The sequence below is a fragment of the Pseudomonas sp. MF09150 genome (assembly GCF_059862355.1).
In genome coordinates, this window is the sequence record NZ_JCBCUS010000006.1 from 1 (window position 1) to 229,974 (window position 229,974).

Here is a 229,974-nt window from a genome sequence, read left to right on the forward strand (position 1 = left end):
AACCCTGCTCACGCATGCGTAGGGCCGTGGAGCGCTTTTCACGTTGTTCTTGGGGGCTGAGTTTACGGGCATCTATTTTCATGGAGACAGATTATCTAATATGCCCTATTTATTTGCCAGGTTAATAGTTATGATTTGAGCCATTTTCTATCGTAAAAGTTACGGTCGCGTTATTACCTTTATCTGCGGTGTATGTGCATCTTACTAAGTCGTTGTCTGGATGTATTGAGTATGTGTTTCCGCCAGAGAAGGGGTTATCCCATTTGATGTTTATATCGTAGATCTCATCATCATCTGTGAATGAATAGGAGCATTCCCCCTCTGTTCCTGTCATGAATCCATCAGAGTCGGTTTCCCAGCTTGCATGCCCAGGGCCGTTGGATGTTGAGTTTTTAGTTATGCGATCTGGTGGATAAGTTATCCATTCGCCGTGGGGGAGTTTCTGCGAGGAGGTAATTAATCGTAAGTTGTACTTTGAGTTGTTTGTGACTTTTATGACTGTGCTTCTTGCGGCGTCAGACATGGCTGCTTCTCCGTTATTGGTCTTTATTGAACGTTGTTTTGCTAGCGGCTATCGGCAGGTGATATTGAGATTCAACATTAGTATTTAGTGTTGTGTTGTCAAGTTTTTAGGGTGTATTGTTTTTTGGTACTTTTGGTCGCTTGGTTTTTTTGAAATTAAAGGCTCAGATTGTAAAATAAAATACGGATCAGATTTATTGGTTTTTATCGTCACGGCGAGGATGGCCCTACAAACGAGTTTCCGAAAACACCTTGGTATGCGATGGGATATCGTTTGAGCCAAAAATGATTGGCTGCAAATAATTTATTTTTATTGGTGTGTTTTAGGTGGTCTACGCTGTGTGGAAGCTCTAAACATAGTGCGCTCTCGACTCTGTGGAATGGAGGTCTTGTATGAGAGAAAATAGGCGGTATGCGTCGATGTGTTTATAGGTAAGTATCCTGACGCTTAACTAAAGTTGGTTGATTGTGGGGGTGTATATGTATAGTTATCGTGGAGTGTTAAGTTGGTCTGCTGGTAAAGCCGATGAAGATATAGTTGTGGTGTTTCCTGAAGGGCTTGAAGTAGATAGTCCGGTGTTTGCGTTGTGGTGGAATCATGAAAGTATTGATGAGGTCGGTGGGCGAGCACACAATGCCAGTGGCGTTGTTGTCGGGGTTCTAGAGGGGCGTGAAGTTAAAGTTAAGTTCAGCGATGGTCAATATAACCGGTTTGATGCGGTCTTGAGTTCAGATAGAAAAGAGCTTGAAATATTTGGCGCGAATGAGGGTGGCGCCATATCATCAGTTTTACGCCTGGTGTCAGCCACTCACCAAAGTGTAGGTGCGCTTGACAATAAAACAACAAGAGTTATCAATGATACTCCCGATTTTTATTACTGTTTCTTGAATGAAGATACTAGTCCGCTGAGTACTAGAGCTATTATATTCGGGTCTCTGGGAGTGGCTTTTGCTTTTGTCGGCATTGCTGCTGCTGTAGCTGGGTCGGTCGTTAGTCTTCCTGTTGGTATTTCTATAGCAGCGGCAAGTGCCGTTGTAACTGCGGCTTCGACAGCAGACCCTTTTGTCGGAGGTGGCGAGCCGAGTGATTCCCTTCTTCTCAACGGACGGAGTATCGCTAGGACGTCGACGAGCGGCCTTCTTAGCGCGCCTAATAATGTTTTAACTATTGTAAGGTTTAGTGTTGATAATGAACGCCAGATTCTTAAGGTTGAAAGTATGTCCGTTGAAGATCTAGGCGATGTTGAGATAAAACTGTCTGAGTTGGTTGGCAAGGAAGATTGGAAGCTGGCGCTGAGTATGCATCTAGGCGGGGAGAAAAAAATACATCTAGATGCTCGTGCTCTTGTCACTATTTCTGGGGTTAAAATTATAGATTGTGCGTCTATTGGAGCGTCATACAAAACTAAAGGTAATCTGAGTTCTTATGGTGCTGGCACATTATTTACACGCCAAAAAGATAAGGAGTTTGGATTTTTTTTAAGCTCTGAGGCTTATAAGGGGGATAGGCCGAGTTTTGTAATTGATAAGGATTACTGTGTTGATGTTATTGAGTCCAGTAGCTCTGGTGATCTTGCGTCATGTGATAGTTTTATTTCACTGGTTGAAGAACGGTCAAGGTTGATTTGGCGACTTCCAAAGTATGTGGTGAGTGTGAGCGGTGGTGGGGAAACTCTTAAAAATGCTGGTGACGAGAAGGATGTTGAAAAGATTATTGTAAATAATCCTAACTACCTTGTGTACAGTTGGTCAGGCCGTGGGCTTCCTGTGATTGGGTATCCGGGGCGTGAGCGCGGAGTTACTATAAAGCCGTCAGGATATGATAGGTACATTACCTACGTTAGTGTAAGTGCAGAAATGCCGTTTTTGAAGTTGGTATAGGTCGGGTAGTAGTACGCTATAAGCAATTCATCAGCATTGTTGATATTGGCTCGTTAAGGTGCTTGCCCAACTCGTCATCGGATCGATTTAGAAGGCAGATCACTAGAGGTGAGATTGAATCTATTGAGCGCTGGACAGCGCCATAATTATGAGTGCAGTACGGCTGCGAGCGCGTGCTGAATCAGTTCTGATACATCCTGCGGTCAATGCGCTTGATCGAATGTTCAGGTTCGGCTTCAACTACTGCAAGGCGCAAGTGATGCTGCCCGCTTGAATTGAGGATTTCTTGTATGTCCACCAGACTGAAGCTGATCGAAATCAGTTTGAACGCGGTCCGAGAAATAGAGAGGTTACTGGCGAAATATGAGGCTCACTTATGCATCTGCGATGGAGGTGCTCAACACCTTGATTCATGCCCTTCTCGGGAAGCAAATCAGCTCAGAAACTATCTGACTCAGCGCATTAATAATCCAAATAAAAAATACGGGATCTAGCCCACGCGCCAGCGCAGGCATAAACGTCCGCTGTTGGCCGAAAGCTGCCTGACGCGAAGGGCTGCAACCGGCCAAAGCAGCCATTTGAATACACGTGATAAAGCTACTGATCCAACGTCTTGGACATTATGATTTTCGAGTATCGCTAGGAACACCTGACGCGGCGTCAACAAACGAAGGATCGCCTGTGGCGAGAGGCCTTTATTCACTTGTTGATGATTTCGGATGAGTAGTTCCGAGCATTCGACTCGCGCAGGGAGCTAATGATGATCCGGCTGACGGTTGGAACATCGGCATTCATTGCGTTTCGAATCAGGCAAACCATTCAAGCTTTTCCTTCTGTTCAATTACTTGGTCGTATTGAGATACGGCCTGCTGTCCTCCATCAAAAGGCAGCTTCAGGTCCTGAGGAAGTCAGTCAACCTAACGCGCCGCCTCCTGGGGCTCCTTGAACGCCCACATCAAACTATCCCTCTTCGATCCGTGTCCCGTCCTGCCCAGTGCCATTCCCCTGTAGCAGCCTGCCTGAGGTTGTAAGTGCCCGACTCTCCGTCGGCGCAGTCGAGCTTCAGACAGCACACAATTGCCATTTTCATAGCGCTTGACCTTCCCCTTATGGAAAGCCGGATAAGACCTCAAATGTTGATTTGTCCTGAAAATTACAAGGAGGTACACAATGTATGGCAAGCGAATAAACCTAATCGTTGTGGCGATATCTGTTGTGTTCATGCTGGGCGGCTGTAAGGACAGTGCGCCTGCGGCAGATGCCGCCAAGCCACCTGGCGTGCCTGTGGCCGAGGTGATTGCGCAGCCGGTAACTCCGTTTGTCGAATACACCGGTTCGTTGACCGCGATTGAGCAGGTTGAGCTGCGTCCACGTGTCAGTGGTTACCTGCAAAAGGTCAGCGTGCCCGAGGGCCAATCCGTGGCCAAGGGCAGCCTTTTGTTTGTGATTGACCCGCGGGAATTCCAGGCGGGGCTGAACGCTGCCAAGGGGCGCTTGCGTGAGGCAGAGGCCAACGCATTGCTGGCCCAGGCCGAACATGGCCGAGCCGAGCAACTGTTCGCCAAAAAAGTGGTGGCGCGTGATCGGCTCGACGCTGCCATTGCCTCGTTGAACGCCGGCAGGGCCCAGGTTGATGCCGCCAGTGCCGCGCTGGACGCCGCACAACTGGATTTGAGTTACACCCGTGTCACCGCGCCCATCAGCGGCCGTGTGGACCGTGCTCTTGTCACGCAGGGGAACTACGTCACCCGTGGGGTGACGCCGATGACGACGATCGTCTCCATCGACCCGTTGCATGTGTATTTCGATGTCGATGAGCGCACCTACCTGCGCTCGCTTGCCGCGACTCGGGAGGATGCCGGTTCGAAAGGGGAAAAGGCCGCCAAGGTGATGGTGGCGATGCTTAACGATGCAAACTATGCGCGGGCCGGGCGGGTGGATTTCCTGGCGAATGCGGCCGACCGCAAGACCGGTACAGTGCGCGCGCGTGCAGTGGTCGATAACCCTGACGGGCGCCTGACGCCGGGGCTGTTCGCCAAGGTCAAGCTGGACACCGGCGCTCCACAAACGCGGGTGTTGGTGGCCGACCACTCCATCGGCACTGACCAGGGTCGCCGCTATGTATTGGTGGTGGGTGCAGGCGACAAGACCGAATACCGCCCCGTCGAACTGGGGCCGATGGCCAACGGTCTGAGGGTGATTGAACAGGGCCTACTGCCGGGTGAGCGAATTGTCGTCAAGGGGTTGGTGCGCCCCGGCATGCAGGTGACACCGCTGGCCGCCAGCATTGACGGCGCGCCGCTGGAGACGCCGCTGGTCCTGGGGGGCGTGCAATGAGCTTCCCGCGCTTTTTCATTGACAGACCGATCTTCGCTATCGTGCTGTCGGTGTTGATGATGATCGCTGGCATCGTGGCATTCTTTCATTTGCCGCTCAGTGAATACCCCGCCGTAACGCCGCCCACCGTGCAAGTGACCGCATCGTATCCGGGCGCCAACCCCCAGGTGATCGCCGAGACGGTGGCGGCGCCACTTGAGCAGGTGATCACCGGGGTCGAGGGCATGCTGTACATGACGTCGCAATCGGCGACTGATGGCCGCATGATCCTGACCGCGACCTTCGCCCAGGGCACCAACGCGGACATGGCGCAGATCCAGGTGCAAAACCGCGTCTCGCGTGCCCTGCCGCGCTTGCCCGAAGAAGTACAACGCCTCGGCGTGGTCACGCAGAAGACCTCCCCGGACATCCTCATGGTGGTCCACCTGCTGTCGCCCGACCAACGTTACGACCCGCTCTACATCTCCAACTATGCCTACCTCCAAGTGCGCGACGAGCTGTCGCGGATTCCTGGGATCAATGACGTGTTGGTGTGGGGTGCGGGCGAGTACAGCATGCGTCTGTGGCTCGATCCCGACCTGATCGCCGCCCGTGGCTTGACCGCAGGCGACGTGATTAGCGCCGTGCGCGAGCAGAACGTGCAAGTGGCGGCCGGCTCGGTCGGCCAGGCGCCTGACTCCAGTGCGGCATTCCAAGTCACAGTCAATACCCTCGGGCGCCTGACGGACGAGGAGCAGTTTGGCGACATCATTATTCGCACCGGCGATAACGGCCAGGTGACACGCCTGCGCGATGTGGCCCGTGTCGAAATGGGTGCCGATGCCTACGCGTTGCGCAGCTTGTTGGACGGCGAGCCGGCCGTTGCCTTGCAGATCATCCAGAGCCCCGGCGCCAACGCGCTCGATGTGGCACAGGCGGTGCGCGATACCATGCAGCGCCTGGAGGCCAATTTCCCCGAGGGGATGGTGTCGCGGATTGCCTATGACCCGACTGTGTTTGTGCGTGCATCGCTGGAGTCAGTGGCCATCACCCTGATGGAAGCGATCCTGCTGGTGGTCCTGGTGGTGGTGGTGTTCCTGCGTAACTGGCGCGCCTCCCTGATCCCCTTGATGGCCGTGCCGGTGTCGATCATCGGCACCTTTGCGGTCATGCATCTGATGGGTTTTTCCCTCAATACCCTGTCGTTGTTCGGCCTGGTGCTGTCTATCGGGATCGTGGTCGACGATGCAATCGTAGTGGTCGAGAACGTCGAGCGGCATATCGAGAACGGCGAGGAGCCGACGAAGGCTGCGCGACGAGCGATGGGCGAGGTGACCGGGCCGATCATTGCGATCACCTCGGTACTCGCTGCGGTGTTCATCCCCACTGCCTTCCTCAGTGGCTTGCAAGGTGAGTTCTATCGGCAGTTCGCACTGACCATCGCGATTTCCACGATCCTGTCGGCGGTCAACTCCCTGACCCTCAGCCCGGCACTCGCCGGCCTGTTGCTGCGCCCGCGCGGTGCAGCCGTGGTACATGATCCGCGTAGCCTACGCGGTCGCGCCGCGCACCTGGTGCAGGTGCTGAGCCGGCCGTTCCAGCGGGCACCGCAGGCGTATGGCAACACGGTGCGTAAAGTAGCGGGCCGTCGTGGTGTGGCGCTGTTGGTCTATGGCGGGTTGCTGGCGCTGACCTGGTTCGGCTTCAGTGCTGTACCGGCAGGCTTCGTACCGATGCAAGACAAGTATTACCTGGTCGGCATCGCCCAGTTGCCCAATTCGGCCTCGCTGGATCGTACCGATGCGGTGGTGCGGCAAATGTCGAAAATCGCCCTGGATGAACCAGGGGTCGAAAGCGTGGTGGCGTTCCCTGGCTTGTCGGTCAACGGCTTCGTCAATGTCCCGAATGCCGCCGTGATGTTCGTCATGCTCGACCCGTTCAAGGAGCGTACCTCTCCCGACATGGCGGCGGTCGCCATCGCCGGGCGCCTGCAAGCCAAGTTCGCGAACATTCCCGACGGTTTCCTCGGCGTGTTCCCACCGCCGCCAGTGCCCGGCCTTGGGGTGACTGGCGGATTCAAGCTGCAGGTCGAAGACCGTGGCGGGGTAGGGCTCCAGGCTCTGGTGAAGCAGACCCAAGTGCTGATGACGAAAGCCACCGAGTCGGGCCAGGTCGCCGGGTTGATGACCAGCCTGGACGTCAACGCGCCTCAGTTGAATGTCGACATTGACCGCACCCAGGTCAAGAGCCAGGGAGTGCGACTGGCAGATGTGTTCGAGTCATTGCAGGTCTATCTCGGCTCGCTGTATGTCAACGACTTCAATCGTTTCGGCCGCACCTACAAGGTGACGGCCCAGGCAGATGCCGACCACCGCATGCAGGCCGAAGCGATCGGCCGCCTGCAGGTGCGTAACGCGGCCGGGGACATGCTGCCGTTGTCGGCGTTTGTCACCGTCACACCGGGGTCCGGCCCCGATCGGGTGATTCACTACAACGGTTACCCCTCGGCCGACATCTCCGGCGGAGGGATGCCCGGAATCAGTTCGGGGCAGGCCGTCGCACTCATGGAGCGCCTGGCGCAAGAAGTGCTGCCCGAGGGCGTGACCTTTGAATGGACGGACTTGACCTATCAGCAAAAGCTTGCCGGGTCATCGGCGCTGTTTATTTTTCCGCTGTGTGTGTTGCTGGCTTATCTGATCCTGGCCGCTCAATACAACAGCTGGTTGCTGCCCCTGGCGGTCTTGCTGATCGTGCCCATGTGTCTGCTCAGCGCGATCATCGGCGTCTGGTTGGTGGACGGCGACAACAACGTGTTCGTGCAGATCGGGTTGGTGGTGCTGGTTGGGCTCGCTGCGAAAAACGCGATCCTGATTGTCGAATTTGCCCGCAGCCTTGAAGCCGAAGGCGCTAACCCGCTGGAGGCGGTTATCCATGCGTGCCAACTGCGCTTGCGTCCGATCCTGATGACTTCGCTGGCATTCATCGCTGGCGTGATGCCGCTGGTATTTGCCAGCGGTGCCGGGGCCGAGATGCGCCATGCCATGGGGGTTGCAGTGTTTGCCGGCATGCTGGGAGTGACACTGTTCGGTCTGTTCCTGACGCCGGTGTTCTACGTGGTGATGCGAGCTCTTGCGCTGCGCTTGCAGCGCAGGAGTTCGAGTTCGAAGCTGCAGTTGGAGGAGCGCGCGTCATGAAAATGGCCTATCAAGCGTTTCTATTGTCGTCGCTGCTGGTGGCCGGCTGCGCCTCGGTGGGCCCCGATTATTCCGCGCCCGTATTGCCCGCCGCTTCGCTGCCGGCGGGTTTCGGTACGCCCATCGCCGGTCTCGGTACGGACGATGTCGAGGTGCAGTGGTGGCGTGTGTTCGATGAGCCAGCCCTCAGCCAATTGATCCTGCAGGCGCTGGCGGCTAACCACGACATTGGCATCGCCGCCGCGCGGCTCGACGAAGCCAAGGCGATGCTGCGCGAGAGCCGCCAAGGCTTCTTACCCAGCGGCGGTGCCGCCCTCGGGTATGAGCACCGGCAGCGCAGCGAAATCGAGACCCCGTTTGGCCAGCACCGCTCACTTGAAACCACGCGCGCGGCGCTGGATGCCGCCTGGGAAATCGACTTGTTTGGCCGCGTCCGACGCTCGGTAGAGGCCGCACAGGCCCAGGCGGGCTCGCGCCAGGCGCTGCTGCGCAGCGTACAGGCGAGCGTCGCTGCAACCGTCGCCGCGACTTGGTTCGAGTTGCAAGGGGACGAAGCCGAACAGGCGGTGGTCGCTGACATCAGTCAAAGCCAGCGCGATAGCCTGAGCCTGGTCGAGCACTTGGTCAGTGTAGGGGCGGCCACCGAATTCGATCGGTTGCGGGCCGAGGCTTTGCTGCGCAATGTCGAGGCGGTGGCGCCCGGCCTTGAGCGGCGTCGCGCAACCACGACCAACGCATTGGCCGTGTTGCTGGGGCAGGCGCCACAAGGGTTCAAGCCGCCGCTGGCCAGGCCCGGTCGTGAGGCCTTGAACCTGCGCACCCTGCAGGTGGGCGACCCCGCCGGCTTGCTGGCCCGGCGCGCCGATATCGCCGCAGCCGAACGTACGCTGGCGGCCGAGACCGCGCAGATCGGCGTGGAAACAGCCGGTTTGTATCCGGATATCCAGGTGCAGGGTTCCATCGGGCTGCTGGCCGGAGGTCTCGGCGCCTTGGGCGATGCGGGCATGCAATCGAACTTTATTGCACCGGTCATTCGCTGGTCGCTGCTGGATACCGGGCGCGTGCGTGCGCGGATCGCCGCCAGTGAGGCGCGCACCCAGGCGGCATTGATCGCCTACGACCAGACCGTGTTGCGTGCCCTGCAGGAAACCGATGACGCATTCCAGGCCAACAGTTCTGCGGGCAGCACCCTGGGCCTGCGGCTTCTAGAGGCGGCGGCCAATCGTGATGCGGCGAAGTTGGCACGCACGCGTTTCGCGGAGGGCGAGGGCATGTATCTGGATGTCCTTGAGGCCGAGCGAGCCGACTTCACCAGCCGCCGCGCCCTGACTGTGGCGCGCACCGAGCAGCGCTTGGCGGTGGTCGGCATCTACAAGGCGCTGGGCGGTGGCTGGCAGATCTGCGAGCAGGCGGGGCAGGTGTGCAGCGGTGCCGCAGTGCTGCGTTAGACCGCGTTGTTGTACGTAAGCGCTGTGCTTGCGGAGTTCGGCGAAGGACGGTTATGCGGCAGATTTCCTGTCGCTAGCCATCATTTATCGAATGAGGAGTAACTCATATGGATACCAAGCAGGTTCTGACCGTTGGCCTGGCGGTGCTAGGCGCGGCGGCGATGCCATCGATGGCAGCCCAGGAGAGCATCAAAGGCACGTTCGCGCTGCCAGGCGAGAGCGAAAAGGCAGTAGGAGCGCTGATGGTCAAAGCCGATGCCGTACCGAGCGGGCTCGGCCAGCAGGTGGTGCGCTTCGAGGTGCCTGTGCAGAACGGCACCGATCGGGCGGCCCAGGCGCCGGCCAAACCAGTGCAAGGTACTGATGGTCCCTATACGGTCAAGTTGGACACTTCGGCCCTGCGCGCCGGCACTGAAAGCATGATGTCGCTGACGGTGCTCAAAGATGGCAAGCCTGCTCAGGACTTGGACACTTACCTTGAGGTGGCTGCCCATGCGGTCTTCGTCAGCACCGAAGAGCTGGACTACGTACATGCGCATGCCATGGCGGGGACGTCCGCCCACGGCGATCAGGGTGATCCAGGCGCGGAGCCGGCGCAGTTGATGCTGCACGCCAAACTTGCGCGCGCGGGGCCTTATGCCTTGTGGATTCAATTCAAGGGCGGCGACAAAATTCGTACCGTGCCTTTGGTCGTGACGGTTCCCGCCGCGTCCGGAGGTCTCCTCCCCGGTCTACTCCCCTCGCCGTTAGTCAGCCATTGGCGGGGTGAACAGCCACCGGCTGCAGGTTGTTTCAACTCAATGAAAAAGCGGCTGTGTGATTAATAAAGGAATGGTGCTCAACTTGTCCCAGTATATGATTCAGTGAATTATTTGAACGCGGTTCTTAGGATAAAAACATCGCGTCGCATCTTTCAAGGGTAAATTTTATTATAGAGTGAAGAAATTTCTTTGGCATGTTCTATAGATGGGCAGATAGATAGTAGGAACGAGTAATCCGTTTTGTTCTTCGTTCCTTTTGACTGCCCATCAGAGGTCCACTTTTTGGTCTCAACCTGAACACAAGCGTTGGCGTCCGGGCAGCTTATTTGTACAGCCGCATAGCCCGCCCATGAAGAGACTTTGGCGAATCCCGAGCCAGGCATGTCATAGTCTTCGTGCATAATTACGTCTCCGCGATAGAGCAGCTCCCTATAGCCCCGGGCTCCATTTTTCCAAACATTCCCAAACCAATCGTACTGTTTTTGTGCGTCAGCATACCAGCTGTTACAGCTATCAACTTTTTCTTGAAGTAATGACAGTCTTGAGTCTGCGATAGAGACGGTTGAAAAGGAAAAAGTTGAAAGAGCTACGAGTCCTGCCGTTTTTAGAAAGTTCATTGTGCACCTCTAGGGGCAATAAAAGTTCATGGCGCAGTGTTCAGGGGGTTAATCTAAGTTTTCAGAAGCAGTTCGCATGCCACGAGCCGAAGCCTCCGCATCGTAAACTTCCATCGGTTTTATCGATGCATGTGATTTTTGAATTGCCGCCCGCTGGCACTCCTGCGGAAGAGCTTGATGTCGCCACCGCTCCGAATTTTTCCTTTTTGTCGACGGATACTGATATAGATTTATCGCAGATATTTTTGAATTCAATAATATACTCAGTGCCATAACTTCTCGGCTCTTGAATATTTTTTACGACGCTAATGCATTGCGAACCATATTGATTTACTGGCATGCAACTGGCTGAAAATGCAGAAAAAGACCAGAGCATTAGCAATCCGGCAAACAAAATATTTTGTGCGTTCATCTAACTCCTCCTTAGATTTTGGCTGTCAACACCGTGCTGCTAAGGTGTGGACTTCATACCGTTTAGTTAGCTAGGTAACGATTTCCCGATTACGAATCTTGCACTTGCCAAGCCTAGCCGTCAGAGCGTAAAGGCACATGCTCAGGTGTTCCATTGTTGTGAAAATCGTCAGTCATCTACGCATGGTTTCCACTTTTTGTTTTACGAGGTAAGCGTAGTTCTACTTTTGATAATTTCTGCACTCCAACCCAATTACGTGTATGAAATTTTTCTCTAGGGCGTTTCTGGGGGGCTTATTATCTATGTAGGAAATCTGTTTGCTTTCGTACGGTTGCTCTGTTTTTTTTGCAGATTCCATTCATTTCGACGCCATCAGAACCGCTAGTGTCGGCTTGATGAAAGCATCGTTCTTGGGCCAGAAATGGTTCCTCTGTATAAGGGGGGTAACTTATAGACCTTATCGTCAGGCCCAAAACTAAAGCACTGGTTCGATCAACTCCGGCCCTTTGTTCCTAACGTTACCTAGGGCAGCATCGACCTTGAACCATGCAAACGCCTCGGCCGTTTCGCTTTGGTACAACACCATCTGTTCGGCTCGCTCTTGCGGCGTTGCCGGGTCAAGCCGCTCCAGGGCCAACTCCGGGGGCGTTACCACGGGCCGCCTGTCGTGAATTTCGACTATGCCACCCGCGCTGGCGGCGGTAATGATGACAAAGCCATTATGCTCACTGCGCTCAATCCAAAAACCAGCTTAGGGCGATTTTTTATTGCCCGGATCTCAATTCTGAGCCCCGCCATCGTGCGGGGCTTTTTGTTTTCGGCTCCACCACACCCATCGCTCCGAGCCGGGAGTGCTGCTTGGGCTGATTCAAATCTGTAGCTCACGGCCTGCAACATTCCTAACTCCCTGGCGGGGAGGAACCGAGATGTCCAATATGCCAGACAAACCAGGCACCTGGGCGATTGCGCTTGCGTGGTTGAGCCAGCATTCGCTAATCCTCTATGCGGCTGCGTTGTCCTGTGCGATGGCAGTGCTTCGAATTACCTACGGTGGCGGCACTCGACGCCAAATGATCGTAGAGGGCGCTATCTGTGGGGGCTGTCCCTGACGATCATCAGCGGTCTTGAGTTCTTTTCGCTACCCCAGAGTATGGCCACCTTTGTGGGTGGTTGGGTTGGCTTCCTTGGTGTGGAGAAGATCCGATCGATAGCTGACAGGGTGACTGATTTCAAATTGCCAAGTCGCACGGTTGAGTAATCTGCGCCACGTTTTCGAATACGCTAGATTGTTGTGCGCAATTCGGGCCTTTACTCCAAGCGTCGTATGTCGTATTCGGTTGCTACATAGTTTTCCGCTTGATGAAAAGAAGTGGCCAATGTTTATCCTTGGTGGGTGATGGTATAAAATTGCCACTACAGAAATCATAGGAGTGAGCGAGCCTGGCAGAACACGACCTGTACCGCGGCAACTGTAACAGTGACCGGGAACAACGCCCCAGTAATGATTTACCAGACCAACGTCAGTAAATACGACAACCAGGCCGGGGATTCGATTTCCCCTAGCAAAACCAAAAAAACATCACCTACTAAGGCCCCTGGAGGGACGAAGATGAAAAAACGCTCCCAAGGAATCAAATCGTTAGCTCAGGCAGCTCGAAATGTGACTGCAGGCGTTGTGATGCTGGGCTTGTCACTGGATGTGGTTGGCGGACATTCCGCTCAATCCTATGATTTTTGATTTAGTAATTCTCCTGCCTCGCTAACCCTTATCGAGGCCACTCAGAAAAGTGGGGTATGACGATGAAGAGGCCATACCCTCTAGCGTCATTGCTTGAGCTTTCCGATCTATCCGACTTCGTCCAGTCATTGATCTGGTTTTTTTTACGCTTGGGTTTTTATGATTCAGTTTTTGATTTGGTTTGCTGCGTTATCAATCCTGCTGATACTTCTGGCAAAGATCGCAGATGTAATGCAGAACAGGCCGGGGCCGCTAGCAAAGCTGCTGACCAAGGTTTGTTTCGGTCTCATCCTTGCAGTATTTGCGTTCATATTCCTTGTGATGCTCTGGTGGATGATTACAGGCCAGATTGATCCCTCTGTCGCTAGCGACGCAAGACGGAGATAACGCACCTAAAAGATCAAGCCCGGCCAAGCGCCGGGTTTTTTGTTGGGTGGGCTCCATGTACAGTCAAGGCTCATCTGACACGGAGTCCTTCTGACTATGAGCAATAGATTCGGTGAGTTTCTGAATGCACTCAGGCGAGTACAGGAGGTCATGTGCGATGTCGAGGCGTGGAACAATGATGACGATAACTACTTGCTTAACCGGGTCGCTTTCTCGGGGATAGGCGGGGTCAGGTATGAGGAACTGCGGGAGCCAATTCGCCAAGCGCAATCGCTTGCGGCAGAGGTTCTGGAGTTCGGTCAAACTGGGCTTATAAATCGCATGCAGGCCAGAGCCATTCGTGAAGAAGGCTTTCAAATATCGGATACCTGTCGTAGCGATTTTGTTGCGCTGAATGTGCCCCCGGCGCAATGGGCTTTCCATGAGTTTGAAGAGGAAATCCAAGGCGCGCCTCGAGATGAAAGGCAGCGCGGGCCAGAAACCATGAGCTTATTGTTAATCAACTTTCGATACTATATTGAGGGCGATTCACCGCCTTACACCAACTGATGTGAACCCCGCCTGAGCGAGGTTTCTTATTGCCTGAGTTTTTATCTGTAGCCAGGACAGTCCTCGGGAATGCCTGGACGTCGATAGCCGGATAGTGCGACGTACGGGATCAACGCCGGCAGCCCGCGCACCCTTACCTCACATGCTGTCGGAGTGGCGCGAGACCGGGCCGGCGAGATCGATGCGACGCCGGGAAGGTCTTTCGCAGGCAGCGCGGAAAGACGCGCACACGTATTCAGGCCCTGGCATCCGCCGGGGCTTTTTCGTTTATGCGCAAGTGCGGTAACCTCGGCGTGGCCATTTGGCATTATCTGCAGAGGGATATGAATGCGCAGGAACAAAGATATCGCGTTGCAGTTGCTGAACATCTTGGCTGAAGAGCCTGGCGGGTTCGCCATCCAGCGCTACGAACTGCGCCAGGAGTTCGTCAACAGCGCCTTGAGTTCAGGCCTCGGCATTTCAGACCTGCGGAGGGTGGCCGACTATCATCTTCACATTCTCGAAACGGCAGGCTTCGTAAAATTAACCAAGGATGAAGAGATAAAAGGGTGCTCCCAATCCGATTACTTTCAAATGACTTGGGCAGGACATGACTATCTAGAGTGTAACTCTCCTGGGTACATCCCCGAAAAGTAACTATCTGTTGAAGTTTTCAAGTTCGCCCCCCGGCATTGCGCGGCGCATTGTGTTTTGTGAAGTGAACACGGCTAGGGTGGGCCTGGACGCGGTATTGCTGGTAGTCACGCCTTACGAAAGAACACCGGCAGCTTGAGCTGCTCATCCTTTGCTATTGGGGTCGGCTCAAGCGGACAGGCGTGGAGAGACAAGCACGTTATGCAGATGATGCGCTCAGGCAACTGAGCTAAGTCGGTAGTGGCGTGGATCAAAGCCGCGCGCTCCTCGATCGATTGCGCGATGAGAGTCTGGGGCACGTGACCCAACGAGCCAGACCGCCAAGCCGGGTATGCACCGGCCCTCTATACCCATTTGAGCCTCGGCATTTGCCGGGGCTTTTACATTTCTGGAGCACGGCGATGCAGAGTTCGAACTTTGTTGAGGGTGTATCAGGCTGGCGTATCGCCGATGTGTACGGTCGGCAGGACGCCGAGGAGTGGGAAAAACGGTCTGAGTTATGGAACGATTCCATAATAGTTATGGAACATCTCGTCGGCGCGACCGGCGCCACCAAACCCCAGAAACGAAAAAGCCCTGAATAATCAGGGCTTTGTCGTACAAATATGGCGGAGGCGATGGGATTCGAACTCATGGACCTGTTACAGTCGACGGTTTTCAAGACCGTTGCCTTAAACCACTCGGCCACACCTCCGTATTGCGTTGCGGGCGCCATAATACCCGAATGAAACACACTGTCAAACTCTCTGCGTAGCTTGTTGCAGAGCGTCTGTTATGATCTTTGCCACTGAACGTTTCAAACCAACAGGAGTGTCGCCATGCGCGAACAGGATTACGCAGTTAATAACGGCGTGCAGGCTGAGCAGCTAGAGGTTAGCCGCGTCCTGCGCAACACTTACGGCTTGCTGGCTCTCACCCTCGCATTCAGCGGCGTGATGGCTTTTGTGGCTCAGCAGATGCGTGTCGGTTACCCGAACATTTTCGTGGTGCTGATCGGCTTCTACGGCCTTTTCTTCCTCACCAACAAACTCCGTGATTCGGCCTGGGGCCTGGTGTCGGCGTTTGCCCTGACCGGTTTCATGGGCTTCCTGCTGGGCCCGATCCTCAACCGCTACCTGGGTATGCAGGGCGGCGCTGAAGTAGTCAGCTCGGCCTTTGCCATGACGGCGCTGGTGTTTGGTGGTCTGTCGGCCTATGTGCTGATCACCCGCAAGGACATGAGCTTCCTCGGTGGTTTCATCACCGCAGGCTTCTTTGTCTTGATGGGCGCAGTGCTGGCCAGCTTCTTCTTCCAGATCAGCGGCCTGCAACTGGCGATCAGCGCGGGCTTCGTGCTGTTCTCGTCGGTGTGCATCCTGTTCCAGACCAGCGCCATCATCCATGGCGGCGAGCGTAACTACATCATGGCGACCATCAGCCTGTATGTATCGATCTACAACCTGTTCATCAGCTTGTTGCAGCTGTTTGGCATCATGGGTCGCGATGACTAATCGTCTGCCCTGAATAAAAAAAGCCCGCTTCGGCGGGCTTTTTGTTGCCTTCAGTTTTGTGTGGCGCACATAAAAGGCGCTCTCGCGGGCGATCAGCCCATGGGCGGCAGGCGATGTTTGACTGGGGTTTTCTTGACGATGGCGGTGTTGGTTTCAGCGTAGGTGTTCAGGTGATCGAGCAGGGTGTCCAGTTGCTCCATGGAGCGCACGTGCAGGCGGGCGATAAAGCAGTCATCACCGGTGACCTTGTCGCACTCGGTGAATTGGGCGATGGACTGGATCTGTCGTTCGACCTCCTGCAATTTGCCCGGCAGGGGGCGGATGCGGACGATGGCCTGCAACTGATAGCCAAAGAGTTTGGGGTCGACCTCCACCGTATAGGCCTTGAGCACGCCGCGTTCTTCGAGGCGGCGCAGGCGTTCGGCGACGCTGGGGGACGACAGGCCGCTGATCTGGGCCAGAGCCTTGAGCGAGCGGCGTGAATCTTCCATCAGGGCGCTGATCAGCGCCTGGTCTATTTCGTCGATCATCGCAGCCTCTTAGGTGAAGTACGGATTGTGCCTTGATAAAAAAGGCATACGGCGGTTTTTGCCTATCGCAAGCGCTGGAGCGGCCCAGGGCGGCATTGTCATACTTTTGGCACCTGTTGAGGAGCCTGAAGATGGACAAAATGACACGCCGCGGTTCGCTGGAAATGACCGCCGCCATGCTGATTTCCGGAACCATTGGCTGGTTTGTGCTGGTGTCCGGGCAGCCGGTGCTGGATGTGGTGTTCTGGCGCTGTGTGTTCGGCGCCGGCACATTGCTGCTGATCTGCGCCGGGTTCGGTTTGCTGCGCCCGGGCATCCTGACCCGCACCACCTTTGCCCTGGCAGTGCTCAGCGGGGTAGCCATCGTCGGTAATTGGCTGCTGCTGTTCGCCTCTTATTCCCGCGCCTCCATTGCCATCGGCACCGCGGTGTATAACGTGCAGCCCTTTATGCTGGTTGGGCTGGCGGCGCTGTTTTTGGGCGAAAAAATCACCGCGCAGAAGCTGTTCTGGCTGGGTGTGTCGTTCGCCGGGATGCTGGCGATTGTCAGCGCCCATGGCCAGCAGGGCGCCGGTGGCGATGATTATCTTGCAGGCATCGGCCTGGCCCTGGGCGCGGCGCTGCTCTACGCCTTTGCTGCGTTGCTGATCAAACGCCTGACCGGCACGCCACCCCATCTGATCGCCTTGATCCAGGTCTGCACCGGGGTGCTGTTGCTGGCGCCCTGGGCCAACTTTTCGGTGTTGCCGGCGCAGCCTTCGGCCTGGGCCAGCCTGCTGACCCTGGGCATGGTGCACACCGGCCTGATGTATGTACTGCTGTACGGCGCGATCCAGAAACTGCCCACCGCGTTGACCGGCGCCTTGTCGTTTATCTACCCGATTGCGGCGATCTTCGTCGATTGGCTGGCTTTCGGGCATCGTCTTGAGTGGCTGCAATGGCTGGGGGTGATCGCGATTTTGCTGGCCGCTGCCGGCATGCAACAGGGCTGGACCTGGCGTTTGCGGCGTGCGATCACGCCCTGAATCAGATCTTCCAGTGTTCCGCGCTTTTGGCCAGGCGCTGGCGCATATCGCCCAGGTTGGCCACCAGTTGCCGGGTCAGCAGGCGGTAGCCATCGAGCGCCGAGTACACCGGGGTGGTGTTGGAGGGCTGCAGCAGGCTGTCGTCAAGGCGCCGCCCCAGGCGTTTCGACGCGCCGGATTGCAGGGCCCGGGCCATGCCGATCAATTGCACGCGCACCAGGCGGTTTTCCTGTTTCAGCAGTTGTTGCAGGTGCGCCAGGGCTTGTGGGTCGCTGACATCGGGGCGGGTGTTGGCGAGGATCTCCAGGGTGCTGAAGCACATGCGCAAGTTGCGCTGGATGGCGTCGAGCTCGGTCATGGAAATGCGCACCTCCTTGGACACCGAGGGCATCAGCGAGCGCAGTTGCAGCAGAGTCGCGTTGAGCCGGCTGAGCAGCTTGAGGTGTTCATCGTCGGTGACCGACTGGCCGTTGACGATGCGCCCGTACACGGTGGCGCAGTCACGCAGGGCGCTGGCCAGGTTGTAGCGCCAGGAATAGACCGCGTACAGCGGGATGGCAAAGGAAAACGCCAGCGCTAGGGCGATACCGATCAGGATATCCACCGCCCGCCACAGGCCGTCGGTGATCTGGTTGTCACCATGGCCGGCCACGATAAACACGGTGATCGCCGACAGCAGGGCGGTGTAACCCCCCTTGCCGATGGCGTGATAGGAAAAGAAGCCGCAGACCACCGACATCCCCAGATACGTCACCCAGGGCAGGCCCAGGTAAGCCTGTTGCAGCACCAGCAGCAGGCCGACCCCGGCCCCGATCAGGGTGCCGATCGCCCGCTCGGCGGCCTTCTTGCCGATATTGCCGTGGTGCTGCAAACCGCCGATCACCACCAGCATGGTCACCGACGCCCACTCACCGTGGGGTAGGTTGATCCCGGTGGTCAGCAGGATGGTCGCGATCAGGCCCAGGGAGACCCGTACCGCATGGATCAGCCTGGCGTGGCGGTAGCGCCGGTACGGGTCCAGCAAGGGACGCAGGAGTCGGCGCAACAGCAGGGGCATTCGGGAGGTTCGCAGGTCGCTCATCGGGCTCGGCTATGGGCTCCAGTCAGGGGTTTTAGAATATGTAATCGGTGGTCAAAAAGCTCGACTCGCGATTACGGATGATGTCGCTGATCAATTCCTTGTTGCTCTCCAGGAACTTGGTCGCGACCAGGGTGCGGATCGAGAAGGTGCGCAACGCATCATGTACCGACAGCGTGCCCTCGGCGGAGTTCTTGCGTCCGTTGAACGGGAACGTATCGGGCCCGCGTTGGCACTGGGCGTTGATATTGATCCGCCCGACCTGGTTGGCGAAGGTGTCGACCAGGCGCCCGACTTCAGTGGAGTTGGTGCCGAAGATGCTCAACTGCTGGCCGAAGTCGGATTCGAGTACGTAATCGATCACGGTGTCGAGGTCGCGGTAGGGCACGATCGGCACCACCGGGCCGAATTGCTCCTCCTGGTACACGCGCATCTCGGTGGTCACCGGGTACAGCACCGCCGGGTAGAAGAACGAGGCCCGGGCTTCGCCGCCGCCACTGTTCACCACCTTCGCGCCTTTGCTGGTGGCATCGGCCACCAGCGCGTGCAGGTAGTCGACCTTGCCCGACTCCGGCAGCGGCGTCAGGGCTACCCCCGGCTCCCAGGGCATGCCGGGCTTGAGGTTCTGCAGCTTGGCGTTGAATTTCTCGATAAAGCGCTCGACCACCTCTTCATGCACGAAGAGGATTTTCAACGCGGTGCAGCGCTGGCCATTGAACGACAGCGAGCCGGTGACCGCCTCGTTGACCGCGTTGTCGAGGTCGACCTCGGGCAGCACGATGCCCGGGTTTTTCGCATCCAGGCCCAGGGCGGCTCGCAAGCGGTGGGGCTTGGGGTGGAGTTTTTTCAGGTCGCTGGCGGCCTTGTTGGTGCCGATAAACGCAAAGATGTCGATCTTGCCGCTGGCCATCAAGGCGCTGACGGTCTCGCGGCCGCTGCCGTAGATGACGTTGATCACCCCGGCCGGGAAGCTGTCGCGAAAGGCCTCCAGCAGCGGTCGGATCAGCAGCACCCCGAGCTTGGCCGGCTTGAATACCACTGTGTTGCCCATGATCAGGGCCGGAATCAGAGTGGTGAAGGTTTCGTTCAGCGGATAGTTGTACGGCCCCATGCACAGCGCCACGCCCAGTGGCACGCGGCGGATCTGGCCGAGGGTGTCCTGCTCCAGCTCGAAGCGGCTGGAGCGGCGGTCCAGTTCCTTGAGGGCATTGATGGTTTCGGTGATGTAGTCGCAGGTACGGTCGAACTCTTTTTCCGAGTCCTTGAGGTTTTTACCGATTTCCCACATCAGCAGCTTGACCACCGCCGAGCGCTGTTCGCGCATGCGCCCGAGGAAGGCTTCGACGTGCTGGATGCGTTCGGCCACGCGCATCGTCGGCCACACGCCTTGACCCCGGTCATAGGCCTGCACGGCGGCGTCGAGGGCGGTGAGGGCGGTGTCGGCATCGAGCAGCGGCGTGCTGCCCAGGATCACTTGCTCATCACCGTTGGGCCCGGCCAGGTACACCGGGCTGCGTACCACGGCCAGGGGGCCGGTCCAGGTCTTGAGTTCGCCGGCGACCAGGTACTCGCGTTGTTCGGTCTGGCCGTCCAGGCGGTATTGCTCGGGAATATCAGCGGCGGCAGGAAACAAGTGCTCGAGAAGATTGGCTGTGGTCATGACTCTATCCCGTTTGAATGCGCGGACCTGTGGGGCGGTCCGCTGGCGAATGACAGTCGACAAGCGGCTACAAGGGTTATACGCCTGTATGGCGCCGGTCTTTAAGCGGTCTGGGGTAATGCGTGGCAGGGCAGGCGGGTGATGGTCTGGGTCTTTGGCCCAAGAGTAGACCTTTTTCTCTGCCCGGCGCGAGGACTCAAGCCTCAGCCGGCACTGAACAGCTGGCGGATCAGGCGCGGGGTGCTGCCGGTCCAGCGCTTGAACGAACGCCGGAAATTGGCCGCATCGTTGAAGCTCAGGTACTGCGCCACGTCGTCGTTGCTCCAGCCCTTGACCTGATACAGGTACAGCGCCACGTGCTTGCGCACCAGGTCGACCTGATGCTGAAAGCAGGTGTCGTGTTTCTGCAGTTTGCGCTTGAGCGTCGCCGGGCTCATGGCGAAAGCCAGTGCGGCCTGTTCCAGGTTCGGGGTCTGGCGCACATGGGTTTGCAGGTAGCGATAGAGGCAGTCGAGAAACCCCGAGCCCAGGCCCAGTTGCTCCAGTTGCGCGGTGGCCTGCTGGCGCGCCACCTGGCCGGCGGTGGCCGAGGCATTGGGCCAGGGCTGGGTCAGGAACTCCCGGGGGATGCGCATCAGGTCCAGGGGGCGACGGAACTGCGTGTGTTCTCCGAGGTGCACCCAGTACTGCTCGACATAACGCGGTTCGGCGTGGCTGAAGCTGCATTCCCAGGGCAGGCGCTGGCCGCTCAGCCACTGACTCATGGCGATCAGCGAGGTCATGCTGGCTTCGAGCAGAAAGCGCCACTGCTCGCCGGCGCCGCAACTGTCGAGCCAGTAGCAATAGGCGTACTGCTCATCCAGCAACAGCCGTGGCGCCACCAACGGGCTGAGCAAGGCCTGTTGCTGGATCAGGGTGTCGAGGGCCTGGTGCAGGTTTTGCGCATGTTGCAGCGCATGGCTGGCCGCGCCGTAATGCCCCGGCAGCAGGCGCTGGCCGAACAGAAAGCTGCTGTCGTCGGCGTCCAGCAGGCGCCGGCTGTTACCAATCAGGGCGAGGAATTGTTGTGGGCTGAGACGGGTCTGACCCGCCAGGATGTCTTCGTGGAACAAGCCGGTGCCACGCAGCAGGCGGTGGCTGTCGATGTCCCGGGACAGCGCCAGGTCGATCAGGGTCGCTGGCTGGTAATGCCCGGGAATAAAGCGGCTGTCGGTTTCATACCAGAGGGTCTTGAGCGTCATGGGGCGGCCTCAGGCGGTCTTGGCCAGGGGCTGCTTGGCCCGCGCCAGCGCCAGGTTGAGGCGCTTGAGCAGGGCCTCCGGGGCTTCGCTCAGGGCCATCACCACCGCGGTGCTGGCCGAGAGTTGCAGGCGTTCGCCGTGCTGCCGGGTCTTGTGGGCCAGGCCGTGCACCGCCTGCTCCAGCTCCAGGGCCAGCAGCCGCGCCTGGCTTTCGCCGGTGTTGGGCAGCAGCACCACAAAGCGGTCGCCGGCCAGGCGACACAGCAGGTCCTGGCGCCGCAGGTTGAGCAGCAGCAGATGGCTGATGGCCTGCAACACCGCGTCGCCCTCGGCATGCCCGTAGTCATGGTTGATGGCGGCAAAGCGGTCCAGGTCCAGGGCCAGCAGCGACAAGGGTTGCTGGCGTCGCGCGCTGTCTTCCAGGGTGCTGGCCAACTGGCGCTTGAAGTAGTCGGCGCCACCCAGCGGCGTGAGTTTGTCGAACAGCCGATGCTCGCGGAACAACCGTTCGCGTTTCTCCATCTGCGCGCTGATGGCCAGCTGTTCGCGGTGCCAGTGATAGATGCCGATGGTCAGCAGGATCATGCCCACCGGCATCGGCCCGGACTCCAGCCAGTGGTCCCAGGTGATGCTGTCGGGCAGGCGGATAAACTCATCCAGGCTGTCGATCCACCAGGAGAAAAAGATGCAGCTCAACCCCAGCGCCAGGTAGTTGGTGACGCGCCCGGCCGGCCGGCTTTTCAGCACCAGCCCCAGCCACACCAGGGCCAGCAGTGCCGAGCCGCCTTCGCCGACAATGTCCAGCCACTCCCATTCGCTGACCGCCTTGAGATCGCCGCAGGCCAGGTGCAACAGCAAGCCGGCATTGGCCGCTAGCAACAGCAGGGTGAGTTTCAAGCGATGGGGTTTGAGCACTGAGAACATGGCCGGCGACCTGGGTTGAAGGCGGAATGGGCGTCAGCTCAGCAGAAGGATGTGACAGTCCGGTGACGGCGTGCACTACACCCGGGGAGGTCGAATCAGCTCACCGCGCCTGGGCATTTTTTTCGCCGCTGGCCGCCAACCAGCCGATTTCCCGGCGCCGCCAGGCCGTATCCGCTATCCGCTCGGGCGCTGCCGACGGGCCCGAGAGGTCATATCAGCTCACTTTGCCCACTGGCCCCCTGGCAAAGCGCCTGTTTCACGGGTCAGCGCCGACCCCTGTCACAGAACCGTCATTCGCCGACCCTAGCGTGCCCTCCCAGTTGCCGGGCCGATTGCCTGGCGTTAACGGACTCTTTGGGGGAGGACAGGATGGAAACGCGCAGCAATCATCAGCGCAACGGCACGCTCGGGCTGGTCGGCTTCACACTCACCGCGCTGGCCCTGGCCGTGGCCAGCGAGCGCCTGAGCGCGGCGCAAATGGACGCCGGCACCGAGCACGTCGAAGTGGTCGGCCAGGCCGCCAGCATTGACCAGGCGCTCAAGGAGCAGCGCAGTTCCGACAGCATCAAAAGCGTGGTGCACGCCGATGGCGTGGCCCAGTTGCCGGATGAAAACGTCGCCGAGGCGGTACAGCGCCTGCCGGGGATCAGCGTCGAGCGCGATCAGGGCGAAGGCCGGTTTGTCAGCGTGCGCGGGCTGGGGCCGGACCTCAACAGTGTGACCATCAACGGCACCCTGGTGCCTTCGCCGGAGAGCGCGCGCCGCGCCGTGGCCCTGGATGTGCTGCCCTCCGAGCTGGTGCAGTCGCTGTCGGTGATCAAGACCCTGACCCCGGACATGGACGCCAACTCCCTGGGCGGCACTGTCGATGTGCAGAGCCTGTCGGCGTTCGACCACAAGGGCCTGTTCTACACCGGCAGCAGCGAAGCCAGCTACGACCAGAACAGCCACCAGACCAGCCCCAAATTCTCCGGCGCCGCCAGCAACCGCTTCAGCCTCGGCGACGGCATCGACAACTTCGGCGTGGCCGCGGCCCTGAGCTGGCAGAAGCGCGATTTCGGCTCGGACAACGTCGAGACCGGCGGCGCCTGGGACTTCCAGCAAGGCGCGCGGCTGCAAGAATTTGAACAACGGGACTACGACATCAGCCGCGAACGTGCCGGTGGCGGCCTGAACTTCGACTACAAGCCCGACGACGACTCCCGCTATTACCTGCGTACCCTCTACAGCCGCTACAAGGACAGCGAGACGCGCAACTCCACCAGCATCGAATTCGCCGACCCCCAGGCCTCCGGTCAACTGGGCGACGCCGAGGGCAAGCGCAAGCTCAAACAACGCGAAGAGACCCAGGAAATCCAGTCCTACGTATTCGGCGGCGAGCGGATGGTCGGGCTCTGGACCCTCAGCGGCCAAGCCGGCTACAGCCGGTCCAGCGAAGACAGCCCGGGGCATATCGCCGGTGCCACCTTCGAAGGCAACAGCGACTTTGCCGACAGCGGTTTCTACGACACGCAAAAGCCGCGGCCGATCATCGGCGCGGGCTTCTATGACCCGGCCAACTTCACCCTGGACAAGGTCGACTGGGAACAACAGAAAACCACCGACACCGAGAAGAACCTGCGCCTGGACCTGGCCCGTGACTACGACTTCAGCGGCTACGCGTCCCAGGTCAAGTTCGGCGGCAAGGTCAGCCGGCGCAACAAGGACAACGACCTGGATGCCTGGGTCTACAAGGACTTCGACACCCTGGGCTTCAGCGACCAGCAGCTCAACCTCACGCAGTTCCAGAAGGGCAGCGTCGATTACCGCCTCGGCCGGTTCGGCCCGGGGATCAGCGGCTCGGCGGTCAAGGACCTGATCGGCAGCCTCGATCGCGCCGACTTTTATGACGAGCAGGAATCCCGGGTCAACGACTTCACCATTCGCGAAGACATCAACGCCGGCTACCTGATGAACACCCTCGACATCGACGACTGGCGCTTTATCGCCGGCCTGCGCTACGAAGGCACCGAGTTCGAAGCCAAGGGCACCGGGGTCACCGACGGCGCCTACACCGCCACCGAGACCCAGCGCCGTTATCACCACTGGCTGCCGGGCCTGCATGCGCGCTACCAGCTGGATAAAAACACCCAGGTGCGCGCGGCCTGGACCAAGTCCGTGGTGCGCCCGACCTTTGGCCAACTGGCCCCGGGGTTTGTCATCGACGGCGACGAAGCCACCTTCGGCAATCCCGACCTCAAGCCGCTGGAGTCGAGCAACCTCGACCTGGGCATCGAGCACTACATGGGGCGCGCCGGCACCGTCTCGGCCTTTGTGTTCTACAAAGACATCAAGAACTTCGTCTACAACACCGACCTCGCCGGCACGGGCGCCTGGGCCGGTTTCTCCGAAGCCCACAGTTTCGACAACGGCGACAGCGCCAAGCTGTATGGCCTGGAGCTGGCCTACTCGCAGAAGTTCGACTGGCTGCCCGCGCCCTGGAACGGCCTGCTGGTCGGCGCCAACAGTACCTTCAGCCGCTCCAGCGCCAGCATCGAGGGCTTCGACCAGGCCAGTGGCCGCAATCGCAAGCGTGATATCGCGCTGCCCAACCAGTCGGACACCGTGGGCAACCTGATGCTCGGCTGGGAAGACGACACCGTCAGCCTGCGCCTGTCGGCCAACTACAAATCCGACTACCTCTACGAGCTGGCGTCGATCAACGACAAGGCCCACGACCTGCACGTCGATGCCCAGACGTTCGTCGACTTCAGCGCGCGCTACTCGCTGAGCAAGAACCTGCAACTGAGCTTCGAGGCGCAGAACCTCACCGATGAGTCGTACTTCGTCTACACCGGCCATCGCGCCTACAACGGCCAGTACGAAGAGTACGGCCCGACCTACAAGCTCGGCCTGACCTTTACCCACTTCTGAACCCCGGCGGCGCTGCTGGCCGGCGCCGCCCCGGATGAACCATAAGGATTTCTACCGTTGATGAAGATTCAGCCGTTCTCCAAGCCAACCTTGCTGGCCACGCTGCTGGCCCTGGCCTCGACCGCGGTCTTGGCCGCGCCTGCGGTGCCCAGGCTGCAACTGCAACCCTGGGCCGCGACCCAGCACCTTGAACTGAACGCCCTGAGCTTTCTGCCGGCGCAACTGGGGCCTGAGCGCCTGGCTGCCAGCGAGCGCGACGGCTTGCTGTTGCTCGATGCCCAGGGCCCGGAGCTGGCGCGTTTGCCGGGGTCGTTCAGTGCCCTGGACAGCCGCGCCGCCGGCCAGCAAGTGCTGGTGGCCAGCCTCGACAACCAGCGCCAGCAAGCGCTGCTGGTGAGCCTCGACCCACGCACCCGCAGTTGGGGGCAGCCGGTGTATCTGCCGGCCCGCGACTACCCGGTAAACGGCCTGTGCCTGTACCGCGACGAGGCCAGCAACCTGTTCCTGTTCCTGGTGGGCGAGGAGGGCAAGGGTGAACAATGGCTGGTGGGTAATGGCGCGCAACTGAACCCCCAACCCCAGCGCGTGCGCGGTTTGCCGCTGCCACCGGCGGCGCAGTTCTGCCAGGTCGACGATGGCGCCAACCAACTGCTGGTCAATGAGCAACACGTGGGCTGGTGGGCCTATCCGGCGCACCCGGAAGCCGATGTCGAGCGCCTGCCGGTGGCCTTGCGCGCACCCTTCGGTGACCTCAAAAAAGCCGCCGGGGCCATGGCGCTCATGCCGGGCGGGGTGCTCGGCCTCGACCCCAAGGCTGCACAACTGCACCTCTACCAGCAGCAGGGCGAGCTTTGGCAAGCCGTGGCCGCGCTGCCGTTGCCGGGCCTGGTGGAACCGGAAAACCTGGCCCTGCAAGCCACCGCCACAGGCGTTCAAGTGCTGCTGCGCGATGACGAGGACGGGCGCCTCTATCAGGGCCAGTTGAACTGGCAGGCGAGCCCGGTGCCGCTGCCACCGCCACTGCCCAACGTGGCGGCGGTCAGCCAGAGCGACCCGGTGGGGCGCCAGGGCGATGCGGCGGACGATCCGGCGATCTGGATTCACCCCCAGCAAGCGGCCTTGAGCCGGGTCCTGGGCACCAATAAAAAACAGGGCCTGCTGGCCTATGACCTGCAAGGCAAGCTGCTGCAAGAGCTGCCGGTGGGGCGCCTGAACAACGTCGACGTGCGGCCCAACTTCGCGCTGGGCGAACTCAAGGTCGACCTGGCGGTGGCCAGCAATCGCGATCACAACAGCCTCAGCCTGTTCGCCATCGACCGCAGCAGCGGCGAGTTGCGTGAAGCGGGGGAGATCCCTACGCCGCTTAAGGAAATCTACGGCATGTGCCTGTTCCAGCCGGCCAGCGGCGAGTTGTACGCCATCGCCAACGGCAAGGACGGGACCTTTGTCCAGTACCGCCTGAGTGCGCCCAACGGCGTGGTGCAGGGCGAGCTGGTGCGCCAGTTCAAGGTCGCCAGCCAGCCTGAAGGCTGCGTGGCCGACGACCAGCGCCAGCGGCTGTTTATCGGCGAGGAGGATGTTGGGGTGTGGGCGGTGGACGCCCGTCCCGAGCAGCCGGCAACCCTGAGCACTGTGATCAAGGTCGGCCCGCAACTGCATGCCGATGTCGAGGGCCTGGCCCTGTACCAAAGCAATGCGCGGGACTACCTGGTGATTTCCAGCCAGGGCAACGACAGCTACCTGGTGCTCGACGCCGAGCCGCCCTTTGCTTCCCACGGTGCGTTCCGGGTCGGGATCAACGCCGCCGCCGGTATCGACGGTGCCTCGGAAACCGACGGCATCGAAGTCACCTCGGTCAACCTGGGTGGGCCCTGGAGCCAGGGCATGCTGGTGGTGCAGGACGGGCGCAAGCGCATGCCCGAGCAGACCCAGAACTTCAAGTTCGTGCCCTGGGCCGAGGTCACCCGGGCGCTGAAACTGCCCTGAGGCGGGCTGTCATCAATCGGTCATCACACTTTCATCCAATAGCCCGCGGGCAGTCGCGCATCGACTGTTCCCGGGCTGGCACACAGGAGCGACACCATGCAAGCGACACTGGAACACATGACGATCTGGGGGCTGATCAGCGATGCCAGCCTGTTGGTCAAGGCAGTGATGCTGACCTTGCTGCTGGCCTCGTTGCTCAGTTGGTACCTGATCATTCAACGCAGCGCGGTCTTGAGCCGTTGCGAGCGGCAGATGAACGACTTTATCCAGCGCTTTCGCAGCGCCCCGGAGCTGCCGTCGCTGTACCGCGAGAGCCAGCACAGCGGTGATCGCGAGGGCGGGGTGGAGCCGATCTTCCTGGCCGGCTTCCAGGCATACAGCCAGCTTGGGCAGCAACCCGGCAACCCGGCCGACGTGGTGCTCGAAGGGGTCGAGCGCTCATTGTCCGTGGCCATCAGCGAACAGGAAGTGCAGTTGGAAAAAGGCCTGCAGTTTCTCGCCACCGTGGGTTCGGTCAGCCCCTACATCGGCCTGTTTGGCACCGTGTGGGGGATCATGAATTCCTTCCTCGGTCTGTCCCAGGTGCAGCAGGCGACCTTGTCGACGGTAGCGCCGGGGATCGCCGAAGCCTTGATCGCCACGGCCATCGGCCTGTTTGCGGCGATTCCGGCGGTGATTGCCTACAACCGTTTTTCGGCCCGGGGGCAGACCTTGCTCACCCGCTATTACGCCTTCGGCAACGAGCTTCAGGCGCGCCTGCACCACAAGCTGCATGGCGCCCCGTTGAACCTGGCCGTGGCCGCCTGAAAGGAGAATGCACATGTTAGTCAGGCCGCAACGCAAGCACGGGCCCAAGGCGGAGATGAACGTGGTGCCTTACATCGACGTGATGCTGGTGCTACTGGTGATCTTTATGGTCACCGCGCCGATGCTGACCCAGGGCGTGAAGATCGAGCTGCCCAAGGTCGCCAGTGAGGCCCTGGCCAACGATACCCGGCAGCAGATCCTCACGCTGTCGGTCAAGGCCGAGGGCGGTTACTACTGGAACCTGGGCGGCGAACTGGACACCAGCAGTCAGACCGACAGCGCCGTGGACCTGGATGAAATGCGCGCCAAGGTGGCGCAGATCGTGGCCCGGCGTAGCGATACTCAGGTGTATATCCGCGCTGACAAGGACGCTGGCTACGGCAGTGTGGTCGCGGCCATGGCCGCCCTGCAGCAGGGTGGGGTGAGCAACCTCGGGCTGGTGACCGAGGCCCCGCAATGAACGCGATGATCATGCCCGGCCCCACTTTGCACCTGTCGCCGCTGGCCCCTGGCAAACGCCTGCCCAACGTGCTGGCGGCGGCCTTGGCCCTGGCGTTGCACGCTGGGGTCCTGGCCTTGCTGGTGGCCGGCTGGTCGGTGGACAAGCCGCCAGTCGAGCCGCCCAGGGTGCTCAAGACTCAATTGGTGATGTTGCCGCCGGCCCCTGTACCCCAGGCTCCCGAGCCACTGCCGGCCGAGGTCGCACCGAGCCCGCCGCCGGCCGCATTGCGCGAGCCGGTGCCGGAGCCGCCCAAGGTTGTGCCCGAGCCGCAGGTGCAGGCGCAAAAGCTGGAACAGGCGGCCCTGGCCCGCAAGCGGGTCGAGGATAAAAAACGCGAACAGCAGGTCGAGCAACAGCGCCAGCAGCGCGAACGCCTGGAAGCCGAGCAGCAGCATCAGCGCGAAGCCCAGCAGCAACAGGTCGCCCAGGCGCAGCGTGAGGCCCAGGCGCGCCAGGCCGCCGAGCGCGCCCGCCAGCAAGCCGCCCAGGCCGCTGCCGACAGTCGCCAATATCTACCCCTGAGCAAGGAGGCTCCGGATTACCCCCAGCGCGCCCTGGATAAAAACCTCGAAGGCGACTGCACCGTGGAGTACACCGTCACCCCCCAGGGCAAGATCGATAACCCCAAGGTCCTGGAGGGCTGCCATCCGCTGTTTATGCGACCTTCACTGGCGGCGGCGCAGACCTTTCGCTACCAGCCGCGAATCATCGATGGCCAGGCCGTGGCCGTGCCGGCGGTGCGTAATACGTTTCATTATCGAATCAAGTGACAGGGAAGGGCGGGGAGCGGCTGCCGAAGCTTGAGCAAAGTCTGTTTTTACCGGTCGCAGTCCCCACAAACCCGGGGCCTGCGGGTAAACTCCGCGCTTTCTTCAAGGAGTCGCTATGAGTTACTACCAGCCGGGCATTCTTGCCGCCCCCGTTCCGTCCCAGGCGCGTCATTTGTTTTTCACCCTCGACGCCATCGACGCGCTGCCGGCGGCCCTCGATCAGTTGCTGACATTGGTCGACGGGCAGACGGCGGTAGTGGGTTTTGGTGCTTCGCTGGTCAAGGCCCTGGGCGGGCGTGTACAGGGGCTCAAGGCGTTCCCGGCACTGAGCGGTGTCGGCGTGGATAACCCTTCGACACAGCACGCGTTGTGGGTCTGGCTGCATGGCGATGAGCGTGGCGAACTGCTGCACCGCAGCCGCGCCCTGGAGGCCGCCCTGGCCCCGGCCCTGCGCCTGGTGCAGATGAACGAAGCCTTCCGCCACAAGACCGGGCATGACCTGACCGGTTATGAAGACGGCACCGAAAACCCCCACGACGAGGCCGCCGTCGCTGCCGCCCTGGCCCCTGGCGCCGATGGCTTGCGCGGTGGCAGTTTTGCCGCGATCCAGCAGTGGCAGCACGACCTCAGCGGGTTTGCCGCGATGACCGGCGAACAGCGCGACAACATCATGGGCCGCCGCCTGAGCGACAACGAAGAACTGGACGACGCGCCGATCTCGGCCCATGTCAAACGCACCGCCCAGGAAAGCTTCACCCCGGAAGCCTTTATGGTGCGTCGCTCGATGCCCTGGATCGAAGGTGACCGCGCCGGCCTGATGTTTCTCGCCTTCGGCCACACCCTGAACGCTTTCGAAGTCCAGCTACGGCGCATGAGCGGCCTGGAAGACGGCATCACCGACGGCCTGTACCGCATGAGCCGCCCGATCACTGGCGGTTACTACTGGTGTCCGCCACTGCTCGACGGCCGCCTCGACCTGCGCGCCCTGGCTGCCACAGCCTAACGCCCTGATACCCTACGGCGCCCTCAAGGGCCAGCGCGGCCTCGCGCTGCTAGCGGCTACAGCTGTAGCCGCTGCCGAAGGCTGCGCCGGCCAGGAGGGACGTCTGGAGCCTGGGAGGGACGAAAATAACGCAGGCGCACGTTTCGGGACCGTTACGCAACCAGCGGTATCCAGCTCCTCGCCACCCGCATCACCTGTCTTTCGAATTGGGGTAGCAGTTCCCAGTGACGAGCACTCGATACGCCTTGGCAATGCGTTCTTTGAGAGGGAGTGGAGGATGGCGTTTAGAACCGTCGTTGTGCTCCAGGCACCAGGTTGCAGCCGGCGCGCCCAGTGTCCGGGATGCTTTTTTCAAATAGGCTTTGGCGGACTCCCTATCTGCAAAACGTTTCTGCGTGATTACTGGCGGGTCGCCGATTGGAGAGACTGCGCCGGTGGGGATTTTCATGCGTCCGTCACAGGCTCGGTTAACGACCACATATTCACCGCTTTCACCGGTCGTCCCTGAGCCAGGGCCGTGGTGGAAGATTTCTCCGACCCAGACGATATCGTCTATATCGATGTCCATCTCTATCAGCACGTCGTTGTTGGTGTAAGGCCCGGTGCCCCATGACGTCAGCCCATCGACCGGGAACCAGAAATGACTCAAATCCATTTGAATGGCCGCTTGCTGAGCGTTGTACAGCCGGGTTGCGTAGCCTTCGGAAGTTTTTTCCAGATCCTCTACTGAGCGCCGGAGTTTTATTGTTTTTCCTGACGGGTTCAGGTAGCTGCGCGTACATGCCTGTATATCGAGGATCTCTTGGCAGATGCGGTCCAATTTCGCTGGGTCGGCCATTAATGCTTTCAAAAAACTGTTGAGTACGTCGGCATCTGGGTCGCTGGGTTTCTCCCGTGCGCGCGAATCCGGATGCCACGGAAAGCGCTCGACCTTCAAGGCCCGCATCACCAGCCAGGTCATCAGTCCATAGGTCAGATGGTTAAGACCGCCGGAAGGCCAGGGACTAAAATCGCGATTTTTGCCCTTGTCCCATGTCAGCAGTTCAAGCAGGTCGGGGTCCAGGATTTGATACAGCGCAGGCGTGGAGGGGGCGGTCATGCGAGGTCTCTTTTCATTGTTCATCCATGAAGGCGCAGGCTCTCGTGAGCCTTGGCGCAGCCGGTGCCGAGGGCGGGCCTAGTATGCCAGGGGACTCGCCTTTCTCAGACCGATCACCGGCTCTTGTCAGAAAAATCCGAGAGGAGTACAAATGTACTCCATGACGACTCTCAGCCCCCGCCGCAGTGCCATCCTGACTTTTATCCGCGAGCGAATCGCCGGTCAGGGCCAGCCCCCCAGCCTTGCCGAAATCGCCGAGGCCTTTGGTTTTGCCTCGCGCAGCGTGGCGCGCAAGCATGTGCTGGCGTTGACCGAGGCCGGGTTTATCGAGGTCAACCCCCATCAGGCGCGGGGCATCCGCCTGCTCGATCAGCCCGCCCGCGCCGAGTTGCTGGACATCCCGGTCCTGGGCCGGGTCGCCGCCGGGCGGCCGATGGGTGCTGATGCCGAGGTCCACAGTCGCCTGTTGCTCGACCCCGGGATGTTCTCCCGCACTCCGGATTACCTGTTGCGGGTGCAGGGCGATTCGATGATCGAGGACGGCATTCTCGACGGCGACCTGGTGGCCGTGCACCGCGAGGCCGAGGCGCGTAACGGGCAGATCGTGGTCGCGCGGCTGGACGGCGAAGTCACCATCAAGCGTTTCCAGCGCACGGCCGAGGGCGTGCGCCTGCTGCCACGCAACCCGGCCTATGAGCCGATTCTGGTGCGCGACGATCAGGACCTGGCCATCGAAGGCGTGTTCTGTGGCCTGGTGAGGCAAGGCTGATGGGCGCCGTGGTTGCACTCGACACCCTGTTCAATGCCGGCCGGGTGTGGAAGGGCCGGCCCAGTGCGCCTGCCATCAGCCCCCAGCCCACCGGGCACGCGGCGCTGGATGCGGCCTTGCCCAGTGGTGGCTGGCCGGAAGCGGCGCTGACGGAAATCCTGGTTGCGGCCCAGGGCGTGGGCGAGTTGCAGCTGGTGTGGCCGACCCTGGCGCGCCTGAGTGCGGCGGGGGAGCGCATCGTGCTGGTGGCGCCGCCTTATGTGCCTTACCCCCAGGCCTGGCAGAACGCCGGTGTCGATGTGCGCCAGCTGTCGGTGATCCAGGCCGGCGAGCGCGATGCCTTGTGGGCGGCCGAGCAGTGCCTGCGTTCCGGCAGTTGCGGCGCGGTGTTGTGCTGGCCGCAGCAGGCCGATGACCGGGCCTTGCGTCGGTTGCAGGTGGCGGCCGAAACCGGGCAGACCCTGGCCTTTGCCTATCGCTCGTTGCAGGAGGCGGTCAACCCGTCGCCGGCCTCCCTGCGCATCGCCGTGGATGCACGGCCGGCACAGCTGCGGGTGCTCAAGTGCCGGGGCGGACTGGCCCAGGCCGCGCCCATCGCCTTTACGGCCGGGCACTGAGGTTGGCATGCGCTGGGTGTGCATTGTGTTCCCGCAATTGGCGTTGGATGCCGCGCTGCGCCAGCGCCCCGAACCCCAGGAGCCGCTGGCGCTGCTGAGCGGCACCGCGCAGCGCCGGGTGATCCAGGCGGTGAATGGCGCGGCCCGCGAACTGGGCCTGTACCCGGGGCAATCGCTGACCGCTGCCCACGCCATGACCAAAGCCTTTGCCAGTGCCGAATACGACGTCGATGAGATCGAGCATTGGCAACAGTTCCTGGCGGCCTGGGCCTACCGTTTCAGTTCCCAGGTCAGCGTGCGTTATCCACGCACGCTGCTGTTCGAGATTGAATCGAGCCTGGGTCTGTTCGGGCCCTGGCCGGCGTTCGAGGCGCGGCTGCGTGCGGAATTGGCGGCCCTGGGCTTTCGCCACCGGATTGTCGCCGCGCCCAACCCGGCGGCGGCCCGGGTCTTGGCCAATGCCTACGATGGCCTGGCGGTGGCCGATGACGGGGCCTTGCGTCAGGCCCTGGGCCCGATGCCCCTGGACCGCCTGGGCCTGGAACCCCAGGCCGCCACAGCGTTGTCGCGCATGGGCCTGCGCAGTTTCGAGCAAGTGCGGGCGCTGCCCCGGGCAACCCTGGCCCGACGCTTCGAGGCCGGCCTGCTCAAGCAGCTCGATGCCCTGCTCGGTGAGCGGCCCCTGGCCCTGGCGTTCTATCAGCCGCCCGACCGCTTCGACCTGCGCATCGAGCTTAATTTCGATGTGCAATCGCACCAGGCGCTGCTGTTTCCCCTGCGCCGGCTGACCGGCGACCTGGCGGCGTTTCTCTGTGGCCGCGACAGCGGGGTGCAGCGCTTCGACCTGCACCTGGAGCACGGGGAGCTGGCCGACACCCTGGTCAAGGTCGGGCTGCTCAGCGCCGAGCGCGACCCGGCGATGCTGTTCGAACTGGCTCGCGGGCGCCTGGAACAGATCCAGGTGCCCGCGCCGGTGCGCAGCCTGCGCCTGGTGGCCGAAGACCTGCCGAGCTTTGTGCCCGAGCGCCGCGAACTGTTCGATGAACGCCCCCAGCAGTCCCTGCCCTGGGAACAACTGCGTGAACGCCTGCGCGCGCGCCTGGGGGATGAGGCGGTGGTCAGCCTGGGGTTTCAGGCCGACCACCGCCCCGAATGCAGCTGGCAACTGGGCGCCGCGCATCAGCCCTGCGTGGCCATCCCCGGCCTGTTGCGCCCGGGTTGGTTGTTGCAGGAGGCGCTGCCGGTGGCGGAAGGTTCGGCGCGGATCCTCATGGGCCCTGAACGCATCGAATCCGGCTGGTGGGACGGCGCCGATGTGCGCCGCGATTACTACCTGATCGAAACCCGCAGCGGCCAGCAGGGCTGGGCTTATCGAGCGGTCGGCGCGGGCGGGCCGTTGCTGTTGCAAGGCTGGTTCGCATGAGGGGGTATGCCGAGCTGCACTGCCTGTCGAACTTCAGTTTCCAGCGTGGTGCCTCCAGCGCCCGCGAGCTGTTCGAACGGGCCCGGGACCAGGGTTATCAGGCCCTGGCGATCACCGATGAGTGCACCCTGTCCGGGATCGTGCGCGCCTGGCAAGCCTCCCGGGACAGCGGAGTGGCGCTGATTGTCGGCAGCGAACTGCGCATCGAGAACGGCCCGAAACTGCTGCTGTTGGTGGAGAACCTGGAGGGTTACCAGAGCCTGAGCCGGCTGATCACCCGTGCCCGGCGCCGGGCGGAAAAGGGTCAATACCGGGTGCTGCGTGAGGATTTCAGCGAACCTTTGCCTGGCCTGTTGGCGCTGTGGCTGCCGGATGCGCTCGATGCACCGGCCGACGGCCATTGGCTCAAGGGGCTGTTTGGCGAGCGGTTGTGGCTGGCGGTGGAGTTGCACTGCGGCCAGGACGATGCCCGGCGTCTGGCCGGGTTGCTGGCGCTGGCGGCGCAGTTGCAGATCAGGCCCCTGGCCACGGGCGACGTGCACATGCATGTGCGCGGACGCCGGGCGCTGCAAGACACCATGACCGCGATCCGTCATCACCTGCCGGTGGCCGAAGCCGGGCAGCGCCTGCACCCCAATGGCGAGCGCCATCTGCGCAGCCTCGAAGCCTTGCGCAGCCTGTACCCGGCGGCGCTGCTCGAGGAGTCGCTGCACATCGCCCGGCGTTGCACGTTCGACCTGGGCCAATTGCAGTACCAATACCCCCGGGAGCTGGTGCCCCAGGGGCATACCTCGGCCAGTTGGTTGCGGCAGCTGACCACCCAGGGCTGCGCCTGGCGCTGGCCACGCGGTGCACGGCCCGAGGTGCTGGCACAGATCGAGAACGAGCTGGAGCTGATCATCGAGCTCAGGTACGAGAGCTATTTCCTCACGGTGCACGACATCGTCACCTTCGCCCGCAAGCAGCACATCCTGTGTCAGGGCCGTGGCTCGGCGGCCAACTCGGTGGTGTGTTTCGCCCTGGGCATCACCGAGATCGATCCCGATCGCTCGACCATGTTGTTCGAGCGCTTTTTATCCCGCGAGCGCAACGAGCCGCCCGACATCGACGTCGACTTTGAACACGAGCGCCGCGAAGAAGTGCTGCAGTACGTGTTCCGCCGTTATGGTCGCCATCGCGCGGCGCTGACCGCGGTGGTCAGCACCTACCACGGCGCCGGCGCGGTGCGCGATGTGGCCAAGGCCCTGGGCCTGCCGCCGGACCAGGTCAATGCCCTGGCCGACTGCTGCGGCCACTGGAGCGACACCCCGCCCAGCACTGAGCGCCTGCAGGAAGCCGGCTTCGACCCCGACAGCCAGGTCTTGCGCCGGGTGCTGAGCCTGACCGGGCAGTTGATCGGTTTTCCCCGGCACCTGTCCCAGCACCCGGGGGGCTTCGTGATTTCCGAGCAGCCCCTGGACACCCTGGTGCCGGTGGAAAACGCCGCCATGGCCGAGCGCACCATCATCCAGTGGGACAAGGACGACCTGGACATGGTCGGCCTGCTCAAGGTGGATATCCTGGCCCTGGGCATGCTCAGCGCGATCCGCCGCTGCTTCGACCTGATCCACGCCTATCGCGGCCAGCGCTGGAGCCTGGCGTCGATCCCCGCCGAGGACGCGGCGACCTACGAGATGATCAGCCGCGCCGACACCATCGGCGTGTTCCAGATCGAGTCCCGGGCGCAGATGTCGATGCTGCCCCGGCTCAAGCCCAAGACCTATTACGACCTGGTGATCGAGGTGGCCATCGTGCGCCCGGGGCCGATCCAGGGCGGCATGGTTCACTCTTATCTGCGGCGGCGCAATAAACAGGAAGCGGAAACCTACCCGTCAGCCGAGCTTGAGGCCGTGCTCAAGCGCACCCTGGGGGTGCCGCTGTTTCAGGAGCAGGTGATGCAGATCGCCATGGTCGCCGCCCAATACACCCCCGGCGAGGCCGACCAGTTGCGCCGCTCCATGGCCGCCTGGAAACGCCACGGTGGCCTGGAGCCGCACCGCGAGCGCCTGCGCGGGCGCATGGTCGACCGAGGCTACAGCGAAGCATTTGCCGCGCAGATCTTCGAGCAGATCAAGGGCTTCGGCAATTACGGCTTCCCCGAATCCCACGCCGCCAGTTTTGCCTTGCTGACCTACGCCAGTTGCTGGCTCAAGTGCCATGAGCCGGCGGCCTTTGCCTGTGCCCTGATCAACAGCTGGCCCATGGGTTTCTACAGCCCGGACCAGATCCTCCAGGATGCCCGTCGCCATCAATTGCAGATTCGTCCGGTGGACGTATGCGCCAGCGCCTGGGATTGCAGCCTGGAACCGCTGCCCGGTGCGCAGCCGGCACTGCGCATGGGGTTGCGCATGATCAAGGGCTTTCGCGAGGAGGATGGGCGACGCATCGAGGCGGCGCGCCAGCAGCGAGGGTTTGTCGATATCGCCGACCTGGGCCTGCGGGCCGAGCTCGACACGCGCGCCCAGGAACTGCTGGCCGATGCCGGGGCCCTGCGCGGCCTGGCCGGCAACCGCCATCGGGCGCGCTGGGAGGTGGCGGGGGTGCAACAGCAACTGGGCCTGTTCGCCGGCCTGCCGAGCCAGGAGGAAGCGCCGGTGGCCTTGCCGGCCCCCAGCGTGGCGCAAGACCTGCAAGCCGACTACCTGAGCCTGGGCACCACCCTTGGCCCGCACCCCCTGGCCTTGCTGCGCGACGAACTCAAGGCCCGGCGTTGCCGCAGCTCGCGGGAACTGCTGGCGCTGGAACACGGGCGGCCGGTCAGCGTGGCCGGGCTGGTCACCGGGCGCCAGCGTCCGGGCACGGCCAGTGGCGTGACCTTCGTCACCCTGGAAGACGAGTTCGGCAACGTCAATGTGGTGGTCTGGCGTGACCTGGCCGAGCGTCAGCGCCGGGTGCTGGTGGGGGCGCAACTGCTCAAGGTCGACGGCACCCTGGAAACCGAAGGCGAGGTCCGGCACCTGATCGCCGGGCGCCTGACTGACCTTAGCCCGCTGCTCGATGGCATCAGCGTGCACAGTCGCGATTTTCGCTGAAGCCGCCCCAGGCCCGACAGGCGGCCGGTTGTACCTGGTAAAACCCATGGCGAAGGGTGAAGCAGGGCCGGTTTTTTGGGTAATTCGAGCTTCTGTGAGCGCGCCTTGAAACCATCTGCAGCGCCTATGCTCAAAGCCTGTGGGTTGGGTTATCTTGTGCCCCGCCGGGCGCCATGCCCGCGCTTCTTTTTCTGACCACGATCTAACCGGGTTCGTCGATGCCGTTCTTATCTGATCACCATGGGTGCCAAGGCTGGCAAGGCGAGATGGCAGGCCGCATTCGCGCCTTTGACTGGGCCGTCACCGACCTGGGCGCGCTCGAGCATTGGACGCCCAGCCTGCGCAGTACGGTGCAGTTCATGCTCGCCTCGCCGGTGCCGCTGGTGATGCTCTGGGGGCCGGTGGGCTACATGATCTACAACGACGCCTATGCCCAATTCGCAGGCGGGCGCCACCCGTACCTGCTGGGCTGCCCGGTGGAGCTGGGTTGGCCGGAAGTCGCCGATTTCAACCGTGAAATCATGCGCACCTGCCTCGGCGGCGGAACCCTGTCGTTTCGCAACAAAGAACTTGAATTGCTGCGCAACGGCGTGCCGGAACCGGTCTGGCTCGACCTCTATTACAGCCCGGTGGCGTGGGATAATCAGGCCCCGGCCGGGGTCATGGCGATCGTGGTGGAGACCACCGCCCACGTTATTTCCGAGCAGCGCCGGCAGGACGCCGAGCAGGCGTATCGGGCCGAGAACGAGCGGGTGCAACTGGCCTTGAACGCCGGGGCGTTGCTGGGTTCGTTTGTGTGGGACATCAAGGCCGATCGGCTGTCGGGCGATGAGCGTTTTGCCCGGACCTTCTGTTATCCGCTGCATCAGCCCCTGGACAATCTGCCCAGCGAAATCGCCGAACGCCAGATGCACCCCGATGATCTGCCACGGGTCCGCGAACTGGTCGATTACAGCGTGGCCAAGGGTGGTCCCTACAACGCCGAGTACCGTGTGCGTTGCGCCGATGGCAGCTACCGCTGGCTGCTGGCGTGCGGCCGTTGCGAGTTCGACAGCGCGGGCGAGCCCTTGCGGTTTCCCGGGGTGCTGATCGATATCCACGAGCGCAAGATCGCCGAAGAAGCCTTGCGCCAGCTCAGCCGCAACCTCGAACAGCGGGTGGCCGACGAAGTCCAGGCGCGCCTGGCGGCCGAAGAACAACTGCGCCAGGCGCAGAAACTGGAAGCCATCGGCGGCCTCACCGGCGGCGTGGCCCACGACTTCAACAATCTGCTGCAAGTCATCTCCGGCAACCTGCACTTGCTGGCCCGGCACGAGCCGGACAACGCCAATGTGCAGCGGCGGGTGCGCACCGCGATTGCCGCGGTAGAGCGTGGGGCCAAACTGTCGACCCAACTGCTGGCCTTTGCCCGGCGCCAGCCCTTGTCGCCGGCGGTGTACAGCCTGGACAGCCTGTACGAGGGGATGGAAGAGTTGCTGCAACGGGCCCTGGGCGAAACCATCCGCATCCAGGTGCAATTGCCCGAAGCGCCGTGGTGCATCCGGGTGGACCGCAACCAGCTGGAAAACGCCGTGCTCAACCTGGCGATCAACGCCCGCGACGCCATGCGCGGTGAGGGCACTATCCTGATCCGTGGTGAAAACATCAGCCTGGATCGTGAGTTCTGCGCCGACAGGGGCATCGCCGCCGGTGACTACGTGCGCCTGTCGGTGGCCGACACCGGCGGCGGCATGGCGCCAGAGGTGCTAAAGCAGGCGTTCGAGCCGTTTTTCACCACCAAGACCGAGGGCCAGGGCACCGGGCTGGGGTTGAGCATGGTGTTCGGTTTCGTCAAGCAGAGCGGTGGCCATATCGACATGCTCAGCGTTCCGGGGGAGGGCACCCAGGTGCAGCTGTACTTCGCCCGCAGCCTGGAGCCGGAGGCGAGTGATCCGGTACTTCCCGTGCCCCGCAGCGGCGGTGGCCAGGAGCGGATCCTGGTGGTGGAAGACAACGAGGATGTGCGCAACGCCGCGGTCGAGCTGCTGGAAAGCGCGGGTTACCAGGTGCTGACCGCGATCAACGGCGATGCCGCGATGCAGTGCCTGATGGACGGGCTGGAAGTGGACCTGATCTTCACCGATGTGGTGATGCCGGGCCTGATCAAAAGCTCCGACCTGGCGTTGTGGGCCAAGTCCCGCACCCCGCCGGTCGCGGTGCTGTTCACCTCCGGACATACCCGCGACATCATCTCGCGCAATCACCAGCTCAGCCCCGACACCCACCTGCTGAGCAAACCCTACGGACCCCAGGCACTGACGAGCATGGTCAGGTCGGTGCTGGGTAGCTGAACCCCGCGGCCTAACTGTGAAGCAGTGCATAAAACCGACAAACATCGGCGACAAGCCCTGGGGCAGGCTATAGGCTGCAAAGTTGTACTAACTTGAACTGAAACGACACCGAAAAAAGTGTCGACAGGGCCTCATGACAACAGACTTCGTCTTGCGCGGGTTGAACTAGACAATTGATTGGGACGTACCACTGTGATCTCCAACCTTGAACTGCGCAAAATCGTCGAATCAAGTTTTCTGCCCCTGTACTGCCAATGCACCATCGGTCACGACGGGGTGATGACCGTGCGCATCAGCGACCCTGACAGTGGCCGGGTCGACCTGCTGGTGACCGGCATCGCCACCGCGGCCTTGACCAGCTCCCGGGCAATTGCCGAACTGATTGCCGAGCTGCGCTACGACCTCAATCACACCGGCCTGAGCGATAACCTGGGGGGCCGCCAGTTTCGCGCCTGAGCCCCGCGGCGCTGCCACCGCCGGGCCACCGCAAGAGAGCCGGGCGAGCACTGGCATTGAACATTCAGCGCCTGTCGTTGCCCCAATAGCTGGGCGGCCTGCCTGCGTCGGCGATGCATCGCGCCGGGCAACTGTGTGATGATCCGCGGTCTGGTCGCTCTTCACTTCCTGGCACCCGACACAAGGCTGGCTCATGACTTCGCAGCGCACACCGTCCCCTGATTCCACAGCGTCCTCCCTGCCTTTGAACAGCTCGGGTTTCGTCCGGGTGCGTGGCGCCCGCGAACACAACCTGCAGAACGTCGACGTCGATATCCCCCGCGATGCCCTGGTGGTGTTCACCGGCGTCTCGGGCTCGGGCAAGTCGTCCCTGGCGTTTTCCACCCTGTACGCCGAAGCCCAGCGTCGCTATTTCGAATCGGTGGCGCCCTATGCCCGGCGCCTGATCGATCAGGTCGGGGTGCCGGATGTCGACTCCATCGAAGGCCTGCCGCCGGCCGTGGCCCTGCAACAGCAGCGCGGCACACCCAGCACCCGCTCTTCGGTGGGCAGCGTGACCACCTTGTCCAGTTTGATCCGCATGCTGTATTCCCGCGCCGGCAGCTACCCGCCGGGGCAGCCGATGCTGTATGCCGAAGACTTCTCGCCCAATACCCCCCAAGGCGCCTGCAGCCAATGCCATGGCCTGGGCCGGGTGTATGAGGTGACCGAGGCGTCGATGGTGCCCGACCCTTCGCTGAGCATCCGCCAGCGGGCCGTGGCTTCCTGGCCCCTGGCGTGGCAGGGGCAGAACCAGCGGGACATTCTGGTGACCCTGGGCTATGACGTGGACATTCCCTGGAGCCAGCTGCCGAAAAAACAGCGCGACTGGATTCTCTTCACCGAAGAAACCCCCACGGTGCCGGTCTACGCCGGGCTGACCCCGGCCCAGACCCGCGAAGCCCTCAAGCGCAAGCAGGAGCCCAGTTACATGGGCACCTTCAGCGGCGCCCGGCGCTACGTGCTGCACACCTTCAGCCATAGCCAGAGCGCGCTGATGAAAAAGCGCGTGTCGCAGTTCATGCTCGGCAGCCCGTGCCCGCTGTGCGACGGCAAGCGCCTCAAGCGCGAGGCGCTGTCGGTGACCTTTGCCGGGCTGGATATCGGCGAGTTGTCGCAGATGCCCCTGCTGCAACTGGCCGAGGTGCTGCGCCCGGTGGCAACGCAAGGCTACCTGGCCGAGGTCGAGGAGGGCGGCGCGGTGCTCAGCCACCAGCAGACAGCGGCGGCGCGCCAGCAGCGGGTCGCCCAGGGTGCGCCGGGGCATGCCGGGGCGCCGGATGTGCGGCATACGCCGAACCTGTCCCTGGAAAAACGCCTGGCCGCCCAGCGCATCGCCCAGGACTTGCTGGAGCGGGTCAGCACTTTGACCGACCTGGGCCTGGGCTACCTGGCCCTGGAGCGCAGCACGCCGACCCTGTCCTCCGGCGAGCTGCAACGCCTGCGCCTGGCGACGCAATTGGGCTCGCAACTGTTCGGCGTAATCTACGTGCTCGACGAGCCTTCTGCCGGCCTGCACCCGGCGGATGCCGAAGCCTTGTTCGAGGCGCTGCAACGGCTCAAGGCCTCGGGCAATTCGCTGTTTGTGGTGGAACATGACCTGCAGACCATGCGCCGCGCCGACTGGTTGATCGATGTCGGCCCGGCAGCCGGCGAGCAGGGCGGGCAGGTGCTGTACAGCGGTCCGCCGGCCGGCCTGGCCGAGGTCGCCGCGTCCCAGACCCGGGCCTATCTGTTCGGCGAACAGGCCCCGGTGCCGCGCACGCTGCGCAAGGCCGAGGGCTGGCTGCGCCTGGAGGGCATCACCCGCAATAACCTGCGCGACCTCAGCGTCGAATTCCCCCTGGGCTGCTTTACCGCGGTGACCGGGGTGTCGGGTTCGGGCAAGTCGAGCCTGGTCAGCCATGCCTTGCTGGAACTGGTGGGCGCGCACCTGGGCAAGGCGTCGAGTAACGAGGAGCCGGAAGAACTCAACCTCGAGGACGATGCGCCGCAAACCAGCGGCGGCCAGGTCAGCGCCGGGCTGGAGCAGATCAAGCGCCTGGTGCAGGTCGACCAGAAACCCATCGGCCGCACCCCGCGCTCGAACCTGGCGACCTACACCGGGCTCTTCGACCAGGTGCGCAAACTGTTTGCCGCCACCCCCGAGGCCCGAGAGCAGGGCTACGACGCCGGGCAGTTTTCCTTCAACGTCGCCAAGGGCCGCTGCCCGGCGTGCGAGGGCGAGGGTTTTGTCAGCGTCGAACTGCTGTTTATGCCCAGCGTCTATGCGCCGTGCCCGACCTGTCACGGGGCCCGCTATCACCCGCAGACCCTGGCCATCGAGTGGCAGGGCTTGAACATCGCCCAGGTGCTGCAACTGACGGTGCTCGAAGCGCTGGCAGTGTTCGCCGAGCAGCCGGGCATTCGCCGCGCGTTGCAGGTGCTGCACGATATCGGCCTGGGCTACTTGCGACTGGGGCAGCCGGCCACCGAGCTGTCGGGGGGCGAGGCGCAGCGCATCAAGCTGGCCACCGAGCTGCAACGCAACCCGCGCGGCGCCACCCTCTACGTACTCGATGAGCCCACCACCGGCCTGCACCCGCGGGACGTCGACCGGCTGCTGGAGCAGTTGGACAACCTGGTGCAGACCGGCCACAGCGTGGTGGTGGTCGAGCACGAAATGCGCGTGGTGGCCCAGGCCGACTGGGTGATCGACATGGGCCCGGGAGCGGGCGACCAGGGTGGCCGGGTGGTGGTCAGCGGCACGCCGCAGCAGGTGGCGAAAAACCGCAAGAGCCGCACCGCGCCATTTCTGGCCCAGGCCCTGGGGCAGGCATGATCTGGCGCAAGGATGGACGACGAACGGTTACCGCTGGTCCGATTGGCGGTCGACAGACCCCGGGGGGCGAGGCCATTCTGGTAGGCGACACGCGCGGTAACGTGCTTGTTTCCGATCAATAAACGGAGGTGTTCCATGCCGGTGATTCACGACATTTATCAAGACCTGAGCCGCAGCAAAGAAGACATTCAACAGTGCCGGGCCAACGACCCCCACTTGAATGCGCTGTTCGACAAATACTCCACGATCGATGCTCAGGTCGTTCAAGCGGAGGCCGCTGCCGCCGCCGATGATGAAGTGAGGAAACTCAAGGAAAAACGCCTGCTGATCAAGGACGAAATCTCCCAGAAACTCACCGCCCGCTCCTGACACCATCCCCACCCTCAACCCGCGGCTACACCCGTAGCCGCTGCCGCAGGCTCGGGCCGCGTTCGGACGCTGGCCCTGACCGACGCCGAAGATATGCCTGACAAACCTCCTGCGCTTTCCAGGGCCAGCGCAGTCTTGTGCCTCGGCAGCGGCTACGGGCTACGGGTGTTTTTGCAGCGCCAGGTTCAGGGGCAGGCGCGCCATGTGGCGGGCGGTAAGTGAGCCGAAATACAGGTGGTCGCCGTACTCGCGCACCGTGGTGATCGGCGAATAATTGCCGCTGCTGGCGTCCTGCAGGTTGGCAATCACCCGGCCCTGGGTATCGAGTCCCAGGACAAAGGCGCGTTTCTCCACCGGTTTGGGCAGCACCGTCAGCGCCCGCACCACCATCTTGCGGACCAACGGGTAACCGGCCGTGGCGTCGAGCAACGGATTGCGCGGGGCATACAGCGCCACCCAGAACCGGTCACGGCCATTGAAACTCAGGTTGTCCGGCAGCCCCGGCAGGTTGTCGATAAACAGATCATGGCTCCCGGCGCGCTCACCCTTGAGCCAATAGCGGCTGATGCGATAGGCGCCGGTCTCGTTGACCAGCACATAGGCTTCGTCCGGCCCCAGGGCGATGCCGTTGGCGAACTCCAGGCGGTCCAGCAGCACCTCGGTCTTGCCGTTCTGGAAGTCATAGCGCAACAAACGCCCGTCGCCGCCGTGCTCGATCACCGCTTCGCCATCCTGGCCGTAACCCCAGCGGCTGCTGGCGTCGCTGAAATAGGCGTAGCGCCCGGCGGCGTCCACCGCCACATCGTCGGGGAAGCCGAATTTCAAGCCATTGGCCTCGGTGCTCAAGACACTCAACTGGCCTTGGGTATCCAGCGCCAGCAGGCCCTTGATCCCGTCGGCAATGATCAGCCGCCCATCGGGGTGGCGCGCCAGGCCCAGGGGCCGGCCGCCGGTATTGACCAGGACCTTCAGCAGCTTGCCATCGAGGCTGGTCTGGATCACTCGACCATCGTGCAGGCCGCTGAGCAATTGGCCGTCTTCCAGCAGCAGGGCTTCGGGGCCGTCGATATCCCTGGCACCCACTCCTTCAAGCCCCTTGAGGCGCTGGTTGTCGGCATAGGGGCCGCTGCTCAGGGACGGCGCCGGCGAAGGGCTCCAGGCCACGGGCTGGACCCGGGTCGGGAGCAGCAGCAAAAACGCGGCAAGGGCGATGATCAGCAGCAACAGCAGGCGACCCGTTTTGAATCGGCGGGGGGCGATCGGGTTCATGGCACGGTGACTCCTGTCCGGGGCAATGTCAGTCGGTGGTGTACGCGGCGGCGGGGCTCGGGGGAATGGCCTGTTGCGCCATTTCGCGCAATGCCAGCAACGAGTCCGAAGATTCGCGCTCGATCCGTCGCTTGAATAACAGCTGATTGCCCAGGCGCATCAGCCACCCGCTGAAACCGTACTCCAGGGTCCGCACAAACCGCGTGTGGCCGGTGTCCAGCGCCTGACATTCGTAGGTCACCTGCAACTCCAGGCCATGGTCGCCACGGGCCCGGGCGCTCCAGCGCTGGCCCGGCAGGTATTCGCCGACCTTCCAGCTCAGGTGCCCGCTGCGCCCGCCGGCATGAATCTCCTCCTCGAACCGTGCTCCGGCGTACAGCGGGCCGCTCGGGCCTTCGACCGTGAGCGACGACGGATGCCACTCCGGCCAGCGGCTCGCGCTGCTGGCGTAGGCCAGGGTCGGGACGACGCTGCGGGGGATGTCGATCTGATGCTGCATGCGGGTCATGGGCAGGCTCCGGGGCTCGGCGGTAATGGGTTCGGGCTCCCAGTACAGGGTGCCGAACAGGTAATCCATCAACGGCAGGACAATGTTGAAATTACGCCGTTGCATCAGCTCGCGGCGATGGTGCAGCTCGTGCAGGCGGCGCATCTGGCGAATCCACGGCAGGCGCGCCAGCGGGTGCTCGGCGGGCAAGTGCTCGCAAGCGTGAAACCACTCATAGGCCAGGTAGCCGATCAGCATCGCAGCGGCAAACAGTGCCGCGACATTGGCGTTGAACGGGCGCATCAGCCACCACAGGGGCAGGGCGAACAGCAGGCTGTGGAACACGATCAGCCAGGCCGGAAACAGGATCACCCGCCAGTCGCGCGCGCCGTCGTAGGTCATCTGCCCCGGGACAAAAAAGCTGTGGTGGTCGCCGGTATGCCGCTTATAGAACAGCCGGGCAAAGGCCTGTTTGTGATGCCCCAGCCAGCGGTGCACGACGTAGATGCACAGGTTGAAAAACACCAGGCCCAGGGGCAGCGTCAGCCATTCCAGAGGCTGCACCTGCTCCAGCGTGCCGGCCAGCAGGGCGATGCACAGCACGCCGTAGCCCAACACAAAACCGCCGTGCAGCCACGGGTTGTAACGCGGGCTGACGGTCGCACGGTACTGTTGGCGAAAATGTTCGGTGGTGTCTCGCATGGCCCTGCTCCCGTTGTTGTTTTTATCGGCAGCAGCGTAGCCGCCGGCTGGCTATCCAGCCAATGGGCAGGGCAAACGCCCGAGGGCTACCAGGGTCTCAAGCCCGCCCCAGAGGGTTCGGCGCAGTTGAACCGGGGTGGCGACCTCGGGGACAATCCACGGCTTTGAGCGCACTGCAGGGAGCAACCGATGGAAAAGACCGTGGCATTGGCGATTGAGGCCCTGGAGCCGGAGGAGGCCACCCGGCTGGTGTGTGCCCTGGCATTGGGTTTGTTGCGCGCGGTGCAGGATGAAGCCATTGACCTGGAGGAGGCCGAGCGCCTGCTGTTTTCTCCACGCACCGCTCATACCTTGCAGCACAAGGGCCTGGGGCCCGAGCTGCCGCAGCTGATTCTCGAGTGCTGCGAACTGGAAGATGTGCTGAGCCTGATACCCGAGCGCTTCGCACACAACATGGAGGCCATGGCCGAGCGCTTTTCCAGCCTGCTCAAGGGCGATGCCGGCTACGAAAAACGGACCAGAAAGAAGGCTGGACGGGTCGATCTGTATGTCATTCGCTGATGACACGCCGAGGTGCTCCATGACGCAAGCGAGCTACCCGCGGGGCAAGGTGTTCATGGCCTTCCTGCTGTGCCCGCTGATACCGGGTTTTATCGCCGGCCTGGTCAATAGCGGGCTGCTGGTGGCCCACCTGGCGACTCATCCACGGCTGATCGGCGAGGTCAGGGGCGGTGAAATCCTGCTGATGCCGCTGCTGACACCACTGGTGGCGTTTCTGGTGTTTCTCCTGCCGATGTTTGCCCTGGCCCTGGGGGTGGTCCTGCTGAAGGTCAGGCGTTCAGCCTTCAGTTGCAACGCCTTGGCGTTGATCGGCAGCGTGATGGTGACAGGCTGGGTCCTGCTGTTTATCCGGGCCGTGGTCAATGGCATCGAGCGCGCACGCTACGTGGACTACCTGCCGGGCGTGCTCCTGCTCTGGCTGGCCGCTGCCGTCACCTGCTGGCTGACCGCCCGTTGCTTCCTGCCTTCACCGGATAGCCCGCCCGTGTGCCGAGCCTCGCCTGACTGATCCCCAGGAGCGCGACGCGGGTCGTGTCAGCGAGACGGCGGGTTGGGCCAGCTCTGGATCGCGCCGCGCCAACCTTCATAGGTCTTGGCCACTTGCAGCAGCCATTGATCGGCAAAGCGCGGGGCGATCATCTGCAGGCCGATGGGCAAACCCTCGGCGCTGAAGCCGCAGTTGATCGACAGCGCCGGTTGTTCGCCCATGTTCCAGGGCAGGGTGAAGACGATGTGCTCGAACGGCTGTTGCGGATTGTTGGTGGGAGACGGCCACTCGGCGGGAAAGCTGTTGACCTGATTGGTCGGTGACAGCACCAGGTCGAACTCGCTGAACACCTGGGCGGCGCGGCGGCGCATCTCGAAGGTCTGGTTAAAGCCCCGGACCGCCTCAACCCCTGAAAGATCGGCCCCCGCTGCCGCCCAGTCGCGAATATAGGGCAGCACCCTGGCCAACTGCTCGGCGCCCAGGGCCGACAGTTCCGCCCATTGCCGGGCCCGCCAGAAGCGATCAAGGCCATCCAGTTGGGCGCGGTCCATGATCGGCGCCAGGGTCCGCACCTGGGCCCCGTGGCGTTCGAACAACCGCGCGGCGCCCTGCACCGCCTCGCAGACAAAGCCCTCCGGTTGCAGCCCGGCGCCAGGTTCCAGCATCAGGCCGATCTTCAGGCCCTGGACCGACAGTGGCTGGTCGCTCCAGTCGCTGGCCAGCGGCGGCAGGCTGGTGGCATCGCGGGCATCGGGCTTGGCCAGGTAGCGCATCATCAGCACCGCGTCATTGACGCTGCGGGTCAGGGGCCCGGCACAGCGCCCGGTGTAATAAGGGTCGATGGGAATCCGCCCCAGGGTCGGCTTGAACCCCACCAGGCCGCACCAGGCGGCGGGCAGGCGCACCGAACCGCCGATATCGGTGCCGATATGCAGCGGCCCGTATCCGGCTGCGGCCGCGGCGCCCGCCCCGGAACTGGAGCCGCCGGGGTTGCAGGCGCGGTTCCAGGGGTTGCGGGTGATGCCATGGAAACTCGACAACCCGGAAGACAACATGCCGAAATCCGGCACCGTGGTCTTGGCCAGAATGATCGCCCCGGCTTCGCGCATTCGCGCGGCTGGCGGCGCATCCTGCACGGCAGGCTTGAGCAGGGTGGCGGCGCTGCCCAGGGGAATCGGCGTGCCCCGGGTGGCAATCAGCTCCTTGATCGTGACCGGCACCCCGTCCAGCGGACCCTGGGGCGAACCCTTGTGCCAGCGCTCGGTGGAGGCCCGGGCCTGCTGGAGCACCTGCTGCGGATCGAAGGCGTAGAGCGCGCGGATATGCGGCTCCCAGCGCTCGATATGGGCCAGCAGATGCTCGTAATAGTCCAGGGGAGACAGGGTGCGGCCGGCGAACCGGGCCAGCAGTTGGGAGGCTTGGAGCTCGTGCAGATCAGTCATCGAACGCATCCTTGGGCCGGGCGTCAGTCGGGTTGCCGATGATTTGACTGTAGCGTCTCCACCCGGGCCCAACCATCATCCGTGGCGCTGCCCTGATGACCTTGTTCAGCCGTAGGAGCCGGCAAGCCGGCTCCTACGGGGGGGCATGTGTCAGGGTTGAAGAGGCTGTGCCCGCAGCTGGCGCCCCAATACATCCAGCACATCACAGCCATCGCGCAACGGAATGGCGCAGACCAGCGCCAGCTCCTGCAACACCAGGGCATCGCCGGGGATATCGGGCCGCGCGGCGAAGTTTTCCAGCAGTTGAGTGACGGCGCGGATGCGATAGGCGGCCGCTTCGTACAGCACATCGGCGGGGGCCTGGGTATCGATCAGCAGGGAAGGGATGGTGCAGTCGTGGCCGGTGATCGGCATGTAACGATTCATGGGTGCTTCTCCATTCGTGGGTGAGGCTGCCAGCGCTTTGTCGCCAAACAAAGGGGTGGCAGCTGTACGCGGGTTGGCGAGCCGGGAATGGAAGAACCGACAGACCCGAAGGTCTCCCGCGCACAGCCGCCATAAAGCAGTGTGCGGGTACAGGTGCCCTGCCAAATCTGCCAGAGCGCCTGTTCAATCCATTCATAGGGTCGCCAAACCCGATCGTCATCAGGACGACGCAGGACTATAGGCACGCCCCCAGGAACAGGACAAGGCACTGGCACGACAGGAATTTCTGAGATTGCTGTAGGACTCAGGAGCGCGAGTGTGAATCAAGCACGCCGGAGGTTCAACGCCCGGCCTCAGTCGAAGCCGATGCGCGAGGTCTGGCGGATTTCGCGGTCATGCAGCTGATTGATATCGGTCTCGTAACTGCATTGTCCGCTGCAACGGTGTTCGACACTGATTGGGGCCTTGAACTGCAACTTCAGTGTCGGCGCAGTGGGTTCGGGCGCTGGCGCCGCGGTCGTGGCCTCTGCCAGCGGCGGCTGCGGGTAGCTCAGGTCAAGGCTGGCGGCCTGGGCCGAGCAGGCCAGCAGGCTGAGTAGGGCGCTGGTAAAAAACGCTTTGCAACTGCACATCATCAACATCGCACTGTCATAAAAGGGTTGCCGATTATAACGAACCAGGGTCGGTAAATTTAATAAAAAGGCTCTGCAACGGGGTTCTTGAGCCGTTTTGAGCGTGACGGATGCTCGCACCATGAAACATTTGTCATGCCCCAGGCCCCCAGGCAGCTCCTACACTGCAGCTCATTCCCATGGCCACGGACACCCCCATGACGGCAAAACCAGCAGCGAGCATTCTCGACACGGTTGAAGGCCAGCGCCTGCAAGGCGCCGAGGCCGGCCACTGGCGCGAATGGGGGCCTTACTTGAGTGAGCGGCAGTGGGGCACAGTGCGCGAGGACTACAGCGCCGATGGCGACGCCTGGCGCTACCTGCCCCATGACCACGCGCGCAGTCGGGCCTATCGCTGGGGTGAGGACGGCCTCGCCGGGTTCTCCGACAAGGCCCAGCACTGGTGCCTGGGGCTGGCGCTGTGGAATGAGCACGACAGCATTCTCAAGGAGCGGCTGTTCGGCCTGAACAACGCCGAAGGCAATCACGGCGAGGACGTCAAGGAGCTGTATTTCTACCTCGACGGCGTGCCCAGCCATGCCTATATGCGCATGCTCTACAAGTACCCCCAGGCGGCCTTCCCCTATGACGACCTGGTGCGTGAAAACGCCCGGCGCGGCCTGGGCGATGCCGAGTACGAGATCCTGGATACCGGCGTCTTTGAAGACCAGCGCTACTTCGACGTGACGGTGGAATACGCCAAGCACCAGGCTGACGACCTGTTTATGCGGGTCACGGTGCACAACCGTGCCGATCAGCCCGCGCGGCTGCACGTGCTGCCCCAGGTGTGGGCGCGCAATAGCTGGAGTTGGGGCGACGATCCGCGCCGGCCGAGCCTGATACTGGAGGGCGAGCGCGTACTGGCGCGCCACCCGCAATTACCCGAGCGCCAAGTCACTGCCTGGGGCCCCGAGCCCTGCCAGTGGCTGTTCTGCAACAACGACAGCAACTTCCCCAGGCTCGACGGGCTGGCCACGCCGGGGCCGTTCAAGGATGGCTTCAACGATTACCTGGTGGGTGGCGTGGCCAACGCCATCGCCCGGGACGCGGGCACCCGGGTCGCCGCGCATTTCAGCCTGGCCCTGGGTGCCGGCGAGAGCAAAAGTGTCTACCTGCGCTTTGCCCCGGCAGGCGCCGAGCCGGTCAGTGCTCGCCAGGTGTTCGAGCGTTGTCGGGCCGAGGCCGATGATTTCTACGCGGCCCTGCAAGCCGGCCTCGACCAAGATGCGCGCAACGTGCAACGCCAGGCCCTGGCCGGCTTGCTGTGGTCCAAGCAGCTGTATTACTTCGACGTCAAGCAATGGCTCGACGGCGATCCCGGCCAGCCGCCACCGCCGCCCGAGCGCGAGCATCTGCGCAACAGCCACTGGCGGCACCTGGCCAACTTCGACATCGTGTCGATGCCCGACACCTGGGAATACCCCTGGTACGCCTCCTGGGACCTGGGGTTCCAGGCGGTGGCCTTTGCCCTGATCGACCCCGGGTTTGCCAAGCACCAGTTGCTGCTATTGGTCAAAGACCGTTTTATGCACCCCAATGGCCAGTTGCCGGCCTATGAATGGCGCTTTGACGATGCCAACCCGCCGGTGCACGCCTGGGCCAGCTGGCGCGTGTACCAGCAGGACAAGGCGCTGACCGGCGAAGGTGACCTGGATTTTCTCGAGCGGATCTTCCACAAGCTGCTGCTTAATTTCTCGTGGTGGGTCAACCGCAAGGACGCCGAAGGCCGCAACCTGTTCCAGGGGGGCTTCCTCGGCCTGGACAATATCGGCCTGTTCGACCGCTCGGCTGCGTTGCCGCCGGGCTACACCCTGGATCAGGCCGATGGCACGGCCTGGGTCGCGGCCTACGCCCTGGACCTGATGCGCATCGCCCTGGAACTGGCCAAGCGCAACCCGGTGTACGTCGATATCGCGGTGAAGTTCTTTGAACACTTCCTGTATATCGCCGGCGCTATCAACCGCGTCGACGCCGCAGCCGAAGGCCTGTGGGACGAACAGGACCAGTTTTTCTACGACGTGTTGCAGCACCCGGACGGGCTCAGCGAACCTCTGCGCCTGCGCTCCATCGTCGGCCTGATGCCGCTGTTCGCGGTGCAGGTGCTGGAGCAGCACGAGCACGAAGGGCTGCCGGGGCTGCGTGAGCGCTTGCTGGGCTTTATGCGCCATCGGCCGGACCTCGCCAGCCTGGTGTCGCGCTGGACCGAGCCGGGGGAGGGCAACCGCATGCTCCTGGCGCTGCTGCGTGGGGAGCGGACCAAGGATTTGCTCAAGCGCATGCTGGATGAGGCGGAATTTCTCAGTGAGTTCGGCGTTCGCTCGCTGTCCAAGGCCTTCGCCGAGCAGCCGTTTGAGTTGCAGGTCAATGGCAACCCGTTATACGCGCGCTATGTGCCGGCCGAGTCCGACTCGCGGCTGTACGGCGGTAACTCCAACTGGCGCGGGCCGCTGTGGATGCCGATCAACTACATGTTGATCGAAGCCTTGCGCGAGTTTCACCGCTACTACGACCAGAACTTTTCTGTGGAGTACCCCAGCGGTTCAGGCTACCTGGCGTCGCTCAAAGAGGTCGCGGACGGCCTGAGCCAGCGCCTGACCCGTTTGTTCCTGCGTGATGAGGACGGGCTGCGGCCCTCCATGTGCGGCTACCCGCAATTGCAGGCTGACCCGATCGATCGTGACCTGGTGCTGTTCCATGAATACTTCCATGGCGAAACCGGGCGCGGCCTGGGGGCGTCCCATCAGACGGGGTGGACGGCATTGGTGGCGCTGTTGCTGCAACCTGAGTGGCAGCAACGGCGGTGATGGAGGCGCAGCGGTTATTTCGCTTGCACCTCCTCCAGTTTTTTCGAGACATCCGACACTACCCAATTCAGGGTCGCGACCGGAACCGTGATCGCCTTGCCATCGGCATACAGCGCGCAGAACGAGGTCGAGCACTGCATGACCCGGTAAGTGCCTTTGTGCCCATCGGGGTCATTGACGGTCACCAGTGGCGAGTTCTTGAAGCCGTCTTTCAGATCGTCGGCGGCTGAATCCTTACCGATCAATGAAAAAGGGGTGATGGTGATCATCAGGATGAACGAGATAAAAAACATCGCGACAAACAGGCCGTAGCTCGGGATGAAAATATACAGCGCGCATTTCCCCATCTCTTTCAATAAGGACGGCGCGGGGGTGGTGGCCTGCTGCTTGCTCGACTGCTTTTTATCATTGAGCGTTTTGGTGAGCTTGGCGATCAGGTAGTTGAAGCCACCGAACACCACGATGGTCAGCACGCAGACCAGGGTTGCCCATAGCCAGTGCTGCCCGATGAATTCAAAACTCCCTTTCAAGCCATTGGTCATGGCGTGATACCAGGCCAGCACCGCGGTGACGAAGGTACTGGAGGTGTCCATGGGAAACATCGAGGTTTCCAGCTGGAAGTAGCCCAGGTATCCGTCGTGGTAAGCCTTGCCGTTCAAGTAGAAGAACGGGGTGGTGATGGCCAGGATCACCGAGCCGATCATGCCCCAGGCGATCGGGCTCTTACCGGTGGTTTCCTGGGTTTTTTCTGTTTCTTTAAGCTTGGCGTTCACTCTCATTCCTTAAGATTTTCCAATGGCGTCTTTCGTGCTCAAAGCCCTGCGCCGGGCAAAACCATAGCAGCTGTTTTCTTCTCTGCGAGCAAAAAAACGGGTGCGACCGGGTCATGGCCGCAGCGGATGTGGCGCTTATTGGCCGTACCAGCGAGGCATAACACTGGAAAAACCGGCGAAGTCCTCCCAGACCTTTTGCGTGCGTTGCAGGCTGGCGTGGATTTGCTCTTCGCCGAAGGCCATGGCCCAGATCACGCTGAAGAAGGTATCGAACGCGACGTAGAACGCCATGCGGGTGAAGAACCCAGGGTCGGCGTTGCCCGCGCAGTAGCCGTCGATCTGGCCGCGGGCGAAGTCGCTGCTGAGGTTGCAGGAAAACAGCGCCAGCCTGTTGAAGTCTCGCGCCGGATCGCCGAGACGACAGCGGTTGAAGTCGATGATCGACAATTGGTCATCGGCGCCCACGATCATGTTGTTCAGGTGATAGTCGCCGTGCAGGAACACCCGCGGCGCGTCTGTCAGCAGATGAAAGTGCTGCTCGATAAATTGCAGGAAGTCTTGCTCATGGGCCACTTGATAGCCGCAGCTCCGGTACTGTTCGAGCTTTTTAAGGTAGAGGGCACGCATCTGCTGTTCGGCGTTCTCGGTGCCTGGAGGCACAGCAACGCTGTGTATCTGCTGGAGTATCCGACCGGCTTGCAGGCCCAGTTCATGACAGGCAGCGGCCGGACGCTCGGCAACCCAGTGCGCGCCATCCTGGCCTTCGATCCACGACAACAGCGAGTAGACCTGGCGCCCTGAATCAAACAGGCCAAAGGCCAATGGCTGGGACATGGCGATGCCCTGTGCCGCCAGGTGTTGGGTCCACTGGAATTCGTGGTGCTTGCTGGTGTGCTGGGCGGCGTCGCTGGTGCGCAAGAGCAGGTGCTGGCCCTGTGCATCGACGATGTGAAAAATCCGATCGCTGGACCAGCCCAGGGTCTGTTCTTCGATGCTGCGCCACGTGGAATGGCCGGGAATGTCGTGCATATCGCCTCCTGGCAAACAGCTGCCGCCCCAGTGGGGCGGCAACAAAAAGGCGGCGATATTACGTGGCCTGGCGGTGCATTGAAAGCCGCCGGTCAGGCGGCTCAGCCCACCAATGCCACTTCCCGGGGTTGCGCCCAGTCTTCGATCAAGCGCTGCGGCGTGCAGCAGGTTTTGCGCTTGTAGACGAATGCCGCGCATTTTTCGGCGAAGCCCTTGCGGTTGTGCACCATGTCCTGGTGCATTTCCTCCAGCTCGGCATTGCGGCAGTGCTGCATCAGTTGCGGGTCGGCCTGGGCCTTGCGCTCGCGGATGGCCTGGTAGCGGCTATCGCTCAGGGCGCTGTTGGCTCGTTGCAGCAGCCACAGGGCGAACTCGTCCGGGCAGCGCGGGCCGATCTCCTGCACCATGCCCATCTCCAGGGCCTGGAGGGTGCTGATGGGCAGGCATTCCTCGGTGAGCCGCTGGGCCATGGCCTGGCCCACGGCGCGGGGCAGGCTGTAAGTCCAGTATTCGGAGCCGAACAGGCCCATGGTCTTGTAATGCGGGTTGAGCACCACGTCAGACCGAGCCAGGACGATGTCCGCCGCCAGCCCCAGCATCAGGCCGCCGGCACCGGCGCTGCCGGTCAGGCCGCAGACCACCAGTTGCCGGGCGCTGAGCAGCTCCTGGCAGACGTCGTCGATCGCCTGGATGTTGGCCCAGGCTTCGAGGCCCGGTGCGGGGGCGGCCTGAATCACGTTCAGGTGCACGCCGTTGCAAAAGGCGCCACGTCCGCCCTTGATCAGCAGCACCTGGGTGTTCTGTGCCTTGGCCCAGCGCAGAGCGCGGGTCAGGCGCTGGCATTGTTCGGTGCTCATGGCGCCGTTGTAGAAGTCGAAGGTCAGCTCGCCGACATTGCCTGACTCGCGGTAGCGAATCGGCTGATAGGCCTCATTGCACAAAGGCGAGTTTTCGATTGACCAGTCCAGGTGCGGCAGGCCCTCCAGATGTTGCGCCAGTACATGCCGCGCCGGGCGCTTGAAGGTCTCGGCACCGGGTACTGCCTTGGGTTTGAGGGCGCCGATCCACAGGCTGTGGTCGCCGGCGGCCACCAGCACGGCGTCATCGTGCACGGCGAGCAGTTCCCCGGGTGTACCGCTGCGTGCATCCAGGTGGGCGTCATACAGGTAGTACTGGCCGCCGGCCAGGCTCGCCAGCACCCCTGGCTGGCCGTCGGCGGCGTCGATGGAGCGCTTGATGAAGCGCGCGCAGTCGTGCCAGCTGAAGGTACGGTCGCTCTGCTTCATGTTGGGCTGCAAGCGGCCACGGACGTTGGGGTCCAGGTAGTTCAGGGGGATCGGGGTGAAGCCGCTGGTGAATTTTTTCACCACGTCCTCGATGCACTGCAACGCGGCGTCGCTGATCAGGCCGTTGTACAGCTCGGATTTACGCAGGTTGGCCGGCAGGGTGAATTCGTGGGTCGACCAGATCGGCCCGGCATCCATTTCTTCCACGGCTTGCAGGGCCGTGACGCCCCAGCGGCTGACCTCATTGGTAATCGCCCAGTCCAGGGCGCTGGCGCCACGGTCGCCAACGATCCCCGGGTGGATGATCACCAGCGGCCGTTGGGTATTGGCCCACAGTCGCTGCGGCACCCGGTCCTTGAGAAAGGGACAGATCACCAGGTCGGCGTTGGCGTCTTCGATCTGTTGGCAGACCGACTCTTCGTCGGTGAACAGCACCACGCTGGGGCGGTGCCCGGCCTGGCGCAGGCTCAGCCAGGCTCGTTGGGTCAGGCCGTTGAAGGCGCTGGACAGCAGAATGATCTTCAGTGATCCCATGGGGTGACTCTTCCTTGAGTGATAGGCACGGCGGGTCGCTCCGATCAGCCGTCCCTGGCCTGTGATGGAGACGCCAGAGTAGAGACCTGCGCAAAACCGAAACTGACTGAGATCAATCAAGCGTGCCGCCAGCCAAACAAGGTGCCCGACGGTCATCCCGCAAACCCCGTAGCCGCTGTAGCCGCTGTCGAGGCACGAGGCTGCGCTGGCCCATAGGGGCGCCGTGCTCTGTCAGGTGCATCCGCGGCGTCGTGCCAGGCCAGCGTCCGAACGCGGCCCGAGCCTGCGGCAGTGGCTACAGGTCGTTGCATTAATCGGCAGGGGCCAGAAACGACGAATCCCGCCACAGGGGCGGGATTCGGGTACAACCGGACCGCGAGGGTCTTAGGCTGGGAACAGCTCGCTCAGTTTCATGGCCAGCATCATGTCGCCTTCAGCGCGCAGTTTGCCGCCCATGAAGGCCTGCATGCCGTCGGTTTCGCCGCTGACGATGCCGTCCAGGGTTTCGCCGTCCATCACCAGGGTGACCTGGGCGTCAGGGTTTTCGCCTTCTTGCAGCTCGCAGGTGCTGTCTTTGACGATCAGCGAGAAGTTCTTGGTGTCATCGATACGGAAACCGAAAACCAGGTCCAGGCCGGCGGCGGCAGCTGGGTTGAACTTGGCTTTCATGGCTTGTACGGCGTCAGCTACGGAGGTCATGGTTCGATCCTTTTCTTGGGGTGATTACAGCAAGGGTCACAGTGAGCCGGGCTCATCGGAAAGTGATGAGTTCCGGGGCCTTCAACAGTTGCAGATGGGCATGACCGTTGAAGGAAGCCAGGGCCACCTCGCGCCCGCGGAACTTCAGCTGGTTGAGCGAGGTGTTGACGATTTGCCAATTCAGTTCGAAAGCCTGCCGGGCAGGCATCCGGGTAATCAGGTGGAGCAGGGCGGTAATGGTGCCGCCGGAGGTGAACACGGCGATCTTGTCACGGTTGTCGGCCTGTTCGAGGATGCGTTGCAGGCCGCCCTGGACCCGCTCGACAAACCCCAGCCAGCTTTCCAGCCCGGGTGGGTCATAGGTGCCGGCCAGCCAGCGCTCGATGATCAGGGCGAAGATGCGCTGGAACTCGGCGCGGTTCTGCGCGGCGTTGCGCAGGGTTTCCAGGGCGTTCGGCTCCTGGCTCAGCAGGTCGGGCAGCAGGGCGCGGATAATGGCGTCGGCGTCGAACTCGTTGAAGGCCGAGTCGATCTCCAGGGCCGGTGTCGGCAGGTCGGCGGCGAGCATTTGCTCGCGGGCTTCGTTGGCAGTGTGTTGCTGGCGGCGCAGGTCGCCCGACAGGCAGCGGTCGAAGCTCAGGCCCATTTGTGCCAGGTGCTGGCCGAGCACTTGCGCCTGGCGCACACCGTTGGGCGACAGAACGTCATAGTCGTCTGCACCAAAGGAGGCCTGGCCATGTCGAATCAAATATATGCTGCCCACGTCCGCGTCATCCCGGCACGTTGAAAGTTTTGCGAGGTTATGAGGATGCCGGTGAGCTGTCAATGAAAAAACATACGCTTGTTTGAAATGATTGTTGGAGCTTGGTTACACAAGGTTTCGCGGCTGGTGGTGGACCGGCCGCGTCGGTATGCTGGCGTCCATTACGCCGCTCGTTGGCAGCGGCACAGGTGTTTAAGGAGTCGCTGTGGATTTTATTGCGGAGTACGCAAGTTTTCTGGCTAAAACCGTCACCCTGGTGGTGGCGATCCTGGTGGTGCTGATCACCGCGGCAGCCCTGCGCAGCAAAGGGCGGCGCAAGTCGGCCGGCCAGTTGCAGGTCAGCAAGCTCAATGACTTTTACAAGGGCCTGCGCGAGCGCCTGGAGCAGAGCCTGCTCGACAAGGACCAACTCAAGGCCTTGCGCAAGTCCCAGGGCAAGATCGAAAAAACCCAGAAAAAACTGAAGAAGCAGCCTGAGGCCAAGTCCCGGGTATTCGTGCTGGACTTCAATGGCGACATCAAGGCCTCGGCCACTGAAAGCCTGCGCCACGAAATCACCGCCTTGCTCAGCCTGGCCACGCCCAAGGATGAAGTGGTGCTGCGCCTGGAAAGCGGCGGCGGCATGGTTCACAGCTACGGCCTGGCGTCCTCGCAACTGGCGCGTATCCGCCAGGCGGGCGTGCCCTTGACCGTGTGCATCGACAAGGTCGCGGCCAGCGGCGGCTACATGATGGCGTGCATCGGCGAGAAGATTATCAGCGCGCCGTTCGCCATCCTCGGCTCGATTGGCGTGGTGGCGCAGTTGCCCAACGTCAACCGCCTGTTGAAGAAGCACGACATCGACTTTGAAGTGCTGACCGCCGGCGAATACAAGCGCACCCTGACCGTGTTTGGCGAAAACACCGAGAAGGGCCGGGAGAAGTTCCAGGAAGACCTGGACATCACCCACCAGCTGTTCAAGAACTTCGTGTCCCGCTACCGCCCGCAACTGGCCATCGATGAAGTGGCCACCGGCGAAGTCTGGTTGGGCGTGGCGGCGCAAGAGAAGTTGCTGGTGGACGAGTTGCAGACCAGCGACGAATACCTGGCCGACAAGGCCAAGAGCGCTGAGGTGTTCCACCTGCACTATGCCGAGCGCAAGAGCCTGCAGGAGCGCGTGGGGCTGGCGGCCAGCGGTTCCATTGACCGCGTGCTGCTGACCTGGTGGAGTCGCCTGACCCAGCAACGCTTCTGGTAAACCGCGGAGGGCGGTGCAACAGCCACCGCCATTTCCTGCAGCGCCGGATACAAAAAAGCCCTGAGCCGGTTTCCCGGTCCAGGGCTTTTTTTATGCGCCAGGTTTAGCGGCGACGGAACAGCGGCAGCGGTTCGTCGGTGGCGGCCTGGTAGGTCACCGAGAAGTCCTTGAGGCTTTCCAGGGCTTCGTACGGGTCTTTGTCAGCGCGCAGGGCGTAGGCATCGAAACCGCAACGGTGCAGGTAGAACAGTTGATCGCGCAGCACGTCGCCGATGGCCCGCAGCTCGCCCTTGTAACCGTAGCGGTCACGCAGCAGGCGGGCGTTGGAGTAGTTGCGTCCGTCGGTAAAGGCCGGGAAGTTCAGGGCGATGACCTGGAACTGGTCCACGTCATCACCGATTTCCTCGGCTTCTTCTTCAGCGTCCAGCCACACGCCCAGACCGCCATCGCGGGCCTTGAGGGCATGAGCGTGCTCACGCCACAGTGCCAGCGGCACGATCAAGTCGTCGCAGTTGGAGATGCCATCGAGGGTCGCGTCCTTGGGCAGCAAGTGCCAGGTTTCGTCGACGACCTCGTTGTTCTTAATGATTCGCTGCATAGACACGCTCCTTGAAGAGGTCGATACCGATACGTTGGTAGGTGTCGATAAAGCGCTCGTCTTCGTTACGTTGTTCCACGTAGACGTCGATCAGCTTGGAGATCACATCCGGCATGGCGTCCTGGGCGAAGGACGGGCCGAGGATCTTGCCCAGGCTGGCATCGCGGCTGGCGCTGCCACCCAGGGACACCTGATAGAACTCTTCGCCTTTCTTGTCGACACCAAGGATGCCGATGTGGCCCACGTGGTGGTGACCACAGGCGTTCATGCACCCGGAGATGTTCAGGTCCAGTTCGCCGATGTCGAACAGGTAGTCCAGGTCGTCGAAGCGACGCTGGATGGATTCGGCGATCGGGATCGACTTGGCGTTGGCCAGGGAGCAGAAGTCGCCGCCCGGGCAGCAGATGATATCGGTCAGCAGGCCGATGTTCGGCGTGGCGAAACCGCGTTCACGCAATTCGCCCCACATGGCGAACAACTGGCTCTGTTCAACGTCGGCCAGGATGATGTTCTGCTCGTGGGAGGTGCGCAGTTGACCGAAGCTGTAGCGGTCGGCCAGGTCGGCCACGGCGTCCAGCTGTTTGTCGGTGAGGTCACCCGGGGCCACGCCGGTCGGTTTCAGCGACAGGGTCACCGCCACATAGCCCGGCTTCTTGTGGGCCAGGGTGTTGCGCGTGCGCCAGCGGGCGAAGCCTGGGTGCTGCTGGTCGAGTGCGGCCAGCTCGGCGGTTTGGTCTTCCAGGGCCTTGTAGTCCGGGTCGACGAAGTGTTTGGCCACGCGATGCACTTCGGCATCGGTCAGGGTGGTCTGGCCACCGCGCAGGTGCTCCATCTCTGCGTCGACTTTTTGCGCAAAGACTTCAGGCGTCAGGGCCTTGACCAGGATCTTGATCCGCGCCTTGTACTTGTTGTCACGACGGCCATAGCGGTTGTAGACCCGCAGGATCGCGTCGAGGTAGCTCAACAGGTCCTGCCACGGCAGGAACTCGTTGATAAAGGCGCCGACCACCGGGGTACGGCCCAGGCCGCCACCCACTAGTACGCGGAAGCCCAGCTCGCCAGCGGCGTTGTACACCGGCTCCAGGCCGATGTCGTGGACTTCGATGGCCGCGCGGTCCGAGGTCGAGCCGTTGATGGCGATCTTGAACTTGCGCGGCAGGTAGGCGAATTCCGGGTGGAAAGTGGTCCACTGGCGGACGATTTCGCACCAGGGGCGCGGGTCGATCACTTCGTCGGCAGCGACGCCGGCGAACTGGTCGGTGGTGACGTTGCGCAGGCAGTTGCCGCTGGTCTGGATTGCGTGCATCTGCACGGTGGCCAGCTCAGCCAGGATGTCCGGGATGTCTTCCAGGGCCGGCCAGTTGAACTGCACGTTCTGCCGGGTACTGATGTGGGCGTAGCCCTTGTCGTAGTCGCGAGCGATCTTGGCCATCATTCGCGTCTGGCGCGAAGTCAGCTGGCCATAAGGCACGGCGACCCGCAGCATCGGGGCAAAACGTTGGATATAGAGGCCATTCTGCAAGCGCAGAGGGCGGAATTCTTCTTCGCTCAGCTCGCCTGCCAGATAGCGTCGGGTCTGATCACGGAACTGCTTGACGCGGTCCTCGATGATTCGCTGATCGTACTCGTCGTATACGTACATATAGGTCCTGTTCTCAGGCTTATCAGGTAACCGGAGAGGCTGCGGTCACCTCAGCAATTCTGCGCGCACGGCCGCGCACTCCCAACGGAGCCGGCGCACGATACCAGTTTGCAGTTATGCGCAAAAGTGATGTTTGAGTATATGCAAAGAACTAAAACGACTAACGGTGCAAGACCACATTTGTGGTAAGGGCAAAGCTGGTCTTAACTCTGCGGGAGTCTTCGAGCAGTCACCGATAAAACCGACAAGAGGCGATGCTATGAGCAATCCGACCAAGGCAAGGAAAACCGACAGCAGTGTCGATGCTTGGGCCATTCTGTTCCTGATCATTCTGGTGGTGGGAACGGCGGTGTTCTGGGTCAGTCACCAGTAGGTAACGGGCAGAAATAACCCGGATTGTCCGACAAAATCGACGATGTCACTGACAGTTGCCAGTATTTTGCCCGCTATAATGCGCGGCATTATCTTGGGGTTCGCGTGACGATGTTGAAGGTTTTGTGCAAGGGCTTGCTGCTGCTGAGTCTGCCGTTCTGGGCAGTGGCTCACGCCACTTCAGTGCTTTTTCTCAATCCGGGCACTTCCACGGAAACGTTCTGGGTCAATTATTCGCAATTCATGCAGGCCGCGGCCAAGGACCTCGGCCTGGATTTGCGTGTGCGCTATTCCGAGCGCAATCCCGGCAACACCCTCAGCCAGGCCCGTGAGGCGCTGCAGGGCGACCAACGGCCGGATTACCTGATCCTGGTCAACGAGCAATATGTCGCGCCGGAGATCCTGCGCCTGTCCCAGGGCAGCGGGGTCAAGCTGTTTATCGTCAACAGCGTGCTCACCCCCGACCAGTTGCGTTTGCTCAACGAGCGCAATGACCAGCGCTCGGAGTGGATCGGCAGCCTGGTGGCCGACGATGAAAAGGCCGGCTATCAGACGCTCAAGGAACTGATCCGCCAGCATGGCCCGGTTGCGCCGGGGCAAACCGTTGATCTGCTGGCGTTCTCCGGGATGAAAATCACCCCGGCCTCGCAATTGCGCGAGCAGGGCCTGCATCGGGCACTGGCTGAACACCCCGAGGTGCGCCTGCGCCAACTGGTGTACGGCGAATGGACCCGGCAGCGGGCCTATGAGCAGGCCCAGCAGCTGCTCAAGCGCTACCCGCACACGGCGTTGATCTGGTCGGCAAACGATGAAATGGCGCTGGGTGCCATGGCCGCCGCGCAAGAACTCAAGCACCAGCCGGGCAAGGATGTGTTGTTCAGTGCGGTCAACAGTTCGCCCCAGGCCTTGCAGGCGCTATTGGACGGACGCTTGAGCGCCTTGAGTGCCGGGCATTTCACCCTGGGAGGCTGGGCCCTGGTGTTGCTGCACGATTATGAGCAGGGAGTGGACATGACCCGGCACGGTGGACCGTCCTGGCAGGTAGGGTTGTTTCAATTGATCGACAAGCCCCTGGCCAGGCGCCTGCTTGCCGTGCAGGCGACCCAGGACTACGGCATCAACTTCCGGGCGCTCTCGGCCAAGGGCAAACCGGACAGCTATCGCTACCCTTTCGACCTGCAAATGTTGATGCGCTGACGCGCTTTCAGATCCCCGCCAGGTGCAGCACCAGCTTGACGATGCCGAACAGGGTCAAGGCAAATACCGCAGTGAACAGGATGCCCATCGCCACGAAGTGGCTGGGCTTGCCGTGGGTAAAATCCCGGGCGCGGTTCTTGCCGCTCTGCACGCCGAACGCCGCCGCTACCACGCTGTGCAGCATCTGCCAGAAGGTCGGCGGCTTGCCATTGATTGGGTCGTCCATAAATCCCTCGACACAGGTGTGTGTGCAAAGAGCATAGACAATCTGGCCAAGGGCGAGCCGGCTATCCCCGGGCCAATCTCGCCCGGTGATAGCCGGCGCTCACCCCATGAACGGCCGGAGGGCGGTTATCAGTTGTCGTAACCCAGGTTGGGTGCCAGCCAGCGCTCGGTCACGGCCAGGTCCTGGCCTTTGCGCGCGGTGTAGCTCTGCACCTGGTCCTTGTCGACCTTGCCCACGGCGAAGTACTGCGCCTGTGGGTGGGCGAAGTACCAGCCGCTGACCGCCGCGGCCGGGAACATGGCGTAGTGCTCGGTGAGGAACACGCCGCTGCGGCCGGCATGCATTTCGTGGGCCTCTGGGTCGAGCAGCTGGAACAACTGGGCTTTTTCGGTGTGATCCGGGCACGCCGGGTAACCCGGGGCAGGGCGGATGCCGCTGTACTGTTCCTTGATCAGCGCTTCGTTATCCAGCTGTTCGTCCTTGGCGTAGCCCCAGTGTTCTTTACGCACCTGCTGGTGCAGCCACTCGGCGCAGGCTTCGGCCAGGCGGTCGGCCAGGGCCTTGACCATGATCGAGTTGTAGTCGTCGCCGGCATCCTGGTAAGCCTTGGCCACTTCTTCGGCGCCGATACCGGCGGTGGTGATGAAACCCCCGATGTAGTCGGTCACGCCGCTGTCCTTGGGCGCCACGAAGTCGGCCAGAGAGAAGTTCGGCTTGCCGTCGGTCTTGATGATCTGCTGGCGCAGGTGATGCAGGCGCGCCAGGGGCTGGCCGTCATCGCCGTAGACTTCCAGGTCATCGTCCTGCACCTGGTTGGTCGGCCAGAAGCCGAACACCGCACGGGCGCTGATGAGTTTTTCGTCGATCAGCTTCTTGAGCATTTCCTGGGCGTCGGCGTACAGCGCGGTGGCTGCCTCACCGACCACCTCATCGGTCAGGATGCGCGGGAACTTGCCGGCCAGGTCCCAGGAGATAAAGAACGGGGTCCAGTCGATGTACTCGGCCAGTACCTTGAGGTCGATGTTGTCCAGTACCTTGGCGCCGGTGAACGTCGGTTTGACCGGCTGGTAGCTGCTCCAGTCGAACTGCGGCTTCTTGGCGATGGCCGCCGGGTAGCTCAGGCGTTCGGTGCGGGCGCTGCGGTTGGCGGTGCGCTCGCGCACTTCCACGTATTCTTCCCGGGTCTTCTGCACGAAGCCGGCCTTGAGCTCTTTGGACAGCAGTTGAGTGGCCACGCCCACCGCGCGCGAGGCGTCGGTGACGTAGACCACTGCGTCGTTGCTGTACTTGGGTTCGATCTTCACCGCGGTGTGGGCCTTGGAGGTGGTGGCGCCACCGATCATCAGCGGCAGGTGGAAGTCCTGGCGCTGCATTTCACGGGCGACGTGCACCATTTCGTCCAGGGACGGGGTGATCAGGCCGGAGAGGCCGATGATGTCGCACTTCTGCTCCTTGGCCACCTGCAGGATCTTCTCCGCCGGCACCATCACCCCCAGGTCGACGATGTCATAGCCGTTGCAACCCAGGACCACGCCGACGATGTTCTTGCCGATGTCGTGCACGTCGCCCTTGACCGTGGCCATGAGGATCTTGCCCTTGGCTTCCGGCTTGTCGCCTTTTTCCAGCTCGATGAAGGGAATCAGGTGGGCCACCGCCTGTTTCATCACCCGCGCCGATTTCACCACCTGGGGCAGGAACATTTTGCCGGCGCCGAACAGGTCGCCGACGATGTTCATCCCGGACATCAGCGGGCCTTCGATCACTTCGATCGGGCGGCTGAAGGACAGGCGCGACTCTTCGGTGTCTTCGACAATGTGGGTGGTGATGCCCTTGACCAGGGCGTGCTCGAGGCGCTTGTTGACCTCCCAGCCGCGCCATTCCTCGGTCTCGGCTTCCTTGACGCTGCCGTCGCCCTTGTACTTGTCGGCGATTGCCAGCAGGGCGTCGGTGCCGTTAGGCGTGCGGTTGAGCACCACGTCTTCCACGGCGTCGCGCAGCTCGGCCGGGATCTGGTCGTAGATCTCCAGCTGGCCGGCGTTGACGATACCCATGGTCAGGCCGTTGCGGATCGCATACAGCAGGAACACCGAGTGAATTGCCTCGCGCACCGGGTTGTTGCCGCGGAACGAGAACGACACGTTGGACACGCCACCCGAGGTCAGCGCATACGGCAGCTCGTCGCGGATATAGGCGCAGGCGTTGATGAAGTCCACGGCGTAGTTGTTGTGTTCTTCGATGCCGGTGGCCACGGCGAAGATGTTCGGGTCGAAGATGATGTCTTCCGGGGGGAAGCCCACGTCATTCACCAGGATGTCGTAGGAGCGCTTGCAGATTTCCTTCTTGCGCGCCTCGGTGTCGGCCTGGCCGGCTTCGTCGAAGGCCATCACCACCACGGCGGCGCCGTAGCGTTTGCACAGCTTGGCGTGGTGAATGAACTGCTCGACGCCTTCTTTCATGCTGATGGAGTTGACGATGCCCTTGCCCTGGATGCACTTCAGGCCGGCCTCGATCACTTCCCACTTCGAGGAGTCGATCATGATCGGCACCCGCGAGATGTCCGGTTCGCCGGCAATCAGGTTGAGGAAGGTGACCATCGCCTTCTTCGAGTCCAGCATCCCTTCGTCCATGTTGATGTCGATCACCTGGGCGCCGGCTTCGACCTGTTGCAGGGCGACTTCCAGGGCTTCGGTGTAGTTGTCTTCACGGATCAGGCGGGCGAATTTGGCGGAGCCGGTGATGTTGGTGCGCTCGCCGACGTTGACGAACAACGAGCTGCGATCGATGGTGAACGGCTCCAGGCCCGACAGGCGGCAGGCTTTGGGAATGTCCGGGATCGCCCGTGGCGCGTAGCCGGCCACGGCCTTGGCGATGGCTTCGATGTGGCCCGGGGTGGTGCCGCAGCAGCCGCCGACGATATTGAGGAAGCCGCTTTGGGCGAATTCCTCGATGACCTTGGCGGTTTGTTCCGGCAGTTCGTCGTATTCGCCGAATTCGTTGGGCAGGCCGGCGTTGGGGTGCGCCGAAACATGGGTGTTGGCCTTGTTCGACAGCTCTTCCAGGTACGGGCGCAGTTCGCTGGCACCGAGGGCGCAGTTGAGGCCGACCGAAATCGGCTTGGCGTGGGCCACGGAGTTCCAGAAGGCTTCGGTGGTCTGGCCGGACAGCGTGCGGCCGGAGGCGTCGGTGATGGTGCCGGAGATCATGATCGGCAACTCGAAGCCCAACTCGTCGAACACCCCTTGCACGGCGAAGATCGCCGCCTTGGCGTTGAGGGTGTCGAAGATGGTTTCGATCAGGATCAGGTCGGCGCCGCCTTCGATCAAGCCCCGGGTGGCTTCGGTGTAGTTTTCCACCAGCTCATCGAAGGTCACGTTGCGGTAGCCGGGGTTGTTGACGTCCGGCGACAGCGAGCAAGTGCGGCTGGTCGGCCCGATCACGCCGGCGACGAAACGGGGCTTGTCCGGGGTTTCCAGGGTCTTGGCGTCGGCCACCTTGCGTGCCAGGCGTGCACCTTCGACGTTCAGCTCGTAGGCCAGGCCCTGCATGCCGTAATCGGCCAGGGACACCTGGGTGGCGTTGAAGGTGTTGGTTTCCAGGATGTCGGCGCCGGCGTCGAGGTAGGCCTTCTCGATGGAGCCGATCACGTCCGGGCGCGTCAGCACCAGCAGGTCGTTGTTGCCCTTGACGTCGCTTGGCCAGTCGGCGAAGCGCTTGCCACGGTAGTCCTGCTCCTCGAGCTTGTAGCTCTGGATCATGGTGCCCATGCCGCCATCGAGAATCAGGATGCGCTCTTTGAGAGCTTGCTGGAGGGCTTGAAGGCGAGCACTGCGATCGGACATGGGGACTACCTGGTAAGGCCATTGCGAAGGGCGGCGATCATAGCAAACCTGTGCGCTATTGGAGCATGTGCTGCTTTTGCATGAATATCGCTCATGTTGATATCAGCCTGACCTCGGTAGAATTGCGCGGTTTTCTACGCCCAGGACCAGAGACATGCCGTATCGCGTCAGTATCAGCGCGTTTTTATTACTGCTGATAAGCAGCACCACGCAGGCAGAGACTCCGGTTCCGGCGCTCTCTTACACCCGCGACATCCAGCCGATTTTCACCGAGAAGTGCGTGGCCTGCCATGCCTGCTATGACTCCGCCTGTCAGCTCAACCTGGGCAGTGCCGAGGGCGCAGCCCGGGGCGCGTCGAAGATCCCGGTCTACGACGGCGAGCGGCGCCAGGCCCAGGCGCCGACCCGGCTGTTCTACGACGCGTTCGGCAAGGCCGCCTGGCAGCGCAAGGACTTCTATTCGGTGCTCGACGCCCAGGGCAGCCAGGCGGCGCTGATGGCGCGCATGCTGGAGCTGGGGCACAACACCCCATTGCAACCCAATGCCAAGCTGCCGGAGGACATCGTCCTGGGCCTGAACCGGGAAAACATGTGCCCGCAGCCCGGCGAATTCGACGCCTATGCCGGTGCCCATCCCAAAGAAGGCATGCCGCTGGCGGTGACCGGCCTTACCGATCAGCAGTACCAGACCCTGCAGCGCTGGTTGGCGTCCGGAGCGCCGATCGACCAGCAGGGCCTGGCCCCCAGCGCCCGCGAAGCGATGCAGGTGCTGCAATGGGAAGGCTTGTTCAACGCCCCCGGCGCCCGGGAAAGCCTGGTGGCACGCTGGTTGTTCGAGCACTTGTTCCTGGCCCATATCTACTTCGAGGACGGTGAGCCGGGGCATTTCTTCCAGTGGGTGCGTTCGCGTACGCCCAGCGGCCAGCCCATCGACCTGATCAACACTCGGCGCCCCAACGATGACCCGGGGACCCAGGTCTATTACCGCCTGTGGCCGGTGCAGGGGGTGATCGTGCACAAGACCCACATTACCTACCCGCTGAGCGCGGCGAAGATGGCCCGGGTCAAGAGTCTGTTCTACAGCGGGGACTGGCAGGTCACGGCCTTGCCCGGTTACGGACCGACGCGCCGGGCCAACCCGTTCGAGACCTTCGAGGCGATCCCGGCCAAGGCCCGCTACCAGTTCATGCTGGATAACGCGGAGTACTTCGTACGCACCTTTATCCGCGGCCCGGTGTGCCGGGGACAGATCGCCACCGATGTGATCCGCGACAATTTCTGGGCGTTGTTCCAGGCGCCGGAACATGACCTGTACATCACCGATCCGGCGTACCGGGGCCAGGCCACGCCGCTGCTGGCGATGCCCGGGCAGAACGACGATGTCGGCAGTGTGCTGAGCCTGTGGCTGGCTTACCGCGACAAGCGCAATGACTACGAGGCCCTGCGCCGCGACTCCTATGCCGATTCGCCAGCGCCGAGCTGGTCGAGCCTGTGGGCCGGCAACGACAACGCCTTGCTGAGTATTTTCCGCCACTTCGACAGCGCCTCGGTGACCAAGGGCCTGATCGGCGAGGTGCCGCAGACGATGTGGCTGTTCGACTACCCCTTGCTGGAGCGTACGTACTACCAGTTGGCGGTGAATTTCGACGTGTTCGGCAACGTCTCGCACCAGGCCCAGACCCGGCTGTACTTCGATTTGATCCGCAACGGCGCGGAGCAGAACTTCCTGCGCCTGATGCCTGCCGGCACCCGCGAGGATTTCCTCGACGACTGGTACCAGAGCAGCGGCAAATTCAAGATGTGGCTGGATTACGAGTCCATCGACGACGACAAGCGCAGCGCCTTGAAGCTCGACGAAAAAGACCCGAAACGCGATTTTGCCAAGCAATTGCTGGCGCGTTATGGCGACCTCAATGCTCGGCCGGACCCAATCAACCGCTGTGATAGCGCCTATTGTTCCCGGCCCGGCATTGACCCGCAGTTGCAGGATGCCGAACAGGCCCTGAGCCGCCTGACCTCGCGTCCGGCCGCCGGGCTCAAGGTCATCGATCAGTTGCCCGAGGCCAGCATGCTGCGCATCCAGACCCGGAGCGGGCAGCGGGTGTTCTACAGCCTGTTGCGCAACCGGGCCCACAGCAATGTGGCGTTCATGCTGGGTGAGCAGCTGCGTTATCAGCCGGGGCTGGACACCTTGACCCTCTATCCGGGCGTGCTCAGCAGCTACCCGAACTTCATCTTCAATATCCCCGCCGATCAGGTGCCGGAGTTCGTCACTGCGATGGAGAACGCCAAGGACGCCCATCGCTTCGAGAAGATTGTCGAGCGCTGGGGAATCCGCCGCAGCCATCCGCAGTTCTGGCAGTATTTCCATGACCAGACCCGCTTTCTCGAAGAAACCGACCCGGTGGAAGCGGGTGTGCTGGACATGAATCGCTACGAGAATCTTTGATCGACCTTTGCCCGCTGCCTGCGGTCCCAAGCTTTAGGCGCCTGAGTGGTTCAGGCGCTGTCGGGGCTGGCTGGGGAGGGCACGAGGATGTTGATTTCGGTACAGGCGCTGCGGGCGCTGGCCGCCTGGACGGTGGTCTGCCACCACTTCATGCAGATCTTTTTCGACTTCCACGCCAGCAGCGCCCTGGGTCAATTGTTTATCGACAAGGGCGCGGTGGGGGTCGATATCTTCTTTGTCATCAGCGGGCTGGTGATCTTCCTGTCGACTGAAAACAAGGACCTGCCTCCCGGGCGTTTCCTGATGTACCGGCTGTTTCGGATTGTCCCGGCCTATTGGCTGTACACGCTGCTGATGGGCCTGCTGGTGGTGTTTGCGCGGCCGGCGTTTGCCGATCAGAGCGTCGACTGGTGGCACTTGCTGCTGTCGCTGCTGTTTATCCCGACCCAGAACCCGGGTGGGTATGGCATCTACCCGACCCTGAACGTGGGCTGGACCCTGAACTACGAAATGCTGTTTTACCTGCTGTTCGCCTGGACATTGCTGTTCCGCCTGCACCTGCGGTTGCTGATCGTCGCGGCGCTGCTGTTTGCCGTGAGCCAGGCCTGGACCGGGTTTGGCTGGGTCAGCGATTTTTATCGCTCGGACATCGTCTATGAGTTTTTGCTGGGGATCGGCCTGGGCATGCTCTATCGCCGAGGCTGGATCAAGCCCGGGCTGTGGCTGCCGCTGCTGCTGATCGGCGGCGCGCTGCTGGCGATCTACCAACTGCCACCGCAGCCGCGGGTGCTGGCCTGGGGCTTGCCGAGTGCCCTGATCGTGGCGTCGAGCATGGCGCTGGAGCGTTATTTCCAGCACAACCGCCTGCTCAAGGTGCTGGGAGACAGCTCGTACTCGGTGTACCTGATGCACGTGCTGGTGCTGTCCCTGGGGGGCTATGTGGCACAACGCTATGGCCTGAACCCCTACGCGGTATTTGCCGGGTGCGTGCTGATCATCGGCCTGGCCGCCTGGGGCAGCTACGAATGGGTGGAGAAGCGCAGCTATCAGTGGCTCAAACGCTGGGCCGACGCCCCGGCCGCTGCCCGCCCGGCCTTGGCGTTAACCCGACAAAAACCCTAGGACTTTGTACGGCGCGCCGATTGGCGTAAACTCCGCCCACGCCTGCGAGGAATTTCCATGACCGCTATTACCATTACCGACGCCGCCCACGATTACCTGGCTGATCTGCTCTCCAAGCAGAACACCCCGGGTATCGGGATCCGCGTCTTTATCACCCAGCCAGGAACTCAGTACGCCGAGACCTGCATCGCCTATTGCAAGCCGGGCGAAGAAAAACCCGAAGACAAGGCCATTGGCCTGAAGAGCTTCACCGCTTATATCGATTCGTTCAGCGAAGCCTTTCTCGATGATGCGGTGGTCGACTACGCCACCGACCGCATGGGCGGCCAGCTGACCATCAAGGCGCCCAATGCCAAGGTGCCAATGGTCAACGCCGATAGCCCGGTCAACGAGCGCATCAACTACTACCTGCAAACCGAAATCAACCCGGGGTTGGCCAGCCACGGCGGCCAGGTCAGCCTGATCGACGTGGTTGAAGACGGCATCGCCGTGCTGCAATTCGGGGGCGGCTGCCAGGGCTGCGGCCAGGCCGACGTGACCCTGAGGGAAGGCATCGAGCGCACGTTGCTTGAGCGTATCCCTGAGCTCAAGGGGGTCCGCGACGTGACCGACCACACGCAGAAAGAAAACGCCTACTACTAAGTAAGGCGTTCACTGCACCCAAAAAAACGGCGCCCCGTGAGCGCCGTTTTTTTATGGGCCAGAAAAGGCGCCGTCAACCCCGGGCAAATGACTCTGCTGTACGGGTGGGGAGCAGGTTTGTGGCGAGGGAGCTTGCTCCCGCTCGGCCGCAAAGCGGCTGCCCCCCGTATCTCCGCGCGCCCTACGGGCGATATAAATGCGCATGCCCCGCGCGATACAGCGACGACTCACTGAAATGATCCGTCGCCAGCACCCGGCCCACCAGAATCAACGCCGTGCGGCGAAAACCCTTGGCCGCCACTTTCTGCTCGATGTCGTTCAGGGTGCCCAGCACCCAGTCCTGATCCGGCCAGGTGGCGCGATGGACCACGGCAATCGGGCAATCGGCGCCGTAGTGGGGCAGCAGTTCGGCGACGATTTTCTGCAGGTGGTTGACCCCCAGGTGAATCGCCATGGTCGCGCCATGCTGGGCCAGGCTGGAGAACTCCTCGCCAGGGGGCATCGCGGTCTTGTCGGCGTAGCGGGTCAGGATCACGCTTTGCGACACGTCCGGCAGGGTCAGCTCCGCCCCGAGCAACGCGGCGCAGGCGGCGGTGGCGGTGACCCCGGGGACGATTTCAAAGGGGATCTGCAATTGGCGCAGGTGGCGGATCTGCTCGCCGATGGCGCCATACAGGCTGGGGTCGCCGGAATGCACCCGGGCCACGTCCTGGCCCTTGGCGTGGGCGTTTTTGATCAGCTCGATGATCTGTTCCAGGTGCAACTCGGCGCTGTTGACCAGCAGTTCGGCGCTATGCCCCGCCAGCACCGCCTCGGGCACCAGGGAGCCGGCGTAGACAATCACCGGGCAGCGATGGATCAGCCGCTGGCCCTTGACGGTGATCAGCTCCGGGTCGCCGGGGCCGGCGCCGATAAAAAAGACGGTCATGGCTGTTTCCTGTGAAAAAAGGGTCAAGGCAAGCTTGTAGATGAAGATTGCTCATGATCAACGCGGGGGATTATCGGGGTTTTAGCCGCAGCAGGCCATGGCCAGGGTCGCCTGGGCGTACTTTTGGCGGCGGATCAGCAGTTTCGCCGGGCTCTGCGCCAGGCGTTCGGCCAGGGCCAGGGCGGCGCTTTCGGCCACGCCATAGCAGCCGGTGCGTTCGTAGGCGATTTCCGAGCGGTGGCTCAGTTGCAGCGCATAGGGCGTGAGCTGCGAGCTGCTGAAACAGGTCAGGGGCAGGGCTAACTGCTCGGCCAGTTGCAGCAGGCCGGGCTCTTCGCGTTTCAGGTCGATACTGGCCAGGCCCCGGACTTGATCCAGCCCGAAGCCATGGGTCTCCAGGACCTGGTCGAGCAATGCGCGCAGCGTGTCCACCGGGCAACCGCGCTGGCAACCCAGGCCGACCACCAGGGCCGGCGCTGCGTGCCGTTCACTCATGCCGCGTAGTGACCCGCGCTTTTACGCCGGAACAACCAGGCGCTGATCACGCCCAGGGCCAGCCAGAACGCGGCATTGGTCAGTTGCGAGGCGATTTTGAACTGCGCTTCCAGGGCCTCCGGAGCCAGCATCGAATGCACTTCCGGCTGTGGCGCGCCAATGATGTGCGGCACGGCAATGATGGCGACACCCAGCACTTTCAGCAGCCAGTGCTGGGCAAACACGATCAGCGCGATACCGACGGCGGTCGAGGCCGCGGTGCCGACCCACCAGATCTGCCGTTGTGCCAGGTCCGCAGCGGCGGTGCCCGGCAGCTCGGGCGGCAGGCCCATGGTTGGCGCCAGGCAGAAGGTGGCGTAACCGGCCAGGCCCCACAGCAGCCCCTGGGACGTGCGATTCGGCGCGCGCAGGGTGTACAGGCCGGCGAGCATCAGGGCGAAGCCGACGGCCACCACCAGGTTACCGCCAGTGGTCGACAGCACGCGCTGCCAGCCATCTTCCGGCTCCCAGGCTTCGGCATCGTGGGTGTGGCCGGCCATGGCGCCTTCGGCGTGTTCATGGACTTCAGTGGCCGGGGCCTTTTCGTAGGTTTCGGCCTGCAAAATCAGCGGGGCGACCCAGAAGCTTTGCAGCAGGGTCAGCAACAGGGCGGCCAGCAGCCCGGTGAAACCTGCGGTTTGCGCAATACGCTTGATCATGTCAGCAGGTCTCAATGGCACGGGAAGGCGGAGCTGTGACGGGTATCGTGGGCAGCGTTGTGCACTGCTTCGATATGGGAGAACCCGGCGAAATACACCAGGCACGCGCCGAGGATCGAGGCACCGATGGCGGCGACCAGGCGTTGGCTCAGGGTGGAGGTGCTGCTGGCGGATTGACTGGTGCTGCTGATGATCGACATGGCGCATCCCTCTGGTTATCAGCGGGTGGATCGAACGCAGCAAAACCCCGCGCGACGGGCGCACAAGGAATTAACAGCGCCCGCCCACCGCGGGTTTGTTATGTGTCTATTGCGGGCCGGTCTCCGGGCTCGCGAAGGGCGGGGCTTGCGCCTGGCCTGCAAGAATCGCCTTCCCATGCCGGATGACCGGCGCAGTGGATCTGATTCTTCGCTCGCTTACCGTTGCGGGGGCAGCACCGGACTGGTCAAGGCCTTGAGTAAGGCACGTGACGCACCGGTTTCCCGTTTCACCCTATGAAGGGCACCCGTAACAAGGTGTGTAGGAGAGCATGGGCGGGGGAGGGCCGTCAATTGCCACTCTTTCGCAATGGCGCCGGGACCGGGCAATGAATTTTCCCCGCGCCGGCACCGAGGCTGGCCGACAATGCGCATTGACCGGCCCCTGCGCTCTGCGTAGCCTTGCGCACTCGAGGTTCTTCGGCGCAGTCGGCCGAAGCTAAGAAGGGAACGCGGTCCAAGCCGCGGCTGCCCCCGCAACTGTAAAGGGTCATGGTTGATGCACAGCCACTGCACGCGCTTCAAGGCGTTGGCGGGAAGGCGCGTCAATCGTCGGTTACCACCGGCACACCCTCAGCCAGGAGACCTGCCTCGTGACGAATTCTCACTACAACCGGGCGGGGTGATCCGGTGGCGAACTCTTCCGCGCAGCCATTGCCGCGGTTTTCGTCCCGTATGCCCGCCACCTTGCCAAAGGGCATCCGATGAAAACACTGGCCAAACTTCCCGTCACCATCGTCACCGGCTTCCTTGGCTCGGGCAAAACCACCTTGCTGCGGCACATGCTCGACAACGCCCAGGGGCGCCGGATCGCAGTGATCGTCAACGAATTTGGCGAACTGGGCATCGACGGTGAAATCCTCAAGCAATGCTCCATCGGCTGCACTGAAGAAGAAGCCAGCGGCCGGGTCTACGAGCTGGCCAACGGCTGCCTGTGCTGCACCGTGCAGGAAGAATTCTTCCCGGTGATGCGCGAATTGGTAGCCCGGCGCGGCGACCTTGACCACATCCTGATCGAAACCTCGGGCCTGGCTCTGCCAAAACCCCTGGTCCAGGCCTTCCAGTGGCCGGAAATCCGCAGCGCCTGCACCGTCGACGCGGTAATCACCGTGGTCGACAGCCCGGCCGTGGCCGCCGGCACCTTCGCCGCCTTCCCGGACCAGGTCGATGCCCAGCGCAAGCTTGACCCCAACCTGGACCACGAATCGCCGCTGCACGAGCTGTTCGCCGACCAACTGGCCAGCGCCGACCTGGTGATTCTCAACAAGGCTGACCTGATCAGCGCCGAAGACCTGGCAAAAGTACGCCTGGAAGTGGCTGAAGAACTGCCGCCAGCGGTCAAGGTCATCGAAGCCAGCAGCGGTCGCCTGCCGCTGGACGTGTTGCTGGGCCTGGGTGCTGGCTCCGAAGAACACATCGACAGCCGTCACAGCCACCACGACCATCACCATGACGGCGACGATGCCGATCATGACGACCACGATCACGACGCTTTCGATTCGATCTCCATCGAACTGCCGCAAGCCGAGGAAAGCCTGCTGCTCGATGCCCTGACCCAACTGGTGGTCAAGCACGGGATCCTGCGGGTCAAGGGGTTTGCCGCCATCCCCAACAAGCCGATGCGCTTGCTGATCCAGGGCGTGGGCACCCGTTTCGACAAGCACTTCGACCGCCAGTGGGGCGCCGACGAGGCCCGGACCACGCGCCTGGTGCTGATCGGCCAAGAGCTGGACGCCGAGCAACTCGAAGCGCAACTGCGCGCCGCCCTCAGCGTTTAACCCATGCACCTGCTCAGGACCCAGCCCGGCGGTTTCGTGTCGGATGACAACATTGCCGACCTTGGACAAACCCCCGCCGAGCTGGTGATCCTGTGCAGCGGCGACTCCAGCCTGGCGCTGCTGGCGGAAGCGGCCCAGCAGTTGCCGGACGACTTCCCGAGCTTTCGCCTGGCCAACCCGATGCAGGTGCAGAACCACGCCTCGGTCGACCTGTATGTCGACCAGGTGCTGCGTCACGCCAAGGTGATCCTGATTTCCCTGCACGGCGGCATCGGCTACTGGCGCTACGGCGTCGAACGCCTGGTGCAACTGGCCGAGCGCGGGGTGCAGCTGATTCTGGTGCCGGGGGATGACCGCCCGGACCCGGAGCTCAGCGACCTGAGCACGGTGCCGGCCGCCGCGCGCGATCGGCTGTGGCACTTCTTGCGCCAGGGCGGGCGCGACAACGCCCTGAATCTGTACCGTTGCCTGGCCGCCAGCCTGCTGGGCCGCGACTATGCCTGGGCCGAGCCGCAGACCCTGCCGCGCACGGCGATTTACCACCCCCATAAAAGCGCCGCGACCCTGAGCGATTGGCAGGCCGACTGGCACGCCGGACAGCCGGTGGCGGCGGTGCTGTTTTACCGCTCCCATCTGCAGGCGGCCAATACCGGGTTTATCGATGTGTTTTGCCAGCGTTTGCAGGCGGCCGGGCTCAACCCGTTGCCGATTGCCCTGGCCAGTCTCAAGGAGCCCGGCTGCCTGACGGTGGTCGAAGACTTGCTGGATGAAGTCGAGGCCGGGGTGATTCTGAACACCACCGGCTTTGCCCAGTCCAGCCCCGAGGCCCCGCATCTGCGGCCATTTCGGCGCAATATCCCGGTGATCCAGGCCATCTGCGCCCAGGACAACGAACCCGGCTGGCGCGCCAGCGAACAAGGCCTGGGCCCGCGCGACCTGGCGATGCACATCGCTTTGCCCGAGCTGGACGGGCGCATCATCAGCCGGCCCATCAGCTTCAAGGACCTGGCCTGGCGCAGCGAGCGCAGCCAGTCGGACGTGGTCTGCTACCGGGCCCAGCCCGAGCGCATGGATTTCGTCGCCGAACTGGCGCGGCGCTGGATCGAATTGGCCCGGGTGCCCAACGGGCAAAAGCGCATCGCGCTGATCCTGGCCAACTACCCGACCCGCGACGGGCGCATCGGCAATGGTGTCGGCCTGGATACTCCGGCGGCGGCGCTGAATATCCTGCGCGCCTTGCAGGCCGAGGGCTACCCGCTGAGCACCGAGCTACCGGCCAGCGGCACGGCGTTGATCCAGCAATTGCTCGGTGGCGTCAGCAATGACCTCGACAGCATCGACCTGCGGCCCTGCGCGCAAAGCCTGGCGCTGGACGACTACCGGCTGATGTTCAACGCCTTGCCCGAGGCCAATCGACAGGCGGTGCAAGCGCGTTGGGGCAGCCCGGAACAGGACCCGATGTTTCGCGGCGGACGGATGATGGTCGCCGGCCTGCGTTTTGGCCTGACCTTTGTCGGTATCCAGCCGGCCCGGGGCTATCAGGTCGACCCCAGCGCGGTCTACCACGACCCGGACCTGGTGCCGCCCCACGGTTACCTGGCGTTCTATTTCTGGCTGCGCCAGGCCTATGGCGCCCACGGACTGATTCACGTCGGCAAGCACGGCAACCTGGAGTGGCTGCCGGGCAAGGGTGTCGGGCTGTCCGAGAGCTGCTGGCCGGATGCATTGCTGGGGCCGCTGCCCAATATCTACCCGTTTATCGTTAATGACCCGGGGGAAGGCGCCCAGGCCAAGCGCCGGACCCAGGCGGTGATCATCGACCACCTGATGCCGCCCCTGACCCGCGCCGAAACCTATGGTCCGCTGCGCGACCTGGAGCTGTTGGCCGACGAGTATTACGAAGCCCAACTGCTGGACCCGCGGCGTGCCCGCGAGTTGCAGCGCGACATTCTCAAGCTGGTGCGGGAAACCCGCATCGACCGCGAATTGCAGCTCGACGAAAAACTCGACAGCGACGCCGATGCGGCGATCTGGCTGCCACGCCTGGACACCTACCTGTGCGACCTCAAGGAATCGCAGATCCGCGACGGCCTGCACGTGTTCGGCGAATCGCCCACCGGGCGCCTGCGCCTCGACACCCTGCTGGCCCTGCTGCGCATCCCCCGCGGCGATGGCCGGGGCGCGCAGTCGAGCCTGCTGCGGGCCCTGGCCAAGGCTTTCGAGCTGGGGTTCGATCCGCTGGATTGCGCCTTGGCCGAACCCTGGAGCGAACGCCGGCCGCCGCTGTTGCAGCAGGTCAGCACTGAGCTGTGGCGTACCGCCGGGGACACTCGCGAGCGCCTCGAACTGTTTGCCGGACAGTTGATCGAAAGTGCCCTGCAAGGGCCGCTGGAGCAACTCGAGGACCCGGGTTGGGCAGAGGTGAAGGCGATTATCGAGGGCCTGCGCGACGTGGTCGCACCGCGCCTGGATGCCTGCGGCCCGGCAGAAATGCGCGGCCTGCTGGATGCCCTGGGCGGGCGCTTCGTGCCGGCCGGGCCCAGTGGTGCGCCGAGTCGCGGGCGCCTGGACGTACTGCCCACCGGACGCAATTTTTTCTCGGTGGACGTGCGCAACCTGCCGACCACCACCGCCTGGCGCATCGGCTTTCAGTCAGCCCATCTGATTCTTGAGCGACACCTGCAGGATCACGGCGACCACCTGCGCCAGCTCGGGCTCTCGGTCTGGGGCACGGCGACCATGCGTACCGGCGGTGATGATATCGCCCAGGCCATGGCCCTGATGGGCGTGCGCCCGGTGTGGGCCACCGGCAGCCAGCGGGTCGATGACTTCGAGATCCTGCCCCTGAGCCTGCTGGACCGGCCTCGGGTCGACGTGACCCTGCGGGTCTCTGGGTTCTTCCGCGACGCCTTCGCCAACCTGATCCGGCTGTTCGATGCCGCGGTGCAGGCAGTGGCGGCGCTGGATGAGCCCGATGACCTCAACCCGCTGGCGGCCAAGGTCCGCGCCGAGCGCCAGAGCCTGCTGGAGGCAGGGCTGGATGCCGACGCGGCGGCGCGCCAGGCCGGCTGGCGGATTTTCGGGGCCAAGCCCGGTGCCTATGGGGCCGGGGTCCAGGGCGCCATCGATGGGCGCCTGTGGCAAAGCCGCGAAGACCTGGCCGAGGTCTACCTCAATTGGGGCGGTTATGCCTATGGCGGCAGTGATGAAGGCACGGCGGCTCGGGAGCAGTTCGCCCAGCGCCTGAGCCAGGTGCAGGCGGTGCTGCAAAACCAGGACAATCGCGAGCACGACCTGCTCGACTCCAACGACTACTACCAGTTCCAGGGCGGCATGCTGGCGGCGGTGGAAAGCCTCAGCGGGGCCAAGGCCGCCAGTTACCATGGCGACCACAGCCAGCCGGACCTGCCGAAAATCCGCAGCCTCAAGGAGGAGTTGAACCGGGTGATCCGTTCCCGGGCGGCCAATCCGAAGTGGATCGAGGGGGTCAAGCGCCATGGCTATAAAGGCGCTTTTGAAATGGCCGCGACCGTGGATAATCTGTTCGCCTTCGACGCCACCACCGAACTGATCGATGACCATCAATACGCCTTGCTGGCTGACGCCTATGTGCTTGACCCGTCGACCCGCGAGTTTATCCGGCAGCACAACCCCCATGCCCTGCGCGACATGACCGAACGCCTGCTCGAAGCCCAGCAGCGTGGCCTGTGGCAAGAGCCTGGCGAGTACCGCGAGGCCCTGGAAAACCTGCTGCTGGACATCGAAGAGAGCTAGCGGCACCTGTAGCCGCTGCCGCAGGCTGCGCTGTCCGGCACAAGCCACACACAACCAGCGCTCACCCCAATCTTTACGCACCCAGGCCCTGACCGAGACCCCGACATGAGCGATACCCCACATTTTCCGCTGTCCGCCGTGGTTGGCGCCGATGACCTGAAACTGGCGCTGTGCCTGACTGCCATCGATCCGAAAATCGGTGGGGTGCTGATCGAAGGGCCACGGGGCATGGCCAAGTCGACTCTGGCCCGGGGGCTGGCGGATCTATTGGCCAGCGGGCAATTTGTCACCTTGCCTCTGGGGGCGACCGAAGAGCGGCTGGTGGGCACCCTGGATCTGGATGCCGCGCTGGGCGAGGGCCGGGCGCAGTTTTCCCCCGGGGTACTGGCCAAGGCCGATGGCGGCGTGCTGTACGTCGATGAGGTCAACCTGCTGCCCGATCATCTGGTGGACCTGTTGCTGGACGTCGCCGCCAGCGGCACCAACCTCATTGAGCGTGACGGCATTTCCCATCGGCATTCGGCGAAGTTCGTGCTGATCGGCACCATGAACCCGGAGGAAGGCGAGCTGCGCCCGCAACTGCTCGACCGCTTCGGTCTGAATGTGGCGCTGGGTGGGCAGACGCCGCCGAGCGAGCGCGGGCAGATCATTCGTCGGCGCCTGGATTTCGACAGTGATCCCCAGGGTTTCTGCGAGCAGTGGGCGCCGCAGCAAGTAGCGCTGCGTGAGCGCTGCCAGGGCGCACGGGAGTTGCTGGGGCAGATCGCCCTGGACGATGGGGCGCTGGCGCAGATCACCGAGCGCTGTTTCGCCGCTGGGGTCGACGGCCTGCGCGCCGACCTGGTGTGGTTGCGCGCGGCCCGGGCCCATGCCGCCTGGCGCGGGGCAACGGCGATCATCGGGCAGGATATCGACGCCGTGGCCGAGTTTGCGTTGCGCCATCGCCGTCGCGACACCCCGCCGGCGGCGGCAGACCAGCCCCAATCTTCCCAGGCGCCGTCCGCGACGCAGCAGCAAGCCGCCACGGGCCAGGGCCAATGGGGCGAAATGCCGGCCCAGGCCCAAGCCACCGGCGTGCGCCGTGAAGTGCCGAGCTGGCCAAAAAAGCCCTAGGCATCCGCCCTCGCTCTGCCGCGGGGGCGGATGCCAGGCCCCGGGCAGGGAGGTTGGACCAGGGACGGCAGGGGCGGGGCCGGGCGGCGCCTGAGGGCACGATCAACTGGCCCGGGACCTTGCTCAATGGTCGGCCACAGGTGCGCGAGGATCTGCTGTATCGCCTGCGCAGTCGCACGGCCCATGAGCTGTGGCTGGTGATTGTCGACGCCTCGGCCTCGACCCGCCGGCATTCGGCGCTGAGTGATGCCAAGGGGCTGCTGGCGCAACTGTTCGACGACGCCTACCGCCAGCGCGCCCGGCTGGCGTTGCTGACCGCCAGTGGCCGCACACCGAGCTGGCAGGTCCAGGGTTTGAAGGCTTCGGCGGATTTGCGCCAGTGGCTGGACGGGCTTGGCGCGGGTGGCGGAACGCCCTTGCTGCAGGCGCTGGAAGAAGCCGCGCAATGGCTGGCCCGGCGCCAACGGCGTTTTCCGGCAGAGCAGCAGCGGGTCTTGCTTATCACCGACGGCCGGCTGAAAAGCCTGCCGCCGCAGACCCCCCTCAGCTGCCCGGCATTGCTGATCGACATCGAGCGCGGCCCCATCCGCCTCGCCCGCGCCCAGCAACTGGCCACTGCTCTGGGCGCCGAATACCGTCATATCGACCTGCTGCCCCCAACTGCCTGACACAACTCCTGTAGCCGCTGCTGATAGGCTGCGCTGTCCCTCACGACCGCCGTGATTCACCTGACACGCCACGGCGTCGGTGCTGGCCAGCGCAGCCTGCTGGCTGCGGCTACGGGTGTCCGTCGCGGACGCAGGCCGGGGGGCGGTTCAGGGGCTACGCTTGGTCCACCGTCACAGGAGTGAATGTATGCGGGTACTGGTGAGTAACGACAAGGATGATTTTCGGGTCAAGGCTTATGCCGGGACTAACGGGGTGTTGCTGGCCATGGACCTGGACCCCGCGCGGCGCAAGGGGTTGCTCGGGTTTGCCATTGAAAAGCGCAGCGCCACCAAGCCCTGGCTGTTTCTGTTCAACAGCCTGACTTTCCCCGGCAAGGCCCACCGTTTCCCTCAGTACAACGCCACGCCGAGCGATCAGGCGCCGCTGCAAAAATTTCGCTGGGCCGATTACGCGGTCACCCCCGGGGCGACCATGGATTACCGGGTGCACCTGGCCTATGGCAGCCCGGATGCGCCGCAACTGGGGGAGTCGCTGCAGGTCACGGTCACGGCCGATAACGGCCTGCCGCCGGGGCAGCGGGTGATCTTCAATCGAGCGGTGGCCGCCAGCCAGGCGTTTTCGCGCAAGTTTCCCGAGCTGGATGCGCTGATCAGCGCCAACAAGCACCTGCCCATCGAAGCCTGGCCCGAGGCGCCCCGGCAATGGCTGGAAAACGGCCTGCTCGGCGAGCTGCTGGGGTTTATCGAACGTGCGGTGGATGCGCACTGGGCGCTGGACATCGCGATCTACGAATACCAGCTGCAGTCGATCATCGACGCGGTCAATGCCGCCTTCGACCGTGGCGCCAGGGTGCGGGTGCTGTACCACGCCCAGCCCGGGGATGCGGACACGGCGCTGAATCAGGCCAATCTGCAGCACCTGCCGCCGACCAATGCGCGCGGGCGGGTGACCCACAGCATTTTCCATGACAAGTTCATCGTCCTCAGCCAGCTCGACGCCAACGGCACGGCGCAGCCGGCCGCCGTGCTCTGCGGCAGCACCAACTTCACCGCCAACGGGGTCTACCGCCAGGCCAACGTGGTGCACGTGCTGGACAACCCCAGCCTGGCCGCGAGCTACCTGGAGGTATTCGAGCACATCTGGGCCGCCCCGGCAGACGTCGGCGCGACGCGCAAATGGCTGACCCAGCACAACCCGATGCGGCTGGACACGCCGCTGTTTGCCGGGTTTTCCCCGCGCTCGGGGCAGGGCGACCTGCAAGCCTTTGTCGAGATCATCAACGCCTCGAAAAAGGACCTGCTGTTCGTCACCGCATTCACCCTGCCGGACATGATCCTCAACGCCTTGCTCGGCCAGCCCCACGACGACGTGCTGCGTTACGGCCTGCAAAACACCGCCAGCCGCATCACCGGTTTCCATGCCGACCGCAGCGCCGAGTTCGCCGCCACCGCGTTGCTCAACGACGGCCTGGAAGGCTGGCTGAAGGAAGGACTGAAGGGCCAGAAGGGCAATTTGCTGGTGCACACCAAGGCCATCGTCAGCGACTTCACCAGCGACGCGCCGGTGATCATCAGCGGCAGCCACAACCTCAGCGCCGCCGCGAGCAATGGCAATGACGAGAACTTTCTGATCATCGGTGGCGACACCGACCTGGCGGACCGTTACGGCCTGGAGTTGCTGCGTTTTTACGAGCATTACCGCTTTCGCTATTACGCGAAGAAGCTGGCGCTCAAGCAGGTCCAGCCATTGGCGGTGGATGATGCCTGGAGTGACGATTACTACCGCGAGGGCGACTTGCGCCAGTTGTCGCGGCTGCGCTTTGCCGGGCGCTGAGGCCGCCTAGGGCGTGGCTTGGGCCGGGCCCGCTCAATTGACGAAAATGATCTTCGAGACCAGTTCCGCACTGTTTTTGGCTTGCAGCTTTTTCATCAGCCGCGCGCGGTGGACTTCCACCGTGCGGTGGGAGATCGCCAGTTTCTTCGCCACTTCCTTGCAGGTCAGGCCGTTGACGATATGCATCGACACTTCGCGTTCGCGGGGTGTGAGGTTGACCGTGGCGTGGTGCGGGCGGTCCATGCGCTCGAAGTGCCAGATCATCAGCTTGAACGGGTCGTCCAGGGTCAGGGTGTAGCCATGGGCCTTGGCCCAGAACACTTCGCCGCTCTTGTGCTGCATGAAGCGTTCGTCGGAATAGGCGCAGCTGTTGCTGTTGAGCAACCAGTTGCGGCTGCGGTTGCCGATGGTGGTGTAGTCCGCCTGAGAGGGGTAGATCAGCAGGGTCAGGTGGCCCACGAGTTCTTCATGGGAGTAGCCGAACAGCTGCAGGAAGGCCTCGTTGCAGTCGAGTATCACCCGGTGGCCGGTGATCAGCTGCGGGGCGGGAGACATTTGGAATGCCAGGCGCTCAAGGTCATTTTTCTGTTGGGCGAAAGCGTTCATTGGGCATCCTGCCTCGATGTGAATTCGCAGCCGGGGTGCTGCTCCCCGGCGCGGCTACTTATCCATGTACGTAGTTGCACGAACTAGCGAGGGGTTCGTGCTGGAGGCATTGTAAGGAATGCCTGTGACAAGCAAAGAAGAAAATCGCCATGACCCATGATTCCGTATCCATCGTCGCCGCCGGACACACCCCCTTTGGCCGGCTGGACGGTCGCACCCTGGAAGACCTGATCGTTCAGGTCAGCCGCGAGGCCCTGGCGGACGCCGCCATCGATGCATCGGAGATCGATGCGCTGTTCCTCGGGCACTTCAACGCCGGGATGGTGCCCGATGCGTTCCCCGCGTCCTTGCTGATGCAGGCCGACCCGGGCCTGCGCTTCAAGCCGGCCACCCGCTGCGAGAACGCCTGCGCTTCGGGCTCGGCGGCGATCCAGGCGGGGATCAACGCCATCCTTTCCGGCGCCGCCGAGCTGGTGCTGGTGGTGGGGGCCGAGAAGATGACCCACAACTCCACGGCCGAGGTCACCCAGGCCCTGGCGGGCGCCGGCTACCAGAACGACGTCGAAGAGGCGGGGCTGAGTTTTCCCCAGTTGTTCGGCCTGGCCGCCGAGCAGTACCGCGATCGCTATCAGTGCCCCATGGCCTCGATGGCCGCCATCGCCACCAAAAACCACTCCAACGCCATGGCCAACCCTTTGGCGCAGATGCACCGGGTCATGGATTTCGAGCATTGCAACAACGTGTCCAAGAGCAACCCCTATGTAGCGCCATCGCTGCGCCTGACCGATTGCTCGCTGATCAGCGACGGCGCGGCGGCCATTGTGCTGGCCTCGTCCAAGCGCGCCCGGCTGTTTCGGCGTGATGTGCTGATTCGCGCCGCGACCCAGGTCAATGACTTTCTGCCGATCGCCCAGCGCGACCTGCTGGCCTTCGAGGGCCCGCAGCGGGCGATTCACTCGGCGCTGCGCGGGGCCAGCCTGACCTTGACCGACCTGAGCTTTGCCGAGGTCCACGATTGCTTCACCATCGCCGAACTGCTGATTTATGAAGCCATGGGACTGGCGCCCAAGGGCGAGGGGCATCGGGCCCTGGACGACGGCATCGTCCGCGCCGGTGGCCGCCTGCCGGTAAACCTGTCCGGCGGCCTCAAGGCCAAGGGGCATCCGGTGGGCGCGACCGGGGTGTCAATGCACGCCCTGGCGTTCCGCCAACTGACCGGCGAGCCAATCGGGATCGCCGTGCCGGGCCCGGAGTTCGGGCTGGTGTTCAACATGGGTGGCATGGCGGTGGCCAACTATGCCTCGGTGCTTCAGGCACTCAGGGCCTGAGCATGAATATCGCCAACTGGTTACTGGATGCCGGTCGTCGCTGGCCCGAGCGCCCGGCGTTGTTCAGCGGCGCGCGGGCAGTGGCCGACTATCGCACCTTTGCCGCGCACGCCGCGCAGCGTGCGGCCGAGCTGGTGCAGCAGCACGGTATTGCGCCGGGCGAGCGTGTCGCCTTGTTCATGAAAAACAGCTGCCACTACCTGGAGTTGCTGTATGCCATCTGGTGGGCGGGCGCAGTGGCGGTGCCGATCAATAGCCGGCTGCACCCGGCCGAAGCCGCGTGGATCGCCGACAACGCCCAGGCGCGGCTGATCTTCACCGATGACGGTCAGGTGTTCGAGCCCCAGGCGCTGACGCCGCCGTGCCGGGAGCTGGCCCTGAGCGCCTGCGGGCCGCTGGCCGAGCCCCTTAACAGCCCATGCGCGCGCCAGTCCGAGGACCTGGCGTGGCTGTTCTACACCTCCGGCACCACCGGGCGCTCCAAGGGGGTGATGCTGTCCCACGGCAACCTCAGCGCCATGTCCCTGTGCTACCCGATCGATGTCGACCCGGTAGCCGCCGGGGATGCGGTGGTCTATGCCGCGCCGATGTCCCACGGCGCCGGGCTGTACAACTTTATTCATGTGCGCTGCGGTGCGCGGCATGTGGTGCCCGAGTCCCGCGGGTTCAAGGCCGAGGAGCTGTTCGCCCTGGCCAGTGAGCTGGGGCAGGTCAGCCTGTTTGCCGCGCCGACCATGGTCAAACGCATGGTCGAGCAGGCGCGGGCCCAGGGTTATGCCGGGGCGGGGATCAAGACCATCGTCTACGGCGGAGCCCCGATGTACCTCGCGGACTTGCGCGAAGCCCTCGCCACCTTTGGCCCGCGACTGGTGCAGATCTACGGCCAGGGCGAAAGCCCGATGACCATCAGCGCCTTGCCCCGCGAACTGATCGCCGACTGCGACCGCGCCGACTGGGCGGCCCTGGCGGCGTCGGTGGGGCGTGCCCACTCGTGCGTCGAAATCAGCATTCGCGACCCTCAGGGCGCGCCGCTGCCCGCTGGCCAGCCCGGTGAAATCGCCGTGCGCGGCGCCACGGTGATGCTCGGTTACTGGCGCAATGCGCGGGCCACCCGCGAGGCCCTGGTGCAGGGCTGGTTGTTGACCGGGGACATCGGCTACCTCGACTGCGCGGGTTACCTGACCCTGACCGATCGCTCCAAGGATGTGATCATTTCCGGTGGCAGCAACATCTACCCGCGTGAGGTGGAGGAGGTGCTGGCCCAGCACCCGGCGGTGTTTGAAGTTTGCGTGGTGGGTGAGCCGCACCCGCAATGGGGCGAGTCGGTGGTAGCCTTCGTCGTTGCGCGCGACGGCGCGGTGCTTGATCAACAGCAACTCAACGCCTGGTTTGTGCAGCGCATGGCCTCGTTCAAGAAGCCGACAAAGTACGTGTTTCGCAAAGAATTACCCCGCAACAGTTACGGCAAGATCCTCAAGACCGAACTGCGTCTGTCGTTGATGGAGGCGGTAAGCGTTTCAGTGACGCCTTGAGGCGTGTTTTTCATGGATAGCGACAAGACAGGAGTCCACACAATGGATCTGCAACAGAAAAACCCGGCCCGGCAACGGCGCCGGGCGTTTATCGGTGCCACGTCGGGGCACCTTATCGAGTGGTACGACTACGGCGTCTACGGCTTTCTCGCGGTGTACATCGGCAAGGCATTTTTTGTCTCCGACGACCCGACCACCAGCCTGCTGGCGAGCTTCGCCGCCTTTGCCCTGAGCTTTTTCATCCGGCCCCTGGGTGGTCTGTTTTTCGGTCCGCTGGCGGACAAGATCGGCCGGCGCAAGACCCTGATCACGGTACTGGTGATGATGGCCGGCTCCACCTGCCTGCTGGGGCTGTTGCCGACCTATGCCTCGATCGGGATCGCCGCGCCGATCATCCTGGTGTTGATTCGCTGCGTGCAGGGCTTCTCGGCCGGTGGCGAGATCGGCACCATCACCAGCTTTATTTCCGAGTACGCCGGGCCCGGGCGCCGTGGGTTTGCCACCTGCTGGCTGATGGTCACCGCGGTGCTCGGGCTGTTGCTGGGCGGGGCGGTGGCCAATGGCATGACCTGGGCCCTGGGCGCGGACCTGATGCAGGCCTGGGGCTGGCGCATTCCGTTTCTGATTGCCGCGCCCCTGGGCCTGGTCTCGATGTACATCCGCCTGCGGCTCGAGGACAGCCCCGAGTTCCTGGCCCTGCAACGCGCCGGACAAACGTCCAAGGCGCCGCTGCGTGAGGTCTGGCAATGGAAGCGGGCGATTGCCCTGGTGTTCTTCATCATCACCTTGCACAGCTCGATCTTTTACCTGGTGCTGACCTTCGCCTCGACCTACATGTCGAGCATCCTCAAGTTCGACAGTGGCACCACCCTGTTGTACGTGTTCGTCGCCAGCTTCTCGGCGGCGTTCGTCATGCCGTTCGGCGGGGCCTTTACCGACCGCTACGGACGCAAGCCGTTTTTGCTGGTGGTCGGGACCCTGGCCACGCTGGCGATGTTCTGGTTCTTCAAGTCGGCCCCGACCGCGACGCCCACCTCGTTTTTCTTCCCGCTGATGGCGGTGGCGATTCTGTTCGGGCTTTACGCTTCCTCGACCTACGCCCTGATGAGCGAACTGTTGCCGACGCGGATCCGCTCCACGGGCATCGCGGTGGCCTACAACATCCCGGTGGCAGTGTTTGGCGGCAGCGCGCCGCTGATTTCCACCTGGCTGATCAAGCTCACCGGTGACATCACGTCGCCCTGGTACTTCTACATCGGCACCGGCGTGGTGTCGCTGATTGCCCTGGTGGTACTGCGCCAGGACGACTTTGTGGCCCGCGCGGCCAGCGCCGAACCGCCTTTCGCCCCGGCCCCCGGTGCGTTGCTGACCCCGGTGCGCTGAAGACCTGCCGGACTCGGGCCGCGCCTGCGGCCTGAGTCACAAATCCTTGATTGTCTTCAGATTCTTCCTGGTCGATGTGGTTATAAATCTGGCGCTGGGTCCGTGCATTCTGAATAATGCGGGTTTGGGTGCACCCTGGGTCCGCGGACCTACAGGGTACCGTCCCTCATCGTCAGGCAAGGATCGCAATGAATCTCACTCAGCAGGCCCGAGTGGTCAAGCTCATCAGCCCGTTGGGCGCCGATGTCCTGCAACTCGACCGAATGGATGGCAATGAAGCCCTGGGCCGTCCCTTCGAATACGAGCTGGCGCTGGTTTCCAAACACCATTCGTTGCCGCTGAACGCCTTGCTCGGCCAGCCGGTGAGCCTGTCCATCGAGCAATACGACGGCTCCCTGCGCTACTTCCACGGCATTGTCAGCCGCTGCGGGCAGACTGCCGGCAGTGGGCAATTTGCCGGTTATCGGCTGTCGGTCCGGCCCTGGCTGTGGCTGCTGAGCCGCACCTCCGATTGCCGGATCTTCCAGAACCGCACGGTGCCGGACATCGTCATGCAGGTGTTTCGCGACCTGGGCTTCACCGACTTCGAAGACGCCCTGACCCGCACCTACCGCGAGTGGGAATACTGCGTGCAGTACCGCGAGACCGCCTTCGATTTCGTCAGCCGCCTGCTGGAGCAGGAGGGCATCTACTATTTCTTCCGCCATGAGGCGGGGCGCCATGTGCTGGTGCTGGCCGACGACTACGGCGCCCACAGCACTGCGCCCGGTTACGCCAGCGTGCCGTACTACCCGCTCAAGGACCGGATCCGCGAGCGCGACCACATCTTCGACTGGCACCTGGACCACGAGGTGCAGCCCGGCTCCCTGGAGCTCAGCGATTACGATTTCCAGCGCCCCAGCACCCGTTTGGAAGTGCGCTCCACGGTGCCGCGCCCCCACAGCAACGGCGACTACCCGCTGTACGACTACCCCGGCGAATACGTGCAGGCCGAGGACGGCGAGCAGTACGCGCGCAACCGCATCGAAGCGATCCAGACCCAGTACGAGCGCATTGTCATGCACGGCAACGCCCGGGGCATTGGCAGCGGGCATCTGTTCAGCCTGACCGGCTACCCCCGGCTCGACCAGAACCGCGAGTACCTGGTGGCCACCGCCCGTTACCGGATCAGCCAGGAGGCCTACGAATCGGGCGCCGCCGATGGCGATTTTCAGTTTGAAAGCACCCTGGATTGCATCGACGCCACCCAGGTCTTCCGTCCGCTGCCGCTGACCCCGCAACCCCTGGTGCGCGGCCCGCAGACGGCGATGGTGGTGGGCCCCGCCGGCGAGGAAATCTGGACCGATAAATTCGGCCGGGTGAAGGTGCATTTCTACTGGGATCGCCACGATCGCTCGGATGAAAACAGCTCATGCTGGATCCGCGTCTCGCAAAGCTGGGCCGGCAAGAACTGGGGCGCGATGCACATTCCACGCATCGGCCAGGAAGTGATCGTCAGCTTCCTCGAAGGCGACCCCGACCGCCCGATCATCACCGGCCGGGTGTACAACGCTGAGCAGACGGTGCCCTACGACCTGCCGGCCAACGCCACCCAGAGCGGGATCAAGAGCCGTTCAAGCAAGGGCGGCACGCCGGCCAACTTCAATGAAATCCGCATGGAGGACAAGAAGGGCGAGGAGCAGCTGTTTATCCATGCCGAGAAGAACCAGGACATCGAGGTCGAGAACGACGAAACCCACTGGGTGGGCCGCGACCGTGCGAAAACCATCGACCGCGACGAGACCGTGCACGTCCACCGGGACCGCACCGAAACCGTGGACAACAACGAGACCATCACGGTCCACGCCAACCGCAAGAAGACCGTGGACCTGAACGAGACGGTGCTGATCGGCATGAACAAGTCCGAGACCATTCTCATGGCCTCGCTGCAGAACGTCGGCATGGGCCGCATGGAAAACGTCGGGCTCGGCTACAGCCTCAACGTCGGCATGATGATGAACACCTTTGTCGGCCTGAACCAGACCACCCAGATCGGCAAGAAAAACGTGATCTCGGCCGGTGAAAGCTATCACCTGGCGGTGGGCGGCAGCGACGATGGCTCGACCATCACCCTGGACGGCAAGAGCCTCAAGCTCGGCAGCCAGACCATCGAACTCACGGCCGACAAGGAGATCCGCCTGACCTGCGGCCAGAGCACGATCCGCATCACGCCCTCGGAGATCGAGATTCTCTCGCCGAACGTCGATATCAACTGCTAGCAGCCTCACGCAAACGGTCCCACAGACCTCAAGGATGGACAGATAGATGAGCGGTCTTCCCGTTTCCCACGTTGGCGAAAAGGTTTCCGGCGGTGTGATCGCCACCGGCTCGCCAACGGTGCATGTCGGCGCGTCCGGGGTCGGCATCGCCGACCGGGTGTCGGCCTGCGTGCCCAATGTCGGCCAGCCGGTGAACCCGATGCTGGGCTGCAAGCTGCTGCCCGAGGAAGTCGACTTCGCCCTCGCCGCGCCGGACACCTTCACCTTCGGTCGCGGCTACCTGTCGAGCAACCCGCGCATCAGCCGGCTCGGCCAGGGCTGGTGGCTGCCGGGGGAGAGCATGCACCTGGAGCTGAGCCCGACCGCCTGTGTGCTGATTGACGCCCAGGGCCGGCGCATCAGCTTTCCGGCCCTGGCGCCGGGGGCGGTGTTCTACTCCGGTACCGAGCGCCTGTGGCTGCGTCGGGGCGGCGCCCCGCAGGAAGGACCGGCCGTTCAGCCGTGGAAGGGGCGCTGGGCCGCGGTGCCGGAGGCGCTGGCCGCCGACGAGGGTGCCGTGCTGCTGTTGGTCGACACCAGCTACCTGCATTTCCAGCGCCAGGCCGACGGTGTCTGGCGCCTGCACGCCACATTCGGCCGCAGTGGCTACCGCACCGAGTTCGGCTGGAGCCAGAGCGGCCTGCTGACCAGCATCCGCGACAGTGCCGGACGCAGTTACGCCCTGGTCTACCAGAGCTGTTGCGAACCGTCGCCGGGGGATGACGGGGTGCGTCTGCAGGGGGTGATCCTGGCCAATGTCGACGGCCCGGTACCGGCCGACCTGGACCTGCAAAGCCGCCGCCTCGACTGGCTGGTGCGCTACCAGTTCAACGACAGCGGCGACCTGGTGGCGGTGCGCAACCGCCTCGGCGAAGTGGTCCGGGTGTTTGCCTGGCACAACCACATCCTGGTGGCCCACGGTGAGCCGGGCGGCCTGGAAGTGCGCTACACCTGGGACCTGCACCAGCCCCACGGCCGGGTGCTCAAGCAAAGTGAAACCGACGGCCTGACCCGCGAGTTCCGTTACCAGCGCGAGGCCACCGAGGTGGTCGACAGCCTGGGCCGTACCGAGCGTTACGAGTTCAGCGGCAGCGGCGGCGAGCAGCGCTGGACCGCCCTGGTGCGTGCCGATGGCAGCCGTACCGAGTTCGAGTACGACATGTTCGGGCGCCTGGTGCTGATCCGCGATCCACTGGGCCGCGAGTTCCGCCGTCGACTCGATGGCCAGGGCCGGGTGCTGGAAGAACAGACCCCGGGCAAGACCCGATTCCGCAAAAGCATCGACGACGAAACCGGGCTGCTCAAGGAACTGATCGACAGCATGGGTCGCCAGTGGCTGCTCAAGCATGACGCCAGTGCCCGGTTGCTCAGCGTCCAGGGGCCGGCAGGCATCACCCGCTATGCCTACGACGACCCGGCGCTGCCGGACCGGCCCACCCAGGTGGTGGATGCCAGGGGCGGCATCAAGCGCCTGACTTGGAACCGCCTCGGCCTGCTGGCCAGTGTCACCGACTGCTCGGGCCAGACCCGGACCTGCGAATACGATGGCGAAGGCCAGTTGCTGGCCGAAACCGATGCCCTGGGCCAGGTCACCCGCCGTGGCTACGATCACCTGGGCCAGGTCACGGGCCTGTCCATGGCCGACGGCACCCAGCTCAAGTACCGCTACGATGCCCAGGGGCGCCAGACCCATATGGCCGATGGCGACGGGCACTTCACCCAGTTCTTCTGGGACCGCGCCGAACGCCTGACCTGCGTCACCGATGCTGCCGGGCATGAGCAGCATTACCGCTACGACGAAGCCGGACGTCTGGTCATGCTGACCAATGAAAATGGCGCCCAGGCGCATTTTGCCTATGACCTGCTGGACCGTCTGGTGCAGGAAACCGGCTTCGACGGGCGCTGCCAGCGCTACCGCTACAACGCCGCCGATGAATTGGTGGCGCGGGTCGATGCCGACGAGCGCGAGACCACCTACGCCTACAACCTCGACGGGCGTCTGCTGAGCTGTCACCTGCCGGCCACCGCCAGCGCGCCGGCGAGCAGCCAGCATTACCGCTGGCTGGCCGACGGGCGCCTGGCCGGGGTCAAGGGCGCGGATTGCGAACTGCGCTTTGCCTATGACGAGGCGGGAAATCTGTGCCTGGAAAACCAGATCCACGCCGACGGCTGGGTCTACAGCGTCGCGCACCGCCATGACGAACTGGGCGCGCGCCAGAGCAGCCGTTTTGGCGATGCCCCCGAGGTCAACTGGTTGACCTACGGCCCCGGCCATGTGCACGGGGTGCTGGTGGCCCAGGCCGAGCTGGCGTTCGAGCGCGACGCCCTGCACCGTGAAACCCGCCGCGACGGCCGGCTCAAGGGCCAGCCCGAGGCGTTGTTCAACCTCGAGCGCCGCTACGACCGCCTGGGACGCCTGACCCATAGCCAATTGACCCTGGCGGCGGGCGATGACTGGCGGCGCAGCTATCAATACGACGCCCTGGGGCAACTGACCGGCATCGATGAAAACCTGCGCCCGAACCGGCGTTATGACTACGACCGCAGCGGCCGCCTGGTGGCCAGCCAGCGCAGCGACGGGACGCCCCAGCGCTACGCTTTCGACCCGGCGGGCAACCGTTTCGACAGCGAGGCCCCGACCCCGGCGGCGCAACACAGCAGCACCAGCCTGCACAACGAGTTGTACCGCTCGGGTTATGTGCACACCGACAGTGCGTCCCAGGCCGGGCCGCAGTCCGCGGTCGGCAGCCTGGGCAATCGGGTCGAAGCGTTCGGCGGTAGCCGCTACCGCTACGACGGCGCCGGCAACCTGCTGGAGCGCATCGACGCCGATGGCAACCGCCTGCAACTGGCCTACGACGGTGCTCATCGCCTGGTCCACCTGGTGCGCTGGCGCGCCGATGGGGTTCGGGTCGAGGCGCGCTATCGCTATGACGGCCTGTCGCGGCGCATTGCCAAGACCGTGCGCGAAGGCGAGCAGGAATACACCGTGCGCTTCGGCTGGGACGGCGATCGCCAGTGCGCCGAAGCCTTTGGCCAACGCCTGCGCACCACGGTCTACGAGCCCGGGGCCAGTGTGCCGTGGCTGCGCCTGGAGCAGGACTGCGAGCCCGACAGCCCGGAACTGTTGCAGGTGCGCCAAGCCATGGCGGCCGAAGACCAACCGCTGCCGGCGCAGTGCTTCCCGGCGTTGGGCGCACCGCGTATCGGCTTCTTTCACACCGACCATATCGGCACCCCGCTGCGCCTGAGTGACGAGCAGGGCCGTACCCTGTGGCAGGCCGAGGCCGACGACTGGCGCGCGATAACCGGGCAAAGCGGTTCCACCGACCAGCCGCTGCGTTTCCAGGGCCAGTATCACGACCTGGAAAGCGACCTCTACTACAACCGCTATCGCTACTACCTGCCGGAACTGGGGCGCTATGCGACCCAGGACCCGATCGGCCTGCGGGGCGGGCCTAACCTGTACGTCTATGCGTTGAACGTGCCCTCGGTGGCCTACGATCCGACGGGTCTGTTCGTGCCCTTGCTGGTGATCGGCGCCTTCGCCCTGCGCGGGGTGATCGGTGCCGGCATCGAGCTGGGGGTGCAGGCGGGCAAGCAGGTGCTGGGGCAGGTCAAGGACAACTGGGACAACGACCGCGAACTCACTGATATCAAGTGGAAGTGCATCGACATCAACTGGAAGCATGTGGCGGTATCGGGGGCCGTGAGCACCGTGGCCCCGGGTATGCTCACTACCGGCAAGAACGTGCTGACCTCGGCCAAGGCCCTCAAGACCCTGAATGGCCAGGCCGCCAATACCGCGAACCGCGCCGCCAAACTGGCTGCGCGCAAAGCGGCCCATTCCTCGAAAATCAAAAGTGCCGTCGGCACCCAGATTGCCTGGCAAGGCGCAAAACAAGTGGTCAAGTGTCCGTTGAAAGACGAAGAAGAGGAGTGCCAGGAACAATGAAACGCATGCTGTTGATGACGGCGATCTTCATCCCGCTGGCTCTTTTGTACAACGTACTGACCCAGTATTTCGGCGAGACCTGGCTGGTGGTCGGGGCCTTCTGCCTGCTGCTGGTGGCGCTGCGGGTCGGGTTGTACCTGTACCGCCGGTCCAGGGGCATCAAGGACAACTACCTGGATGAATGAGCACGGCCCGGGCCCGGGCCGCACGCTCACTGGAACGCGCCGGACTCCAGGCAGAACGCGACCAGGGCCTGGTCGCTGTCCAGGTTCAGCTTGCGGATCGCCGAGATCTTCTGTGCGCTGACGGTCTTGATGCTGCGCTTGAGGTTGGCGGCGATCTGCATCATCGATTCGCCACGCACGAAGTGGCGCAGCACCTCGTATTCCTTGGGCGTGAGGCTGCTCAGGCCCTCGGCCATCGAACGCACCGGGCCGTTGTGCTGCTCGTTGTACTCAAGGTCGGGCGGGTAGTGCACACGCCCGCGCCGGACGTTGTCCAGGGCGCTGAGCAGCTCGCTCATGTCGTGGCGCTTGAGCAGCACCGAGCGCACGCCGATGTCGTACAGGGTGGCGACGATCATCGGGTTCGACATCATGGTCAGGACCAGCACCTGGACCCGCGGGAAGTGGCGGATGAGGTAGGTCACCAGGCGAATCCCGTCGCCGAATTTTTCATCGCCCTCCATGAAATAGTCGGTGATCACCACATCGATGCTCGGGTCGTCCGCCAACTGTTGGATCAGGGCGCTGGGGGTAGTGACTGCCGCCACCACCTCGTAGTGGGCGGTGCTGTTCAGCAGGCTGCTGACGGCAGCCAGTACCAGTGGATGATCGTCGGCCAGTGCAACGCGGATTTTTTTCATGTGGACACGATCCATTTTCAGAAGAAATGCACGGTAGAGGATAAGTGGCAGAGTTTCAGTCGGGCAGGCTGATCCGCTCCAGGGCGTGCAGCAGAGTCAGGCTATGCGCGTGGGTGGAGGGCGTCAAACCGGCCTCCCGCAGGTCATTCCCGAAACGCTCGAGCTGCTCGATCAGCGCCTCGTAGCCGGCCACCGCGAGGGAGCCGCGAACCCGGTGCAGCAGCTCGAAGATGCGGTCGTAATCCTGTTCGTCGAGTGCCTGGCGCAAGGTCTGGATATCCACGGTCATGGTGCTGATGAAGATTTGCCGCAGGTCGCTGGGCAGGCCGGGCGGTTCCTCGAACAACGGGATGCACTGCTCGGTGTCGAGGCCGCTGAGTTGGGACAGGCTGGCCCACAGCGTCTGCAACTGCACCGGCTTGACCAGCCAGGCGTCCATGCCGCAGGCCCGGCAGCGTGCTTCCTCCTCGCACATGGCGTTGGCGGTGACGCCGATCACCGGTCGGTCATCGCCGCCCGCGCGAATGCGGGTGGTGAGCTCATAGCCGCTCATGCGCGGCATGTTGACGTCGGTCAGCAGCAGGTCGTAGTCGCCGATCCGCCACAGGTCGAGGGCCTCGGCGCCGTCGGCGGCCAGGGTGCTGTGGCAGCCCAATTGCTTGAGCTGGTGGCTGAGGGTCGCCTGGTTGATCGGGTTGTCTTCGGCGACCAGCACGTTCAGGCGAAGCGGCGGCAGGCTGTTCAGCGGTTGCAGGCCCGCGGCCCGGCCGGTCGGCCCGGGCTCGGGTTCACCACGCAGCTTGCGCTCCAGCAGAAAGCCGATGGCGCTGAAATCACAGGCATCGGCCAGGCTGGCCCCGGGGCCGGTCCGTTGCCCGTCGAGGACGATTTCAGTCAGGCCGGCGAGGGCCTCGGCGCGGCCGCCGGGGGCGTCGAACATGCGCAGCAGAATGCCCGGGCCGACCCCGTCGAGCGCCGCGCCTTCCAGGGACGTGGCCTCGGCGCCCCAGCGATTGAGCCATTGGCAGAGGTTGCCGGTCAGTTCGTGATGGGGGCTGTGCACGTAGATTCGTGCACCGGCCAGGTCCGGCTGGCGTGGCGCGGTGCTGGTGCCGGCCAGCGGCAGCTCGAGGCTCATGGAGAAACTGCTGCCCAGCCCCAGCGCGCTGGTCAGGCGGATTTCACTGCCCATCATCGCCGCCAGTTTGGCGCAGATCGACAGGCCCAGCCCGGCACCATGCACGGTGTGGGAGTGGGCGTCGATCTGATAGAAGGGGGTGAACAGCTGTTGCTGCTCTTCCTGGCCGATGCCGATGCCGGTGTCCACCACTTGCAGGGTCATCAGCACCTGGCCATCGCTCCCGGGCTCGGCACGGGCGCGGACGATGACGTGCCCGGAGAGGGTGAACTTGATGGCGTTGCTGATCAGGTTGGTGAGGATCTGGCGGATCCGCACCGGATCCCCCAGCAGCGCCTGGGGCAGTTGCGGATCGACGCAGGAAAACAGCAGCAGGTCCTTGTTCCGGGCACTGTCGATAAAGGCCCCGGTACAGCCCTGGACCAGCTCCCGGGGGTCGAACGACTGCCCGCCCAGGGCCAGTTGGCCGGACTCGATCCGGGTGATGTCGAGAATGTCGCTGATGATCTGCAACAGCAGCCCGGAGGACACCTGGATGCGTTCGAGCAACTGGCGCTGTTCGGGGTCGAGGTCGGTCAGCCCCATCAGTTCCAGCGAGCCGAGGACCCCATAGAGCGGGGTGCGGATTTCGTGGCTCATGGTTGCCAGGAACACCGACTTGGCGCCGTTGGCCCGGTCGGCGGCGTGCTTGGCCTGGGTCAGCTCCTGTTCCATTTGCGCCCTTGCACTGAGGTCGGCGAAGGCACAGACCACCACATCCTGGTCGTGGTAGCGGGTCGGGGCAAAGGCGATATAGAACGAGCGGCCATCGTGGGCGCGGTGGTTTTCGATGGTGCCCGGTTGCGTGGCGCGGCTGAGCCGCTCCAGCAGCGGTTGCTCCAGTCCGCTGTCGTGCAGGCTCTGGCCGACCTGGGTGTCGAACCACTTGAAGGCCAGGGTGTTGGCGAAGACGATCCGGCGTTCGTCGCGGCTGAACACGCAGAGCGCCACTGGGGTGGTTTCCAGCAGGGTACGACTGAACTGGTCGCTTTCCATCAGTTGCCGGTGGGCCTGTTGCGCCGGTGCGATCACCCGTCGGTTGTAGCGGCGCACATAGGCCCAGCCGGCCAGCGGGCTGAGTGACAGCAGGGCGATGATGCTTGCCAGCAGCCAATAGTGGCCGAAGAACAGGCTGGGGTAGGACAGGATGTAGTAACCGGTCCAGGCCCCGTTGGTGGCGTCGACCCGGAACACCAGCCCGTCAGCCCGATAATTGACCCCGGGGCCGACCCCGCTCGGGTACGGCGCCGGACCCAGCAGCAGGCCATCCTCCCGGCCGACCAGCCAATGGGCGTCGTAGACGCCACGTTGCAGCACCCGGGAAAAAATATTGATTCGCTCGCGGCTGATCAGGGTCGCGGCATAGGTGCCGGGGCTGCCGCTCGCGGCGTGACGCAAGGGCAGGTAGGCGATCACATGGTCGGGGTAGCCCTGCAGGCCGATCCAGCGGATGCGGTCGGCGCTCGCGGCATCGGCGCGGATCGCGGCCATCGCCGCCTGGGTCAGGGGCGCCGACAGGTTGGGGCGGCGGTTGCCGACCGTGGGCACGGTGTAGCTGGTGCCCGGTTCTGCATCCACCACCAGCAGGCCCGAGGCGGGAAAGCTCGAACGCACCCAGAAACTGGAATAGAGGTCGGCCAGGTAGCGCCCGAACCCTGCGGCCCGGCTGCTTTGCAGAGGGCAGGACTTGAGATCCTGGCAGATCAGGGTGAACGGCGTATCGACCGGCGAAGGCGTGCCCTGGTACAGGGTCGCGCCGGGTATCTGCTGGTCGTCCATGGCGTGGAAGATCCACGGCGAATTCTGCTGCGGGTCGCTGTAGTCGAGGATGTGCGCCTGCTGCAGGCGGGTGAGCAGCGCCTGCTGCTCGTCCATGTAGCGGCTCTGCAGGGTGAAGTCGATGCTGATGCGCTCCTGCTCCTGGCTGATGATCCGCTGGAAACCCCAGAGCAGGGCACCGGACATGATCAGCAGCAGTGGCAGGACGCCGAACAGCACCAGGTTCAGTCGTCGAGAGTTTCGCGCGATGCGTCGTAGCGGGAGGTTTGGCATGGAGTAGGGAAAGCGGCCCGGGTGGGTGGAGAGAAAGGTGGCGGTACACTGCATCCCAGCAACTGCGAGAAAGCGTCCAGCTCCAATGCCGCGGAAATAAGATAACCCTGGGCGCTGTCACAGCCAATAAGCCGCAGAAACTCCAGGTCACGTCCTGACTCCACGCCTTCGGCAACCACTTCCAGGCCCAATTGCCGACCCAGTTGCACCGCTGCCACCAGCGCCGCGGCCCGGGCTTCGTCGGCTGCTGCGCCGTTGACGAAGTGGCGGTCGATTTTCATCTCGGTAAAAGGCGTCGAAATCAGGCTGTACATCGAACTGTAGCCCATGCCGAAGTCGTCCTGAGCCAGGCCGAAACCCTTCAGCCGCAAGCGACTGGCGCCCATGTGGTATTGCCCGGGCGACAGTGGGCGTTCGGTTTCCAGCAATTCGAAGCAGATGTCGCGGGTGGCCAGGCCGGCGCGGGCGGTCATCTGTTGCAGGTGGTCCGGCAGGTCGGGATCATCCAGCAGCCCGGTGGGCAGGTTCACCGATACCGTGATGCGGTGGCCCAGGGCGTGCCAGTGCTTCTGCGCCTCGATCGCGTCGTCGAGCATCAGGAACAGCAGCGCGCGATCCAGCCGGTGCCGGGTAATGGACGCCAGGAACGAGTCCGGCATCAACAAACCGAAGGACGGGTTGTTCCAGCGCACCAGGGCTTCGGCGCCGATGATCTTGCCGCTGGCCAGCGAGCGGCGTGGCTGGAAGCGCGCCTGCAGTTCGCGGCGGGCGATGGCCCGCTCCAGCACCTGGCGCTCGAACACCGGCTCGTGCTCGGGCTTGAGCCGCGTGCCGGCGCGCTGGCCGGTGCTGATGATGGTGCAGATCTGCTGCACGTGGCCGGCGTCCAGCGGTTTGGGGAAGGTGCCCAGTACCGCCAGGCCTTTCTCCTTGGCCATCAGGCCGACGCTGTTCATCAGGCGCCTTGAGCAGGACGAGACGATAGCCAGGATCGGTGCCCGTGGCATACCGCTCAGGGCGTCGATGAATTGCACGCCGTCCATCTCCGGCATGTGCAGGTCCACCAGCACCAGGTCGTATTCCTGCTGGTGCAACAGGGCCAGGGCCTGGCGGGCGTCGAGGGTCGTGTGCACGGTGCCAAACCCTGCCTCTTCCAGCAAGCGCTTGACCCGCAGGCACTGGATCGGGTGGTCGTCCAGTACCAGAACACGGATTGTCTTGGGCATGCTCACATCACCTTCCTCTTTACTGATTGAAGTACCTCGCAAAGCGTATCCAGAGGTACCGGCTTGATAAGCAGATGACGAATCCCCGCTGATTCGCAGCGGCTGCGCAGCACCGGCGACAGCTCACCGGTGATGCCGATGATCGGCCCGTCGAAGCCGCGCTCACGCAGGGTGCGGGCGAATGCCAGGCCGTCCATGTGCTGCATCTGCAAGTCGGTCAGCACCGCATCGAACGCCAGCAGGTCGTCGCGTTTCAGGGCGTCGACGGCGCTGGCGACCGCCACCACCCGGTTCCCCAGGTACAGGCCTTGTTGCAGGATCACCTGCAAGGCCAGGGGGCTGTCGTCCACCGCCAGCAGCCTGAGGTCCATCTGCGGTGCCAGGTTGTCCGGCGGCGAAAAGCGCATTTCGCTGACAATCCCGGCTTGTGCCTGGGCCACGGCGTCGCGCAGGCTGTCGAGGCTGTACATCCGCGCGACCCAGGCCGGGTTCGCCTGGCGTAGCGCGGGGGCTATCCCGGGGGCATGCATGATCACCCGCGGACCGCTCCAGGGGCCGAGCTTGAACGGGTCGAGAAACGCCTCCACCAACACCGAGCGCAGGGGCGGGGCCTCTTTGTCCGGGGTGTAGGGCAAGGCCAGTGCGCCCCAGTGGCGCAGCCAGTGGCAAAGGTTCTGCACCACTTCCAGCACGTCGCCCCGGACATACACCGGGGTCACGCCCAGGCGCGGCATTTCAGGTTCGGAGCGGTCGGTAACGGCTTCCAGGGCCAGGCTCAGGCCGAAGCTCGAACCCAGCCCGGGCTCACTGATGGCCGAGAGCTGGCCGTGCATCATGTCCGCCAGGCGCGCGCAGATCGCCAGGCCCAGGCCGGTGCCGCAGGCTTCCTGGCTCAACCAGCTGGGTACCCGGTAGTAAGGTTCGAACAACCTGGCCTGGAATTCGCCAGCAATGCCGGGGCCGGTGTCGACTACCTGGAAACGCAAGCGGGCCAGGTGGCCGCTGGTTGGCGTGCAATGTAGGCGCAGGATCACATGGCCCGACTCGGTGAACTTGATCGCGTTGCTCACCAGGTTGTTGAGGATCTGCCGGATCCGCCCGCCATCGCCGAGTACCTGTTCGGGGGTGTCCGGGTCCAGGGTCACGTACAGCCGCAGGCCCTTGCCACGGGCCCGGGCCGAGTAGCTGAAGGCCACTTCTTCCACCAGTTGCACCGGGGAGAACGGGGCGAGGTTCAGGCTCAGCCGGCCGGACTCGATCAGCGACAGGTCGAGGGTGTCGTTGATGGTGCGCATCAGCGCCGAGGAGGCTTGCTGCGAGGCTTGCAGGTAGTCCTGCTGCTGGGCATTGAGGGGCGTGGTGTCGAGCATTTCCAGGGAACCGAGAATGCCGTACATGGGGGTGCGGATCTCGTGGCTTAGGGTGCTCAGGAACAGGGTTTTTTCACGGTTGGCCTGGTCCGACAGGCTCTTGGCCTGGAGCAGCGATTGCTCGGCCAGCTTGAAGTCGGTGACATCGTTCATGCAGCACAGCACCGCGGCCACGCCGTTGTAGCCGGTGGGGGCGCAGGTCAGCTGGAGAAAGGTGCCGTCCGCCAACTGGTGCTCGATGGCGTGGACCCGGCCGTGGGCGGTGGCGAGGATCTGCGCCTGCAGTTCCGGGACTGCGGCCAGCCAGCGCCGGCCCGACTCGTTGGACAGGATCAGCGAGCCCTCGTCGCGGCGAATCAGGCACAGGCCCACCGGGGCCATTTCGATAAACCGGTGGTTGAGCGAGACGCTGTCCGCCAGCGCGCTGTAATGGCGAACCGCAGGCTCCACCAGGCGCAGGCGGATAAAGCGTGCCCCGAGGAAAATTCCGGCAAACAGCAGCAGGGTCATCAGGGCTGTGGTGTACAGAGGGCCTGCGGTGTCCTGCAGCAATTGGCTGACCGGGGCGTAGTACACCAGGCGCCATCCGGCGTTGCCCACCGACTTGTTGAGCACGACGTAGTCGGGCAGGCCGCGCAGGCGGTGTAGGCCGAAGGAGTCTTCCTCGGCCTTGAACCGCGACAGCGCCTCGGGCACCGCCCAGGCGGCACTGTGCAGTACCACCGCGCCGTTGGCGTCATAGAGCACGTATTTGCCCTGGTGCAATTGCAAGGGGTCGAGCGCCAGGTCGGTCTCTTTGAGTTGCAGCCCGAGCCAGCCGTCGGCAGCGTTGTGCTCGTCGATCGGGCGCAGCAGGTACACCTGTTTCGAGCGGCCGTTGGGCACCCAGGACCACAGGGTGCGCGCCCCCGGGTGCTGGTTCAACAAGGCTTGCGCCGCGCTCTGGTCGAGGCTTTGCAGCCACTGGGCGCTGGCATCGAGGTTCGTGCCGCTGCCGCCCCCGGGCTCATACACGGTGCGGATCAGGCCCTGGTCCGGGGCCAGGTAAATCAGTTCGCTGTGGGTGTTGGCGATCTCGACCAGGTCGCGGGCCGTGAGGATCAGCGCCCAGGAATAGTTCGCGGCGTTATTCCCCAGGGGTAACAGGCGTAGTTGATTATTAGTTGCAAGGAAGTTGGCAGTTTTGGAACTTAGGCTGCCATCGATATTGCGCACGGCGGAAGAAGAAATAGCCTTCAGCAGACTTTCCCGTTGATTGAAGAACTGTTGCGCATTGAAGGCCGCGGCATTCATCTGACGCCGATAGCTGGAAAGGGTTTCCGTCAATGAACCCTGAATCAAAAAACCCGCAATGATCAGGATGCAAGACAGCAAACTGAGCATGAACAGACGCAGCAGAGCCACCGGAATATGGGGTCCGGAAAAGTGCCTGAGGGGCTGCGGGGAAGGGCCGTGTTTAGTCATCCGCCCATGTTAGGGATATCGCTTAATAGTCCCTTTAAGAAAATTCTTAATACCCGTCATTTAGGATAATTCTCATAGGTTAGTTGCGTGAAAGATTCGACTATCCAGGCCTCTCTTGCTCTATGCAAAGGTGTGGAAGTTATGTTTCTGGTTAAAGGGGCGCTCACGGTATTTTCCGTGTTGCCGCTGCTGACACTTTCCGCCCAGTCTGCTCAGGCGACTGATTATGAAAAAATCGACCTCAGTTCCGCGCAAGGCGAATCTCGGGTGCTCGATGACGTGCGCGTCGACTTCACCGGCAGCGGCCCGGGGATTCTTGTCAGCGGCGCGCAAAACCAGTTGCAGGGCGACGGTTACCAGGTGCAGGTCACGGCGGCCAGCGCGAACAGCGCGGTGGTCGGGGTGCAGGTGGAGGGCGGAGGCCAGGCCACGTTGAATGACGTCAGCATCATCACCGGCGGCTCCGACCGGGCCGACGGCGCGCTGGTGACGGGGACCGGCAGCCGCCTGACGTTGAACGATGTGCAGATCACCACCGGTGGCTCCGGCAGTCGCGGGGTGGTGGCAACCGACGGCGGCCAGGCGGTGTTGTCCGGTGGCTCGATCAGCACCTCGGGCAATCAGGCCGAGGCCCTGTCCGCCAGTGGCAGCGGCTCCAGCATCCAGGCCTCGAACATGGATCTTTCCAGCACGGCGACCTGGAGCGGCACCCTGGTGCGGGCCGCGAGCGGTGCCTCCATCAGCCTGGACAACGTGACGCTCAACACCCTGGGCAGCATGGGCGCGATGTCCGCTGAAGGGGTTGGTTCGTCCATCAGCGCCAATGGCGTCAACCTGACGGCGACTGACGGGCAGGGCGTGCGTGTCACCAGCGCGGCGTTGACCTTCCGCAATGGCAGCATCAACGCCAAGGGCGACGGCATTCTGCTGAGTCAGCTGTACCAGATACCGGGCGGCGTGGCCCAGGTCAGCAACAGCGACATCGTTTCGCAGAACGGCTACGGCATCAACATCAACGCTGACAGCGCCGCCGCCGACCTGGATAACGTGCGCATCACCACCCAGGGCAATTACGGCTCGGGGCTGTGGATGCCCGGGAGCAACAGCCGCGCCGACCTCAAGTGCAGCACCATCGAAACCTTCGGCAACCAGGCGACGGGCATCGACAACCGCGCTGGCAAGGCGACCATCACCGGGGGCAGTATCGTCACCCACGGCACCAGCTCTCACGCACTGTATGCGTCGGCCGATACCATCAACAGCTCGGGCGCCGAGTTCGACGTCAAAGGGGCGTGGATCGAAACCTTCGGCCGTGGTTCGGTGGGCGCCCTGGCGCGAATGTCCGGGGCCAAAGTCAGCGTCAGTAACAGCCGCATCCTGACCCACGGTGACTCCGCCTACGGCCTGTTCGCCTCCGGGCGTGGAGCCAGCGTGGCACTTGTCGACTCCGAGCTGTTGACTGAGGGCGAGTCAGCCTATGGCCTGTCCATCAGCAACAATTCCACGGCCAGGTTTCAGGGATCGGCCGTGCAAACGGTGGGTACCTCCGCCCACGGCATCGTCAGTTACGCCACCGGGGCCGGGGTGGTGAATGACATCGAGGTCAACGCCAGCCAGATCGTCACCCAGGATGGTGTGGGCATCCTGGTCAATGGCGGCGGCCTCGACATCCGCCTCACCGACAGCCGCCTGCTGGCCCGCAGCGCCGGCCAGCCGGGCACCGCGCTATGGATTACCGACCGTGCCGGCGGGGTGTTGGCGGGGGATGTGCAACTGGATGCCGTGAGGTCGCAGATCAGCGGCGACATCGTGGTCGACGCCGGCACCCTGCAACTGAACCTGGGCGATCATTCGACCTTGCACGGGGCCATTCAGGACAACCGGCAAAGCGCCCGGCTGGACATCGACGACAGCAGCTTCTGGACGCTCACGGGCGACTCCACGCTCAATCAGTTGACGAATGCCGGGGTGGTGGAGTTCGCCGATCCGGGCCTGGGCGGCGCCTTCAAGCAACTCAAGGTGAGCGGTGACCTGAGCGGCGACGGGCTGTACATCATGAACACCGACCTGGGCCAGCAGGCGGGCGATCGGCTGCTGGTCGGTGGCCAGGTCACCGGGCAGAACCAGATCCTGGTCCGCAACTCCGGCGCCGAACCCGGTGCCGACGGGCAACGCCTGACCCTGGTGGAGAGTGCCGGGGGACCGGGCTCGTTCAGCCTGGCCAACGCCGGAAAGGTGGTCGATGCCGGGACCTATCGCTATGAGCTGCAAGGCGATGCCCAGTCCGGCGAGTGGAACCTGGTCAACGTCGGACGCAACCAGCCGCTGACCCCAGGGCCGGACAACCTGTCCACCGGCGCCAGTGCTGCCATCAACAGCAGCGCCATCGCCACCTTGCGCGGCACCTGGGACGCCGAGCGCGCGACCCTGGTACAGCGGGTCGGCGAACTGCGTGCCGGTACGGGCGGCCAGGGCCTGTGGGTCCGTGGCTTCGGCCAGCAGCAATCCCTGGACAACGGTGTGGGCCGGGACTTTTCGCAACGGGTGCAGGGCAGCCAACTGGGGATCGACACCCGCATCGCCACTGCCCAGGGGGCGCTGGTGGTGGGTGGCCTGGCGGGGTACAGCCAGACCGACCGCGATTTCAAGGGCGAGGGCAGCGGCAAGCTCGACAGTTACCACGCGGGGGCCTACGCCACCTATCTGGATGACTCGGGCTGGTACACCGACACCTTGCTCACCCTCAACCGCTGGTCCACCCGGCTGGATGTGCACGGCACCGATGGCGCCAAGGTCTCCGGGCATTCACGCAGCCACGGGGCCGGGGTTTCGGTAGAGGCCGGCAAGAAAATCAACCTTGATGACGGTTGGTTTGTCGAACCCCAGGTGCAAGTCTCGATGCTCTACGTGGCCGCGGACAGCTACCGCCTGGACAACGGCCTGCAAGTCGATGCCGGTAACGGCCTGTCGACCCAGATGCGCGCCGGCGCCCGCACCGGACGCGCATTGCCACTGGACAACGGCGTGCGCCTGCAACCCTACCTCAAGGCCGGTTGGGTCGAAGACTTCTCGGCCCGCAATACGGTCAAGACCAACGGCATCAGCAGCCGCCCCGATGGCAGTGGCGGCGGCTGGTATGCCGGGGCCGGGGTCACTGCGCAGGTGAGTCCCAAGCACCAGCTATATGCCGATCTGGAGACCAGCGAGGGTTCCAGCATCGACCGTCCCTGGGCGGCCAATATCGGCTACCGCTACAGCTTCTGACGCTGGGCGGCGTTTGTGGCCGGTGCTGCGAGCAGACGCAGCGCCGGCTTTTCACGAGTTGGGCGTGCCTTTGGCCTGGCCGTGAATGAATGAGCAAATGGCTGCCTGACCCACACTCAAAATGATTTATCATACGCCGTATGTTTATTTGCGCGAGGTAGCGGCTATGGCGTTCGGCAAGGTTTTTATCGCCACATCGGTGGATGGATTTATCGCCCGCAGCGATGGCGGCATCGACTGGCTGCCCGCTGGGGAGTCCGGCGAGGACTATGGCTACGGGGCGTTCATGGCCTCGGTGGATGGCATTGTCATGGGCCGTGGCACCTATGAAAGCGTCCTGGGCTTCGAGCCCTGGCCGTTCGAAAAACCGGTGGTGGTGCTCAGCCGTACCTTGAGTGACCAGGATGTGCCGCACCCCCTGCGGCACCGGCTGCGGATCAGCGCCGCCGAGCCCCTGGCACTGGTGGCGCAGCTGCGGGCCCAGGGCTGGGAACACGCCTATATCGATGGCGGGGCGGTGATTCGAAGCTTTTTGCACGCCGGGTTGATCGACGAATTGACCCTGACCCGGGTGCCGGTGCTGATCGGCAGCGGGCGGCCCCTGTTCGGCGAACTTGAAGGGGATGTGCGCTTGAGCGTGGTCGCTTCGACGCTGTATGCCGATGGCCTGGTCAGTACCCGCTATCGCGTCGAGACGGTGCCCGCCCATGACTGAGAAAACCAGGCGCAGCGGTCGTCCCGCAGCCGGATGCTCGCTCAACCTCGACCAGGTCCTGGACGCCGGCCTGAGCCTGCTGGAAGCAGTGGGCCCTCAGGGCTTTGGTGGCAGAGCTTTAGCGCGGCAACTGGGGATAACGCCGATGTCGGTGGCCTATCACGTGGGCGATCAGCACAACCTGATGCGCCTGCTGGTGGAGCGGGTGCACGCCGAACCGCTGCCCGAACCGGCACCGGACCTGCCGCCCCGGCAACGGCTCCAGGCCCTGTTGGGTGGCTATATGGCGCGGGTTCGCCGGCACCCGGCTTTGACCTTGTGCGTCCTCAGTGACCCGCAGTTGTTCCATGGCTCGCTGGCGGACCTCAGCGCGCGCCTGCGGCAGGCCGTGGGCCAGTTCGACGATGACCCGGTGCTGTTCGACCTGTTGCTGGACTACACCCACGGCCATGCCCTGGCGCTGGCCTTGGCCGGTGAGGCTGGGCACGCACTGGAAGGGGCGTTTGAAGCGGGGCTGCGGCGTTTGTTGCGCTAAATCCCGGCAGTGGCGGGGACCAGCATGGCCGCGACCATTGCCCGAGATCGAACCCTGCGACGCTGGGTTCGAACACCTGGAACAGCCCTGAGTCGACTGGCGCCGCATTCAGCGTCAGGCGCCGTCACCCTCGACCGCCTCGATCAAGGCCAGGGCCTCGCTGCGTGACAGCGGTCGCTGCATGCGTTGCGCGAGCACGGCCATGGTGCGCTGGTGCTCGCAGGCCACCACCGATTCGACCTGTTCATCGACGCACAGCAGCGCGATAAAGCACTGGCGCTCCGGTTCTCCCAGGTACTCAATGTGCGTCCAGTCCCGGGCGTGGCCCAGGACTTCGAAGGTCTTGCCGTAGTGGTAAGTCCAGAAAAACGGCACATCGGCAAATTCCCGGTGCCCACCCAGCATATTGCCGGCGGCGAGAAAGGCCTGCTGCTGCGCCAGGCGCCAATGTTCGAGGCGCAGCGGGCGACCGGCGAGGGGGAAAGTCAGCATGTCGCCGGCCGCCCACAGGCCTTCGGCCACGCGCATCTGGCCATCGGCCTGGAGTGACTGGTCGTCGGCCAGGGGCAGGCCACGGGTCAGGCCGGTCGCCGGTTTGATGCCGGTGCCGAACAGCACCAGATCAGTGTCGAGCCGGGTGCCGTCCCGCAGCATTACCGCTTCGACCCGGCTCGTGCCCTCAAGCCTCACGGCCTCGGTGTCGGGGTGGAAAATCACGCCGTTGCGCTGGTGCAGGTCGCGCAAGGAGCGGCCGATGCGCTGCCCCAACTGCTTGGCCAGGGGCACGGCGTGGCGCGCCACCACCTGCACCTGCAACCCGGCCTTGATCATGGCCGAGGCCGCTTCCAGGCCGATAAAACCGTCGCCGATAATCACCACTCGGCTGCCCGGCGCGCAGGCATCGAGCAACTGTTCGGCATCGGCCAGGGAACGCAGGACAAAGGTCCCGGGTAGTTGGGCGCCGGCAATCGCCGGCCGCTGGGCAATGCCGCCGGTGGCCAGCAGCGCCGCGTCGTAGGTCAGGCTCTGGCCGTCGGCCAGGGTCAGGGTGCGTGCGTCGGCATCCACCGCGCGCACTTTGCCGCGCAGGCGCTGGATATCGGCGCTGCGATAAAAATGCGGGTCGAGCAGGGAGGGGATTTCTTCGACCGCCATGTCGCCGGCGATCACGAATTTGCTCAAGGCGGTACGGTCGTAGGACGTGGGGTGTTCCGGGTCGATCCACACCAGTCGCCCGGCATAGCCCTTGGCCCGCAGGGCGAAGATGGCCGCGCTGCCGGCCGCCCCGGCGCCCACCACCACAAAACAGCGATTGTCGCGTCGGGAGGAGGGGGGCGTCGCCGGCATGGGCTGGTCATCGACCCACACCGTCTGCTCCTCGACCCGCACTCCGTAGCGCTTGAGGTGTGCCAGGGCCGGCGGCTCACAGACCTCGCCGTTTTCCAGGGCAAACGCCGCCTTGTGCCAGGGGCAGATCAACCGGCCTGCACAGACCGCCCCGTCTTCCAGCGGTGCGCCGGCATGCGGGCATTGGGCCTGGAACGCGCGGACTGCCTGGCCATGGCGCAGCAGCACGACTTCCTCGGCCCCGACCTGGACCCGTATGCCACGGTCGTCACGCAACTCATCCAGGCGGGCCACGGCATGAAAGGTCATGGGCCGTCTCCTTCAATCAGTCGCCGGCGCCCCCAGCCCCCGAACCTGCGCCGACCGCGCCGCCGGAGCCCGCCTTGCCGGTGCCCATCGGGCCTTTCTGGGTCTGTTCCGATTTATTGTTCTGCAACTGGTCGTTGGAGTACGGGCCGGGTTGGGTATTGGTGGTGTTGTTCTTGGGTTTGGCGCCCGAACCGGTGCCGCCGCTGGGCGGGCTGGGGTTGGTGCCCGGTGGCATCGCCGAGCCGCCGTTGTCGTTGCTGTTCATGCCCGACGCGTTCGGCGCCTGGTGGGTATCGGCGGTTGCAGCCTGCACCGGGCCTGCCAGCACGCAGGCCAGGCCAGCCAGGGCCAATGTGGTACGCAAAGAATTTTTCATGGGAGAACCTCTTGCTGGGACCAGGTGCAATGCACGACCCAAGGGCATCTGCCGCGGGCGGTCAGGGTGCAGTCCTCATCCGGTGAGCGATTTCAAACCTCGCCAGATTGGGAAAGCGCAGGAGCCCGGAAAGTTTAAAAAATTTGCCGATCAACGATGAATGGAAGCGCGCTGGGGCTTGTCCGATGAACATTGCAGCCCGCGTGGCGGAGGTTCCGGTGGGGGCAGGCCGTTGCAGGGCGGCACGAATGGCATGTTGTATTTTCAACGGGAGGGTGCAGACTGATTCGGCGCCCCGTCCGGGGCAGGCCCCCTCCCTTTGTTCAGGCACACAATAATAAACCGCGGAGACCGCCATGTCTGACCAGCCCGAGCTGCCACCCCGCGTCGATGATGATCGCTTCCGGCTGTTGGTCGATGCCGTGATTGATTACGCGATCTACATGATCGACGCCCAGGGGTTTGTCGTCAGTTGGAACACCGGGGCCAGGCGCTTCAAGGGCTATCAGGAAGCGGAAATCCTCGGCGCGCATTTCTCCTGTTTCTATACCCCCGAGGACCGTCAGGCCGGGCTGCCCCAGCGCACCCTGGATACTGCCCTGCACGAGGGCCGGTTCGAGGGCGAGGGCTGGCGGGTGCGCAAGGACGGCACGCACTTCTGGTGCCACGTGGTGGTCGACCCGATCCGCGACCCCCAGGGCCAGTTGCTGGGGTTTGCGAAAATCACCCGCGACCTGACCGAGCACAAACTCGCCGAGCAGACCCTGAAGCAGAGCGAGCAGCAATTTCGCCTGCTGGTGCAGAGCGTCACCGATTACGCCATCTACATGCTCGATGCCCAGGGCCGGGTCAGCAGCTGGAACCTGGGGGCGCAACGGATCAAGGGCTATGCCGCCCAGGAGATCATCGGCAAGCATTTCTCGCTGTTTTATAGCGAGCAGGACCGCGCCGCCGGGGAGCCGGCGCGGACCCTGGAGATTGCCCGGCAGGACGGGCGCTTCGAAAAGCAGGGCTGGCGGCTGCGCAAGGACGGCACGCAGTTTCTGGCCCATGTGGTGGTCGACTCGATCCGCGCCGACACCGGGGAAATCATCGGCTTCGCCAAAATCACCCGGGACATCAGCGAAGCCTTCGAAGCCCAGAAAAAACTCGAACTGGCGCGGGAGGCGCTGTTCCAGTCGCAGAAACTCCAGGCCATCGGCCAGCTCAGCGGTGGCATCGCCCATGACTTCAACAACCTGCTGACGGTGATTCTGGGCAACCTGGAACTGCTGCAAAAGCGCCTGGGGGATGACCCGAAGCTGACGCGTCTGGCGACCAATGCCGTGCTGGGCGCCCAGCGTGGGGTGTCGCTGACCCAGCGCATGCTGGCCTTTGCCCGGCGCCAGGAACTCAAGACCGAATCGGTGCAACTGAGCCAGCTGCTGGCCAGCCTCAACGACCTGCTGTGCAGTTCCGTGGGGCCCCAGGTGATCGTCACCGCCGAACTGCCGCCCGAGCTGCCGGCGGTGCAGGCCGATATCAATCAGTTGGAACTGGCCCTGCTCAACCTGGCGAGCAACGCCCGGGATGCCATGCCCGGCGGCGGCAGTATCCATATCAGTGCCCAGGTGCGCGGCGCCCTCGGCACCTTGGGTGAAACGCACTACGTGTGCCTGTCGGTGATGGACTCCGGCGAAGGCATGGATGAACAGACCCTGGCCTGCGCCGCCGAGCCTTTCTTCACCACCAAGGGCCTGGGCAAGGGCACCGGGCTCGGTTTGTCCATGGTGCATGGCCTGGCCGAACAGCTGGGCGGGCGGCTGGTGCTCAAGAGCAGCAAGGGCCAGGGCACCACCGCCGAGCTGTGGCTGCCCCTGGCCACCGAAGCGGCCCGTCAGTTGCCGCTGAAACAGGATCCAGGCCTGAAACCGACGTTCAAACCGTTGTCGGTGCTGGTGGTCGACGATGACAGCCTGGTGCTCAACAGCACCACGCTGCTGCTCGAAGACCTGGGCCACCGGGTGATCTGCGCAGACTCCGGGGCCCAGGCCCTGCATTGCATCGAGCACGAGCCGGACATCGACCTGATGATCACCGACGTCGCCATGCCGCAAATGGATGGTGCGCAACTGGCCGAGGCCATGCGCCAATTGCGTCCGGAGTTGCCGGTCATCCTGGCCACCGGCTATGCCCAGGACCTCGCCGGCCTGGCCAGCACCCTGCCACGGCTGTTCAAGCCCTACACCCAGTTGCAGTTGCTCGAAGCCGTGACCCAGGCGCTGGAAAAGCCCCCGGCACAGGGGCGCCTCGGATGAAAGCGCTAAAGATCGCCACCTTCAATATCAATGGTATCCGCGCACGATTGCCCAACCTGCTGGACTGGCTCGAACGCGAGCGACCCGACATCGCCTGCCTGCAGGAGCTGAAGGCTGTGGATCGGGATTTCCCCGCCAGCCAGCTGGAAGCGGCCGGTTACGGCAGCCTGTATCGGGGCCAGGCCTCGTGGAACGGGGTGGCGATCCTCGCCCGGGATTCGCAGCCGCTGGAGATCCGCCGGGCCTTGCCCGGCACCGAGGACGACCCCCAGAGCCGCTACCTGGAAGCGGCGGTCCACGGCATCGTGGTGGGCTGCCTGTACCTGCCCAACGGCAACCCGCAACCGGGGCCCAAGTTCGACTACAAACTGGCCTGGTTCGAACACCTGATCGAGCACGCGGCGCAGCTGCAAAGCAGCGAGCATCCGGTGCTGCTGGCCGGCGACTACAACGTGGTGCCCACCGATTTCGATATCTACAACACCCGCTCCTGGCTCAAGGACGCCTTGCTCCAACCGCAAAGCCGCGCCTGCTACCAGCGTCTGCTGGACCAGGGCTGGACCGATGCCTTGCGCCACCTGTACCCCGAGGAACGGGTCTACACCTTCTGGGATTACTTTCGCCAGCACTGGCAGAGCAACTCCGGGCTGCGCATCGACCACCTGCTGCTCAACCCGGCCCTGGCGCCTTACCTGAAAAACGCCGGGGTCGACGCCTGGGTGCGCAACGAGCCCCATGCCAGCGACCACGCGCCGACCTGGATCGAACTGGGCACGCGCAAACGCCGCTGACCCGCCTCGCCGCCGTCCATTCCCGTAATGCTCAACAGCCGCCTGCACCGGTGGTCGCGGGCGGCTGCACGGCGATGGAATTTTTTTCGAGGCGCAGCGCTCTTCCTTCTAGAGGCGTGCAACAACGCCCGGCGTCCGGCCGTGATGGCCGTCGACGTGTCGACCCTTTACTGGTGCTGGAGCCTGCCATGCCTGATTTAGCCGCCGTACGCTATTCGTCTCGCACCCCGGGGAGCCGCTCATGAGCCTGCTCGAAGCACTGCGCGGTACTCCCGGCGAGTTGTACCAGGGTGAGCCCCTGCATAGCCTTTACCAGCGCTTGTTGGCCGATGCCGACCCGCAGTCACGGACCCTGGCTGACGACTTTCTGCGCCAGCAACTGCAACAGGCCGAGGCCGGCGATGACCCGCTGCCCGAGCATCCCGAGCAGTTGCTGGCCTGGATCGAGGGCAATTGTGCCGATGTGGCCCAGGACTACGCCGCGTATTTAACGGCGCGGCAGCAGGGCGCCCCCCGGCGCTACTTTCAGAACAAGGCCCATGCGCTGTATTTCCTGCAAGGTGTGGCGCCCACCAAACTGGTGGACGGGGCCTGGCTCTACGGCGCCCTGGGCCACTGGCAGGACTACCGTTACGACGGCCTGTTGACCACCTACCTCGAAGAGTTGGGCGACGGCGAGCCGGCGCAGAACCATGTGGCGATCTATCGTCGCCTGCTCGCCGAACAGGGCTGCGACGCTGACCTGCCGCTGGATGACGAACTGTATCGCCAGGGCGCCATTCAGCTGGCACTCGGCTGTTGCGCCGAGGCCTATATGCCCGAGGTGCTGGGCTACAACCTGGGCTACGAGCAGCTGCCCCTGCACCTGCTGATCAGTGCCTATGAACTCAGTGAACTGGGCATCGACCCGTACTACTTCACCCTGCATGTCACCATCGACAACGCCAGCACCGGCCATGCCCGGCGCGCGGTGCAGTCGGTGCTGGAACTCAGGCCTATGGGCATGGACGCCGACGAGTACTGGCGTCGGGTGCGGCGTGGTTATCGCCTCAACGACCTGGGCCTGGGATCGAGCGCGGTGATCCGGGGTTTCGACCTGGAGCGTGAGGTGGTGGCCATGCTCGAACGCAAGCGGCGCTTTGGCCAGCACATGCATTCCGACTACTGCCGCTTCGATGGCAAGAGCGTCAACCAATGGCTGGCCGAGCCGGGGCAGATCCCGGCATTCCTCCAGGCGTTGCAGGCCAGAGGCTGGATCAAGCGCCATCAGGACCCGGCCGACAGCCGCTTCTGGCAATTGATTGAGGGCGCGGGCGCGGCGATGTTCGGGGTGTTCAGCGGTTTTGAGAAACAACTGCTGCAGGACTGGATCGCCGGCGACTGGGACGCCCGCCCGCGCATCACCCCGGCGCGCCTCGGCAGTGCCCATGACGCCGCGCCACCGCCCGCAGTCGAGGACCCGGAAACCCAGGCCCTGGCCACCGCCCTGGAGCAGCAGCCGGTCGAGGGGCAACTGGCGCTGCTGCTGCCCTGGCTCGGCCCGCAGCGTCATTCGCGTCCGGCCGGGCTGTACGCCACGCGGCGCTTTATCCAACTGCGCGCCAGTGTGCGCTGACCCACAAGGAAGCCCGGTCCATGATTGATTCCGCGCCACGCACCACGCCTTTGCATGACTCGTCCCAAGCCCAGGCCGATCAGGCCCTGCTGCGACTGGGGCAACGGCTGATGGCGGCCAGCTATCGGTTCATTACCCCGACGCCCCTGACCCACCAGAGGGTCAATGGGCGCCTGGCCGACCCGCGCGCGACGGACCTGCGTGGGGTGTTCGGCTGGTCACGGCCCTTCGATGCAGGGCTGTTCGACGCCGCCGAACTGGCCGAGCTGCAACAGGCCGGCATTGTCCAGGAGGACGCCGGGCAGTTGCGCAGCACGGTGCGCTGGTCGAGCCTGGGGCCCTTGCTGCTGGCCCATTCCGCGTACCCCACGGAGGAGGCGGACGCGGTGTTTTTCGGTCCTGACAGCTACCGCTTCGCCAGCCTGATCGAGGACCACCTGCGCCAGCGTTTCAGCCCGGTGCGGCGGGCGGTGGACATCGGTTGCGGGAGTGGGGTCGGCGCCTTGCTGGTGGCCCGCTCGCGCCACACGGCCGAGGTCCTGGCGGTGGACATCAATCCGCGGGCGCTGCGCATGAGCGCGGTCAACGCCGAGCTGGCCGAGGCGCACAACGTCAGCGTCTATCACAGTGATGTGCTGGGCAGCGTCGAGGGCCGGTTCGACCTGATCCTGGCCAACCCGCCCTATATGCAGGACACCCAACAACGGGCCTATCGCCACGGTGGCGGTGAGCTGGGGGAGCAGCTGTCGCTGCGTATCCTGCGGGAGGCGCTGCCGCGTCTGCAGCGCGACGGCAGCTTGCTGCTCTACACCGGCGTGGCGATGGTCGAGGGCCGCGACCCGTTTCTCGACGCCGCGCGACCGCTGCTCGACAGCGAGGCCTATGCCTGGACCTACCGCGAACTCGATCCCGATGTGTTCGGTGAAGAGCTGGAGAAGCCGGGCTACGAACGGGTCGAGCGCATCGCCGTGGTGGCCTTGACCGTCACCCGCCGGTCATAGGTCCGGTGGCGCGTCGGCCACGGGGCTCCACTCCAGGGTTCGCCGCACCTTGGCCAGCAGCTCCTGGATATGAAACGGCTTGGAGATGATGTCCATGCCGTCCCCCAGGAAACCCTGGATATTGGCTGCGTTTTCCGCATAGCCGGTCATGAACAGCACCGGCAGTTCGCGGCGCCAGACCCGGGCCATATCCGCCAGTTCGCGCCCGTTCAGGCCCGGCAGGCCGACATCGGTCAACAGCAGGTCGATCGACGGGTCGCCCTGCAGGCTGGCCATGGCCTGTTCGACCTCAGCCGCCAGGGTGCAGCGGTAGCCGGCATCCACCAGCACCTCGGCGACAAAGCTGCGCACCGAAGGCATGTCTTCGACGATCAGCACATGCTCGCCGCTGCTGTCTTCGACTGCCACCAGGTGCTCGACCTGTTGCGCTGCGGCGTCGGCACTGGCCGGCAACATGATGGTGACCTCGGTGCCCTGGCGCGCCACGCTGCGGATCCGCGCATCGCCCCCCGATTGCCGGGCAAAGCCGTAGATGGTCGACAGCCCGAGGCCGGTGCCCTGGCCCAGGGGCTTGGTGGTGAAAAACGGATCGAACACTTTGTCGATCACGTTGTGGTCGATGCCGACCCCGTCGTCCCTGACCGACAGCGCGACATAGGGCCCGTTGTCCAGTTTCAGGTTGCCATGGGAGTACGCGGCATAGGTGGTGACCCAGATATTGCCGCCCTTGGGCAGCGCGTCGCGGGCGTTGATCACCAGGTTCAGCACCGCGCTCTGCAACTGGATCGGGTCCACCAGGGCCACGGCGGCCTTGGTGGTCAATTCGAGCTTGAGGGTAATGTGTTCGCCGATGGTGCGCACCAGCAATTCTTCCAGGGAGCGGATGTGCTCGTTGATGTCGATCGGCCGCGTGTCCAGCGGCTGCTGGCGGGCGAAGGCCAGCAGCCGGTTGGTCAGCCCGGCGGCGCTCAGGGCCGAACTCAGGGCGGCGTCGGCGTAGTCGATGACCTTGTCGGTGCGCTCGCTGAGCATGCGCTTCTTGATCAGTTCCAGGCTGGTGATGATGCCGGTCAGCAGGTTGTTGAAGTCGTGGGCGATGCCGCCGGTGAGCTTGCCCAGGGCGTCCATCTTCTGCGCTTGCAGCAACTGCGCTTCGGTGCGTGCCAGCTGGCTGGTGGCGTTGTCCAGCTCGGCCCGCTGGTCACGTTCGCGCAGGCGGTGTTCGGTGACGTCTTCGACAAATACCAGGCTCAGCTCGGGGCTGCGATAGGGCGAGATCTGCCATTCGGTTTCCCGGGTCTGGCCGACGACCTGCATCTGCAACGTGCCTTTCCAGCGCTCGCCGGCCGCCAGACGCAGACGCAGTTCCTTGAGCACCGCGCACTGGTCCCTGGCAAAGCATTCGAGCAGGGTGTCGGGGTTGAGGTTGTCCTGGATCAGTTGGGCGAACGCGTGGTTGCATTCGTGCACTTTCAGCTCGGCGTCCATCACCGCGATGGGCGCGCTGATATTGAAGAAAATCTCGCGAAAGCGTGCCTCGCTTTCTCGTAAGGCATATTCGGTGTCGCGCACCCGCAGCAGGGTGCGCAGGGTGGCCAGCAGCACGTCCGGGTCCACCGGGTGGATCAGGTAGGCATCGGCCCCGGCATCCAGGCCGGTGATGATGTCGCCGGTCTCGATCGACGCGGCCGACACATGCACCACCGGCAGCAGGGCGGTGGCCGGGTCGGCGCGCAGGGTGCGGACAATGTCGAAGCCGCTCATGTCCGGCAGATTGACGTCCAGGATCAGGCCGTCCACCACCTCGCTGGCGATGATGTCCAGGCCTTCCTGGCCGGTGCCGGCTTCCAGTACTTGATAATGGTGGCGCTCCAGGCGCCGGCGCATGGCGTAGCGGGTGGCGGCGTTGTCGTCGACGATCAGCAAACGGATGTCACGCTTCATCGACGGGCTCCTCGGCAATTGAGAGAGGGATGATCACAAAGAAGGTCGAGCCTATCCCTGGCGTGCTGTCAACACCCACTCTGCCGCCCAGCAGTTCGGCAAAGCGCTTGCACAAGGATAGGCCAAGCCCGGTGCCGCGCAGGCGCTTTTGCAGCGGTGAGTCGATTTGCGAGAAGTCCTCGAACAGGTTGCTGTGCAGCTCCGCCGGGATCCCGAGCCCGGTGTCATTCACCGCAAAGCGGATTTCCTGCTGGTTCTCCATCCGCGCCGAGACCCGCACCTCGCCTTGCAGGGTGAATTTCAGGGCGTTGGAGATGAAGTTGCGCAGGATTTGCGCCAGTTTTTTATCGTCGGTGAACAAGCGAGGCAACCCCGACGGCTCTTCGAAGATCAGGTCGATGGACGAGGCGTCGACAATCGGCCGGAACATCCCGCGCAGGGCGGAAAACAGGTCCAGCATGTCGAACCAGGCCGGGGAAATGCTGATTCGCCCGGCTTCGATCTTGGCCAGGTCCAGCAGGTCATCGACCATGTCGCTGAGCTCGCGGGCAGAGCTGCTGACAAAGGCCACCTGCTTGTGCTGCTCGGGGCTCAGGGGGCCGTCCAGCTCGTCGCTGAGCAGGCTGGCGATGCTCAGGATCGAGCCCAGCGGGGTGCGGAACTCGTGGCTCATATAGGACAGAAAGCGGCTTTTCAGGTCCGAGGCCTGGCGCAGTTGCTCGGCCTGGGTATCCAGCTCGGCGTAGAGCGCCAGCACGCCCTGGTTGGTTTCATCCAGTTCGTCGCGCAGCGCCTCGGCTTCCGCTTGCAGCTGGCGCACCAACGGCGAATCTTCGGGGATAGGCGGGGGAGTGGAATCAGCCATCGATGGCCTCCAGGGCAATCACCAATACGGTTACGTCATCCCGGCCGCGACAGTAGTCACGATGCAGGACGGTCGCGATCAGGGCCGGGTGGCGCTGGGCGAGCCCGGGGTAATCCTGCAGGTTCCAGCGCGACTGCAAGCCGTCGCTGTACAGGATCAGCAACTGGCCGCTGGCGTCCGGGTAGTCGAAGGGTTGCGCCTTGCGGAACTGGCTGCCGACGATGCCCGGGTGCGAAGCCAGCCCGCGGGATTTACCCTGGCTGATCAGGCTGGCACCGATGTTGCCGATGCCGGTGAAGGTCAGCCGGCCTGCGGTGGCATGGTACTGGGCAATCGCCACGGCGCCTCCCCGGGTGCCGGTCATGGCGATATGCAGGTCGTTCATCAGCTCGGTGGGGCTGAGGAACGGTGCCAGGGCGAACACCTCTTCGCCGGCACGCGCCGCCCGTTCGGCTTCACTGCCGTGACCCAGCCCGTCGACCACCAGCACACTCAGGCGCCCGGGTTCGAGCGCCAGGTGCCAGGCATCGCCGCAGGCCGGGTCGTTGTGCAGCGAGTGCTGGCTGACCCCGTAGCGCAGGTCCTTGACCACGGACTGGCGCGGATACAGCCGGGCCAGCAGCACCGAGCCACGTTCGTCGGCGTAGGCGTCGAACACCTGCGCCAGGCGGCTGATGCTGCCCAGGCCAATGCCCTGGGTGCCGCCGGTGGAATAACCGTCGATCAGGCAGTGGCGCAGGTCGAAGCCCTGGCCCCGGTCCACGGCGATGATCTCGATGCCCTGGGCCTCGGGCCCCGCCAGGGTGCGCAGGTGCAGGGCGCCGTGAGTCGCATGCTTGAGCAGGTTGCTCGCCAGTTCGGTGACCACCAGCGCCACGCGCCCGCAGTCGGTTTCGTCGAAACCCAGCTGCTCGGCGCGTTTTTGCGCGGTGCGCCGGGCATGCCCGATCTGGCTCGGGTCTTCGATCAACAGCACTTCGGTGAGTGCGCTCGGAATATTCAGGCCCATCGTGTAATCGTCACGCGGGTGCCCTGGCCGGGCGCGGTGTCCAGCACGAACTCATCCACCAGGCGCTTGGCCCCGGTCAGCCCCAGGCCCAGGCCGCCACCGGAGGTCCAGCCGTCGGTCATCGCCAGCTTGATGTCGGGAATGCCCGGGCCCTCGTCGCGAAAGGTCAGGCGCAGGCCGGTGCGGGCCTGGTCTTCGATGATGTCCCAGTCCATGTGGCCGCCACCGCCGTAGACCACGGTGTTGCGCGCCAGCTCGCTGACCGCCGTCACCAGCTTGGTCAGGTCGATCAGGCGCATGCCGCACTCCTGGCACAGCTTGCGTGCCAACTGGCGGGCCAGGACCACGTCCTGCTCGATCAGGATCGGATGGGTGCCGCTGCGCGCCGGGGTCATTCCGCCTGTACTCGGGTGCGCAACAGTTGCATGCCGCGCTCGACATTCAGCGCGGTGCTGACCCCGGGCAGGGTCAGGCCCAGTTCCACCAGGGTAATGGCCACGGCCGGCTGCATGCCCACCAGCACGGTCTGGGCGTCCATGATCCGCGACAGCCCGGAGATGGTGCCGATCATGCGCCCGATAAACGAGTCGACCATGTCCAGCGCGGAAATATCGATCAACACGCCCCGGGCCGAGGTGCGGCTGATGTGTTCGGACAGGTCGTCCTGCAGCGTCAGCGCCAATTGGTCATGCATATCGACCTGGATCGTCACCAGCAGAAAGTCGCCCATCTGCAGAATAGGAATGCGCTCCATGCTTAAACCGCCTTGCTGACAGTGACGCCCAGGCGTTTCAGGGCCAGGGCCAGGGCATCGGCCAGGTTGGCCTTGGTCACCACGCCCTGCAGGTCCAGGCCGAGGTGGACGATGGTCTGGGCAATCTGCGGACGCACGCCGCTGATGATGCAGTCGGCGCCCATCAGGCGGATGGCGGTCACGGTCTTGAGCAGGTGCTGGGCCACCAGGGTGTCGACGGTCGGGACCCCGGTGATGTCGATGATCGCGATCTCCGAGCCGGTGTCGACGATGCGTTGCAGCAAGGATTCCATCACCACCTGGGTGCGCTGCGAATCCAGGGTGCCGATCATCGGCAGGGCCAGCACGCCTTCCCACAGTTTGACCACCGGAGTCGACAGCTCCAGCAGTTCTTCCTGCTGACGCTTGATCACCGATTCGCGGGACTTCTGGAAGGTCCGGATGGTGTGCATGCCCAGGGCGTCCAGCAGCTCGGAAACTTCCCAGAGTTGCTCGGCCAGCAGCGCCGGCTGTTCCACGTACTCGTGTTGCAGCAGGGCAAACAGCGGGCCCTTGAGGGCGAAAATGAAACTGGCGGTCTGCTGCGAGTCCTGACCGATCAGGGCGCGGCTATGGGACAGCTTTTCCAGGAACTGCCGGGCTTCGGCCCAGTCGTCATGGTTCACATTCTGCGAATTGCCGGTTTTCAATGCGGCAATGATCAGCCCCAGGAAATCGGCGCCCTGCTGCTGCAAGTCATCCTGCTTGATATTGCGCGCGGCACCTGAGGCCTCGAGGCTGGCGACCCATTCGCCCAGCAGGTTCTTTTGATTGTTCTGCAATAAATCCAGTGTGCGAGCTTGAAGTACCGCCATGTTGATCTCCTGGGAATAACGCTGATGTACACGACAGAAAGGACAAAAAGGTGACTGACCCGTGGCGGCGTCCCTGGGCGATAGTGCCTTTGGACCCGGACCTGGGGGCAGTCTTGTGCGGGCGGTAGTTTCTACCAATTTGAACCATTTTGAACACTGCCACGCTTGAAGAAAGTCTTAAAAAATACCGGGGTTGTGCTGGGTTGCTCATATCGAAATGAGGTCAACCAGCCAGAGCGTAGAAGACCTGCGCCCACGCTGCGGATTTTCTCCCACGATGCGGGGCACAAACGGGGGCAGGCGGGCAATGATGCGCACCACGGCCGCAGGTTGCGGGCCGTGGTGACAATCATGAAGTTGCTGCTGTTTTGATGTCATTCCTGAGGCTTGGACCAGAGGCCCTTGAGCCAGTTGGTCTTGGCCAGTTCGATCACCTCATCGCCGCGCCCGCTCATCACCGCCTTGAGCATGTAGAGACTGAAGCCCTTGGCCTGTTCGAGCTTGATCGCCGGCGGCATGGCCAGCTCCTGTTTGGCGGTGACCACGTCCACCAGCACCGGCCCGTCATGGGCCAGGGCGGTGCGCAAGGCGCCTTCCAGGTCTTCGGAGCGCTCCACCCGCAGGCCGAGGATGCCCATGGCATTGGCCATGGCGCCGAAGTCCGGGTTGTGCAGGTCGGTGCCGGTGTCCAGGTAGCCGGCGGATTTCATCTCCATGGCGACAAAGCCCAGGGAGGCGTTGTCGTAGACGATGACTTTCACCGGCAGCTTGAGCTGGGCCAGGGAAATGAAGTCGCCCATCAACATGCTGAAACCGCCGTCGCCCGACAGCGAAATCACCTGGCGCCCGGGGAATGCCGCCTGGGCGCCCATGGCCTGGGGCATGGCATTGGCCATCGAGCCATGGTTGAACGAGCCCAGCAGGCGCCGCTTGCCGTTCATTTTCAGGTAGCGCGCGGCCCACACCGTGGGGGTGCCGACGTCAGCGGTGAAGATCGCGTCTTCGTCCGCCAGTTCGCTGAGCACCCGGGTCAGGTACTGCGGGTGGATCGGCCGGTTTACGGGGCTGGGCTGGGCCAGGTCGTCCAGACCCTTGCGGGCCTTGGCGTAATGCTTGAGGGACTCGTCGAGGAAGCTGCGGTCGCCCTTGTATGGCAGGCGCGGCAGCAGGGCGGCCAGGGTTTCGCCGACGTCGGCGGCAATCCCCAGGTCGAGGGTGGCGCGCCGGCCGAGGGCCTGCGGGTCGCGGTCGATCTGCACGATGCGGGCATCGCTGGGGTAGAACTGGCGGTACGGGAAGTCGGTGCCGAGCATCACCAGGGTGTCGCAGTTGAGCATGGCGTGGTAACCGGAGCTGAAGCCGATCAGCCCGGTCATGCCGACATCGAACGGGTTGTCCCATTCAATGTGCTCCTTGCCGCGCAGGGCATGCACCACCGGCGCGCCGAGGGCGTCGGCCAGGGCCACCACCTGGTCATGGGCGCCGGCGCAACCGCTGCCGCAGAGCAGGGTGGTGGCCTTGCTGTTGCTCAGCAGCTCGACCAGCCGGTCCAGGTCCTGGGGCGCGGGCAGGGTGCGCGGCGCGTGCAGTGCCGGCCAGGGCTTGAGGTGCGCCTCGACCTCCTGCAACGCCACATCGCCGGGAATCACCACCACCGCCACGCCCCGGTTGAGGATCGCGCTGCGCATGGCCCGGTGCAGCACCTGGGGCATCTGCGCCGGGTTGCTGACCAGTTCGACGAAGTGGCTGCATTCCTTGAACAGCTCCTGGGGATGGGTCTCCTGGAAGTAGTTGAGGCCGATCTCCGAAGACGGGATCTGCGCGGCAATCGCCAGCACCGGCACATGGTTGCGATGGCAGTCGAACAGGCCATTGATCAGGTGCAGGTTGCCCGGCCCGCAGCTGCCGGCGCACACCGCCAGCTCGCCGGTGGCCGCGGCTTCGGCGCCGGCGGCAAAGGCCGCCACCTCCTCGTGGCGCACGTGCATCCACTCGATGCTGTCCATGGTGCGCAAGGCGTCGGTCAGGCCGTTCAGGCTGTCGCCGGTCAGGCCCCAGATGCGCTTGACCCCGGCTTGCTCAAGGGTGGTTGCCAGTTGCTGGGCAAGGGTGATTTTCGCCATGGAGTGCTCCCGTCGTCCGATTAAGAAGTCGTTGCGATCAAGAGAGGACAACAGGCGAGGGCGGATGATTCCACTGAGGGGGCACTTATCCGGCCCCCAGGGCGGTGTTGCCGCGCCCTCAGCTAAAGCGCGAGGGGCGGCAGGGGGCGAGGGCGTCGCAGGTCTGGCCGTGGATCAGTTCTTCGCTGACCAGGCGCCCGACCGTGGCCGCGAGGATCACCCCGGGGTGCATCACCGCCAGGTACAGCCCCGGGTGCCCGGCACTCGGGCCAATCACTGGCAGGCGGTCGGCGGGCATCGGGCGCTGGCCGACCTCGACGCTGCGCAGGGTCACGGCTTCGGCGCCGCGCAATGACTGGCGCACGCTGAGCAATGCGGCCTGGGCCAGGGCGTCCGGTCCTTGTGCGCCGCTGGCGGCGATGTAGTCCTCGGCCATCAGCAAGCTGCCGTCCGCCGCTTCGCGGATTTCCATCTCGCTGTTGGAGATCAGGGTCTTGATCAGGCCTGGCGGGGCATCGAGACGGATCAGGATCGACGGCGAGGCGTCCACCGGCAGAAGCAGGCCCAGCGGGGCGACCAGGGCCGGGGTCGCGCAGCCGGCGGCGAGCACCACGCAATCGGCGTGGCAGGCGCCGTTGGCGGTGTCGACGCCGATCACCCGGCTGCCGTCGAGTCGCAGGCCCAGCACCGGGGTCTGTTCCAGCACCTGGGCGCCGTGGGCTCGGGCCCCGTCCAGCAGGGTGCGGGTGGCGGCCACCGGATCCAGACTGCCCTCCGCGGGGGCGTAGCGGGCGCGCTGCGGCGGCGTGATCAGGTTGGGTTCAAGCTGCGCGACCTGGGCCTGGTCGAGCCACTGCAGCGATGGGCTGGGGCTGAGGTGGGCGCTGGCGCCGTTCGCGGCCAGGGCGGCGGCGGTGTAGCACAGCGCTCCCGACCACGTGATGCGCAGGTCCGGCAGCTCGTGTTCGAGGCGCCAATAGTCCGCCAGGGCCTGGGCGCGCAGGGCCTGGATCGCCTTAGGCGCTTCATCGGCGGTGTTGATCCAGGCAAATGAATGGCGGGTCACGCCGCTCGCCGCAACCGACTGCTCAAGCACCGTCACCTGTGCGCCCTGGCGTGCCAGGTGGTAGGCGATGGAGGCGCCGACAATGCCGGCTCCGACCACGATCACACTTGAAGGGGGCATCTGCACCTCGGGGGAGTGGGTATTTCAGGTGGCCGCACCTTAGCGCTGGCGGCGGGCGCCAGGCAAAGGAATGAATGTTATGAAAGTGCAACCAGGCCCCAGGCTCGGGCGCGCGCCTGGGGCGGTTGCAGAGGAGGCTTCTATTCCAGCTTCAGGCTCAGACCCTGGGCCTGGGGCAAGGGGTTGCGCATCAGCCGACCGACCATCAGCGCCCCCAGCAGGGCGAGGATCCCGGCCACCGTCAGCACCCGGCCGAAACCGCCGACAAAGGCCTGCACTGCCAGGGGCTCGACCACGGCCCGGGCGCTGTCCGGCAGGCTGGCCAGGGCGCCTTGCATATCCCCGGCGACCACCCGCGAGGCGATGTCCGGCGCCTGGTCCAGCCATTGCGGCGCCTGCTGGCCGAGATCGACCTGCAGCAGGTGCTGGGTATGGCTGGCCAGCAACGCCCCGAACACGCCGATGGCCAGCATGATGGCGCTAAAACGCATGGTGGTGCTCATGCCCGAGGCCATCCCGGTCCGCTCCCGCGGTACGCAGGCCATGATGTTTTTCTGGGTGTCGCCATTGAGCAGCCCGGCGCCGGCACCGGTGACGGCAATCGCCAGGGCAAAGCTCAGGTAGCCACCGGCGTGCACTGCCCAGGCACTGAGCAGATTGCCCACCCCGACCAGGGTCAGGCCTGCGGCCATCAGGGTGGCCGGGGCATAACGCCCGGCCAGGCGTGCGCCGATGCGCGGGCAAATCAGCATGGTCAGGGCAAATGGCAGCATGCCCAGGCCCGAGGCGATGGCGGAAAACTGCAGGCCGTTCTGCAAGTAGAACGGCAGCAGCGTCATCATCACCTGGGCGCAACCGGCGTAGGCGAACATCCCCAGCAGGGCGCCGATCAGTCGTGGGTGGCGCAGCAACTGCAAATCCACCATGGGCCGGCGCTGGGCTTTTTCGATCAGCACGAACAGCCCGAGCAAGGCCGCGCCGCCCAGCAGGCGGGCGTAGGTCAGCGGGTTGCTCCAGCCGATGCGGTTGGCTTCGATCAGGCCCCAGATCAGGCACAGCAGGCTGGCGCTGAAGGCCAGGCTGCCCCAGGGATCGAGGCGCGCGGCCTGGGTGTCGCGGGACTCGGGCACATGGCGCAGGACCATGGACATCAGCGCCAGGCCCACTGGCAGGTTGAGGTAGAAGATCCAGCGCCAGCCGATGTACTGGGTAATCAGCCCACCGAGGGTCGGTGCGGCGGTCATCGCCACGCCCATGCAGGCGCCCCAGAATGCCCAGGCCTTGGCCCGCTGCACATCGTCGTGGAAGGTATGGCCGATGGAGGCCAGGGCCGAGGTCAAGAGCAGGGCTGCGCCCACGCCTTTGATCGCCCGGGCGATATCCAGCCACAGCGCCGAGGGGGCGGCGCCGCAGCCGAGGGAGGCGAGGATGAAAATCACCAGGCCGCAGAGCAGGGTCTTCCTGCGTCCGAAGCGGTCGGCGAGGCTGCCGGCGGGCAGCAGCAAGGCGGCGAAGGCCAGCATGTAGGCGCTGACCACCCATTCGATATCGACGAAGTTGGCCCCCAGGTCGCGGGCGATGCTCGGCAGGGTCACGGCGACGATATTGGTGTCGAGCACGATCAGCGAGCACACCCCGGACGCGGTGAGCAGGGTCCAGCGCGGGTTGGGTTGACTCATGGCTGACTCCGCTGGGGCAGGGCCGCCAGGGCGGCGAGGGCGATTTCATCGTCATGGGCCGGGGTGTCGGCGCTGACCCCGATGGCGCCGATCACCTGGCCGTCGACGATGATGGGCTGCGCGCCTTTCATCATCAGCAAACCGGCGGTAATCGCCGCCTGACGCCCACCATTGATGGCATTTTCCAGATCGCCCGAGGGCCGCTTGAACAGCGCCGAGGTGCGCGCCTTGCCCTGGGCCAGCTCGATCCCGGCGACCACCGGAGCGCCGTCCATGCGCGCACTGAGGATCGGCCAGCCGCCGTCGTCGACGATCACCACCGCGGCCGGCCAGCCCTTGGCGTCGGCGGTCTGCTGGGCGGCCTGGAGCAGCTGTTGGGCGCTCTTCAGGTCAAGGATTGCCTTGCGGGCAATACCGGTGTCGGCAGCGCCGGCAGAAGCGAGCTGCAGGCTGTAACAAGTGATCATCGCCAGAAACAGGGGTTTGACGCGCATGGCATAGGCTCTCTAGGGTGGAGGTCGAGCCAGCTTATCGCGACGCTTCGGGTGCCTTGTTAGGCGCAATGCGGGACTTCATTACCTTTGAGCTAACGCCTTTATGGAAATTCGTCATTTTCGCTACTTCCTGGCCGTGGCCCGGCAGCGCAATTTCACCCGCGCCGCCGAGCAGTTGGGCATTGCCCCGCCGACCTTGAGCCGGCAGATCCAGGACATGGAGCAAGCCCTGGGCACGCGCCTGTTCCTGCGCCAGCAGCGCGAGGTCAGCTTGACCGAGGCCGGTGCCGCGTTGGTGATGGAGGCCGAGGCCACGGTGCGCCAGTTCGAGTTTGCCCAGCGCAATGCCCAGCGCGCCGGGCGCGGGGAAATCGGCCATATCGAACTGGGTTACGTGGCCTCGGCGGTGTACTCGGGCCTGCTGCAAAAGCAGGTGCAGGCTTTTTGCCGGCAATACCCGGACGTCAGCCTCAGCGTGCGCGAAAAGCCCATGGCCGCGCTGCCGGGACTGGTGGCCGATGGGCGCTTCGATATCGGTTATATCCGCTCCCCCATGACCCTGCCCGAGGGGCTGGAAGCCATCGCCCTGGACGCCGAAGGGTTTGTGCTGGCGTTGCCGGCGCAGTCCTGGCTGGCTCGCCTGGGGGACATCAGCCCGGAACATCTGCGCGGCGAGACCTTTATTCTCCCCGAACAGATCAGCGGCACCCTGCAAGTGGCGGCCCAGGGCGGCTACGCACCGACCCTGGGCCCCCAGCCCGGCGGCCTGGTGGCCGTGCTGGCCCTGGTGTCCCTGGGCCAGGGCGTGGCCGTGGTGCCTGAGTCGGTGATCGGTCATATCAGCCTGCCCAACGTCCTGTACCGGCCGATCAAGGGCGGCGACGCCTCCTCACGCCTGTCCCTGATCCACCGCCGCTTCGAACAGGCCCCGGCCGTGGTGCGCTACCTCGAACAGATCAAGCGCGAGTATCGAAGAGTGCCCTGATAGAGCTGAATGGCGTGGCCGTTGGACCCTTGAGATCGCCGCGTTCCGTCAGATGCGCCAAGGCGGCAGAACGCCTGTAGCCGTTGCCGCCAGGCTGCGCTGGCCCTTGAGGTCGCCGTGCTCTGTCAGATATAGCAAGGCGGCAGTGCCGGCCAGCGCAGCCTTCGGCAGCGGCTACAGGAGTCGGGGGCGGATGGAGTCGGCGAGGCGGGTCAGGATCAGGCAGCAGGACACAGCGCCGGCATCCAGCACGCCGAGTGACCGTTCGCCCAGGCGGCTGGCACGGCCGATCCGGGCCACCAGATCGCGGGTTGAGTCCCGGCCCTGAGACGCCGCGCTTTTCATGTGCTCCAGTGCTTCATGGAATGAAGCCCCTGCTGCGTGTGCCTGTTCGAACGCCTGCACCGCAGGGATCAGGGTGTCCATCAAGCACTTGTCGCCGACGCCGGCCTCGGTGATGTCTTGCAGCGAGGTCAGGCCACCGCGCAGCAGGCGGGCGAAGGTCGCCGTGTCGATCTCCTGTCGGTCGCGCACCTCATTGGCCATGCCGATAAACAGGCTGCCGTAGAGCGGGCCCATGGAGCCGCCTATGCCTTCCATCAGGCTCAGGGTCAGTTCGTCGAGCGCCCCGGCCAGGTCCAGTTCACGCCCTTCCAGGGCACGGCCACAGTGGGCAAAGCCCTTGGCCATATTGATGCCGTGGTCACCGTCGCCGATGGCCCCGTCGACTTCGCTCAGGTATTCACGGTTGGCGACTATTACGGTCACCAGGTCGGCCACGATGGCGCCGCCGTCACTGCTGGAAAAAGACTGGCTCATGGTTCACTCCGTCTGGGTCATGCCGATGGAGCGGCAAGGTTGGTCGATCAGGGTTTTGAGTTCGGCGTCCAGGCCCAGCAGGGTCAGGGTCACGCCCATCATTTCCAGTGAGGTGAAATAGTTGCCGACGTAACAGCGGTGCACCTTGAGCCCCTTGGCGCGGATCTGCCGTTCGACTTCAGCGTAGAAAATATACAGCTCCATCACCGGCGTCGCACCGAGGCCGGAAACCAGTACCACCACGCTATCGTCGGTACTGAAATCGCGGTCGGCGAGGATTGGCGCCAGCATGCGCTCGGCCATGGCCGCAGCGGACTCGACGGGGATGACCTCAATCCCCGGCTCGCCGTGGTGACCGATGCCCAGTTCCATTTGCCCGGGGGCGATCTGGAAGTTGGGCTTGCCCACCGCCGGAATGGTGCAGGGGGTGAGCCCCACGCCAATGGAACGGCACCGGTCGACGGCGTTCTGCGCGACCCGAATCACTCCGTCGAGGTCATAGCCCTTGGCCGCCGCCGCGCCGCCGACCTTCCACATGAAGATCTCCCCGGCCACGCCCCGGCGTTTGGCAATCTCGGCCTGAGGCGCGGAGGCCACGTCGTCGTTGGCGACCACAGTGCGCACCTGCAGGTCTTTGCTGGCGGCCATCTTCATCGCCAGTTTCACGTTCATATTGTCGCCCGCGTAGTTGCCGTACAGGCAGGCGACGCCCGCGCCCTGGTCGGCGGCTCGAAAGGCGTCGAAGAAGCTTTTGGCGGTGGGCGAAGAAAAGATTTCGCCCACCGCCACCGCGTCCACCAGGCCTGGGCCGACATAGCCGAGAAACGCCGGTTCATGCCCCGAGCCGCCGCCGGTGACGATGCCCACCTGGCCTGTCGGCGAAGCGTCGCGTTTGCAGATCACCCGTGGGTTGGTCTCGAACTGGGCCAGTTCCGGGTGCGCCAGCAGGATGCCCTGCAGCATGTCCTCGACCACGTGGTCCGGGTCGTTGATCACTCGATTCATGACGGGGTTTCCTGTGTTCTTGTTGTTGATATTGGCCAGCGTCCGAACATGGCCAGAATAGTGCTGGTAGCGGCTGCCGAGGGCTAGGGTTTGAGCACCACTTTCAATGAGCGGTCGCCGCGCTCCATGACGGCGAAGGCTTCCTTGAAGTCGGCCAGGGCGAAGGTGTGGGTCACCACGTCGCGCATGTCGATCTTGCGGTTGCCGATAAAGTCGATGGCCCGTGGGTACATGTAGGGGCCCAGGTGCGAGCCGAGCACGTCCAGTTCCTTGCGGTCGCCGATGATCGACCAATCCACTGTGGCTTCGTCGTTGAACACGCTGAACTCGACGAACCGCCCCAGTTTGCGCAGCATCGCCAGGCCCTGGTTGACCGCCTTGTGATGGCCGGTGGCTTCGATGTAGATGTCGCAGCCGTAGCCTTCGGTGATTTCGCGAATCTTCGCCAGCACGTCGACTTCGGCCGGGTTCCACACTTCATCAGCGCCCATGCGCAGGGCGAGTGCGGTGCGTTCGGGCTTCATGTCGAGGACAATCAGGCGCTTGGGGTTGCGCATGCGCACCGCACCGATGATGCCCAGGCCCAGGGTGCCGGCCCCGGCGACGACTACGATGTCGTCGAAACCCACGTCGGCGCGATCAGCGGCGTGCAGCGAACAGGCCAGCGGCTCGATCAGGATCGCCTCATCCGGCGCGATGCTGTCCGGCACTTTGTGCACGATGCCTTCCTTGGTGAAGATCATGTACTGCGCCATGGCACCCTGGACGTTGTTCTGGAAGCCATACAAGTCGTGCTTCTGGCACATCCAGTACTGGCCGTGATTGCAGAAGCGACAGCCCCAGCACGGCACTATCTGTTCCGAAATCACCCGGTCGCCCACCTTGACCCCGCGTTTCTCAGCCCCGGGCCCCAGGGCCACCACACGGCACACGAACTCATGGCCGGGGATCATCGGTGGCTTGACGTAGCGTGGTTGCTCGGCGTCGCCCCAGAACGAAGGCGCTCCGCGATAGGTCTTGATGTCGCCCATGCAGATCCCGCAGAGCTCGACCTTGGTCAGGATCTCCTCGGGCCCGGGGATGGGCACCGGGACCTGCTCCAGGCGGTAGTCCTCCGGGCCATAACAGACCACGGCCTGCATGGTTGCCGGAATCGTTGGCGACAGGCGTTCGTGTGTCGGGGTTTCGAGCAGCGTAGACATGGCAGCGGACCTCATCGAAATGATGTGAAAAGCGCGTATTTACTGAATGCTGTAGCCGCCATCGATGACCACGTTCTCCCCGGTGATCATCTTGGCCGCGTCGCTGAGCAGGTACAGCACCAGCCCGGCGATTTCCTCGGGCTGGGCGAAGCGCCCGACCGGGATCTGCAACTTGGCCCGTTCACCCAGCTCGCCGGCCCAGGCTTTCTTGCCCAGGGCCGTTTCGACGATGGTCGGTGAAATGGCGTTGACGTTGATGCCGTGGGGCGCCCACTCCATGGCCAGGACCTTGGTCATGCCCACCACCGCTGCCTTGCTCGCGCAGTACGCCACGTGCCGGTCGAGGCCGATGACCGCAGCCTGGGAAGCGAGGTTGACGATGCGTCCGTGGCCTTGCTCGATCATGTGCCGGGCACAGGCCTGGGCCACAAAGAAACTGGCCTTGAGGTTGATGTCCAGGGTGGTGTCCCAGGCGCTTTCGCTGACTTCCATGGCCTTGTCCAGCAGGGCGACCCCGGCGCTGTTGACCAGGAAATCCAGGCGCCCGTAGTGCGCGGCCATCAGGTCCACCGCGTCTCGTACTTGATCCAGCTGGCGCAGGTCGATGGCCAGCCCCAGGTGCCCGTCGCCGAGGCTGGCGGCGATATCCGCCACCGCCGGGTCGCGGTCGAGCAGGGCAACCTTGGCCCCGCGCTCCACCAGCAGGTTGGCGCACGCCAGGCCGATCCCGGCGGCGCCACCCGTGATCACCGCGCAGCGGCCGTTCAGGTCGAAGGCCTGATCCCAGAATCCGGACATGTCATGACTCCTCTATAAAACGATGGGCTGTAAAACCGACCAATCAACTGCGTCAGGTGTTGGGGGCGGCTGCACCACCCAGCGCGAGCAAGTGCGCTCGCCACGGGGAGGGTGCAAGCCAGCGATAGATGATTGCGCTGGCAGAGCGCAGGTGCCAGGCCCCGGAGCGCTGGCGCAGGTCCGACCTATTTGCTGCCCGCTACCTGCTGGTACAGCGCATCGGCATTGCCGTTGGTCACCGGCACCCACGGCAGGATGTACAGCTTGTCGCTGCCGTCGCCCCATTTCACGTCCTTGGCATAACGTTCCCAGATCACCGACTGCGGCTTGTAGTCCTTGCCGGCCAGGGTTCGCAGGGCTACATCCAGCGCACCCTGGGACTGGGCCTGGGCATCCTGGAGGAAGGTGGTGACTTCGCCTTTTTTCGCCGCCTGGATCGCATCCGGCATGCCGTCGATAGAGGTCACGGGCACGTCGCTCGGCGACAGGCCGCGAGACTTCACCGCCTGCAGGGCGCCCAGGGCCATGTCGTCGTTCTGGGCGATGATCCCGGAGATGCCGCCATTGGGGTGGGCGTTGAGCCAGTCTTCGGTCAGCGACAAGGCCTCGGCGCGGGACCAGTTGGCGGTCTTCATTTCGATGACCTTGATCCCCGGATTCTTCTTGAGGATCTCCATCTCGCCTTTTTCCCGGTCAATCTGCGCCGACTGGCCAATCGGCCCCTGGATGATCACCACATTGCCCTTGCCCTTGAGCTTGTCGACCATGGCCTGGGCTTGCAGGCGCCCGCCCTCGACATCGTCGTTGCCGACATAGGGCACGTTGGCGCTGGCGACCTTGGTGTTGGAGGCGATCACCGGGATGTCGTTTTCCATGGCCCGGGCCACGGCGCCGACCCCGGCCTTGGTGTCGATTGGCACAAAGATGATCGCGTCATAGTGCTGGGTGACCATGGTTTCGATCTGGTTGTTCTGGGTCAGGGCGTCATAGTTGCCGTCGAACACGGTGATCTGCACCGTGCCGTCCTTGACCGCCGGGTGCTGCTTGAGCTCACGGACCCAGTTCTGCATGAACTGGCCCTTGAGCCCGTACACCGCCGCGCCGATCTTGTAGGTTTTTTCTGCAGCGAAGGCAACGCTGCTGCTGAGCAGGGAGACAGCCGCCAGCGTGGCCAGGGATGTGCCGAGCTTCTTCGGTGAAAGCTTCATGGGGAACTCCTTATTGTTGTGGTCGTGCCGTGCAATGAACGGGGTTAGCGTTTTTTCTTGCGCCAGACATCGATGAGCACCGCAAACACGATGATCAAGCCCTTGGCGACTTGCTGGTAATAGGAGGACACCCCGAGCAGGTTCAGGCCGTTGTTGATCACACCGATCAACAGGGCGCCGAACAGGGTGCCGACAATGCTGCCGGTGCCACCGGAGAGGCTGGTGCCGCCGATCACCACGGCGGCGATGGCGTCCAGTTCATAGGAGGTGCCGGCCTGGGGCAGGGCGGAGGTGGTGCGCGCCGAGAGCACCACGCCGGCCAAGCCCGCCAGCAGCCCGGAGACCACGTACACCGAGAACATCACCTTGCGCACGCCGATCCCGGAGGTGCGGGCGCTTTTTTCGTTGCCGCCCACGGCATAGACGTAGCGTCCGTAGGTGGTGTAGCGCAGGACCATCCAGAAAATCAGCGCGACCACGGCGAAGATCACCACCGGCACGCCGACCGGGCCGATCTTGCCGATGCCCAGGGCCAGGTAGTTTTCCGGCAGGTCGGTGACCGGGCTGCCGTCATTGAGGATAAAGGTCATGCCGCGGGCAATGCTGAGCATGCCAAGGGTTGCGACAAAGGGTGGGATCGACAGGTTGGCCACCATGAAGCCGTTGACCACGCCGAGCATGGCCCCGGCGAACATTCCGGCGCTGACCGCCGCCAGCAGGCCGTAGCCCTGGGTCGCCACCAGGGCGCTGCACAGGCCGGCGAACGCCAGGATCGACCCCACCGAGAGGTCAATGCCCTTGGTCAGGATCACGTAAGTCATGCCTACGGCGAGGATCCCGTTGATCGAGGTCTGGCGCAGGATGTCCATCCAGTTGCGCCAGGTCATGAAGTATTCGCTGGCAAACGCCATGACCAGGCACAGCAGGATAAACACCAGCGGCAGGCCGAAGCGGTCCAGGGCCAGGCGCAGTCGGCTGCGTGGCGCGGGGTGGGTCGAGGCTGGCAGGGTCGGGGTGGCATGGGTCTTGGCGTTCATGAGGCGAGACTCAACAAGGCTTCCTGGGAAAGGGCGGTGTCAGTGCTGATGGTGACCAGCCGGCCGCCCTTGAATACCGCGATTCGATCACTCAGATGCAGCAGCTCGGGGGCCTCTGAAGACACCACGATGGCTGCGCCGCCGGCACGCACGAACTCGTCCAGCAGGTGGTAGATCTCCTGCTTGGCGCCCTCGTCGATGCCTCGGGTCGGCTCGTCGCACAGCAGGCAGATCGGCGTGGTCGACAGGCACTTGGCGAGCACCACCTTTTGCTGGTTGCCGCCGCTCATGGATTCCACCGGCAGGTCCAGGGAGCTGGTCTTGATCTGCAGGCGCTGGACCATGTCCCGGGCCAGTTGCAGTTCTTTACGCGCACTGATCAGCGACCAGCTCGACAGCTGGCGGTAGGCGCTGAGGGCGATGTTGGAGAGGATGCTGCTGCTGAGTACCAGCCCGCTGTCCTTGCGGTCTTCGGTGACCAGTGACATGCCGGCGCGAATGGTCGCTGCCGGCACGCCCACCGGCAGCGGCTGGCCTTGCAGGGTGACGCTGCCAGCATGGGGTTCGGTCAGGCCATAGATGCAGTTGAGGAATTCGCTGCGCCCTGACCCCATCAGGCCGTAGATGCCGAGAATTTCGCCCTGGCGCAGTTGCAGGCTGATGTCCTGGAACTCGCCGTGGCGGCTCAGGCCCTGGATATCGAGGCAGTTTTGCGCGGCGCACTGGCGCCCGACCTTGTGATCGATGCGTGTCAATTCCTGGCCGACGATGCCGCGCACCAGGTGGGCGCGGTCGATGTCGACCATGCGCCCGCTTTCAACAAAGGCGCCGTCGCGAAAGATGCTGTAGTCGTCGGCGATCTGCGCCAGTTCGCTGAGGCGGTGCGACACGTAGATGATGCCGGCGCCACGCGCGGTGAGGCGGCGGATGGCCTTGAACAGGGTCTCGGCCTCGCGTTCGCCAATGGCCGAGGTCGGCTCGTCCATGATCATCACCTGGCAGTCATGGCTGAAGGCCTTGGCAATTTCCACCAGCTGGATTTGCGCCACGCTCAAGCGGTGCATGGGGCTGTTGGCGTCGACCTCGAATTCCAGGCTGGCCAGCAACTCGCGGGTGCGCCGGATGAGTTCCTTGCTATCGACGATGCAGCCGGCGCGACGCGGTTCGCGACCGAGCCAGATGTTTTCGGCGACGGTCATGTAGGGGATCGGTTCCAGCTCCTGGGTGATCATCGCCACCCCGGCCGCCAGGGCGGCGCTCGGGCGGTCGAACTGCACCGGCTGGCCGTTGAGCAGGATGCTGCCGGCATCGCGCTGGGTGATGCCCATCAGAATGCCGAGGAAGGTGGACTTGCCGGCGCCATTGCCGCCGCACAGGGCATGCACGCTGCCGGCACGCAGGGAGAGGCGACCGTCACGCAGGGCAGGGATCCCGGCATAGGCCTTGGCGACATGTTCAGCCTGGAGCAGTAATGGCGTGGCCATCGGCGTGTCCTCGTGCTGTGAATTCTTATTAGATCGCATAACCATGTTTTGCGCTGATCATATGTGTAACAAATGAAATTCTGATCAGTCAATCCCTTTCGCTTTAAATATGTCCAGGTGGCAAGTGAGGCTTTTTACCGCCCTGTGTAGGGCGTTATTCCCCGAGCCTGGTAAATCTCGCTTGACAGTTGAGGGGAGAATGCCTGAAAAATGACTGATCAAAGTTTCACTAAGTGATCATATGATCAGTCATGCTCTTTCCCTGTCAGCGGAGCGAAATGCGATGAATAGAGCCTTTTCAGTGGCGATTGGATGCGATGAGGCGGGGTTTGAACTCAAGGAGCTGCTCAAGCGGCACATCGAGGCACTGGGGCATCCGGTCGAGGATTTCGGCACCCATTCCCTGGAACCGGTGCTGTACCCGGACATCGCCCTGGCCGTGGCCACGGCCATAAATGCCGGGCACCACCGGTTGGGAGTGCTGGTGTGCGGCACCGGCATCGGCATGGCCATCTCGGCGAACAAGGTGCTGGGGATTCGCGCGGCCCAGGCCCATGACACCTATTCCGCCGAGCGCGCACGCAAGAGCAACGATGCGCAAATTCTCTCGATTGGCGCGCGGGTAGTGGGGGTGGAACTGGCCAAGAGCATCGTCAAGGCGTTCCTGGAGTCGGAGTTCGAGGCGGCGCGCTCGGGGGCCAAGGTCGAGCGGATCAATGCCATCGAGCGTGATGGTCATCAGTGAGGGGCGCAGGGCTGCGCGCAAGCCGCTTGTAGACGTACCCCGCATCCACTAGAGAGAATGCGCCTTTGACGCCAAGACGGAAGCCAGTCCACATGAGTGACAGTACCCAGCGCGGGGCCAGCGATATCGATCTGATGACCGAAGTCGCGATGCTCTATTACCTTGAGAACGTCACTCAGGAAGCCATTGCCAAGCGCTTCGACCTGTCGCGGGCCAAGGTCAGCCGCCTGCTCAAGCGGGCGCGGGATGAAGGGATTGTCGAGGTCCGGGTGCTGCAGCATCCGGCGATGAACAATGAGCTGGAGCAGGCGCTGGTGGAGCGCTTCCAGTTGGATCGGGCGCTGATTGCGGTCGATCACAGTGACCCGGATACCCAGCGTTCGGCGGTTGCCAGCCTGGTGGCCAACTACCTGAACAAGACCTTGAGCGACGGCATGATCGTCGCCGTCGGCATGGGCCGCAATGTCGGAGCGGTGGCCGATAACGTGTTTTTGCCGGTGACGCGCAACTGCACGTTCGTCTGCGCCATCGGCGGTTCGCTGCGGGCTGGCGAATATATGAACCCGGACCATATCTGTCGCCGTCTGGCGCTGCGTTTCGGGGCTGAAAGCGAAACCCTGTATGCCCCGGCGCTGGTGGCCAATCCGGAGCTGCGCAGCGTGCTGATCAGCAACGACACCGTGCGCTCGACCCTGGATCGCGCACGCCGCGCCGATATCGCCCTGATTGGCATCGGCGATATGAGTGAAAACAGCAATATGGTGCGCATGGGCTGGTTCTCGCCCCAGGAAATCGCCCAGGCGCGGTTGTCCGGCACGGTGGGCGACATGATGGGTTACGACTTTATCGACATCCATGGCCAGCCGGCGGTCAACGCGATCCAAGGGCGGGTGATCGGCTTGAGTGTGCAGGAATTGGTGCGCATCCCCGATGTGGTCGCCATCGCCAGTGAAAACACCAAGGCTGCCGCGACCCTGGGTGCCTTGCGTTCCGGGGTGATCAACACCCTGGCGACCACCGTCACCAATGCCCACACCATCCTCGCCCTGGATGATGCGACCCGTAGGAGCTAAGGGTTGCAGGTGCGGCTTTCAGGTTGCACATAGCGCCTGTAGCCGCTGCCGCCAGGCTGCGCTGGCCCTTGAGGTCGCCGTATGCCGTCAGATACGCCACGGCGGCAGCGGCTACGGGGTTTATAAAGTTTTGTAATGATTTCCTGCTGTGGGGAATGTGACTGGGCGCTGTAATCTCCAAGTCCGTTTTTTATATCAGGACTTGCATGAACACCCTTTCGGAGCCTCCCAGTCGTCCTTTCCCCAGGACGCCGCACCTCTCCCTCGTTCCATTCGCCTCACGCCATTCGGCCGCTCTGAGGCGTTGCCGTCGCACTAAGTTTCCGGTTTTTCGATTCTCGCCAACGGTTGCCCTGGTCGGTCGGCGCCTGCGCCCGATTCCTGCTACAACCCGTTGTGCGGGCGTTTTTTTGCGCCCGGCTGCCTGAATTCAATTAGAGAGATCGCGTCGTTTTTATGGAATGGATAGTGGACCCCACGGCCTGGCTTGGCCTGTTGACTCTGATCGTGCTCGAGCTGGTGCTGGGTATCGACAACCTGGTGTTTATTGCGATTCTGGCGGACAAGCTGCCGCCCCATCAGCGCGACCGGGCGCGGATCATCGGCCTGTCCCTGGCGCTGTTGATGCGCCTGGGCCTGCTGGCCAGTATTTCGTGGCTGGTCACCCTGACGCAGCCGCTGTTCGAGGTGTTCGACAAGAGCTTCTCCGGGCGTGATCTGATCATGCTGTTCGGCGGTGTGTTCCTGCTGTTCAAGGCCACCATGGAATTGCACGAGCGGCTTGAGGGCCATATCAGCCAGCGTACCGGCAACGCCGCCTACGCCATGTTCTGGCCGATCGTGGCGCAGATCGTGGTGCTCGACGCGGTGTTCTCCCTGGATGCGGTGATCACCGCCGTGGGTATGGTCGACGAACTGGCGGTGATGATGATCGCGGTGATCATTTCCATCGGCCTGATGATCGTCGCCAGCAAACCCCTGACCCGCTTCGTCAATGCGCACCCGACGGTGATCATGCTGTGCCTGGGCTTCTTGATGATGATCGGTTTTGCCCTGACCGCCGAAGGCCTGGGCTTCCACATTCCCAAGGGCTACCTGTACGCGGCCATTGGCTTCTCGATCCTGATCGAAGTGTTCAACCAGATCGCCCGCGCCCGGCGCAAGAAGTCGATGCAGGGCCTGCGGCCGATGCGCGAGCGTACAGCCCATGCGGTAATGCGCCTGCTGGGCGGGCGGAAACTGGCGGTGGAGGAGGTGGGTGAGGAAATTGCCGACCTGCTGGACAACGGCCAGGAACCCACTGCCGAGCTGTTCGACCGGCGCGAGCGGGTGATGATCAGCGGCGTGCTGCAACTGGCCGAGCGGCCGATCCGCAGCATCATGACCGCGCGTGCCGATGTCGACCATATCGACCTGGCGGACAGCCCCGAGGTCATCCGCACCAAGCTTATGCATTCGTCCTATTCGCGCCTGCCGCTGATCCGCAATGGCGCGGTGGATGAACCCCTGGGCTTCGTGCACAAGAAGGAACTGCTCAAGGAATACCTGGCCGGCAATCCGCCGAACCTGGAGCACCTGGCGCGCAAGACGCCGAACCTGCTGGACAGTTTCTCGATCCTCAATGCCCTGGAACAGATGCGCAAGGCCTCGACCCACATCGCCTTCGTGATCAACGAATTCGGCGATTTCATCGGGCTGTTGACCATGACCGACATTCTCGAATCCATCGCCGGCGAGTTGCCGGACGCCAGCGAAATCGAAGGCCCGGACATTGTCGAGACCGAAGATGGGTTATTGGTCGGCGGCGCGTTGAACCTGACACAGATCCGCCAGCGCACCGGCTTCGCCGCCGAGCCGACCGATGATTATCAGACCCTGGCCGGGTTGGTCATCAGCCTGCTGGACCGCCTGCCGGTGATCGGCGATCGCCTGGAATGGCAGGGCTGGAGCCTTGAGGTGATAGCTGTGGAAGAGCGCCGGGTCACCCGGGTCCTGCTCAAGCGCCTGGGGTAGCCGTCGGGGGCGCTGCCGGATGTCGGCGCGCCCCACGGCAGGGCCTCAATCGAAACGGGTACCGATCCGGCTGCGGTCCGGGGCGAGCCAGATACCCGTGATCCGACCGGTAATGTCGGACTCGGCGACCTGTCCCATAAAGCGGCTGTCATTGCTGTTGTCGCGGTTGTCCCCCAGCAGGTAGACATGGCCCGGCTCGACCTGCAGCGCTGCCAGGTGCTGCGAGTAATCTCTCCTGGCCCGCTCGGGCGGGGCGAAGAACAGGCCCAGGTTGCGGCCGTTGACCAGCACATTGCCGTCGACAATCGCCAGGGTATCGCCGGCCACCGCTGCCACCCGTTTCACCATCTCGGTGCCGTTGTAGCGGTGGACCACGATATCGCCGACCTTGACCGGCCCCGGGCGCAGGTCGGAGACGATGTAGTCACCCAGATCCAGGGTCGGGATCATCGAGCCGGACGGGACGTAGTAGGTCTTGAATCCCAGCAGATGCGGGCGCAGCGGCTCGAACATGACCAGGGTCAGCACCACCAGGCCTGCCAGGTACAACAGGTGCATTCGGGTGCTGGGGTAGCGTGCGCCGTCACTGTTGCGGGAGGCCGTTATGGCAGCAGCGATGGCCGAGGCAAGCTTGATCGACAACACCCACAGCAGAAACAGCAGCACGCCCATGGGGCTGGCCAGCAGGCCGCAAAGCCCCATCAGCGCCACGCCGCCGTAGAGTGCGGCAGCGACCCACACGCCCCATTTGACCCGGCCGACATACACCAGGCCCCAGCCTGCCGCCACACAGGACATGACGAAAGCGAGCAGCGGGTTCTTGCGGGCGAGTGTGGTCATGGGACGCGTCCATCTGCAGAGGGGGCCGTATCCTAGCGAGTTGCGTGCGCTGACGGAAGGCGCTTCAAGCCTGGGGCGAATCGCGTGCTGCCTACGCCCTCATTCCCCTTCCCCAACTGCTGCCGACTGGGTCTGAAACCAGTCCAGCACTGCGTTGCAAGCCGGGTGCGCGGCGCCGCTGTCGCGCAGCCACAGGGCATAGACGCCGCCGGTTTTAAGCGGCTGGCCAAAGGGCACGATCAGGCTGCCACGGCTGATGGCGTCCTGGGCCAGGACCCGATCGGTCATGGCCACGCCCAGGCCGCGGGCGGCGGCGTCCAGTGCCAGGTCGTCGAGGTTGAACATCAGGTGCTGGTAGTTGTGCGGTGTCTGGTCGGTCTGGGCCTGCAACCACACGGTCCATTCGTGACGGCTGGTGGAGCCATGGATCAGCGCATGCTCGGCCAGTTGCTCCAGGGAGCGTGGCGGCGGCAGGCCGTCGCTCAACTGCGGGGCGCATACCGGAATCAGGTACTCATCGAACAGCGGCGTCAGCGCCCGCTCATCCAGCCCGTCCCGCAGGTACAACACGTAGGCGTCGCAGTCGCCACCGGTGTCCACCGTCTCGCCACCGACGGTTTCGATGGACAGGCACAACCCGGGGTTGGCCGCGTAGAACCCGCTGAGTCGGGGCAGCAGCCAGCGCACCGCCAGCGAGACAAAGATCCGGATCCGAAACGGCTGCTCCAGCGGCGCCGGTGCCAGGCGTTGTTGCAGGCCGCCCAGGGCGCGCAGCAGCTCCAGGGCCACGCCGTATACGTCGCGCCCCTGTTCGGTGAGTGATACCCGACGGCTGGTGCGCTCGAACAGCGCCACCGCGTAATGCTCCTCCAGTTGCTGGATCTGCCGGCTGACTGCGCTCTGGGTCAGGTGCAGGCGGCTGGCGGCAGCGGTGAAGCTGTTGCTCTCGGCCACATGGACCAGGGTCTGCAGGGCTTGCAGTGACGGTATCCGGAGTGGGTTATCCATGCGTTTCTCGAATAGATGGATGAATTAATAACGTTCGAAACCGGGCGCTGATCTCCATAGATTGTAGGCATTGGATTGTAGGTATTCAGCGCAAGCGGGGGCGGCGTAACGATTCCCCTGGCGCATCGATTCTGAAGGAGTGGCAGGCATTGAACAATGTATGTGGCTGGATTGCCCTGGCAGGTGAGTCGCCTCAGCGGCCGACGCTGGCGGGCTCGCAGAAAACCGACTGGCTGATTATCGGCGGCGGCATCACTGGGCTCTCGGCGGCCCACAGCCTGGCGCAGATGTTCCCCCAGCAGCGCATCGTGCTGGTCGAGCGTCAGCGCGTGGCCCAGGGCGCCTCGGCCCGCAACTCCGGGTTTGTGGTCAGCCACGAACTGCCCGGTGGCAGCGAGCTGCTGGGCCAGCCCGGTCACGCCGGCTACCAGTTGGCCTCGCGTATCGGCGTCGCTGCCGGCCTTGAAGTGCGCCAGCGGATTGCCGAGTTGGGCATCGACTGTGAACTCAGCAACGCCGGCTACCACTTTGCCGTGCATCAACCCCAGCGCCTGGAACACGCCCAGCAGTGCGTGGCCACCCTCAACGCAGTCGGGGCCCAGGCCAGCGTGCTGGAGGGCGCGGTGTTGCAGCAGCGGCTGGGCAGCGCCTTTTACCAGCGGGCGATCCATTGCGGCGGCGGCAACGGCCTGTTGCAGCCGGCCAAGTACGTCAAAGGCCTGCTGGACAGCCTGCCGAACCAGGTCGAGGTATTTGAGAACAGCGCCATCGATGACCTGCAACCGTTGCCCGGCCGCGGCTGGAAAGCGCGCAGCGCCGAGGGCGAAATCGAGGCCGCACAAGTGCTGGTCTGCGTCGGCGCCTTCTTGCCCCGGGTTGGCCTGCGTCGCAGCCAGACCTTTGCCCTGGAACTGAGCGCCAGCATTACCCGGCCCTTGACCGAAGAGCCCTGGCAAACCCTGTTCGACGACCAGGGTTGGGGCGTGCTCTCGACCCTGCCGGGCGGGGCCACGGTGCGACTGTTGCCGGGCCGGCGGCTGCTGATGCGCAACACCGTGGAGTACCGCCAGCGCGACCTAGACCACGTGGAGTTGGCAGATCGCCGGCAGCAGCATTTGCACGGCTTGCAACGCCGCTTCCCGGGGATCGTGGCCGAGGATCTGCAACACACCTGGACCGGGCACCTGAGTGCCACGCGCTCTGGCGAACCGTATTTCGGGCGTATCGCAGAGCGTTTGCACGGGGTCTCCGGCTGCAACGGCTCCGGTGTGGCGCGCGGCACCCTGTGGGGTCGATTGCTGGCGCAGATGGCCGCCGGGGGCGACTCCCAGGTGCTGCGCGATGTGTTGTCCCAGGCCCGGCCCGGCTACCTGCCGCCCAAGCCGTTTTTTGATATCGGCGCGGCGCTGCGCATGGGCTGGGAAGTCAGGCGCGCGCAAAACGAACGTTAACCGTCGCGGCGAGGTTCGCCGCAACAATAAAAAAGAGAGGCGGCAACATGCTCAATCGCATACCCACAGCGTGGTTCACCCCGGCCCTGGTCCTGGCCTTGTCGGTCGGTTCGGTACAGGCGGCAGAGTCTGTGCGCATCGCCAACTGGAGCGGCTACATCGCCCCCGACACCCTGGCCAACTTCACCCGCCAGACCGGGATCCAGACCACCTACGACGTGATCGACAGCAACGAGACCACTGAAGCCAAGTTGATGACCGGCGGCAGCGGTTACGACCTGGTCAGCCCGTCCAACCACTTTCTGCCACGGTTGATCCAGGCCGGGGCGATCCAGGAGCTGGACAAGAGCAAGTTGCCGAACTGGAACAACCTCGACCCCAAACTGATGAAGATTCTCGAGGCCAGCGACCCCGGCAACCGCTACGCGATCCCTTACATGTGGGTCACGGTGGGCATCGGCTACAACGTCGACAAGATCAAGGCGATCTTCGGCAACACCGACATCACCCAGTCCTGGCAGATGCTGTTCAAGCCGGAAAACATCGAGAAGCTCAAGCAGTGCGGGGTGGCCTTTCTCGATAACCCGACGCAGATGGTGCCCATCACCCTCAACAGCCTGGGCCTGGATCCCACCAGCGAACAACCGGCCGACCTGAAGCGCGCCGAGCAGGCGTTGCTGGCCATCCGGCCGTCGATCCTGTACTTCCACCAGTCCAAGTACGTCAGTGACCTGGCCAACGGCAATATCTGCGTCGCCATCGGCTTCAGCGGCGATGTGCTGCAAGCCATGGCGACCGCCAAACAGGCCAATAACGGGGTCAACCTGGGGTACAGCATTCCCCGGGAAGGCTCGACCGTGGCCGTGGACATGGTCGCCATCCCGAAAAACGCCCCGCACCTGGACAACGCCTACACCTACATGAACTACCTGTTGGACCCGAAAGTGATCGCCACTATCAGCAACGCCGTGCAGTACGCCAATGGCAACGCGGCGTCCCTGCCATACATCGAGCCCGGGCTGCGCAACAACCCGGCGGCCTATCCCGAACCGTCGGTGCTCGAGACCCTGTTCACCATCAAGACCATGTCACCCGCCGGCATGCGCTTGAGCACCCGGTTGTGGACACGGATCACCAGTGGTACCTGATCGGGCTTCGCAGCAAAGGGGGAGCAGGGCGGGGTAAAAACTGCGGGCTAAAGCGGACAAAGACGCATTCGTGTGTTATCAAACCGCGCTTGTCGTGAGCGTTGAGCGACTGGCGCGGCGTCAGCCCATCACCCCCTGTCTTTGTCTGTGAGTCTCAAGCAAATGGAATGCTCCCCGTTGTCCACCCGTTCCCCGTTGATCATGGCGACCCTCGCCGCCGGCCTGCTGGCGCTTGGCGGCTGCCAGAAATCGACCCCGGCCGAAGCCGCCGCCATTGAGGCGGTGGACCGGCAGCAGGTGGACCAGGGCTTTATCGAAGCATTTAGCCAGGTGCTCTATCGCAATGCCCTGGGAGCCAACCAGCAAGGGCTGATAGGGGCGGTGGACATGCACATGACCCTCAATGCGCAAAACCGTGTGCTGGCGTGCACGGCGCGGCCCAGCACCCACTACCTCATCGCCGATAAACGCAGTGACGCAGGGCTGCTCAAACTGGCGACCGAGCTGTGCTGGAACACCCTTCTCCCCGGGGTCTCGCCGCAGGTGTTCAAGGACGCCGACGACACCCAGGTCATCGTTGCGCCTTTGGTTTTTCCATCCCTGGATGCACTGTCGATTGAGCAGAAGCAGCGCCAGGCGGTGCGCGTGAGCCTGTACCAGCAGATGCGCTTCCTGCGCGAGCAGCTGGTGGCCCGGCAGAGCGTGGAGGGGGTCGGGGTGGCCAGTTTCCGCTATGTCGCCAATGCCCAGGGCCAGGTGCAGGAGTGCCAGGTGAGGCTGGAACCGAGCCCCTATCGCCCCGGCGAATTCAAACCTGATAGCGCCCTGCAGCAGCGCCTCGCCAGCCAGTGCCAACAACTGGACCTGCGGCAGATGCCCGGCTTCGCCACCGGCCCCGAGGGCCTGGCGCAAGGCTTCGTTTCCGTGGACTACAGCCCGTGGATGAATGGCGCCAGGGCCAACTGACACACACTGCTGACGCTGTAGCCGCAGCCTCGCAGGCTCGGCAGCGGCTACAGCGTCAGCAGGGGTAGGCGATTACGGGTCGACCTGGGCCATCAGCTCGGGGATGGATTCCGGGCGTTTGGCGTAGCGCTGGGCCAGCACCGCGCAGACCATCAACTGGATCTGGTGAAACAGCATCAACGGCAGGATCAGCACGCCGATGGTGCTGCCGGCGAACAGCACCTGGGCCATGGGCACACCGGTGGCCAGGCTCTTTTTCGAACCGCAGAACAAAATGGTGATGCGGTCTTCCTGGTTAAAGCCGAACGCCTTGCTCAGCACGCTGGACGCTACCAGCACCAGCGCCAGCAGAATGCAGCAGACCACCACCAGCCCCCCCAGCTCCCACAGCGGGATCTGATGCCAGATGCCTTCATTCACCGCTTCGCTGAACGCGCCGTAGACCACCAGCAAAATCGACCCCTGGTCGACAAACTTCAGCCAGTTCTTGTTGCGGCCAACCCAGGCGCCGATCCAGCGGCGGGCGATCTGCCCGAGGATAAACGGCAGCAGCAATTGCAGGCTGATCTTGAGGATCGCATCCAGGGTCGAGCCGCCTTCACCGTGCACATTCAGCAGCAGGGTCACCAGCAACGGGGTCAGGAAAATCCCGAACAGGCTGGACGCCGCCGCGCTGCAGATCGCCGCCGGAATATTGCCCCGGGCCAGGGAGGTGAAGGCAATCGCCGACTGCACCGTGGCGGGCAGGGCGCACAGGTAAAGCATGCCCATGTACAGGTCGTTGCCGATCAGCGGCGACAGCAACGGCTTGAGCGCCAGGCCCAGCAGCGGGAACAGGATAAAGGTCAGGCTGAACACCAGCAGGTGCAGGCGCCAATGGCCGGCGCCGGCGATGATCGCCTCTCGCGAGAGCTTGGCGCCATGCAGGAAAAACAACAGGGCAATGGCGGCGTTGGTCAGCCAGCCAAAGCCCACGGCCACCTGGCCGCTGGCGGGCAGGAAACTGGCGAGCAGCACCACGCCGATCAGGGTCAGGGTGAAATTGTCGGGCAAAAGACGTGAGCGAGTCATAGCGGGATCATCCGGGGGTTGCCAAGAGCGATTGCGCGACTCTAACGTGACGGCTGTTTGCCGACTAACGCCAATGAGCCAGTTAATGCCGCCTAAAGGACATGAAAAGATCGTCCGGCGCAGTATTCCCGGTCTTCCCAGCCTGCCTCGACCGGTTTACGGCCGCACCGAATCACTGCCCAATCGCGCCCTGACCCGGCGCCACAGCCACCCCTGGGTGCAATTGTCGTACGCCATCGCCGGGGTGCTGGAGGTGCAGACCAGTGCCGGACGCTTCATTGCGCCGCCCCAGCGCGCGGTGTGGATCCCCGCCGGCATGCCGCACAAGGTGTTCAGCTCGCCGCGGACCGAAATGCGCAGCCTGTACCTGGATTGCAGCGTCACCGCCTGGGCGTCCGATGCCTGCCAGGTACTGGCGGTCAGCAGCCTGCTGCGCGAACTGATCCGCAGTTTCAGCCAGTTGCCGGTGGAGTACGCCGAAGACGGCGCCGACGGGCGCCTGGCCCAGGTGCTGCTGGACCAATTGGCCGCCGCGCCGCAGCTCGACCTGATGCTGCCGCTGCCCCACGACCCGCGCCTGCGGCAGATCTACCGCAGCCTGCAACTGCACCCCGAACAGGCCACCACCCTGGGCCAGTGGAGCCACAAACTCGGGGTCGCGGAAAAAACCCTCAGCCGCCTGTTCGTGCACGACACCGGCCTGACCTTCCGCGCCTGGCGCCAGCGCCTGCGCCTGCTCGGCGCCCTGACCCCGCTGGAGCAGGGCGAGCGTGTGACCGATGTGGCGCTGGCCTGCGGCTATGACTCGACCTCGGCGTTTATTGCCGCGTTTCGTCAGCAGTTTGATTCCACGCCAGGGGAGTTTTTTCGCTAACGCCTGAGCGACCCTTCCTTAATAGTGTTTGGCTGGCGGCCGGCAGCGGATAAGATCCGAGCCTGACTTTTCAAGGATCGAAGCCGGTGGGCCCATGACCGACAAAAAGACACCGCCTCAGCGGCCGCGATTGTTCTCGGTCCACAGCAAACACATGACCCTGGAGTTCGACGCCTACGACAGCGATCTCAGGTGTGCGGTCTGCGCCTACCTGGTCGAGGAACTGGGGTTTGAGCGAAGAGGTGAGCGTGTCGATGGCTGGGATGAGGGCATCTCGCCGTCTTTCGTGCGTGACGGCCTGGAGCTCCAGGCGGGCTGGAGCCATTGGGCCGATGGTGACTACCTGCTTGCGGTCTGTCCTCGTGGCGATCAGTTGCTGCACGACATACTCGCGGCGATTCGCCCTGATCTCAGTTTCCAGCCGCAGCACAGTAGGCCGCCTGAGTAACCTTCACCCCGCCGCCAAATGGCTCAGGGGCAGGATATTGGTCACCTTTATTTCCCGCAGGGAAATATTCGAGCAGATGCTCAGTACCCCGGGCAGTTTTCTCAGGACCTGTTCCACGAAGCGGCTGTAGTCGTCCAGGTCCCGGGCCACCACCTGCAACAGAAAATCGGCCGCGCCGGTGGTGTTGTGGCAGGCCAGCACGTTGGGGCAGGCGCGGATGATGTTCTCGAACTCGGCGGTGACCTCTTCCCCATGCTGGGTGCAGGCAATCTGCACAAAGGCCATGACCCCCATGCCGAGTTTTCGTCGATTGAGCACTGCCTGGTAACCCTCGATCACCCCGGCGTCTTCCAGGCGTTTCTGTCGGCGCCAGCAGGAGGCTTCACTCATGCCCAGGTGCTCGGCCAGTTTGGCGTTGGACAGCTTGCCGTCCTGCTGCAGGCGGTCGGCGATGGCGGCGTCCTGCTTGTCGAATTTTTCCACCTGCAAGATCCTTTCAGTCAGCGCTGGAGATCTGTAAGGCTATTTCGGATTTTTCAGTTATTCAAGGCTTAATAGAAAGGTAAATTCAGCGATCGTCTTCATAATGATGAAATGTTTCAGATAAGGAGCAGTTCATGAAAGCAGTGGTCTTCGAAGCATTCTCCGCGCCGCCCACCGTCCAGACCGTGGCCGACCCTACCCCCGAAAATCACGGGGTGGTGGTCAAGGTCATGGCCACCGGCGTGTGCCGCAGCGACTGGCACGGCTGGGTCGGGCATGACACCGATATCGAATTGCCCCACGTGCCCGGGCATGAACTGGCCGGGATCGTCGAGGCGGTCGGCAAGGACGTGACGCGCTGGAAAGTTGGCGACCGCATCACCGTGCCCTTTGTCGGCGGTTGCGGTGCCTGCCCGGAATGCAGCGCCGGCCAGCATCAGGTGTGCGATCGGCAGTTTCAGCCGGGTTTTACCCACTGGGGCTCGTTCGCCGAATACGTGTCGCTGCATCAGGCCGATATCAACCTGGTGGCGTTGCCCGAGAGCCTCGACTTCACCACTGCCGCGAGCCTGGGTTGCCGCTTCGTCACCTCTTTCCGCGCGGTGGTCGACCAGGGCCAGACCCGCGCCGGGCAATGGGTCGCGGTCCACGGCTGCGGCGGCGTGGGGCTATCGGCAGTAATGATTGCCAGCGCCATCGGCGCCAACGTCGTGGCCATCGACATCGCCGAAGACAAGCTTGAACTGGCCCGCAGCCTGGGCGCGGTGGCCACCGTCAACGCCAGCCGCGTGGCGAATGTGGTGGAGGCGGTCAGGGATATCACCCAGGGCGGTGCCCATGTGTCGCTGGATGCCCTGGGCCACCCCACAACCTGCTTCAACTCCATCAGCAACCTGCGCAAGCGGGGCAAGCACGTGCAAGTCGGGCTGATGCTCGGCGAACACAGCACACCGATCATCCCCATGAGCACGGTGATCGCCAAAGAACTGGAAATCCTCGGCAGCCACGGTATGCAGGCGCACCGCTATGACGCGATGTTCGCCATGATGCAGTCCGGCAAACTGGCACCGCAGAAGCTGATTGGCCGCACCATCAGCCTGGAACAGTCGATCGAGGCATTGATGAATATGGACAAGTTCGAGGTGGCGGGGGTGACGGTGGTCAATAGCTTTTAAGGTGAGGGCAGGGGCGGCGCGGGTCATGATGCCGGGTTGTTATGGCTGGAGAACGGATGAGGCGTCATCCGGTCATACGCCTGATTGAGATAAAAAGTGCTATTTTCAGCACTCTTAACAGCACTCGCGGGAGCCCTCTCATGACTCATGTCCTTCTGTCTCACGTAGTCGCGAGTATTTCCGAACTCAAGAAAAACCCCATGGGCACCGTCGCTGCGGGTGGTGGTTCGACGGTGGCCATACTTAATCGCAACGAACCCGCGTTCTATTGTGTTCCGGCCCGAGAATACGAGGCCATGATGGAGCGCCTGGACGACTTGGAACTGGTCGCCCTGTGCCGCGAACGGGAGAACGACCCGACCATCAAGGTTTCGCTCGATGACTTATGAGCTGGAGTTTTCGCAGAAGGCCTGGAAAGAGTGGCAAAAACTAGGCGCCACGCTGAAGGAGCAGTTCAAGAGCAAACTTCAGGAGCGGTTGCTCAATCCTCATGTTCCGGCCGACCGCCTTAGCGGCCTGGGTAATGCTTATAAAATCAAATTGCGCAGCGCGGGCTATCGCCTGGTGTATCGGGTGGTGGATGAAGTGCTGGTGGTAACGGTGATTGCCGTGGGCAAGCGCGAGCGTGGCCGGGTTTATCAAGAGGCCAGCAAGCGTTGAGTGCTCCAAGGCCGGCTGGAGAAAACTCACAGGTATAAGCGAGGTAGGACCGTTATGTTCACCCCCGAATTTGTTTCGCAGGAGCGCGGCGAATACATACTCGTCGCCAACCACAGCCTGGAAACTGGCCAGAGCGTTGACTTGAGTATCAAGTACAACCGGGCACGCATCCTGTTCTCGCGTCAGCATTTGCCTCAGGACTTGAAGGTTTGCAGGCTTGTTTATGACATTCGCGGGCAAGTGGTCGCCGCGTCGGATCTCGACAGAGTGGTTGGAAGCCTGTCGTCAATGTGCCAGGTGGAGTTCAAGCGCTGATGGGTATTCAGATCATTATCAAGTCCAACGACTTGGGCAGTATCCGCGCGGCGCTGGATAGGTTTGCGCCAGGTTGTGAAGTGTTTCCGATTGACCATGAGGTTTCGGGTGTGTCGATCCCGAGCCGGGTGCTGGAAGCCCATGGCGAACCCGCTCTCCAGGCCACGCTGGCCGCTTTTGAGTATTTTGATCTGTGGGCGGGCCGTTGGGAGAAGCCCAAGACAATTCTGTAGCCGCTGCCGTAAAACCCCCGGTGCATACTCAAAAATCTGCCAGCCAGTCTTTACATCAAGCCCCCAATTCCTCATCATCCGCGCCGTCTAAGTTTCGCTGCTGACCAGACAATTCCAGCCACCAACAGGGTGGTTGTTTTGTTGCGTCCCAGAAAAGCAGTTGAAAATGACCAAGACTCCTCTGAAAAGAATTCAGCACAAGCTCGCCCGTTCCGGGGTGGCCATCGAACGCCTGAATTCCAATTCCCTCTCTATCTCGTCCACCAATACCGCCGGGCTCAAGGTGGATTTGCTGCTGCCTGACAGCTTTGCCATCGAAGAAAAAGCCATCCTGCAACTGATGGATTTCGCCAAGGTGGCTCACCCCCATGGCGGCGAAGTGAAGTGTGCCTGCGCCACGCCGGACTTCCACACCGGCAGCCCGATTCCGGTTGGCAGCGTGATTGTCACCAGCCACGACCTGGTGGTGCCGCAAGCCATTGGCACCGACATCAATTGCGGCATGCGCCTGCACAAACTGGGGCTGAACTACGAGCAGTTCATGGCGCAGAAAGCCAAGTGGACCGCCCTGGTGCGTGGCGATCTGCTGGAAGGCACGCGCAATATTCCCACCAGCCCGACAGCCATGAGCGCGCTGTTTGCTTCGGGGTTGGGAGATTTCTGGGCCCAGGTGCAGCAGCAGGGCCCGATCGGGCTGTTTGCCGGGGCGGACTTTGCCCAATTGCAGCGTGAGCTTTCGGGCCTGCATGAGTCGTCCTTTGCCCGCGGCAGCACCGACTATGCGCCCGAGGCCCTGCAGGACCTTTCGCGCAAAATCCTCCGCGACCCGGGGCTGGGTTCCCTGGGCGGCGGCAATCACTTTGTCGAGATCCAGGTGGTCACCGAGCTGGTGGATCGCCAGGCATGCTTCGCCCAGGGCCTGTCCGTGGGGCAGGTGGTGGTGATGATTCACACCGGCTCCCGGGACGTGGGCTTTTATGTCGGGCGGCGCTGGATGGACAAGGCCAAGGCCCTGTGGCCGGCGGGGATCAAGCATCCCGACTCGAAGATCTTCGCCCTGTTTGGCGAGATGGCCGATGAGTACCTGCTGGCCATGCACAGCGCCGCCCACTACGCCGATGCCAACCGTGCGCTGATCGCCGAGATGGTGCGCCAGCGCACCCGGCAGGTGTTTGGCGCCGGCATCGAGGCGCCGCTGATTGTCGATGTGCCGCACAACATTGTGCTGCGCGAAGAGGGCGGCAACGTCCATCGCAAGGGCGCGACGCCTGCCTATGCCGGGCAGCCGCTGCTGATTCCGGGGAGCATGGGGCATGATTCTTACCTGCTCACCGGGTTGGGCAATGAGCGCTGGCTGCGCTCGGCCAGCCATGGCGCCGGGCGCTCCATGTCCCGCAGCGAAGTGGTGTTCAAGGCCAAGAAGGACAAGGCCTTCCTCGGCCTGAATGGGGTGGAGTGCATCACTACCAAGGAGGAGCGGATGATTGAGGAAGCACCGGGGGCCTACAAGGAGATTGGCCAGGTGATTCAGTCCCAGGTGGAAGAGGGGACGGTGTCGGTGATAGCGCGGTTTTCGCCGATTCTGACGTTCAAGGCGTAAGGACGCAGGGCCCTTGGGGTCGGGTTGAAGCGAGGCATTCAAGGAGGGCCGCAGTTGCGGGTGGGAATGCTCGTTTCATTCGGGTGCAACGCTGACGGGGTGCGGATTTGCCGTTCGGGGGTGTGGCCGATACATTGTCGCCCCCCGGCCTGTTCGTTCTGAGCGGTGCGGTTGAAGTTTTCTGTGGAAGGGATGTCATCAGATCGTGAAGCTGTTTAAGAAAGTTGTTTGGTTTGTGTTGTGTATTGCATCTGGGCTGACGATGGGGGCTGGTCTTTATCAGTTCATGCTGCCTAAAGGTGATCCGAGCCTGGCGTTGATGCTGGTGTTGATTGCGCTTATTTCTGGGTTTTATCTGCGGCCGCAAAAGCCGAGGCGGCTGTAGGCGCTGCCGCAGGCCGGCCCAAATGCCTTAGATATCTCTGAGGAAACGGTGCTTGGCGAAGTTTGTTGGGGTGGGGGCATATCCGTTGCTGCGGTAACGGCGGCTTAGGGTTCCGCCCTTACGGCGGGTCACTTTTGGCAAACGCCCCAAAAGTAACCAAAAGGTCTCGCCCCTCCGTACGGCCTTCGCTGCGCTCAGGTTCCCTCGCTCCGGTATTTCTCAGGGGGCATCGCTACTAGCGATGTCCTCGACTGCGTCGAGGGGCGCTGCGCGCCATTCCCCTGATAAACACCTACGCTCGGCCTGCGGGAAAGGGGCGGGTGGATCAAGATCAAGGGCAGGATCAAAAGCCAGAGCCAGAGCCAGAGCCAGAGCCAGAGCCAGAGCACAGCATGTGCAATGGCTTTGGCTTGGCGCTACGGGTTAACGCTGTGGTAGGTCCATCGCTTTTTGTTCTGCCACGCGCAACACGTCGCATCCGTCCTGCAACAACAGGGTTGCCACGTTGGAGAAGCGCATCAGGTCGAGGTCGTCGGCGTTGCGGCTGGTCATGTTGGAGACGCTGTCGAGCATGTCGCGGGCGGCGCGGATGCGCAGGCCGGCGTAGTTCAGCAGATCAAGCAGGGGGGCTTGAGGGTTGATAAAGGCGACGGGGTGGTCGGTGGTGTTTGAAGAGCTAAATGCTTGGTAGTCCATTGGGTAACACTCCATAACTTCGGGAGTTACCACCGTTCGCGGCCAAGCGAAGGAAGGTGGCAACTGTACGCGGGTTGGCCGACCGGGCCCGAAGCATCCCGGCACACCCGAAGGTGTCCCACGCACAGTCGCCATAACACGAACGTGCAGGCGCAAAAAAAGCGCTGCCTTTCGGATGGTGAGCGCCTGTGCGCTACGGGAATGCTGACGGCCAAGTCAGGTCGCTGAATTTGCAGCGACGGGTCGGACTATAGGGTGATCCAGTGAGTCAGGCAAGGTTATAGGGCGTTGGGTTGTTCAGTTTTGTGCTGAGAATTGTTGCCAGCTATTGGAATTAATGAGGCCCTACTAATGCCAGTCAGTTAAGGGCAAGCACTGTCATTGTGGCGAGGGAGCTTGCTCCCGCTGGGCCGCGCAGCGGACCCAAAAAGGGGACTGCTACGCTCCGGAGCGCCGGCCGGTCCCACGGGGGCAAGCTCCCTCACCACAGGTTATGTTTCGTTCGCTCTAAAGCGTAACTGATCGGCATTTGGGCTCCCCCGCCGCACCATTTTGTGTGCTGCCGAATCACTTTTCGTACCTTTGCGTATCACTCCCGCTCACTCCGTTTGTAACGCCCAAACCCGCGCTGTCCCCATCCCCTTGATTCCCTTCAATTTCCCCATCCCCCTGTCATCCCTTCCCATCCCATGGCACACTTCCTGCTGTCTATTCCGTTGTTACATACCATATTCCGGTATAGCGGAATAAACACCATCCTTGGAGTGCTTGTCATGCATCGCGGACTTTCCTTGTTTAAAGCGTGTGTGTTGCTTGCTGTGTCGTTGGCTGGGGCTGTGGGGGTTGCGCAGGCGGCGGACGTTAAGTTGGATTCGGTGCTCAAGCGTGGGCATTTGATTGTCGGGACGGGCAGTACCAATGCGCCGTGGCACTTCCAGGGGGCGGACGGGAAGTTGCAGGGGTTCGATATTGATATCGCCAGGATGGTGGCCAAGGGGTTGTTCAATGACCCGAGCAAGGTGGAGTTTGTGGTGCAGTCGTCTGATGCGCGGATTCCCAATCTGCTGACGGATAAGGTCGATATGAGCTGTCAGTTCATTACGGTCACCGCCAGCCGCGCGCAGCAGGTGGCGTTTACCTTGCCGTATTACCGCGAAGGGGTGGGGCTGCTGTTGCCGGCTAACAGCAAGTACAAGGAGATCGATGACCTCAAGGCCGGCGGTGATGGGGTGACGGTGGCGGTGTTGCAGAACGTGTATGCCGAGGAGTTGGTGCACCAGGCGTTGCCCAAGGCCAAGGTTGATCAGTACGACAGTGTCGATTTGATGTATCAGGCGGTGAACTCGGGGCGGGCCGATGCGGCGGCCACCGATCAGTCGTCGGTGAAGTATTTGATGGTGCAGAACCCCGGGCGTTATCGCAGCCCGGCTTATGCCTGGAGCCCGCAAACCTATGCCTGCGCGGTCAAGCGTGGGGATCAGGACTGGTTGAATTTCGTCAATACCACGTTGCACGAGGCGATGACCGGGGTTGAGTTCCCGACCTACGCGGCGTCGTTCAAGCAGTGGTTCGGTGTGGATCTGCCAACGCCCGAAATTGGTTTCCCCGTCGAATTCAAATGAAAACGACTGCGCTCAGAAATACGGCGTTGAAAACGGGATCGCACTGCTCATTGACTGACGTCAACTCCGCTTGCTCACCCGTTTTCGCCTTGTCTTTCTTTCGCTCGCCACGTTTTCAACACACACATTGCTGAGCGGGGCGCCCCTCGAAAGCGCCCTGCTCAAGGTGGTGCCGACCATGAATTATCAGTTGAACTTTGCCGCCGTGTGGCGCGATTTCGACACCTTGCTGGCGGGGCTCGGTTTGGGCTTGCAGCTGGCGCTGGTGTCGATCGCCATCGGTTGTGTGATCGGCCTGATGATGGCCTTTGCCTTGTTGAGCAGGCATCGGGCGTTGCGGGTGTTGGCCTCGGTGTATGTGACGGTGATCCGCAATACGCCGATTCTGGTGCTGATTCTGTTGATCTATTTCGCCCTGCCGAGCCTGGGGATTCGCCTGGATAAGGTGCCGTCATTCATCGTCACCTTGTCGCTGTACGCGGGGGCGTATCTGACCGAGGTGTTTCGCGCCGGGCTGTTGAGTATTCCCAAGGGCCAGCGTGAGGCGGGTTTGGCCATTGGCCTGGGGGAGTGGCAGGTACGGGCCTATGTGACGGTGCCGGTGATGCTGCGCAATGTGTTGCCGGCGCTGTCCAACAACTTTATTTCGCTGTTCAAGGACACCTCCCTGGCCGCCGCCATCGCCGTGCCGGAGCTGACCTATTACGCGCGCAAGATCAACGTTGAAAGCTACCGGGTGATTGAAACCTGGATGGTGACCACGGCGTTGTATGTGGCGGCCTGTTACTTCATTGCCTTGCTGTTGCGCCATCTGGAGCAGCGGTTGGCGATCCGTCGCTAGGAGCCCGATATGTATCAAGCACCCAGTTGGTGGCATGAATTGTGGTTGGCCCGCGAGACGCTGTGGGCGGGGTTTCAGACCAGTGTCGGCTGTTCGGCCCTGGCGATTTTGTTCGGCACCCTGATCGGGGTGTTGGCCGGGTTGGTATTGACCTATGGCCGGTGGTGGATGCGGGCGCCGTTTCGGCTGTATGTGGACCTGATCCGCGGCACGCCGGTGTTTGTGCTGGTGCTGGCGTGCTTTTACATGGCGCCGGCCCTGGGTTGGCAGATCGGTGCGTTCGAGGCCGGGGCCCTGGGCCTGACGCTGTTTTGCGGCTCCCACGTGGCGGAGATTGTGCGCGGTGCGTTGCAGGCGATTCCCCGGGGGCAGATGGAGGCGAGTCAGGCCATTGGCCTGACGTTCAAACAGGCGCTGGCCTACGTGCTGTTGCCCCAGGCGCTGCGGCAGATTCTGCCGACCTGGGTCAACTCCTCGACGGAGATCGTCAAGGCCTCGACCCTGCTCTCGGTGATCGGCGTCGCCGAGTTGTTGCTCAGCACCCAGCAGATCATCGCCCGCACCTTTATGACGTTGGAGTTTTACCTGTTCGCCGGTTTGCTGTTTTTTCTTATCAACTACGGCATCGAACTCTTCGGCCGGACCATTGAAAAACGGGTGGCCTTGCCATGACTCACGCTCACGTTTCCCAGCCAGCCGGCCAGCAGCCGTTGCTGAGCATTCGTAACCTGCACAAGCAATACGGCGCGGTGCAGGTGCTCAAGGGCGTCGACCTGGAGATGCCACGGGGCAATGTGGTGACCCTGATCGGCTCCAGCGGCTCGGGCAAGACCACGTTGCTGCGCTGCGTGAATATGCTGGAGGAATTCCAGGGCGGGCAGATTCTGCTCGACGGCGAATCCATCGGCTACCACGAGGTTGACGGCAAACGCCTGCGCCACCCGGAGAAGGTGATTGCCCAGCATCGGGCGATGACCGGGATGGCCTTTCAGCAGTTCAACCTGTTCCCTCATCTGACCGCGTTGCAGAACGTGACCCTGGGCCTGATCAAGGTCAAGAAGCTGGCCAAGGACGAGGCCGTGGCCCTCGCGGAAAAATGGCTGGAGCGGGTCGGGCTGCTGGAGCGCCGCGATCACTTTCCCGGGCAGTTGTCCGGCGGCCAGCAGCAGCGCGTGGCCATCGCCCGAGCCATTGCCATGAACCCGAGCCTGATGCTGTTCGACGAGGTGACCTCGGCCCTGGACCCGGAGTTGGTGGCCGAGGTGCTGAACGTGATCAAGGGCCTGGCGGACGAGGGCATGACCATGTTGCTGGTGACCCACGAAATGCGCTTTGCGTTCGAGGTTTCGGACCAGATTGTGTTTATGAACCAGGGCCGCATCGAGGAGCAGGGCCCGCCCAAAGAACTCTTCGAGCGCCCGCAGTCGCCGCGCCTGGCGGAGTTTTTGAAGAACACCCGTTTCTGATTTCTAACTGCCTTTCAAACAGGAGAAGTACCCATGAGCATTACTCGTTACGGCACCGGCAGCACCGCTGGAGGCGGTCAGCCTCGTCCTTTCGCCCGCGCCGTGGAGGCCGATGGCTGGCTGCACGTGTCGGGGCAGGTGCCGGCCCTGGACGGTGAGATCATCACCGGCGGGATCGTCGAGCAAACCCGGCAGACCATGCGCAACCTGGTGGCGATCCTGGAGGAGGCCGGGTATGGCCTGGAGGACGTGGTGCGGGTTGGCGTGTGGCTGGAGGATCCGCGGGATTTCTGGAGTTTCAACAAGGTGTTTGGCGAGTATTTCAAGCCCGAACATGCACCGGCCCGGGCCTGCGTGCAGGCCAATATGATGGTGGATTGCAAGGTCGAGATTGATTGCGTTGCTTACAAGAGGCGCTAAGTGCTCTGCCCCACGCCGCAAGTGAGGATAGAGTGAGCGACCAATTTCCAGGGGAATGCCAGATAGATGACTGAAGACACCATCAAGCGCCGGGCCAAGGGCCTGGATCGGGCGTTCGATATTCTTGATTTCCTCAAGGAGATCGGCCAGCCGTTGCGCCCCAACGATATCGCCAACGGCATCGGCAGCCCCAAGTCCACGGTCTACGAGCTGGTGGCGTCCTTGCTGGAGCGGCGGATTCTGGAACCGGTGGGCAAGGATGGGCATGTGTACCTGGGCCGCCAGTTGTACTTTCTCGGCCAGGCCCATTTGCGCCATTTCGACCTGAGCCGCGAGGCCGATCAAGCCTTGCAGGAAATCGTCAGCCAGACCCGTGAAACCGCGCAGATGTGCCTGCTCAATGGGCGCAAATACACCGTGGCGCTGATGAAGGAGGGCGAGCGGCATTTCCGTATTTCCTCGGACATCGGCGAGAACGCGCCGATTCCCTGGACCGCGTCCGGGCGGCTGCTGCTGGGGCATTTGAGCGATGCGCAGATTGTCGATCTGATCGATGAGCGGGACTTCATCCTCCCCGACGGTGAACGTCTGCCCCTGGAGACGTTCCTCCAGCAAATCCGCCAGGCCACCGAGGAGGGGTTCTTTTCCTTCGACAGCGTGGCCGACACCTTCACCCACTGCTTTGCCGCGCCGGTACGGGATGAGCGCGGGGTGTGCATCTGTACGTTGTGCATCGTCGCGCCGCGGGCCGACGCCCAGACCCATTACCAGGAATACCGCCGGGTGCTGATCGACAGCGCCAACCGTCTGGCCCGGCGTATCAACGATTAATGCTGTCCTGCGGCTGTGCGCAGCCGCCTTGAGTAAGGAGTGCCAACATGTCTTCCGTTTTTGATCTGCCGCTGGTGGAAAAGGGTGCCGCTGCCAAGGGCGCGAGTCTGTTGCAGGACGTCAGCCTGCCGGCCCTGGTGCTGCACCGCGAGGCGCTGGAGCACAACATCCGCTGGATGCAGAAGTTCGTCAGCGACAGCGGCGCCGAGCTCGCGCCCCATGGCAAGACCAGCATGATGCCGGGCTTGTTCCAGCGTCAGCTGGAAGCCGGCGCCTGGGGCATCACCCTGGCCACCGCCACCCAGACCCGTGCCGCCTACGCCCATGGCGTGCGCCGGGTGTTGATGGCTAACCAGCTGGTAGGCGCGCCGAACATGGCGCTGATCGCCGAGCTGCTGACGGACCCGGATTTCGACTTTTATTGCATGGTGGATCACCCGGACAGCGTGGCCGACCTGGGGGCGTTTTTCGCCCAGCGCGGGGTCCGGCTCCAGGTGATGATCGAGTACGGCGTGGTCGGCGGGCGTTGCGGCTGCCGCAGCGAGCAGGAGGTGCTGGATCTGGCCCGGGCGATCAAGGCGCAGCCGGCCCTGGCCCTGTGCGGTATCGAAGGTTATGAAGGGGTGATCCATGGCGATCAGGCCATCAGTGGCATTCGCCAGTTCGCGGATTCGCTGGTGCGCCTGGCGGTGGACCTGCACAACGACGGATTGTTCGCCATCGAGCGGCCGATCATCACCGCCTCGGGTTCGGCCTGGTACGACCTGATTGCCGAATCCTTCGAGACCCACAACGCCAAGGGGCGTTTCCTCAGTGTGCTGCGCCCGGGCAGTTATGTGGCCCATGACCACGGCATCTATAAAGACGCGCAGTGCTGCGTGCTGGATCGGCGCAGTGACCTGGAGGAAGGCCTGCGCCCGGCCATGGAGGTCTGGGCCCATGTGCAGTCGCTGCCGGAGCCGGGCTTTGCCGTGGTGGCCCTGGGCAAACGCGATGTAGCTTATGACGCCGGCTTGCCGGTGCCACTGCGGCGTTATCGCGCCGGGGCCGAGGCCAGCGCCGGGGATGATGTGGGGGCATGCAAGGTCACGGCGGTGATGGATCAGCATGCGTTTCTCACTGTGGCGCCGGGGGTGGAGCTGCGGATTGGCGACATCATTTCCTTCGGTACTTCCCACCCCTGTTTGACCTTCGATAAATGGCGCACCGGGTTGCTGGTGGATGAGCGCCTGCGAGTGATCGAGAGTCTGGATACCTGCTTCTAGGAGCGGGCGGCAACGGTGCGCTCCCTCGGGGCGCACCCTTATCACTTCGGGCGCAGAGGTCCCAAGCATGAACCCAACCCCCCGCATCGCCTGCATCGGCGAATGCATGATCGAGTTGCAACAACGCCACGACGGCAGCCTGCAACAGAGCTTTGGCGGCGATACCTTGAACAGCGCGGTGTACCTGTCCCGGGAGTTGCACGGTCAGGGTCGGGTGGATTACGTCACCGCCCTGGGCGATGACAGTTTCAGCGAGGCCATGTGCCGCAGTTGGGCTGCCGAGGGTATTGGCCTGGAGCGGGTGCAGCGCCTGCCTGGGCGCTTGCCCGGCCTGTACTGCATCCAGACCGATGCCCAGGGCGAGCGACGCTTTTTGTATTGGCGCAATGAGGCGGCGGTACGCGATTGCTTCACCACCCCGGCGGCGGCGCCGATTCTTGCGGCGTTGCCGGGCTATGACGTGCTGTATTTCAGTGGCATCACCCTGGCGGTGCTGGGGCCGGTTGGGCGCGAGAAGTTGCTGGAGGTATTGATCGAGGCGCGTCAGCGGGGGGCGTGGATTGTCTTCGACAACAACTACCGGCCGCGGTTATGGGCGTCGGTCGAGCAGGCCCGGGCGGCGTACCGTGGGGTGTTGCAGCACGTGGACCTGGCGCTGTTGACCCTGGATGACGAGCAGGCGTTGTTTGGGTTTGCCGACAGTGCGGAGGTGTTTGCGGCGTACGCCGATTGTGCGGAAGTGGTGCTCAAGCGCGGCGCCGAACCTTGCCTGATCCGCTGCGCCGGGGAATCTTTCGAGGTGCCAGGGCAGCGGGTGGAAAAGGTTGTGGACACCACGGCAGCAGGGGATTCCTTTAGCGCCGCGTACCTGGCCAGGCGCCTCTTAGGCGGCAGCCCGGTCGACGCCGCAGAGGCCGGACACCGCCTGGCCAGCCAGGTCATCCAGTTCCCCGGCGCCCTGATCCCGCGAAATTAACCTTGTAGCCGCAGCCTTCGGCAGCGGCTACAGGTTTGCAGGGGCTACAGGGGTCAGTCGCGGTAGAAGACTTGCACCAGGTGGTAGCCGAATTTGCTTTTGATGGGGCCGTGCACGGTGCGCAGGGGCTTTTTGAAGATGACCTGGTCAATGGCGCCGACCATCTGCCCAGGCCGTACTTCGCCCAGGTCGCCGCCGCGTTTGCCGGAGGGGCAGGTGGAGAACTTCTTGGCCAGCACATCGAAGGCTTCGCCCTTGGCGATGCGTTGCTTGAGTTGCTCGGCCTCTTCGGCAGTTTTCACCAGGATATGGCGGGCTTGGGCTTTCATCGGGCAGTTACCTTGGAACGGTGCGGACGGCGGCCGCGGATTATGCCTGAAATCAACCGGGCTGACTGATCATCTGGCGAATCTTCTGGGCCAGGTCGTCGATGGAAAACGGCTTGGCCATCAGGTCCATGCCGGCTTCGAGAAAGCCCTGGCGCTCGGCAGCCTTTTCCGCGTAACCGGTCATAAACAGCACCTTGAGCTGCGGCCGCTGTTGCCGCGCGATCTCCGCCAACTGGCGGCCATTCATCCCCGGCAGGCCGACGTCGGTCACCAGCAGGTCAACGCGGATCGGCGACTCCAGCAGCGGCAGCGCGCTCTTGGCGTCTTCGGCCTCGAACGCGGTGTAGCCCAGTTCCCCAAGCACATTGAGTACCAGCATGCGCACTGCCGGGTCGTCCTCGACCACCACCACGGTTTCGCCGGCCATGGCGCAGGGGGCCTCGCCGTTGCCGTCGGTTACCGGTTTTTCCTCGGGGGCGGCATACAGCCGAGGCAGGTACAGGCGCACGCTGGTGCCCTGGTTGGGTTCGCTGGTGATGGTCACGTGGCCGCCCGACTGCTGGGCAAAGCCATAGATCATCGACAGCCCCAGGCCCGTGCCCTGACCAATGGGTTTGGTGGTGAAAAACGGATCGAAAGCCTTGGCCAGCACGCGCGGGCTCATGCCCGCACCGTTGTCGCTGACGCCGAGCATCACGTAGTCGCCGGCCTTGACCGGCTCCAGGGTGCGGATGTCGCTGCCGTCGAGGTAGCTGTTGGCGGTTTCGATCAGCAGCTCGCCGCCGTGGGGCATGGCGTCGCGGGCGTTGATCACCAGGTTCAGCAGGGCGTTTTCCAGCTGGCTGGCATCGGTGTTGACCGGCCACACACCCTCGCCCAGCGCCAGCTTGAGCTCGATGTGCTCGCCCTTGGTGTGGTTGAACAGCTCTTGCAGTGACTGCACCAGCTGGTTCGGGTCCAGGGGCTGGCGGTCCAGGGACTGGCGCCGGGAGAACGCCAGCAAGCGATGGGTGAGGGCGGCGGCGCGCTTGGCCGAGGACACCGCGGCTTCGGTAAAACGGCCGATCTCGGCGCTGCGGCCGTTGTCGATATAGCGCTGCATCAGGTCGAGGCTGCCGATGATGCCGGTCAGCATATTGTTGAAGTCATGGGCGATGCCGCCGGTGAGCTGACCCACGGCTTCCATCTTCTGCGCGTGGCGCAACGCTTCTTCGGCGCGCTCGCGTTCGAACATCTCGCTCTGCAAGCGCTGGTTGGCGGTGGCCAGGGCCTGGGTGCGTTCGTTGACCCGCTCTTCAAGGGTCTCGTTGAGGTTGCGCAGGGCCTCTTCGGTTTGCCGGCGCTCGGTCTCGTCGATCACGAAAATATAAAACCCGTTGATCGCCCCGTCGGCGCTGTAACGCGGCAGGTATTTCATTAGTGCATGCCGTGGGCGGCCGTCGCGATGAGGCGAGTCGGCCTCGAAGCTGCACGGGGTGCCCGTGAGCGCGGCGCTGATCTGCTCGACGCGGGTGGCGTAGATCTCGTCGCCGATCACCTCGCGGATGCTCTTGCCGTACAGCTCTTGCGGGGTCAGGCCGTACCAGTCGAGGTAGGCGCTGTTGTTCAGGCGAAAGCGTTCGTCGCGGTCGACGTAGCCGATCAGCACCGGCATGGCGTTGATGATCAACTGCAGCTCGGTCTGGCTCTGGCGCAGCGCCTGTTCCATCTGTTTGCGTTCGGTAAGGTCCAGGGCGGCACCGAGAAAACGCGTCGGCCGACCGTGGTGGTCCTTGTAGCAACGGCCCCGGGCAAACACCCAGCGCACCTGACCGTCGGCCAGTTGCAGGCGGTATTCCTCGGCGTATTCGGTGCCGTGGGTGATGCAGTGCTTGATGCTGCGCGCCACCATGCCGCGGTCTTCGGGGTGCACGCCGTTGAGGTAGTCGCTGATGGGCAATTGCCCGGCCTGCAACGGATCGATGCTGTGCAACTGGGCGAAGTGCGCATCGGCGATAAAGCGGTCGTCGCCGATGTTCCAGTCCCAGGTGCCCACCGCGTCGGTGGCGGCCAGGGCCAGTTGCAGGCGCTCTTCGGTTTCGTGCTGGGCCTTGAGGCTGGCCTCGGAGCGCTGCTTGAGTTCGAGGGCGATGCGCCGGCGTTCGCTGGTTTCGATGGCGGTGATCAGCACCCCGGCCACTTCGCCGCGCTCGTCGCGGATCGGGCTGTAGGTCAGGTCGAGCCACAGGTCGGACTCGCGACCGCCGTTTTGCAGGGTAAAGCGTTGTTCATTGAAGCTGCGCACCTGGCCCTTGAGTACGGCGCTGTAGATGGGCGCGGTGAACTCCTTGAGCTCCGGCCAGGCCAGGTCCACCGGTTTGCCGAAGGCCTGGGGGTGCTTGTTGCCCGCCAGCAGGGCAAAGCCGTCGTTGTAGATTTGCGTCAGTTGTTCGCCCCACAGCAGCATCATCGGCATCGGCGAGTGGATCACGATGTCCACTGCGGTGCGCAGGCTTTGCGGCCATTGGCCGGCTGCCCCCAGGGGGGTGGTGGTCCAGTCCAGCCGAGCAATCAGGGTTTCGGCTTCGCGGGCATTGGGGGAGACGTTCATGTCAGGGATCCTGGGGTGAAGCTTGATTCTAGAGCCGTGTCAGCAGAGGCATGCAAGCAGTAGACGGCTGGCACTTCAAAAAGTCCCATGCTTGGGAATTTCTATTCAAACGAAGGGGCTCGGTGCCGGTGAGAGGCGTATTTCACTCGTTTTTGCCTCGGATGACCAGTCTAGACAGGTTGCGCGGGATGACGACACCGGCAGAAAGCGTTTTTTGTGCGGGTTCAGGCGGCTCGGGCCAGGAGGTGATACACCTCTCTGGCCCGGCGGTTATCGATGGGCGCCAGAGGTCAGGTGGCCAGTTCCGCGCGGTCGCGAAACTGCTCCAGGGCCTCGGGGTTGGCCAGGGCATCGGTGTTTTTCACCGGCATGCCGTGCACCACGTTGCGCACGGCCAACTCGACGATCTTGCCGCTGATGGTGCGCGGGATGTCGCTGACCTGGAGGATCTTCGCCGGTACATGGCGCGGGGTGGTGTTGGCGCGGATCACCTGGCGGATCTGCTCTTGCAGCGCTGCATCGAGCTGCGCACCGTCTTGCAGACGCACAAACAGCACCACGCGCACGTCGCCGTCCCACTGTTGGCCGATGGCCAGGCTTTCGCTGACCTGCTGCACTTTTTCCACTTGGCGGTAGATCTCCGCCGTGCCGATGCGCACGCCACCGGGGTTGAGCACCGCGTCCGAGCGACCATGAATCAGCCAGCTGCCGTGGGCCAGTTGCTCAGCGTAGTCGCCCTGGGCCCAGACCCCGGGGAACTGGCTGAAATACGAGGCCCGCAGTTTTTCCTGCTGCGGGTCGTTCCACAGGCCGATGGGCATGGCCGGGAAGTGGCGGGTGCAGACCAGCTCGCCCTTTTCGCCGATCACCGGCCGGCCCTGGTCATTCCACACTTCGATGGCCATGCCCAGGCTCTTGCCTTGCATCTCGCCACGGCGCACCGGCTGCAACGGGTTGCCGATGACAAAGCAGGAAACGATATCGGTGCCGCCCGACATCGAGGCCAGGCACAGCTCCTGTTTCAGTTCGCGGTACACGAAGTCGTAGCTTTGCGGCGACAGCGGCGAGCCGGTGCAGAGCAGGGTCTTGAGGCTGCCCAGGTCATGGCTGAGGCGCGGTTGCAGGCCGGCCTTTTCCAGGGCTGCGAGGTATTTGGGGCTGGTGCCGAAAACACTGATGGCTTCCTGGTCGACCAGGTCCAGCAGGTGCTCGGGGCCGGGGTGGAACGGCGAGCCGTCATACAGCACCAGGCTTGCGCCCACCGCCAGGGCCGAGACCAGCCAGTTCCACATCATCCAGCCGCAGGTGGTGTAGTAGAACAGCACGTCGCCGGGGCCGAGGTCGGTGTTCAGGCCGTGCTCCTTGGCGTGTTGCAGGAGCACGCCGCCGGTGCTGTGGACGATGCACTTGGGCACGCCGGTGGTGCCGCTGGAATAGAGGATGTACAGCGGATGGGCGAAAGGCACGGCGACGAATTCAGGCGTGCCACCGGGGCGGTAGAAGGTGTCCCACAGCGCGACCTTGGCCGGGGTCTGGAAGTCTTCGACCCGGGCTTCGGGGCGCGCGTAGGGCACGATGATCAGCTGTTGCAGGGACGGCAGGCGTTCGAGGATTTCGTTGAGTTTGGCGCTCTGGTCGATGTCCTTGCCGGCGTAGCGGTAACCGGCGCAGGTGATCAGCACCTTGGGTTCGATCTGGCCAAAGCGGTCGATCACCCCCTGGGTGCCGAAGTCCGGCGAAGAGCAGGACCAGATCGCCCCGAGGCTGGTGGTGGCCAGCATGCCGACCAGGGTCTGCCAAGTGTTGGGCATGCACGCTGCCACCCGGTCGCCCAGGCCCACGCCCGCCGCGCGCAGGCTCTGTTGCAGGCCGGCGACATGGGCCGCCAGCTCGGCGTAGGTCAGTTGTTCGCGTTGCCCGTTCTCATTGATCGCCACCACGGCGACCCCGTTATCCCGGCGCTTGAGCAGGTGTTCGGCAAAGTTCAGCGTGGCCCCGGGAAACCATTCGGCACTGGGCATCTGCGGGCCTTCGCGCAGTACGCACTCGGGCGGGTGCTCAAAGCGCACCTCGAAGAAGTCGACAATCGCCTGCCAGAAGTCCTGGCGCTGGTCGATGCTCCACTGGTGCAGGGACGGGTAATCGTCGAGGGCCAGGTCATGGCGTTGATTGATAAAGCGGCGAAAGGCGTCGATGCGCGTCTTGCCGATGCGCTCGGCGCTGGGTTGCCAGAGAATGTCGGACATGCAAGGCCTCTGTTTCTTCTTATAGGGGGTGGTGCCGTACCGCGTTTGTGGCGAGGGAGCTTGCTCCCGCTGGGGCGCGAAGCGGCCCTGAAACCAGGCAACCGAGACTTAACGACAAAACGCGGTCGTCTGGTGTGCGACCGCTGCGCGGCCGAACGGGAGCAAGCTCCCTCGCCACAGAAAGAGGGAGCGCAGGCAGCGTTACTGCGCCAGCCACCCGCCATCGATGTTCCACGCCGCGCCGCGTACCTGGCTGCCGGCTTCGCTGCATAAAAATAGCACCAACTCACCCAGGTGAGCCGGGGTCACGAACTCCAGGGACGGCTGTTTTTCTGCCAGCAGGTCATGCTGCGCCTGTTGCGGGTCGACGCCGCTGGCCGCGCGGTCGTCGATCTGTTTTTGCACCAGTGGCGTCAGCACCCAGCCGGGGCAGATGGCGTTGCAGGTGACGTTGCTGGTGGCGGTTTCCAGGCCCACCACCTTGGTCAGGCCGATCACCCCGTGCTTGGCCGCGACATAGGCGGCCTTGCCCACCGAACCCACCTGGCCGTGCACCGAGGCAATGTTGATGATTCGCCCCCAGCCCTTGGCGCGCATCCCCGGCAACCCCAGGCGCGTGCTGTGGAACACCGACGACAGGTTGATGGCGATGATCGAGTCCCAGCGCTCCACCGGGAATTCTTCCACCGCCGCCACGTGCTGGATCCCGGCGTTGTTGACCAGGATGTCGACGCCGCCGAACTCACGCTCGGCGTAGGCGAACATTTCGGCGATCTGCGCCGGGTCGCTGACGTCCGCCGGGTGGTGCCCGACCCGGGTGCCGAACTGCGCCACTTCGGCGATTACCTTCGACGCATCGCCGAAGCCGTTGAGGATCAGGTTGGCCCCGGCCTTGGCCAGGCCCAGGGCAATCCCCAGGCCGATGCCGCTGGTGGAGCCGGTCACAAGGGCGGTCTTGCCGGAAAGAGTGGTCATCAATACCTCACACAATGCCTGTGGCGTAGAAAGTGGCGATCACGACAAACACCGCCAGCGTCTTGATCAGCGTAATGCAGAAAATGTCTTTGTAGGCTTCGCGGTGGGTCAGCCCGGTCACCGCCAGCAGGGTGATCACTGCGCCGTTGTGGGGCAGGGTGTCCATACCGCCGCTGGCCATGGCGGCCACCCGGTGCAGCACTTCCAGCGGGATGTTGGCGGCGTGGGCCGCGCTGATAAAGCTCTCGGACATGGCCGCCAGAGCGATGCTCATGCCACCCGAGGCCGAACCGGTGATGCCGGCCAGCAGGGTCACGGTGATGGCTTCGTTGACCAGGGGGTTGGGGATGCTTTTCAGCCAGTCCGCCAGCACCAGGAAACCCGGCAGGGAGGCGATCACTGCGCCAAAACCGTATTCCGAAGCGGTGTTCATGGCCGCCAGCAGCGCGCCGCTGACTGCGCTTTTGCTGCCTTCGGCCAGTTTGCTGCGAATCGCCGAAAAACCGAACGCCAGCACCATCAGGATGCCGATCAACAAGGCGGCCTGCACCGCCCAGATTGCCGTGAGCTTGGCGATCTCGGTGGTCACCGGCGCGGTCATGCCCGGCAGCGCCAGGCTGTGGGTCTTGCCGTACCACAGCGGGATCCAGTGGGTGAACAGCAGGTTCATGATGCCCACCATCAACAGCGGCGAGAGGGCGATCCAGGGGTTGGGCAGTTGGATGTCTTCGGCGGTTTCCGGCTCGTTGCGCAGTTCGGTGCCGTAGCCTTCACCGGCTTTCTGCGCCTTGTTGCGCTGGCGCTGGAGGAACAGCATGCCGGCGCAGAACACGAAGATGGTGCCGATCACCCCCAGCCACGGCGCGGCCCAGGCGGTGGTGTTGAAGAAGGTGCTGGGGATGATGTTCTGGATCTGCGGCGTGCCGGGCAGGGCGTCCATGGTGAAGGAAAACGCGCCCAGGGCGATGGTGGCCGGGATCAGGCGCTTGGGGATGTTGCTCTGGCGGAACATCTCGGCGGCGAACGGGTAGACCGCAAATACCACCACAAACAGCGAAACGCCGCCGTAGGTCAGCAGGGCGCACACCAGCACGATCACCAGCATGGCCTGGCGGGTGCCCAGGAGGCGGATGGCTGCCGCGACGATGGAGCGGGAAAAGCCCGACAGCTCGATCAGCTTGCCGAACACCGCGCCCAGCAGAAACACCGGGAAGTAGAGTTTGATAAAGCCGACCATCTTCTCCATGAACACCCCGGTAAAGGCGGGCGCCACGGCGGACGGGTCGGTCAGCAGCACCGCACCGAGGGCGGCAATGGGGGCAAACAGGATGACGCTGTAGCCACGGTAGGCAGCCAGCATCAGCAGCGCCAGGGCTGCCAGGGCAATGATCACACTCATGGTGTGTCTCTCCAGAGTTGTTATTTTTGTGGGGTGTTGCGTGTGGAGAGGCGTATAGCGAGAACTGTGCCATTTACATAACATGTTGAAACATAAGGATATTTTTATAATTTTCGGCGATGAAGCCTGAGCTGGTCTCTGGTTAGAGACAGTGTGGCGAGGGAGCTTGCTCCCGCTGGACCGGGCTGGCGCTCCAGTGCGCAGCACTCCCCAGACCAGCGGGTCATCAGAAAGACCGCGATGGCGGGGTTTGGGGCCGCGGGGCGGCCCAGCGGGAGCAAGCTCCCTCGCCACAAGGGCGTTTGTCTCTTGATCGGGACTTTTGTCTCGTTATTGAGACTCGGCAATTCCCAGCGCTGCCATCTTTTTGTACAAGGTCGAGCGTCCCAACCCCAGGCGCCGGGCCGCTTCATCCACCTTGCCGGCGCATTGCGCCAGGGTGTTGCTGATCAGTTGCCGATCGAACCGTTCCCGGGCGGCGGCAAAGGTTTCCTGGGGTTGCGCCTCGATCATCTGCGGGACGGCATCCCGTGGCAGCGGGCTGAAGTTGCCGATGGCCGCTCGAATATCCCCGGCATTGAGCATCAGTTTGTCGCTCAGCAGCGCCGCCCGTTCCAGCACATTGCGCAACTCGCGAATATTGCCCGGCCAGCCATGCTGACCCAGCAGGGCTAGCGCCTCGCGGTCCAGTTCATGCTGGCTGCGCAGTTCTTCGAGAATGCCTTCGCTCAGGGCCGGCAGATCGTCCAGACGCTCGCGCAGGGCGGGCACCTGGATCGGCAGCACATTGAGCCGGTAATAGAGGTCGGCGCGAAATTCGCCACGCTTGATGGCGGCCTCGAGGTCGGTGGAGGTGGCGGCGATGATCCGCACATCACTCTGGATCACCTCATTGGAGCCCACCGGTTCGAATTCCTTTTCCTGCAACACCCGCAGCAGCTTGCTTTGCAGGGGCAGGGGCATGTCGCCGATTTCATCGAGGAACAGGGTGCCGCCCTGGGCGATCTGCAATTTGCCGGAGCGGCCCTTGCGGTCGGCGCCGGTGAAGGCTCCGGGAGCGGTGCCGAAGAACTCCGCTTCCAGCAGGGCTTCGGGGATGGCGGCGCTGTTGATGCTGACAAAGGCCTTGTGCGCTCGCGGCGAGGCAGCGTGGATGGCCTGGGCCAGCAGTTCTTTGCCGGTGCCGGTTTCACCCAGCAGCAACACCGGGGAGTCGGCGCTGGCGCTGCGCCGGGCGCGGCGCTTGACCTCAAGGCTGGCGGCGCTGGTGCCGATGAAGTGGGCGAAGTTGTACTTGGTCTGCCGCGAGCGCAGCAGGGAGCGGGTCGAGGCCAGCTCTTCCTGCATGCTCAGGTAGCGCTTGAGCATGGGCGACAGGCTGCGCAGCTCATCGAACAGGGCAAAGCCGATGGCGCCGATCACGCTGCCGGCGGCGTCGTGGATCGGCAGGCGCATCACCACCAGCGGCTCCTTGGGGGTGTCTTGCATGTCCAGCAGGATCGGGCGCCCGGTGCGCACCACCTCCCGCAACAGGCTTCCGGGGATCACGCTTTCGCAGGCCTTGCCGATGGCGAAGGCGGCTGATTCCAGGCCAAAGCGCCGGGCATAACGCTCGTTCATCCACACGATATTGGCGTCGCGGTCGACAATCACCGTGCCCTCGCTGGACTGCTCGATGATCTCGAACAGCGAACGGATCGCCAATTGGCGCACCCGCTGATAATCCTTGAGGTTTTCGCTGTCGTTCATGCTGGCATCCAGAAAATGTGCGCCCGGGATTATGCCCGATGATTCAAACCCTGTAGTCGCTGCCTCGTGCCTCGGCAGCGGTTACAGCAACCCTCTTGTAGTTGTGGGGCAATTATCCGGGCTGCGCAGCAGCCAGCAGTTCCTGGGTGTACGGGTGCTGGGGAGCTTCGAACACCTCGTGGCTGGGGCCTTGTTCGACGACTCTGCCGTCCTTGATCACGATCATGTCGTGGGCCAGGGCGCGGACCACGGCCAGGTCGTGGCTGATAAAGAGGTAGGTCAGGCCGTGTTTTTCCTGCAAGTGGCGCAGCAGCGCCACCACTTGCTTTTGCACCGTGCGGTCCAGGGCCGAGGTCGGTTCGTCGAGCAGGATCAGCGCCGGTTTCAATACCAGGGCGCGGGCGATGGCAATGCGCTGGCGCTGGCCGCCGGAAAACTCGTGGGGGTAGCGATGGCGGCTGGCGGGGTCCAGGCCGACCTCCTGCAGCACCTGGATCACCTGCGCTTCGCATTGCCTGGCGGTCGACTGGCTGTGCACCTCCAGCCCTTCGCTGATGATCTGCGCCACCGACATCCGTGGGCTCAGGCTGCCGAAGGGGTCCTGGAACACCACCTGCATCTGCTTGCGCCACGGCCGCAGTTGTTTCTGGGTCAGGCCATCCAGCGCCTGGCCCTGGAAGCGAATGCCACCCTGGGAGTCCAGCAGCCGCAAAATCGCCTGGCCCAGGGTCGATTTGCCCGAGCCCGACTCGCCGACAATCCCCAGGGTCTTGCCTTGCTGCACGCTAAGGCTGATGCCATCCACCGCCCGCAGGTAGTGCTTGCGGCGCAGCAGGCCGCCACCGATCTGGAAGTCGACCCTCAGGTTGTCCACGTCCAGCACCGTTTCCCGAGCATCGAGGCACAGCGCTTCGCCCTCAGGTTCGGCGTTGAGCAACTCGCAGCTGTAAGGATGAGTCGGCGCGCTGAACAGGGTTTCGCAGTCGGCCTGTTCGACGATTTCCCCTGCCTTCATCACGCACACCCGCTGGGCGATGCGTCGCACCAGGTTGAGGTCGTGGCTGATCAGCAGCAGGGACATGCCCAGGCGCTGTTGCAGGGATTTGAGCAGCAGCAGGATCTTGCGCTGCACCGTCACATCGAGGGCGGTGGTGGGTTCGTCGGCGATCAGCAGTTCCGGCTCGCAGGCCAGGGCCATGGCGATCATCACCCGCTGGCGCTGGCCGCCGGAAAGCTGGTGCGGGTAGGCCTTGAGCCGTTCCTGGGGTTTTTGAATGCCCACCAGCTCCAGCAGTTCGAGGATTCGCGCCTGGGCCTGTTTGCCTCCCAGGCCCTTGTGCAGCAGCAGGGTTTCGCCGATCTGTTTCTCGATGCTGTGCAGCGGGTTGAGGGAGGTCATGGGCTCCTGGAAGATCATCGCAATGCGATTGCCTCGCAGCTTTTGCAGGGTGGCGGGCTCGGCGCCCAGCAGCTCCTGGCCCCGATAACGCACGCTGCCGGAGCTGCTGCAACCGGTCTGCGGCAGCAGTTGCAGGATCGAGTGGGCGGTCACCGACTTGCCCGAGCCGGACTCGCCGACCAGGGCCAGGCACTCACCGGGGCGGATGTCCAGGCTCAGGTCGCGGACCACCGTCTGCTCGCCGAAGGCGACATTCAGGTGGCGGATTTCGATCAGGTTGTCAGTCATTGCTACAGTCCGCTTCATAAACGTGGATCACGATCGGGGATCAAGATCGTGGATCAAGATCGTGGATCAAGATCGGGGATCAAAGGCATCGCGCAACGCCTCGCCGATAAACACCAGCAGCGACAGAATCAGCGCCAGGGTGAAAAACGCCGTCAGCCCCAGCCATGGCGCTTGCAGGTTCTGCTTGCCCTGGCCGATCAGCTCGCCCAGGGACGCGCTGCCGGCGGGCATGCCGAAGCCGAGGAAGTCCAGGGCGGTGAGAGTGGAAATGGCGCCGGTCAGAATAAAGGGCAGGTAGCTCAAGGTGGCGTTCATGGCGTTGGGCAGGATGTGCCGCACGATCACCTTGCGATCGGTCAGGCCCAGGGCCCGCGCGGCCTTGACGTACTCCAGGTTGCGCCCGCGCAGGAACTCGGCGCGCACCACGTCGACCAGGGCCAGCCAGGAGAACAGCGCCATGATCCCCAGCAGCCACCAGAAATTGGGCTCGACGAACCCCGAGAGGATGATCAGCAGGTACAGCACCGGCAGCCCCGACCAGACCTCCAGCAAACGCTGGCCCAGCAGGTCGACCCAGCCCCCGTAATAGCCTTGCAGGGCTCCGGCGGCGATACCGATCAGGGCGCTGATGGCCGTCAGGGCCAGGGCGAACAGGATCGACACCCGCGCGCCATAAATCACCCGCGCCAGCACATCGCGAGACTGGTCGTCGGTGCCCAGCCAGTTGACCTTGCTTGGCGGGCTCGGGGCCGGCTGGGTCAGGTCGTAGTTGGGCGTGTCTTCACTGAACGGGATCGGCGGGAACAGCATCCAGCCGCCATCCTTGCGGATCAGTTGCTGCACGTAGTCACTGCGGTAGTCGGCCTGGAACGGCAACTGGCCGCCGAATTCCTGCTCGGTGTAGCGCTTGAACGCGGGGAAGTACAACGAGCCCTGGTAGCTGACCACCAGCGGCTTGTCATTGGCGATCAGCTCGCCGCCCAGGGTCAGGATAAACAGGCCGATAAACAGCCACAGCGACCACCAGCCACGGCGGTTTTTCTTGAAACGGTCGAAGCGCCGGCGCGCCAAAGGAGAAAGCGTGAGCATCAGGCGTTCCTCGCGGCGAAGTCGATACGCGGGTCGACCAGGGTGTAGCACAGGTCGCCGATGAGTTTTATCAGCAGGCCGAAGAGGGTGAAGATAAATAGCGAGCCGAACACCACCGGGTAATCACGGGACACCGCCGCCTCGTAGCTCATGCGTCCCAGGCCATCGAGGGAGAAGATCACCTCGATCAGCAACGAGCCGGCGAAGAACACGCTGATAAAGGCCTGGGGAATGCCCGAGACCACCAGCAGCATGGCGTTGCGGAACACATGGCCGTACAGCACCCGGCGTTCGCTCAGGCCCTTGGCCCGGGCGGTGACCACGTACTGGCGGGTGATTTCGTTGAGGAATGAGTTCTTGGTGAGGATGGTCAGGGTGGCGAAACCGCCGATCACCAGGGACGTCACCGGCAGCACCAGGTGCCAGAAGTAGTCGGCGACCTTGCCCAGGGTGCTCAGCTGTTCGAAGTTGTCCGAGACCAGGCCACGCACCGGGAACCAGTTCAGCGAGGTGCCGCCGGCGAACAGCACGATCAGGAACATGGCGAACAGGAACGCCGGCATCGCATAGCCGATGATGATCGCGGTGCTGCTCCAGATGTCGAAATGGCTGCCGTGGTGCACCGCCTTGCGAATCCCCAGGGGGATCGACACCAGGTAGGTGATCAGGGTCGCCCAGAGGCCGAGGGAGATGGTCACCGGCATTTTTTCCAGGATCAGGTCAGTGACCGTGGCGCCACGGAAGAAGCTCTTGCCGAAATCCAGGTGCGCGTAGTTCTTGAGCATCAGCCACAGGCGTTCGTGGGCCGGTTTGTCGAAGCCGTATTGCTTCTCGATGTCCTGGATCAGTTTCGGGTCGAGGCCGCGGCTGGCCCGGGAGCTGCCGCTGCTCATGTCGCCGGAACCGCCGACGCTGCCACCGCCGCCAATCCCCTGCATGCGCGCGATGGCCTGTTCCACCGGGCCGCCGGGCGCGGCCTGGATGATGACGAAATTCACCAGGAGGATGATCAGCAGGGTCGGAATGATCAGCAGCAGGCGCCGCAGAATGTAGCCCAGCATCAGTGTCGCCCTCCGGATTTGCCACGGCGGATCAGCTCGGCGGCCATCTGTTCATTGGTCAGTGCGGTGCTGCTGACTTCCCACCAGCTTTCGATGGCTTCGTCATTGCTGGCGGGCACTGCCGGGATGCCGAAACGGTTCCACCACACGGTGGAGGTTCCTGGCGGGTAGTAGTTGGGGATCCAGTAGTAGTTCCACTGCAGCACCCGATCTAGGGCATGGGCGTAGCGCAGCATCTCCGGCTGGCTGGTGGCTTTCACCAGGCCATTGACCAGGGTGTCGACGGCCGGATTCTTGAGCACCATGTAGTTGTTGGAGCCGGCGTCCTTGGCCGCTGCGGAGCCGAAATAGTTGAACAGCTCCATGCCCGGCGACGTGGTCACTGGGTAGCCGGTGACGATCATGTCGTAGTCGCGGGCCATCAGGCGGTTGACGTATTGCGAAGGGTCGATGCGGCGGATGTTCAAGGTGATGCCGATCTGCGCCAGGTTGCGTTTGTAGGGCAGCAGCAGGCGTTCGATGGAGTTCTGGGTGATGAGGAAAGTGAAGCTCAGGGGCTCGCCGTCGGCGTTGACCAGGGTGTCGCCTTCGGCCTTCCACCCCGCCTGTTCGAGCAGGGCCAGGGCTTGCAGCTGCTTGTCGCGGATCACTCCGCTGCCATCGGTCTTGGGCGCCTCGAAGACCTGGGTGAAGACTTCATCGGGGATCTGCCCGCGTAGGGGCTCGAGGATTTTCAGTTCTTCGGCGTCCGGCAGGCTGCGGGCAGCGAGCGCGGTGTTGGAGAAGAAACTCTGCTGGCGGATGTACATGTTGCGCATCATCTGCCGGTTGCTCCATTCGTAGTCCCAGAGCATGGCCAGGGCCTGGCGTACGCGGCGGTCCTGGAACATCGGTTTGTCCAGGTTGAACACATAGCCCTGGGCTATTTGTGGCGCCGATTTTGCGAGGTGGGCCTTTTGCAGGCGGCCGTCGCTCAGGGGCGGGCTTTCGTAGCCGACGGAATAGCCGGTGGCAGAGAATTCGCGGTTGTAGTCGTAGGCGCCGCCGCGCAGGACCTGGCGCGCGACGTCGATGTCGCCGAAGTATTCGACGCTGAAGCGGTCGAAATTGTACAGGCCGCGGCTCACCGGCAGGTCCTTGCCCCACCAGTCTGGGTTGCGGACGAAGGTGATGCTGCGCCCGGAGTCGACCTTGTCGACCCGATACGGGCCGCTGCCCAGGGGCGCGTCATAGCCGCCGCCGTTGGCGAAGTCGCGACTCTTCCACCAGTGTTCGGGGAACACCGGCAGGGTCGCGATATCCAGGGGCAGGGTGCGGTTTTCGTTGCTCTTGAAGTCGAAGCGGATCACTCGCGGCGATTCCACTTCGACGTTTTTGACATCCTCGAACTGGGTGCGGTAGCGCAGGCTGCCCTGGGTCATCAGCAGGTCGTAGCTGTAGCGCACGTCTTCGGCGGTGATCGGCGTGTTGTCGGCGAAGCGCGCCTTGGGGTTGAGGTAGAAACGCAGCCACAAGCCATCTTCGGCGCGCTCCATCTTCTCGGCCACCAGGCCATATACGGTGTAGGGCTCATCCAGCGAGCGCTGGGCCAAGGGCGAATAGACCATCCCGTCGAGCTGGGACACGCCGATGCCTTTGTCTATATAAGGCAGGACATGGTCGAAACGGCCGATTTCCAGCGCCGAGCGGCGCATGCTGCCACCCTTGGGGGCTTGCGGATTGGCGTAGGCGAAGTGGCTGAAGCCTTCGGGGTACTTGGCCGGTTCGCCGTAGACGGTCAGGGCGTGTTGCGGTGCGGCACTGGCACCTGCGGCGCCCAGCATCAGCGTCAGGGCGGTGAACATCACGGTGGGGAAAAACAGTCGCATTGTCAGCCTTACGAGCCGGGTGATCGAAGAGCATGATTTGTACGCTAGCGGCGCCTCGCTTGCCAGCCGCAAGCCATCTCCCAAACACAACGGCCCACCAAAAGGCGGGCCGTCATGGACACAAATCGCGACAGGATCAGTCCTGGCGGCTGGTCACTTCCAGCAGGTGGTAACCGAACTGGGTTTTCACCGGGCCTTGCACGACATTGATCGGGGCGCTGAACACCACGGTGTCGAATTCCTTGACCATCTGGCCAGGGCCGAACGAGCCCAGGTTGCCGCCATCACGGCTGGATGGGCAGGTGGAGTTCTTTTTCGCGACTTCGGCGAAGTCTGCGCCGGCTTCGATTTCGGATTTCAGTGCGTTGCACTTGGCTTCGTCGGCAACGAGGATGTGACGGGCAGTGGCTTTGGCCATGGGGAGTTGCTCCTTTCAAGAAAGTGGAGAGCCTACCGGATTCAGGTGGCTATTTCTCGTCAAAGTTCCTTCTACTCGTTACCGTCGCGACCGCTGGCCAACCCTTAAGGGCCAGCGCAGCCTGGCGGCAGCGGCTACGGTGCTGTCGCCGCTGCGCGGGCTGTCAGGCGGACGCCGGCAGCGCCCGCAATTGTTGCGCGGCGTTGCGCAGCAAGTCTTCGGTGGCGTCCCAGCCCAGGCAGCCGTCGGTCACCGATACGCCGTAGCGCATCGAGGGGCTCAGGGGCTGGCAGCCTTCGAACAGGTGGCTCTCCAGCATCACCCCGACCAGCGAGCGGTCTCCGTGCAGACGCTGTTGCAGCACATCATTGAACACTGCTGATTGGCGCAGCGGGTCTTTGCCGCTGTTGGCGTGGCTGCAATCGACCATGATCCGCGCCGGGATCTTCAACTTCTGCAGCTCGTGCTGCACCTGGGCCACATGCGCGCGGTCGTAGTTCGGCCCGCGGTGGCCGCCGCGCAGCACCAGGTGGGTGTCCGGGTTGCCTGGGGTCTGGATGATGGCCGGGTGGCCCTGGCTGTCGACACCGAAATGGCGATGGGGGTGCGCCGCTGATCGCATAGCGTCGCAGGCGATGCCGACCCCGCCGTCGGTGCCATTCTTGAAGCCCACCGGCATTGCCAGGCCGCTGGCCATCTCGCGGTGGATCTGCGATTCGGTGGTGCGTGCGCCAATCGCCACCCAGCTCAGCAGATCATCGAAGTAGCCGGCAGCCATTGGTTGCAACAGTTCGGTGGCAATCGGCAGGCCCAGCTCGAGCATCTGCCGCATCAGCTCGCGGGACAGGGTCAGGCCGCCGGCCATGTCGTCGCTGCCGTCCAGGTGCGGGTCGTAGGCCAGGCCTTTCCAGCCGACCGTGGTTCGGGGTTTTTCGACGTAGGCACGCATCACCAGCAGCAGGTCGTCGCTGACTTCGGCCGCCAGGCGGGCCAGATGGGTGGCGTATTCAATAGCGGACTGTGGGTCGTGGATCGAGCAGGGCCCGACGACCACCAGCAAACGGGAGTCTTCACCGTTGAGAATGTTGCGCACCGCTTGGCGATGGGTGGCGACTTGCTGTTGCAAGGCAGCGCTGAGGGGCAATTGCTGCTTGAGGGCAAGCGAGCTGGGCAGGCGCTGGGTCAGGGCTTCGTTGGCAGAAGACAGGGTGGACAGCGGCAGGGCAGAGACGGACGAGTTCATGTTCAAGGCTTCCTGGGCAGGCGGCGGGACGGTTCCCGCGCGCGGCCCTACTGGGGTGTTCGACAATTGGCCGGATTGGCGATTGATGTTGGGTTGCCACCAGTCGGTGACCGATCGGAGGCGGCAGGCTGTCCCGAACGGAGGTTGCTAAATCGCCAGGCGAAGGATGGGTAACGGTAATAAGTGGCGTAGTTCATGGGTCAATCCTCAGTAAGTTCGGTGTGTTGCTAAAAATGTGCAGCCCTAAAAAACAAAACCCCCGGTCGGGAAGCCGACCGGGGGTGAGAAGTTCTCTGGTGGGCGACCCGTGAAGTGGGCGCCGTTTGGGTATCAGGCGCGCCAGTGGCTAAACCAATACCCAAAATAAAAGCTTGCCGGAGCGCAGACGTTGTTCACCCGGGCAGCCGCCACCGAGCGCGAGGCGCTGGCAGTGTGACGATGCGTGGAAGGGGTGAGGGGCAACATGCTGTTTCTCCGTGAAGTGGGGCGAGCTTACTTGAGGCGGGGGTTGCGATTCAATCACTAATTTCTATGGCGATTGAGGCCGGGATCTATGGATTAAGCCACCGGAAGTTTTATGACACACTCGCCGCTCGCGAGCGTTGCCGCCATTCAGGATCATTCATGCCGACACTGACCATTGCTGCTGCCCAATCGATTTCCGTGGCAGGCGACCTGCCTGGCAATATCGCCCGGCACCTCGACTTTATGGCCGCGGCCGCCGAGCAGGGCGTGCAATTGCTGGTGTTCCCCGAGTTGTCATTGACGGGTTATGAGCCTGAGCGGGCGGCCGATCTTGCCGCAGCACGCGGTGTCGGCGAACAGTTGGTGATCGCCCGGCGCACGGACCAGGTCTGGAGCGGGCGGGTCGTGGGCGTCGTGTGCTCTTGAGCGAATTCGAACTGCGCCCGGCCAGCGCGGCGGACCTGGCGTTCGCCCGCGACCTCACCCGCGAAACAATGCTTGGCTATCACATTCGCCACGACCTGCTGTGGTTGGATCAGGCGTTCGACGTCGCCTGGGTCGGACGGGAGAATTGGCTGATCTGCAGTGGTGCCGAGCGCTTGGGTTTTGTCAGCCTGAGCCGTGATCTCAAGGCGCTCTATATTCGCGAACTGCACGTGCAGGCCAGTCGCCGAGGGCAGGGCGCCGGCGCCTGGACAATCGAACAGATGCTGGCGAAGGCACGCCATGAACGGCGCGGCCTGTTGCGCTTGACCGTGTTCAAGGACAACCCGGCCCAGGGGCTCTATCGGCGGATGGGGCTTGAGGTGGTGGGCGAAGACGAGTGTTTTCTACGGATGGAGCGGCACTGTGTCGCACCTGGGTAGGCGGGGCTGCTTCCGATTGGCTGTCACGGTTCGACGGTAGGGAGTTGAGCGGGTATTTCGTCCGCCAGAATGATTCCGTCCTTCATGCCCAGCAGCACCGCGACTTTATGCGCTTCTCCGCGCCGACCTTTTTTGCGTCCGGCCAGCACCTGATAGGTGGTCGCTGGATCGACACCGTGTTCACGTGCGAACTGTTGTACGGATTTACCTTGGTGTTCTAGCCAGGCCTTGGCTTGTGCGGCAGTGCGGATACCGGGCATAGTTCAAAACCGTTCAAATTTGTTCAATGCGTGAAGAGTGTAACACCCCTAGGGGTGTATAAAATGGGATCATACATCCAAATGAGTGGAATCGGTTCGCGGTTACGACGGGAGCGAGAGCGCCTGGGCATGTCGCAGAAAGTTTTTGGTGAAATAGGTGGCGTTGAAGCCAACGCGCAAGGCAAGTACGAGAGCGGTGACCGTGCGCCCAAGGCGGATTATCTGTCACGGGTCGCCGCCCAGGGGGTGGATGTGCTGTATGTGTTGACCGGCAGCCGCATTCCGGTCCATGTCGGTCATCTGAGTCAGACCGAGGAGAAGGTGCTGGACAGCTACAGAGCGTTGTTCAAGGAGGATCAGGATGCTATCCGGCGCCTGACCATGACCCTCGCAGAGCTCTCTGCCTCCAGCGTGTCGCGCAGAAAGGTGGGGGTGCGCGAAACCTGAGAACCAAGCATTTACTCAGGGATAACTCGGTAATCGCTGATTATTGTGAATAGATGCTCTTTATGTCGCGCTGCCATTAGGTCTGGGCGCTGCTTTTTTGCTAAGGTGTCCGGCAACCTATAAGACCATTTCGCGAGGTGTCTGCTTGATTAGGGTGCTAGTAGTCGATGACCATGATCTCGTTCGTACAGGCATTACACGAATGCTGGCTGACATCGATGGCCTGCAAGTAGTCGGACAGGCCGAGTCGGGAGAGGAATCCCTGCTCAAGGCTCGGGAGCTGAAACCCGATGTGGTCCTGATGGACGTCAAGATGCCCGGTATCGGTGGTCTTGAAGCGACGCGCAAATTGCTGCGCAGCCATCCTGACATCAAAGTCGTGGCCGTCACGGTCTGTGAAGAAGACCCGTTCCCGACCCGCTTGTTGCAAGCCGGTGCGGCCGGGTACCTGACCAAGGGCGCTGGCCTCAACGAAATGGTCCAGGCGATCCGCCTGGTGTTTGCCGGCCAGCGCTACATCAGCCCGCAGATCGCCCAGCAACTGGTGTTCAAGTCATTCCAGCCTTCCAGTGATTCGCCGTTCGACGCCTTGTCCGAGCGTGAGATACAGATCGCGCTGATGATTGTCGGCTGCCAGAAAGTGCAGATCATCTCCGACAAGCTGTGCCTGTCGCCGAAAACCGTGAATACCTACCGTTACCGTATTTTCGAGAAGCTCTCGATCAGCAGTGATGTCGAGTTGACGTTGCTCGCGGTTCGCCACGGCATGGTCGATGCCAGCGCCTGATAATGACTGACCAGTTTGATCCCAGTGCTTTTCTATCTACCTGCAGTGGCCGTCCCGGCGTGTATCGCATGTTCGACAGCGAAGCGCGCCTGCTCTACGTCGGTAAAGCCAAGAACCTGAAAAACCGCCTGGCCAGCTACTTTCGCAAGACCGGCCTGGCGCCCAAGACCGCTGCCCTGGTGGGGCGCATCGCGCAGATCGAAACCACCATCACCGCCAATGAAACCGAGGCCCTGCTGCTCGAGCAGACGCTGATCAAGGAATGGCGGCCGCCCTACAACATCCTGCTGCGCGACGATAAGTCCTATCCCTATGTGTTTTTGTCCGATGGCGACTTTCCGCGCTTCAGCATCCATCGTGGGGCCAAGAAGCAGAAGGGCAAGTACTTTGGTCCTTACCCCAGTGCCGGCGCCATTCGCGAGAGCCTGAGCCTGCTGCAGAAGACCTTTATGGTCCGCCAGTGCGAAGACAGCTACTACAAGAACCGCACTCGGCCCTGCCTGCAGTACCAGATCAAGCGCTGCAAGGCGCCTTGCGTCGGCCTGGTGGAAGCGCCGGTGTATGCCGAAGACGTACGGCATTCGGTGATGTTCCTGGAGGGGCGCAGCAATGCCCTGACCGACGAGCTTTCCAGCGCCATGGAAGCTGCCGCCAGCACCCTGGACTTCGAAAAGGCCGCTGAACTGCGAGACCAGATCTCCCTGCTGCGCCGGGTCCAGGACCAGCAGAGCATGGAAGGTGGCACTGGCGATGTGGATGTGGTGGCGGCTTTCGTTAACCCGGGCGGTGCCTGTGTGCACCTGATCAGCGTGCGCGGTGGGCGAGTGCTGGGCAGCAAGAACTTCTTTCCCCAGGTCGGTATCGAGGAGGAGGTGGCCGAGGTCATGCTGGCGTTTCTCGGCCAATACTTTATCAGCAGCCCTGAACGCGACTTGCCGGCCGAGTTGATCGTCAACGTGGTCCACGAAGACTTTCCAACCCTGATTGCTGCCATCGACGAACAGCGTGGGCGTGAACTGAGTATCAGCCACCGGGTGCGTGGTACCCGGGCCCGCTGGCAACAATTGGCCGTGACCAATGCCGAACAGGCCTTGAGTGCGCGCCTGGCCAACCGGCAGCACGTGGCGGCCCGGTTCGATGCCCTGGCCGAAGTGCTCAACCTCGACGAACCACCGCAGCGCCTGGAATGCTATGACATCAGCCACTCCAGCGGTGAGGCCACGGTGGCGTCCTGCGTGGTGTTCGGTCCCGAGGGGCCGATCAAGTCCGACTATCGGCGCTACAACATCGAAGGCGTGACCGCCGGCGATGACTACGCGGCGATGCATCAGGCCCTGACTCGACGCTTCAGCAAGCTCAAGGACGGCGAGGGCAAGTTGCCGGACATCCTGCTGGTGGACGGCGGCAAGGGCCAGCTGTCCATGGCCCGTGATGTGCTCAACGAGCTGGCGGTGCCGGACCTGATCCTGCTCGGCGTGGCCAAGGGCGCCACGCGCAAGGCCGGTTTCGAAACCCTGTACCTGAATGACGCGGCCCACGAGTTCACCCTCAAAGGCGACTCGCCGGCGCTGCACCTGATCCAGCAGATTCGCGATGAGGCTCACCGTTTCGCGATCACCGGGCACCGTGCCCGACGCGGCAAGACCCGACGCACCTCGACCCTAGAAGGGGTGGCGGGCGTGGGGCCGAAGCGGCGGCGGGAGCTTCTCAAACATTTTGGTGGATTGCAGGAGCTGTCTCGTGCAAGCATCGAAGAGATCGCCAAAGCACCGGGGATCAGTAAAAAGCTCGCAGAGTCGATTTATGCAAGCCTGCATAGCGAGTAGAATGCCACCTCACCTCGTAGCCAGTTGTGCCGATGAATATCCCTAATCTGATCACCGTTCTACGCGTCCTGCTTATCCCGATTTTCATTCTGCTGTTTTACCTGCCCTACAGCTGGAGCTATATGGCGGCCAGTTCGGTGTTTGCCTTCGCCGCAGCAACCGACTGGCTGGACGGCTACCTGGCGCGCCGCCTGGAGCAAAGCACGCCGTTCGGTGCCTTCCTCGATCCGGTGGCCGACAAGCTGATGGTGGCGGTGGCCTTGGTGCTGCTGGTGCAGGAACACGGCAACCTGTGGCTGACCTTGCCGGCGGCGGTGATCATCGGTCGTGAAATCGTTGTCTCGGCATTGCGCGAATGGATGGCCGAACTCGGCGCCCGTGCCCACGTTGCCGTGTCCAACATGGGTAAATGGAAAACCGCCGCGCAGATGCTGGCGCTGGTGATCCTGCTGGCCAACCCGTCGGACTTCAGCTTCTGGGTCCTGGTCGGCTATGCGCTTCTGTTGATCGCCGCAGGCCTGACCTTGTGGTCGATGCTGCAATACCTGCGCGCCGCGTGGCCGCACCTGAAGACCAATGCGGAAAAGAAATAAAACTTTTTTGAATCAAGGGCTTGACGCCGCTTCTGATTTCTATAAAATGCGCACCACCAAGACGCGGGAATAGCTCAGTTGGTAGAGCACGACCTTGCCAAGGTCGGGGTCGCGAGTTCGAGTCTCGTTTCCCGCTCCAAGCATTAAAAAATGGACCTCTGAAAAGAGGTCCATTTTTTTCGTCCAGAGAAAAGTCTTTCTTTGATTTTTTCCGCCCCGTCTGAAAACACTCAGCTCCAGCTCTGATGGGCGCGCTTTCATTTATATGTTGATTCAGGGCGGGTTGCGGCCCGTATCTGACCTGCTCAGCTGCACCCAGCCGGAAGGTTTCAGTCTCCATTGTGTTGATCGAGCGCCCCGACCATCAGGGGGTCCACGGTCCCTGAGCAGGGTGGGCATTCACGGCAGGAACACGTACAGGTTCAGCACCTGCAGTCCGCAGAACAGGGTGATTGCCCAAGCCGTGGGGTCGCGACACACATTGACGCCCGGGCCGCCATGACCGCTGCCCGGCCCGTGCCGCGCGAAAAACAGCGCACGCTCCTCGCCCAACCAGTGCCGCAACCTTACGCCGGCCATGGAGAACAGGCCCAGCAGTGCCAGGGGCAGGGTCGTCACCAGCAAGGTGGAGGTAAAGCCCAGTTGCAGGTTCTCCAGCAATGGGCCGACGGTTGTGAAGATCAATCGCAGGTTCAGCGACACCAGGATAAAACCGGCCCACAGCAGCCATGATTGCGCGGCGCTGGTATTGACGTGAGGCGAAACGGTTGAAGCCCCCATCACCCTTCAAGCTCCACCAGGACCAGGCTCTTGAGGTGGCCCGCACAAGCCTCCTGCAATGCCAGCGGTGCTTGGTGCAGGCCTTTGACCAAGGTGTGGGGGGTACGAATACCGCCGTCGCGCTGCCACAGCGCCAGTTGTCGTATCCAGGCGTCGAACATTTCTGGTGCTTCTTCGTCGGCACTGAAACCGCGTAGCGTCACCCCCCTGAGAATCAGGGGGAAGGTGTCCAGTTCGACCGGTGCCTTCAGGGTTGCGCTGTGGGGGTTCAGTTCCGCCGACACTGCTCCGAGCAGTACACAACGTGCACCGTGCCGGACAATCTCCAGGGCGGCCGCCAGTTGTTCGCCGCCCACCATGTCGACAATAACGTCGATACCCTCTGGCGCCATGCGGGCCAGTTGCTCGCGGATCGGCTCGCCTTCGCGCGTGACCACGGCGTCATAGCCCAGTTCGGCCTGCATCCACCGGGCCTTCTCTTGGTTGCTGGTGGTGCCGATGACCCGTGTAGCACCCAGTAGCCGGGCGATTTGTCCGGCCATGGCGCCAATGGCGCCGGCGCCGCTGGTGACGAAGACTGTATCGCCCGGACGAACTTGCACGGCCTTTACCAACGCGGCGTAGGCCGTCCAGCCATGCCCGAGCCAGGCGGCAGGATCAACGACCGAGGCATCGATGAGCGTGCATTGCTCGACCGGCAGCACCGCGTAGTCGCGCCACCCCAGGGGATGCATGACGAGGCTGCCGACACTCAGGCTGACCCCGGCACCGACCCGGATCACCTCGCCAATGGCGCCATCGGCGAGGGTGTCGCCAGGTTTGAGCGGGGGGAAGGGAATGCCTTTGACCTCTTCGGCACCCGCTTCGGCCATCAAACGGGTCGAGATAGAGACCCGAAACCAGCGATTGCGCACCAGCACCTGCCCGGGGCCGGGTTCTGCAACCGCCGTTTCGACCACCGCGAAATGCTCGGCCTTGAGTTCCCGCGAGTGGTAACCGAGGAGTTTGACCTCCCGTGCTTTGAGTGTGTGTTCCGTCATGAATGGACTCCTGCGGTATTCATTTGAACGCTCCTGGGTCGGGCGTATGGAGGTGCTGTCGGTAAAGGCTGGAAATTGATGGGGCGCCAGAGGCGCAAGGCGGGCACACAGGGCTGATCGGCGCTCAACACGTGGCGTGGCGCGACTTCATGGGCACGCTCAATGGGCGTCGGTTGAGCGAGGTGCTCCGCGCCCAGCGCCGGCAGGTTGCCGGCAGCAAACAAGGGCAGCGCTATGAAAACAGTGCCATGCACCGTGTCAGGGAGATCAGTCATGGGGTGGCCAGGGCCGAAAGAGGCGCTAATTAAGGTCGGGCCACTATAGAATCCCAATGCGAATGGATCTGTTTACAGGTTTAGGCAGTCCGGATTATCTGTTTGGCATTTCGCAGATATCCCGGCATTGGGGCAGCGCAACACAAGGAATGATGAGCATGAGCTACCGATTTTCCTCCACGGACAGGGCTGCGCCTTCTCGCCTGGGGCAAACGCCTTGGCAGCGATCCCAGTTACCCGAAAGCCTGGGCACCTGCTTCACTGACTCTCTGACATTCGAGGATGGCCTGGCAGTGACCTACTCCCAGTTCACCCCGAACGTTGATCTGGTGGAGAGCGGGTCGTTTGAAGGGGAGCGTGCCCTGACGGTGGCGATCGCGTTGTCGGGACAATCGAGCAGCACCGGCATGGACGGGCAGCGTTACGATTTCATCGGCGGCCACAGCACCGTCGCCACCTACGGCAACTTGCGCGGAGAGCGGTGTTATCCGGCCAAACAGGCGATCCGCCAGTTGCGCCTGGTGGCCAAGGTGCCGCTGCTGCAGCGGTACGGGTTGGAATACTTGCTCGAGGGCGGCGTCAAGGCGCTGTCGGCCAACCGTTTATTTTGCGGCAGGCACGGTGCGGCCACACAAAGGCTGGCCAATTCATTGGTCCATCTGCACGACCAGGCTGGAGGGCTGCTTGATATCCACATTGCCGCGCTCGGACTGTTGTCGGAGCAGATCCGACCGCTGGCGCCCGCGCCAACGTCCGTAGAGGACAGGGTCCGCTCAAAGGACCAGGACTTGATGCTGAGAGCGCGGGATATCCTGATCAGCCAGTTCGACCGCCAATTAACCGTGGGGTATTTGTGCGCTGCGCTGAGCACCAATGAATTCAAGCTCAAGCAGGGGTTTCGCAAGGTGTTTGGCACCAGCCCTTACCGCATGCTGACGGATATCCGCATGGCGAAAGCCAGGGAGCTTCTGGAGTCAGGCATGTACGTGTCCACGGTGGCGTACAAGGTCGGGTTTCAACACCTTTCGAGCTTCAGTAGCGCCTTCGAAAAGTATTACGGGTGCACCCCCAAGTCATTGCGCCACGCCAAATGACACAGAAATGGCCACGGGGATTGGCAAAAACGGCAGGTCCACAGCAGCAATAAGCAACGATATGAGATCCAGTGCTTCAAGTCCTGCATCAAGCCCCGTCAGCCGCCTTGCTGTATCTGCTCCAGTATCAGGCTGTCGGTGATGTTCATGTCGTCCAGCAACAGAAACATCTTGCTCAGCACCTCGGCCATTATCTTGTCGGTGTCGGCGAACGGCAGGTAGAACTCGGTGACGTTGCGGCTCGCGGGCACGATGCACAAGTAGTTGCCGGGTTCGATATGGATGACGGCACTGCCCAGATGAATGCGGTAGTTCGCACGCTGGCCGGTAATGTGCAGAAAATGCCCGGCACATTCAACGTTTCGCAAGTCCAGTCCCTGGATCAACTCGGCGACCAGTTCGGCGCGTCGCTGCAGGGTTTCGTTGCTGGTGCTGTAGCCGTCTGCGGCGTGGGCCACGGAGACCAGCAGGTCGGCGTCACGCATGACCTCCGAGAACAGCAGCGGCGGTACGTGCTCAAGGGGGATGGCTTTCTGCTCGCGGTAGAACGCAATCGTGTCGAAGATAAAGTGCTCTGTTTCCGAGAGGTAATGGCCGGTTTCCAGAAAGTTGAACAGGGCGTAAATCCCGTGTTCTTTGCTCTCGTAGTAGATGTCCTCGACGCTTGAGGTCGACCAGTTGCGGGCCTGCAGCAACCGCGCGGCGACGTTGCTTTTCAGGCGGTGGCCGGCAAATCGGTTGGACCACAGGCCGCTGTCTTTCTCGGCAGGTGTCAGCAGGTACAGCTCGCGAAAGGCCTGTTTGAACGGTTGCACGCGGCGATGGCTCACCACGTCTTTCTGCCAGGCCGAGAGTTGCCCTGCCGTAAACAGATGAAAAGGGTGAGCAATCCGCAGGGTTTTTGCCGCGGTGTGCTGGCGGCCTTCAAGGTCAGTCACCGTCAGCGTGGCGGTGTCGAGCCAGCCCAGCGCAGCGGCGTCGACCTGCACGATCAGTTGCTCCAGCAGCAGGCGCACCGCGGGCATGTTCAACAGCGGTTTCAGCTCGTCCAGGGCCAGGGTTTCGCCGCTGCTCATCATGGCTTCCAGGGTGCGGCAGAAGCGTGCGATCTGGTCCTTGAGCAGGGCCTGCTGTGCCTTGAGGGCGACGAAATCTGCGCTTTTGCGAATGGCTGGCGGTGCGGTTTTGAGCGTCTTTCCGGCTTTGCAGATGTGCAAGGTGGGGGACAAGCCGTCAATCACCAGCGTGACCTCGTAGCCATCGATGGTGGCGGCTGTCAGGGCGGATTCGGCGATTTCCGATTCCATGGCCCACTCCAGGCGCATCGCCGAGGGGTAACCGGCGACCCGCGCCAGGTTTTCCAGCCCGGCCTGCACGGCGGCGTGGGAGTTGGCCTGTCGCTCGGCGCCGTATTTACGCACCTCCTTGTGCAGTTTCTTCAGTGTCAGATAGCGCTGGCGTACGTCGTCCGCATCGGTGACGGGCAGTAGGCCATAGATGCGCATGGCCGCCTGGGCGTGGCGGGTCAGCTTCTTTTCCAGCGCCGGTCGACCGATGCCCTGATAGGCGTCAAGCAGCACGCGCGTCTCGGGAAACGCCCAGTGCGAGGGTTTGAGTGCCGCGAGGTACTGACGCAGGTGGTCCGGGTCGGCCTCGGCCAGCGCCTTGTCCAGCAGGTAGCGGTCTACCACACCCACGGTTTCATCCAGGGTATTGGGCAGGTCGCTGCCCCAGCCGGACTGAGGGGCCAGGGCAATGTTCAGGTATTCACGCTGGAAGGCCTGCAGGTCGCTCCAGCCGAGCGCGTCGAGCACCACTCGGCTGGCGTGTCCGGCGTAGGGCAGGGCGGTCAGCAGGGTATTTTTTGAAAAACCCCTCAGCGCCGCGAGCAGCTCGGCCGATTGCTCCCTGGGCAATTCCTGAAGCAATAGGAAGCGTTCGAGCACGGCGGCCGTATCGCCGAAGCGGTCGAAGAAGCCATCGGGAGTCATGCCCAGTCGTTCGACGACCGCCAGGGCCTGCAGCAACCAGCGGCTCTGATACACCTCGACCGAACCCAGGATGTCAGCCAGCCGCTCGGCATTGTCGGGCAGCCCGGCCAGGGCGCTCTCGGCATAACGCGCGGTGAAGTTCGCCAGTTCAGGAGGCACTGCGGCGGGTTCTTCTGTGTCGGGCGCATCGCTTTGGGGCGACTCGTCATCGAGGTCTTGCGCTTGCGCGGCCTCGTCGTCTGCATCGTCTTCGTCAAGCGTTTCATCGGTGTACCGATTCAGCTCCGCATCATCGCTGCCCAGTCCGGCGACGTCTGAGTAGAACATCATGGCGCGGCCCCACGTATCGGCCGCCCGCACGAAACGGGGGTAATCGAGGCGGCCCGCTGCCAGCAGGCCCAGAGCGATGCACTTGATATCCCGATGCAGGTAGTGATACGGGTCGGCGACTCTGCGTTGTTCACCATCAGGCGCTGAAGAGGGCTGTGCGCGGTTCCAACTGCCGTCCAACAACCATTCGGCGAAACTCTGCCAGGCCGGGGTGGACGGGTAATTGCTCAGGCGATTGATGCAGGCTTGAACGTCCGGGAAGGCCCAGGCCTGGTCGGGACTTCTTCGGTAATAGGCTGGGCCATCCTCTTCAGTGGGCAATGGATAGTCACTGTCCTCGAAGGCAAATTGCAGCATGTGCCGCAGTCGCGAACAGATCTGTTCCAGCGCGTAGGCATCCGGGTGAGCAGTGATCCACGCATCGCAGAGTTGATATTGCAGGCCATAGCGCCGTTGATCCCGGTGGTCCTGCAGATCGTCCCAAACGGTCGGGAACACAAAACCATCAGCCAGTGCCTTGGGCCCATCCTCGGGATGCTGCCTGACCCAGTCATCGGCTATGCGCAGGAGGTCGAGGTCTTCCCAGAAATCGATCTCGGACTCTTCATCGGTTCCGGGCTCGCGATAGGCATCCAGCGCTCTATCACAGAAGGCTCGCAGCGCAGCGAGGCGTGTGGCTTGTTCAGGCAGAGGACGACGTGATGGCATGAGGTAATCCGAAGAAGTGAGCGACGAGGGTCAACCGCCAATCAGCGGCACCAGGCGGATAAACGCGAGGGTGGAAGGGGGACTCAGTTCGATGGACTCATCGAGGCTTTGCAGCATGACGCCGTTGTGCAGAACGCGGAACGCGCGGGTTTCGAACCCCTTCAAGGCTCGTTCGACCTCAACCCCGACATCCAAGTCCGGAGGCGCGCTGGCCTGAGGCATGGCCACCGCGCCTTGACGGGCCTGCTGAAGAACGTCCCGCTCGCTGAGGTATTGGCGGTCGAGCGCTTCGCGCGCCGACAGGTGTTGCAGCCAGTGCTGGACCGACAGCGCGGCGATCTGTTGGGCCACGGTCAGGCGAATGAGCTCGGCGACCGTCAAGGTCAATGAAGTCGGTTTCAGGGTGACGGGGGGCAGCAAAGGCTCCTGGCGCGCGCCTTTCAGGCAATAGCTATGAACCACGAACTCCATGACGCATTCCTTGCAAGTCAGGCCAGCCGGGCGGATGGCGCCTTAGCATAGTCCTGTGGGCAATAAACGTCATCGCACTTTATGGTGGAGCCGCATGAGGCGGGAGCTGTGGGTATGGCCCCGTGGATCATGGGGCAGCGCGTTCAGGGTTCAGAAAAAATCAGCCATCAGCAATGCGCTGTCTGTCGCAAATATGGACTCATAGATCGCTTCATGGGGGACGTCACGGGCCAACCAGGCGCTTGCGCTATAGACCCGTGCCTTGTTGAAAAAAACCAGGTGCCTTTCGTCTCCCCGCTCAAACAACCTGAATTGCTGCTCCTCCATTTCCGCGCAGAGCGCGTCGAACAGCGCGGGGTCTTTTTTCGCCAGTGCGATGACTATCTCCGCCCGGTTGAGGCCGGCTTCGCTGGCTGCCCACAACACGATTCGAGTGGCCACCTGCCGATTTCTGCCGGGGAGGCCGGCGTCCAATGCCTGTTGCACCTCGGGATAACGGCAAGCCAGGCGTGAAGGCATGATCTTTTGCGGGGTATGGCTCATCACGGGCTCCCGAGGGTGGTTCTCCACGCTGGCGTTTTTCACCCTGACTAAGGCGCAGGTCGGCCGGTTGGCGCTTGGTCAGGGGCCAGGCCGGCAAGCGTTTGCGCGGCGATGTAGCCAAAGGTCATGCCCGGGCCGAGGGTGATGCCGCCGCTGGGGTAGTGGCCGTTCATGATGCTGTTCATGTCGTTGCCTACGGCAAACAGCCCGGGAATCGGCGCGCCGTGTTGGTCCAGGGCGCGGGCGCAGGCATCGGTGTTCAGGCCAGCGAAGGTGCCGAGGCTGCCGGGCACCAGCTTCACCGCGTAGAACGGTGCTGTGCACAGGCCGCCAAGGGAAGGGTTTGGCCCGTGCAGGACTTCGCCCTGTGCCTGGTTGTACAGCGACTCGCCACGCTGGAAGAGCGGGTCATGCCCCTGGGCCGCGCCCAGGTTGAATGCGCTGACGGTGGCTTGCAGTTGCCGGGCATCGATGCCGCATTGGCGGGCCAGGTCGGCCAGGGTCGGGGCCTTGAACAGGTAGCCCGCGCGCACGTAGCGCGCCGTCGGAAATGGAAAGGGCCTGGACCAGCCCAGGCCATAGCGGCGTTGGGCGCGGTGGTCGCAGATCAGCCAGGAGAGCGGGGTTTCTCCCGGTCCCGTGGCGGCAAACAGGGCGCACATGTAGTCGTGGTAGGAGTCGGCCTCGTTGACGAAGCGTCGGCCATCCTGGCGCACGGCGATAAATCCCGGTTTGGCGCGTTCCATCAGGTGCGCAAAACCACTGAAGCCGCCGTCTTCGCGGGGCACTCTCGACACCGGCGCCCAGGCGGCGGCATGGGCCAGGTCGGACACCACCCTTGCCCCGACGCGCTCTCCCAGGCGCAGACCATCGCCGGTATTGCCCTTGGGGGCCGCGCTCAAATGGTCGCTGCCATGGGCGGCATGCTGGAACAGGCGCGCGATGCGCTGGTGATCGTGAGGGAAGCCCCCGCAGGCGAGCACCACGCCACGCCGGGCGCGGATCTCGACCCGGCGTCCGGCGGATTCGACGAGCGCCCCGACCACGCGTTCACCGTCACGCAGCAGTTCCCGTACCGGCGTATCAGTCAGCAGGCGTACCCTTCGATCCAGTGCGCTTTTGAGCAGGCGGGCCACCAGTGCATTGCCGTTTACCAGGTGCATGCCGCGGCCATGGCGCAGCAGGTCGCGGGCGTGGCGCAGCAGGCGTTTGCTGGCGTAGAGCAATGAGGACGGCGACTGGCGGGCATTGAGCAAATGATTGAGATCGGCACCGCCGGCGATGCCCATGCCGGCCAGGCTGATCAGGTCGAGTGGACGTCGCAGCCGGTTGATCCAGGGGCCGAGGCGCCGCCCGTCGAAGGGCAGGGCACAGACCGAGCGGCCACCTGCTGCGCAGCCTTCGGTGGCGTGAAAATCAGGCATTTTGCTGCCGGAGAAAAACTGCACCTCGGTATGGCGTTGAAAAAATTCGACCATTTTCGGGCCCTGTTCGAGAAACGTCTCCACGCGAGGGTCGAGCACTGCGCTGCGCAGTTCATGCCGCAGATAAACCCGCGCCTGCTCCAGGTCCTCGACGATACCGTCGGCGATGGCCAGGGGGTTGCGTGGAATCCACAGCCAACCGCCCGACCAGGCGCTGGTGCCGCCGAACTGCGGCTCCTTCTCCACCAGCGTGACATCGAGGCCCAGTTGCGCCGCGGTGACTGCGGTTGCCAGACCAGAGGCGCCGGAGCCGACGACCAGAACATCACAAAACAGGGGATCGCTGATGGACATAGGGATTACCGCGATAAGGACGATGAGGTTGGCCGCTCCCGATTGGAAGCGGCACAACACGGCGCCGGGGTTATTTGAGCGGGGAAAAGTCGGTAGGGCGCAGCAGGCGTGATTCCAGGGTCACCACGGCGTTCAGCTCCTTGTTCAGCCGCGCAAACTCCTGCCAGCGCGGGTCGGCAGCCATGGCGTTGCGACGGGTGATACGTTCGTCAAGGCTGGCATAACCCCAGATGTGCAGCACCTGATTGACCTCACCGATTTCGGTGGTGAAGAAGCCGATAAGGTTGCCCAGGTGTTCCTGCTGCACCGCCAAGGCGTTGCTTTTGTACAGGGCCAGCCAGTCGCCGAGCTTGGTGGGGTTAAGGGTGTAGGTGCGCAGTTCGTAGTACATGCTGTTCTCCAGTGGGGGATGGTGATGCGGTGCTGGTGAGCCGGCGCGCGATGTCGCTGGCGGCGAGGTAGCCGAAGGTGAGACCGGGGCCGAGGGTGATGCCCGGGCCAGGGTAGGTGCCGTCCATGATCGAGTTCATTTCGTTGCCGGCGGCGTAGAGCCCGGGGATCGGCGCGTTGCTCCGATCCAGCACGTTGGCCTGGCCATTGGTGACCAGGCCGCGGGCGGAGCCCAGGTCGCCGGTAAACAGGCGTATGGCGTAGAAGGGCGCCTTGCGCAGCGGTTTCAGGCAGGGATTGGGCTGGTGCAGCGGGTCACCCATGTAGCGGTTGTAGGCCGTACTGCCCTTGCCGAACAGGGGGTCGACGCCGTGTTCGGCATCGGCGTTGTACTGTGCCAGGGTCTGCTCCAGGGGCGCGGCGTCGATGCCGGCGGCAAGCGCCAGCTCGGCGGGGCTGTCGGCGCGCAACAGGTAGCCGGCCTTGATCAGTGCGCTGTTGTCGACGGGGCTCGGTCGCGCCAGGCCCAGGCCGTAGTTGTTCAGGGCTTCGCTGTCACAGATCAGCCAGCAGGGCGCATTGGCACCGCCCTGGGCGAACATCCCTTGGACGAAACAGTGGTAGGAATCCGATTCATTGACGAAGCGCCGTCCGGCACGATTGACCGCGATCACCCCGGGTTTGGCGCGGTCGGTGACCAGATGGGGAAAGCGCTCCACGCTGCCATCGGCCTTGTGCAAGACCGAGACCGGGGCCCAGAAGAAATTCGCCGCCAGGTGATCGCCGACGGCGGCGTTGATCGACGCCGCCAAGCGTTGCCCGTCACCGACGTTGGCGGGCGGTGACATGCTCCAGTGTTCCGAGCCGGTGTCCGGCCGCTGTTGCGCCGCGTGGGCGCCTGCTGCAAAGCCGCCCATGGCCAGTACCACACCGCCCCGAGCGAATACCGGACGGGTGATGGCGCCTCGGGAAATCTGCACCCCGCGGACCCGGCCATGCTCGATGATCAACGCCTCGGGTGTCGCCTGCAGCCACAGGTCGACGCCATTGGCCAGGGCCGTGGTCGCCAGGCGCGCGATCAAGGCGTTGCCCACGGTCAGGCGCGTGCCGCGGGGATGGCTGAGGCGGTCGATGGCGTAGCGGGTCAGCAGTTTCAGGCAGTGCCAGAGGGATCTGGGCGAACGTTTGATGCTGAGGAAATGCTGGATGTCGACCCGGTTGACCATCATGCCGCCGAACAGCAGCATGCCGTCCGGTGGTCGTTTCAGGTCCTTGAAATGCTCGCCGAGGCGGCGTCCGTCGTATTCGTCGATTTCCAGCGCCCGGCCGGTGAGCGTGCCACCGGGCAAGTCCGGGTAATAGTCGGGCGACAGCGGCCGCAGGCTGTATTTGAGTTCGCTGTGGGTTTCCAGGTAGTGCAGGGCTTCACGACCGTGCTCGATGAACGCGTCGATCAAGGGCGGGTTGTAGCCTGGGCCTATCACCGCTTTCAGGTAGTCGCGCATCTGCTCGGCGGCCAGGTGATGCCCGGCGGCCCGGGCCTGATCGGTATCGTGCAGCCACACCGCACCCCCGGAAATCGCCGAGGTGCCGCCGAAGGCCTCGGTCTTTTCCACCAGCAGGACCTTGAGCCCGCGGCAACTGGCCGTCACCGCCGCGGCGAAACCGGCAGCGCCGCTGCCCAGGACAATGACGTCATAGGTCTGGCCGGCGTCGGCCGAGGCCAGGGAAGTCGTAGTGTTCATGGTTGTCACCTGTTTGAGGACGTTGCCGGAGAGTCAGATTTCCAGCGGCGTCACGCCCATGAAGTGCCCCAGGTTGCCCAATTGCGCCAGGGCCATTTCCGGTCCGGTCTGGATCGGGCAGCCGAGGCGTCGGGCAAAGGCGAGAAAGGGTGTCACTGCCGGTGAGGTCACGACGTCGGCCACCAGGGTGCTTGCGGTCAGGGTTGCCATCAGGGCGTCGGGCAACGGCATCGGGCCCTCATCGCGGGTTGCCCCCATGCCCACTGGCGAGGCGTTGACCACCAGGTCGAAGGGCGCGAGCGAGGCCGGTCCGGCGCTGATCGCGATAGCCGGGAAGGCACTGCGCAACAGCTTGCCGAGTGCCTCGACGCGTTCGTGGCTGATGTCGCTGATGACCAGGCGACTGACTCCGGCCTGGCAAAGTGCGTAGGCAATGGCGCTGCCCACGCCGCCTGTGCCAATCACCAGGGCCTGTTTGTGCTGGGGATTGAACCCATGCTTGCGCGCGGCGTTGAGAAAGCCTTCGCCGTCGACGATATCGCCCACCAGCCGGCCGTCGGCCTCGCGGCGGATCACATTGATCGAGCGCAGCGCCGTCGAGCGTTCACTGACGCTGTCCAGGCTCCCGGCCAACTGCTGTTTGTAAGGCACGGTCACCACGCATCCGCGCAGGTTGTGCCAGCCGCGCAGGGTCTGGACGAAAGCGTCGAGGGCGGTTGGCGCCAGGTCGATGGCGATCATCGCGACGTTCTGCTGCTGGTCGGCGAACCAGTGATTGAAGTTTTCCGGCGACTTCACCTGGGCGATAGGTGAGCCGACGATGGCGACCAGTTCAGTTGAACCCTGGATCATGGGGTAGTCCCGCTTATTGGCTGTGTTGTGGAGCCAATACTGCAAGCGAGGTACAGGGCGGACAATCAAACGCACCCTGGAATACATTGATAATCGCAACACCACTGCGATAATCGCAGTATTTGCCCCTCAAGGAGCCACGCCCGATGAAGCAACCCACCATCCATCAGCGGGATCTGATCGTTGGCCTGCAAAAGGGCTTGGCTCTGTTGCAGCTGTTTTCCCAGGAACATCCGCGCTTGAGCGTGCCCGAAGTCGCGCGCATGGCCGAGATGACCCACAGCGCGGCGCGGCGCTTTTTGCTGACGTTGGTGCATGACGACTTTGCCCAGACCGATGGCCGCCATTACTGGCTGACCGCCAAAACCTTGCGCATCGGCCAGGCCTATGTCGATTCCGCGGTATTGCCGCGCATGCTGCGCCCGATCGTGGAGCAGGTGGCGCGGACCACCCAGGAGCATGTGTCGGTGGGCGTGCGTGATGGGGATGACATTGTGCACGTGGTGCGCAGCCGCTATAGCCACATCACCTCGATGTCGATCCGCCCCGGTTCACGGGTGCCGATGTATTGCACCGGTAGCGGCCGGCTATGGCTGGCGAGTCTTTCCCCGGAGGCGCTGGCGGCTTACTTCCAGCGCAACCCGCCACGGGCCATCACCCCGTACACCCTCACCGATGAAGCCCAGATTCGCCGTGAAATCGCCCTGGCCGGCGAGCGCGGCTATGTGATGGTGGATCAGGAATACGAAGTGGGCATGCGCGTGCTGAGCGTGCCGCTGATCGATCGGGAAGGGCACTTGCAGGCCACGCTGACCCTGACCACTCACGCCTCGCGCATGACCCTTGAGAGCATGCGCGAGCGCTACCTGTCGGCGCTGTATGAAGGGCAGGCACTGCTAAGGCCGATCATGACGCTCTGAGTTTCAACGACAGGCCGTTTGGAACCTGTTGAAAGGGCGCTTTTTGCGTGATGGTCATCATACGTCTGTCGCAAATTTGACGTCCTCTTAGCACTCCTCGTCGATTTATCCAGCGCGTTTCACTGCGTGGATGCCGATCCCTGAAGCCTGAATCAGCTGAACAGCCCTTGTTTGCTAGGTTTCACGAATTTTATCGCCTCGCAGAAAACAGCTGTATTTGCCGATTGCGAAATCAAAAAATCACATGTCATACTACATCGTACAACAGCAGTGAGGCGCTGGACGATCTTCCATGGTCTTCAGCAAACCTCCAAATAAGGCGGGTAGTTCATGAGTTTTGAAAGTCAGCGCGTCAAGCAGATCTCTTCCTCTCCCAGCATGATCATCTCCATGCGTGCCAAAGAACTCGCCAGCCAGGGTCGCGACATTGTCGACATGAGCCTCGGCGAGCCGGACTTTGATACCCCGGCACATATCATTGATGCCGCCAGCCAGGCGATGCGTGACGGGCATACTCGCTACACAGCGCCCCAGGGAACTCTGGCGCTGCGCCAGGCGATTGTCGGCAAGTTCCAGCGCGAAAACGGGCTGAGTTTCAGCGTCGACGAAATCACCGTCGGCAACGGCGCCAAGCAGGTGATTTTCAATACCTTCATGGCGACCCTGGAAGCCGGTGATGAGGTGATCATCCCCGCGCCGTACTGGGTTTCCTATTCCGACATCGTCACCCTCAACGGTGGCAGCCCGCAGGTGATCGCCTGTGGCATCGAGGTCGGCTTCAAGCTGACTGCCGAAGCGCTGCAAGCCGCGCTGACCGAGAAAAGCCGCTGGCTGATTCTCAATTCACCGTCCAATCCGAGTGGCGCCATCTATTCCCAGGCCGAGTTGCAGGCGCTGGGCAAGGTGCTCGAAGACTTCCCCAACGTGCTGGTGATGTCCGACGAAATCTACGAGCACGTATTGCTTGCCGACCAGCCGTTCGTCTCATTCGGCAACGCTTGTCCTCAGTTGCGTGAGCGCACGCTGTTGATCAATGGCGTGGCCAAGGCCTATGCCATGACCGGCTGGCGTATCGGTTATGCCGCGGGCCCCAAGGCGCTTATCGCGGCAATCAGCAAAATCCAGTCCCAGAGCACTTCGGGCGCCAGCGCGATTTCCCAGGAAGCGTCGCGCGCCGCACTCGAAGGTCCGCAGGCATTCGTGAAGAGTTGCGCCGCCGAGTACGCCGAGCGCGGCCGCATGCTGGTGGAGGGCCTGAGCCAATGCGAGGGCTTGCGCCTGAGCGCGCCGGCGGGGGCTTTTTATGCCTTTCCCGAGTGCAGCCAGTTGTTGGGGCGCACCGCGCCTGACGGTCAGGTGATCACCGATGACGTCGAGTTATCGGCCTACCTGCTCAATCACGCCGGCGTGGCGGTCGTTCCGGGCCTGGCGTTTGGGCTGCCGGGTTACTTCCGGCTGTCGTTCGCCACATCCCGCGCAAACCTACAAAAAGCGGTCGTTCGTATCCGCGAGGCGCTCGCAGCCTTGCGCTGAAGCCCTCGCTCTTTTGCTGTGCCAAAGCTGCCAAAACAATAGTCGGAGATCCCCATGCTCGATAAAAAGAAACAGCTGCTTGCCCTCGTCGTGACTGCCTGCCTCAGCGCCGGCGCTGCCCAGGCGGACGACCTCACCGGGACCCTGAAGAAGATCAAGGAGTCGGGCACTGTCACCCTTGGCTATCGCGATGCATCGCTTCCGTTTTCCTACCTCAACGATGCCCAGCAGCCCATCGGCTACAGCATCGAGCTGTGCCAGAAGATCGTTGATCAGATCAAGGTCAAGGTCGGCGAGCCCGGCTTGAAGACCGAGTACGTCTCGGTGGTCGCAGCCACCCGTACACCGTTGCTGATCAACGGCACCATCGACCTGGAATGCGGCGTTACCACCAACACGGTCGAGCGCCAGAAACAGATCGGCTTCCTGCTGACCAGCTACGTGGCCAGCGCCAAGTATGCCGTGAAGAAAACCTCTGGCATCAACAGCATTGCTGATCTCAAGGGCAAGTCGGTGGTGGTGATTACCGGTGGCAGCGGTGAGTGGATCACCAAGAAAATCGACCGCGAACAGCAACTGGGCCTGAAAATCCTCAACGCCAAAGATGGCGGTGAAGCCTTCCTGATGCTCGAGACCGGCCGCGCCGTGGCCTACATCAACGACGACGTGCAGTTGATGGCGACCATTGCGCAAAGCCGCAGCCCGGATGCTTACACCTTGCTGGCTGAACCCATGTCCGCTGAACCCTACGCCATCGGCATCCGCAAGAATGATCCGCAGTTCAAGACCTTCGCGGATGACGTATTGCGCAACCTCTACAGCAGCGGCGTGATCGATACCCAATACCCGAAATGGTTCCAGCAGCCGATTCCGCCGAAGAACGCTGTGATCAACCTGCCCATGAGCGACGCGCTGAAAGAAGCCATCGCCCACCCGAACGATACTGGCGTCTGATGCCACCTAGTGGGTCGAGTGAATACGGATCTGTGAGTAGTTAGTGTGCTGGTCATGAACGTCAAGGATGACGCGTGCGGTGTGGATGCACGTTGCAAAGGAAGGTGCTTCGCGAGCCAGCAAACGGCTGCTCCTGTGCATACGTCCCGTTCCTCGACCTGCCGGCATCTGCGAATGCTGAGTTCCGCTTTCTCTCAAAGGTTGGTGTTTCATGGATTACAACTGGAATTGGAGCGTGTTCTGGGACTTTGCGCCCGGAGAATCGTCTTCCTATCTGCATTGGCTGGTCACGGGCACCAGCTGGACTCTGGCTACAACCCTCGCCGCATTCATCCTGGCCTTTCTGATCGGTGGCCTGGTTGGCACCCTGCGTACCAGCAGCCTTCGACCGCTGGTGTGGCTGGGTAACCTCTACACCGAGGTGTTCCGCAACATCCCCTTGCTGGTGCAGATGTTCATCTGCTTCTTCGTGATACCCGAGCTATTGCCGGTATCGATGGGGGACTATCTCAAGCAGGACTTGCCCTATCCCTCGTTTTTCAGCGCGGTCGTGGCGTTGACCCTTTTCACCTCGGCCAAGCTGTCGGAACTGTTCAAGGCTGGCATCGAATCGGTTGCCGCCGGGCAGCGGGGCGCGGCGTTGGCCTTGGGCCTGCGTCCGAGCCAGATGTACCTGCAGGTACTGTTGCCCCAGGCATTGCGGGTGGTGTTCCCACCGCTGACGTCCGAGGCGCTGAACACCCTGAAAAACTCATCGGTGGCCCTGACCATTGGCTTGATGGAATTGACCGCGCAGGCGAGAAACGTCAGCGAGTACTCGTTCAATACCTTTGAGGCGTTCACCGCCGCAACCTTGATCTACGTGGTCATTTCGTTGCTGGTGACCTTTGTCATGGGGCACATCGAGCGTTCCCTGACCCTTCGCGGCGCGACGAGGTAGTTATGTTTGAACTCGATCCAAGCGTAATCGTGCGGGCTATGCCGGCGCTGTGGAATGGCCTGAAGTTCACTTTGCTGCTGACGCTGGTGGCGATGTCCGTCGGTATCCTGGCCGGCACCTTGCTGGCGCTGATGCGACTCTCGCAGAACCGCGTCATGCGCGGTTTTGCCCTGGGTTATGTGACGGTGATGCGCAGCATTCCGTTGGTGCTGGTGATTTTCTGGTTCTACTTCCTGATGCCGCTGCTGCTGCAAATGGCTTTCGGCACCGAGAGGCCGGTGCAGATCGGTCCGGTGGTCACCGCCTTCGTGACGTTCTGCATGTTCGAGGCGGCGTACTACAGCGAGATCATTCGCGGTGGCATCCAGAGCGTCAGCGGCGGCCAGAGACAGGCCGCGGCGGCCCTGGGCATGCGGCCGGCACAATCAATGTTCTACGTGATCCTGCCCCAGGCGATGCGGCGAATGACGCCGTTGCTGCTGACCCAGACCATCATCCTGTTCCAGGACACCTCACTGGTCTACGTGCTTTCCATCGCCGACTTCACCGGTGCAGCGAGCAAGTTCGCCCAGCGTGACGGGCGCCTGGTAGAGCTGTACCTGTTCGTGGCCCTGGTCTACCTGGTGATTTGCTATCTGCTGTCCAGCCTGACCAAGCGCATGAAAAGAAATATAGGGAGAACCGCATGATCCAGATGAAAAACCTGAGCAAGTGGTATGGCAACTTTCAGGTTCTGAAAAACTGCACCACTCAGCTCTCGCGGGGGGAGGTGATGGTGGTGTGCGGACCTTCCGGTTCGGGCAAGAGCACCTTGATCAAATGCGTCAATGGCCTGGAGCCGGTGCAGAAAGGCGAGATTTTCATCGATAACCAGCCCGTCACCGGCAAAGGGGTCGACCTGCCCAAGCTGCGCGCTCGAGTGGGCATGGTGTTCCAGCATTTCGAGCTGTTTCCGCACCTGAGCATCATCGAAAACCTCAACCTGGCGCAGATCAAGGTACTGGGCCGCGACCGCGACACAGCCACCAAAAAAGGCATGCAACTGCTGGATCGCGTCGGCCTCAAGAACCACGCCCACAAGTACCCGATCCAGTTGTCCGGTGGCCAGCAGCAGCGGGTAGCGATCGCTCGTGCCCTGGCCATGGACCCGATCGCGATGCTCTTCGACGAACCGACCTCGGCACTCGACCCGGAGATGGTCAATGAAGTGCTGGACGTCATGGTCCAGTTGGCAAGTGAAGGCATGACCATGATGTGCGTCACCCACGAAATGGGCTTCGCGCGCAAAGTGGCTGATCGCATCGTGTTCATGGACGGCGGAGAAATTATCGAGGACGTGAAGTCTGAAGAGTTCTTCGGTGCGCCACGCTCGGATCGGGCACGCAGCTTCTTGTCGAAAATCCTGCAGCATTAACCAGCGGCAAAAGTACGGCAGGCCCCATGCCGCGCAACTAACGCCCGATGCCTTGCATCGGGCGTCTTGCGTCATGGGTCGCGGTTCTGCTCTGCGGCGGTTTGGATGCTGTCTCTGATGCTGCGCAACAGGTTTGCATTGCAATGACCGCCATGATTTCCTGCGCGGGAATCCTGCGCCCTGGTGACCTTGCATGACTGACTTCAAGCTTGATCGGATGGATACACGAATAATCGCTGTGCTACGCAAGGAAGGTCGAATCAGCCATCAGCAACTCTCCACCCAGGTGGGGCTGTCACCTTCTCAGTGTCAGCGACGGGTGAAAAGGCTTGAAGACGAAGGCGTGATCCGTGGTTATTCAGCGGACATTGATGAAAACAAGCTCGGCAATGATGTCAACGCGTGGGTACTGGTGACCTTGCAGCGAAACCAGCCAGGCGCCCGCGAACGCGTTGCCCTGTTGCTGCAGAACCGACTGTGGGTGCGCCTGGCGACAGGCATCACCGGGGATGTCGATTTCATGCTGCGCGTGGTTGCGCCACGCATGGCCGATTTCACCCGGATTTTGGTCGATGAGTTGAGCAGCCACCCTGATATCAGCAGTACGCAGTCATTTATCTGCCTGGATGAGCTGGTCGGTGATCGCTCGTGAAGTCAGCATGGGTGCCGGGCGCGGCAGCACCCATGCGTGGTGGCGGTGAGCTTAGAGCGACTCGTCCAGCGCCCGTATCAGTTGTTGCACTTCCTCCTGGGAGGTGTAGTGAACAAATGAAAGACGGAGTACGCCTTCGTCGGGATTGATCCCGAGCGCTTCCAGCAGGCGCACGGCATAGAAATGGCCAGCGCCGGCGATGATGCCCTTGGAGGCAAGGCGCTCGCAGACTTCGCGAGGTGTGGCATTCAGGGTTTGCAGTGACACGGTCGCGGCTTTTTTCTGCGCGTTAGTGGGGCCCAGCAACCGGACACGCGGATCCTTGGCGCAAAACTCCAGCAGTGGGCTCAGCAGCCCGACTTCGGCATGCTTGAACAGTTTCCTGAGGTTTGCGCCGCGCTCGCTGTTGTCGGCCTCGGGAAAATGGTGGGCATGCACGCTGTCAAAATAGGCCGTGACGCCGTTGACCGCTGCGACCTGGGCATGGTCAGGCCCGGCCGGGACGAACCACTTGGCCAGGTGGGCGGCGTTAAAGTAGTGCGCCTGGTTGCCGAGGAAATCCATCAGCGGCCGTCGAATGACCATCGCGCCCAGGTGCGGGCCAAAGGTCTTGTACAGCGAGAATAGGTAGACATCCGCGCCGAGCTCGGCGACATCCGGCAAGCCATGGCCAGCGTAAGAAACACCGTCGACAACGGCTACGGCGCCGACCCCATGGACGATTTCGCAGATCTCGCGGACCGGGTTGATCTCACCCAGGATGTTTGAACAGTGGGTGAAAGCCACCACTTTGGTGCGTGAGGTCAGGAGTTCTACCAGGGCCGCTGAATCCAGGGAGCCGGTGGTCGCGTTGACCTGCCATTCTTTTATGACGATGCCGCGCTTGATCAGCCGACGCCACACGCCATTGTTGGCCTCGTGGTCCTGGTTGGTGACGATCACCTCATCACCTGCTTCGAGCCGATTGGCAAAGGCCTCTGCTAGCACATAGCTGTTCTGTGAGGAGGAGGGGCCCAGGTGGACCTCCTCGGGTGCGACGTTGAGGTAGCTGGCCATTTCGCGATGAGCACGGTCCATCTCCTCGCCACCCCGGCGAGATGCAGGGTGCACACCGTAGGGTTGCATCTTGTTCTGACGGTAAAAACGATTGAGGCGATCGATGACGTCCTGGCAGGCGTAGGAGCCGCCAGCGTTATCGAAAAATGCCTGGCCTTCGAGCGAGGGCTCGGCAAAGGCCGGGAAATGGCTGCGGATGAACGGCAGATCGAGAGTGGGCATGAACAAGACTCCGGCATCGCTAGGGGGAATTTGACACGCCCTATCCTAATGGCTGACCCATGCATAAGGGCCGCATAAGTAGGGCGGGCCAACCCCGTCAATGCAGGAATCGCGCGTCATAACCTCGTGAAATGCGTGGAATCCGTCATAAGTGCCGATGGTAATTGCTCAGGCATTGAGTGAGATCGCTGAAAGCCTGCCCGACCTTATCCCGCTTGCCCCTCCGGCGATCCCGGCCGTAGCCCCGGCAGGCTGCGCAACACCGCCCGCACCGGGCTCGCGTCCAGGGCCATGAACTTGAGGGGCAGGGCGATCAATTCGTAGTCCCCGGCCGGCACCTCATCCAGCACCAGCCCTTCGAGGATGGCCATGCCATGGCGCTCGATGGCGTGGTGTGCGTCCAGGGTCTTGGACTGTTGCGGGTCCACCGACGGCGTGTCGATGCCCACCAGCCGCACCCCGTGCCGCGCCAGCAAGTGGAGGGTGGCCACGGCGATTGCGCTGGAGTCCGGGTTCCAGGTGCAAGGGTCGCTGCGACGATAAGTGCGCAGCAGGATGCGTTCCGGTGCCCCGGCCAGGTGCGGCGCTACCTGCTCCGGCTGGACCAGGGCGCCGCTGTCGAAGCAGTGGATCACCCGGCAGGTTCCCAGGTAGGGCTCGAGGGCCACCGCGCCAATGGCGGCGCCGCGGCTGTTGTAGTGCAGCGGAGCATCGGCATGGGCCCCGGTGTGGGGCGAGAGGGTGATTTTTCCGACGTTCACCGGGCACTGCTGATCCAGTACCCAGACGGCTTCCTGGCGGTAGCGGGTGTCCCCCGGCCAGGTGGCGAGGGTGCTGGAGATCGGTGGGCTGATGTCGAACAGTTTGCGTGCGGGCACGTGGCAGGCTCCTTCACAGTCAGCAACGGCGACCCTGGGCCAGGTCGCTCAGGGGCGGCAGGCAGCGGGTCACTTCGTGCTCCACGGCATCCAGGTTGATCGAGGTCAGGTCGGTGTGGTTGGCCACGGCGAACTTCAGCAGTTGCTCCTGGATCTGCCCGCGAGCCAGGGCCTGGGCATAGGGCAGACGGCTGAAGGTGACCATGCTGTAGCGCGGGATGAAGCGCGTGGGTTGGCGCTGGGCCATGATTTTTCCCAGCTCGCGCTCCAGCAGGTAACTGGGGCTGGCGACCTTGCTGCTCATTTCCACGTAGTTCTCCAGGGCCATGGCCTGGATCGCCAGGGCGTTGGGCTGGCGTTGCGCGGTGAATGCCGCAAGGGCGCTGGCGATATTGCCGGGCTGTTGCAATTGCTCGGCGAGGGCCACCGCGTCTTCCAGGGCGCAGTTCATGCCCTGGCCGTGGAACGGCACCATGGGGTGGGCGGCATCCCCCAGCAGCACGGCCTGGCCGCCGATATGCCAGGTGTCGAGGCGCAGGGTCGCGAGCTTGCCGGTGGGGTGATGGTCGAAGTCCTGTTCCAGGCTGCCCAGCATCGGCGACAGCCCAGGGAATTCGCGGTCGAAAAAGGCCCGGGCGGCGCGTCCATCGACCAGTTGGGCGAAGCACGGGCTGGTGGGTTGGGTCGTCGGGCTCTGGTGGTGCAGGAACAGGGTGACGGTGAAGCTGCGGTCGAGGTTCGGCAGGGCGATGCACATGTAGTCGCCGCGAGGCCAGATGTGCAGGGCGTTGGGCTCCAGGCCGAAGTGCGCGCTGGCCTGCGGGGTGATCTGCAATTCCTTGTAGCCGTGGGGCTGGGTTTCCAGTTGCTGGTCCAGGTCGACCACCTCAGCCATGGCCTGGCGCACCGCCGAGTTGCAGCCGTCGGCGCCGATCAGCAACTGGAAGCGGCTGCCCAGGTGAGCCCCCGAGGCGTTGCTGAAGGTCAGGCGCTGGCGGGGGAAGTCGACGCTGTGGAGCCCCAGGTTGAAGTGGATTTTCGCCCCGGCCGCTTCGGCGCCGTCGAGCAGAATCCGGTTCAGACGATCGCGGTTGATCGACCAGATCACCTCGCTGTCATCGCGTCCGTACGGTTGCAGGCTGGGGGCCGTGCCGGGGACGTGCACCATGCGCCCGCGCATCATCACCGCTTCGGCCAGCACCTCGGGTTCGAGCCCGGCCAGGCGCAAGGCATGGGCGCCGCGTTCGGCCAGGGCCAGGTTGATGGAACGGCCGCGGGCCCCGGTTTCGATGCGCGGATCGGGGCGTCGCTCGAACAGGCTGACACGCCAGCCCTGGCGTGCCAGCAGGCGGGCGACCAGGGCTCCGGCCAGCCCGGCGCCGATGATGGTGACTTGACGAACGTTGTCTGTAGCGGTCATGGCGAATTCTCTTGGGGTGGTGCCCGGTTCGCAGCGGCAGCGGGCTTGATAGGGCGTCGGCTAAAGGCTCGAGCGCAGGCTCCAGAGCTCAGGGAACAGCACGGTGCCGAGCATCTTGCGCAGGTACTCGACGCCTTCCGTGCCGCCGGTGCCTTTCTTGAAGCCGATCACCCGCTCGACCACGGTGACGTGGCGAAAGCGCCATTGGCGAAACGCATCCTCGATGTCCATGAGCTTTTCTCCCAGCTGGTACAGGTCCCAGTAGCGCTCCGGTTGTTGGTAGACCTGGACCCAGGCGGCCTCCACCGACGCATCGCTGCGGGTCGGTTCGCTGGGGTCGGCGTCCAGTCGCAGGGCGGCAATGGGCAGGCCCTGGCGCGCCATCTGCTGGATGATCGCGTCGTACAGGGAGGGGCTGTGCAGGCAGCGTTCGAGGTTGCGGGCGATCTGCGGCGTGTGCTGGTGCGGCAGGAGCATGGCGCGGTTCTTGTTACCGAACATGAACTCGATCTCGCGGTACTGGTAGGACTGGAAGCCCGAGGCTTGCCCCAGGTCCGAGCGAAAGCTGATGAACTCCATGGGGCTCAGGGTCGCCAGGATCGACCAGGAGCTGACCATCTGCTCCATGATCCGCAGGACCCTGGCCAGCACCCGGTGACTGCCCCCCAGTTGGCCGTGGTCGATCAACTGGCGGGCGTGACGCAGTTCATGCAACAGCAGCTTCATCCAGAGTTCCGATGCCTGGTGCTGAATGATGAACAGCATTTCATTGTGTTGCTGGGAGCGTGGCGCTTGTGCGTCCAGCACTTTATCCAGCCCCAGGTAATCGCCGTAACTCATGCTTTCGGCGAAATCCAGTTGGGCGTCATGCCATTGTTGGGGTGGTGCTGGGTGCATATAGGGGCAAGGGCACATCGGTTATTCCTCGCTCGGGGGCGTTAAAAGCAGCCACCGGCGACGGCAGGCAGGATGGTGATCTGGTCCTGCTGCGTCACGGCGCTGTCGAGGCTCTGCAAGAAGCGGATGTCATCGTCGTTGACGTAGATATTGATGAACTTGTGAACTTCGCCGCCGTCGATCAGGCGGGCCGCAAGGCCCGGGTACTGCTGCTCGAGCGCGTCGATCACTTGCCTGACCGTTTGCCCCTGGGCCTCCACGGTTTTCTGGTTGGCGGTCAAGTGGCGCATCAGGGTGGGAACAATGATCTTCATGGGGTGGCACTCCGTAGGGGGTTAATCGGGCAGGTTCAGTGCAGCGGCGGGCAGCGCATCGATGCGCACTTCCTCTTCGCTGACACAGCCCTGGACAATGCGAAAACTGCGCAGCGGCGGGTCGTAGTCCGCGGTGCTGACAATCAGGTAGTGGGCATTGGCGTCGGTGGCGAACGCGATGTCGGTGGCACTGGGGAAGGCCCGCGATGCGGTGTGGGAGTGGTAGAACACCCGGGGTTCTTCATCCCGGGCGTCCATCTCGCGCCAGACCTGGAGTTGCTGGCGCGGGTCGAACTCGAAATACACCTCGGAACGGGCACGGTTGACCATCGGGATCAGCCGCGTGGCGCGCTCGCTGCCGGCGGCTGCGGCGATGATTCCGCAGCATTCGATCGGGTGCGCCTGGCGCGCCTGGTCGAAGATCGCGCTGACGATGTCGTGGCTCAGCAGCAACATAAAGGGCTACTCGTTGGGGGCGGGGGATCAATAGGCCGGCAGCGTCGGCGCATAGGCCGCGGCCCAGGCCAGGACCCCGCCTTCGAGGTTGCGCACGTTGTCGAAGCCTTGCTCGGTCAGGGCCTGGACCACCGTCCTGGAGCGGCTGCCGGCCTTGCAATAGACGACGATCTCGGCGTCCCGGGAAAGCTGCGCGTGGTGCACGCCGCTGAGCACCTGCTGCATCGGCATGAGCTGCGCCTGGGGGATGTGCAGGATGTCCCATTCGTTCTGTTCCCGGACATCGATCACCTGCAACGGCTGCCCGCCCAGGCGCAGGGCTTGCAGGGCGTGGGCATCCAGGCTGGGCACGCTGGCCGGGGTCCGCACGCTGCCCAGGCCGCACAGTTGCTGGTAGTCCTGCAGCGCGGTGATCGGCTGGCGCTTGAGTGACGGGCGCAAAGGCAGGAAGCGGTAGCTCATTTCCAGGGCGTCATACACCGCAAGGCGCCCCAGCAGCGGAGTGCCGATGCCGGTGATCAGCTTGATGGCCTCGGTGGCCATGATTGCCCCGATGGAGGCGCAGAGCACTCCGAGCACACCGCCTTCGGAACAGGATGGCGCCAGGTGCATGGGCGGCGGCTCGGGGTACAGGTCGCGGTAGTTGATCCCGCCGCCGGGTGCCTGTTCCCAGAACACCGAGGCCTGGCCTTCGAAGCGGTAGATCGAGCCCCAGACATAGGGCTTGCCCGCCAGCACGCAAGCATCGTTGACCAGGTAGCGGGTGGCGAAGTTATCGGTGCCGTCGAGCATCAGGTCATAGTTGGAAAACAGCGCCACGGCGTTGTCGTTGTCCAGGCGTTGCTGGTGAAGGTTGATCTGGATATGGGGGTTCAGCGCCTGCAAGGTGCGCTTGGCACTTTCAGTCTTGAGTTGGCCCACTTCCGCGAGGCGATGTATCACTTGTCGCTGCAGGTTGGACTCGTCCACCACATCAAAGTCGATGATGCCCAGGGTGCCGACGCCGGCCGCCGCCAGGTACAACAGCGTGGGCGAACCCAGCCCGCCGGCACCAATCACCAGGACCCGGCTGTGCTTCAAGCGTTGTTGCCCTTGCAGGCCGATTTCGGGCAATAACAGATGCCGGCTATAACGGCTTATTTCACTGGCGCTCAATGTGGCGTCAGCCTCTACCAGGGGGGGAAGTTGCATGGCTGTTCCTGTCTTGAATGAAATTCTGGGTGAGCGAAGCCCGCACCTCGATCAGCAGGTGATGCAGGCGTTGAAGGTTGTAGTGCTGTTGACGGTTGTAGCGCCGTTGCAGTCTTTTATTGACCAGGCCCGGGGTCAGCCCATCAAGGCGCCCATGCCCGCCGGTTGTTTAAATCGGATAGAAGAAGCCGTGGAAGTTGGCGCAAACCGTTTGGCTCATGACGGACTTGAAGACGTCCATTTCATCCCGGGTGCCTACCGTGACGCGCACCCACTCCGGGGCTTCGGGCCAGGCACGGCCGATGTGCACGCCGTGTTCCGCGAGGACCTGAATGACCTGGGGGGCCCGGTCCCCGACCTTCATCATGAAACAGCTCGATTGTGAGGCCGTGCACGGGATGTCCCGGGACTGCAGCCAGTCGATGGTTTCCTGCCGGGCCCGGGCGATTTCGAGCTTGCGTTGTGCCACCTGAGCGCTCTGGCCAAGGCTAGCCAGGGCGGCCTGGGCGGCGGTGATCGAAACGTCGTCGGCGGGCAGGGTGGTGATGCGCTGCAAGGTCTGGGGCTGGGCCATCGCCATGCCGACCCGCAGGCCGGCCAGGCCATAGATTTTGGAAAAGGTGCGGAGCACGATCAGGTCGGGGCGCTGTTCGACCCAGGGCAGCATCGAGCGTTCATCGCAAAATTGCAGGTACGCCTCGTCCACCAGCAACACCGCGTCCCGGGGCTTTTCCGCCAGGGCCTGGAGGATGGCCTTGTGGGGCGTGATGGTGCCGGTGGGGTTGTTCGGGTTGCACAGGTAGATCAGGCCGGCGTCTTCGATCGCGCACATGCGCTCCAGGTCGTGGGCGCCGTTTTTACCCAGGGCCACCTTGTGCACCTGGGCCCCGGCGCGCCGGGCGGCCAGCTCGCAGATCGGGTAGCCCGGAGAGGCCATGACCAGGGATTTGCCCGGCCCGGTAAAGGCCGCGGCGGCATAGTGCAGGGCCCGGTTGGAGCCCGGGTGCAGGGTCAGGTGGTCCCGCGGCACTGCCAGTTCCTGCGCCAGGGCCTGGTGCAGTTGATCGATCGCAGCGAAGCCGTAGCGCCCGCAATCCGGCAGGCTGTCGCGGGCCGCCTCCAGGGCCGGGGGCAGGGGGCCGAAGGGTGATTCGTTGAAGTTCAGGTACACCGCACGGTGATTCTGCTCGCTCGCCGCCTGGCCGCCACTGCTGGCACTGGCACCTGGCGTCTGGGGTGTGAAGAGGTTGCTGTTTCTGAAGAAGTTGGAGAATTTCATCTCGGTTAAAAGTCCTGGAGAGAAGGGGGCGTGCGCAAGCTCGGGGAGCCGACAGCGAGGTTGGCGTGGGCGCCGGTTGCGGCCTCAAGTAGCCGTGGGGCGAGTAGCCGGCCGCGACGGTTTGCCGGGCGTCTTCCGGCATCTGCCAGGTATTGATAGGGGGAGCGCCTGCGGCGGGTGCAGGCATGCCAGGTCAATGGCTTGGGGCTGCAGCAGGGGCGGTGGGCTGGGGCCATCGCTCGGTGCGAATTCCTTTCTAGCATCACTGTGATCTCGAGTTGTCTCGTCGGGATTGGCCACACGTTAGAACCATTCTCAGGGGGGTGGAATAGTCCGCGCCGGAACCCATAGGAAATTCGTCGGACGGCATATTAATAAGAATGATTATCATTTTTTGCCGCTGTTACCATTTTTGCCATTGACCCAATGAGCACATTTTGGAGCGCATCAAATGAATGTCAGTCAGCCCGGGATCGGTCGTTGTGCCTGGGGAAAAAGCACGCCGTTGTGGGTCGCCCTGATGGTCGCGGCCGCGGCTCCAGCCCAAGCGCTGGAAGAGTTGCCAGCGATCACCGTGACCGCCAATGCCTTGTCCCAGAGCGCCGAGTCGGTGCCGGCGGCGATGAGTGTGTTCGACGGCCAGACCCTGGAACGCGAGCATGTGCAGGACCTGTCGGCGTTGTTGCGGCGGGTGCCGGGTTTTGGCTTTCAGCCCTTCGGCCAGTCGGCGATCCAGCCGCCGGTGGTGCGTGGCATCAGCTCCAACTTCGCCTCTTATTCATCTTCGGCGCTGATGATGGTGGACGGCGTGCCGACCTTCATGGCCCAGGGTTTCGACCACGACATGCTGGGGATCGAACGGGTCGAGGTGCTGCGTGGGCCACAGTCGGCGCTGTATGGGCGCAATGCTGAAGCCGGGGTGGTGAACATCTATACCCGCGCTCCGGACAACACCCCGCACGCCCGGCTTTCCACCGAGCTGGGCAGCCGCGACAAGCGCGTGGCGCGGGCCGACCTCAGCGGGCCGCTGGTGGAGGACCGCTTGTACCTTGGGGTCACCGGCAACTGGAGCGAGCAGGACGGCTATATCGATGACCGCTACCACGGTGGCGAGGCCGACGACCGCAGGAAGCACGGTGGCCGCATGGCCCTGCGCTGGACCCCGGACGACAGCTCCGAAGCCATCCTGCGCTACTCGCGCCAGGACTATGACGACGGCGCGGCCCAGTGGGGCGCCTCCGGCACTCCTCGGGCCCGGGTCAGCTCCGGCGTGCGCGGCTGGGATCACTCCAGCGCCCGCAGTGTCTCCCTGGACCTGAGCACCGAACTGGCCTCGGGCCTGAAGCTGCGCTCGGTGACCGGCAACAGCGACTTCTACGACCGGGTCTTGCAGGACACCGACTTCCGGCCCGCCGACTCCCTGCACATCGGCCGCGACAACCACTTCAATACCCTGTCCCAGCAGTTCACCGTGGAAGGCTCCCTGGGCGACAGCCAATGGGTCACGGGCATGTATTTCGATCGCGACCGGCACGACCTGGGCGGGGAGCAGAAGACCCCGATGCGCCTGCTGCCCTACAGCTCGAAACTGGAAGGGCACAGCGCCGCGCTGTTCAGCCACTGGATGATTCCGGTGGCCGAGCGCTGGACCCTGACCCTGGGCGGCCGCGCCGAGCGCGACTTTGTGCGCTTCACCCCGGAGGGCGGCGATTCCCGCGACGCCAGCTGGAAGCGCTTCTCGCCCAAGGTCGCCCTGCAATACGAATGGATGGATGACGCATTCGTCTATGCCAGCGTCGCCGACGGTTTCCGCGCCGGCGGTTTCAACACCTTCAGCCCGGCCGCCAACTACCCGGCCTACGCCCCGGAAAAGGTCCGCTCCTGGGAGGTCGGCCTCAAGGGCGGGGCCCTCGACCGCCGCCTGCAGTACTCGGTGGCCCTGTACACCATGAGCATCGACGATATGCAGGTGCAGCAGATGCTCACTCCGGGCGTGGTGTACATCGCCAACGCCGCGTCGGCGCGCTCCAGTGGTCTGGAATTGCAGGCCGACTACCTGCTGGGCAGCGGCTGGAAAGTCCTGGGCGCACTGGCTATCAACCGCACCCGCTTCGACAGTTTCACCGACGGTGCCAGTGACTATTCCGGCAATCACAACCCTTTCGCCCCGGACCTGACCGGCAACCTCGGGCTGCGCTACGACGCCGAGAGCCGCTGGTACACCCAGCTCAACCTGAGCGCCGTGAGCCGTACCTACCTGGACGCGGCCAACAGCAACCGCCGGGCCGGCTACGGCCTGATCGACCTGGACCTGGGGCGCAGCTTCGAGCGCTTCGAGGTCAGCGCCTACGTCAACAACCTGGCCAACAAACGCTACGACGCCGTGGGCTACCAGAACGGTTTCGTGGACGTCTACAGCCCACCTCGGGAGTTGGGACTGCGCCTGACATTCGACTTGTAAATAAGGGGATCCAGATCGTGAACATTATTGATTTCAACCACAGCCACCCGCTGCAGGCCTATTGGCAACTGGCCGGCGCTGCGGTCCAGGCCGACGCCCTGACCCTGGCCCTGGAACTGGACCTGTTCAGTGCCCTGGAGCAGCCCCTCGACGTGCCGACCCTGGCTGCGCGCCTGCAGCTGGCGCCGGACATCACCGGGCACTGGCTCGAGCTGCTCTGGAGCATGGCGCTGTTGCAGCGCATCGACGGGCCGGACGGCAGCCGCTATGGCCTGAGCGACACCACTCGCCGCTACTGGCTGCCGGGGCCCCAGGGCTGTGTCGACGCCTGGCATTACCGGCTCAAGGCCTTGCGCCAGACCGGTGCCAGCCTGCGCCAGCGACTCAGCGGCGAGCAGCTCCAGGCGCCGGCCAAGCCCCAGGGCGGCGGGCAGGACTGGGCGGCTGCGGCGGCCAGCCATATCGCCCAGGAGCAACAGGCGATCAGCGTGCCGGCGGTGCTCTCGTTATTGCAGATGCTGCCCGAAGTGCAACGGGCCGAGCGGGTGCTCGACCTCGGTGGCGGGCCGGGGCTGGTGGCCCAGGCTCTGGCCCGGGAATACCCCGGCCTGCACGCGACGGTCTTCGACTGGCCGCCGACCGCTGCCGTGGCCCGGCAGTTGGTGGCCGAGGCCGGCTTGCAGGAGCGGGTGACAACAATGGGCGGCGACCTGTCTCGGGACTCGTTCGGCGAAGGCTATGACGTGATCTGGTGTTCCTCGGTGGTGCATTTCGTGCCCGATTGCCTCGACCTGCTGCGCCGCGTGCTGGGTGCATTGCGCCCGGGCGGGCTGTTTATCAGCGCCCATGCCGAACGTTCCGCGCAGCCCGGGATGAATGCCCGGGTCATGCCGTACTACTTGCCGATGCTGATGGCCGGGCGCTTTGTCCCGCGTGCCGGGGAAATGGCCGGGCTGCTGGCCGAGGCCGGCTTCGCCAGCGTGGAGCACGCTGGTGAATGTGATTTCCCCATGGCGCCGCTGACCGTGCTGCTGGCCCGCAAGGGCGTGCGATGAGCGCCCGGATTCACGGCCCGGTGACGGGCCATTGGACCTTGCAGGAGGCGCAGCCATGACGCTTTATTCCTCTGCCCGGGCGCTCGACCAGAGTCCGAGCGTCTCACTGACAGTCCCTGGGCAGCCCTTGCTCCAGCACCTGACCTTGCAGCTGCCGGCAACGGCCTGGCCACCTTCGCTGGCTCCGGTCGCCCGGGCCCTGGGGCGGCGCCTCAAGGCCTTGGGCGGGCAGGTGCTGGAGGCCGACGCCACAGCCCCTGGGCCGGGTTTGAATCGACCGGCCCCCGGCTTGCTGGACGACGCCGGACGCCAGGTGGAACTGCACCTGCGGCCCTGGCCGGGGGCCTCGACCCTGGGCGCCAGCGCCGCCCTGGTGGAGGCGGTGGTCGGCATCACGGCCCTGCACCAGCGCTCCACCGGCCAGCCATTACCCCTGGGCGTTGACTACTGCGCCACCTTCAGTGCCTCGCTGCTGCTGACCACGGCCCTGGCCAGCCTGGTGGGGCAGGCGCGGGGTTTGCCCCGGGCGCGGGTCGCCATGAGCCATGGCGGGGCGGCGCTGCTGGCCCTCGGTCAGTACCTGGCCATGGACAGTGCCGACGGCGGCTACCCGCCCGAGCCCGCGCCCCCGGCGGATGCGGCACGGCCGCCCTTTACCAGCGCCGATGGCGTGGTGTTTGAACTGGAGGCGCTGAACCCGGACGCCTGGCTGCGTTTCTGGAACCTGGCCGGTGTTGCCACTCCCGTGGCCGGCAAAGGCTGGCGACCGTTCATGCAGCGCTACACCCGGGCCACGGCCTGGTTGCCGGCAGCGCTGTTCAGCGCGGTCGGCGGCCATGGGTTTGCCGCGTTGCAGGCCATGGCCAAAGAGGCCGGCACCGAGCTGTGCGCCCTGCGTCGTTGGCAGGATTGCCGCCATGAGCCATCGTTCCAGCGCTGGATCCAGGGCGGCGGCTGGCGCTGCTTCGACCTGGCCCAGGAGCCTGTCGCCAGCCTGCCCGGCGACCGCCTGCCACCGCAGCAGGTCGGCCTGCCCTTGCAAGGGATCACCGTGGTGGAATGCTGCCGCTTGATCCAGGGCCCGTTGGCCGGGCATCTGCTGCGCCTGCTGGGGGCCACGGTGATCAAGGTCGAACCGCCGGGAGGCGATCCGATGCGCGGCATGCCGCCGATGACCGGGGACATCTCGGCGCATTTCGACGCGATCAATCAGGGCAAGCAGTGTGTGCAAATCGATTTGAAAGCGGCCAGCGGGCGCGCCGAGCTGCTGGCGTTGCTGGCCGACGCCGACGTGTTCCTGCACAACTGGGCCCCCGGTCGGGATGAGCAACTGGACCTGCAGCCGCAGACCCTCGCTCGGCTGATGCCGCAGTTGATCTACGTCTCGGCCTCGGGCTCCGGCCCCGCGCCGACGCCGGAGCACCCTCCGGGTACCGACTTCATGATCCAGGCCTACAGCGGCTTGGCCGCGCGCATCCGCCAGCCCGAAGGGGCCGCTGGCGGGGCGCTGCTCACCCTGATCGACGTCCTCGGCGGGGCGGCTGCGGCCGAGGGCACGGTCGCGGCGCTCTACGCCCGGCAACGCGATGGCCGGGGCCGCTACCTCGATTCGTGCATGGCCGGCGCCGCTGCGCTGTTGCTGGCCGAAGAACCCGCTGAGCCGGTGGCCGGGCAGGCCGGCGCTGTCGCCTGTCGCGACGGCTGGCTGATGCTCGACCTCGCGCAGACCGCAGAAGGCCGCGACTACCTGGGCCGTCTCGAGGCCGGGCCTGGCCTGGCGCGCTGGTGCGCCGAACAGGAGACCCAGGCCTGCTGCGCCGCGTTGCAGGCCCGGGGCCTGATGGCCGTGGCCGTCACCGCCGATCTGCGCCAGTTGCCCGAGCAGCCGCTGCTGGCGGGCGCCTTGCGCCAGTCGGCCTACCTACACGTGAACAACCCCTGGGAGATTTCCAGTTTATGAATGGCGCCTCACTGGCTGATACCCGGACGGCTGTCGCCAGCCATCCGGATCACCCCGAATTTATCGATCTGGTGCCCGGCTCCCTGCGTCGACAGTGGCGTGAGCAAGGGCTGTACAGCGGGCTCGACCTGTTCTCCTCGTTTTACCGCCTGGCCTTGCAGCAACCCCGGGCGCTGGCGGTGGCGGATGTCGGGCACAGCCTGGATTACCAGCAGTTGCTGGAGCGCGCCCTGAGCCTGGCCCATGCCTTGGGGCAACAGGGTGTGGTCGCCGGCGATGTGGTGGCGGTGAACCTGGCCAATGGCTGGCAGGCCTGCGCCCTGGACCTGGCCGTGGCAGCGCTGGGGGCGGTGGTCCTGCCGTTTCCCATCGGCCGCAAGAAGCGTGAAAGCCGTTCGCTGTTGCAGCGCTCCCGGGCCAAGGCCCTGGTCTGCTCGCGCTGGGTCGGCGAGACCGACTACGGGGCACTGATCGATGAGCTGGCCGAGCAATTGCCGGCCTTGCGCATCCGCATTCTGCAAGGCCAGGCCCGGGAGGGCTGGCTGGATCTGGATCGACTCTGGGACGGGCCGAGGCTGGCCTTCGAACCGGGGCGGATCGACGCCGACGGCCCGGCGCGGCTGATCGCGTCCTCGGGGTCGGAGTCGGAGCCCAAGCTGGTGGCCTATTCCCACAACGGCCTGCTCGGTGGCCAGGCGGCCTACCTCGACAGCCTGAGCCGCAGCGACGCTCCGGTGCGGGCTCTGTTTTGCGTGCCCCTGGCGTCGCCCTTCGGCTCCCTGGCCACCTCCTGTGTGATGGCCGCCCAGGGCGGGGCCCTGGTCACCTTGCCGCGTTTCGATCCGGACGAGGTGTTGCGGGCGGTGGTCCGGCATCAGGTCACCCACCTGTACGCCGGGCCGAACATGGTCGACCTGTTGCTGGCCAGCCCGCTGTTGCAGCAAGCGCCCTGGTCCGGGAGCAGCCTGGCGCTGGAAGCGGTCATCAGCGGTGGTTCGGCCCTCAGCGCCGAGACCGCCCGTGGCGTGCAGCGCCTGCTGGGGTGTCGCTTGATCCAGTCCTATGGGTCCGCCGATGGCGTGGCCTGCCACACGGCCCTCGACGACCCGGCCTCGGTGCTGGTGGCCAGCGTGGGCAAGCCGGACCCGCGAGTGGTCGGCATCCGCATCGTGGATGAACAGCAACAGACGCTGCCGATGGGTGAAGTGGGCGAGATCTGGGCCCTCGGGCCCATGACCCCGCTGTGCTACTACGGCGCCCCGGAGCTGAACCAGAGCGCCCGGGCCCCGGGTGGCTGGGTCAAGACTGGTGACAAGGGCCGGCTCGACGCGCAGGGGCGGCTGCAGGTGGTGGGCCGCAAATCCGACGTGATCCTGCGCAAGGGGATCAAGGTCAATGCCGGGGAGCTGGAAATGCTCCTCCACGAACACCCCCAGGTGCTGGACGTGGCGGTGGTCGCCGTGCCTCGCGCCGGCGGCGAAAGCTGGGTCCAGGCCTGCGTGGTCCTGCGCGCTCCCGGGCAGGGCTTGAGCCTGGAGGCGGTCAATCACTTCCTGCAGCACCAGATCGGCCTTGAACGCTTCAAGTGGCCGGACGCCGTCAGCCTGCACCCGGCCTTTCCCCTGGCCCCTTCGGGCAAGGTCGACAAAGCAACTTTACGTGACGAACTATCGAGGAACAGCATGAACCAATCCGTTTCCCCCGTGACCCTGAGCGCCGCCCCGATCCTCGACATCCTGACCGGTGTCGAACGCGCCGGGGTCCTGCGCGCCGCCATCGAACTCAAGGTCTTCGACGGCCTGGCCGAGCAGGCCGCCAGCGCCGCGACCCTGGCCCGGGAACTGGGCACCAGCGAGCGCGGCATGCGCATCCTGCTGTCGGCCCTGGCCGGCCTCGGCCTGCTGCAAGTCGGTGGCGACGGGCGCTATGCCCTCAACGACCTGTCGCGGCGCTACCTGCTGAGCGAGAGCCTGCAGTACGTGGGCGGTCTGGCCCAGGTCTACAGCGCCGACCTGATGTGGGAAACCTTCCGCGATTTCAAAAGCGCGGTGATCGCCGGCAAAAGCACCCTGGCGCAGAACATCGAGGCCGATGACCACCCGTACTGGCAGGAGTTTTCTGCGGGGATCGAAAGCACCAGCCGTACCACGGCGCGCCGAGTGGTGGCGCTGTTGGATGAGTGGACGGCGCGGCAAGCGCGGCTGCGGATTCTCGACGTAGCCTGCGGCAACGGTATCTACGGCTTCACCTTTGCCCAGAAGTACCCCCAGGCCCAGGTCACCGGCCTCGACTGGCCGTCGGTGGCCTGCGTCACTGAAGGCTTTGCCCGGCAGTTCGGGGTGGCCGAGCGGGCGCGGGTGATTGGCGGCGATATCTTCTCGGTGGAGATCCCCGGCCAGTACGAACTGGTGATCATGAGCCAGATCCTCCACCACTTCGATCCCGAGCGATGCCGGCAGTTGATCGCCCGCGCCCGTGCGGTGCTGGCCCCCGGCGGCAAGCTGCTGATCAGCGACTTCATGACCACCGCGATCGACCCGGCCCTGGACCCGCTGCCACGCCTGTTCGCCGCGCAGATGCTCGGCCTGACCGACTGCGGCGACACCTACGCGGTGAGCTTTATCCAGTCGCTGCTGCTGGAACAGGGCTTTACCGAGGTCAAGGCCCAGCCGCTCAAGGGCCTGCCGATCCACTGCCTGGTGGCCAGCGCCCCGGCCTGATCCGCGCTACCCGCTGTCAACCGGCGCATGGGCCTGCCATGCGCACGGCTTCCCATTGTCTGGAGGTTTGCATGAACGTTGAACAATCCGCCGTCACCGGGCTTCGCCCGCGTGCTTCGGCGCGCGGCGAGCTGTGGCTGCTGCTGGGTTTTATTGTGGTGACGCTGAACCTGCGGATCGCCTTCGCCGGGGTTGGGCCGATCCTTGGCGAACTGCGCCTGAGCGCGACCCAGGCGACCCTGATCGCCTCGCTGCCACCGATCTGCCTGAGCCTGTTCGCCCTGGTCGGTGTGCGCCTGCGCCAGCGCTTCGGTGAGGAGCGCACGCTGTTCGCCGCGTTGCTGGTGCTGGCACTCGGTTGCGGGGTCCGGGCCCTGGGCGTGCACGGCCTGTTTGTCGGCACCTTGCTCGCCGGGGTCGGCATCGCGGTGATGAACGTGGTGGTGCCGGCCCTGGTGCGCAAGCGGTTCCAGCCGACCCAGATCGGTCACATGATGGGCCTGTTTTCCCTGATGCTCGGCGGTGGCGCGGTGTTGACCGCCGGCTTGACGGTGCCGATCTACCAAGGCTTGGGGGCGACGGTCGACGCCGCTTACCTGACCCTGGGCGCCTGGGCCATCCCGGCCTTGATCGCCCTGGTGTTCTGGGCGCCCCAGTTGGGTCATGGGCAGCCGCTTGCGGCGACGGGCGCAGTGGCCAGCGGGGGCAGGATTCGGGTCCTGAAGAATCGCACCGCCTGGTCGATCACTCTGTTCTTCGGTTTCCAGGCCCTGAACCTCTACGCCTTGCTGGCCTGGTTGCCGAGCATCTATGTCGAGCGCGGTGCCACGGTCGCCGAGGCGGCGCTGTACCTGGCGGTGTCCCAGGTGGGCCTGGTGCTGGGGGGCTATTTTGCGCCGGTACTGGCGGCCCGGGTCAGGGACCAGCGTGGTTACATTGCCGCTACCGTGGGCCTGTGCCTCGCGGGGTGCCTGGGCCTGCTGTACGCGCCCTTGCCGCTGGCCTGGCTGGCGGTCCTGGTGCTGGGCATCGGCCAGGGCGCAGGGCCGGCCCTGAGTGCCCTGCTGTTTGTGCTGCGCAGCCCCGATCAGCAGGTCACCACCCAGTTGTCGGCCATGGCCCAGGGTTTCGGTTTCATGATCGCCGTGCTCGGCCCCCTGGGCATGGGCTTGCTGCATCAGTATTCCGGGGGCTGGATTCTGCCGTTGCAGGCCTTGATCGGCATCCTGTTGTTCGAACTCTGTGTCTCCCTGCGTGCCGGCAAGCCCGGCACCCTGGCTGATTGAGCGGGGGAGAGGCGCCATGACCCACGCCCGGGAGACCCTGGAGCACCTGTCATTGAGTACCCAGATCAACGCCCGCATCGAGGGCCTGCCGGTGGTCGGCTGGCAGGCCCGGGTGCGCCTGTTGCTGGGGGTGATCACCTTTTTCGAAGCCTTCGACCTGCTGCTGATTTCCTTCACCCTGCCGCTGCTCAAGCAGCAGTGGCAGCTGGACCCGACCCAGGTCACCCTGATCATCGGCAGCGGCACCCTGGGCATGCTCCTTGGTGCGCTGTTCGCCGGGGCCCTGGCCGACCGGGTGGGGCGCAAGCCGGTGTTGCTGGCGGCGATGCTCCTGACCGGGCTGTTCAGTGCGCTGATCGCCTGTTCCAGCGATTGGCAAGGGCTGCTGCTGGGGCGCCTGCTGCAAGGGATCGGGATTGGCGCCGAGGTGCCGATCGCCGCGCTGTACCTTAGTGAAATCGTCAGCGCCAGGGTCCGCGGGCGTTTCGTGCTGGTGTATGAGCTGTCCTTTCCCTGCGGCCTGATGTTCGCCGGGGTGGCCTGCACCTGGGCCTTGCCGCTGATGGGCTGGCGTCCGCTGTACTGGCTGGGCAGCGTGCCCCTGCTTCTGGCGGTGCTGGTCTACGCCTATGTACCCGAGTCGGCGCGCTGGCTGGCGGCGCGAGGCCAGTTCCGGCGGGCCCAGGCGTGCATGGCGCTCATGGAGCGGGCCACCGGTTGCGCGGTGCCCGAACCGACGCCGGTCGAGGACCTGACAACCGCGGGCCGCCGGGCCAGCGTGGGCTGGCGGCAACTGTTCAACCCTGGGCTGCGGCATGCCTCGGCCAGCGTCGCGGCCTTGTGGTTCCTCGGTTACCTGGTGAATTTCGCCTTGTTGATCTGGCTGCCGAGCCTGTATGTCGAGGTGTTTTCCACATCCCTGGCGCAGGCCCTGAACTTCGCCTTGTTGAGCAACGTCGCCGGCCTTGCCGGGTGCATGGCCGGCGCGGGGTGCATCGATCGGATCGGCCGCGTGCCGCTGCTGTTCGGCGGTTACCTGGGGGCCGGTCTGAGCCTGGTCTTGATTGCGCTGACGGTGGCCGCGCAGCAGGTGTTGCTGGTGGCGCTGCTGGCGGCCAGTTGTTCGTTTTTTCTGTATGCGGCGAACATGAGCCTGCACCTCTACACGCCCGAGCTGTACCCCACGTTACTGCGGGGCAAGGGCGCGGCGTGGGGCGCATTGTGCAACCGCAGCGGGGCCCTGCTGGGCTCCATCGGCATGGGCTGGCTGCTGGCCTGGGACTGGGGGGCGATGGCGATTTTCATCCTGCTGGGCGGGCTGTTGCTGCTGGCCAGCGCCATCGCCCTGCAGGCCCGGGAAACCAAAGGCCGGGCGCTGGGTTGAGGCAGTGTCGGATAGAGGCTTATGAACCCTGCAGTTGCCCGGGCTGATGGGAAGGGCGGTCAAGGCTGAAGATCCGCTTGCGGCTGTGCCAGGCCAGGAGGAATACCACGGTCAGGCCCACCAGCAGGCAGCTCAACATGCCGGAGTAGCCGAGACGGTCGAGCAGCACCCCGGCAAGGATCGGCACCAGGGTGCGGGTAGCGACGAACAGGCTCGACTGGATGCCGTAGTCCAGGGCCGCCAGCCCGGGGCGGGTGTGGTACATCATCAAGCCGAACATCAGGCCGGCCGAGGCGCCCATCGCCAGGGCCACCAGCATGGCGGCGGCGATCAAGGCGGTGTGACCCAGGCCGGCCACCACCACCAGGGTCAGGAAACCGATGGCCAACAGATTGCCCAGGGCCAGCAGCGGCAGGCTGATGCTGGCGCCGATCAGGCGGGTCAGGCGTCCGGCGAGCATGCTGGAGAGGGCGCCGACCAGGCCGCCGACAATCCCGACGATAAGGGCGATGCGGTCTGCAGCGAACCGCTGGTCGAGCATCAGCGGCTTGAGGTACAGCCACACCGCACCGAGGAACGGGTAGTACAGCAGCACCAGCAAGCCCCAGACGCGATGTTCGGCCACCGCAAAGTAGCCCGGCCATTGGCGCCAGCCGGCCTGCACCGGCAGCGGCTCGGGCCGAGCCAGGGACGGTGCTTCGGGTTGCCCGGCCCCGGGCTTGAGCCAGGGCAGCAGCGCGGCCCCCGACAGCAGGCCCAGGCCCAGCACGTAGAAAGGCCAGGCCCAGCCGGCGCGGGTGTGCAGCAGCAACATGACGCCACCGCCGACTATCGCCCCCAGGGACATGGCTGCGGAGCGAATGGCACCGGCGCGGACCCGTTCCGACTCCGGGAGGATCTGGATCGCCAGGGCGTTCAGCGGCACATCGGCCCAGGTGCCGAGCACGCTGACCAGCATCGCCAGGAGGAACATCAGGCGCGGCTCGGTGTTGCCCAGGTCATGGGCCGCGAGCAGCCACAAGGCGCCGGCGTAGCCGAGCACCAGCACCAGGCTCCAGTTGCGGTAGCTGGCCCGGCCCAGCCGATAGCGATCGACCGGGGTGGCCAGGAGGAATTTGAACATGGCGGGCAGGCCGGCCAGTTGCATCAGACCGATCTGGGTACCGCTCCAGCCGTTCTGGCGCATGACCAAAGGCAGGCCGACGTACAGGTAGATCAGGGGCGCGGTGAGCGCCAGGTTGAGCCAGCCCAGCAACAGCTGTTGGGGCCACCATGAGGTGCGGGGAGCGGAGATCGGCATCGAACAATTCCTTATGGGCGTCGGATCAGGCGCAGGCCCGCCTCCCGGGGCGGGCGGCAGGCGATGTCAGGGTCGCCCTGGTCATCCGCGGCGGGGTGGCGCAGGCGGATAGGGCTGGTCAGGACGGTATGTTAGTGCAATCCGAGATGAGAATGATTAGCATTGCGTGTGCGTGGCGGTGAATAACCTATGGGAAACGGCTGGCGGCCTTGGGTCTGCCGGGCGCTGTAGTCGGATCCGCTGCCATCAGATCGGTGCCGGCTTCGCCGTGGCACCGCAAGGAAGCCAGGCAAGCGCGGCCGTTCGAGTCAGGCACGCGCGTTGAGGGAATGGAAATGCGAGAGTTATCGAGCCCGGCCCGGGCCAGTCAGGATTCATCGGCGTCTTCCTCCTGGACGCAGTTCGAGGGCGCTGCGGGAACGGGCAACTATCAGGTCGAGCGGCTGGACTGTGAAGCGGGGTTCACGGTGATCAAGTCCCAGATGACCGCCCACAAGATCTGCGCCGAGCTGTGCCAGCACCAGGGGGCGGAGCGCATGCTGGTGATTGCCTTCGCGTTGTCCGGGCAGTCGGAGTTCCGTTGCCCGAACGGCCGGGAAATGAAGTTTCAGCCCAACCAGGCGACGGTATCGGTTTTTCGCGAGGGCCAGGGCCAGCGGGTGTATGCCGCCGACACGCCGATCCAGCAATTGCGCCTGGTGGTGACCGAGTCGGCCCTGGCCCGATTCGTTGGCCCGGAGCGCTGCCAGGGCCTGCTCGGCAGCGCCCTGGGCCAGCATGAAAGCTTTCGCCAGGTGGCCTGCTGCGACATCAACCCCAGCGAGCACCTGCGGCGCCTGAAAAGCCCGAGCATCCACCACCAGGACGGCCTGACCCAGCGCATTCATGCCTTGAGCCTGCTGTCGGAGCAGCTCCAGGCCCTCGAAGTGGCCCCGAGCCGCCAGGCCAAGTTGACCGCCCGGGACCTGGACACCCTGGATCGCATTGACCTGTACATGCAGTCCAATCTGGACCAGCCGCTGAACAACGCCTACCTGTGCGCGGCCATGGGGGTCAGCGAGTACCGGCTCAAGGAATACTTTCGCCAGGTCCACGGCATCAGCCCGGGACGTTACCTGCTGGAGCTGCGGATGAACCGCGCGCGGGAACTGCTGGGCGCCGGCTATCGGGTGTCCGAGGTGGCGTACAAGGTCGGTTACCAGCACCCGAACAACCTGACGGCGGCGTTTACCCGGCACTTTGGCCATACGCCCAAATCGGTGTGTGGCAACCGCGCCACCTGAGTCTGGGCAGGGCGCTGCGCTGCCTGGGCGATTGACCGCTGTGGCAATCATCCGGAACGCCGGCCGCCGTTCGCTTGTCAAACCCCCTTCAGCAGCCTGGTGATCAACCCCGTCATGGTCCCTTCGGGTCCGGGCGCCTGGCACGACACTGCGACAATGAGGAATATGCGATGAAAGTTCTGATGGTTCTCACGTCTCACGATCAGTTGGGCAACACCGGTTTGAAAACCGGGTTCTGGCTTGAAGAGTTCGCTGCCCCTTATTACGTGTTCAAGGATGCCGGCGCCGAAGTGGTGCTGGCGTCGCCGGCGGGCGGCCAGCCGCCGTTGGACCCGAAGAGCGAACAGCCCGATTTCCAGACTGCAATGACCCGGCGCTTCAACGCTGACCCGGCGGCGCAGAAGGCCCTGGCCAGTACTGTCAAGCTGGAGACGGTCAACCAGCAGGACTTCGACACGGTGTTCTACCCGGGTGGGCATGGCCCGCTGTGGGACCTGGCCGAGTCCAGGACCTCCATCAGCCTGATCGAGTCGTTCGAGCGTGCCGGCAAGCCCATCGGCTTTGTCTGTCACGCGCCTGGGGCACTGCGGCATGTGCAGGCCGCGGATGGCACGCCGTTGATCAAGGGCCGTCGTGTGACCGGCTTCACCAACGGCGAGGAGGCGGCGGTGCAACTGACCGATGTCGTGCCGTTCCTGATCGAAGATGAGTTCCAGCGCCTGGGCGGGCTGTATGAGAAAGGACCGGATTGGGCACCGTTCGTGGTCGAGGACGACAAACTGATCACCGGCCAGAACCCGGCCAGTTCCGAGGCCGTGGCCAAGGCCCTGCTGGCGCGCTTGAGCTAAAGGCTGCCTAAGGCCAGACACGCACGTGTGGCGAGGGAGCTTGCTCCCGCTGGGCCGCGCAACGGCTCCGAAAAAGCGCTGGAGCACCTACAGCTTCAGCGCCAGCAAACGCCCTCGCCCTGGGTGACCTGTGCCTTGCCCGCGCCTTAGCTCGCCTCGCGATGCTGATACACCGTCGCACTCCAGTAACGGCTGCCGTTGCGGGTCTGGCGAGTCCAGCCATCGGCCAGCAGTTGTCTGGCGATCAGGCGATTTATCACCCCATGCCCGAGCAGCAGCACCGGTCCTTCGCTGGCCAGCGACTGCAGGCGTTGCGCTGCGCGGCTGGCACGGGCCCGGGCATTGGCGGCGGATTCGACGTTGGGCGAGTAACCGCACAGCCATAAGACTCGCAGGATAACGGCCCAGGTAAACGGCGAGAGCCGTGGTCGTTTCCAGCGGGCATAAGGCAGTTGCGCTTCGCAGAACATCCCATCGACCAGGACCGGCTCCAGGCCCAGCGCCTGGACCGAGGAGAGTGCACGAGGCGCGGTGCTGGAAACGATCACCCTGGCCCTGGCCGCGAGTTGCCTGCTGGTATCGGGGGCAGGTTGCCGGGTGATGACGGACTGGTCGTAATCTTCGATCCACGCTTTCATGCCGAGCGCCGACACGTTACCGGTGGCCGCCAGCTGCGGCTGGCCGTGGCGCATCAGGATTATTTCTCTGCTCACAGTTGCTTTACGTCCTTGTAGTCGGGGGCGTGAGATTAACGGTTTTGGCACTGACGGATGGGGATTTATCGCGCACGGCAGGGGGTTAGGGTTTGAACCCGCCATGCTCCCGATACCAGGCCAGCGTGTCGCCGATGGTCTGCTCCAGCACCCGGAAACTCAGGCCCAGTTCCTGTTCACTCTTGCGGTGGTTGAAGCAGGTGCGGTGCTCCTCCCGGATCAATAGGCGCAAGGTCGCCATGCTCAGCAAAATAGGTTTGCCGCTCAGGCGTGCGTAGGCTTCCTGCACCGCTGCCAGGGCGTAGAGGAAGGGCAGTGGCAGCCGTCGAACCGGGGTCTTGACCCCCGCAATACGCCCCAGCACAGGCACCAGCTGGGCCATGGTCAGGTTCCGACCTGCGGCAAGATAACGCTCGCCGCGCCGTCCGTGCTTGGCGGCAGCAATCAGCGCCCAGGCTACATCTCGGGCATCGACCACAGAGAAGGTGCCGGGGATCAGCCCGGGCAGCTTGCCATTGACCACATCCTTGACCAATTGCCCCGAAGAGGTCGGGCCCCTATCGCCCGGTCCCCACATCCAGCCCGGCAGCACCATGCAGGCGTGCAGGTCGGGATGGGTTTCAAGAAACCCCAGGAGCACCCGCTCAGCCCGTATCTTGCTGCGGTAGTAGTCATCGGCGTCGGCCTCGGCCCGCAGGCAGGTCTCATCGATGGCGCTGTCCGGTGCGCCGTCGAGCACGGCAATCGAAGAGGTATGGACAAAGCGCCGAATGCCCGCGCCATAAGCCTGGTGCAGCAGCGCTTGCGTGCCGGCGACATTGATCTTTTCCAACTGCTCGCGGTGACTGCCACCCTTGTAGTTATCGCGAAAGAAGGCCGCCGTATGAAACACCGTATCGCAGCCGTGCAGTGCCGCTGCGAACGCCTCGACATCGGCCATGTCTCCCACCACCAACTCCACGCTCGGCAGGTCGTAGAACTGTTGTTCGCCTTTGCTTCGTGAGCGGACCAGGGCCTTGACTGCGTAGCCCCGGGCCACCAACTCACGCACCAGGTTGTTGCCCAGCAGGCCGGTTGCGCCGGTCACGAAGGTGCTGCGCATGACCGCTTGCGCAGCCTGCGCAGGGAAGGCGGTTGCGGTGGGGTGTACAGGGTTGTTGTGGCCGGTGGTCATACAGTCCATTCCAGTAGTTTCCAGGGCCGGTAGATATACCTTCAGGACTCCTCATGAAAAACAGCGACTGCTGCATAATGGCTTTGCATAAATGCAAAGCATGGAGGATGGGACGTATGGCTGTGCAAGCAAATTGGGACGATCTTCGTCTGCTGTTGGCCGTCTCGCGCCGTGGCAGTTTTCTGCAGGCCGGCCAGCTGCTGGGTGTCGCGGCGTCAACCGTATCCCGCCGCCTGACCCAGCTCGAAGCCGCCCTGGGCGAACCCCTGATCGAACGAGGCGTTGAAGGATGCTGGTTGACCGCGCGCGGCCAATCCCTGGTAGAGGTCGCCCAGGCGGCGGAAGCGGGGTTGCGGCGTCAGACGGCGACGGACCTGCCCGGGCTGCACCCGGAGCTGCATGGCAGTGTGCTGGTCAGCGCGGGGGAGGGGTTCTCGTCGAGCGTGCTGGAGGCCGCGAGTCGTTTCACTACCCTGCACCCGGGGTGTTCCGTGGAGCTGCTGGTCACTGCCGACTTGCAGAAAATCGCCCGCGGTGTGGCGGATATCGCGGTCCGCACCACGCACCTGGGTGAGCCCTCGCTGATTTATCGAGCCTTGGGCCAGCTCTCCTACGGGGTCTTCGCCGACGCCGGGTATCTCAAGCGCTGTCCCGAGGTGACCCCGGCCACTGTGCTCAATATCGCCCTGCTGCCGCCGCTGGACATGCTGCCGCAGATGCGTGCCGCCAAAGCGGCGGGCCTGGATCGGGCGCAGCTCAGCGTCAACTCGTTCGCTGCCCAACTGGAGTCGGTGAAGCGCGGCATGGGGGTGGCGGTCCTGCCCCGTATCCTGGCGCTGGACCTGGTCGAGCTGTTCCCGGAGCTGGAGCTTCCAGCCATGGAGGTCTACCTGGTGACTCGGCCTCAGGCGCTGAAGCAGCCCCATATAAAGTGTTTCTTCGCCATCCTTGAGCAGGTGCTGCATGAAGCCTTGGGCGTGGAGCCTGTTGAGGGTTGCCCAGGGCTGAGCGCCGCTCCAGGCGGCTTGACCTCCAGTTAATTTGAGGTATTAGAGTGCAGCCTCGCTGCGTCGGTGAATCCTGCTTGCAGGGTGTTCGGCCGACGTGGGCTGCTCTGGACCCCGGGCGCGTTCTTCCTGTTCAACGGGCAATGGGCATAACGCGCAGCCTTGCGCACCCGCAAGCCTGATCGCGCCGGCCTCTCAAGCCCGATCTATACGCCATCTTAATATCCACCCGGGCAATCAGTGCCCGTCCTTGATACCGCCTCTCTTATGCTTTTGCGCAGGGGAGGTCAGGTCAATCTGTGCCTTGATCATCCCCTTATGGCACCCGGTTTCGGGGGCCATCTTCGAATAATGGCTGCGGGTCTGAGGCTGCGAATTCACATCGCCGACGACTCTTTTCGCCTTCATCAAGGGGAGCTGTCTTGTTAACACTGGAATTCATCTACGGCGCCAGCGGCGTGTGCGCTGTCGCTCTGTTCGCCTACCTGGGGTACGCCCTGATCCGTGCAGAAAAATTCTGATGGCCCGGCCATAGCGTTTTTCATTCGCCCTGCGGGGCTATCCCAAACAAGGAAACCGGCAATGTACGACCTGACGTTCGTGGGGTTGACCCTGTTGTTTTTTGGCGTGACAGCCTGGGCCATTGGCGCCTTGGGCAAGATTTGAACGGAGCATCGACATGTTGAGCACTCTGCTGGAATTTGCGGTGATTCTCGGTCTGATGACCGGGCTTGCCGTGCTGATGGGGAAATGGCTGGCCCGGGTGTTCACTGCACCGGGGCATGCCTTGCTGGAGCGCGGGACCTACCGCCTGCTGGGGGTTGATCCGCAGGAGTCCATGGGCTGGGCGCGTTATGGCTCGGCGCTGCTGCTGTCGAATATGGCGATGATGCTGCTGGGCTACATCCTGCTGCGGGTACAGGGCAGCATGCCCCTCAATCCGCTGGAGCTGGTGGCACAGACGCCGGACCTGGCGTTCAACACTGCGGCCTCCTTTATCACCAATACCAACTGGCAGGCCTACTCGGGCGAAACCAGCCTGTCGAACTTCAGCCAGATGGCGGTGATTACCTTCCTGATGTTTGTCGGGGCGACCTCCGGGGTGGTGGCGGCAGCGGGTTTCATTCGCGGCCTGAGCCGTTCCAACGCCACCGGTATCGGCAACTTCTGGGTCGACTTCACCCGCATCCTGTACCGGGTGATGCTGCCGCTGTGCTTTGCCATGGCGCTGGTCTATGTCTGGCAGGGCATGCCGCAAACCCTGTATTCCCAGGCGCTGGCCACGACGCTTGAGGGCGCGCAACAGCAGTTGATTGTGGGCGCGGTGGCGAGCTTCGAATCGATCAAGCACATCGGCACCAACGGCGGCGGCTTCTTCAGCATGAACGCCGCGCACCCCTTCGAAAACCCCACGCCGCTGACCAATGCCTTGCACATCCTGAGCATGTTGCTGATCCCTTCGGCACTGACCTACACCTTCGGCAGCATGCTGTTGCGCCGGCGTCAGGGCTGGGTGTTCTTCGGTACGTTCCTGGTGATGTTCATCGGCTTCCTGAGCATCGTCTACGTCGCCGAGCAGGGCGGTAATCCGTTGCTGACCCAGGCCGGCGCCGACCAGATGCTGTCGTCGACCCAGAGCGGCGGCAACATGGAGGGCAAGGAACTGCGCTTCGGCATTGCCGACACCAGTCTGTTTGTCACCACCACCACCGGCGCGACGACCGGCTCGGTGAACGCGATGCACGATTCGCTGACCCCGATGGGCGGCTTCGTGCCCCTGGCGCAGATGATGCTCAACTGCGTGTTTGGCGGCGACGGCGTGGGCTTTATCAACCTGATCCAGTACGCGCTGCTGACGGTGTTCCTGGTGGGCATGATGATCGGTCGCAGCCCCGAGTTCCTGGGCAAGAAGATCGAGGCCAGGGAAATCAAGCTGGTCATGCTGTCGGTCCTCGCGCACCCCATCAGCATCCTCGGCTTCACCGCCCTGGCGGCGCTGTGGCCGGACACCCTGAAAAGCCTCAACAACATTGGCCCCCATGGCTTCAGCGAGGTGCTGTACGCCTACACCTCGGGCACGGCCAACAACGGTTCGGCCTTCGCCGGGCTCAATGCCAACACGCCATTCTTCAACACCACCATTGGCCTGGCGATGCTGATCGGACGCTTCTTCACCATGCTGCCGATGCTGGCCGTGGCCGGTTCCCTGGCCCTGAAGAAAAACATCCCGGCCGGTGCCGGCACCATCCCGACCGCGACGCCGCTGTTCATGGTGCTGGTGGTGTTCGTGGTGTTGGTGGTGGGCGGCCTGACTTTCCTGCCGGCGCTTGCGCTGGGCCCGCTGGTGGAGCAATTGCAATTGCTGTCCGGCCAGACGTATCCATAAGGGGCTGTGTGATGACGACTCAAACTCAAATCAAGACCCAACCTCTGCTCAAAGGGCTGCTGCGCCCGGTGCTGGTGTCGGCGGGGTTTTTCATGCTGTTGACCGGCCTCGGCTACCCGCTGGCGACCACCCTGGTGGCCAACGTGATGTTTCCCCACCAGGCCCAGGGCAGCCTGATCGAGCGCGACGGGCTGGTGATCGGCTCGGCGCTGATCGGTCAGCAGTTTTCCCGGCCCGAGTACTTCCAGGGTCGCCCGAGCATGACCGCGGACCAGCCCTATAACGCCGGCTCCAGCGGCGCGAGCAACCTCGGGCCGACCAGCCAGAAGCTGATGGACCAGGTGGCGCAGCGGGTTCAGGCCTATCGCCAACTCAATGGCCTGGCGGCGGACAGTCAGGTGCCGGTGGACGCGGTGACGGCGTCGGCCTCGGGCCTGGACCCGCACATCTCCCTGGCCAATGCCCAGCTTCAGGCGGCGCGGGTGGCGCGCCTGCGCCAGCTGCCCGAGGCCGAACTGCTGAAGGTGGTTCAGGCCCATACCGAGCAGCGCACCCTGGGCCTGTTGGGCGAGCCCCGGGTCAATGTGCTGCAACTCAACCTCGCGCTCGATGCCCTGCATCAGCAACCCCTCGCGGCCAGTGAGTAAGAGAAACAACCATGCGTAACAAGAAACCGTTGTTCGATCGCACCATCGTGCTGACTGCCTGCCTGGAGGCGCTGAAGAAACTGGCGCCCCAGGCCCAGTGGAAAAACCCGGTGATGTTTGTGGTCTATCTAGGCAGCATTCTCACCACCCTGTTGTGGGTGCAGTCCCTGGGCGGTGCTGGCGAAGCCCCCAGCGGCTTTATCCTGAGCATCACCCTGTGGCTGTGGTTCACCGTGCTGTTCGCCAACTTTGCCGAAGCGCTGGCTGAGGGCCGCAGCCGCGCCCAGGCCGCGAGCCTGCGCAGCATGAAACGCCAGACCCTGGCCAAGCTGCTCAAGCAGCCCAAACACGGCGCCCCCTGGGCGCCGACCGAGGCCAGTCTGTTGCGCAAGGGCACGGTGGTCTTGATTGAGGCCGGCGACCTGGTGCCCCTGGACGGGGAGGTGATCGAAGGGGTGGCGTCGGTGGATGAAAGCGCGATCACCGGCGAATCGGCGCCGGTGATTCGCGAGGCCGGCGGCGACTTTTCCTCGGTCACCGGCGGCACCCGGGTGCTGTCGGACTGGCTGGTGGTGCGCATCAGCGTCAACCCCGGCGAATCGTTCCTGGACCGCATGATCTCCATGGTCGAGTCGGCCAAGCGGCAGAAAACCCCCAACGAGGTGGCCCTGACCATCCTGCTGGTGGGCCTGACGTTCCTGTTCCTGCTGGTGATTGTCACCCTCAGCCCGTACTCGATCTTTGCCGTGGCCATGGGCGGCAGCGGCAGCGTGGTCAGCGCCACGGTGCTGGTGGCGTTGCTGGTGTGCCTGATTCCCACCACCATCGGCGGCCTGTTGTCAGCCATCGGCGTGGCGGGCATGAGCCGGATGATGGCGGCCAATGTCATTGCCACCTCGGGCCGTGCGGTGGAAGCGGCCGGTGACGTCGACGTGCTGTTGCTGGACAAGACCGGCACCATCACCCTGGGCAACCGCCAGGCCTGCGCCTTCCTGCCCGCACCCGGGATCCAGGAAGCGGAGCTGGCCGATGCGGCGCAATTGGCGTCCCTGGCCGATGAAACCCCGGAAGGGCGCAGCATCGTGGTGCTGGCCAAGCAGAAGTTCGATCTGCGTGCCCGCGACCTGCAACAACTGCAGGCCAGTTTCGTGCACTTCACCGCACAGACCCGCATGAGTGGGGTCGACTTGCCCGCTGGCCGACAGTTGCGCAAGGGCGCGGCGGATGCGATCCGGGCCCATGTCGAAGCCCTGGGGGGCAGCTTTCCCCAGGCGTTGCAGGCCCGGGTGGACGAAGTGGCGCGCCGTGGCAGCACGCCGCTGGTGGTGGCTGACGGGCCGCAGGTGCTGGGGGTGATCGAGCTCAAGGACGTGGTCAAGGGCGGGATGAAGGAGCGGTTTGCCGAGTTGCGGCGCATGGGCATCAAGACCGTGATGATCACCGGCGATAACCGCCTTACCGCTGCCGCCATTGCGGTGGAGGCGGGGGTCGATGACTTCCTGGCCGAGGCGCGTCCCGAGGACAAGCTGCAACTGATCCGTGACTACCAGGCCCAGGGCAAGCTGGTGGCGATGACCGGCGACGGCACCAATGACGCCCCGGCGCTGGCCCAGGCCGATGTGGCCGTGGCGATGAACAGCGGGACCCAGGCGGCCAAGGAAGCGGGCAATATGGTCGACCTCGACAGCAACCCGACCAAGCTGATCGAGGTGGTGGAAGTCGGCAAGCAGATGCTGATGACTCGGGGCGCGTTGACCACGTTCAGCGTGGCCAACGATGTGGCCAAGTATTTTGCTATCGTACCGGCCGCTTTCGTCGCGACTTACCCGCAACTGGGGGCATTGAACGTGATGCAACTGAGCAGCCCGAACTCGGCGATCCTCAGTGCGGTGATCTTCAATGCGCTGATCATCGTGTTCCTGATCCCCCTGGCGCTCAAGGGCGTGACCTACCGAGCGATCGGCGCGGCGGCGTTGCTCAACCGCAACCTGCTGATCTACGGGGTGGGCGGGGTGCTGGTGCCGTTTGCCGGGATCAAGATCATCGACCTGCTGTTGACCGGGCTCGGCCTGGTCTGAAAGGACTGACTGCACGGCGCCGCCCCTGGCGCCGCGCAGTTCACAAGGAATGCCATGGCTGTCATCGACACCTTTACTGCTGCATCGGATGGACGCCCCGACCCGGACGCGCTGCTGGAAAAACTGCAACAGCAGGAGCAGGCCGCGCAACAGGGCAAACTGCGTATCTACTTCGGCTCCAATGCCGGGGTCGGCAAGACCTGCGCCATGCTCAGCGCCGCGCGCCACGAACAGAGCCAGGGCCGGGACGTGGTGGCCGGCGTCGTCGAAACCCACGGCCGGCGCGACACCGCCGAGGGCCTCAAGGGCCTTGAGGTCCTGCCCCGCAGCAGCCTGCTGCATCGCGACACCACCCTGAGCGAGTTCGACCTGGATGCCGCCCTCGAGCGTCATCCTTCGGTATTGCTGGTGGACGAGCTGGCCCACAGCAACATCCCCGGCTCCCGCCACCCCAAGCGCTGGCAGGATGTGGAAGAACTGCTGCGTGCCGGGATCGACGTGTGGACCACGCTTAACGTCCAGCACCTGGAGAGCCTCAACGACATCATCAGCGGGATCATCGGCATTCGCGTGCGCGAGACGGTGCCCGACCATGTGTTCGACAACGCCCATGAGGTGCTGGTGATCGACCTGCCGCCTGACGACCTGCTGCGTCGGCTCAAGGACGGCAAGGTCTACCAGGCGCCCCAGGCTGAGCGCGCTTCGCGCAATTTTTTTCGCAAGGGCAACCTGTTGGCCCTGCGCGAACTGACCCTGCGCCGCACCGCCGACCGGGTCGATGCGCAAATGCGCGACTACCGCCGTGAGCGCTCGATCATCACCCTGTGGCCGGCGCGCGAGCGCTTGCTGGTGGGCGTGGCCGGGCACCCGTCCGACGAGCGCCTGGTGCGCGAGGCGGCGCGCCTGGCGCAAAAGCTCGAGGCGGACTGGCTCGTGGTGCATGTCAGCGGTCCGCAGCGCCGGGGCCAGGCGGCCAACCGCTACGCCAGCGCCATGAAGAGCCTGGCCCTGGCCGCCGAATTTGGCGGCGATACCCTGACCCTGAGCGGCATGGACGTCGCCGAGACCCTGGTGGCCTGCGCCCGCGAGCACAATGCCAACCGCCTGGTGCTGGGCCATTGCCCGCGCAAGGTCTGGCAGTTCTGGCAGCCGTCGGTCAGCGATCACATCAGCCGCCACCACCCGCACATCGATCAGATGGTCATGGCCCACGGCCCGATGCCGCGGGCGGCGCCGGTGGCCAAGGCCGAGGGCGGATTGCCGCCGAACCGGCTCCCGGCCTATCTGTGGGCCAGCCTCGCCTGTTTTGGCGCGACCGCCCTGGCGGCGCTGCTGCTGCAAGTGTTCGACCTGGCCAACGTGGTGATGCTGTTCCTGCTCACCGTGGTCCTGGTTGCCCTGCGCTACGGACGTGGCCCCGGGGTGTGGGCGGCGATGCTGGCGGTGCTGTGTTTCGACTTTTTTTTCGTCCAGCCCCGCTGGTCATTCACCGTCAACGACACCCAGTACTTTTTCACCTTCGCCCTGATGCTGGGCATCGCCCTGATCACCGGGCAGCTCACCGCACGCCTGCGCTTCGAGGCCCGCAGCGCCGCCGCCCGGGAACGCCGGGCAACGTCCCTGGCGCGGCTGGCGCGGGACTTGTCGGCAGCGCTGACGGTGGAGCAGATCAGCGAGGTGGCCTTGCGCACCTTCAGTGGCGTGTTCGACGCACGGGTCGGCCTGGCCCTGCCGGACCTGGCGGGCAGCGTGCACGGCGTCGGCAGCGGGGCCTTTGCCCTGGATGAAAGCATTGCGCAATGGGCCTATGACCATGACCAGCCCGCGGGCCAGGGCACCGATACCCTGGCCGCCGCCAAGGGTCGCTACCTGCCGCTCAAGGCACCGATGCGGGTGCGCGGCGTGCTGGTCC

General features: G+C 63.6%; 191 protein-coding genes, 2 tRNA genes, 3 pseudogenes and 2 riboswitches (1 of these 198 only partly in view). Of the genes and pseudogenes, 105 read left to right on the top strand and 91 right to left on the bottom strand.

All coding sequences use genetic code 11. The features are described from left to right. Positions 1–121 precede the first annotated feature (121 nt). Positions 122–523 (bottom strand): hypothetical protein, encoded by a 402-nt coding sequence (locus AC19YX_RS21450; protein WP_500606949.1) that lies wholly within the window; start codon positions 521–523, stop codon positions 122–124. 479 nt (positions 524–1,002) lie between these two features. Here AC19YX_RS21450 and AC19YX_RS21455 point away from each other — a divergent pair, with 479 nt between their 5' ends. From AC19YX_RS21455 to AC19YX_RS21475, 5 genes are all read left to right on the top strand, one after another. Then, complete coding sequence (locus AC19YX_RS21455) at positions 1,003–2,403, top strand: hypothetical protein (RefSeq protein WP_500606950.1); 1,401 nt, start codon at positions 1,003–1,005, stop codon at positions 2,401–2,403. 1,170 nt (positions 2,404–3,573) lie between these two features. Next, positions 3,574–4,740 carry an efflux RND transporter periplasmic adaptor subunit gene (locus AC19YX_RS21460; protein WP_500606951.1) on the top strand — a complete coding sequence of 389 codons (1,167 nt, stop codon included), beginning with the start codon at positions 3,574–3,576 and terminating at the stop codon, positions 4,738–4,740. Continuing rightward, positions 4,737–7,913, top strand: coding sequence for an efflux RND transporter permease subunit (locus AC19YX_RS21465; protein ID WP_500606952.1), 3,177 nt, complete (start codon positions 4,737–4,739; stop codon positions 7,911–7,913). The genes AC19YX_RS21460 and AC19YX_RS21465 overlap by 4 nt, the downstream gene beginning before the upstream one ends. Then, positions 7,910–9,361 (top strand): efflux transporter outer membrane subunit, encoded by a 1,452-nt coding sequence (locus tag AC19YX_RS21470; RefSeq protein ID WP_500606953.1) that lies wholly within the window; start codon positions 7,910–7,912, stop codon positions 9,359–9,361. The genes AC19YX_RS21465 and AC19YX_RS21470 overlap by 4 nt, the downstream gene beginning before the upstream one ends. 107 nt (positions 9,362–9,468) lie before the next feature. Beyond that, positions 9,469–10,185 (top strand): DUF8832 domain-containing protein, encoded by a 717-nt coding sequence (locus AC19YX_RS21475; RefSeq protein ID WP_500606954.1) that lies wholly within the window; start codon positions 9,469–9,471, stop codon positions 10,183–10,185. Between the two features lie 89 nt (positions 10,186–10,274). Here the strand turns inward: AC19YX_RS21475 and AC19YX_RS21480 are convergent, their stop codons facing one another. From AC19YX_RS21480 to AC19YX_RS21490, 3 genes and pseudogenes are all read right to left on the bottom strand, one after another. After that, positions 10,275–10,739, bottom strand: coding sequence for a hypothetical protein (locus AC19YX_RS21480; RefSeq protein WP_500606955.1), 465 nt, complete (start codon positions 10,737–10,739; stop codon positions 10,275–10,277). Positions 10,740–10,800: 61 nt separating this feature from the next. Further along, the gene (locus AC19YX_RS21485; protein ID WP_500606956.1) at positions 10,801–11,151 is read right to left on the bottom strand and encodes a hypothetical protein; all 351 of its coding nucleotides are present in this window, start codon (positions 11,149–11,151) and stop codon (positions 10,801–10,803) included. A gap of 475 nt (positions 11,152–11,626) precedes the next feature. Beyond that, positions 11,627–11,887, bottom strand: a pseudogene (locus tag AC19YX_RS21490) (SOS response-associated peptidase family protein); the annotation flags it as partial. Between the two features lie 190 nt (positions 11,888–12,077). Between AC19YX_RS21490 and AC19YX_RS21495 the strand changes: the two are divergent. From AC19YX_RS21495 to AC19YX_RS21515, 5 genes and pseudogenes are all read left to right on the top strand, one after another. Then, a pseudogene (locus AC19YX_RS21495) lies at positions 12,078–12,409 on the top strand (phage holin, lambda family). A 351-nt stretch (positions 12,410–12,760) separates the two neighbouring features. After that, positions 12,761–12,889 (top strand): hypothetical protein, encoded by a 129-nt coding sequence (locus tag AC19YX_RS21500; protein WP_500606957.1) that lies wholly within the window; start codon positions 12,761–12,763, stop codon positions 12,887–12,889. Between the two features lie 483 nt (positions 12,890–13,372). After that, positions 13,373–13,825 (top strand): hypothetical protein, encoded by a 453-nt coding sequence (locus AC19YX_RS21505; protein WP_500606958.1) that lies wholly within the window; start codon positions 13,373–13,375, stop codon positions 13,823–13,825. A gap of 327 nt (positions 13,826–14,152) precedes the next feature. Continuing rightward, positions 14,153–14,461 carry a DUF2513 domain-containing protein gene (locus AC19YX_RS21510; RefSeq protein ID WP_201131528.1) on the top strand — a complete coding sequence of 103 codons (309 nt, stop codon included), beginning with the start codon at positions 14,153–14,155 and terminating at the stop codon, positions 14,459–14,461. Between the two features lie 398 nt (positions 14,462–14,859). Beyond that, positions 14,860–15,042: a hypothetical protein gene (locus AC19YX_RS21515; protein ID WP_500606959.1), complete on the top strand. Its 183-nt coding sequence runs from the start codon at positions 14,860–14,862 to the stop codon at positions 15,040–15,042. A gap of 22 nt (positions 15,043–15,064) precedes the next feature. Here the strand turns inward: AC19YX_RS21515 and AC19YX_RS21520 are convergent. Further along, positions 15,065–15,152: transfer RNA gene (locus AC19YX_RS21520), tRNA-Ser, on the bottom strand. A gap of 124 nt (positions 15,153–15,276) precedes the next feature. Here AC19YX_RS21520 and AC19YX_RS21525 point away from each other — a divergent pair. Next, on the top strand, positions 15,277–15,948 hold the full coding sequence (locus tag AC19YX_RS21525; RefSeq protein WP_020297396.1) for a Bax inhibitor-1/YccA family protein: 672 nt from the start codon (positions 15,277–15,279) through the stop codon (positions 15,946–15,948). 92 nt (positions 15,949–16,040) lie between these two features. On the opposite strand, the gene AC19YX_RS21530 is transcribed toward AC19YX_RS21525, so the two are convergent. Further along, entirely contained in the window at positions 16,041–16,478 is a 438-nt protein-coding gene (locus tag AC19YX_RS21530; RefSeq protein WP_500606960.1) for an Lrp/AsnC family transcriptional regulator, read from the bottom strand. A gap of 131 nt (positions 16,479–16,609) precedes the next feature. Between AC19YX_RS21530 and AC19YX_RS21535 the strand changes: the two genes are divergently transcribed. Beyond that, positions 16,610–17,503 (top strand): DMT family transporter, encoded by an 894-nt coding sequence (locus tag AC19YX_RS21535; RefSeq protein ID WP_500606961.1) that lies wholly within the window; start codon positions 16,610–16,612, stop codon positions 17,501–17,503. A gap of 1 nt (position 17,504) precedes the next feature. Here AC19YX_RS21535 and AC19YX_RS21540 read toward each other — a convergent pair whose 3' ends face one another. The 4 genes from AC19YX_RS21540 to AC19YX_RS21555 form a co-directional block, all read right to left on the bottom strand. Beyond that, a complete protein-coding gene (locus tag AC19YX_RS21540) occupies positions 17,505–18,560 on the bottom strand; it encodes an FUSC family protein (RefSeq protein WP_178102898.1) in 1,056 nt (351 codons plus the stop codon). 55 nt (positions 18,561–18,615) lie between these two features. Further along, on the bottom strand, positions 18,616–20,241 hold the full coding sequence (locus AC19YX_RS21545) for an NADP-dependent glyceraldehyde-3-phosphate dehydrogenase (RefSeq protein ID WP_201131526.1): 1,626 nt from the start codon (positions 20,239–20,241) through the stop codon (positions 18,616–18,618). A 203-nt stretch (positions 20,242–20,444) separates the two neighbouring features. Next, positions 20,445–21,482, bottom strand: coding sequence for an AraC family transcriptional regulator (locus AC19YX_RS21550; protein WP_201131525.1), 1,038 nt, complete (start codon positions 21,480–21,482; stop codon positions 20,445–20,447). A gap of 9 nt (positions 21,483–21,491) precedes the next feature. Beyond that, a complete protein-coding gene (locus AC19YX_RS21555) occupies positions 21,492–22,406 on the bottom strand; it encodes a GGDEF domain-containing protein (RefSeq protein ID WP_500606962.1) in 915 nt (304 codons plus the stop codon). Between the two features lie 369 nt (positions 22,407–22,775). Here AC19YX_RS21555 and AC19YX_RS21560 point away from each other — a divergent pair, with 369 nt between their 5' ends. The 6 genes from AC19YX_RS21560 to AC19YX_RS21585 all read left to right on the top strand — a co-directional run bounded on the left by AC19YX_RS21560 (position 22,776) and on the right by AC19YX_RS21585 (position 30,387). Beyond that, on the top strand, positions 22,776–25,319 hold the full coding sequence (locus AC19YX_RS21560; RefSeq protein WP_500606963.1) for a TonB-dependent receptor: 2,544 nt from the start codon (positions 22,776–22,778) through the stop codon (positions 25,317–25,319). A gap of 60 nt (positions 25,320–25,379) precedes the next feature. Beyond that, on the top strand, positions 25,380–27,305 hold the full coding sequence (locus AC19YX_RS21565) for a phytase (protein ID WP_500606964.1): 1,926 nt from the start codon (positions 25,380–25,382) through the stop codon (positions 27,303–27,305). A gap of 96 nt (positions 27,306–27,401) precedes the next feature. Next, entirely contained in the window at positions 27,402–28,112 is a 711-nt protein-coding gene (tolQ, locus tag AC19YX_RS21570; protein WP_500606965.1) for a protein TolQ, read from the top strand. A gap of 13 nt (positions 28,113–28,125) precedes the next feature. Beyond that, on the top strand, positions 28,126–28,572 hold the full coding sequence (gene tolR / locus AC19YX_RS21575; protein WP_078468722.1) for a protein TolR: 447 nt from the start codon (positions 28,126–28,128) through the stop codon (positions 28,570–28,572). Next, entirely contained in the window at positions 28,569–29,384 is an 816-nt protein-coding gene (locus tag AC19YX_RS21580; RefSeq protein ID WP_201131521.1) for an energy transducer TonB, read from the top strand. The genes tolR and AC19YX_RS21580 overlap by 4 nt, the downstream gene beginning before the upstream one ends. A 115-nt stretch (positions 29,385–29,499) precedes the next feature. After that, a complete protein-coding gene (locus AC19YX_RS21585; RefSeq protein ID WP_500606966.1) occupies positions 29,500–30,387 on the top strand; it encodes a Dyp-type peroxidase in 888 nt (295 codons plus the stop codon). Positions 30,388–30,577: 190 nt separating this feature from the next. On the opposite strand, the gene AC19YX_RS21590 is transcribed toward AC19YX_RS21585, so the two are convergent. Then, positions 30,578–31,486, bottom strand: coding sequence for a hypothetical protein (locus AC19YX_RS21590; protein ID WP_500606967.1), 909 nt, complete (start codon positions 31,484–31,486; stop codon positions 30,578–30,580). A 151-nt stretch (positions 31,487–31,637) separates the two neighbouring features. Here AC19YX_RS21590 and lexA point away from each other — a divergent pair, with 151 nt between their 5' ends. The 8 genes from lexA to AC19YX_RS21630 all read left to right on the top strand — a co-directional run bounded on the left by lexA (position 31,638) and on the right by AC19YX_RS21630 (position 43,381). Further along, on the top strand, positions 31,638–32,255 hold the full coding sequence (gene lexA / locus AC19YX_RS21595) for a transcriptional repressor LexA (protein ID WP_421549078.1): 618 nt from the start codon (positions 31,638–31,640) through the stop codon (positions 32,253–32,255). After that, on the top strand, positions 32,255–32,872 hold the full coding sequence (gene imuA / locus AC19YX_RS21600; RefSeq protein ID WP_421549077.1) for a translesion DNA synthesis-associated protein ImuA: 618 nt from the start codon (positions 32,255–32,257) through the stop codon (positions 32,870–32,872). The genes lexA and imuA overlap by 1 nt, the downstream gene beginning before the upstream one ends. Positions 32,873–32,879: 7 nt before the next feature. Next, on the top strand, positions 32,880–34,295 hold the full coding sequence (locus tag AC19YX_RS21605; RefSeq protein ID WP_500603557.1) for a Y-family DNA polymerase: 1,416 nt from the start codon (positions 32,880–32,882) through the stop codon (positions 34,293–34,295). Then, a complete protein-coding gene (locus AC19YX_RS21610) occupies positions 34,292–37,366 on the top strand; it encodes an error-prone DNA polymerase (RefSeq protein WP_500606968.1) in 3,075 nt (1,024 codons plus the stop codon). The genes AC19YX_RS21605 and AC19YX_RS21610 overlap by 4 nt, the downstream gene beginning before the upstream one ends. 218 nt (positions 37,367–37,584) lie before the next feature. After that, the gene (locus tag AC19YX_RS21615; protein WP_500606969.1) at positions 37,585–39,696 is read left to right on the top strand and encodes a hybrid sensor histidine kinase/response regulator; all 2,112 of its coding nucleotides are present in this window, start codon (positions 37,585–37,587) and stop codon (positions 39,694–39,696) included. Between the two features lie 192 nt (positions 39,697–39,888). Continuing rightward, complete coding sequence (locus tag AC19YX_RS21620; RefSeq protein WP_020296920.1) at positions 39,889–40,152, top strand: DUF1652 domain-containing protein; 264 nt, start codon at positions 39,889–39,891, stop codon at positions 40,150–40,152. Between the two features lie 193 nt (positions 40,153–40,345). Next, complete coding sequence (gene uvrA / locus AC19YX_RS21625) at positions 40,346–43,012, top strand: excinuclease ABC subunit UvrA (RefSeq protein WP_500606970.1); 2,667 nt, start codon at positions 40,346–40,348, stop codon at positions 43,010–43,012. Between the two features lie 135 nt (positions 43,013–43,147). Next, positions 43,148–43,381, top strand: a complete 234-nt coding sequence (locus AC19YX_RS21630; protein ID WP_078468732.1) for a DUF465 domain-containing protein — start codon at positions 43,148–43,150, stop codon at positions 43,379–43,381. Between the two features lie 159 nt (positions 43,382–43,540). On the opposite strand, the gene AC19YX_RS21635 is transcribed toward AC19YX_RS21630, so the two are convergent. Next, complete coding sequence (locus tag AC19YX_RS21635) at positions 43,541–44,650, bottom strand: SMP-30/gluconolactonase/LRE family protein (protein WP_500606971.1); 1,110 nt, start codon at positions 44,648–44,650, stop codon at positions 43,541–43,543. 28 nt (positions 44,651–44,678) lie between these two features. Beyond that, positions 44,679–45,839: an SRPBCC family protein gene (locus AC19YX_RS21640; RefSeq protein WP_500606972.1), complete on the bottom strand. Its 1,161-nt coding sequence runs from the start codon at positions 45,837–45,839 to the stop codon at positions 44,679–44,681. A gap of 189 nt (positions 45,840–46,028) precedes the next feature. Between AC19YX_RS21640 and AC19YX_RS21645 the strand changes: the two genes are divergently transcribed. Together AC19YX_RS21645 and AC19YX_RS21650 are read left to right on the top strand one after the other, a co-directional pair. Continuing rightward, a complete protein-coding gene (locus AC19YX_RS21645; protein WP_500606973.1) occupies positions 46,029–46,400 on the top strand; it encodes a DUF3969 family protein in 372 nt (123 codons plus the stop codon). 19 nt (positions 46,401–46,419) lie between these two features. After that, entirely contained in the window at positions 46,420–46,908 is a 489-nt protein-coding gene (locus tag AC19YX_RS21650) for a hypothetical protein (protein WP_500606974.1), read from the top strand. A gap of 26 nt (positions 46,909–46,934) precedes the next feature. Here AC19YX_RS21650 and AC19YX_RS21655 read toward each other — a convergent pair whose 3' ends face one another. The 3 genes from AC19YX_RS21655 to AC19YX_RS21665 form a co-directional block, all read right to left on the bottom strand. Beyond that, positions 46,935–48,329: an amidase gene (locus AC19YX_RS21655; protein ID WP_500606975.1), complete on the bottom strand. Its 1,395-nt coding sequence runs from the start codon at positions 48,327–48,329 to the stop codon at positions 46,935–46,937. A gap of 150 nt (positions 48,330–48,479) precedes the next feature. After that, positions 48,480–48,755 carry a hypothetical protein gene (locus AC19YX_RS21660; RefSeq protein WP_078468738.1) on the bottom strand — a complete coding sequence of 92 codons (276 nt, stop codon included), beginning with the start codon at positions 48,753–48,755 and terminating at the stop codon, positions 48,480–48,482. A gap of 353 nt (positions 48,756–49,108) precedes the next feature. After that, positions 49,109–49,396 (bottom strand): hypothetical protein, encoded by a 288-nt coding sequence (locus tag AC19YX_RS21665; RefSeq protein ID WP_500606976.1) that lies wholly within the window; start codon positions 49,394–49,396, stop codon positions 49,109–49,111. A 188-nt stretch (positions 49,397–49,584) separates the two neighbouring features. Between AC19YX_RS21665 and AC19YX_RS21670 the strand changes: the two genes are divergently transcribed. Then, positions 49,585–52,230: an MGH1-like glycoside hydrolase domain-containing protein gene (locus AC19YX_RS21670; protein WP_500606977.1), complete on the top strand. Its 2,646-nt coding sequence runs from the start codon at positions 49,585–49,587 to the stop codon at positions 52,228–52,230. 14 nt (positions 52,231–52,244) lie between these two features. On the opposite strand, the gene AC19YX_RS21675 is transcribed toward AC19YX_RS21670, so the two are convergent. The 5 genes from AC19YX_RS21675 to AC19YX_RS21695 form a co-directional block, all read right to left on the bottom strand. Further along, a complete protein-coding gene (locus AC19YX_RS21675; protein WP_500606978.1) occupies positions 52,245–53,003 on the bottom strand; it encodes a hypothetical protein in 759 nt (252 codons plus the stop codon). Positions 53,004–53,138: 135 nt separating this feature from the next. Next, the gene (locus tag AC19YX_RS21680; RefSeq protein ID WP_500606979.1) at positions 53,139–54,032 is read right to left on the bottom strand and encodes an aminoglycoside phosphotransferase family protein; all 894 of its coding nucleotides are present in this window, start codon (positions 54,030–54,032) and stop codon (positions 53,139–53,141) included. 101 nt (positions 54,033–54,133) lie between these two features. Beyond that, positions 54,134–55,852: a hydrogenase maturation protein gene (locus AC19YX_RS21685; protein ID WP_500606980.1), complete on the bottom strand. Its 1,719-nt coding sequence runs from the start codon at positions 55,850–55,852 to the stop codon at positions 54,134–54,136. 384 nt (positions 55,853–56,236) lie between these two features. Then, positions 56,237–56,551 (bottom strand): SCP2 sterol-binding domain-containing protein, encoded by a 315-nt coding sequence (locus AC19YX_RS21690; protein ID WP_020296906.1) that lies wholly within the window; start codon positions 56,549–56,551, stop codon positions 56,237–56,239. Between the two features lie 52 nt (positions 56,552–56,603). Next, a complete protein-coding gene (locus AC19YX_RS21695; RefSeq protein WP_078468743.1) occupies positions 56,604–57,314 on the bottom strand; it encodes a histidine phosphatase family protein in 711 nt (236 codons plus the stop codon). A 205-nt stretch (positions 57,315–57,519) separates the two neighbouring features. On the opposite strand from AC19YX_RS21695, the gene sohB reads away from it, so the two are divergent. After that, positions 57,520–58,551 carry a protease SohB gene (gene sohB / locus AC19YX_RS21700; protein ID WP_500606981.1) on the top strand — a complete coding sequence of 344 codons (1,032 nt, stop codon included), beginning with the start codon at positions 57,520–57,522 and terminating at the stop codon, positions 58,549–58,551. Between the two features lie 103 nt (positions 58,552–58,654). Here the strand turns inward: sohB and AC19YX_RS21705 are convergent, their stop codons facing one another. Together AC19YX_RS21705 and AC19YX_RS21710 are read right to left on the bottom strand one after the other, a co-directional pair. Beyond that, positions 58,655–59,149 (bottom strand): DUF934 domain-containing protein, encoded by a 495-nt coding sequence (locus AC19YX_RS21705; protein WP_020296903.1) that lies wholly within the window; start codon positions 59,147–59,149, stop codon positions 58,655–58,657. Continuing rightward, a complete protein-coding gene (locus AC19YX_RS21710; protein WP_078468745.1) occupies positions 59,133–60,791 on the bottom strand; it encodes a nitrite/sulfite reductase in 1,659 nt (552 codons plus the stop codon). The genes AC19YX_RS21705 and AC19YX_RS21710 overlap by 17 nt, the downstream gene beginning before the upstream one ends. Positions 60,792–61,274: 483 nt before the next feature. Between AC19YX_RS21710 and AC19YX_RS21715 the strand changes: the two genes are divergently transcribed. After that, complete coding sequence (locus tag AC19YX_RS21715; RefSeq protein WP_421549063.1) at positions 61,275–62,360, top strand: ABC transporter substrate-binding protein; 1,086 nt, start codon at positions 61,275–61,277, stop codon at positions 62,358–62,360. A gap of 7 nt (positions 62,361–62,367) precedes the next feature. Here AC19YX_RS21715 and AC19YX_RS21720 read toward each other — a convergent pair whose 3' ends face one another. Further along, a complete protein-coding gene (locus AC19YX_RS21720; protein WP_201131503.1) occupies positions 62,368–62,586 on the bottom strand; it encodes a DUF2970 domain-containing protein in 219 nt (72 codons plus the stop codon). Between the two features lie 128 nt (positions 62,587–62,714). Continuing rightward, positions 62,715–66,425, bottom strand: coding sequence for a methionine synthase (gene metH / locus AC19YX_RS21725; RefSeq protein ID WP_500606982.1), 3,711 nt, complete (start codon positions 66,423–66,425; stop codon positions 62,715–62,717). A 154-nt stretch (positions 66,426–66,579) separates the two neighbouring features. Between metH and AC19YX_RS21730 the strand changes: the two genes are divergently transcribed. From AC19YX_RS21730 to nfuA, 3 genes are all read left to right on the top strand, one after another. Beyond that, positions 66,580–68,874: a fatty acid cis/trans isomerase gene (locus AC19YX_RS21730; protein WP_421549061.1), complete on the top strand. Its 2,295-nt coding sequence runs from the start codon at positions 66,580–66,582 to the stop codon at positions 68,872–68,874. 87 nt (positions 68,875–68,961) lie between these two features. After that, positions 68,962–69,996: an acyltransferase family protein gene (locus AC19YX_RS21735; RefSeq protein WP_078468749.1), complete on the top strand. Its 1,035-nt coding sequence runs from the start codon at positions 68,962–68,964 to the stop codon at positions 69,994–69,996. Positions 69,997–70,053: 57 nt separating this feature from the next. Next, positions 70,054–70,638: a Fe-S biogenesis protein NfuA gene (nfuA, locus tag AC19YX_RS21740; RefSeq protein ID WP_078468750.1), complete on the top strand. Its 585-nt coding sequence runs from the start codon at positions 70,054–70,056 to the stop codon at positions 70,636–70,638. A 181-nt stretch (positions 70,639–70,819) separates the two neighbouring features. Here nfuA and cobM read toward each other — a convergent pair whose 3' ends face one another. The 4 genes from cobM to AC19YX_RS21760 all read right to left on the bottom strand — a co-directional run bounded on the left by cobM (position 70,820) and on the right by AC19YX_RS21760 (position 72,959). Then, positions 70,820–71,566 carry a precorrin-4 C(11)-methyltransferase gene (gene cobM / locus AC19YX_RS21745; protein ID WP_500606983.1) on the bottom strand — a complete coding sequence of 249 codons (747 nt, stop codon included), beginning with the start codon at positions 71,564–71,566 and terminating at the stop codon, positions 70,820–70,822. An 81-nt stretch (positions 71,567–71,647) separates the two neighbouring features. Further along, positions 71,648–72,061, bottom strand: coding sequence for a cobalamin biosynthesis protein (locus AC19YX_RS21750; RefSeq protein WP_201131499.1), 414 nt, complete (start codon positions 72,059–72,061; stop codon positions 71,648–71,650). Beyond that, positions 72,058–72,759 (bottom strand): CbtA family protein, encoded by a 702-nt coding sequence (locus tag AC19YX_RS21755; RefSeq protein WP_500606984.1) that lies wholly within the window; start codon positions 72,757–72,759, stop codon positions 72,058–72,060. Before AC19YX_RS21755 ends, AC19YX_RS21750 begins: the two co-directional genes overlap by 4 nt. Positions 72,760–72,770: 11 nt before the next feature. Then, positions 72,771–72,959, bottom strand: coding sequence for a CbtB domain-containing protein (locus tag AC19YX_RS21760; protein ID WP_020296891.1), 189 nt, complete (start codon positions 72,957–72,959; stop codon positions 72,771–72,773). A 97-nt stretch (positions 72,960–73,056) separates the two neighbouring features. After that, positions 73,057–73,283, bottom strand: a riboswitch (cobalamin riboswitch). Between the two features lie 129 nt (positions 73,284–73,412). Further along, positions 73,413–73,624: riboswitch (cobalamin riboswitch) on the top strand. A 96-nt stretch (positions 73,625–73,720) separates the two neighbouring features. On the opposite strand from AC19YX_RS21760, the gene cobW reads away from it, so the two are divergent. The 5 genes from cobW to AC19YX_RS21785 all read left to right on the top strand — a co-directional run bounded on the left by cobW (position 73,721) and on the right by AC19YX_RS21785 (position 82,183). Beyond that, positions 73,721–74,794 carry a cobalamin biosynthesis protein CobW gene (gene cobW / locus AC19YX_RS21765; protein WP_020296890.1) on the top strand — a complete coding sequence of 358 codons (1,074 nt, stop codon included), beginning with the start codon at positions 73,721–73,723 and terminating at the stop codon, positions 74,792–74,794. A gap of 3 nt (positions 74,795–74,797) precedes the next feature. Continuing rightward, positions 74,798–78,568 (top strand): cobaltochelatase subunit CobN, encoded by a 3,771-nt coding sequence (gene cobN / locus AC19YX_RS21770; protein WP_500606985.1) that lies wholly within the window; start codon positions 74,798–74,800, stop codon positions 78,566–78,568. A gap of 105 nt (positions 78,569–78,673) precedes the next feature. Further along, positions 78,674–79,681 (top strand): magnesium chelatase ATPase subunit I, encoded by a 1,008-nt coding sequence (locus tag AC19YX_RS21775; RefSeq protein ID WP_500606986.1) that lies wholly within the window; start codon positions 78,674–78,676, stop codon positions 79,679–79,681. Further along, a complete protein-coding gene (locus AC19YX_RS21780) occupies positions 79,663–80,349 on the top strand; it encodes a vWA domain-containing protein (RefSeq protein WP_500607172.1) in 687 nt (228 codons plus the stop codon). The genes AC19YX_RS21775 and AC19YX_RS21780 overlap by 19 nt, the downstream gene beginning before the upstream one ends. A 187-nt stretch (positions 80,350–80,536) precedes the next feature. Then, positions 80,537–82,183, top strand: coding sequence for a phospholipase D-like domain-containing protein (locus AC19YX_RS21785; protein WP_500606987.1), 1,647 nt, complete (start codon positions 80,537–80,539; stop codon positions 82,181–82,183). A 33-nt stretch (positions 82,184–82,216) separates the two neighbouring features. Here the strand turns inward: AC19YX_RS21785 and AC19YX_RS21790 are convergent, their stop codons facing one another. Further along, positions 82,217–82,789 carry a LuxR C-terminal-related transcriptional regulator gene (locus AC19YX_RS21790; RefSeq protein ID WP_500606988.1) on the bottom strand — a complete coding sequence of 191 codons (573 nt, stop codon included), beginning with the start codon at positions 82,787–82,789 and terminating at the stop codon, positions 82,217–82,219. Positions 82,790–82,938: 149 nt separating this feature from the next. Here AC19YX_RS21790 and AC19YX_RS21795 point away from each other — a divergent pair, with 149 nt between their 5' ends. The 6 genes from AC19YX_RS21795 to AC19YX_RS21820 all read left to right on the top strand — a co-directional run bounded on the left by AC19YX_RS21795 (position 82,939) and on the right by AC19YX_RS21820 (position 93,469). Beyond that, entirely contained in the window at positions 82,939–84,117 is a 1,179-nt protein-coding gene (locus AC19YX_RS21795) for an acetyl-CoA acetyltransferase (RefSeq protein ID WP_078468759.1), read from the top strand. A gap of 2 nt (positions 84,118–84,119) precedes the next feature. After that, positions 84,120–85,649: a class I adenylate-forming enzyme family protein gene (locus AC19YX_RS21800; RefSeq protein WP_500606989.1), complete on the top strand. Its 1,530-nt coding sequence runs from the start codon at positions 84,120–84,122 to the stop codon at positions 85,647–85,649. A 42-nt stretch (positions 85,650–85,691) separates the two neighbouring features. Then, on the top strand, positions 85,692–87,032 hold the full coding sequence (locus AC19YX_RS21805; RefSeq protein ID WP_500606990.1) for an MFS transporter: 1,341 nt from the start codon (positions 85,692–85,694) through the stop codon (positions 87,030–87,032). 188 nt (positions 87,033–87,220) lie between these two features. Continuing rightward, entirely contained in the window at positions 87,221–89,290 is a 2,070-nt protein-coding gene (gene tssI / locus AC19YX_RS21810; protein ID WP_078468762.1) for a type VI secretion system Vgr family protein, read from the top strand. A gap of 46 nt (positions 89,291–89,336) precedes the next feature. Continuing rightward, positions 89,337–93,284: an RHS repeat-associated core domain-containing protein gene (locus AC19YX_RS21815; RefSeq protein WP_500606991.1), complete on the top strand. Its 3,948-nt coding sequence runs from the start codon at positions 89,337–89,339 to the stop codon at positions 93,282–93,284. After that, positions 93,281–93,469, top strand: a complete 189-nt coding sequence (locus AC19YX_RS21820; RefSeq protein ID WP_020297025.1) for a hypothetical protein — start codon at positions 93,281–93,283, stop codon at positions 93,467–93,469. The genes AC19YX_RS21815 and AC19YX_RS21820 overlap by 4 nt, the downstream gene beginning before the upstream one ends. A 26-nt stretch (positions 93,470–93,495) precedes the next feature. Here AC19YX_RS21820 and AC19YX_RS21825 read toward each other — a convergent pair whose 3' ends face one another. Genes AC19YX_RS21825 through AC19YX_RS21840 form a run of 4 tightly spaced genes read right to left on the bottom strand, consistent with a single transcriptional unit; the run spans position 93,496 to position 101,378 of the window. Then, positions 93,496–94,149 (bottom strand): response regulator, encoded by a 654-nt coding sequence (locus AC19YX_RS21825; RefSeq protein WP_078468764.1) that lies wholly within the window; start codon positions 94,147–94,149, stop codon positions 93,496–93,498. A gap of 55 nt (positions 94,150–94,204) precedes the next feature. After that, the gene (locus AC19YX_RS21830; RefSeq protein WP_500606992.1) at positions 94,205–97,324 is read right to left on the bottom strand and encodes a hybrid sensor histidine kinase/response regulator; all 3,120 of its coding nucleotides are present in this window, start codon (positions 97,322–97,324) and stop codon (positions 94,205–94,207) included. A 5-nt stretch (positions 97,325–97,329) separates the two neighbouring features. After that, positions 97,330–98,604 (bottom strand): EAL domain-containing response regulator, encoded by a 1,275-nt coding sequence (locus AC19YX_RS21835; RefSeq protein ID WP_201131492.1) that lies wholly within the window; start codon positions 98,602–98,604, stop codon positions 97,330–97,332. Between the two features lie 2 nt (positions 98,605–98,606). Next, complete coding sequence (locus AC19YX_RS21840; RefSeq protein ID WP_500606993.1) at positions 98,607–101,378, bottom strand: ATP-binding protein; 2,772 nt, start codon at positions 101,376–101,378, stop codon at positions 98,607–98,609. Positions 101,379–101,579: 201 nt separating this feature from the next. Between AC19YX_RS21840 and AC19YX_RS21845 the strand changes: the two genes are divergently transcribed. The 3 genes from AC19YX_RS21845 (at position 101,580) to AC19YX_RS21855 (ending at position 105,952) form a co-directional block, all read left to right on the top strand. Next, positions 101,580–104,702 carry an autotransporter outer membrane beta-barrel domain-containing protein gene (locus AC19YX_RS21845; RefSeq protein WP_500606994.1) on the top strand — a complete coding sequence of 1,041 codons (3,123 nt, stop codon included), beginning with the start codon at positions 101,580–101,582 and terminating at the stop codon, positions 104,700–104,702. Positions 104,703–104,868: 166 nt separating this feature from the next. Continuing rightward, positions 104,869–105,417: a dihydrofolate reductase family protein gene (locus AC19YX_RS21850; RefSeq protein WP_201131490.1), complete on the top strand. Its 549-nt coding sequence runs from the start codon at positions 104,869–104,871 to the stop codon at positions 105,415–105,417. Then, positions 105,410–105,952: a TetR/AcrR family transcriptional regulator gene (locus tag AC19YX_RS21855; protein ID WP_500606995.1), complete on the top strand. Its 543-nt coding sequence runs from the start codon at positions 105,410–105,412 to the stop codon at positions 105,950–105,952. The genes AC19YX_RS21850 and AC19YX_RS21855 overlap by 8 nt, the downstream gene beginning before the upstream one ends. Positions 105,953–106,066: 114 nt before the next feature. Here AC19YX_RS21855 and AC19YX_RS21860 read toward each other — a convergent pair whose 3' ends face one another. Further along, positions 106,067–107,608, bottom strand: coding sequence for an FAD-dependent oxidoreductase (locus tag AC19YX_RS21860; protein WP_500606996.1), 1,542 nt, complete (start codon positions 107,606–107,608; stop codon positions 106,067–106,069). Between the two features lie 16 nt (positions 107,609–107,624). Then, positions 107,625–107,984, bottom strand: coding sequence for a hypothetical protein (locus tag AC19YX_RS21865; protein WP_078468769.1), 360 nt, complete (start codon positions 107,982–107,984; stop codon positions 107,625–107,627). Positions 107,985–108,340: 356 nt separating this feature from the next. Between AC19YX_RS21865 and AC19YX_RS21870 the strand changes: the two genes are divergently transcribed. The 4 genes from AC19YX_RS21870 (at position 108,341) to AC19YX_RS21885 (ending at position 113,688) form a co-directional block, all read left to right on the top strand. Next, on the top strand, positions 108,341–110,281 hold the full coding sequence (locus tag AC19YX_RS21870; RefSeq protein ID WP_500606997.1) for a hybrid sensor histidine kinase/response regulator: 1,941 nt from the start codon (positions 108,341–108,343) through the stop codon (positions 110,279–110,281). After that, on the top strand, positions 110,278–111,072 hold the full coding sequence (gene xth / locus AC19YX_RS21875; RefSeq protein WP_500606998.1) for an exodeoxyribonuclease III: 795 nt from the start codon (positions 110,278–110,280) through the stop codon (positions 111,070–111,072). The genes AC19YX_RS21870 and xth overlap by 4 nt, the downstream gene beginning before the upstream one ends. Positions 111,073–111,313: 241 nt before the next feature. Continuing rightward, positions 111,314–112,687 (top strand): iron-containing redox enzyme family protein, encoded by a 1,374-nt coding sequence (locus AC19YX_RS21880; protein ID WP_500606999.1) that lies wholly within the window; start codon positions 111,314–111,316, stop codon positions 112,685–112,687. A 20-nt stretch (positions 112,688–112,707) separates the two neighbouring features. Beyond that, the gene (locus tag AC19YX_RS21885) at positions 112,708–113,688 is read left to right on the top strand and encodes a methyltransferase (RefSeq protein WP_500607000.1); all 981 of its coding nucleotides are present in this window, start codon (positions 112,708–112,710) and stop codon (positions 113,686–113,688) included. On the opposite strand, the gene AC19YX_RS21890 is transcribed toward AC19YX_RS21885, so the two are convergent. The 10 genes from AC19YX_RS21890 to AC19YX_RS21935 form a co-directional block, all read right to left on the bottom strand. After that, positions 113,683–115,632, bottom strand: a complete 1,950-nt coding sequence (locus tag AC19YX_RS21890; protein ID WP_078468774.1) for a PAS domain-containing hybrid sensor histidine kinase/response regulator — start codon at positions 115,630–115,632, stop codon at positions 113,683–113,685. The genes AC19YX_RS21885 and AC19YX_RS21890 overlap by 6 nt on opposite strands. Beyond that, on the bottom strand, positions 115,622–116,497 hold the full coding sequence (locus AC19YX_RS21895) for a sensor histidine kinase (RefSeq protein ID WP_078468775.1): 876 nt from the start codon (positions 116,495–116,497) through the stop codon (positions 115,622–115,624). The genes AC19YX_RS21890 and AC19YX_RS21895 overlap by 11 nt, the downstream gene beginning before the upstream one ends. Then, the gene (locus AC19YX_RS21900) at positions 116,490–117,506 is read right to left on the bottom strand and encodes an ATP-binding protein (RefSeq protein WP_178102899.1); all 1,017 of its coding nucleotides are present in this window, start codon (positions 117,504–117,506) and stop codon (positions 116,490–116,492) included. The genes AC19YX_RS21895 and AC19YX_RS21900 overlap by 8 nt, the downstream gene beginning before the upstream one ends. Next, positions 117,497–117,901: an anti-sigma regulatory factor gene (locus AC19YX_RS21905; RefSeq protein ID WP_078468776.1), complete on the bottom strand. Its 405-nt coding sequence runs from the start codon at positions 117,899–117,901 to the stop codon at positions 117,497–117,499. The genes AC19YX_RS21900 and AC19YX_RS21905 overlap by 10 nt, the downstream gene beginning before the upstream one ends. Continuing rightward, positions 117,898–118,260 (bottom strand): STAS domain-containing protein, encoded by a 363-nt coding sequence (locus AC19YX_RS21910; RefSeq protein WP_500607001.1) that lies wholly within the window; start codon positions 118,258–118,260, stop codon positions 117,898–117,900. The genes AC19YX_RS21905 and AC19YX_RS21910 overlap by 4 nt, the downstream gene beginning before the upstream one ends. A 2-nt stretch (positions 118,261–118,262) precedes the next feature. Then, the gene (locus AC19YX_RS21915; RefSeq protein WP_500607002.1) at positions 118,263–119,114 is read right to left on the bottom strand and encodes an STAS domain-containing protein; all 852 of its coding nucleotides are present in this window, start codon (positions 119,112–119,114) and stop codon (positions 118,263–118,265) included. Between the two features lie 374 nt (positions 119,115–119,488). Beyond that, complete coding sequence (gene poxB / locus AC19YX_RS21920) at positions 119,489–121,237, bottom strand: ubiquinone-dependent pyruvate dehydrogenase (protein ID WP_500607003.1); 1,749 nt, start codon at positions 121,235–121,237, stop codon at positions 119,489–119,491. 118 nt (positions 121,238–121,355) lie between these two features. Then, a complete protein-coding gene (locus tag AC19YX_RS21925; RefSeq protein ID WP_500607004.1) occupies positions 121,356–122,423 on the bottom strand; it encodes an NAD(P)/FAD-dependent oxidoreductase in 1,068 nt (355 codons plus the stop codon). Positions 122,424–122,563: 140 nt separating this feature from the next. Continuing rightward, entirely contained in the window at positions 122,564–124,102 is a 1,539-nt protein-coding gene (locus tag AC19YX_RS21930) for an MFS transporter (protein WP_500607005.1), read from the bottom strand. Continuing rightward, positions 124,099–124,596, bottom strand: coding sequence for a GlcG/HbpS family heme-binding protein (locus AC19YX_RS21935; protein WP_500607006.1), 498 nt, complete (start codon positions 124,594–124,596; stop codon positions 124,099–124,101). Before AC19YX_RS21935 ends, AC19YX_RS21930 begins: the two co-directional genes overlap by 4 nt. Before the next feature lie 103 nt (positions 124,597–124,699). Here AC19YX_RS21935 and AC19YX_RS21940 point away from each other — a divergent pair, with 103 nt between their 5' ends. Then, on the top strand, positions 124,700–125,581 hold the full coding sequence (locus AC19YX_RS21940) for a LysR family transcriptional regulator (protein ID WP_020295208.1): 882 nt from the start codon (positions 124,700–124,702) through the stop codon (positions 125,579–125,581). A 174-nt stretch (positions 125,582–125,755) separates the two neighbouring features. Here the strand turns inward: AC19YX_RS21940 and dhaL are convergent, their stop codons facing one another. The 7 genes from dhaL to AC19YX_RS21975 all read right to left on the bottom strand — a co-directional run bounded on the left by dhaL (position 125,756) and on the right by AC19YX_RS21975 (position 133,134). Next, positions 125,756–126,400: a dihydroxyacetone kinase subunit DhaL gene (dhaL, locus tag AC19YX_RS21945; RefSeq protein WP_201131477.1), complete on the bottom strand. Its 645-nt coding sequence runs from the start codon at positions 126,398–126,400 to the stop codon at positions 125,756–125,758. Between the two features lie 3 nt (positions 126,401–126,403). Continuing rightward, on the bottom strand, positions 126,404–127,405 hold the full coding sequence (locus tag AC19YX_RS21950; protein ID WP_078468784.1) for a dihydroxyacetone kinase subunit DhaK: 1,002 nt from the start codon (positions 127,403–127,405) through the stop codon (positions 126,404–126,406). A gap of 83 nt (positions 127,406–127,488) precedes the next feature. Beyond that, complete coding sequence (locus tag AC19YX_RS21955; RefSeq protein ID WP_201131475.1) at positions 127,489–128,607, bottom strand: MDR/zinc-dependent alcohol dehydrogenase-like family protein; 1,119 nt, start codon at positions 128,605–128,607, stop codon at positions 127,489–127,491. A gap of 39 nt (positions 128,608–128,646) precedes the next feature. After that, entirely contained in the window at positions 128,647–129,405 is a 759-nt protein-coding gene (locus AC19YX_RS21960; RefSeq protein WP_078468786.1) for an SDR family oxidoreductase, read from the bottom strand. Between the two features lie 185 nt (positions 129,406–129,590). Next, positions 129,591–130,613 carry a substrate-binding domain-containing protein gene (locus tag AC19YX_RS21965; protein ID WP_078468787.1) on the bottom strand — a complete coding sequence of 341 codons (1,023 nt, stop codon included), beginning with the start codon at positions 130,611–130,613 and terminating at the stop codon, positions 129,591–129,593. A 44-nt stretch (positions 130,614–130,657) separates the two neighbouring features. Beyond that, complete coding sequence (locus AC19YX_RS21970; RefSeq protein WP_078468788.1) at positions 130,658–131,650, bottom strand: ABC transporter permease; 993 nt, start codon at positions 131,648–131,650, stop codon at positions 130,658–130,660. Further along, the gene (locus tag AC19YX_RS21975) at positions 131,647–133,134 is read right to left on the bottom strand and encodes a sugar ABC transporter ATP-binding protein (RefSeq protein WP_500607007.1); all 1,488 of its coding nucleotides are present in this window, start codon (positions 133,132–133,134) and stop codon (positions 131,647–131,649) included. Before AC19YX_RS21975 ends, AC19YX_RS21970 begins: the two co-directional genes overlap by 4 nt. Before the next feature lie 283 nt (positions 133,135–133,417). On the opposite strand from AC19YX_RS21975, the gene rpiB reads away from it, so the two are divergent. From rpiB to AC19YX_RS21990, 3 genes are all read left to right on the top strand, one after another. Continuing rightward, entirely contained in the window at positions 133,418–133,879 is a 462-nt protein-coding gene (rpiB, locus tag AC19YX_RS21980; RefSeq protein WP_201131472.1) for a ribose 5-phosphate isomerase B, read from the top strand. Positions 133,880–133,971: 92 nt separating this feature from the next. Beyond that, positions 133,972–134,952, top strand: a complete 981-nt coding sequence (locus tag AC19YX_RS21985) for a sugar-binding transcriptional regulator (RefSeq protein ID WP_078468791.1) — start codon at positions 133,972–133,974, stop codon at positions 134,950–134,952. Positions 134,953–135,408: 456 nt separating this feature from the next. Continuing rightward, positions 135,409–136,965: a TerC family protein gene (locus AC19YX_RS21990; RefSeq protein ID WP_078468792.1), complete on the top strand. Its 1,557-nt coding sequence runs from the start codon at positions 135,409–135,411 to the stop codon at positions 136,963–136,965. Positions 136,966–137,010: 45 nt separating this feature from the next. Here AC19YX_RS21990 and lepB read toward each other — a convergent pair whose 3' ends face one another. Continuing rightward, the gene (lepB, locus tag AC19YX_RS21995) at positions 137,011–137,805 is read right to left on the bottom strand and encodes a signal peptidase I (protein ID WP_500607008.1); all 795 of its coding nucleotides are present in this window, start codon (positions 137,803–137,805) and stop codon (positions 137,011–137,013) included. 99 nt (positions 137,806–137,904) lie between these two features. Further along, positions 137,905–138,813 (bottom strand): LysR substrate-binding domain-containing protein, encoded by a 909-nt coding sequence (locus tag AC19YX_RS22000; protein ID WP_421546416.1) that lies wholly within the window; start codon positions 138,811–138,813, stop codon positions 137,905–137,907. A gap of 149 nt (positions 138,814–138,962) precedes the next feature. Between AC19YX_RS22000 and AC19YX_RS22005 the strand changes: the two genes are divergently transcribed. The 3 genes from AC19YX_RS22005 to AC19YX_RS22015 all read left to right on the top strand — a co-directional run bounded on the left by AC19YX_RS22005 (position 138,963) and on the right by AC19YX_RS22015 (position 142,378). Next, positions 138,963–140,264 carry an NAD(P)/FAD-dependent oxidoreductase gene (locus tag AC19YX_RS22005; RefSeq protein ID WP_500607009.1) on the top strand — a complete coding sequence of 434 codons (1,302 nt, stop codon included), beginning with the start codon at positions 138,963–138,965 and terminating at the stop codon, positions 140,262–140,264. A gap of 47 nt (positions 140,265–140,311) precedes the next feature. After that, entirely contained in the window at positions 140,312–141,412 is a 1,101-nt protein-coding gene (locus AC19YX_RS22010; RefSeq protein ID WP_201131469.1) for a polyamine ABC transporter substrate-binding protein, read from the top strand. A gap of 177 nt (positions 141,413–141,589) precedes the next feature. Then, positions 141,590–142,378: a hypothetical protein gene (locus AC19YX_RS22015; RefSeq protein WP_500607010.1), complete on the top strand. Its 789-nt coding sequence runs from the start codon at positions 141,590–141,592 to the stop codon at positions 142,376–142,378. 72 nt (positions 142,379–142,450) lie between these two features. Here AC19YX_RS22015 and AC19YX_RS22020 read toward each other — a convergent pair whose 3' ends face one another. After that, complete coding sequence (locus AC19YX_RS22020; protein ID WP_201131468.1) at positions 142,451–143,449, bottom strand: bile acid:sodium symporter family protein; 999 nt, start codon at positions 143,447–143,449, stop codon at positions 142,451–142,453. Between the two features lie 85 nt (positions 143,450–143,534). Here AC19YX_RS22020 and AC19YX_RS22025 point away from each other — a divergent pair, with 85 nt between their 5' ends. Both AC19YX_RS22025 and AC19YX_RS22030 read left to right on the top strand, forming a co-directional pair. Next, positions 143,535–144,323 (top strand): AraC family transcriptional regulator, encoded by a 789-nt coding sequence (locus AC19YX_RS22025; RefSeq protein ID WP_500607011.1) that lies wholly within the window; start codon positions 143,535–143,537, stop codon positions 144,321–144,323. 94 nt (positions 144,324–144,417) lie between these two features. Further along, positions 144,418–144,771: a hypothetical protein gene (locus AC19YX_RS22030; protein WP_500607012.1), complete on the top strand. Its 354-nt coding sequence runs from the start codon at positions 144,418–144,420 to the stop codon at positions 144,769–144,771. A gap of 3 nt (positions 144,772–144,774) precedes the next feature. Here the strand turns inward: AC19YX_RS22030 and AC19YX_RS22035 are convergent, their stop codons facing one another. Then, the gene (locus tag AC19YX_RS22035; RefSeq protein ID WP_078468802.1) at positions 144,775–145,254 is read right to left on the bottom strand and encodes an Lrp/AsnC family transcriptional regulator; all 480 of its coding nucleotides are present in this window, start codon (positions 145,252–145,254) and stop codon (positions 144,775–144,777) included. Between the two features lie 134 nt (positions 145,255–145,388). Here AC19YX_RS22035 and AC19YX_RS22040 point away from each other — a divergent pair, with 134 nt between their 5' ends. The 7 genes from AC19YX_RS22040 (at position 145,389) to AC19YX_RS22070 (ending at position 149,622) form a co-directional block, all read left to right on the top strand. Further along, positions 145,389–146,429, top strand: a complete 1,041-nt coding sequence (locus AC19YX_RS22040; RefSeq protein ID WP_078468803.1) for a zinc-dependent alcohol dehydrogenase family protein — start codon at positions 145,389–145,391, stop codon at positions 146,427–146,429. A gap of 140 nt (positions 146,430–146,569) precedes the next feature. Then, positions 146,570–146,818 carry a type II toxin-antitoxin system Phd/YefM family antitoxin gene (locus tag AC19YX_RS22045; RefSeq protein WP_201131463.1) on the top strand — a complete coding sequence of 83 codons (249 nt, stop codon included), beginning with the start codon at positions 146,570–146,572 and terminating at the stop codon, positions 146,816–146,818. After that, positions 146,808–147,089, top strand: a complete 282-nt coding sequence (locus tag AC19YX_RS22050; protein WP_421546422.1) for a type II toxin-antitoxin system RelE family toxin — start codon at positions 146,808–146,810, stop codon at positions 147,087–147,089. The genes AC19YX_RS22045 and AC19YX_RS22050 overlap by 11 nt, the downstream gene beginning before the upstream one ends. Before the next feature lie 54 nt (positions 147,090–147,143). Beyond that, positions 147,144–147,404 carry a hypothetical protein gene (locus AC19YX_RS22055; RefSeq protein ID WP_201131461.1) on the top strand — a complete coding sequence of 87 codons (261 nt, stop codon included), beginning with the start codon at positions 147,144–147,146 and terminating at the stop codon, positions 147,402–147,404. Then, positions 147,404–147,637, top strand: coding sequence for a hypothetical protein (locus AC19YX_RS22060; RefSeq protein WP_500607013.1), 234 nt, complete (start codon positions 147,404–147,406; stop codon positions 147,635–147,637). Before AC19YX_RS22055 ends, AC19YX_RS22060 begins: the two co-directional genes overlap by 1 nt. A gap of 166 nt (positions 147,638–147,803) precedes the next feature. Beyond that, a complete protein-coding gene (locus AC19YX_RS22065; RefSeq protein ID WP_500607014.1) occupies positions 147,804–149,237 on the top strand; it encodes an RtcB family protein in 1,434 nt (477 codons plus the stop codon). A gap of 205 nt (positions 149,238–149,442) precedes the next feature. Beyond that, on the top strand, positions 149,443–149,622 hold the full coding sequence (locus AC19YX_RS22070; protein ID WP_078468806.1) for a hypothetical protein: 180 nt from the start codon (positions 149,443–149,445) through the stop codon (positions 149,620–149,622). Positions 149,623–150,045: 423 nt separating this feature from the next. Here the strand turns inward: AC19YX_RS22070 and AC19YX_RS22075 are convergent, their stop codons facing one another. Then, entirely contained in the window at positions 150,046–150,318 is a 273-nt protein-coding gene (locus AC19YX_RS22075; protein WP_500607015.1) for a hypothetical protein, read from the bottom strand. A gap of 773 nt (positions 150,319–151,091) precedes the next feature. Between AC19YX_RS22075 and AC19YX_RS22080 the strand changes: the two genes are divergently transcribed. The 8 genes from AC19YX_RS22080 (at position 151,092) to AC19YX_RS22115 (ending at position 157,739) form a co-directional block, all read left to right on the top strand. Continuing rightward, positions 151,092–151,940, top strand: coding sequence for a transporter substrate-binding protein (locus AC19YX_RS22080; RefSeq protein WP_043228526.1), 849 nt, complete (start codon positions 151,092–151,094; stop codon positions 151,938–151,940). Between the two features lie 178 nt (positions 151,941–152,118). Then, positions 152,119–152,781, top strand: a complete 663-nt coding sequence (locus tag AC19YX_RS22085) for an amino acid ABC transporter permease (RefSeq protein ID WP_201131455.1) — start codon at positions 152,119–152,121, stop codon at positions 152,779–152,781. 9 nt (positions 152,782–152,790) lie between these two features. After that, positions 152,791–153,453, top strand: coding sequence for an amino acid ABC transporter permease (locus AC19YX_RS22090; protein ID WP_078468810.1), 663 nt, complete (start codon positions 152,791–152,793; stop codon positions 153,451–153,453). After that, complete coding sequence (locus AC19YX_RS22095) at positions 153,450–154,247, top strand: amino acid ABC transporter ATP-binding protein (RefSeq protein ID WP_500607016.1); 798 nt, start codon at positions 153,450–153,452, stop codon at positions 154,245–154,247. The genes AC19YX_RS22090 and AC19YX_RS22095 overlap by 4 nt, the downstream gene beginning before the upstream one ends. Positions 154,248–154,280: 33 nt before the next feature. After that, positions 154,281–154,667 (top strand): RidA family protein, encoded by a 387-nt coding sequence (locus tag AC19YX_RS22100; RefSeq protein ID WP_500607017.1) that lies wholly within the window; start codon positions 154,281–154,283, stop codon positions 154,665–154,667. Between the two features lie 66 nt (positions 154,668–154,733). Next, on the top strand, positions 154,734–155,498 hold the full coding sequence (locus AC19YX_RS22105) for an IclR family transcriptional regulator (RefSeq protein ID WP_078468812.1): 765 nt from the start codon (positions 154,734–154,736) through the stop codon (positions 155,496–155,498). Positions 155,499–155,545: 47 nt separating this feature from the next. After that, positions 155,546–156,763: an amino acid deaminase gene (locus AC19YX_RS22110; RefSeq protein ID WP_500607018.1), complete on the top strand. Its 1,218-nt coding sequence runs from the start codon at positions 155,546–155,548 to the stop codon at positions 156,761–156,763. Between the two features lie 67 nt (positions 156,764–156,830). Beyond that, positions 156,831–157,739 carry a sugar kinase gene (locus AC19YX_RS22115; RefSeq protein ID WP_500607019.1) on the top strand — a complete coding sequence of 303 codons (909 nt, stop codon included), beginning with the start codon at positions 156,831–156,833 and terminating at the stop codon, positions 157,737–157,739. A 53-nt stretch (positions 157,740–157,792) separates the two neighbouring features. Here AC19YX_RS22115 and AC19YX_RS22120 read toward each other — a convergent pair whose 3' ends face one another. The 12 genes from AC19YX_RS22120 to AC19YX_RS22175 all read right to left on the bottom strand — a co-directional run bounded on the left by AC19YX_RS22120 (position 157,793) and on the right by AC19YX_RS22175 (position 174,393). Further along, entirely contained in the window at positions 157,793–158,068 is a 276-nt protein-coding gene (locus AC19YX_RS22120) for a peptidylprolyl isomerase (RefSeq protein ID WP_008369722.1), read from the bottom strand. 52 nt (positions 158,069–158,120) lie between these two features. Continuing rightward, on the bottom strand, positions 158,121–160,658 hold the full coding sequence (locus AC19YX_RS22125; RefSeq protein ID WP_201131450.1) for a PAS domain-containing hybrid sensor histidine kinase/response regulator: 2,538 nt from the start codon (positions 160,656–160,658) through the stop codon (positions 158,121–158,123). 290 nt (positions 160,659–160,948) lie between these two features. Then, positions 160,949–162,904, bottom strand: coding sequence for an acetoacetate--CoA ligase (locus tag AC19YX_RS22130; RefSeq protein ID WP_500607020.1), 1,956 nt, complete (start codon positions 162,902–162,904; stop codon positions 160,949–160,951). Positions 162,905–163,105: 201 nt separating this feature from the next. Further along, positions 163,106–163,879: a 3-hydroxybutyrate dehydrogenase gene (hbdH, locus tag AC19YX_RS22135; protein WP_078468817.1), complete on the bottom strand. Its 774-nt coding sequence runs from the start codon at positions 163,877–163,879 to the stop codon at positions 163,106–163,108. Positions 163,880–163,886: 7 nt separating this feature from the next. Beyond that, positions 163,887–165,278 (bottom strand): GntP family permease, encoded by a 1,392-nt coding sequence (locus AC19YX_RS22140; protein ID WP_020295169.1) that lies wholly within the window; start codon positions 165,276–165,278, stop codon positions 163,887–163,889. Positions 165,279–165,608: 330 nt separating this feature from the next. Continuing rightward, positions 165,609–167,027, bottom strand: a complete 1,419-nt coding sequence (locus tag AC19YX_RS22145) for a sigma-54 interaction domain-containing protein (RefSeq protein ID WP_078468819.1) — start codon at positions 167,025–167,027, stop codon at positions 165,609–165,611. A gap of 112 nt (positions 167,028–167,139) precedes the next feature. After that, entirely contained in the window at positions 167,140–168,714 is a 1,575-nt protein-coding gene (locus tag AC19YX_RS22150; RefSeq protein ID WP_500607021.1) for an ABC transporter ATP-binding protein, read from the bottom strand. A 66-nt stretch (positions 168,715–168,780) separates the two neighbouring features. Continuing rightward, positions 168,781–169,803: an ABC transporter permease gene (locus AC19YX_RS22155; protein ID WP_078468821.1), complete on the bottom strand. Its 1,023-nt coding sequence runs from the start codon at positions 169,801–169,803 to the stop codon at positions 168,781–168,783. Continuing rightward, the gene (locus tag AC19YX_RS22160) at positions 169,803–170,864 is read right to left on the bottom strand and encodes a microcin C ABC transporter permease YejB (protein ID WP_078468822.1); all 1,062 of its coding nucleotides are present in this window, start codon (positions 170,862–170,864) and stop codon (positions 169,803–169,805) included. Before AC19YX_RS22160 ends, AC19YX_RS22155 begins: the two co-directional genes overlap by 1 nt. Beyond that, entirely contained in the window at positions 170,864–172,732 is a 1,869-nt protein-coding gene (locus AC19YX_RS22165; protein WP_201131448.1) for an extracellular solute-binding protein, read from the bottom strand. Before AC19YX_RS22165 ends, AC19YX_RS22160 begins: the two co-directional genes overlap by 1 nt. Positions 172,733–172,868: 136 nt before the next feature. Then, positions 172,869–173,150 carry a peptidylprolyl isomerase gene (locus tag AC19YX_RS22170; RefSeq protein WP_020295163.1) on the bottom strand — a complete coding sequence of 94 codons (282 nt, stop codon included), beginning with the start codon at positions 173,148–173,150 and terminating at the stop codon, positions 172,869–172,871. Between the two features lie 163 nt (positions 173,151–173,313). Next, positions 173,314–174,393 (bottom strand): 3-deoxy-7-phosphoheptulonate synthase, encoded by a 1,080-nt coding sequence (locus AC19YX_RS22175; RefSeq protein ID WP_500607022.1) that lies wholly within the window; start codon positions 174,391–174,393, stop codon positions 173,314–173,316. A gap of 624 nt (positions 174,394–175,017) precedes the next feature. Here AC19YX_RS22175 and AC19YX_RS22180 point away from each other — a divergent pair. Together AC19YX_RS22180 and AC19YX_RS22185 are read left to right on the top strand one after the other, a co-directional pair. After that, positions 175,018–175,200: pseudogene (locus tag AC19YX_RS22180) on the top strand (nitrilase-related carbon-nitrogen hydrolase); the annotation flags it as partial. Positions 175,201–175,280: 80 nt separating this feature from the next. Then, a complete protein-coding gene (locus AC19YX_RS22185; protein ID WP_500607023.1) occupies positions 175,281–175,724 on the top strand; it encodes a GNAT family N-acetyltransferase in 444 nt (147 codons plus the stop codon). A gap of 23 nt (positions 175,725–175,747) precedes the next feature. Here the strand turns inward: AC19YX_RS22185 and AC19YX_RS22190 are convergent, their stop codons facing one another. Beyond that, positions 175,748–175,984 (bottom strand): DNA-binding protein, encoded by a 237-nt coding sequence (locus tag AC19YX_RS22190; protein WP_078468827.1) that lies wholly within the window; start codon positions 175,982–175,984, stop codon positions 175,748–175,750. Between the two features lie 81 nt (positions 175,985–176,065). Here AC19YX_RS22190 and AC19YX_RS22195 point away from each other — a divergent pair, with 81 nt between their 5' ends. The 5 genes from AC19YX_RS22195 (at position 176,066) to AC19YX_RS22215 (ending at position 179,776) form a co-directional block, all read left to right on the top strand. Then, positions 176,066–176,431, top strand: a complete 366-nt coding sequence (locus AC19YX_RS22195; RefSeq protein WP_078469138.1) for a helix-turn-helix domain-containing protein — start codon at positions 176,066–176,068, stop codon at positions 176,429–176,431. Between the two features lie 145 nt (positions 176,432–176,576). Next, the gene (gacA, locus tag AC19YX_RS22200) at positions 176,577–177,218 is read left to right on the top strand and encodes a response regulator transcription factor GacA (RefSeq protein WP_020295157.1); all 642 of its coding nucleotides are present in this window, start codon (positions 176,577–176,579) and stop codon (positions 177,216–177,218) included. 2 nt (positions 177,219–177,220) lie between these two features. After that, positions 177,221–179,044, top strand: a complete 1,824-nt coding sequence (gene uvrC, locus AC19YX_RS22205; protein ID WP_020295156.1) for an excinuclease ABC subunit UvrC — start codon at positions 177,221–177,223, stop codon at positions 179,042–179,044. 32 nt (positions 179,045–179,076) lie between these two features. Beyond that, entirely contained in the window at positions 179,077–179,637 is a 561-nt protein-coding gene (gene pgsA / locus AC19YX_RS22210; RefSeq protein ID WP_020295155.1) for a CDP-diacylglycerol--glycerol-3-phosphate 3-phosphatidyltransferase, read from the top strand. A 63-nt stretch (positions 179,638–179,700) separates the two neighbouring features. After that, a tRNA-Gly gene (locus AC19YX_RS22215) sits at positions 179,701–179,776 on the top strand. Positions 179,777–180,036: 260 nt separating this feature from the next. On the opposite strand, the gene AC19YX_RS22220 is transcribed toward AC19YX_RS22215, so the two are convergent. Both AC19YX_RS22220 and AC19YX_RS22225 read right to left on the bottom strand, forming a co-directional pair. Beyond that, complete coding sequence (locus tag AC19YX_RS22220; RefSeq protein WP_421546439.1) at positions 180,037–180,417, bottom strand: hypothetical protein; 381 nt, start codon at positions 180,415–180,417, stop codon at positions 180,037–180,039. Continuing rightward, entirely contained in the window at positions 180,417–181,457 is a 1,041-nt protein-coding gene (locus tag AC19YX_RS22225) for an MDR family NADP-dependent oxidoreductase (RefSeq protein WP_421546440.1), read from the bottom strand. Before AC19YX_RS22225 ends, AC19YX_RS22220 begins: the two co-directional genes overlap by 1 nt. 337 nt (positions 181,458–181,794) lie before the next feature. Here AC19YX_RS22225 and AC19YX_RS22230 point away from each other — a divergent pair, with 337 nt between their 5' ends. After that, positions 181,795–182,826, top strand: a complete 1,032-nt coding sequence (locus tag AC19YX_RS22230) for a helix-turn-helix transcriptional regulator (protein WP_500607024.1) — start codon at positions 181,795–181,797, stop codon at positions 182,824–182,826. 98 nt (positions 182,827–182,924) lie between these two features. Here AC19YX_RS22230 and AC19YX_RS22235 read toward each other — a convergent pair whose 3' ends face one another. The 7 genes from AC19YX_RS22235 to AC19YX_RS22265 form a co-directional block, all read right to left on the bottom strand. Continuing rightward, entirely contained in the window at positions 182,925–185,855 is a 2,931-nt protein-coding gene (locus tag AC19YX_RS22235) for a DUF4132 domain-containing protein (protein WP_500607025.1), read from the bottom strand. A 30-nt stretch (positions 185,856–185,885) separates the two neighbouring features. Further along, positions 185,886–186,326, bottom strand: a complete 441-nt coding sequence (locus AC19YX_RS22240) for a hypothetical protein (RefSeq protein ID WP_421546443.1) — start codon at positions 186,324–186,326, stop codon at positions 185,886–185,888. A gap of 150 nt (positions 186,327–186,476) precedes the next feature. Next, on the bottom strand, positions 186,477–186,869 hold the full coding sequence (locus tag AC19YX_RS22245; RefSeq protein ID WP_078468834.1) for a hypothetical protein: 393 nt from the start codon (positions 186,867–186,869) through the stop codon (positions 186,477–186,479). A 47-nt stretch (positions 186,870–186,916) separates the two neighbouring features. Further along, positions 186,917–188,647 (bottom strand): FAD-dependent oxidoreductase, encoded by a 1,731-nt coding sequence (locus AC19YX_RS22250; RefSeq protein WP_500607026.1) that lies wholly within the window; start codon positions 188,645–188,647, stop codon positions 186,917–186,919. Between the two features lie 70 nt (positions 188,648–188,717). After that, the gene (locus AC19YX_RS22255) at positions 188,718–189,038 is read right to left on the bottom strand and encodes an NIPSNAP family protein (RefSeq protein ID WP_078468836.1); all 321 of its coding nucleotides are present in this window, start codon (positions 189,036–189,038) and stop codon (positions 188,718–188,720) included. Then, positions 189,007–190,782 (bottom strand): FAD-dependent oxidoreductase, encoded by a 1,776-nt coding sequence (locus AC19YX_RS22260; RefSeq protein ID WP_500607027.1) that lies wholly within the window; start codon positions 190,780–190,782, stop codon positions 189,007–189,009. Before AC19YX_RS22260 ends, AC19YX_RS22255 begins: the two co-directional genes overlap by 32 nt. Before the next feature lie 33 nt (positions 190,783–190,815). Further along, entirely contained in the window at positions 190,816–191,634 is an 819-nt protein-coding gene (locus tag AC19YX_RS22265; protein WP_500607028.1) for a shikimate dehydrogenase family protein, read from the bottom strand. Between the two features lie 146 nt (positions 191,635–191,780). Between AC19YX_RS22265 and AC19YX_RS22270 the strand changes: the two genes are divergently transcribed. From AC19YX_RS22270 to AC19YX_RS22300, 7 genes are all read left to right on the top strand, one after another. Further along, positions 191,781–192,554 carry an IclR family transcriptional regulator domain-containing protein gene (locus AC19YX_RS22270; protein ID WP_500607029.1) on the top strand — a complete coding sequence of 258 codons (774 nt, stop codon included), beginning with the start codon at positions 191,781–191,783 and terminating at the stop codon, positions 192,552–192,554. Positions 192,555–192,884: 330 nt separating this feature from the next. After that, positions 192,885–194,087 (top strand): pyridoxal phosphate-dependent aminotransferase, encoded by a 1,203-nt coding sequence (locus AC19YX_RS22275; RefSeq protein WP_421546449.1) that lies wholly within the window; start codon positions 192,885–192,887, stop codon positions 194,085–194,087. Between the two features lie 54 nt (positions 194,088–194,141). After that, positions 194,142–195,041: a transporter substrate-binding domain-containing protein gene (locus AC19YX_RS22280; protein ID WP_020295059.1), complete on the top strand. Its 900-nt coding sequence runs from the start codon at positions 194,142–194,144 to the stop codon at positions 195,039–195,041. Between the two features lie 211 nt (positions 195,042–195,252). Continuing rightward, positions 195,253–195,981, top strand: a complete 729-nt coding sequence (locus tag AC19YX_RS22285; protein ID WP_078468840.1) for an amino acid ABC transporter permease — start codon at positions 195,253–195,255, stop codon at positions 195,979–195,981. 2 nt (positions 195,982–195,983) lie between these two features. After that, entirely contained in the window at positions 195,984–196,670 is a 687-nt protein-coding gene (locus tag AC19YX_RS22290) for an amino acid ABC transporter permease (protein WP_078468841.1), read from the top strand. Continuing rightward, positions 196,667–197,395 carry an amino acid ABC transporter ATP-binding protein gene (locus AC19YX_RS22295; RefSeq protein ID WP_078468842.1) on the top strand — a complete coding sequence of 243 codons (729 nt, stop codon included), beginning with the start codon at positions 196,667–196,669 and terminating at the stop codon, positions 197,393–197,395. The genes AC19YX_RS22290 and AC19YX_RS22295 overlap by 4 nt, the downstream gene beginning before the upstream one ends. 193 nt (positions 197,396–197,588) lie before the next feature. After that, complete coding sequence (locus AC19YX_RS22300; protein ID WP_500607030.1) at positions 197,589–198,047, top strand: Lrp/AsnC family transcriptional regulator; 459 nt, start codon at positions 197,589–197,591, stop codon at positions 198,045–198,047. A 51-nt stretch (positions 198,048–198,098) separates the two neighbouring features. Here AC19YX_RS22300 and AC19YX_RS22305 read toward each other — a convergent pair whose 3' ends face one another. From AC19YX_RS22305 to AC19YX_RS22340, 8 genes are all read right to left on the bottom strand, one after another. Further along, positions 198,099–199,325 carry an aminotransferase class V-fold PLP-dependent enzyme gene (locus AC19YX_RS22305; RefSeq protein WP_500607031.1) on the bottom strand — a complete coding sequence of 409 codons (1,227 nt, stop codon included), beginning with the start codon at positions 199,323–199,325 and terminating at the stop codon, positions 198,099–198,101. A 206-nt stretch (positions 199,326–199,531) separates the two neighbouring features. Then, positions 199,532–200,203: an arylformamidase gene (gene kynB / locus AC19YX_RS22310; RefSeq protein ID WP_500607032.1), complete on the bottom strand. Its 672-nt coding sequence runs from the start codon at positions 200,201–200,203 to the stop codon at positions 199,532–199,534. Positions 200,204–200,222: 19 nt separating this feature from the next. Beyond that, positions 200,223–201,623 (bottom strand): FAD-dependent oxidoreductase, encoded by a 1,401-nt coding sequence (locus AC19YX_RS22315; RefSeq protein WP_500607033.1) that lies wholly within the window; start codon positions 201,621–201,623, stop codon positions 200,223–200,225. A gap of 60 nt (positions 201,624–201,683) precedes the next feature. Next, positions 201,684–202,538 carry a tryptophan 2,3-dioxygenase gene (gene kynA / locus AC19YX_RS22320; protein ID WP_421546454.1) on the bottom strand — a complete coding sequence of 285 codons (855 nt, stop codon included), beginning with the start codon at positions 202,536–202,538 and terminating at the stop codon, positions 201,684–201,686. Between the two features lie 23 nt (positions 202,539–202,561). Next, on the bottom strand, positions 202,562–202,834 hold the full coding sequence (locus tag AC19YX_RS22325; protein WP_078468848.1) for a MoaD/ThiS family protein: 273 nt from the start codon (positions 202,832–202,834) through the stop codon (positions 202,562–202,564). 21 nt (positions 202,835–202,855) lie between these two features. Continuing rightward, on the bottom strand, positions 202,856–203,290 hold the full coding sequence (locus AC19YX_RS22330) for a M67 family metallopeptidase (protein WP_500607034.1): 435 nt from the start codon (positions 203,288–203,290) through the stop codon (positions 202,856–202,858). Positions 203,291–203,317: 27 nt separating this feature from the next. Further along, the gene (gene moeB, locus AC19YX_RS22335) at positions 203,318–204,481 is read right to left on the bottom strand and encodes a molybdopterin-synthase adenylyltransferase MoeB (protein ID WP_500607035.1); all 1,164 of its coding nucleotides are present in this window, start codon (positions 204,479–204,481) and stop codon (positions 203,318–203,320) included. Between the two features lie 169 nt (positions 204,482–204,650). Next, positions 204,651–205,760 carry an aminotransferase class I/II-fold pyridoxal phosphate-dependent enzyme gene (locus tag AC19YX_RS22340; protein ID WP_500607036.1) on the bottom strand — a complete coding sequence of 370 codons (1,110 nt, stop codon included), beginning with the start codon at positions 205,758–205,760 and terminating at the stop codon, positions 204,651–204,653. A 451-nt stretch (positions 205,761–206,211) separates the two neighbouring features. Between AC19YX_RS22340 and AC19YX_RS22345 the strand changes: the two genes are divergently transcribed. The 6 genes from AC19YX_RS22345 (at position 206,212) to AC19YX_RS22370 (ending at position 216,626) form a co-directional block, all read left to right on the top strand. Further along, positions 206,212–208,221, top strand: a complete 2,010-nt coding sequence (locus AC19YX_RS22345; RefSeq protein WP_201131426.1) for a TonB-dependent receptor — start codon at positions 206,212–206,214, stop codon at positions 208,219–208,221. Positions 208,222–208,238: 17 nt separating this feature from the next. Then, positions 208,239–209,276 carry a methyltransferase gene (locus tag AC19YX_RS22350; RefSeq protein ID WP_500607037.1) on the top strand — a complete coding sequence of 346 codons (1,038 nt, stop codon included), beginning with the start codon at positions 208,239–208,241 and terminating at the stop codon, positions 209,274–209,276. Positions 209,277–209,331: 55 nt separating this feature from the next. Continuing rightward, positions 209,332–211,236, top strand: coding sequence for a CoA transferase (locus AC19YX_RS22355; protein ID WP_500607038.1), 1,905 nt, complete (start codon positions 209,332–209,334; stop codon positions 211,234–211,236). Further along, on the top strand, positions 211,233–213,956 hold the full coding sequence (locus AC19YX_RS22360) for an AMP-binding protein (RefSeq protein WP_500607039.1): 2,724 nt from the start codon (positions 211,233–211,235) through the stop codon (positions 213,954–213,956). Before AC19YX_RS22355 ends, AC19YX_RS22360 begins: the two co-directional genes overlap by 4 nt. A gap of 71 nt (positions 213,957–214,027) precedes the next feature. After that, positions 214,028–215,242: an MFS transporter gene (locus AC19YX_RS22365; protein ID WP_421546462.1), complete on the top strand. Its 1,215-nt coding sequence runs from the start codon at positions 214,028–214,030 to the stop codon at positions 215,240–215,242. A gap of 16 nt (positions 215,243–215,258) precedes the next feature. Next, positions 215,259–216,626 (top strand): MFS transporter, encoded by a 1,368-nt coding sequence (locus AC19YX_RS22370; RefSeq protein WP_500607040.1) that lies wholly within the window; start codon positions 215,259–215,261, stop codon positions 216,624–216,626. Between the two features lie 19 nt (positions 216,627–216,645). Here the strand turns inward: AC19YX_RS22370 and AC19YX_RS22375 are convergent, their stop codons facing one another. Next, positions 216,646–217,926 (bottom strand): MFS transporter, encoded by a 1,281-nt coding sequence (locus tag AC19YX_RS22375; protein ID WP_500607041.1) that lies wholly within the window; start codon positions 217,924–217,926, stop codon positions 216,646–216,648. Between the two features lie 335 nt (positions 217,927–218,261). On the opposite strand from AC19YX_RS22375, the gene AC19YX_RS22380 reads away from it, so the two are divergent. Continuing rightward, a complete protein-coding gene (locus AC19YX_RS22380; protein ID WP_043228957.1) occupies positions 218,262–219,209 on the top strand; it encodes an AraC family transcriptional regulator in 948 nt (315 codons plus the stop codon). A 170-nt stretch (positions 219,210–219,379) separates the two neighbouring features. Continuing rightward, the gene (locus tag AC19YX_RS22385; RefSeq protein WP_201131419.1) at positions 219,380–220,057 is read left to right on the top strand and encodes a type 1 glutamine amidotransferase domain-containing protein; all 678 of its coding nucleotides are present in this window, start codon (positions 219,380–219,382) and stop codon (positions 220,055–220,057) included. Between the two features lie 146 nt (positions 220,058–220,203). Here AC19YX_RS22385 and AC19YX_RS22390 read toward each other — a convergent pair whose 3' ends face one another. Continuing rightward, complete coding sequence (locus AC19YX_RS22390; protein ID WP_342032579.1) at positions 220,204–220,770, bottom strand: histidine phosphatase family protein; 567 nt, start codon at positions 220,768–220,770, stop codon at positions 220,204–220,206. Positions 220,771–220,855: 85 nt separating this feature from the next. Continuing rightward, positions 220,856–221,872 (bottom strand): SDR family oxidoreductase, encoded by a 1,017-nt coding sequence (locus tag AC19YX_RS22395; protein WP_500607173.1) that lies wholly within the window; start codon positions 221,870–221,872, stop codon positions 220,856–220,858. Positions 221,873–222,060: 188 nt separating this feature from the next. Between AC19YX_RS22395 and AC19YX_RS22400 the strand changes: the two genes are divergently transcribed. From AC19YX_RS22400 to AC19YX_RS22425, 6 genes are all read left to right on the top strand, one after another. Further along, entirely contained in the window at positions 222,061–222,984 is a 924-nt protein-coding gene (locus AC19YX_RS22400) for a LysR family transcriptional regulator (protein ID WP_500607042.1), read from the top strand. A 389-nt stretch (positions 222,985–223,373) separates the two neighbouring features. After that, positions 223,374–223,472, top strand: coding sequence for a K(+)-transporting ATPase subunit F (gene kdpF, locus AC19YX_RS22405; RefSeq protein WP_020296215.1), 99 nt, complete (start codon positions 223,374–223,376; stop codon positions 223,470–223,472). Positions 223,473–223,630: 158 nt separating this feature from the next. Continuing rightward, the gene (gene kdpA / locus AC19YX_RS22410; RefSeq protein ID WP_201131410.1) at positions 223,631–225,337 is read left to right on the top strand and encodes a potassium-transporting ATPase subunit KdpA; all 1,707 of its coding nucleotides are present in this window, start codon (positions 223,631–223,633) and stop codon (positions 225,335–225,337) included. 11 nt (positions 225,338–225,348) lie between these two features. Then, a complete protein-coding gene (kdpC, locus tag AC19YX_RS22415; RefSeq protein ID WP_201131409.1) occupies positions 225,349–225,984 on the top strand; it encodes a potassium-transporting ATPase subunit KdpC in 636 nt (211 codons plus the stop codon). Positions 225,985–225,995: 11 nt separating this feature from the next. Next, complete coding sequence (gene kdpB / locus AC19YX_RS22420) at positions 225,996–228,062, top strand: potassium-transporting ATPase subunit KdpB (protein WP_500607043.1); 2,067 nt, start codon at positions 225,996–225,998, stop codon at positions 228,060–228,062. A gap of 54 nt (positions 228,063–228,116) precedes the next feature. Then, positions 228,117–229,974, top strand: the 5' portion of a protein-coding gene (locus AC19YX_RS22425; RefSeq protein WP_500607044.1) for a DUF4118 domain-containing protein. Its footprint extends 833 nt past the window's final position; 1,858 of the gene's 2,691 nt are visible here — the first part of the coding sequence; its start codon is at positions 228,117–228,119; its stop codon lies off the right edge, out of view.

Excerpts from the sequence above, each read along its gene's own strand:
- AC19YX_RS21850 (WP_201131490.1), top strand. The coding sequence starts at position 104,869 with ATGGCGTTCGGCAAGGTTTTTATCGCCACATCGGTGGATGGATTTATC.
- AC19YX_RS21655 (WP_500606975.1), bottom strand. The coding sequence starts at position 48,329 with ATGACTGATCTGCACGAGCTCCAAGCCTCCCAACTGCTGGCCCGGTTC.
- AC19YX_RS21635 (WP_500606971.1), bottom strand. The coding sequence starts at position 44,650 with ATGAACCCGATCGCCCCCCGCCGATTCAAAACGGGTCGCCTGCTGTTG.
- AC19YX_RS21985 (WP_078468791.1), top strand. The coding sequence starts at position 133,972 with ATGAGTGACAGTACCCAGCGCGGGGCCAGCGATATCGATCTGATGACC.
- AC19YX_RS21565 (WP_500606964.1), top strand. The coding sequence starts at position 25,380 with ATGAAGATTCAGCCGTTCTCCAAGCCAACCTTGCTGGCCACGCTGCTG.
- AC19YX_RS21930 (WP_500607005.1), bottom strand. The coding sequence starts at position 124,102 with ATGAGTCAACCCAACCCGCGCTGGACCCTGCTCACCGCGTCCGGGGTG.
- AC19YX_RS21670 (WP_500606977.1), top strand. The coding sequence starts at position 49,585 with ATGACGGCAAAACCAGCAGCGAGCATTCTCGACACGGTTGAAGGCCAG.
- AC19YX_RS21800 (WP_500606989.1), top strand. The coding sequence starts at position 84,120 with ATGAATATCGCCAACTGGTTACTGGATGCCGGTCGTCGCTGGCCCGAG.
- AC19YX_RS22395 (WP_500607173.1), bottom strand. The coding sequence starts at position 221,872 with ATGCGCAGCACCTTCGTGACCGGCGCAACCGGCCTGCTGGGCAACAAC.
- AC19YX_RS22145 (WP_078468819.1), bottom strand. The coding sequence starts at position 167,027 with ATGAACGACAGCGAAAACCTCAAGGATTATCAGCGGGTGCGCCAATTG.
- AC19YX_RS22370 (WP_500607040.1), top strand. The coding sequence starts at position 215,259 with ATGACCCACGCCCGGGAGACCCTGGAGCACCTGTCATTGAGTACCCAG.
- AC19YX_RS22275 (WP_421546449.1), top strand. The coding sequence starts at position 192,885 with ATGAGTTTTGAAAGTCAGCGCGTCAAGCAGATCTCTTCCTCTCCCAGC.
- AC19YX_RS21950 (WP_078468784.1), bottom strand. The coding sequence starts at position 127,405 with ATGAATCGAGTGATCAACGACCCGGACCACGTGGTCGAGGACATGCTG.
- AC19YX_RS22240 (WP_421546443.1), bottom strand. The coding sequence starts at position 186,326 with ATGGAGTTCGTGGTTCATAGCTATTGCCTGAAAGGCGCGCGCCAGGAG.
- AC19YX_RS21460 (WP_500606951.1), top strand. The coding sequence starts at position 3,574 with ATGTATGGCAAGCGAATAAACCTAATCGTTGTGGCGATATCTGTTGTG.
- AC19YX_RS21755 (WP_500606984.1), bottom strand. The coding sequence starts at position 72,759 with ATGATCAAGCGTATTGCGCAAACCGCAGGTTTCACCGGGCTGCTGGCC.
- AC19YX_RS21480 (WP_500606955.1), bottom strand. The coding sequence starts at position 10,739 with ATGAACTTTCTAAAAACGGCAGGACTCGTAGCTCTTTCAACTTTTTCC.
- AC19YX_RS22170 (WP_020295163.1), bottom strand. The coding sequence starts at position 173,150 with ATGGCCAAAGCCACTGCCCGTCACATCCTCGTTGCCGACGAAGCCAAG.
- kdpA (WP_201131410.1), top strand. The coding sequence starts at position 223,631 with ATGTTGAGCACTCTGCTGGAATTTGCGGTGATTCTCGGTCTGATGACC.
- AC19YX_RS21935 (WP_500607006.1), bottom strand. The coding sequence starts at position 124,596 with ATGCGCGTCAAACCCCTGTTTCTGGCGATGATCACTTGTTACAGCCTG.
- AC19YX_RS22095 (WP_500607016.1), top strand. The coding sequence starts at position 153,450 with ATGACTCACGCTCACGTTTCCCAGCCAGCCGGCCAGCAGCCGTTGCTG.
- AC19YX_RS22130 (WP_500607020.1), bottom strand. The coding sequence starts at position 162,904 with ATGTCCGACATTCTCTGGCAACCCAGCGCCGAGCGCATCGGCAAGACG.
- AC19YX_RS21805 (WP_500606990.1), top strand. The coding sequence starts at position 85,692 with ATGGATCTGCAACAGAAAAACCCGGCCCGGCAACGGCGCCGGGCGTTT.
- AC19YX_RS21900 (WP_178102899.1), bottom strand. The coding sequence starts at position 117,506 with ATGGGCCTGAATATTCCGAGCGCACTCACCGAAGTGCTGTTGATCGAA.
- AC19YX_RS21970 (WP_078468788.1), bottom strand. The coding sequence starts at position 131,650 with ATGAACGCCAAGACCCATGCCACCCCGACCCTGCCAGCCTCGACCCAC.
- AC19YX_RS21530 (WP_500606960.1), bottom strand. The coding sequence starts at position 16,478 with ATGATCGACGAAATAGACCAGGCGCTGATCAGCGCCCTGATGGAAGAT.
- AC19YX_RS22305 (WP_500607031.1), bottom strand. The coding sequence starts at position 199,325 with ATGCCCACTCTCGATCTGCCGTTCATCCGCAGCCATTTCCCGGCCTTT.
- AC19YX_RS21965 (WP_078468787.1), bottom strand. The coding sequence starts at position 130,613 with ATGAAGCTTTCACCGAAGAAGCTCGGCACATCCCTGGCCACGCTGGCG.
- AC19YX_RS22325 (WP_078468848.1), bottom strand. The coding sequence starts at position 202,834 with ATGAAGATCATTGTTCCCACCCTGATGCGCCACTTGACCGCCAACCAG.
- AC19YX_RS22400 (WP_500607042.1), top strand. The coding sequence starts at position 222,061 with ATGGCTGTGCAAGCAAATTGGGACGATCTTCGTCTGCTGTTGGCCGTC.
- AC19YX_RS22040 (WP_078468803.1), top strand. The coding sequence starts at position 145,389 with ATGAAAGCAGTGGTCTTCGAAGCATTCTCCGCGCCGCCCACCGTCCAG.
- AC19YX_RS22330 (WP_500607034.1), bottom strand. The coding sequence starts at position 203,290 with ATGTTGCTGCTGAGCCACGACATCGTCAGCGCGATCTTCGACCAGGCG.
- AC19YX_RS21630 (WP_078468732.1), top strand. The coding sequence starts at position 43,148 with ATGCCGGTGATTCACGACATTTATCAAGACCTGAGCCGCAGCAAAGAA.
- AC19YX_RS21580 (WP_201131521.1), top strand. The coding sequence starts at position 28,569 with ATGAACGCGATGATCATGCCCGGCCCCACTTTGCACCTGTCGCCGCTG.
- AC19YX_RS21735 (WP_078468749.1), top strand. The coding sequence starts at position 68,962 with ATGTTGATTTCGGTACAGGCGCTGCGGGCGCTGGCCGCCTGGACGGTG.
- AC19YX_RS21450 (WP_500606949.1), bottom strand. The coding sequence starts at position 523 with ATGTCTGACGCCGCAAGAAGCACAGTCATAAAAGTCACAAACAACTCA.
- AC19YX_RS21925 (WP_500607004.1), bottom strand. The coding sequence starts at position 122,423 with ATGCCCCCTTCAAGTGTGATCGTGGTCGGAGCCGGCATTGTCGGCGCC.
- tolR (WP_078468722.1), top strand. The coding sequence starts at position 28,126 with ATGTTAGTCAGGCCGCAACGCAAGCACGGGCCCAAGGCGGAGATGAAC.
- AC19YX_RS22115 (WP_500607019.1), top strand. The coding sequence starts at position 156,831 with ATGAACCCAACCCCCCGCATCGCCTGCATCGGCGAATGCATGATCGAG.
- AC19YX_RS22255 (WP_078468836.1), bottom strand. The coding sequence starts at position 189,038 with ATGTACTACGAACTGCGCACCTACACCCTTAACCCCACCAAGCTCGGC.
- AC19YX_RS21905 (WP_078468776.1), bottom strand. The coding sequence starts at position 117,901 with ATGACCCCGGCGCGCAGCGGCACCCATCCGATCCTGATCGAGCAGGAC.
- xth (WP_500606998.1), top strand. The coding sequence starts at position 110,278 with ATGAAAGCGCTAAAGATCGCCACCTTCAATATCAATGGTATCCGCGCA.
- AC19YX_RS22045 (WP_201131463.1), top strand. The coding sequence starts at position 146,570 with ATGACTCATGTCCTTCTGTCTCACGTAGTCGCGAGTATTTCCGAACTC.
- AC19YX_RS22295 (WP_078468842.1), top strand. The coding sequence starts at position 196,667 with ATGATCCAGATGAAAAACCTGAGCAAGTGGTATGGCAACTTTCAGGTT.
- AC19YX_RS22250 (WP_500607026.1), bottom strand. The coding sequence starts at position 188,647 with ATGTCCATCAGCGATCCCCTGTTTTGTGATGTTCTGGTCGTCGGCTCC.
- AC19YX_RS21870 (WP_500606997.1), top strand. The coding sequence starts at position 108,341 with ATGTCTGACCAGCCCGAGCTGCCACCCCGCGTCGATGATGATCGCTTC.
- AC19YX_RS22050 (WP_421546422.1), top strand. The coding sequence starts at position 146,808 with ATGACTTATGAGCTGGAGTTTTCGCAGAAGGCCTGGAAAGAGTGGCAA.
- uvrC (WP_020295156.1), top strand. The coding sequence starts at position 177,221 with ATGACTGACCAGTTTGATCCCAGTGCTTTTCTATCTACCTGCAGTGGC.
- AC19YX_RS21690 (WP_020296906.1), bottom strand. The coding sequence starts at position 56,551 with ATGACCTCCGTAGCTGACGCCGTACAAGCCATGAAAGCCAAGTTCAAC.
- AC19YX_RS21660 (WP_078468738.1), bottom strand. The coding sequence starts at position 48,755 with ATGAATCGTTACATGCCGATCACCGGCCACGACTGCACCATCCCTTCC.
- AC19YX_RS22380 (WP_043228957.1), top strand. The coding sequence starts at position 218,262 with ATGCGAGAGTTATCGAGCCCGGCCCGGGCCAGTCAGGATTCATCGGCG.
- hbdH (WP_078468817.1), bottom strand. The coding sequence starts at position 163,879 with ATGACCACTCTTTCCGGCAAGACCGCCCTTGTGACCGGCTCCACCAGC.
- AC19YX_RS22060 (WP_500607013.1), top strand. The coding sequence starts at position 147,404 with ATGGGTATTCAGATCATTATCAAGTCCAACGACTTGGGCAGTATCCGC.
- rpiB (WP_201131472.1), top strand. The coding sequence starts at position 133,418 with ATGAATAGAGCCTTTTCAGTGGCGATTGGATGCGATGAGGCGGGGTTT.
- AC19YX_RS22345 (WP_201131426.1), top strand. The coding sequence starts at position 206,212 with ATGAATGTCAGTCAGCCCGGGATCGGTCGTTGTGCCTGGGGAAAAAGC.
- AC19YX_RS22125 (WP_201131450.1), bottom strand. The coding sequence starts at position 160,658 with ATGAACGTCTCCCCCAATGCCCGCGAAGCCGAAACCCTGATTGCTCGG.
- cobW (WP_020296890.1), top strand. The coding sequence starts at position 73,721 with ATGAAAACACTGGCCAAACTTCCCGTCACCATCGTCACCGGCTTCCTT.
- AC19YX_RS21750 (WP_201131499.1), bottom strand. The coding sequence starts at position 72,061 with ATGAGTGAACGGCACGCAGCGCCGGCCCTGGTGGTCGGCCTGGGTTGC.
- AC19YX_RS22155 (WP_078468821.1), bottom strand. The coding sequence starts at position 169,803 with ATGCTCACGCTTTCTCCTTTGGCGCGCCGGCGCTTCGACCGTTTCAAG.
- AC19YX_RS21540 (WP_178102898.1), bottom strand. The coding sequence starts at position 18,560 with ATGCCCCTGCTGTTGCGCCGACTCCTGCGTCCCTTGCTGGACCCGTAC.
- AC19YX_RS21890 (WP_078468774.1), bottom strand. The coding sequence starts at position 115,632 with ATGAAGCGTGACATCCGTTTGCTGATCGTCGACGACAACGCCGCCACC.
- AC19YX_RS21955 (WP_201131475.1), bottom strand. The coding sequence starts at position 128,607 with ATGTCTACGCTGCTCGAAACCCCGACACACGAACGCCTGTCGCCAACG.
- AC19YX_RS21505 (WP_500606958.1), top strand. The coding sequence starts at position 13,373 with ATGAGCAATAGATTCGGTGAGTTTCTGAATGCACTCAGGCGAGTACAG.
- AC19YX_RS21650 (WP_500606974.1), top strand. The coding sequence starts at position 46,420 with ATGACGCAAGCGAGCTACCCGCGGGGCAAGGTGTTCATGGCCTTCCTG.
- AC19YX_RS22225 (WP_421546440.1), bottom strand. The coding sequence starts at position 181,457 with ATGACGGAACACACACTCAAAGCACGGGAGGTCAAACTCCTCGGTTAC.
- AC19YX_RS22150 (WP_500607021.1), bottom strand. The coding sequence starts at position 168,714 with ATGACTGACAACCTGATCGAAATCCGCCACCTGAATGTCGCCTTCGGC.
- AC19YX_RS21990 (WP_078468792.1), top strand. The coding sequence starts at position 135,409 with ATGGAATGGATAGTGGACCCCACGGCCTGGCTTGGCCTGTTGACTCTG.
- AC19YX_RS21585 (WP_500606966.1), top strand. The coding sequence starts at position 29,500 with ATGAGTTACTACCAGCCGGGCATTCTTGCCGCCCCCGTTCCGTCCCAG.
- AC19YX_RS22290 (WP_078468841.1), top strand. The coding sequence starts at position 195,984 with ATGTTTGAACTCGATCCAAGCGTAATCGTGCGGGCTATGCCGGCGCTG.
- cobM (WP_500606983.1), bottom strand. The coding sequence starts at position 71,566 with ATGACCGTCTTTTTTATCGGCGCCGGCCCCGGCGACCCGGAGCTGATC.
- AC19YX_RS22080 (WP_043228526.1), top strand. The coding sequence starts at position 151,092 with ATGCATCGCGGACTTTCCTTGTTTAAAGCGTGTGTGTTGCTTGCTGTG.
- AC19YX_RS21475 (WP_500606954.1), top strand. The coding sequence starts at position 9,469 with ATGGATACCAAGCAGGTTCTGACCGTTGGCCTGGCGGTGCTAGGCGCG.
- AC19YX_RS21835 (WP_201131492.1), bottom strand. The coding sequence starts at position 98,604 with ATGCCCAAGACAATCCGTGTTCTGGTACTGGACGACCACCCGATCCAG.
- AC19YX_RS22140 (WP_020295169.1), bottom strand. The coding sequence starts at position 165,278 with ATGAGTGTGATCATTGCCCTGGCAGCCCTGGCGCTGCTGATGCTGGCT.
- AC19YX_RS21885 (WP_500607000.1), top strand. The coding sequence starts at position 112,708 with ATGATTGATTCCGCGCCACGCACCACGCCTTTGCATGACTCGTCCCAA.
- AC19YX_RS21645 (WP_500606973.1), top strand. The coding sequence starts at position 46,029 with ATGGAAAAGACCGTGGCATTGGCGATTGAGGCCCTGGAGCCGGAGGAG.
- AC19YX_RS22025 (WP_500607011.1), top strand. The coding sequence starts at position 143,535 with ATGCCGCCTAAAGGACATGAAAAGATCGTCCGGCGCAGTATTCCCGGT.
- AC19YX_RS22340 (WP_500607036.1), bottom strand. The coding sequence starts at position 205,760 with ATGAAATTCTCCAACTTCTTCAGAAACAGCAACCTCTTCACACCCCAG.
- AC19YX_RS22300 (WP_500607030.1), top strand. The coding sequence starts at position 197,589 with ATGACTGACTTCAAGCTTGATCGGATGGATACACGAATAATCGCTGTG.
- AC19YX_RS21760 (WP_020296891.1), bottom strand. The coding sequence starts at position 72,959 with ATGTCGATCATCAGCAGCACCAGTCAATCCGCCAGCAGCACCTCCACC.
- AC19YX_RS21560 (WP_500606963.1), top strand. The coding sequence starts at position 22,776 with ATGGAAACGCGCAGCAATCATCAGCGCAACGGCACGCTCGGGCTGGTC.
- AC19YX_RS22165 (WP_201131448.1), bottom strand. The coding sequence starts at position 172,732 with ATGCGACTGTTTTTCCCCACCGTGATGTTCACCGCCCTGACGCTGATG.
- AC19YX_RS22270 (WP_500607029.1), top strand. The coding sequence starts at position 191,781 with ATGAAGCAACCCACCATCCATCAGCGGGATCTGATCGTTGGCCTGCAA.
- AC19YX_RS22090 (WP_078468810.1), top strand. The coding sequence starts at position 152,791 with ATGTATCAAGCACCCAGTTGGTGGCATGAATTGTGGTTGGCCCGCGAG.
- AC19YX_RS21685 (WP_500606980.1), bottom strand. The coding sequence starts at position 55,852 with ATGGGATCACTGAAGATCATTCTGCTGTCCAGCGCCTTCAACGGCCTG.
- AC19YX_RS22000 (WP_421546416.1), bottom strand. The coding sequence starts at position 138,813 with ATGGATAACCCACTCCGGATACCGTCACTGCAAGCCCTGCAGACCCTG.
- AC19YX_RS22085 (WP_201131455.1), top strand. The coding sequence starts at position 152,119 with ATGAATTATCAGTTGAACTTTGCCGCCGTGTGGCGCGATTTCGACACC.
- AC19YX_RS21515 (WP_500606959.1), top strand. The coding sequence starts at position 14,860 with ATGCAGAGTTCGAACTTTGTTGAGGGTGTATCAGGCTGGCGTATCGCC.
- dhaL (WP_201131477.1), bottom strand. The coding sequence starts at position 126,400 with ATGAGCCAGTCTTTTTCCAGCAGTGACGGCGGCGCCATCGTGGCCGAC.
- AC19YX_RS21510 (WP_201131528.1), top strand. The coding sequence starts at position 14,153 with ATGCGCAGGAACAAAGATATCGCGTTGCAGTTGCTGAACATCTTGGCT.
- AC19YX_RS22100 (WP_500607017.1), top strand. The coding sequence starts at position 154,281 with ATGAGCATTACTCGTTACGGCACCGGCAGCACCGCTGGAGGCGGTCAG.
- AC19YX_RS21880 (WP_500606999.1), top strand. The coding sequence starts at position 111,314 with ATGAGCCTGCTCGAAGCACTGCGCGGTACTCCCGGCGAGTTGTACCAG.
- AC19YX_RS21790 (WP_500606988.1), bottom strand. The coding sequence starts at position 82,789 with ATGAACGCTTTCGCCCAACAGAAAAATGACCTTGAGCGCCTGGCATTC.
- AC19YX_RS22265 (WP_500607028.1), bottom strand. The coding sequence starts at position 191,634 with ATGATCCAGGGTTCAACTGAACTGGTCGCCATCGTCGGCTCACCTATC.
- AC19YX_RS21555 (WP_500606962.1), bottom strand. The coding sequence starts at position 22,406 with ATGTTCTCAGTGCTCAAACCCCATCGCTTGAAACTCACCCTGCTGTTG.
- AC19YX_RS21710 (WP_078468745.1), bottom strand. The coding sequence starts at position 60,791 with ATGTACGTATACGACGAGTACGATCAGCGAATCATCGAGGACCGCGTC.
- uvrA (WP_500606970.1), top strand. The coding sequence starts at position 40,346 with ATGACTTCGCAGCGCACACCGTCCCCTGATTCCACAGCGTCCTCCCTG.
- AC19YX_RS22175 (WP_500607022.1), bottom strand. The coding sequence starts at position 174,393 with ATGAACTCGTCCGTCTCTGCCCTGCCGCTGTCCACCCTGTCTTCTGCC.
- tolQ (WP_500606965.1), top strand. The coding sequence starts at position 27,402 with ATGCAAGCGACACTGGAACACATGACGATCTGGGGGCTGATCAGCGAT.
- AC19YX_RS21550 (WP_201131525.1), bottom strand. The coding sequence starts at position 21,482 with ATGACGCTCAAGACCCTCTGGTATGAAACCGACAGCCGCTTTATTCCC.
- AC19YX_RS21465 (WP_500606952.1), top strand. The coding sequence starts at position 4,737 with ATGAGCTTCCCGCGCTTTTTCATTGACAGACCGATCTTCGCTATCGTG.
- AC19YX_RS22120 (WP_008369722.1), bottom strand. The coding sequence starts at position 158,068 with ATGAAAGCCCAAGCCCGCCATATCCTGGTGAAAACTGCCGAAGAGGCC.
- AC19YX_RS22375 (WP_500607041.1), bottom strand. The coding sequence starts at position 217,926 with ATGCCGATCTCCGCTCCCCGCACCTCATGGTGGCCCCAACAGCTGTTG.
- AC19YX_RS22010 (WP_201131469.1), top strand. The coding sequence starts at position 140,312 with ATGCTCAATCGCATACCCACAGCGTGGTTCACCCCGGCCCTGGTCCTG.
- AC19YX_RS22280 (WP_020295059.1), top strand. The coding sequence starts at position 194,142 with ATGCTCGATAAAAAGAAACAGCTGCTTGCCCTCGTCGTGACTGCCTGC.
- poxB (WP_500607003.1), bottom strand. The coding sequence starts at position 121,237 with ATGGCGAAAATCACCCTTGCCCAGCAACTGGCAACCACCCTTGAGCAA.
- moeB (WP_500607035.1), bottom strand. The coding sequence starts at position 204,481 with ATGCAACTTCCCCCCCTGGTAGAGGCTGACGCCACATTGAGCGCCAGT.
- kynA (WP_421546454.1), bottom strand. The coding sequence starts at position 202,538 with ATGTGCCCTTGCCCCTATATGCACCCAGCACCACCCCAACAATGGCAT.
- AC19YX_RS21960 (WP_078468786.1), bottom strand. The coding sequence starts at position 129,405 with ATGTCCGGATTCTGGGATCAGGCCTTCGACCTGAACGGCCGCTGCGCG.
- AC19YX_RS21730 (WP_421549061.1), top strand. The coding sequence starts at position 66,580 with ATGCCGTATCGCGTCAGTATCAGCGCGTTTTTATTACTGCTGATAAGC.
- AC19YX_RS21795 (WP_078468759.1), top strand. The coding sequence starts at position 82,939 with ATGACCCATGATTCCGTATCCATCGTCGCCGCCGGACACACCCCCTTT.
- AC19YX_RS21615 (WP_500606969.1), top strand. The coding sequence starts at position 37,585 with ATGCCGTTCTTATCTGATCACCATGGGTGCCAAGGCTGGCAAGGCGAG.
- AC19YX_RS22260 (WP_500607027.1), bottom strand. The coding sequence starts at position 190,782 with ATGAACACTACGACTTCCCTGGCCTCGGCCGACGCCGGCCAGACCTAT.
- AC19YX_RS21470 (WP_500606953.1), top strand. The coding sequence starts at position 7,910 with ATGAAAATGGCCTATCAAGCGTTTCTATTGTCGTCGCTGCTGGTGGCC.
- AC19YX_RS22285 (WP_078468840.1), top strand. The coding sequence starts at position 195,253 with ATGGATTACAACTGGAATTGGAGCGTGTTCTGGGACTTTGCGCCCGGA.
- AC19YX_RS21915 (WP_500607002.1), bottom strand. The coding sequence starts at position 119,114 with ATGGCGGTACTTCAAGCTCGCACACTGGATTTATTGCAGAACAATCAA.
- AC19YX_RS22365 (WP_421546462.1), top strand. The coding sequence starts at position 214,028 with ATGAACGTTGAACAATCCGCCGTCACCGGGCTTCGCCCGCGTGCTTCG.
- AC19YX_RS21545 (WP_201131526.1), bottom strand. The coding sequence starts at position 20,241 with ATGACCACAGCCAATCTTCTCGAGCACTTGTTTCCTGCCGCCGCTGAT.
- AC19YX_RS22235 (WP_500607025.1), bottom strand. The coding sequence starts at position 185,855 with ATGCCATCACGTCGTCCTCTGCCTGAACAAGCCACACGCCTCGCTGCG.
- lepB (WP_500607008.1), bottom strand. The coding sequence starts at position 137,805 with ATGACCACACTCGCCCGCAAGAACCCGCTGCTCGCTTTCGTCATGTCC.
- tssI (WP_078468762.1), top strand. The coding sequence starts at position 87,221 with ATGAATCTCACTCAGCAGGCCCGAGTGGTCAAGCTCATCAGCCCGTTG.
- AC19YX_RS21590 (WP_500606967.1), bottom strand. The coding sequence starts at position 31,486 with ATGACCGCCCCCTCCACGCCTGCGCTGTATCAAATCCTGGACCCCGAC.
- nfuA (WP_078468750.1), top strand. The coding sequence starts at position 70,054 with ATGACCGCTATTACCATTACCGACGCCGCCCACGATTACCTGGCTGAT.
- AC19YX_RS22055 (WP_201131461.1), top strand. The coding sequence starts at position 147,144 with ATGTTCACCCCCGAATTTGTTTCGCAGGAGCGCGGCGAATACATACTC.
- lexA (WP_421549078.1), top strand. The coding sequence starts at position 31,638 with ATGTACTCCATGACGACTCTCAGCCCCCGCCGCAGTGCCATCCTGACT.
- AC19YX_RS22020 (WP_201131468.1), bottom strand. The coding sequence starts at position 143,449 with ATGACTCGCTCACGTCTTTTGCCCGACAATTTCACCCTGACCCTGATC.
- AC19YX_RS22110 (WP_500607018.1), top strand. The coding sequence starts at position 155,546 with ATGTCTTCCGTTTTTGATCTGCCGCTGGTGGAAAAGGGTGCCGCTGCC.
- AC19YX_RS22190 (WP_078468827.1), bottom strand. The coding sequence starts at position 175,984 with ATGCCCGGTATCCGCACTGCCGCACAAGCCAAGGCCTGGCTAGAACAC.
- AC19YX_RS21485 (WP_500606956.1), bottom strand. The coding sequence starts at position 11,151 with ATGAACGCACAAAATATTTTGTTTGCCGGATTGCTAATGCTCTGGTCT.
- metH (WP_500606982.1), bottom strand. The coding sequence starts at position 66,425 with ATGTCCGATCGCAGTGCTCGCCTTCAAGCCCTCCAGCAAGCTCTCAAA.
- AC19YX_RS22355 (WP_500607038.1), top strand. The coding sequence starts at position 209,332 with ATGACGCTTTATTCCTCTGCCCGGGCGCTCGACCAGAGTCCGAGCGTC.
- AC19YX_RS22245 (WP_078468834.1), bottom strand. The coding sequence starts at position 186,869 with ATGAGCCATACCCCGCAAAAGATCATGCCTTCACGCCTGGCTTGCCGT.
- AC19YX_RS21665 (WP_500606976.1), bottom strand. The coding sequence starts at position 49,396 with ATGTTGATGATGTGCAGTTGCAAAGCGTTTTTTACCAGCGCCCTACTC.
- AC19YX_RS21775 (WP_500606986.1), top strand. The coding sequence starts at position 78,674 with ATGAGCGATACCCCACATTTTCCGCTGTCCGCCGTGGTTGGCGCCGAT.
- cobN (WP_500606985.1), top strand. The coding sequence starts at position 74,798 with ATGCACCTGCTCAGGACCCAGCCCGGCGGTTTCGTGTCGGATGACAAC.
- AC19YX_RS21610 (WP_500606968.1), top strand. The coding sequence starts at position 34,292 with ATGAGGGGGTATGCCGAGCTGCACTGCCTGTCGAACTTCAGTTTCCAG.
- AC19YX_RS22315 (WP_500607033.1), bottom strand. The coding sequence starts at position 201,623 with ATGACCGCTACAGACAACGTTCGTCAAGTCACCATCATCGGCGCCGGG.
- AC19YX_RS21605 (WP_500603557.1), top strand. The coding sequence starts at position 32,880 with ATGCGCTGGGTGTGCATTGTGTTCCCGCAATTGGCGTTGGATGCCGCG.
- AC19YX_RS21455 (WP_500606950.1), top strand. The coding sequence starts at position 1,003 with ATGTATAGTTATCGTGGAGTGTTAAGTTGGTCTGCTGGTAAAGCCGAT.
- AC19YX_RS21855 (WP_500606995.1), top strand. The coding sequence starts at position 105,410 with ATGACTGAGAAAACCAGGCGCAGCGGTCGTCCCGCAGCCGGATGCTCG.
- AC19YX_RS21715 (WP_421549063.1), top strand. The coding sequence starts at position 61,275 with ATGTTGAAGGTTTTGTGCAAGGGCTTGCTGCTGCTGAGTCTGCCGTTC.
- AC19YX_RS22160 (WP_078468822.1), bottom strand. The coding sequence starts at position 170,864 with ATGCTGGGCTACATTCTGCGGCGCCTGCTGCTGATCATTCCGACCCTG.
- AC19YX_RS22230 (WP_500607024.1), top strand. The coding sequence starts at position 181,795 with ATGGATCTGTTTACAGGTTTAGGCAGTCCGGATTATCTGTTTGGCATT.
- AC19YX_RS21525 (WP_020297396.1), top strand. The coding sequence starts at position 15,277 with ATGCGCGAACAGGATTACGCAGTTAATAACGGCGTGCAGGCTGAGCAG.
- AC19YX_RS21705 (WP_020296903.1), bottom strand. The coding sequence starts at position 59,149 with ATGCAGCGAATCATTAAGAACAACGAGGTCGTCGACGAAACCTGGCAC.
- AC19YX_RS21640 (WP_500606972.1), bottom strand. The coding sequence starts at position 45,839 with ATGCGAGACACCACCGAACATTTTCGCCAACAGTACCGTGCGACCGTC.
- AC19YX_RS22385 (WP_201131419.1), top strand. The coding sequence starts at position 219,380 with ATGAAAGTTCTGATGGTTCTCACGTCTCACGATCAGTTGGGCAACACC.
- AC19YX_RS21845 (WP_500606994.1), top strand. The coding sequence starts at position 101,580 with ATGTTTCTGGTTAAAGGGGCGCTCACGGTATTTTCCGTGTTGCCGCTG.
- AC19YX_RS21865 (WP_078468769.1), bottom strand. The coding sequence starts at position 107,984 with ATGAAAAATTCTTTGCGTACCACATTGGCCCTGGCTGGCCTGGCCTGC.
- AC19YX_RS21815 (WP_500606991.1), top strand. The coding sequence starts at position 89,337 with ATGAGCGGTCTTCCCGTTTCCCACGTTGGCGAAAAGGTTTCCGGCGGT.
- AC19YX_RS22030 (WP_500607012.1), top strand. The coding sequence starts at position 144,418 with ATGACCGACAAAAAGACACCGCCTCAGCGGCCGCGATTGTTCTCGGTC.
- AC19YX_RS21910 (WP_500607001.1), bottom strand. The coding sequence starts at position 118,260 with ATGGAGCGCATTCCTATTCTGCAGATGGGCGACTTTCTGCTGGTGACG.
- AC19YX_RS21940 (WP_020295208.1), top strand. The coding sequence starts at position 124,700 with ATGGAAATTCGTCATTTTCGCTACTTCCTGGCCGTGGCCCGGCAGCGC.
- AC19YX_RS21975 (WP_500607007.1), bottom strand. The coding sequence starts at position 133,134 with ATGGCCACGCCATTACTGCTCCAGGCTGAACATGTCGCCAAGGCCTAT.
- AC19YX_RS22195 (WP_078469138.1), top strand. The coding sequence starts at position 176,066 with ATGAGTGGAATCGGTTCGCGGTTACGACGGGAGCGAGAGCGCCTGGGC.
- kdpB (WP_500607043.1), top strand. The coding sequence starts at position 225,996 with ATGCGTAACAAGAAACCGTTGTTCGATCGCACCATCGTGCTGACTGCC.
- AC19YX_RS21825 (WP_078468764.1), bottom strand. The coding sequence starts at position 94,149 with ATGAAAAAAATCCGCGTTGCACTGGCCGACGATCATCCACTGGTACTG.
- AC19YX_RS22065 (WP_500607014.1), top strand. The coding sequence starts at position 147,804 with ATGACCAAGACTCCTCTGAAAAGAATTCAGCACAAGCTCGCCCGTTCC.
- AC19YX_RS21720 (WP_201131503.1), bottom strand. The coding sequence starts at position 62,586 with ATGGACGACCCAATCAATGGCAAGCCGCCGACCTTCTGGCAGATGCTG.
- AC19YX_RS22220 (WP_421546439.1), bottom strand. The coding sequence starts at position 180,417 with ATGGGGGCTTCAACCGTTTCGCCTCACGTCAATACCAGCGCCGCGCAA.
- AC19YX_RS22075 (WP_500607015.1), bottom strand. The coding sequence starts at position 150,318 with ATGGACTACCAAGCATTTAGCTCTTCAAACACCACCGACCACCCCGTC.
- AC19YX_RS21820 (WP_020297025.1), top strand. The coding sequence starts at position 93,281 with ATGAAACGCATGCTGTTGATGACGGCGATCTTCATCCCGCTGGCTCTT.
- kdpC (WP_201131409.1), top strand. The coding sequence starts at position 225,349 with ATGACGACTCAAACTCAAATCAAGACCCAACCTCTGCTCAAAGGGCTG.
- AC19YX_RS21785 (WP_500606987.1), top strand. The coding sequence starts at position 80,537 with ATGCGGGTACTGGTGAGTAACGACAAGGATGATTTTCGGGTCAAGGCT.
- pgsA (WP_020295155.1), top strand. The coding sequence starts at position 179,077 with ATGAATATCCCTAATCTGATCACCGTTCTACGCGTCCTGCTTATCCCG.
- imuA (WP_421549077.1), top strand. The coding sequence starts at position 32,255 with ATGGGCGCCGTGGTTGCACTCGACACCCTGTTCAATGCCGGCCGGGTG.
- AC19YX_RS21535 (WP_500606961.1), top strand. The coding sequence starts at position 16,610 with ATGGACAAAATGACACGCCGCGGTTCGCTGGAAATGACCGCCGCCATG.
- AC19YX_RS21895 (WP_078468775.1), bottom strand. The coding sequence starts at position 116,497 with ATGGCTGATTCCACTCCCCCGCCTATCCCCGAAGATTCGCCGTTGGTG.
- AC19YX_RS21500 (WP_500606957.1), top strand. The coding sequence starts at position 12,761 with ATGAAAAAACGCTCCCAAGGAATCAAATCGTTAGCTCAGGCAGCTCGA.
- AC19YX_RS22360 (WP_500607039.1), top strand. The coding sequence starts at position 211,233 with ATGAATGGCGCCTCACTGGCTGATACCCGGACGGCTGTCGCCAGCCAT.
- AC19YX_RS21860 (WP_500606996.1), bottom strand. The coding sequence starts at position 107,608 with ATGACCTTTCATGCCGTGGCCCGCCTGGATGAGTTGCGTGACGACCGT.
- AC19YX_RS21680 (WP_500606979.1), bottom strand. The coding sequence starts at position 54,032 with ATGCACGACATTCCCGGCCATTCCACGTGGCGCAGCATCGAAGAACAG.
- AC19YX_RS22105 (WP_078468812.1), top strand. The coding sequence starts at position 154,734 with ATGACTGAAGACACCATCAAGCGCCGGGCCAAGGGCCTGGATCGGGCG.